General features: G+C 68.4%; 193 protein-coding genes, 1 tRNA gene, 3 CRISPR repeat arrays and 1 riboswitch (1 of these 198 running past the window's edge). Of the genes, 83 read left to right on the top strand and 111 right to left on the bottom strand.

What is annotated here, in order from left to right:
• Positions 1-587, top strand: partial view of an ATP-binding cassette domain-containing protein gene (locus ACFXJL_RS07595; protein WP_384690157.1) — the 3' portion only. It extends 322 nt beyond the left edge of the window; only the last 587 of its 909 coding nucleotides appear in the window; the start codon falls outside the window, past its left edge; the stop codon is at positions 585-587.
• Entirely contained in the window at positions 584-2,200 is a 1,617-nt protein-coding gene (locus ACFXJL_RS07590; protein WP_384690154.1) for an ABC transporter permease, read from the top strand. The genes ACFXJL_RS07595 and ACFXJL_RS07590 overlap by 4 nt, the downstream gene beginning before the upstream one ends.
• Before the next feature lie 170 nt (positions 2,201-2,370).
• Here the strand turns inward: ACFXJL_RS07590 and ACFXJL_RS07585 are convergent, their stop codons facing one another.
• The 15 genes from ACFXJL_RS07585 to ACFXJL_RS07515 form a co-directional block, all read right to left on the bottom strand.
• Positions 2,371-3,576, bottom strand: a complete 1,206-nt coding sequence (locus ACFXJL_RS07585; protein ID WP_384635972.1) for a cytochrome P450 — start codon at positions 3,574-3,576, stop codon at positions 2,371-2,373.
• A gap of 228 nt (positions 3,577-3,804) precedes the next feature.
• On the bottom strand, positions 3,805-4,473 hold the full coding sequence (locus ACFXJL_RS07580; RefSeq protein WP_358876692.1) for a response regulator transcription factor: 669 nt from the start codon (positions 4,471-4,473) through the stop codon (positions 3,805-3,807).
• On the bottom strand, positions 4,470-5,771 hold the full coding sequence (locus tag ACFXJL_RS07575) for a histidine kinase (protein WP_358876693.1): 1,302 nt from the start codon (positions 5,769-5,771) through the stop codon (positions 4,470-4,472). Before ACFXJL_RS07575 ends, ACFXJL_RS07580 begins: the two co-directional genes overlap by 4 nt.
• 102 nt (positions 5,772-5,873) lie before the next feature.
• A complete protein-coding gene (locus tag ACFXJL_RS07570; RefSeq protein ID WP_384690149.1) occupies positions 5,874-6,695 on the bottom strand; it encodes an NAD(P)H-binding protein in 822 nt (273 codons plus the stop codon).
• Positions 6,696-6,795: 100 nt separating this feature from the next.
• Complete coding sequence (locus ACFXJL_RS07565) at positions 6,796-7,665, bottom strand: alpha/beta hydrolase family protein (RefSeq protein WP_384690147.1); 870 nt, start codon at positions 7,663-7,665, stop codon at positions 6,796-6,798.
• Positions 7,666-7,784: 119 nt separating this feature from the next.
• A complete protein-coding gene (kynU, locus tag ACFXJL_RS07560) occupies positions 7,785-9,020 on the bottom strand; it encodes a kynureninase (RefSeq protein ID WP_384635964.1) in 1,236 nt (411 codons plus the stop codon).
• Positions 9,013-9,834, bottom strand: a complete 822-nt coding sequence (locus ACFXJL_RS07555; RefSeq protein WP_358876697.1) for a tryptophan 2,3-dioxygenase family protein — start codon at positions 9,832-9,834, stop codon at positions 9,013-9,015. Before ACFXJL_RS07555 ends, kynU begins: the two co-directional genes overlap by 8 nt.
• Positions 9,835-9,992: 158 nt before the next feature.
• Complete coding sequence (locus ACFXJL_RS07550) at positions 9,993-10,406, bottom strand: DUF3151 domain-containing protein (RefSeq protein WP_329021593.1); 414 nt, start codon at positions 10,404-10,406, stop codon at positions 9,993-9,995.
• 108 nt (positions 10,407-10,514) lie between these two features.
• Positions 10,515-11,993 carry an MFS transporter gene (locus ACFXJL_RS07545; protein WP_384690142.1) on the bottom strand — a complete coding sequence of 493 codons (1,479 nt, stop codon included), beginning with the start codon at positions 11,991-11,993 and terminating at the stop codon, positions 10,515-10,517.
• Positions 11,994-12,322: 329 nt separating this feature from the next.
• Entirely contained in the window at positions 12,323-13,354 is a 1,032-nt protein-coding gene (gene fbaA / locus ACFXJL_RS07540; protein WP_358876699.1) for a class II fructose-bisphosphate aldolase, read from the bottom strand.
• Between the two features lie 456 nt (positions 13,355-13,810).
• Positions 13,811-14,359: an orotate phosphoribosyltransferase gene (pyrE, locus tag ACFXJL_RS07535; protein ID WP_358876700.1), complete on the bottom strand. Its 549-nt coding sequence runs from the start codon at positions 14,357-14,359 to the stop codon at positions 13,811-13,813.
• Positions 14,360-14,369: 10 nt separating this feature from the next.
• Complete coding sequence (locus ACFXJL_RS07530) at positions 14,370-15,176, bottom strand: aldose 1-epimerase (RefSeq protein WP_384690139.1); 807 nt, start codon at positions 15,174-15,176, stop codon at positions 14,370-14,372.
• A gap of 114 nt (positions 15,177-15,290) precedes the next feature.
• The gene (locus ACFXJL_RS07525) at positions 15,291-16,322 is read right to left on the bottom strand and encodes an SRPBCC domain-containing protein (RefSeq protein ID WP_384690136.1); all 1,032 of its coding nucleotides are present in this window, start codon (positions 16,320-16,322) and stop codon (positions 15,291-15,293) included.
• A 40-nt stretch (positions 16,323-16,362) separates the two neighbouring features.
• Positions 16,363-17,961 (bottom strand): polyamine aminopropyltransferase, encoded by a 1,599-nt coding sequence (locus ACFXJL_RS07520; RefSeq protein ID WP_384690133.1) that lies wholly within the window; start codon positions 17,959-17,961, stop codon positions 16,363-16,365.
• A 76-nt stretch (positions 17,962-18,037) separates the two neighbouring features.
• A complete protein-coding gene (locus ACFXJL_RS07515; RefSeq protein ID WP_329021586.1) occupies positions 18,038-18,586 on the bottom strand; it encodes a DUF2617 family protein in 549 nt (182 codons plus the stop codon).
• A gap of 929 nt (positions 18,587-19,515) precedes the next feature.
• On the opposite strand from ACFXJL_RS07515, the gene ACFXJL_RS07510 reads away from it, so the two are divergent.
• The 3 genes from ACFXJL_RS07510 (at position 19,516) to ACFXJL_RS07500 (ending at position 22,714) form a co-directional block, all read left to right on the top strand.
• Complete coding sequence (locus tag ACFXJL_RS07510) at positions 19,516-20,709, top strand: pyridoxal phosphate-dependent aminotransferase (RefSeq protein WP_358876704.1); 1,194 nt, start codon at positions 19,516-19,518, stop codon at positions 20,707-20,709.
• 156 nt (positions 20,710-20,865) lie between these two features.
• Complete coding sequence (locus ACFXJL_RS07505; protein WP_384690130.1) at positions 20,866-21,330, top strand: MarR family winged helix-turn-helix transcriptional regulator; 465 nt, start codon at positions 20,866-20,868, stop codon at positions 21,328-21,330.
• 157 nt (positions 21,331-21,487) lie between these two features.
• A complete protein-coding gene (locus ACFXJL_RS07500) occupies positions 21,488-22,714 on the top strand; it encodes a glycosyltransferase family 39 protein (RefSeq protein WP_384690127.1) in 1,227 nt (408 codons plus the stop codon).
• 79 nt (positions 22,715-22,793) lie between these two features.
• Here the strand turns inward: ACFXJL_RS07500 and ACFXJL_RS07495 are convergent, their stop codons facing one another.
• Positions 22,794-23,324: a YbjN domain-containing protein gene (locus ACFXJL_RS07495; RefSeq protein WP_358876710.1), complete on the bottom strand. Its 531-nt coding sequence runs from the start codon at positions 23,322-23,324 to the stop codon at positions 22,794-22,796.
• A 141-nt stretch (positions 23,325-23,465) separates the two neighbouring features.
• Positions 23,466-26,063 (bottom strand): ATP-dependent chaperone ClpB, encoded by a 2,598-nt coding sequence (gene clpB, locus ACFXJL_RS07490; RefSeq protein ID WP_358876711.1) that lies wholly within the window; start codon positions 26,061-26,063, stop codon positions 23,466-23,468.
• Positions 26,064-26,233: 170 nt separating this feature from the next.
• Between clpB and ACFXJL_RS07485 the strand changes: the two genes are divergently transcribed.
• Positions 26,234-26,662: a pyridoxamine 5'-phosphate oxidase family protein gene (locus ACFXJL_RS07485; RefSeq protein ID WP_358876712.1), complete on the top strand. Its 429-nt coding sequence runs from the start codon at positions 26,234-26,236 to the stop codon at positions 26,660-26,662.
• Between the two features lie 441 nt (positions 26,663-27,103).
• Here ACFXJL_RS07485 and ACFXJL_RS07480 read toward each other — a convergent pair whose 3' ends face one another.
• Positions 27,104-27,424 (bottom strand): (2Fe-2S)-binding protein, encoded by a 321-nt coding sequence (locus ACFXJL_RS07480; RefSeq protein ID WP_153486448.1) that lies wholly within the window; start codon positions 27,422-27,424, stop codon positions 27,104-27,106.
• A 368-nt stretch (positions 27,425-27,792) separates the two neighbouring features.
• On the opposite strand from ACFXJL_RS07480, the gene ACFXJL_RS07475 reads away from it, so the two are divergent.
• Positions 27,793-28,776 carry a helix-turn-helix transcriptional regulator gene (locus tag ACFXJL_RS07475; protein ID WP_329021573.1) on the top strand — a complete coding sequence of 328 codons (984 nt, stop codon included), beginning with the start codon at positions 27,793-27,795 and terminating at the stop codon, positions 28,774-28,776.
• Between the two features lie 1,040 nt (positions 28,777-29,816).
• Here the strand turns inward: ACFXJL_RS07475 and ACFXJL_RS07470 are convergent.
• From ACFXJL_RS07470 to dnaK, 4 genes are read right to left on the bottom strand one after another with little or no spacing between them, the layout of a single operon-like run.
• Positions 29,817-30,269, bottom strand: coding sequence for a heat shock protein transcriptional repressor HspR (locus ACFXJL_RS07470; RefSeq protein WP_329021572.1), 453 nt, complete (start codon positions 30,267-30,269; stop codon positions 29,817-29,819).
• A 1-nt stretch (position 30,270) separates the two neighbouring features.
• Positions 30,271-31,464 carry a molecular chaperone DnaJ gene (gene dnaJ / locus ACFXJL_RS07465; protein ID WP_358876713.1) on the bottom strand — a complete coding sequence of 398 codons (1,194 nt, stop codon included), beginning with the start codon at positions 31,462-31,464 and terminating at the stop codon, positions 30,271-30,273.
• 39 nt (positions 31,465-31,503) lie between these two features.
• A complete protein-coding gene (gene grpE, locus ACFXJL_RS07460; RefSeq protein WP_358876714.1) occupies positions 31,504-32,208 on the bottom strand; it encodes a nucleotide exchange factor GrpE in 705 nt (234 codons plus the stop codon).
• Positions 32,205-34,061 (bottom strand): molecular chaperone DnaK, encoded by a 1,857-nt coding sequence (gene dnaK / locus ACFXJL_RS07455; RefSeq protein ID WP_384690121.1) that lies wholly within the window; start codon positions 34,059-34,061, stop codon positions 32,205-32,207. Before dnaK ends, grpE begins: the two co-directional genes overlap by 4 nt.
• Before the next feature lie 353 nt (positions 34,062-34,414).
• Between dnaK and ACFXJL_RS07450 the strand changes: the two genes are divergently transcribed.
• The 4 genes from ACFXJL_RS07450 (at position 34,415) to ACFXJL_RS07435 (ending at position 40,025) form a co-directional block, all read left to right on the top strand.
• Positions 34,415-34,981 carry a sugar transferase gene (locus ACFXJL_RS07450; RefSeq protein WP_384690118.1) on the top strand — a complete coding sequence of 189 codons (567 nt, stop codon included), beginning with the start codon at positions 34,415-34,417 and terminating at the stop codon, positions 34,979-34,981.
• Between the two features lie 172 nt (positions 34,982-35,153).
• Positions 35,154-37,445, top strand: coding sequence for a heterodisulfide reductase-related iron-sulfur binding cluster (locus tag ACFXJL_RS07445; RefSeq protein ID WP_384690115.1), 2,292 nt, complete (start codon positions 35,154-35,156; stop codon positions 37,443-37,445).
• Between the two features lie 476 nt (positions 37,446-37,921).
• Complete coding sequence (locus ACFXJL_RS07440) at positions 37,922-38,995, top strand: FG-GAP repeat domain-containing protein (protein WP_384690346.1); 1,074 nt, start codon at positions 37,922-37,924, stop codon at positions 38,993-38,995.
• 64 nt (positions 38,996-39,059) lie between these two features.
• Positions 39,060-40,025, top strand: coding sequence for a Yip1 family protein (locus ACFXJL_RS07435; protein ID WP_384690112.1), 966 nt, complete (start codon positions 39,060-39,062; stop codon positions 40,023-40,025).
• A gap of 180 nt (positions 40,026-40,205) precedes the next feature.
• Here the strand turns inward: ACFXJL_RS07435 and ACFXJL_RS07430 are convergent, their stop codons facing one another.
• Together ACFXJL_RS07430 and dcd are read right to left on the bottom strand one after the other, a co-directional pair.
• Positions 40,206-40,703, bottom strand: coding sequence for a phosphoribosyltransferase (locus ACFXJL_RS07430; protein ID WP_329021562.1), 498 nt, complete (start codon positions 40,701-40,703; stop codon positions 40,206-40,208).
• Positions 40,704-40,706: 3 nt separating this feature from the next.
• Complete coding sequence (gene dcd / locus ACFXJL_RS07425; RefSeq protein WP_358876721.1) at positions 40,707-41,282, bottom strand: dCTP deaminase; 576 nt, start codon at positions 41,280-41,282, stop codon at positions 40,707-40,709.
• 469 nt (positions 41,283-41,751) lie between these two features.
• Between dcd and ACFXJL_RS07420 the strand changes: the two genes are divergently transcribed.
• Positions 41,752-41,825, top strand: a tRNA-Gly gene (locus ACFXJL_RS07420).
• Positions 41,826-41,876: 51 nt separating this feature from the next.
• On the opposite strand, the gene ACFXJL_RS07415 is transcribed toward ACFXJL_RS07420, so the two are convergent.
• The 9 genes from ACFXJL_RS07415 to ACFXJL_RS07375 all read right to left on the bottom strand — a co-directional run bounded on the left by ACFXJL_RS07415 (position 41,877) and on the right by ACFXJL_RS07375 (position 48,453).
• Positions 41,877-43,034 (bottom strand): tyrosine-type recombinase/integrase, encoded by a 1,158-nt coding sequence (locus tag ACFXJL_RS07415; RefSeq protein WP_384690109.1) that lies wholly within the window; start codon positions 43,032-43,034, stop codon positions 41,877-41,879.
• Positions 43,034-43,249 (bottom strand): excisionase family DNA-binding protein, encoded by a 216-nt coding sequence (locus ACFXJL_RS07410; RefSeq protein WP_384690106.1) that lies wholly within the window; start codon positions 43,247-43,249, stop codon positions 43,034-43,036. Before ACFXJL_RS07410 ends, ACFXJL_RS07415 begins: the two co-directional genes overlap by 1 nt.
• Positions 43,242-44,522 carry a replication initiator gene (locus tag ACFXJL_RS07405; protein WP_384690343.1) on the bottom strand — a complete coding sequence of 427 codons (1,281 nt, stop codon included), beginning with the start codon at positions 44,520-44,522 and terminating at the stop codon, positions 43,242-43,244. The genes ACFXJL_RS07410 and ACFXJL_RS07405 overlap by 8 nt, the downstream gene beginning before the upstream one ends.
• Before the next feature lie 160 nt (positions 44,523-44,682).
• Complete coding sequence (locus ACFXJL_RS07400) at positions 44,683-44,880, bottom strand: hypothetical protein (protein ID WP_329020331.1); 198 nt, start codon at positions 44,878-44,880, stop codon at positions 44,683-44,685.
• Positions 44,881-44,895: 15 nt separating this feature from the next.
• Positions 44,896-45,084: a mobile element transfer protein gene (locus ACFXJL_RS07395; RefSeq protein WP_384690103.1), complete on the bottom strand. Its 189-nt coding sequence runs from the start codon at positions 45,082-45,084 to the stop codon at positions 44,896-44,898.
• Between the two features lie 14 nt (positions 45,085-45,098).
• Positions 45,099-45,680: a DUF2637 domain-containing protein gene (locus tag ACFXJL_RS07390; RefSeq protein ID WP_384690100.1), complete on the bottom strand. Its 582-nt coding sequence runs from the start codon at positions 45,678-45,680 to the stop codon at positions 45,099-45,101.
• 59 nt (positions 45,681-45,739) lie between these two features.
• Positions 45,740-47,116 carry an FtsK/SpoIIIE domain-containing protein gene (locus tag ACFXJL_RS07385; protein WP_384690341.1) on the bottom strand — a complete coding sequence of 459 codons (1,377 nt, stop codon included), beginning with the start codon at positions 47,114-47,116 and terminating at the stop codon, positions 45,740-45,742.
• A gap of 1 nt (position 47,117) precedes the next feature.
• Complete coding sequence (locus tag ACFXJL_RS07380; protein WP_384690098.1) at positions 47,118-47,465, bottom strand: hypothetical protein; 348 nt, start codon at positions 47,463-47,465, stop codon at positions 47,118-47,120.
• 199 nt (positions 47,466-47,664) lie between these two features.
• Entirely contained in the window at positions 47,665-48,453 is a 789-nt protein-coding gene (locus ACFXJL_RS07375) for a GntR family transcriptional regulator (protein ID WP_384690095.1), read from the bottom strand.
• A gap of 117 nt (positions 48,454-48,570) precedes the next feature.
• Between ACFXJL_RS07375 and ACFXJL_RS07370 the strand changes: the two genes are divergently transcribed.
• The 6 genes from ACFXJL_RS07370 to ACFXJL_RS07345 all read left to right on the top strand — a co-directional run bounded on the left by ACFXJL_RS07370 (position 48,571) and on the right by ACFXJL_RS07345 (position 52,958).
• Complete coding sequence (locus tag ACFXJL_RS07370) at positions 48,571-48,978, top strand: NUDIX hydrolase (RefSeq protein ID WP_384636808.1); 408 nt, start codon at positions 48,571-48,573, stop codon at positions 48,976-48,978.
• Positions 48,979-49,024: 46 nt separating this feature from the next.
• A complete protein-coding gene (locus tag ACFXJL_RS07365) occupies positions 49,025-49,450 on the top strand; it encodes an ATP-binding protein (RefSeq protein WP_384690092.1) in 426 nt (141 codons plus the stop codon).
• Positions 49,444-49,776, top strand: a complete 333-nt coding sequence (locus ACFXJL_RS07360) for a hypothetical protein (protein ID WP_384690089.1) — start codon at positions 49,444-49,446, stop codon at positions 49,774-49,776. The genes ACFXJL_RS07365 and ACFXJL_RS07360 overlap by 7 nt, the downstream gene beginning before the upstream one ends.
• Complete coding sequence (locus tag ACFXJL_RS07355; RefSeq protein WP_384690087.1) at positions 49,773-50,156, top strand: hypothetical protein; 384 nt, start codon at positions 49,773-49,775, stop codon at positions 50,154-50,156. The genes ACFXJL_RS07360 and ACFXJL_RS07355 overlap by 4 nt, the downstream gene beginning before the upstream one ends.
• A 1,022-nt stretch (positions 50,157-51,178) precedes the next feature.
• Complete coding sequence (locus tag ACFXJL_RS07350; RefSeq protein WP_384690084.1) at positions 51,179-52,318, top strand: TIGR02391 family protein; 1,140 nt, start codon at positions 51,179-51,181, stop codon at positions 52,316-52,318.
• A 172-nt stretch (positions 52,319-52,490) separates the two neighbouring features.
• Complete coding sequence (locus tag ACFXJL_RS07345) at positions 52,491-52,958, top strand: hypothetical protein (RefSeq protein WP_384690081.1); 468 nt, start codon at positions 52,491-52,493, stop codon at positions 52,956-52,958.
• A gap of 998 nt (positions 52,959-53,956) precedes the next feature.
• On the opposite strand, the gene ACFXJL_RS07340 is transcribed toward ACFXJL_RS07345, so the two are convergent.
• From ACFXJL_RS07340 to ACFXJL_RS07300, 9 genes are all read right to left on the bottom strand, one after another.
• The gene (locus ACFXJL_RS07340; RefSeq protein ID WP_384690078.1) at positions 53,957-54,406 is read right to left on the bottom strand and encodes a hypothetical protein; all 450 of its coding nucleotides are present in this window, start codon (positions 54,404-54,406) and stop codon (positions 53,957-53,959) included.
• Complete coding sequence (locus ACFXJL_RS07335; RefSeq protein WP_384690076.1) at positions 54,406-58,932, bottom strand: DUF6531 domain-containing protein; 4,527 nt, start codon at positions 58,930-58,932, stop codon at positions 54,406-54,408. Before ACFXJL_RS07335 ends, ACFXJL_RS07340 begins: the two co-directional genes overlap by 1 nt.
• Positions 58,929-59,480: a hypothetical protein gene (locus ACFXJL_RS07330; protein WP_358876734.1), complete on the bottom strand. Its 552-nt coding sequence runs from the start codon at positions 59,478-59,480 to the stop codon at positions 58,929-58,931. The genes ACFXJL_RS07335 and ACFXJL_RS07330 overlap by 4 nt, the downstream gene beginning before the upstream one ends.
• The gene (locus ACFXJL_RS07325; protein WP_384690073.1) at positions 59,467-59,775 is read right to left on the bottom strand and encodes an SseB family protein; all 309 of its coding nucleotides are present in this window, start codon (positions 59,773-59,775) and stop codon (positions 59,467-59,469) included. The genes ACFXJL_RS07330 and ACFXJL_RS07325 overlap by 14 nt, the downstream gene beginning before the upstream one ends.
• A gap of 1,135 nt (positions 59,776-60,910) precedes the next feature.
• A complete protein-coding gene (locus tag ACFXJL_RS07320; protein ID WP_358876736.1) occupies positions 60,911-61,048 on the bottom strand; it encodes a hypothetical protein in 138 nt (45 codons plus the stop codon).
• 62 nt (positions 61,049-61,110) lie between these two features.
• Positions 61,111-63,345, bottom strand: coding sequence for an N-6 DNA methylase (locus ACFXJL_RS07315; RefSeq protein WP_384690069.1), 2,235 nt, complete (start codon positions 63,343-63,345; stop codon positions 61,111-61,113).
• A gap of 992 nt (positions 63,346-64,337) precedes the next feature.
• Complete coding sequence (locus tag ACFXJL_RS07310) at positions 64,338-64,829, bottom strand: tyrosine-type recombinase/integrase (protein WP_384690067.1); 492 nt, start codon at positions 64,827-64,829, stop codon at positions 64,338-64,340.
• A gap of 888 nt (positions 64,830-65,717) precedes the next feature.
• Positions 65,718-66,944, bottom strand: coding sequence for a damage-control phosphatase ARMT1 family protein (locus ACFXJL_RS07305; protein WP_384690064.1), 1,227 nt, complete (start codon positions 66,942-66,944; stop codon positions 65,718-65,720).
• A 25-nt stretch (positions 66,945-66,969) separates the two neighbouring features.
• A complete protein-coding gene (locus tag ACFXJL_RS07300) occupies positions 66,970-70,497 on the bottom strand; it encodes an NB-ARC domain-containing protein (protein ID WP_384690061.1) in 3,528 nt (1,175 codons plus the stop codon).
• Positions 70,498-70,777: 280 nt separating this feature from the next.
• Between ACFXJL_RS07300 and ACFXJL_RS07295 the strand changes: the two genes are divergently transcribed.
• Genes ACFXJL_RS07295 through ACFXJL_RS07270 form a run of 6 tightly spaced genes read left to right on the top strand, consistent with a single transcriptional unit; the run spans position 70,778 to position 76,681 of the window.
• Complete coding sequence (locus ACFXJL_RS07295) at positions 70,778-71,446, top strand: class I SAM-dependent methyltransferase (RefSeq protein WP_384690058.1); 669 nt, start codon at positions 70,778-70,780, stop codon at positions 71,444-71,446.
• Positions 71,443-72,804: a N,N-dimethylformamidase beta subunit family domain-containing protein gene (locus tag ACFXJL_RS07290; RefSeq protein ID WP_384690055.1), complete on the top strand. Its 1,362-nt coding sequence runs from the start codon at positions 71,443-71,445 to the stop codon at positions 72,802-72,804. Before ACFXJL_RS07295 ends, ACFXJL_RS07290 begins: the two co-directional genes overlap by 4 nt.
• Positions 72,774-73,916, top strand: a complete 1,143-nt coding sequence (locus tag ACFXJL_RS07285) for a glycosyltransferase family protein (RefSeq protein WP_384690052.1) — start codon at positions 72,774-72,776, stop codon at positions 73,914-73,916. The genes ACFXJL_RS07290 and ACFXJL_RS07285 overlap by 31 nt, the downstream gene beginning before the upstream one ends.
• Positions 73,917-73,921: 5 nt before the next feature.
• Complete coding sequence (locus ACFXJL_RS07280) at positions 73,922-75,439, top strand: hypothetical protein (protein WP_384690049.1); 1,518 nt, start codon at positions 73,922-73,924, stop codon at positions 75,437-75,439.
• 26 nt (positions 75,440-75,465) lie between these two features.
• Entirely contained in the window at positions 75,466-76,020 is a 555-nt protein-coding gene (locus tag ACFXJL_RS07275; protein WP_384690046.1) for an FkbM family methyltransferase, read from the top strand.
• A gap of 22 nt (positions 76,021-76,042) precedes the next feature.
• The gene (locus ACFXJL_RS07270; protein ID WP_384690043.1) at positions 76,043-76,681 is read left to right on the top strand and encodes a histidine phosphatase family protein; all 639 of its coding nucleotides are present in this window, start codon (positions 76,043-76,045) and stop codon (positions 76,679-76,681) included.
• A gap of 32 nt (positions 76,682-76,713) precedes the next feature.
• Here ACFXJL_RS07270 and metG read toward each other — a convergent pair whose 3' ends face one another.
• On the bottom strand, positions 76,714-78,438 hold the full coding sequence (gene metG, locus ACFXJL_RS07265; RefSeq protein ID WP_384690040.1) for a methionine--tRNA ligase: 1,725 nt from the start codon (positions 78,436-78,438) through the stop codon (positions 76,714-76,716).
• Positions 78,439-78,775: 337 nt separating this feature from the next.
• On the opposite strand from metG, the gene ACFXJL_RS07260 reads away from it, so the two are divergent.
• From ACFXJL_RS07260 to ACFXJL_RS07245, 4 genes are all read left to right on the top strand, one after another.
• Positions 78,776-80,071: a nucleotide sugar dehydrogenase gene (locus tag ACFXJL_RS07260; protein WP_384690037.1), complete on the top strand. Its 1,296-nt coding sequence runs from the start codon at positions 78,776-78,778 to the stop codon at positions 80,069-80,071.
• Positions 80,072-80,083: 12 nt separating this feature from the next.
• Positions 80,084-81,034 carry an NAD-dependent epimerase/dehydratase family protein gene (locus ACFXJL_RS07255; protein ID WP_384690034.1) on the top strand — a complete coding sequence of 317 codons (951 nt, stop codon included), beginning with the start codon at positions 80,084-80,086 and terminating at the stop codon, positions 81,032-81,034.
• 1,175 nt (positions 81,035-82,209) lie between these two features.
• Complete coding sequence (locus tag ACFXJL_RS07250) at positions 82,210-82,479, top strand: type II toxin-antitoxin system prevent-host-death family antitoxin (protein WP_358933030.1); 270 nt, start codon at positions 82,210-82,212, stop codon at positions 82,477-82,479.
• Positions 82,469-82,927, top strand: coding sequence for a type II toxin-antitoxin system VapC family toxin (locus ACFXJL_RS07245; protein WP_384690031.1), 459 nt, complete (start codon positions 82,469-82,471; stop codon positions 82,925-82,927). Before ACFXJL_RS07250 ends, ACFXJL_RS07245 begins: the two co-directional genes overlap by 11 nt.
• Positions 82,928-83,008: 81 nt before the next feature.
• On the opposite strand, the gene ACFXJL_RS07240 is transcribed toward ACFXJL_RS07245, so the two are convergent.
• The gene (locus ACFXJL_RS07240; RefSeq protein ID WP_358876741.1) at positions 83,009-83,227 is read right to left on the bottom strand and encodes a DUF6243 family protein; all 219 of its coding nucleotides are present in this window, start codon (positions 83,225-83,227) and stop codon (positions 83,009-83,011) included.
• 234 nt (positions 83,228-83,461) lie between these two features.
• Positions 83,462-84,382: a trypsin-like serine peptidase gene (locus ACFXJL_RS07235; RefSeq protein WP_384690028.1), complete on the bottom strand. Its 921-nt coding sequence runs from the start codon at positions 84,380-84,382 to the stop codon at positions 83,462-83,464.
• 214 nt (positions 84,383-84,596) lie between these two features.
• Between ACFXJL_RS07235 and ACFXJL_RS07230 the strand changes: the two genes are divergently transcribed.
• The 7 genes from ACFXJL_RS07230 (at position 84,597) to ACFXJL_RS07200 (ending at position 89,771) form a co-directional block, all read left to right on the top strand.
• Positions 84,597-85,547 carry an RNase A-like domain-containing protein gene (locus tag ACFXJL_RS07230; RefSeq protein WP_384690025.1) on the top strand — a complete coding sequence of 317 codons (951 nt, stop codon included), beginning with the start codon at positions 84,597-84,599 and terminating at the stop codon, positions 85,545-85,547.
• A gap of 19 nt (positions 85,548-85,566) precedes the next feature.
• Positions 85,567-86,136 carry a hypothetical protein gene (locus tag ACFXJL_RS07225; RefSeq protein ID WP_384636735.1) on the top strand — a complete coding sequence of 190 codons (570 nt, stop codon included), beginning with the start codon at positions 85,567-85,569 and terminating at the stop codon, positions 86,134-86,136.
• Positions 86,137-86,279: 143 nt separating this feature from the next.
• Positions 86,280-86,936 carry a contact-dependent growth inhibition system immunity protein gene (locus ACFXJL_RS07220; protein WP_384690022.1) on the top strand — a complete coding sequence of 219 codons (657 nt, stop codon included), beginning with the start codon at positions 86,280-86,282 and terminating at the stop codon, positions 86,934-86,936.
• A 265-nt stretch (positions 86,937-87,201) separates the two neighbouring features.
• On the top strand, positions 87,202-87,594 hold the full coding sequence (locus tag ACFXJL_RS07215) for a hypothetical protein (protein ID WP_384690019.1): 393 nt from the start codon (positions 87,202-87,204) through the stop codon (positions 87,592-87,594).
• On the top strand, positions 87,594-88,232 hold the full coding sequence (locus ACFXJL_RS07210; RefSeq protein ID WP_384690016.1) for a hypothetical protein: 639 nt from the start codon (positions 87,594-87,596) through the stop codon (positions 88,230-88,232). Before ACFXJL_RS07215 ends, ACFXJL_RS07210 begins: the two co-directional genes overlap by 1 nt.
• 180 nt (positions 88,233-88,412) lie before the next feature.
• A complete protein-coding gene (locus ACFXJL_RS07205; RefSeq protein WP_384690013.1) occupies positions 88,413-88,778 on the top strand; it encodes a DUF6086 family protein in 366 nt (121 codons plus the stop codon).
• Between the two features lie 231 nt (positions 88,779-89,009).
• The gene (locus tag ACFXJL_RS07200) at positions 89,010-89,771 is read left to right on the top strand and encodes a colicin immunity domain-containing protein (RefSeq protein WP_384690010.1); all 762 of its coding nucleotides are present in this window, start codon (positions 89,010-89,012) and stop codon (positions 89,769-89,771) included.
• A gap of 611 nt (positions 89,772-90,382) precedes the next feature.
• On the opposite strand, the gene ACFXJL_RS07195 is transcribed toward ACFXJL_RS07200, so the two are convergent.
• The 4 genes from ACFXJL_RS07195 to ACFXJL_RS07180 are packed head-to-tail and all read right to left on the bottom strand — an operon-like array spanning position 90,383 to position 94,117.
• Positions 90,383-91,576, bottom strand: a complete 1,194-nt coding sequence (locus ACFXJL_RS07195) for an ABC transporter permease (RefSeq protein ID WP_384690008.1) — start codon at positions 91,574-91,576, stop codon at positions 90,383-90,385.
• Positions 91,573-92,394: an ABC transporter ATP-binding protein gene (locus ACFXJL_RS07190; RefSeq protein WP_384690005.1), complete on the bottom strand. Its 822-nt coding sequence runs from the start codon at positions 92,392-92,394 to the stop codon at positions 91,573-91,575. The genes ACFXJL_RS07195 and ACFXJL_RS07190 overlap by 4 nt, the downstream gene beginning before the upstream one ends.
• Complete coding sequence (locus tag ACFXJL_RS07185; protein ID WP_384690002.1) at positions 92,391-93,470, bottom strand: peptidoglycan-binding protein; 1,080 nt, start codon at positions 93,468-93,470, stop codon at positions 92,391-92,393. The genes ACFXJL_RS07190 and ACFXJL_RS07185 overlap by 4 nt, the downstream gene beginning before the upstream one ends.
• Entirely contained in the window at positions 93,467-94,117 is a 651-nt protein-coding gene (locus tag ACFXJL_RS07180; protein ID WP_384690000.1) for a hypothetical protein, read from the bottom strand. The genes ACFXJL_RS07185 and ACFXJL_RS07180 overlap by 4 nt, the downstream gene beginning before the upstream one ends.
• A gap of 134 nt (positions 94,118-94,251) precedes the next feature.
• On the opposite strand from ACFXJL_RS07180, the gene ACFXJL_RS07175 reads away from it, so the two are divergent.
• The 9 genes from ACFXJL_RS07175 (at position 94,252) to ACFXJL_RS07135 (ending at position 103,761) form a co-directional block, all read left to right on the top strand.
• Positions 94,252-94,947 carry a response regulator gene (locus ACFXJL_RS07175; protein ID WP_384689998.1) on the top strand — a complete coding sequence of 232 codons (696 nt, stop codon included), beginning with the start codon at positions 94,252-94,254 and terminating at the stop codon, positions 94,945-94,947.
• Positions 94,944-96,473 carry a HAMP domain-containing sensor histidine kinase gene (locus ACFXJL_RS07170; protein ID WP_358876756.1) on the top strand — a complete coding sequence of 510 codons (1,530 nt, stop codon included), beginning with the start codon at positions 94,944-94,946 and terminating at the stop codon, positions 96,471-96,473. Before ACFXJL_RS07175 ends, ACFXJL_RS07170 begins: the two co-directional genes overlap by 4 nt.
• Entirely contained in the window at positions 96,470-96,964 is a 495-nt protein-coding gene (locus ACFXJL_RS07165) for a GerMN domain-containing protein (RefSeq protein ID WP_358876757.1), read from the top strand. Before ACFXJL_RS07170 ends, ACFXJL_RS07165 begins: the two co-directional genes overlap by 4 nt.
• Positions 96,965-97,703: 739 nt before the next feature.
• Positions 97,704-97,964, top strand: a complete 261-nt coding sequence (locus ACFXJL_RS07160; protein WP_358876758.1) for a hypothetical protein — start codon at positions 97,704-97,706, stop codon at positions 97,962-97,964.
• A gap of 223 nt (positions 97,965-98,187) precedes the next feature.
• Positions 98,188-99,459 carry a cation:proton antiporter gene (locus tag ACFXJL_RS07155; RefSeq protein ID WP_384689993.1) on the top strand — a complete coding sequence of 424 codons (1,272 nt, stop codon included), beginning with the start codon at positions 98,188-98,190 and terminating at the stop codon, positions 99,457-99,459.
• 586 nt (positions 99,460-100,045) lie between these two features.
• Positions 100,046-100,249: a cold-shock protein gene (locus ACFXJL_RS07150; protein WP_008743748.1), complete on the top strand. Its 204-nt coding sequence runs from the start codon at positions 100,046-100,048 to the stop codon at positions 100,247-100,249.
• 359 nt (positions 100,250-100,608) lie between these two features.
• Positions 100,609-102,102: a DEAD/DEAH box helicase gene (locus ACFXJL_RS07145; protein WP_358876760.1), complete on the top strand. Its 1,494-nt coding sequence runs from the start codon at positions 100,609-100,611 to the stop codon at positions 102,100-102,102.
• Between the two features lie 180 nt (positions 102,103-102,282).
• Positions 102,283-102,597, top strand: a complete 315-nt coding sequence (locus ACFXJL_RS07140) for an SCO5918 family protein (RefSeq protein ID WP_384689989.1) — start codon at positions 102,283-102,285, stop codon at positions 102,595-102,597.
• An 825-nt stretch (positions 102,598-103,422) separates the two neighbouring features.
• Positions 103,423-103,761 carry a MerR family transcriptional regulator gene (locus ACFXJL_RS07135; protein ID WP_358876762.1) on the top strand — a complete coding sequence of 113 codons (339 nt, stop codon included), beginning with the start codon at positions 103,423-103,425 and terminating at the stop codon, positions 103,759-103,761.
• 91 nt (positions 103,762-103,852) lie between these two features.
• Here ACFXJL_RS07135 and ACFXJL_RS07130 read toward each other — a convergent pair whose 3' ends face one another.
• A complete protein-coding gene (locus tag ACFXJL_RS07130) occupies positions 103,853-105,346 on the bottom strand; it encodes a toll/interleukin-1 receptor domain-containing protein (protein ID WP_384689985.1) in 1,494 nt (497 codons plus the stop codon).
• Between the two features lie 161 nt (positions 105,347-105,507).
• Between ACFXJL_RS07130 and ACFXJL_RS07125 the strand changes: the two genes are divergently transcribed.
• On the top strand, positions 105,508-105,954 hold the full coding sequence (locus tag ACFXJL_RS07125; protein WP_358876764.1) for an HIT domain-containing protein: 447 nt from the start codon (positions 105,508-105,510) through the stop codon (positions 105,952-105,954).
• 15 nt (positions 105,955-105,969) lie between these two features.
• On the opposite strand, the gene ACFXJL_RS07120 is transcribed toward ACFXJL_RS07125, so the two are convergent.
• The 9 genes from ACFXJL_RS07120 to ACFXJL_RS07080 form a co-directional block, all read right to left on the bottom strand.
• Positions 105,970-106,425 carry a hypothetical protein gene (locus ACFXJL_RS07120; RefSeq protein ID WP_384636708.1) on the bottom strand — a complete coding sequence of 152 codons (456 nt, stop codon included), beginning with the start codon at positions 106,423-106,425 and terminating at the stop codon, positions 105,970-105,972.
• 396 nt (positions 106,426-106,821) lie between these two features.
• Entirely contained in the window at positions 106,822-107,019 is a 198-nt protein-coding gene (locus ACFXJL_RS07115; protein ID WP_384689980.1) for a ferredoxin, read from the bottom strand.
• 159 nt (positions 107,020-107,178) lie between these two features.
• Positions 107,179-107,925, bottom strand: coding sequence for a class I SAM-dependent DNA methyltransferase (locus ACFXJL_RS07110; RefSeq protein WP_384689977.1), 747 nt, complete (start codon positions 107,923-107,925; stop codon positions 107,179-107,181).
• Positions 107,926-108,057: 132 nt separating this feature from the next.
• Entirely contained in the window at positions 108,058-108,360 is a 303-nt protein-coding gene (locus ACFXJL_RS07105) for a hypothetical protein (RefSeq protein WP_384689974.1), read from the bottom strand.
• 510 nt (positions 108,361-108,870) lie between these two features.
• Positions 108,871-109,647, bottom strand: coding sequence for an ABC transporter ATP-binding protein (locus ACFXJL_RS07100; protein ID WP_384636696.1), 777 nt, complete (start codon positions 109,645-109,647; stop codon positions 108,871-108,873).
• Positions 109,644-110,669, bottom strand: coding sequence for a FecCD family ABC transporter permease (locus tag ACFXJL_RS07095; protein WP_384636693.1), 1,026 nt, complete (start codon positions 110,667-110,669; stop codon positions 109,644-109,646). Before ACFXJL_RS07095 ends, ACFXJL_RS07100 begins: the two co-directional genes overlap by 4 nt.
• A complete protein-coding gene (locus ACFXJL_RS07090; protein ID WP_384689970.1) occupies positions 110,666-111,745 on the bottom strand; it encodes an iron chelate uptake ABC transporter family permease subunit in 1,080 nt (359 codons plus the stop codon). The genes ACFXJL_RS07095 and ACFXJL_RS07090 overlap by 4 nt, the downstream gene beginning before the upstream one ends.
• The gene (locus tag ACFXJL_RS07085; RefSeq protein WP_384689967.1) at positions 111,735-112,607 is read right to left on the bottom strand and encodes a siderophore-interacting protein; all 873 of its coding nucleotides are present in this window, start codon (positions 112,605-112,607) and stop codon (positions 111,735-111,737) included. Before ACFXJL_RS07085 ends, ACFXJL_RS07090 begins: the two co-directional genes overlap by 11 nt.
• Positions 112,604-113,599 carry an ABC transporter substrate-binding protein gene (locus ACFXJL_RS07080; RefSeq protein ID WP_358876774.1) on the bottom strand — a complete coding sequence of 332 codons (996 nt, stop codon included), beginning with the start codon at positions 113,597-113,599 and terminating at the stop codon, positions 112,604-112,606. The genes ACFXJL_RS07085 and ACFXJL_RS07080 overlap by 4 nt, the downstream gene beginning before the upstream one ends.
• A gap of 110 nt (positions 113,600-113,709) precedes the next feature.
• On the opposite strand from ACFXJL_RS07080, the gene ACFXJL_RS07075 reads away from it, so the two are divergent.
• On the top strand, positions 113,710-114,582 hold the full coding sequence (locus tag ACFXJL_RS07075; protein ID WP_384689963.1) for a helix-turn-helix domain-containing protein: 873 nt from the start codon (positions 113,710-113,712) through the stop codon (positions 114,580-114,582).
• Between the two features lie 4 nt (positions 114,583-114,586).
• Here the strand turns inward: ACFXJL_RS07075 and ACFXJL_RS07070 are convergent, their stop codons facing one another.
• The gene (locus tag ACFXJL_RS07070) at positions 114,587-115,180 is read right to left on the bottom strand and encodes a dihydrofolate reductase family protein (RefSeq protein WP_384689960.1); all 594 of its coding nucleotides are present in this window, start codon (positions 115,178-115,180) and stop codon (positions 114,587-114,589) included.
• 518 nt (positions 115,181-115,698) lie between these two features.
• Here ACFXJL_RS07070 and ACFXJL_RS07065 point away from each other — a divergent pair.
• Positions 115,699-116,097 (top strand): SHOCT domain-containing protein, encoded by a 399-nt coding sequence (locus ACFXJL_RS07065; RefSeq protein WP_358876777.1) that lies wholly within the window; start codon positions 115,699-115,701, stop codon positions 116,095-116,097.
• Positions 116,098-116,340: 243 nt separating this feature from the next.
• Here ACFXJL_RS07065 and ACFXJL_RS07060 read toward each other — a convergent pair whose 3' ends face one another.
• Entirely contained in the window at positions 116,341-118,566 is a 2,226-nt protein-coding gene (locus ACFXJL_RS07060) for an MMPL family transporter (protein ID WP_384689957.1), read from the bottom strand.
• A 376-nt stretch (positions 118,567-118,942) separates the two neighbouring features.
• On the opposite strand from ACFXJL_RS07060, the gene ACFXJL_RS07055 reads away from it, so the two are divergent.
• Together ACFXJL_RS07055 and ACFXJL_RS07050 are read left to right on the top strand one after the other, a co-directional pair.
• Entirely contained in the window at positions 118,943-120,181 is a 1,239-nt protein-coding gene (locus ACFXJL_RS07055; RefSeq protein WP_384689954.1) for a sensor histidine kinase, read from the top strand.
• 56 nt (positions 120,182-120,237) lie between these two features.
• Positions 120,238-120,957, top strand: coding sequence for a response regulator transcription factor (locus ACFXJL_RS07050; protein WP_358877070.1), 720 nt, complete (start codon positions 120,238-120,240; stop codon positions 120,955-120,957).
• Positions 120,958-121,025: 68 nt separating this feature from the next.
• On the opposite strand, the gene ACFXJL_RS07045 is transcribed toward ACFXJL_RS07050, so the two are convergent.
• Positions 121,026-121,517, bottom strand: coding sequence for a DoxX family protein (locus tag ACFXJL_RS07045; RefSeq protein ID WP_384636674.1), 492 nt, complete (start codon positions 121,515-121,517; stop codon positions 121,026-121,028).
• A 289-nt stretch (positions 121,518-121,806) separates the two neighbouring features.
• Between ACFXJL_RS07045 and ACFXJL_RS07040 the strand changes: the two genes are divergently transcribed.
• Genes ACFXJL_RS07040 through ACFXJL_RS07020 form a run of 5 tightly spaced genes read left to right on the top strand, consistent with a single transcriptional unit; the run spans position 121,807 to position 130,294 of the window.
• Complete coding sequence (locus ACFXJL_RS07040; protein ID WP_384689951.1) at positions 121,807-123,051, top strand: hypothetical protein; 1,245 nt, start codon at positions 121,807-121,809, stop codon at positions 123,049-123,051.
• A gap of 42 nt (positions 123,052-123,093) precedes the next feature.
• A complete protein-coding gene (locus ACFXJL_RS07035; RefSeq protein ID WP_384689948.1) occupies positions 123,094-124,386 on the top strand; it encodes a toll/interleukin-1 receptor domain-containing protein in 1,293 nt (430 codons plus the stop codon).
• A 56-nt stretch (positions 124,387-124,442) separates the two neighbouring features.
• On the top strand, positions 124,443-125,369 hold the full coding sequence (locus ACFXJL_RS07030) for an AAA family ATPase (protein ID WP_384636665.1): 927 nt from the start codon (positions 124,443-124,445) through the stop codon (positions 125,367-125,369).
• A 3-nt stretch (positions 125,370-125,372) separates the two neighbouring features.
• The gene (locus tag ACFXJL_RS07025) at positions 125,373-126,341 is read left to right on the top strand and encodes a hypothetical protein (protein ID WP_384689945.1); all 969 of its coding nucleotides are present in this window, start codon (positions 125,373-125,375) and stop codon (positions 126,339-126,341) included.
• Positions 126,338-130,294 (top strand): CHAT domain-containing protein, encoded by a 3,957-nt coding sequence (locus tag ACFXJL_RS07020; protein ID WP_384689942.1) that lies wholly within the window; start codon positions 126,338-126,340, stop codon positions 130,292-130,294. The genes ACFXJL_RS07025 and ACFXJL_RS07020 overlap by 4 nt, the downstream gene beginning before the upstream one ends.
• Positions 130,295-130,617: 323 nt before the next feature.
• Here ACFXJL_RS07020 and ACFXJL_RS07015 read toward each other — a convergent pair whose 3' ends face one another.
• Together ACFXJL_RS07015 and ACFXJL_RS07010 are read right to left on the bottom strand one after the other, a co-directional pair.
• Positions 130,618-130,956, bottom strand: a complete 339-nt coding sequence (locus ACFXJL_RS07015; protein ID WP_384689939.1) for a hypothetical protein — start codon at positions 130,954-130,956, stop codon at positions 130,618-130,620.
• A 198-nt stretch (positions 130,957-131,154) separates the two neighbouring features.
• Positions 131,155-131,874 (bottom strand): hypothetical protein, encoded by a 720-nt coding sequence (locus ACFXJL_RS07010; protein WP_384689936.1) that lies wholly within the window; start codon positions 131,872-131,874, stop codon positions 131,155-131,157.
• 622 nt (positions 131,875-132,496) lie between these two features.
• On the opposite strand from ACFXJL_RS07010, the gene ACFXJL_RS07005 reads away from it, so the two are divergent.
• Positions 132,497-133,336, top strand: coding sequence for a helix-turn-helix domain-containing protein (locus tag ACFXJL_RS07005; protein WP_384689933.1), 840 nt, complete (start codon positions 132,497-132,499; stop codon positions 133,334-133,336).
• Between the two features lie 20 nt (positions 133,337-133,356).
• Complete coding sequence (locus ACFXJL_RS07000; protein ID WP_384690337.1) at positions 133,357-133,539, top strand: DUF397 domain-containing protein; 183 nt, start codon at positions 133,357-133,359, stop codon at positions 133,537-133,539.
• Positions 133,540-133,676: 137 nt separating this feature from the next.
• Here the strand turns inward: ACFXJL_RS07000 and istB are convergent, their stop codons facing one another.
• Positions 133,677-135,056 carry an IS21-like element helper ATPase IstB gene (istB, locus tag ACFXJL_RS06995; RefSeq protein WP_384689930.1) on the bottom strand — a complete coding sequence of 460 codons (1,380 nt, stop codon included), beginning with the start codon at positions 135,054-135,056 and terminating at the stop codon, positions 133,677-133,679.
• Between the two features lie 989 nt (positions 135,057-136,045).
• On the opposite strand from istB, the gene ACFXJL_RS06990 reads away from it, so the two are divergent.
• Positions 136,046-138,055: a PA14 domain-containing protein gene (locus ACFXJL_RS06990; RefSeq protein WP_384689928.1), complete on the top strand. Its 2,010-nt coding sequence runs from the start codon at positions 136,046-136,048 to the stop codon at positions 138,053-138,055.
• A gap of 242 nt (positions 138,056-138,297) precedes the next feature.
• Here the strand turns inward: ACFXJL_RS06990 and ACFXJL_RS06985 are convergent, their stop codons facing one another.
• Positions 138,298-139,110 (bottom strand): calcium-binding protein, encoded by an 813-nt coding sequence (locus ACFXJL_RS06985; RefSeq protein ID WP_358876793.1) that lies wholly within the window; start codon positions 139,108-139,110, stop codon positions 138,298-138,300.
• 337 nt (positions 139,111-139,447) lie between these two features.
• Here ACFXJL_RS06985 and ACFXJL_RS06980 point away from each other — a divergent pair, with 337 nt between their 5' ends.
• Positions 139,448-139,789 (top strand): hypothetical protein, encoded by a 342-nt coding sequence (locus tag ACFXJL_RS06980; RefSeq protein WP_358876794.1) that lies wholly within the window; start codon positions 139,448-139,450, stop codon positions 139,787-139,789.
• A gap of 123 nt (positions 139,790-139,912) precedes the next feature.
• Here the strand turns inward: ACFXJL_RS06980 and ACFXJL_RS06975 are convergent, their stop codons facing one another.
• The 5 genes from ACFXJL_RS06975 to ACFXJL_RS06955 all read right to left on the bottom strand — a co-directional run bounded on the left by ACFXJL_RS06975 (position 139,913) and on the right by ACFXJL_RS06955 (position 148,835).
• Positions 139,913-140,806: a universal stress protein gene (locus ACFXJL_RS06975; RefSeq protein WP_384636632.1), complete on the bottom strand. Its 894-nt coding sequence runs from the start codon at positions 140,804-140,806 to the stop codon at positions 139,913-139,915.
• Between the two features lie 391 nt (positions 140,807-141,197).
• Positions 141,198-141,680 (bottom strand): hypothetical protein, encoded by a 483-nt coding sequence (locus tag ACFXJL_RS06970; protein WP_384689925.1) that lies wholly within the window; start codon positions 141,678-141,680, stop codon positions 141,198-141,200.
• Entirely contained in the window at positions 141,673-142,233 is a 561-nt protein-coding gene (locus ACFXJL_RS06965) for an RNA polymerase sigma factor (RefSeq protein WP_384689922.1), read from the bottom strand. The genes ACFXJL_RS06970 and ACFXJL_RS06965 overlap by 8 nt, the downstream gene beginning before the upstream one ends.
• Positions 142,234-142,454: 221 nt before the next feature.
• Entirely contained in the window at positions 142,455-147,983 is a 5,529-nt protein-coding gene (locus ACFXJL_RS06960) for a caspase family protein (protein WP_384689919.1), read from the bottom strand.
• A 6-nt stretch (positions 147,984-147,989) separates the two neighbouring features.
• On the bottom strand, positions 147,990-148,835 hold the full coding sequence (locus ACFXJL_RS06955; protein ID WP_384636622.1) for an alpha/beta fold hydrolase: 846 nt from the start codon (positions 148,833-148,835) through the stop codon (positions 147,990-147,992).
• A gap of 373 nt (positions 148,836-149,208) precedes the next feature.
• Here ACFXJL_RS06955 and ACFXJL_RS06950 point away from each other — a divergent pair, with 373 nt between their 5' ends.
• On the top strand, positions 149,209-150,573 hold the full coding sequence (locus ACFXJL_RS06950) for a DUF418 domain-containing protein (RefSeq protein ID WP_384689916.1): 1,365 nt from the start codon (positions 149,209-149,211) through the stop codon (positions 150,571-150,573).
• A gap of 63 nt (positions 150,574-150,636) precedes the next feature.
• Here ACFXJL_RS06950 and cobN read toward each other — a convergent pair whose 3' ends face one another.
• Positions 150,637-154,353 carry a cobaltochelatase subunit CobN gene (gene cobN / locus ACFXJL_RS06945; protein WP_384689913.1) on the bottom strand — a complete coding sequence of 1,239 codons (3,717 nt, stop codon included), beginning with the start codon at positions 154,351-154,353 and terminating at the stop codon, positions 150,637-150,639.
• A 34-nt stretch (positions 154,354-154,387) separates the two neighbouring features.
• Positions 154,388-154,548: riboswitch (cobalamin riboswitch) on the bottom strand.
• 78 nt (positions 154,549-154,626) lie between these two features.
• Between cobN and ACFXJL_RS06940 the strand changes: the two genes are divergently transcribed.
• The 3 genes from ACFXJL_RS06940 (at position 154,627) to cobJ (ending at position 158,536) form a co-directional block, all read left to right on the top strand.
• Positions 154,627-156,315 (top strand): cobalamin biosynthesis protein CobG, encoded by a 1,689-nt coding sequence (locus ACFXJL_RS06940; RefSeq protein ID WP_384689910.1) that lies wholly within the window; start codon positions 154,627-154,629, stop codon positions 156,313-156,315.
• Positions 156,316-156,347: 32 nt separating this feature from the next.
• A complete protein-coding gene (locus tag ACFXJL_RS06935; protein ID WP_358876803.1) occupies positions 156,348-156,974 on the top strand; it encodes a precorrin-8X methylmutase in 627 nt (208 codons plus the stop codon).
• Between the two features lie 95 nt (positions 156,975-157,069).
• The gene (cobJ, locus tag ACFXJL_RS06930) at positions 157,070-158,536 is read left to right on the top strand and encodes a precorrin-3B C(17)-methyltransferase (protein WP_384690334.1); all 1,467 of its coding nucleotides are present in this window, start codon (positions 157,070-157,072) and stop codon (positions 158,534-158,536) included.
• Here the strand turns inward: cobJ and ACFXJL_RS06925 are convergent.
• The 3 genes from ACFXJL_RS06925 to ACFXJL_RS06915 all read right to left on the bottom strand — a co-directional run bounded on the left by ACFXJL_RS06925 (position 158,503) and on the right by ACFXJL_RS06915 (position 161,004).
• Positions 158,503-159,339 (bottom strand): cobalt-precorrin-6A reductase, encoded by an 837-nt coding sequence (locus ACFXJL_RS06925; protein WP_384689907.1) that lies wholly within the window; start codon positions 159,337-159,339, stop codon positions 158,503-158,505. The genes cobJ and ACFXJL_RS06925 overlap by 34 nt on opposite strands.
• Before the next feature lie 124 nt (positions 159,340-159,463).
• A CRISPR array of direct repeats spans positions 159,464-159,734; the repeat unit is 27 nt; unit sequence GACCACCCCCGCGCGTGCGGGGACCAC.
• Positions 159,735-159,967: 233 nt separating this feature from the next.
• A complete protein-coding gene (locus tag ACFXJL_RS06920) occupies positions 159,968-160,168 on the bottom strand; it encodes a DUF397 domain-containing protein (RefSeq protein ID WP_384689904.1) in 201 nt (66 codons plus the stop codon).
• A complete protein-coding gene (locus ACFXJL_RS06915; protein ID WP_384689901.1) occupies positions 160,165-161,004 on the bottom strand; it encodes a helix-turn-helix domain-containing protein in 840 nt (279 codons plus the stop codon). The genes ACFXJL_RS06920 and ACFXJL_RS06915 overlap by 4 nt, the downstream gene beginning before the upstream one ends.
• A gap of 103 nt (positions 161,005-161,107) precedes the next feature.
• Here ACFXJL_RS06915 and ACFXJL_RS06910 point away from each other — a divergent pair, with 103 nt between their 5' ends.
• The 4 genes from ACFXJL_RS06910 (at position 161,108) to ACFXJL_RS06895 (ending at position 166,267) form a co-directional block, all read left to right on the top strand.
• Complete coding sequence (locus ACFXJL_RS06910; protein WP_384689898.1) at positions 161,108-161,368, top strand: hypothetical protein; 261 nt, start codon at positions 161,108-161,110, stop codon at positions 161,366-161,368.
• 501 nt (positions 161,369-161,869) lie between these two features.
• A complete protein-coding gene (locus ACFXJL_RS06905; protein ID WP_384689896.1) occupies positions 161,870-162,739 on the top strand; it encodes a radical SAM/SPASM domain-containing protein in 870 nt (289 codons plus the stop codon).
• Positions 162,740-162,753: 14 nt separating this feature from the next.
• A complete protein-coding gene (locus ACFXJL_RS06900) occupies positions 162,754-163,899 on the top strand; it encodes a methyltransferase domain-containing protein (protein ID WP_384689893.1) in 1,146 nt (381 codons plus the stop codon).
• A gap of 532 nt (positions 163,900-164,431) precedes the next feature.
• Entirely contained in the window at positions 164,432-166,267 is a 1,836-nt protein-coding gene (locus ACFXJL_RS06895; protein WP_384689890.1) for a TerD family protein, read from the top strand.
• 46 nt (positions 166,268-166,313) lie between these two features.
• A CRISPR array of direct repeats spans positions 166,314-166,646; the repeat unit is 28 nt; unit sequence GGACCACCCCCGCGCCCGCGGGGACCAC.
• 187 nt (positions 166,647-166,833) lie between these two features.
• On the opposite strand, the gene ACFXJL_RS06890 is transcribed toward ACFXJL_RS06895, so the two are convergent.
• From ACFXJL_RS06890 to cbiE, 4 genes are all read right to left on the bottom strand, one after another.
• Positions 166,834-167,079 carry a hypothetical protein gene (locus ACFXJL_RS06890; protein WP_384689888.1) on the bottom strand — a complete coding sequence of 82 codons (246 nt, stop codon included), beginning with the start codon at positions 167,077-167,079 and terminating at the stop codon, positions 166,834-166,836.
• On the bottom strand, positions 167,076-167,321 hold the full coding sequence (locus ACFXJL_RS06885; RefSeq protein WP_329021448.1) for a hypothetical protein: 246 nt from the start codon (positions 167,319-167,321) through the stop codon (positions 167,076-167,078). Before ACFXJL_RS06885 ends, ACFXJL_RS06890 begins: the two co-directional genes overlap by 4 nt.
• A 148-nt stretch (positions 167,322-167,469) precedes the next feature.
• Complete coding sequence (gene cobM, locus ACFXJL_RS06880) at positions 167,470-168,225, bottom strand: precorrin-4 C(11)-methyltransferase (RefSeq protein WP_384689885.1); 756 nt, start codon at positions 168,223-168,225, stop codon at positions 167,470-167,472.
• On the bottom strand, positions 168,222-169,511 hold the full coding sequence (gene cbiE / locus ACFXJL_RS06875; protein ID WP_384689882.1) for a precorrin-6y C5,15-methyltransferase (decarboxylating) subunit CbiE: 1,290 nt from the start codon (positions 169,509-169,511) through the stop codon (positions 168,222-168,224). Before cbiE ends, cobM begins: the two co-directional genes overlap by 4 nt.
• A 162-nt stretch (positions 169,512-169,673) precedes the next feature.
• Between cbiE and tsaD the strand changes: the two genes are divergently transcribed.
• Genes tsaD through alaS form a run of 3 tightly spaced genes read left to right on the top strand, consistent with a single transcriptional unit; the run spans position 169,674 to position 173,975 of the window.
• Positions 169,674-170,732 (top strand): tRNA (adenosine(37)-N6)-threonylcarbamoyltransferase complex transferase subunit TsaD, encoded by a 1,059-nt coding sequence (gene tsaD, locus ACFXJL_RS06870; RefSeq protein ID WP_384689879.1) that lies wholly within the window; start codon positions 169,674-169,676, stop codon positions 170,730-170,732.
• Positions 170,729-171,292: a GNAT family N-acetyltransferase gene (locus ACFXJL_RS06865; protein ID WP_384636580.1), complete on the top strand. Its 564-nt coding sequence runs from the start codon at positions 170,729-170,731 to the stop codon at positions 171,290-171,292. Before tsaD ends, ACFXJL_RS06865 begins: the two co-directional genes overlap by 4 nt.
• A gap of 16 nt (positions 171,293-171,308) precedes the next feature.
• Positions 171,309-173,975, top strand: a complete 2,667-nt coding sequence (alaS, locus tag ACFXJL_RS06860; protein ID WP_384689876.1) for an alanine--tRNA ligase — start codon at positions 171,309-171,311, stop codon at positions 173,973-173,975.
• 287 nt (positions 173,976-174,262) lie between these two features.
• Positions 174,263-174,657: direct repeats of the CRISPR family, unit length 28 nt; unit sequence GTGGTCCCCGCAGGCGCGGGGGTGGTCC.
• Positions 174,658-174,690: 33 nt separating this feature from the next.
• On the opposite strand, the gene ACFXJL_RS06855 is transcribed toward alaS, so the two are convergent.
• The 10 genes from ACFXJL_RS06855 to cas3 all read right to left on the bottom strand — a co-directional run bounded on the left by ACFXJL_RS06855 (position 174,691) and on the right by cas3 (position 185,730).
• Positions 174,691-174,936 carry a hypothetical protein gene (locus ACFXJL_RS06855; RefSeq protein WP_358876815.1) on the bottom strand — a complete coding sequence of 82 codons (246 nt, stop codon included), beginning with the start codon at positions 174,934-174,936 and terminating at the stop codon, positions 174,691-174,693.
• Positions 174,933-175,247, bottom strand: coding sequence for a hypothetical protein (locus tag ACFXJL_RS06850; protein WP_358876816.1), 315 nt, complete (start codon positions 175,245-175,247; stop codon positions 174,933-174,935). Before ACFXJL_RS06850 ends, ACFXJL_RS06855 begins: the two co-directional genes overlap by 4 nt.
• Before the next feature lie 96 nt (positions 175,248-175,343).
• Entirely contained in the window at positions 175,344-175,622 is a 279-nt protein-coding gene (gene cas2e / locus ACFXJL_RS06845) for a type I-E CRISPR-associated endoribonuclease Cas2e (RefSeq protein WP_358876817.1), read from the bottom strand.
• Positions 175,619-176,638, bottom strand: a complete 1,020-nt coding sequence (gene cas1e / locus ACFXJL_RS06840) for a type I-E CRISPR-associated endonuclease Cas1e (RefSeq protein WP_384689872.1) — start codon at positions 176,636-176,638, stop codon at positions 175,619-175,621. The genes cas2e and cas1e overlap by 4 nt, the downstream gene beginning before the upstream one ends.
• Positions 176,639-176,641: 3 nt before the next feature.
• Entirely contained in the window at positions 176,642-177,442 is an 801-nt protein-coding gene (gene cas6e / locus ACFXJL_RS06835) for a type I-E CRISPR-associated protein Cas6/Cse3/CasE (protein WP_384689869.1), read from the bottom strand.
• A gap of 7 nt (positions 177,443-177,449) precedes the next feature.
• Positions 177,450-178,301, bottom strand: coding sequence for a type I-E CRISPR-associated protein Cas5/CasD (cas5e, locus tag ACFXJL_RS06830; protein WP_384636570.1), 852 nt, complete (start codon positions 178,299-178,301; stop codon positions 177,450-177,452).
• Positions 178,298-179,482 (bottom strand): type I-E CRISPR-associated protein Cas7/Cse4/CasC, encoded by a 1,185-nt coding sequence (cas7e, locus tag ACFXJL_RS06825; RefSeq protein WP_384689866.1) that lies wholly within the window; start codon positions 179,480-179,482, stop codon positions 178,298-178,300. The genes cas5e and cas7e overlap by 4 nt, the downstream gene beginning before the upstream one ends.
• Positions 179,482-180,174, bottom strand: a complete 693-nt coding sequence (gene casB, locus ACFXJL_RS06820) for a type I-E CRISPR-associated protein Cse2/CasB (protein WP_384636565.1) — start codon at positions 180,172-180,174, stop codon at positions 179,482-179,484. Before casB ends, cas7e begins: the two co-directional genes overlap by 1 nt.
• A 426-nt stretch (positions 180,175-180,600) precedes the next feature.
• Positions 180,601-182,454, bottom strand: a complete 1,854-nt coding sequence (gene casA / locus ACFXJL_RS06815) for a type I-E CRISPR-associated protein Cse1/CasA (RefSeq protein WP_384689863.1) — start codon at positions 182,452-182,454, stop codon at positions 180,601-180,603.
• A gap of 87 nt (positions 182,455-182,541) precedes the next feature.
• Entirely contained in the window at positions 182,542-185,730 is a 3,189-nt protein-coding gene (gene cas3 / locus ACFXJL_RS06810) for a CRISPR-associated helicase Cas3' (RefSeq protein WP_384689860.1), read from the bottom strand.
• Between the two features lie 1,107 nt (positions 185,731-186,837).
• On the opposite strand from cas3, the gene ACFXJL_RS06805 reads away from it, so the two are divergent.
• On the top strand, positions 186,838-187,389 hold the full coding sequence (locus ACFXJL_RS06805) for a hypothetical protein (protein ID WP_384689857.1): 552 nt from the start codon (positions 186,838-186,840) through the stop codon (positions 187,387-187,389).
• A gap of 88 nt (positions 187,390-187,477) precedes the next feature.
• On the opposite strand, the gene ACFXJL_RS06800 is transcribed toward ACFXJL_RS06805, so the two are convergent.
• Positions 187,478-190,714: a cytochrome P450 gene (locus ACFXJL_RS06800; RefSeq protein ID WP_384689854.1), complete on the bottom strand. Its 3,237-nt coding sequence runs from the start codon at positions 190,712-190,714 to the stop codon at positions 187,478-187,480.
• Positions 190,715-190,883: 169 nt separating this feature from the next.
• Here ACFXJL_RS06800 and ACFXJL_RS06795 point away from each other — a divergent pair, with 169 nt between their 5' ends.
• Positions 190,884-191,516, top strand: coding sequence for a TetR/AcrR family transcriptional regulator (locus ACFXJL_RS06795; protein WP_384689851.1), 633 nt, complete (start codon positions 190,884-190,886; stop codon positions 191,514-191,516).
• Between the two features lie 103 nt (positions 191,517-191,619).
• Here the strand turns inward: ACFXJL_RS06795 and ACFXJL_RS06790 are convergent, their stop codons facing one another.
• The 4 genes from ACFXJL_RS06790 to ACFXJL_RS06775 form a co-directional block, all read right to left on the bottom strand.
• Positions 191,620-193,230, bottom strand: a complete 1,611-nt coding sequence (locus tag ACFXJL_RS06790; RefSeq protein WP_384689850.1) for an MFS transporter — start codon at positions 193,228-193,230, stop codon at positions 191,620-191,622.
• 278 nt (positions 193,231-193,508) lie between these two features.
• A complete protein-coding gene (locus ACFXJL_RS06785) occupies positions 193,509-194,171 on the bottom strand; it encodes a TetR family transcriptional regulator (protein ID WP_384689847.1) in 663 nt (220 codons plus the stop codon).
• A gap of 70 nt (positions 194,172-194,241) precedes the next feature.
• Positions 194,242-194,691, bottom strand: a complete 450-nt coding sequence (locus tag ACFXJL_RS06780; protein ID WP_384689844.1) for a hypothetical protein — start codon at positions 194,689-194,691, stop codon at positions 194,242-194,244.
• A gap of 231 nt (positions 194,692-194,922) precedes the next feature.
• The gene (locus tag ACFXJL_RS06775) at positions 194,923-196,014 is read right to left on the bottom strand and encodes a DUF6745 domain-containing protein (RefSeq protein WP_384689842.1); all 1,092 of its coding nucleotides are present in this window, start codon (positions 196,012-196,014) and stop codon (positions 194,923-194,925) included.
• Positions 196,015-196,359: 345 nt separating this feature from the next.
• Here ACFXJL_RS06775 and ACFXJL_RS06770 point away from each other — a divergent pair, with 345 nt between their 5' ends.
• On the top strand, positions 196,360-196,506 hold the full coding sequence (locus ACFXJL_RS06770) for a hypothetical protein (RefSeq protein ID WP_384689839.1): 147 nt from the start codon (positions 196,360-196,362) through the stop codon (positions 196,504-196,506).
• A 31-nt stretch (positions 196,507-196,537) separates the two neighbouring features.
• Here ACFXJL_RS06770 and ACFXJL_RS06765 read toward each other — a convergent pair whose 3' ends face one another.
• Entirely contained in the window at positions 196,538-197,545 is a 1,008-nt protein-coding gene (locus ACFXJL_RS06765) for a ferric reductase-like transmembrane domain-containing protein (protein WP_384689836.1), read from the bottom strand.
• A 222-nt stretch (positions 197,546-197,767) separates the two neighbouring features.
• Between ACFXJL_RS06765 and ACFXJL_RS06760 the strand changes: the two genes are divergently transcribed.
• Positions 197,768-198,502, top strand: a complete 735-nt coding sequence (locus ACFXJL_RS06760; RefSeq protein ID WP_384689833.1) for a hypothetical protein — start codon at positions 197,768-197,770, stop codon at positions 198,500-198,502.
• A 69-nt stretch (positions 198,503-198,571) separates the two neighbouring features.
• Positions 198,572-199,177 carry a sigma-70 family RNA polymerase sigma factor gene (locus ACFXJL_RS06755; RefSeq protein WP_383532225.1) on the top strand — a complete coding sequence of 202 codons (606 nt, stop codon included), beginning with the start codon at positions 198,572-198,574 and terminating at the stop codon, positions 199,175-199,177.
• A gap of 328 nt (positions 199,178-199,505) precedes the next feature.
• Here ACFXJL_RS06755 and ACFXJL_RS06750 read toward each other — a convergent pair whose 3' ends face one another.
• Genes ACFXJL_RS06750 through ACFXJL_RS06740 form a run of 3 tightly spaced genes read right to left on the bottom strand, consistent with a single transcriptional unit; the run spans position 199,506 to position 202,808 of the window.
• The gene (locus tag ACFXJL_RS06750; protein WP_384689830.1) at positions 199,506-200,765 is read right to left on the bottom strand and encodes an ATP-grasp domain-containing protein; all 1,260 of its coding nucleotides are present in this window, start codon (positions 200,763-200,765) and stop codon (positions 199,506-199,508) included.
• Positions 200,762-201,994: a pyridoxal-phosphate dependent enzyme gene (locus tag ACFXJL_RS06745; RefSeq protein ID WP_384689827.1), complete on the bottom strand. Its 1,233-nt coding sequence runs from the start codon at positions 201,992-201,994 to the stop codon at positions 200,762-200,764. The genes ACFXJL_RS06750 and ACFXJL_RS06745 overlap by 4 nt, the downstream gene beginning before the upstream one ends.
• 37 nt (positions 201,995-202,031) lie before the next feature.
• A complete protein-coding gene (locus ACFXJL_RS06740) occupies positions 202,032-202,808 on the bottom strand; it encodes a class I SAM-dependent methyltransferase (RefSeq protein ID WP_384689824.1) in 777 nt (258 codons plus the stop codon).
• A 323-nt stretch (positions 202,809-203,131) separates the two neighbouring features.
• Between ACFXJL_RS06740 and ACFXJL_RS06735 the strand changes: the two genes are divergently transcribed.
• Entirely contained in the window at positions 203,132-205,384 is a 2,253-nt protein-coding gene (locus ACFXJL_RS06735; protein WP_384689822.1) for an MMPL family transporter, read from the top strand.
• Between the two features lie 110 nt (positions 205,385-205,494).
• On the opposite strand, the gene ACFXJL_RS06730 is transcribed toward ACFXJL_RS06735, so the two are convergent.
• Both ACFXJL_RS06730 and ACFXJL_RS06725 read right to left on the bottom strand, forming a co-directional pair.
• Positions 205,495-206,487 (bottom strand): NAD(P)-dependent oxidoreductase, encoded by a 993-nt coding sequence (locus tag ACFXJL_RS06730; RefSeq protein ID WP_384689819.1) that lies wholly within the window; start codon positions 206,485-206,487, stop codon positions 205,495-205,497.
• On the bottom strand, positions 206,480-207,382 hold the full coding sequence (locus tag ACFXJL_RS06725) for an NAD(P)-dependent oxidoreductase (protein WP_384689816.1): 903 nt from the start codon (positions 207,380-207,382) through the stop codon (positions 206,480-206,482). The genes ACFXJL_RS06730 and ACFXJL_RS06725 overlap by 8 nt, the downstream gene beginning before the upstream one ends.
• Positions 207,383-207,686: 304 nt before the next feature.
• Between ACFXJL_RS06725 and ACFXJL_RS06720 the strand changes: the two genes are divergently transcribed.
• Positions 207,687-210,761 carry a BTAD domain-containing putative transcriptional regulator gene (locus tag ACFXJL_RS06720; RefSeq protein WP_384689813.1) on the top strand — a complete coding sequence of 1,025 codons (3,075 nt, stop codon included), beginning with the start codon at positions 207,687-207,689 and terminating at the stop codon, positions 210,759-210,761.
• Between the two features lie 55 nt (positions 210,762-210,816).
• On the opposite strand, the gene ACFXJL_RS06715 is transcribed toward ACFXJL_RS06720, so the two are convergent.
• Positions 210,817-212,721, bottom strand: coding sequence for an amidohydrolase (locus tag ACFXJL_RS06715; protein WP_384689810.1), 1,905 nt, complete (start codon positions 212,719-212,721; stop codon positions 210,817-210,819).
• A gap of 226 nt (positions 212,722-212,947) precedes the next feature.
• Here ACFXJL_RS06715 and ACFXJL_RS06710 point away from each other — a divergent pair, with 226 nt between their 5' ends.
• Complete coding sequence (locus ACFXJL_RS06710) at positions 212,948-213,952, top strand: LacI family DNA-binding transcriptional regulator (protein ID WP_384689807.1); 1,005 nt, start codon at positions 212,948-212,950, stop codon at positions 213,950-213,952.
• A gap of 205 nt (positions 213,953-214,157) precedes the next feature.
• Here ACFXJL_RS06710 and ACFXJL_RS06705 read toward each other — a convergent pair whose 3' ends face one another.
• A complete protein-coding gene (locus ACFXJL_RS06705) occupies positions 214,158-214,538 on the bottom strand; it encodes an ATP-binding protein (RefSeq protein ID WP_384689804.1) in 381 nt (126 codons plus the stop codon).
• Between ACFXJL_RS06705 and ACFXJL_RS06700 the strand changes: the two genes are divergently transcribed.
• Together ACFXJL_RS06700 and ACFXJL_RS06695 are read left to right on the top strand one after the other, a co-directional pair.
• Positions 214,533-214,682 carry a hypothetical protein gene (locus ACFXJL_RS06700; RefSeq protein WP_384689801.1) on the top strand — a complete coding sequence of 50 codons (150 nt, stop codon included), beginning with the start codon at positions 214,533-214,535 and terminating at the stop codon, positions 214,680-214,682. The two genes, ACFXJL_RS06705 and ACFXJL_RS06700, sit on opposite strands and share 6 nt — an antisense overlap.
• 7 nt (positions 214,683-214,689) lie before the next feature.
• Complete coding sequence (locus ACFXJL_RS06695; RefSeq protein WP_384689799.1) at positions 214,690-214,890, top strand: DUF397 domain-containing protein; 201 nt, start codon at positions 214,690-214,692, stop codon at positions 214,888-214,890.
• 663 nt (positions 214,891-215,553) lie between these two features.
• Here ACFXJL_RS06695 and ACFXJL_RS06690 read toward each other — a convergent pair.
• From ACFXJL_RS06690 to ACFXJL_RS06670, 5 genes are all read right to left on the bottom strand, one after another.
• Positions 215,554-216,810, bottom strand: a complete 1,257-nt coding sequence (locus ACFXJL_RS06690; protein WP_384689797.1) for a hypothetical protein — start codon at positions 216,808-216,810, stop codon at positions 215,554-215,556.
• Complete coding sequence (locus ACFXJL_RS06685; RefSeq protein WP_384689794.1) at positions 216,807-217,550, bottom strand: ATP-binding cassette domain-containing protein; 744 nt, start codon at positions 217,548-217,550, stop codon at positions 216,807-216,809. Before ACFXJL_RS06685 ends, ACFXJL_RS06690 begins: the two co-directional genes overlap by 4 nt.
• 121 nt (positions 217,551-217,671) lie before the next feature.
• Positions 217,672-218,076 carry a hypothetical protein gene (locus ACFXJL_RS06680; RefSeq protein WP_384689791.1) on the bottom strand — a complete coding sequence of 135 codons (405 nt, stop codon included), beginning with the start codon at positions 218,074-218,076 and terminating at the stop codon, positions 217,672-217,674.
• 833 nt (positions 218,077-218,909) lie between these two features.
• Positions 218,910-220,274: a VCBS repeat-containing protein gene (locus ACFXJL_RS06675; protein ID WP_384689788.1), complete on the bottom strand. Its 1,365-nt coding sequence runs from the start codon at positions 220,272-220,274 to the stop codon at positions 218,910-218,912.
• Positions 220,275-220,463: 189 nt separating this feature from the next.
• Positions 220,464-221,351, bottom strand: a complete 888-nt coding sequence (locus ACFXJL_RS06670; protein ID WP_384689785.1) for a glycosyltransferase family 2 protein — start codon at positions 221,349-221,351, stop codon at positions 220,464-220,466.
• Between the two features lie 233 nt (positions 221,352-221,584).
• Here ACFXJL_RS06670 and ACFXJL_RS06665 point away from each other — a divergent pair, with 233 nt between their 5' ends.
• Both ACFXJL_RS06665 and ACFXJL_RS06660 read left to right on the top strand, forming a co-directional pair.
• Complete coding sequence (locus tag ACFXJL_RS06665; protein WP_384690332.1) at positions 221,585-222,253, top strand: YdcF family protein; 669 nt, start codon at positions 221,585-221,587, stop codon at positions 222,251-222,253.
• 373 nt (positions 222,254-222,626) lie between these two features.
• Complete coding sequence (locus ACFXJL_RS06660; RefSeq protein ID WP_384689782.1) at positions 222,627-223,397, top strand: sporulation protein; 771 nt, start codon at positions 222,627-222,629, stop codon at positions 223,395-223,397.
• A gap of 186 nt (positions 223,398-223,583) precedes the next feature.
• On the opposite strand, the gene ACFXJL_RS06655 is transcribed toward ACFXJL_RS06660, so the two are convergent.
• Positions 223,584-224,531 (bottom strand): helix-turn-helix transcriptional regulator, encoded by a 948-nt coding sequence (locus ACFXJL_RS06655; protein ID WP_384689780.1) that lies wholly within the window; start codon positions 224,529-224,531, stop codon positions 223,584-223,586.
• A 191-nt stretch (positions 224,532-224,722) separates the two neighbouring features.
• On the opposite strand from ACFXJL_RS06655, the gene ACFXJL_RS06650 reads away from it, so the two are divergent.
• Together ACFXJL_RS06650 and ACFXJL_RS06645 are read left to right on the top strand one after the other, a co-directional pair.
• A complete protein-coding gene (locus ACFXJL_RS06650; protein ID WP_384689777.1) occupies positions 224,723-225,667 on the top strand; it encodes an alpha/beta fold hydrolase in 945 nt (314 codons plus the stop codon).
• Between the two features lie 208 nt (positions 225,668-225,875).
• A complete protein-coding gene (locus tag ACFXJL_RS06645) occupies positions 225,876-226,778 on the top strand; it encodes a hypothetical protein (protein WP_384689774.1) in 903 nt (300 codons plus the stop codon).
• A gap of 136 nt (positions 226,779-226,914) precedes the next feature.
• Here ACFXJL_RS06645 and ACFXJL_RS06640 read toward each other — a convergent pair whose 3' ends face one another.
• The 3 genes from ACFXJL_RS06640 to ACFXJL_RS06630 all read right to left on the bottom strand — a co-directional run bounded on the left by ACFXJL_RS06640 (position 226,915) and on the right by ACFXJL_RS06630 (position 230,369).
• Positions 226,915-228,267 (bottom strand): MFS transporter, encoded by a 1,353-nt coding sequence (locus ACFXJL_RS06640; RefSeq protein ID WP_384689771.1) that lies wholly within the window; start codon positions 228,265-228,267, stop codon positions 226,915-226,917.
• Positions 228,268-228,355: 88 nt separating this feature from the next.
• Positions 228,356-228,871, bottom strand: coding sequence for a hypothetical protein (locus tag ACFXJL_RS06635; protein ID WP_384636465.1), 516 nt, complete (start codon positions 228,869-228,871; stop codon positions 228,356-228,358).
• A gap of 259 nt (positions 228,872-229,130) precedes the next feature.
• The gene (locus tag ACFXJL_RS06630; protein WP_384689768.1) at positions 229,131-230,369 is read right to left on the bottom strand and encodes a hypothetical protein; all 1,239 of its coding nucleotides are present in this window, start codon (positions 230,367-230,369) and stop codon (positions 229,131-229,133) included.
• Between the last annotated feature and the right edge of the window lie 317 nt (positions 230,370-230,686).

The raw sequence follows: 230,686 nt of genomic DNA, 5'->3' as shown, positions 1-230,686 counted from the left end.
TCGACCCCGACCGGCGGGCCGCACTGATCGAGCGGTTCGAACTCGACCCCACGAAGAAGGGGCGGACCTACTCCAAGGGGAACCGCCAGAAGGTCGCCCTGATCGCCGCCTTCGCCTCCGATGTGGATCTGCTGATCCTCGACGAACCCACCTCCGGACTCGACCCACTGGTGGAGGAGGTCTTCCAGCACTGCGTGAGCGAGGAACGCGACCGCGGACGGACCGTCCTGCTCTCGTCGCACATCCTCAGCGAGGTGGAGACCCTCTGCGACCGGGTCAGCATCATCCGGCAGGGCGAGCGGGTGGAGACCGGTTCGCTCAGCACACTGCGCCATCTCACCCGCACCAGCATCGCGGCAGAGTTGGCCTCCGCACCCAGCGGACTGCACCGGCTCAGCGGCGTCCACGACCTCGATGTCCGGGGCCACCACGTCACGCTCCAGGTCGAAACCGACCAGCTCGACACCGTTCTGCGCTCCCTCACCGACGCCGGCGTACGGTCGCTGACCAGCAGCCCGCCCACCCTGGAAGAGCTGTTCCTACGCCACTACGCCGATGAGCGCACCGGCCGGACGGCACCCCGATGACCACCACGGCGGACACCTCCCCGCTCCACACCCGGCGCCCAGGCAACAGCCCCTTCGCCGGTACGGGACCCCTGCTGCGGCTCGCCCTGCGCCAGGACCGCGTCATGCTCCCGATCTGGGTACTGGTCCTCTCCGCCCTGGTCGTCAGCGGCGCGGGCACCATCGAGTCCTTCTACGACACCCCCGCCGCCCGCGCTGAGCTCCTGCGGTCGATGACCACCAACGGTTCGCTGCGCGCGCTGTACGGGCCGGTCTTCAGCGACTCCGTCGGCGGTCTGGTCAGCTGGCGCTTCGGAGGCTTCGCGGCGCTGATGGCCGCGGTGATGAGCCTGCTCATCGTCGTCCGGCACACCCGCGAGGAGGAGGAGAGCGGCCGTCAGGAGATGCTGTCCTCCGCCGTCGTGGGGCGCCGCGCCCCACTGACCGCCGCCCTGCTCACCGCCGCGGTCGGCAATGCCGGCATCGCCCTGTTGGTGACCGCGGGCCTGGCCGGCCCGGGCGGATCGACGGCCGGGGCGCTCGCACTGGGGCTCGCCATCAGCGGGACCGGGATGCTCTTCGCCACGACGGCGGCACTGATGGCCCAGCTCACCGAGAGCGCCCGGCTCGCCCGGGGCCTGACCGCCGCCGTCCTCGGTGGCGCCTACGCCCTGCGGGCCGCCGGCGATGCCACCACCGAGCCCTCCGCGCTGGTCTGGCTCTCCCCGCTGGGCTGGGCTGAACAGGTACGTCCCTTCGGTACCGAGCGCTGGTGGGTGCTGCTCCTACTCGCCCTCGCCGTCGCCGCGCAGGCCACCCTGGCGTACGCACTGGCCGGCCGGCGCGATGTGGGCATGAGCTTCCTGCCCACCCGGCCCGGGCCCGCACACGGCCGGCTCACCGGCCCCGCCGCGCTGGCCTGGCGACTCCAGCGTGGCGCCCTGATGGGCTGGACCCTCGGATTCCTCGTCGCCGGGCTCGCCTTCGGATCACTGGCGGACGGGGCGACCGAACTGGTCGGCCAGAACGAGCAGGCCAGGGCCGTCTTCGAGCGGATGGGGGGCCGGACCGGGCTGACGGATGCGTTCCTCGCCGCCATGGTGGGGCTCTGCGGCATGGTCGCCGGGCTGTTCGTGGTCGCCTCCGTGCTGCGGCTGCACGGCGAGGAGTCCGCCCAGCGGGCCGAGCCCGTCCTCGCGACCGCGGTGGACCGGCCGACCTGGGCCGCCGGCCATCTGGCCACCGCCTTCGGCGGCTCGGTCGTGCTCCTCGGTGCGGCGGGACTCGGTCTGGCCCTCGGACACGGCGAACGGCACGGGGCCATCGTCGCGGCGGCACTGGCCCAACTGCCCGCCGTCTGGCTGCTCGGAGGCATCGCGGTACTGCTGTACGGGGTGGTCCCCCGGGCCTCCGTAGCGGCCTGGGTCGTGGCCGGCGTCTGTCTCGCCATCGGATGGATCGGACCGGCACTCGACCTGCCCGGCTGGGTACTGGAGCTGTCCCCCTTCGGTCAGCTGCCGAAGCTCCCGGGAGGTTCCGTGCAATGGCCCCCACTGCTGGTGCTCACGGCGCTGGCCGCCGCTTCCGGCTGCGCAGGACTGGTCGCACTGTGCAGAAGGGACCTTCGGACATGACCTCATGGGACCCCGGATTCACCCGATCGCCGGCGCACTCCTCGACGCCGGCGACGACGCCTCCGTACAGACCCACTCGTACAGACCCACTCGTACAGACCCACCCCCCGTACAGACCCACCGCCGTGTAGACCCACCCCCCGCGCAGACCCACCCGTACGCAACGCCCCTCAGAGCTCCACCGGCAGCTCGTACACACCGCGGATGACATACCCCGGCTTCCACCGGGGTTCGGCCGCCAGCTTCATCGTGGGGGCCTGCCGCAGCAGCTCCCCGAAGGACGCCGCCAGCTCGATCCTGGCCAGCGGTGCGCCGAGACAGAAGTGGATGCCGGCACCGAAGGTGATGTGCGCGTTGTCGGTACGGGCGAGGTCGAGCCGATCCGCGTCCGGGAAGCGCTGCGGGTCCCGGTTGGCCGAGCCGAACAGCAGCGCCAGTTCGGAGCCGCGGGGAAGGACCGTGCCGTCGATCTCGATGTCGTCCAGCACCCAGCGCTCGAACATCTGGAGCGGGGTGTCGTACCGCATCAGCTCCTCGATGGCGCTGGGCACCAAGGAGTGGTCGGCCCGGAGCCGGGCCAGCTGCTCGGGGTGCCGCAGCAGGGTCCACCAGCCGTTCGCCGTGGTGTTGACGGTGGCTTCGTGCCCGGCGTTGAGCAGCAGCACACAGGTGGAGATCATCTCCTGTTCGCTGAGCCGGTCGCCCTCCTCGTGGGCGGCGATCAGCGCGGAGATCAGATCGTCGCCCGGCTCCTTGCGGCGCTCGGCGATCAGCTCCCGCAGATAGGCGGAGAACTCCACCGATGCCCTCACCGCACGCTCCGCGGTCTCCGCCGACGGGCTGAGCTCGAACATGCCGCAGATATCGGCCGACCAGGGGCGCAGCAGTGCCCGATCGGCGTCGGGAACGCCCAGCATCTCCGCGATCACCGCCACCGGCAGCGGTTCTGCGACCCGGGCCAGCAGATCGCCGCCGCCGTCCCGGACGAAGTCCGTGACCAACTCGGCTGCCAGGCGTTGCACGGTCGGCTCCAGTCGGGCCACGGTCCGCGGGGTGAACGCCTTGGTGATCAGTCGCCGGATGCGGGTGTGGTCCGGTGCCTCCAGATCGAGGATGCCGTTGTCGTTGAGCGTGTGGAACGGCTCGTGTTCGACGGGCGGCGCGGTGCGGCCGAACTCCTCATGGGTGAAGCGGTGCAGATACGTCCGCCCCAGGCGCCGATCGCGCAGCAGTGCGGAGACGTCCTCGTAGTGCGGTACGAGCCACTGCCGCGTGGGTTCGAACCAGTGCACGCGCCCCTGCGCCCGCAGCTCCTCGTACGCGGGGTACGGATCGGCAACGAAGGAGGGTGACCAAGGTTCGAAAAGTGCGCTCATAGCGGGACGTTAACCCCGTGGACCCCATGGGGGCCAGTGTGCGCAAGGAGGCTCAACCCGTTTGTGACCAGCCCGTTTGTGACCAGCCCCTTTGCGAGCGGAGCCGGTCGGTGGGCAGTGGCCGGCGCTGTGGTCGCCCCTTCGGGCCCGGCCCGTCCGGGCGTTGCCGGCCGTGCCCGATGTCGACGCGTCCGGCGGGACCGTCCGGGTGTGGCTACCCGGCTGTGACTATCCGGGGGTGACGAGCCGTGCCTCGTAGGCGAACACGGCGGCCTGGGTGCGGTCCCGGAGTCCGAGCTTCACCAGGATGCGGCTCACATGCGTCTTGATGGTCGACTCGGCGACCACCAGGTGCGAGGCGATCTCGGCGTTGGACAACCCCTGGGCTATCAGCACCAACACCTCGGTCTCCCGCTCGGTGAGGTCCCCCACCTGTGAGAGCGCGGGCGCCTTGGGTGTGGCGCCGAGCTTGGAGAACTCCGTGATCAGTCGCCGGGTCACGGTCGGCGCGAGGAGCGCCTCCCCCGCCGCGACCACCCGGACCCCGTCCGCGAGCTGCCGGGCGGACGCGTCCTTGAGGAGGAAGCCCGACGCCCCCGCGCGCAGGGCCTGGTAGACGTACTCGTCGAGGTCGAAGGTGGTGAGCACCAACACCTTCGACTTCTCGCCGCCGGCGACGATCTCGCGGGTGGCCTCGATGCCGTTGAGCTCGGGCATCCGGATGTCCATCAGCACCACGTCCGGAACCAGCTCGGCGACCTTCGCGACCGCTTCCCGCCCGTTGACGGCCTCACCGACGACTTCGATGTCCGGCATCGCATTGAGCAGGACGGAGAAGCCCTCGCGCACCATCATCTGGTCGTCGACGATCAGTACGCGAATCTTCGGGGCGGTCATACGGTCTCCTCGGTGGCGGTCGCGGGCACGGGGATGAAGGCGGTCACCTCGTAGCCCCCGTCCTCGGTGGGCTCGGCCGTCATCTCGCCCTGGAGCATGGTCACACGCTCCCGCATCCCGGTGATGCCGTGCCCCGCTCCCGGTGACGGCTTCACCAGGCCCTGCGGCGCGGTGTTCACGATCCGCAGTCCGAGGCCGCCGAGCACGTAGGACACCTCGACCTTCGCCGTCGATCCGGGCGCGTGGCGCAGTGCGTTGCTCAGCGCCTCCTGAATGATCCGGAACGCCGAGAGTTCGACGCCCGGGGGCAGCTCGCGCACGGCTCCGGTGATGGTCTTGTCCGTGCGCAGACCGGCCTCGCTCACATTGCCGAGCAGCTGACCGAGGTCGGCGAGCACCGGCTGGGGCGCGTCCGGGGCCTCGTAGTCCTCCGCGCGGACCACACCGAGGATGCGGCGCAGCTCGGTCAGGGCGGCGACCGCGTTCTCCCGGATGGTGGCGAATGCCTGCTCCAGTTCGGGCGGCGGGTTCTCGACCCGGTAGGGGGCGGCTTCCGCCTGGATCGCGACCACCGACATGTGGTGGGCGACGACGTCGTGGAGTTCACGGGCGATGGTGGTGCGCTCCTCAAGGAGGGTGCGCCGATCGCGTTCGACGGCGGTGACGGTCTGCTGCGCTGCGACTTCTTCCTTGGCGTCCTTGCGGACGAGGTAGGTGGTCGCCAACAGCATCAGCACTGCGGCGGCGAAGAGCAGCTGGGAGGTGTTGGTCGGGGCCCAACGGTCCAACAGGGACTCGGTGAAGTACCCGGCCACCGCGGTGATCAGCCACATCCACACGGCGCAGCGGGGGCGGGTGCGCAGGGTGACGATGGTCAGTACGCAGAGATGGCCGAAGAAGAGGGTGGGCGGCCAGGGCCACGATCCCCCGTCGTACCCGCCCGTCGCATTGACCAGGGGAACGGCCGCGATGGAGATCCAGAACCCGCCGACGGGCCGTACCAGCGTCATCGCCAGCGCGAGGATGGGCACCGCCACGCTCAGTGTGGAGCTGAAGCCGGTGACCCGTGCGGCCCCCCAGGCGAACAGGGTGAAGAAGCAGAGCATGGCCACGGCGCCATGGGGCGCCCACACGGCCAGGCGCCGTATTCGCGCCGGCAGCCGGCGGAGCAGTGGGCCTTCGGGGCTCAGTGGTGGCAGGGGTCGGTAGGCGAAGGCGTTGAGGACGAGCTCCTTGCGGAGGCCGCCCAGGGCCCCCATGGCCAGGCGGTATTCGGGGGGTCTGGTCTTCTCGGTCACCTAAAGAACGGTAAGGGGAAGGGCGGACGCGGTCGTCACCATCACTATGGATCCCGTCGCGTCCGCCCCAAGGACTACCTGGGGTTCCCTACGGACGACAGCTCAGCCACGGAAGTCGTCCCGATGTTCCTTGGCCCACTCGTCGAAGCTCCGCGGCGGGTGCCCGGTGACCCTCTCCACGGTGTCCACGACGGTGCGTCCGACGGCTGGGGTGTCGCGGTAGACCATGAGCAGGAAATCGATCACCTCATCCGGCTGTCCGGCCGCCCGCCACTGGGCCAGCGCCTCGTCCTCGGTCAGTTCGACGAGACGGATCGGCTTTCCGCGGGCGGCGGCGAGCGCCCGTGTCTTGTCCTCGACGGTGAGCGCCTGCGGGCCGGTGACGACGTACTCCTCACCGGCGTGGCCGTCCTCGCTGAGGGCGACGGCGGCGACCGCGCCGATGTCGGACTCGTGGACCATGGCGCTGAGGCGGTTCACGAACGGCTCGCGGACCTCGTCGTCCTTGCGGATGGAGTCGGCCCAGGACAGTGCGTTGGACATGAACTCCACCGGCATGACCACGGTCCACACGAAGTCGCTCTCGCGCACGGCGGTCTCCAGCGGTGTGGGTCCGCCGCCGTGGAGGACGGTGATGCGGCGCACCCCGGCGGCGCGGGCGAGCTCCAGGATCTGCGGACCGGTCTCCAGGTCCGCGAAGTAGGGTCCGCCGAAGGTGATCAGATGCAGACCCGTGATTCCCGTCAGGGCAGGGGCGAGGGACGCGGGGTCGGTGAGGTCTCCTTGGACGACATCGACTCCGGCGGGGAACGCGGCGGTTTCGGGGTTGCGGGTCAGGGCGCGGACGGAGTGGCCGCGGTTCAACAGCTGCTGCACGATCTGAGAGCCGACGGTTCCGGTCGCCCCGGTCACTAGGTAGGTCATGGGGAGAAGGTAGGAAGGCTTGCGGTCAGCTTCCGTCCTCGATTCCCCGACACGTTGAGTGCGATCCAGGGCCGGGTCACGGGTTAAGCCGGGTCACGCGTTAAAAGGCCAGTTGGGCGATCTCCTCGGCGACCACCGCACAGGCGTCCGCCGCGGGGTCGATCAGCGGGAAGTGCCCGATCTCCTCCAGCAACGTCAGTCCCACCGTCTCCCCCGCCTTGGCCGCCGCATCGACGAAGGACTCGGCGAGCTCGTGGGGGACGGTGAGGTCGTCCCGTCCCTGCACCACGGCGGTGGCGATCCCCGTGGGCAGGAGCACGGCAGGGTCGCTCTGGGCCGCGCGTGCGGTGAACTCTTCGCTGTCGCCGAGGAGTTCCGCCACGGCTCCGCCGCACACATCGAGCTCCACGGCCCGGGCGAAGTCGACGATCGGTGCCAGTGCCACCACCCCGCGCAGCGGTGGTGGGGCGGGCAGTCGCCAGGGGGAGCCGATGGGCAACACATGCCGGGCAGCGGCCCAGAGCGCCAATTGGCCTCCCGCGGAGTGGCCTGTGAGCACCGTGCGCCGGACATCGGCCTGCGGCAGTGCGGTGCGGACCAGTTCGGGCAGGGCGTCCAGTACCGCGGCGATGTCGTCGAAGGTCTCCGGCCACCGGCCCGCGACCGGGCCCTGCCCGCCCTGCTGCGGCAGGCTCCGCCCGCGCCGGTACTCCACATTGGCGACCGCGAGTCCACGACGGGCCAGGAAGTCGGCGAACGGGGTCAGGTACTGCCGGTCGTAGCGGGCCCGCCACGCACCGCCGTGCAGCACGACGACCAGCGGCACACTGTGCTGTCCGCCGTGGGGAGCGTAGAAATCGACCACCTGGTCGGGGTGTTCGCCGTACGCGATGGACACGTCCGGGGCCACGGCGGGATGCGAGAAGGCCGACTCGGTCTCGGCGGTGTCACGGGCGACGGGGTCCGGCATGTGCTTCCAACCTTCCGAAGCTGTCTCGGAATTGACCGCGGACCCGACCGGGTCACCGCGGAAATGTGCTGACCAGCGGGGACGCTATCAGTCCCCGCTGGTCAGGTTGGCCAGGCGGATCAAGCAGTGGGATCCTCGGCGACCTCAGCCAACACCCGGGCGAGTGTGGACGCGGCTCGTTCGACGTCCGCGAAGCCGGTGTACAGCGGAGTGAAACCGAACCGCAGCACGTCCGGTCGCCGCAGGTCCCCGACCACACCGCGTTCGATGAGCCGTTCCATCACCACCGGGGCCTTCGCACACCGCAACGCCAACTGGCTGCCGCGCTCGGAGTGCGCCAGCGGGGTCAACAGGGAGACCGGCGAGTCCGGGCCGCTGACACCGCCCTCCACATGGGATTCGGCGCACTCCAGGAAGAAGTCGGTCAGGGCCAGGCTCTTCGCCCGTACGGAATCGATCGAGACCCCGTCCCACACCTCAAGCGCCGCTTCCAGTGCCAGCAGCGAGAGGATCGCGGGCGTACCGACCCGGCCCCGGGCCACCCCCTCCGCGGGGGTGTGTTCGGGTGCCATCGCAAAGGGGTCCACATGGGAGTGCCACCCGGGCAGCGGGCTGTCGAAGGCCCGCTGGTGGCGCTCGGCGACATAGAGGTACGCCGGTGAACCGGGGCCTCCGTTCAGGTACTTGTAGGTGCAGCCGACGGCGAGGTCCACCCCGTGGGCGTCCAGGCCCACCGGCAGGGCTCCCGCACTGTGACAGAGGTCCCACACGGCGAGCGCGCCGACGCCCTGGATCGCGGCGGTCAGCGACGGCAGGTCGTGCAGGCGGCCGGTGCGGAAGTCGACGTGGTTGAGCAGCACCACCGCCGTCGCCGGACCCAGCGCGGACGCCAGTTCACCGGGATCGACGGCGACGATCCTGCATCCGGTCAGCCGGGCCGCGGAGGCGGCGAGATAACCGTCGGTGGGAAAGGTGGTGGCGTCGACGACGATCTCGGTGCGCCCCGGGTTCAACCGGGCGCCCGCCACCACCGCCTTGAACACATTCACACTGGTGGAGTCGCCCACGACCACCCGGCCCGGCCCCGCGCCGACCAGCGGGGCGATCCGGTCGCCCACCCGCTGCGGCGCGTCCCACCAGCCGCTCTCCGTCCAGGAGCGGATGCGCAGTTCACCCCATTGGCGTTGGACGACATCGGCGACCCGAGCGGGCACGTGCACGGGCAGTGCGCCCAGTGAGTTGCCGTCCAGATAGATGTCCTCGTCACGATCGCCGAGTTGGAACAGCGCGCGCCGCGACCGCAGTTCATCGGCCGCGTCCAGCGCGGCGGCCTTCTTCTCCAGGGCCTCAGACATGGCTGCGCGCCGTCCACAGCTCGGGGAAGACGTTCTTGCGGGCCCGCTTCTCCAGCCAGGCGACCCCGGCCGAGCCGCCGGTGCCCGTCTTCGAACCCATCGCCCTGCGGGTGGCCACCAGATGGTCGTTGCGCCAACGCCACACCAGTTCGCCCACGTCGGTCAGCGCCTCACCGAGGCGTACCGCCTCGGCATGGCCGTCCGGGTCGGCGTAGATGTCCGCCCACACCGCTTCCACCTCGGTGGAGGGCTCGTGCTTGAGGGCCGGATCCCGCTCCAGGACCGCGCTCGGTACGGCGAAGCCGCGGCGCGCGAGCAACCGGAGCACCTCGTCGTACAGGCTGGGCTGCTGGAGGGCCTTCTCCAACTCGGCGTGGACGCGCGGCGCACCCCGGTGGGGCACCAGCATCGACGCCGACTTGTCACCGAGGAGGAACTCCATTCGCCGGTACATGGCCGACTGGAAGCCCGAGCCCTCGCCGAGGGCGTCGCGGTAGGAGTTGAACTGGGCGGGGGTCAGCTGGCCCAACGGCTTCCAGGAGGAGTTCAGCGCCTCCAGTTCGCGCACGGAGCGCTTGAGCGCGTCTATGGCGGCCGGCACCCGGTCCTCGCTGAGGGCGCGGGAAGCGGTCTCCCACTCGTGCACGATGACGGTGAACCACAACTCCATCACCTGCGTGGTGACCAGGAAGACCATCTCTCCCGGGTCGTCGGAGAGGGTGTGCTGTAGATGGGTGAGGACATCCGCCTGGACGTAGTCCTCGTACGGAGTGGTGCCCGCGAAATCCAGATGCGGGGCAGCGTCATGTGACATCGCTGTCTCCTAGACGTCCGGGTAGCGGTCCGCGCCCCTTCCTGTTGGTGTGGGAGCCCCGGTCCCCAACCGCATCATAAGCCGCGGCCCGCACCCCGTGATCGTTCCGAGGGCGCGGGCCGTGTCACATCTCCCGCAGCGTGTACGGGTGCGGGGGCTCAGCCGAGGGTGTCGGCGGCGGTCTGCGAGGAGTCGCGCAGGAAGGTGGAGCAGCGCTCGTACTCCTCCTGCTCACCGATCGTTCCGGCCGCCCTGGCCAGGGCGTGCAGGGCCCGCAGGAAACCGCGGTTCGGCTCGTGCTCCCACGGCACCGGACCGTGTCCCTTCCAACCGCTGCGGCGCAGTGAATCCAAACCGCGGTGATAGCCCGTACGGGCGTAGGCGTAGGACTCGACGACGCTGCCGCGCTCGAACGCGTCGTCGGCGAGCCGCGCCCAGGCCAGGGACGAGGTCGGGTACTTCGCGGCCACCTCGGCCGGGGAGGTGCCGGAGGCGAGCAACTCGCGCGGCTCGGGGTCGTCGGGGAGGTGGGTCGGGGGCGGGCCCCCGAGGAGATTTTCATGGATGCCCATGCCCCCAGTGTCCCAGGCGGCGCCGCAGTCCACCGCGGCCCCCACCCCGATCACCGGAACGGGGGGACGACCGGTCCGATGGCACCAGGGACCGGACCGCCAGGGCGCTCAAGAGCCCGGGGGCGCCTCAGCGGCCCGGGGCTCCAGCGGGGGTGCGCCCACGCCGCAGTTCACCCGGCATTCCGGGCGCACCTCGGTACCGTCCGGGGTCGGCGCGGGCCGTCTGACCATCACCACGGCGATGAGCGCCCCGAGCACCAGCACCCCCGCGCACATCGGCATCGCCTTGTTGAACGTCTCCCCGAACTCATCCGCCGAGCGGTACGCCTCCGGTCCCATGCCCGCGAGCAGGGGCAGCGCCGCCACCGCCAGCAGACCGGCGGCCCGGGCCGCTGCGTTGTTGACACCGCTGGCGATCCCCGCCCGGGCGGTGTCCACCGACGAGAGGACGGTCGCGGTCAGCGGGGCGACCAGGGTCACCATGCCCAGGCCCATCACAACCAGTGCGGGCAGTACGTCGACGAGGTACGAGGCGCCCTGCCCGACCCTCAGCATGAGCAGCATTCCCGCGGCGCACAGCAGCGGGCCCACCGTCAGTGGGATCCGCGGCCCGATGCGTTCGGCGAGCGCACCCGACTTCGCCGAGAACAACAGCATCAGGACCGTCGTCGGCAGCAGTGCAAGCCCGGCGCCGAGTGCCGAGTACCCGACCACCACCTGCAACTGGAGCGCCACCAGGAAGAAGAAGCCGCCGAACCCGGCGTACACGCAGAGCGTCACCACGTTGACCGACGTGAACAGCCGCGACTGGAAGATCGACAGGGGCAGCATCGGATCGGGTCGCCTTCGCTCCACCGCGATGAACACCACGGCGACGATCACTCCGGCGAGCCCCGCCACCCACTGCGGTGCGATGAGCCCGTACGTCACCAGGCCCAACGCCAACGCGCCGAGCACCGCTCCCAACACATCGAAGTGGGTGTCGTGCGCCGCCGGGTCACGGGATTCGGGCACGTGCCGCAGGGCGACGGGTACACAGATCGCCGCCAGCGGCACATTGATCAGGAACACCCATCGCCAGCCGGGTCCGTCCACGAGCCAGCCGCCGACGAACGGCCCGATCGCCGCACCGACACCGCCGAGCCCCGACCACAACCCCACGGCACGCGAGCGGTCATCCGGGTGAAAGGTCGCCTGGATCAGGGCGAGGGACCCGGGGGTGAGCAGCGCACCGCCGATGCCCTGGAGGGCCCGCGACAGCACCAGCATCTCGCCGCTCTGGGCGACTCCGCACAGCAGTGACCCCAGGGCGAACCAGACCACTCCGATGACGAACACCCGTCGGCGCCCGTAGCGGTCGCCGAGGGCGCCACCGAGCAGGATGAGCCCGGCGAGCGCGAGCATGTAGGCGTTGATGGTCCATTGGAGGACCGCCATGTCCGCGTTCAAGTCCTCGCCGATGCGCGGGAGCGCCACATTGACGACGGTCGAGTCCAGCAGGGCCATGCTGGAGCCCAGAACGGTCGTGAGGATCACCCATCGGCCCTTGGGGGTGGACAGCCTGATGTCTCCCGGACGGTCATCCATACGCGGATCATCGCAGCGGGGAGCGCGGGCGACTACCGGGAGCGCCTGGGACCCGAGGCTGGGCGCTGCGGCGTACAGGTCGGGGTAGATGCCGGGGCCGCTGAACTCGATGCCGGTCGGGACGCGCCCCCGCATACCCGTCCGGACGCGCTCTGCGGAGCCACCCGGGCGCGATCGCCGTACCTGCCCGGACGGGATCCCCGTACCTGCCCGGACGCGATCGCCGTACCTGCCCGACATGACGGACCCGGTGTCTCCGCGAGGGAGCACCGGGTTCGTCAGATCGCCCTCGGTCTGACGGCCGCCCGGGGGCGACGGTCAGGCCGAGGTCACTTCAGCCGGGTACCGGTGGAGCGCAGGGCGACGCACGCCTCGGAAACGCGGGTGGCCATGCCTGCCTCCGCGAGCTTGCCCCAGGTCCGCGGGTCGTACGTCTTCTTGTTGCCGACCTCGCCGTCGACCTTCAGCACACCGTCGTAGTTGGTGAACATGTGCGCGGCGACCGGACGCGTGAAGGCGTACTGGGTGTCGGTGTCGAGGTTCATCTTCACGACGCCGTTCTCCAGCGCGGTGGCGATCTCCTCGGCGGTGGAGCCGGAGCCGCCGTGGAAGACGAAGTCGAACGGCTGGCTGCCCTGGGCCTTGCCGTACTTCTCGCTGACGCCCGCCTGGAGGTCCTTCAGCAGCTCGGGACGGAGGACGACGTTGCCCGGCTTGTAGACGCCGTGGACGTTGCCGAAGGAGGCGGCGAGCAGGTAGCGGCCCTTCTCGCCCAGTCCGAGCGCCTCGGCGGTGCGCAGCGCGTCGTCGACGGTGGTGTAGAGCTCGTCGTTGATCTCGTGGGTGACGCCGTCCTCTTCACCGCCGGTCGGGGTGATCTCGACTTCGAGGATGATCCTGGCGGCGGCGGCCTGCGCGAGCAGTTCCTGACCGATGGCGAGGTTGTCGGCGAGGGTCTCGGCGGAACCGTCCCACATGTGGGACTGGAACAGCGGGTTCTCACCCCTGGCGACGCGCTCGGCGGAGACGGCGAGCAGCGGACGGACGAAGCCGTCGAGCTTGTCCTTGGGGCAGTGGTCGGTGTGGAGCGCGATCGTGACGTCGTACTTGGCGGCGACGATGTGCGCGAACTCCGCGAGCGCGACCGCTCCGGTGACCATGTCCTTGCTGTACTGGCCGCCCAGGAACTCCGCACCACCGGTGGAGATCTGGATGATGCCGTCGCTCTCGGCCTCCGCGAAGCCGCGCAGTGCGGCGTGGAGCGTCTGGGAGGAGGTCACGTTGATGGCCGGGTAGGCGAACTTGCCTGCCTTCGCCCGGTCGAGCATCTCGTTGTAGACCTCGGGGGTTGCGATGGGCATCTGTCCGCTCCTTGTATGTGCGGGTTGGCGATATGGGCCCTGACCTTGGGGCGACGTCATCGTCAGCCCCTATCTTTCCAGACTCCCCACGGGACTCCCGCACAGCGGGTGCCAGCCCAATCGAGACGATCTTGCGGTTTCCGCCAAAAGGGCAAGATCCCATGCGTTTCCGCAGCTCAGATGCGGTCCGCAGCTGATGTGCCGGGGTGGCTGGATCAGGCCCCTCTGCTGGGACGCAGCTTGGATGCGGTTGGATGCGGCATCCGTTCAGCCAGAATGCAGCCCGGATACAGCCCCCGGTACAGCCCGAGTAGGGCGCGGAAGCAGTCGGGTGCGGCCCGGCATGCGACCGGAGGAGGTCCAGGCAGCCGCACCCCGAGCCCCGCAGTTCGGACTTGCTTGCTCAGGGGTCCCGCCAGTCAGCCCTGACAGCTCAGACCCGTCAACTCAGACCCGTCAGCCCAGGCCGAGTTCCGCGAGGGAGTACGCGTAGAGGTAGGGCACGCCCGCCGTCTCGCTGATCTTCTCGCCGGCGCCGGTCGCCCGGTCGACGATCGTCGCGACGGCCACCACCTCGCCGCCTGCCTCCCGGACGGCCTCCACTGCGGTGAGCGGCGACCCGCCGGTGGTCGAGGTGTCCTCGACCACCAGACAGCGTCGGCCCTTGATGTCGGGGCCCTCGACCCTGCGCTGCATGCCGTGCGCCTTGGCCGCCTTGCGGACGACGAAGGCGTCCATGTGCCGGCCGCGGGCGGCGCCGGCGTGCAGCATCGACGTGGCCACCGGGTCGGCGCCCAGGGTGAGTCCGCCGACGCAGTCGAAGTCCAGTTCGGCGGTCAGATCGGCCATGACCTGTCCCACCAGCGGCGCGGCCGTGCCATCGAGCGTGATCCGACGAAGGTCCACGTAGTAGTCGGCCTCAAGACCCGAGGAGAGGGTCACTCGGCCGTGCACCACGGCCTTGTCCTTGATCTGCTGGAGCAGCTCAGCGCGTACGTCAGTCATGCCCATGAGCTTAAGCGGCCGACAGCCGACGCCAGCGCCAGGTGGTGGAGAGCTCCAGTGGGTCGATCTGGGTGACGAGGCGCGGTGCGGTGTTCAGCCCGTTGGGCGGCCCTGACTGCGGTTCCACACAGACGGCCTCGCGCTGCTCGTCGTAGACCACGACCCACTCGGCGCGGCTGGTGACCGCCAACTCCAGCTGTCCCGGCCACGTCACGGTCGCCGATACGCCGTCGGGCATGCCGAAGCAGTCGTCCCGGGGACCGGGCAGCGGGTCGATGCGGCGGCCGGTCGGCAGATGGTCGGGGCCGCGCTCCTCCTGCCAGGCGGGCGTGAAGTCGAGTCGGGCGTCGAGGCCGCCGTCGCCGAGGTTGCGCAGGAACCACGGGTGCCAGCCGACCTGAGCGGGGAACGAACTCTCGTACGCCTCGACGCCCAAGGTGAGGGTGAGGGAGTCGGCGGTCAGCTCGACGAGCTGGGTGACCCGCCCGGGATAGGGCCAGGGGGAGCCGAGTTCATAGGTGAAGGCGGCTTGGTCCTTCTTCGCGCGTGCGGTGCGCCACGCGGTGTCCCGTCCGGTGCCGTGGATGGCGTGCGGCGGGGAGTTGAGCGGCAGCTGATGGACGTCCCCGCCGTTGCGGAACCGCCCTTCGGCGACCCTTCCGCACCAGGGCACCATCGGGAAGCAGCCGTACCGGTCGCCCTGGCGCAGTAGTTCGGTGCCGCCGACACTCAGACTGGCGATACGGCAGCCGTTGTGGGGGTGCACGGTCAATTCGACGTCTCCGGCGGCCAGCCGGACGCTCTCTTCGCTGCTCACCCTTCGACCCTACTGGCGCCGCTGCCGGGGCACCCGGCGACCGTCCCCGGTGGATGGATCGCCGTCACGCACCACCCGTCATATGCCGTGTGTCGCTCGCGGCACGACTCGCGACTACCGACGACGGCGCAGTGCCCTGCTGACGACGACCGCCGATGCGACGGCCAGTGCGGCAGCGGGGGCGATCCAGCGCAGCGGCAGGCCCGAAGCGCTCCCGTCGGGTGCCGGGACGGGCGCGTACCGACCGCGTGGCGGGGCGTGGTCCACCTCTTCGGCGCTGCGGCCGATCATGGTGCGGCGCGCATGGGCGGCTTCGGCTGGGGGCTCTTCGGGAATCGCGGTGAAGTCCTTGAGTTCTTCGAGGGCCAGCCCTTCGAGATCGACGAACTCGACCTCGGCCCCGGCCGACGTCCCAGTCGATGTCTCGGAATCGGAGTCCGCAGAGTCAGCGGACTCCGATGCCGCGTCCTCGGCCTTCGGGTCCCCCTTCTCGGCCTCCGCGTCGCTGGCCTCCGCGTTGCTGGCCTCCCCGTTGCTGGCCTCCGCGTCGCTGGCCTCCGCGTCGCTGGCCTTCGCGTCGGCTGGCTCGTCGCCCACGATCCCCAACCGCTCGGCATCCTCACGACTCACCGGACCCGGCCCCTCGGACCCCCGGTCCTTGGTGCCGGTCGTCTGCGCGGCTTGCCGGTCCGTTGTGCCGGGTGCCTGGCCCGCGAGCCGTTCGGCGAAGCGGTCGAGGAGTCGGTGTGCGGATTGGTGCGCCGCATCGTCCGGTAGCTCCGCCAACCGGCCCTCGGCCTCGACGGAGCCGCTGAAGTGGAGTGCGGTCCCCCCTTCGGCCTCGGACAGGCTGATCGTGAGCGTCGTTGCGGCGGAGCCCGTGCCCCGGACCTCGGTGCCGCTCGCCTCCACCACGAAGTCGCCTCCGCGCTCGGTGATGCGCAGGGTGCCCCGGTAGGTGATCGAGTGGTTGGCGACCCGCACTTTGAGCCGGCCGGAGATCACACCGTCGCCGGCCTCGGGTTCCGCCGTGGAGCCGGCGGCGTCCTGTTGGAGCCCGTGGACGCAGCGGGCGATGCGCGCCGGGTCCCTCAGCAGTTGCCTGACGGTCTCCACCGCAGCCGGAACGAACACCTCATGGTCCATGGGCCCGAGCGTACCCAGGGGTGCCCACCACGTCTGCGTTTCAGTCCCCGTAGCGCGGGTGGACGAGGGTCGAGGGGGCGAGTCGCGCCAGGCGGGTGCGTTGCGCGTACCCGGCGTCAGCGAGGAGTCCGTCCGGGGTGAGCGAGCGCAGCGGGGGCGCTTCGGGTGCGAGCCGCAAGGGCGGTGTGCGTCCGGGTGCTGCGAGCAGGAAGCCCCAGTCGTGGGGGGCCGACGCGGTGTCGTGGGCCCGGTCGGGGCCGGCGGCGAAGCCGGAGCGCCGCCCGGTGGCCCGGTAGGCGCGGGTGCCGTATCCGGCGGCCCGCAGGGTCGCCTCGACGGTCCAGTACGTACGCGGCCGGGACACGAGCGGTCCGGCGTGGACGACGATCCGTCCACCGGGGGCGATCACCGGTGCGGCGAGCCCGTAGAACTCCTGCGAGTAGAACTTGGTGCTCTGGGTGATGCCGGGGTCGGGCAGGTCCACGATCACCAGGTCGTACGTGGCGTGCGGGGCGCGCAGCCAGTCGAAGGGGTCCGCGTGCACCACGCGTATCCGGGGGTCGCGGTAGGCGTGCTGGTTCAGCTCGGCGAGCGCTGGATCGGTGCGGGCGAGACGCACGACGGCGGGGTCGAGTTCCACGATGGTCACCGCTCGGACGTCGCGGTAGCGCAGCACCTCGCGGGCGGCGAGGCCGTTGCCGCCGCCGAGGATGAGCACCCGACCGCGCGGGCCGGAGGCGGCGGGGTGGACCAATCCCTCGTGGTAGCGGTGCTCGTCGCGCCCGCTGACGCGCAGCCGGCCGTCCAGGAAGAGTTCGAGGGAGGCGGAACGGCTTCCGGTGAGGACGACTTCCTGCACGCCGGTGTGGACGGCGACCCGCACCCGGTCCCCGTAGACCGCGGTCCGCGCGGCCTCCTCGAAGTCGTCGACGAGAACGGTCGCAGTGCCGAGGAGGCAGAGCACGACGAGGTTGGCGACGAGCAGCCAACCGCGGGAGCGGGGGGTGAGCTCGCGACGGAAGAGCCAGAGCACCAGCGCACCGCCGGCCAGTGCGTTGACCGCTCCGGTCAGCAGTCCGGCGGTGAGCTGGCCGAGCCAGGGCAGCAGCAGGAAGGGGAAGGCGAGCCCGCCGACGAGGGCGCCCACGTAGTCGGCGGCGAAGAGGTCGGCCACGGTGCCTTCCGCGTCCCGTCGGGAGATGCGCTGGATCAGGGACATCAGCAAGGGGATCTCGGCGCCGATGAGCACGCCGATGGCGAGCGAGAAGCCCACGAGCACGGCACGGGCCTCGCCGATCCACGCGAAGGACGCGTAGAGCACCAGTGCGGAACAGCCACCGACCAGGGCGAGGGCCAGTTCCAGTACCCCGAAGCCAACGGCCGCACGGCAGCGCAGCCTCTTGGCCAGGAGAGACCCGATGCCCATGGCGAAGACCATCAAGGACAGGACCACGGAGGCTTGGGTGACGGAGTCGCCGATCAGATAGGAGGCGAGGGCGACCAGTTCGAGTTCGTAGACGAGCCCACAGGCGGCGCACACGAAGACGGTCAGCAGGACGAGGTTGCGCCCTGCCGACGGCCGCACCGGCAGCCGCACCGAGCCCTGGGGCGGTGACAGCTGCTGGGGCGGGTCGACCATGCAGTAACGCTATGTCACGTCAAGTGCACATCTTGTCACCCACACGTGTGCATCTGGCGGGCACCGCGGCGGTGGCTCACCGCCCCACGGCCTCCGGTACCCGTTCGGCGCGGGAACCTCGCGGAACCGCACCGACCCGCGTACGAGTGACCACGAGCCGCCCTTCCTGCGGATACGCATGCCAGGTGCGCCAACGCACCTGGCCTTCCCGGTGCTGGGCCATCATCGCGGTGAAGGCGTGAGGGGAGCCGGGGAAGGTCCCGGCGAGGGAGTTGGGATGGTCGGCGACGAGGGCCAGCAACTCCTGGGCCCGGCCGGCGAAGGACCCACGCGAGAGCGTCTCGACGCGGGCGGCGAACTCGTACTCCCAGTCGCCGAGTCTCTTCGCCACGCCCAACGGGAGCGGTGTGCTGCTGCCGGGCATGCAGGCAACGGTCTCCGAACAGCTGCCCTGTTCCTCCTCCAGGAGCACCTGGTGGGAGGCTCCGAGGAGTCTGAGTTGGAGTTTCGCCCCGGAGAGTTCCAGGTCGAGGACGGCCAGGGCAGGGAGCGGCTCCCGACCGAGCGCCCAGGCGAGGTCGTCGGCACGGGTGTCGGTATAGGCGGTACTGAGGGTCGTGAGCATGGGTCGGCTCCGCAAACACGCTTCGGCGGTGGACACGTGGACCTGGGCGCCCCTGAGCGGAAGTTCAAGAAGGTGGGGGGACCGCCTGCTCGGGGCCAGAAAAACCGGTCCGAGGGCTGGATGGTTCCAACAGGTTCCGTCAGCGAGGGAATCACGAAGTACGCGTCGCTCACAGTGTTTTTACCCAACTTGAAGTGGTTTCCATCCCCTAGGGGGCCTTACGGTTCAACTGTTCAACAAAGCACCCCGGTAAAAACCGTTGAAATCGGTGCGGGATGGCCAGGAAGCCTGTGAAACAGCGAGAATCCTAGGAAATCGCCAGGAAAAGAGGCGCCTGGCGAAGAGGTGCTCCGCCAGACGCCCAGAGGGTCGCGGATCGTCCGCTGACCTGGTCACTCGATAGCGAACCTGCTGCCCCGTGTCAGCAGCCTCCGCCACCGCCCCCGCAACCGCCGCCACCGCCCCCGCAGGACGAGCCACCCCCCGACGAACCTGACGAACCCGACGAACCACCGCCGCAGGACGAGCCACCCGACGAACCCGACGACCCTCCACCGCAGGACGAGCCGCCGCTCCCCGACCAACCCCCGTCGCTCACCCACCAACCCCCTGAACTGCTCCCGCCCGCAGCGCTGCTGCTGCTGCCCGCGGACGCACCGCGGTACCGACGGGCCTTGACCTTCCGCATCCTGAACACGATCGCCATCACCCCCAGCACGACAACTGGGAACAGTGCTCCCGCCACCACCAAGAGGAACGCAGTCATCGCTCCACCCTCCGTCACCTCCGGGATCCCCGGAGTCCCCCGAAGCAGACCCCCCTGCCCTTCGCTCGCGCTCCGGGCCCGGCCGCTTCCTGTGTGAAGTCACAATCCCCATGGCCCAAGAACGTCAAAGCAGACTTGAGCAACTCCAGAGCTTCCGCAGAGGATGGCGACCATGGATGCATCAGCGCCCGGAGCGCGACCGCTGCTCAACCGTCGGTTGGCGGAGTTCGGCACGACGATCTTCGCGGAGATGTCGGCGCTGGCTGCCCGAACCGGTTCGATCAACCTCGGCCAGGGCTTCCCCGACACCGACGGCCCCGAATCGGTGCGGGAGGCCGCGGTGCGCGCCCTGCGCGACGGCCGGGGCAACCAGTACCCGCCCGGCCCCGGCGTCCCCGAACTGCGCGAGGCGATCGCGCAGCACCAGCAACGCTTCCACGGCATCGCCCTGGACCCCGACACCGATGTGCTGGTGACCGCGGGCGCGACCGAGGCGATCGCGGCTTCGCTGCTCGCCCTGGTGGAGCCGGGTGACGAGGTGATCGCGCTGGAGCCGTACTACGACTCGTACGCGGCGTGCATCGCACTGGCCGGAGGCCGGCGGGTCCCGGTGACACTGCACCCGCGGGACGGCTCGTACCACCTCGATCTGGACGAACTCCGGGACGCCGTCACCCCCCGCACCCGGCTCCTCCTGTTGAACACACCGCACAACCCGACGGGCACGGTGCTCACCCGCGAGGAGCTCACCGCCATCGCCGAACTCGCCGTCGAGCGCGATCTGCTGGTGGTCACGGACGAGGTGTACGAGCACCTGGTCTTCGACGGCGAACACATCCCGCTCGCCGGTCTGCCGGGGATGCGGGAGCGGACGGTGACGATCAGTTCGGCAGGCAAGACGTTCTCCTTCACCGGGTGGAAGGTCGGTTGGCTGACGGGGACCCCGGAACTGGTGACGGCGGTCCGATCGGCGAAGCAGTTCCTGACGTATGTGTCGGCGGGTCCGTTCCAGTACGCCGTGGCGGAGGCGCTGCACCTGCCGGACAGCTACTTCCGAGAGTTGCGCGATGATCTGCGAGCCAAGCGGGATCTGCTCAGCGCCGGCCTCGCAGACGTCGGCTTCACCGTCTACCGCCCGGCGGGAACCTACTTCGTCACCACCGACATCCGGCCCCTGGGTGAGGAAGACGGCTTTGCGTTCTGCCGCTCGCTCCCCGAGCGCTGCCAGGTCGTGGCCATTCCCAATGCGGTCTTCTACGACCACCGCACCGAGGGAGCGCCCTTCGTCAGGTTCGCCTTCTGCAAGCGCCGAGACGTGCTGGAGGAGGCGGTGGCCCGGCTGAAGCGTCTGGCTTAAGGCAGTTCCGGATGGTGGGGCACCTCCCCCCGCTGTGGCACCGCGCCGCCGCACCCGGAACCCCACCAACCGATCGACGCCACGAACAGCCTTGACCTCAACCATTCTTGAGGTTCTACGGTCTCCTCATCAGCGAAAACCTCCCGAGGAGCCCACATGACCACCTCCCTCTCCGACACCCAACCCGCCACACAGTCCATCGCCTACTGGACCGGATTGGCGCACGAGGCGCTCATCTCGTTCATCCGGGCCCGGCAGGTCGAACACGGCTTCACCCAGCCCCAGTTCTGGCTGCTGCGCAACCTGTCGAAGCACGACATCTCGCCCGACGGCAACGGCATGACCCTCCCCGAACTCCAGGGAGCCATGCGCTCCTACATCAGGCCCGAGGACGACCTGGCGACAGAAGCGGACGTACTGCTGGAGCGCGGCTGGCTGAGCCGCGACGACACAGGGCGGCTGTGGATCACCGAGGCGGGAGAAGCGGCCCGCAAGGACCTCAAGCGGCACTCCCCGGTCATCGGGGCCCGCATCCACGAGGGAATCGACGACGCCGACTACGCCACCACGGTCAAGGTCCTCCAACGGATGATCCACAACACGAGCGGCACCCCCGGCTAGCCCTTCGGCCGGACGGCCCCGGGTGCCTCACGCCGGGGCCTCGGGGCGGGCCTCGACCATCGAAGTATCAGCCGACCGGGTGGCAACACGGGCCTGTCGGCCGGTCGGCGCCCGCAGGAGAGGGCCGGTCCGATCATGGTCGGGTTGTCCGACTCGTATGCGTGCCCGGAGGTGCCCCCTGTCCGCCGAGACGTCCGCCGAGCCCACCCGGAGCCTCACCGTCGCCGCGGGCAATGAGCCCACACCCCGTCTGCGCGCCGCACTGCTGCGCGCCGCTCCCGCCCTGGGTCTGTTCGCCGCGGCCCGCCTCACCGGGCTGCTGACCATGGCCCTGTGGGCGTGGCACATCGACCGACAACCACGACGCATCCTGGCCCGCGCCTGGGACTCCGACTGGTACATGCTGATCGCGGAACACGGCTACGGCCGCGTCCTGCGCTGGCCGGACGGCGCGGTCCAGAGCGATGTGGCGTTCTTCCCGCTCTATCCCGGGCTCGTCCGGGCGATCACCTCGATCGTGCCCGTGACCAGCGGCAGCGCAGGACTGCTGGTCTCCTGGACCGCCGCGGGCGCCGCGGCCTGGGGCATCTACGCGATCGGCGAGCGACTGCACGGGCGCCGGACCGCGACCGCGTTGGTCGTGCTGTGGGGACTGCTCCCGCACTCGGTGGTGCTCTCCATGGCGTACACCGAACCCGTGCTCACGGCGCTGGCCGCCTGGTCGCTGTACGCGGTGCTCACCGACCGCTGGCTCTGGGCGGGAACCCTGTCCGCACTCGCAGGACTGTCCCGACCCAATGCGGTGGCGGTGGCACTGGCCGTGCTGGTCGTGGCCGGCTGGGCGCTGGTACGGGCCCACCGCACCCCGACAGCGGACGGCCCACCCCGCTGGCGGATCTGGGCAGCGGCGGCACTCGCACCCCTCGGCTGGTGCGGCTATGTGCTGTACGTCGGGGTGCGCACCGGCGATCCGTTCGGCGGCTACTTCGCCGTACAGCGCGGCTGGACCTCAAGGTTCGACTTCGGAGCCGGCGCCCTGCGGGTGGTGCGCGACATCGTGCTGCGCCCGACGCTGCTCTCGCTGGTGATGGCGTTGCTCGTCGTCGCCGTCTCGGTGGTGCTGTTCGCCCTGCTGGTCCTGGAGCGACCGCCGGCGGCGCTGCTCGTCTACACCGCGGTACTCGTACTGATCACCGTCGGCGGGTCGGGGTTCTTCGAGTCGAAGCCGCGGTTCCTGCTGCCGGCGTTCCCCCTGCTGATCCCGGCCGCCCGGGCACTGACGAAAGCCCGGCCCAGCACGGCGGTCGTGGTGACCGTCGCCCTGGCCGGGCTGTCGTTCGCCTATGGAACGTATCTGCTGACGCTCTCGCCCATCGCGCTCTAGGACGCACCTGAGCACCTGGTGCGACGCACCGCCCGAACACGGACGGCGTTCGGCTGCCAGCGCCACGAACCCCGGGGGCTCAGGCGTCGTCGGAGGGCTTGTCGTCCTCGGGCTTGAGGCCGAGCGCCTCCGCGAACCAGTTCTCGAACTCCATCGCCGCGCGCACCCAACTGACGGTGGACGAGACGAAGTGCTCCAGGCTGACACCGGTGCCGATGAGCATCTGCGCCTCACCGATGAGCCGGATGGTGGCGCCGCCCTCCTCGTCCTCGTGGAGGTGGGTGTAGACCTTGGGCCACAGGGTGCGGCGGTTCCAGTCGTCGATCAGATCGAGGATCTGGGCCCGGTCCTCCACCGGCAGCGGCCGGTCGTAGAAGGTCCGCACCGAGAAGACCTGCTGCTCGTCTTCGCCGCGGAACATGAAGTACGTGCGGAATTCCTCCCACGGCGCGGCGAGGTCTCCCTCGTCGTCGACGACGTACTTCAGCTCCATCTGGTCGAGGAGCTGCTTGACCAGGTCCTGGTCGGGAACGACGGGGCCCGCCGGTCCTGCGGCCTGAGGCTGGGGCTGGCCCCCGAAATTCGGAATCGAGGACGGATCGATGGTCACCGTGGATTTCCCTTCGTACGGATGCCGCCATCCTCCCCCATGGCAGGGCCGGGGTGGCAACCCCGGCCCCGCTATCCACAGGTATCCGCTCTGAGCTGACCCGTTCGCGCCCCATACCGCCGGCGCTGCCCGAAACCGCCCTCAGAGGCTCTTGACCGGGACCGGTCCCACGATCAGCCCGTCGTCGACGCGGTCCACCCGCACGGTGTCCCCGTCCGTGACCTCGCCCGAGAGGATCTCCTTGGCCAGTCGGTCCCCGATGGCCGTCTGCACCAGCCGGCGCAGCGGGCGTGCCCCGTACGCCGGGTCATTGCCCTCGTCGGCCAGCCAGGCGAGCGCGGCGTCGGTGACCTCCAGGGTGAGGCGGCGCTCAGCGAGACGCTTGGCGAGCCGCTCGATCTGGAGCTTCGCGATCAGTTCGAGCTCGTCGCGGTTGAGTGCCGAGAAGACGACGAGATCGTCCAGCCGGTTGAGGAACTCGGGCTTGAACGACGCGCGTACGACCTCCAGGACCTGGCGCTTCTTCTCGTCCTCGCTGGTCGAGGGCTCCACCAGATACTGGCTGCCCAGATTGGAGGTGAGGATGAGGATCGTGTTGCGGAAGTCGACCGTGCGGCCCTGGCCGTCGGTGAGGCGTCCATCGTCGAGCACCTGGAGCAGGATGTCGAAGACCTCGGGGTGCGCCTTCTCCACCTCGTCGAGCAGGACCACGCTGTAGGGGCGACGGCGCACCGCCTCGGTGAGCTGGCCGCCCTCTTCATAGCCGACATATCCGGGCGGCGCGCCGACCAAGCGGGCCACGCTGTGCTTCTCGCTGTACTCGGACATGTCGATGCGGACCATGGCCCGCTCGTCGTCGAAGAGGAAGTCCGCCAGGGCCTTCGCCAACTCGGTCTTGCCGACACCGGTGGGGCCCAGGAAGAGGAACGATCCCGTCGGCCGGTCGGGGTCGGCGATGCCGGCACGGGTGCGCCGTACCGCATCGGAGACCGCACGGACCGCCTCGGACTGGCCGATCAGCCGGCGGCCGAGTTCGGACTCCATCCGCAGCAGCTTCTGGGTCTCCCCCTCCAGCAGCCGCCCGGCCGGGATGCCGGTCCAGGAGCCGACGACGTCGGCGATGTCGTCCGGGCCGACCTCCTCCTTGACCATGGTGTCCTTGGCCGCCTCGCGCTCCGCCTCGGACGCCTCGGCGAGCTCCCGCTCCAGGGTCGGGATCTCCCCGTACAGCAGCTTGGAGGCGGAGTCGAAGTCGCCGTCGCGCTGGGCCCGCTCGGCCTGTCCGCGCAGTTCGTCCAGCTTCTCCTTCAGCTCGCCGACACGGTTGAGGCCCTGCTTCTCCTTCTCCCAGCGGGCGGTCAGACCGCGCAGTTCCTCCTGCTTATCGGCGAGGTCGCGGCGCAGCTTCTCCAGCCGCTGCTTGGACGCCGGGTCCGACTCGTTCTTGAGGGCCATCTCCTCCATCAGCAGCCGGTCCACGGACCGCTGGAGCTCGTCGATCTCGACGGGCGAGGAGTCGATCTCCATGCGCAGCCGGGAGGCCGCCTCGTCGACGAGGTCGATGGCCTTGTCGGGCAGGAACCGCGAGGTGATGTACCGGTCGGAGAGGGTCGCGGCGGCGACCAGCGCGGAGTCCGCGATCTGCACCTTGTGGTGGGCCTCGTAGCGGCCCTTGAGCCCGCGCAGGATCGCGATGGTGTCCTCGACGGTCGGCTCCGCGACCAGCACCTGCTGGAAGCGGCGCTCCAGCGCCGGGTCCTTCTCGATCCGCTCCCGGTACTCGTCGAGTGTCGTGGCGCCGACCATCCGCAGTTCACCGCGGGCCAGCATCGGCTTGAGCATGTTGCCGGCGTCCATGGCCGAGTCGCCGCCGGCGCCCGCGCCGACGACGGTGTGGAGTTCGTCGATGAAGGTGATGATCTGGCCGTCGCTGCCCTTGATCTCGGACAGGACGGTCTTCAGCCGCTCCTCGAACTCACCGCGGTACTTTGCACCTGCGACCATCGCTCCGAGGTCGAGCGAGACCAGCCGCTTGTTCTTCAGTGACTCGGGCACATCACCCTTGATGATGCGCTGGGCGAGTCCCTCCACGACGGCGGTCTTGCCGACACCGGGCTCTCCGATGAGGACCGGATTGTTCTTGGTGCGCCGGGACAGCACCTGGACGACCCGGCGGATCTCCTGGTCACGGCCGATGACCGGGTCGAGCTTGCCCTCCCGGGCAGCCGCCGTGAAGTCCGTACCGAACTTCTCCAGCGCCTTGTACTGGCCCTCCGGATCCGCGGTGGTCACGCGCCTGCCTCCCCGTACGGTTTCGAATGCGTTCAGCAGCCGCTGCGCGCTCGCGCCCTGCGCGGCCAGCACCTCGCCGGCCTGTCCGCCCTTGGCGGCGAGGCCGATCAGCAGGTGCTCGGTGGAGAGGTAGTCGTCGCCGAGTTCCTTGGCCTGCTTGGCCGCATCCGCGATGACGGCGAGGAACTCACGGTTGGGCTGCGGAGGCGCGACGGTGGAGCCGGTGACGCTCGGTTGTCCGGCCAGCAGCCGTTCGGCCCCGGCGCGCACGGCTGCCTGGTCCGCCTCGACCGCGACCAGCAGATCGATGATGTTCTCGTTCTCCTGGCCGGCGAGCAGGGCCAGCAGCAGATGCGCAGGCGTCAGATCGGGGTGCCCATCGGTCACGGCCCGACTGGTGGCGTTGTTGATCGCTTCCCGGCTCTTGTTGGTCAGCTCGGCGTCCACGCGCGCTCTCTCCTCCGTGCAGGTATCGCTTCATCCTTAACAGTCACTAGCACTGACTCATACAACCTGCATAAAGTTGAGCGTATTCCACTCAACCTCATTGCGCCAGCCACTTGCCATCCCGCCATCCCGAGCCATGGTCGATCACGGAGCGCAACTACGCTGTACGCATGGCCCATGACCTATCCCACCTCAGCCCCGAGTATCTGGCGTTCTGGCAGGAGCGCCATCTGTGCACCCTGACGACCTTGCGACCGGACGGTAGTCCTCATGTCGTACCGGTGGGCGTGACCTACGACCACGATCAGCGTCTGGCACGAGTGATCACCAATCGCCAGAGCAGAAAGATCGCCCATGTCCTCCGATCGGCGGAAGAAGCGGAAGCCGGCGGAGGCGCGGACGGGGCCCGGGTGGCCGTGTGCCAGCTCGACCGCGCCCGCTGGGCGACCCTGGAGGGCCTGGCACGGGTCCGTACGGAACCGGAGCTGGTCGCGGACGCGGTACGGCGATACGCGGAGCGCTACGGGCGGACGCCCGGGCCCAACCCGGACCGGGTGCTGATCGAGATCGCGGTGGACAAGGCGCTCGGGCGCGCCTGACGCGCTCCTCTTGAACCCGCCGCTCTTGACCTCGCCGTCCACAAAGTCGACCGCCACCCACAAAGTCGACCGCCGTCCATGAAGCCCGCTGACGACTCGATTGAACGCCCTGCCCGCCCGGTGCGTGCCAGAGGGTAGGACCACCGGGACTCACGCCCGGCTCACATCGGGGGGCGCATGCTCGCACCCGGCCAGCAGGCATCGACGGCTCCCGCCGTTCGGAGCCGTCCACCCCGGGCACCCGGGCGACCTCCGCACGGCCGATGCCCGAGCTGTGCACAGCCAAACGGGCCCACGGAGGCGGAACGGAACGCACCGTGGGCCCGTCCTTGGCGGACGGGCCCACGGGAAAAGCACAGTGGTGCCATCGCGTTTCAGGTCCGCGATGGCACCACTGTGTGGGGGAAGTACCCGAGCGATCTTTTTCGACGGGGGAATCGCTCAGGCACTGCGGGGGGTGGCGGTGGTGGTGTCGGGCTCGACCATCTGCTGGTCGCGCTGGTCGAGGTTGACAAAGATCATTCCGTACCGGATGGCGCACCGGACGGGCTGCGGCGCTCCGCGGGGCCTGCGCAGGCACCGGTATGCGCGGACGTCCTCGTCCTCCTCGCGCGCCACGACGATCGGCTCTCCGAACAAAGTGACCATCAACGAGTCGCCACGGTGGGGGATTGCCGTGACGAGGTCGATGAAATGCCACCCCGAGCGGTATGCCGTAGCCATCTCACGCCGGAAGACCCGGTCGTCCGGTGGAACGGTCATGCTTCTGTGCCGTTGTTCGAAGTGACACTCCGAGAGGACACACCGGCGACAGCCGGTGGTTTGCCGCCCCAGGAGGGCTCACCAAGAGTGACCGCACCACTGGGTGGAGCAGCACCCCAGGAGGGCTCCGCGTGGGTCACCGCGGTACCCGGCTTGTCCCAGGAGTATTCACCGGAGGCCACCGCGCCTAGCGTGGCCGCCGTTATGGCAAGAGCACAAAGAGCACGTAGCGTCCTAGACATGGGTGATCTCCACCTCTTTTGATCATTCCTCCTCCCCCGCGCATAAGACGATGTCTCACTCCGAACGCTTGCACCAGCGACGGCAGGCATCATGTTCCTGAATTGCAGGAGCCTGAGGGGGTGCATATGACGTCGAATGGGGGCGAATCCGGACACCCTCACACAGACGGTGAGCTGTGCGAGGTGGGGAAACGTCTGTACATCACCGCTCTGCGCACCGGGAGAATCGCCCGGTCAGAAGCGGAACCCGCACCTTGTCTCTTTGACCTCGCCCTGCTGCACCCTGATCCCGACGACGCCCAATGGCTGCGTCCGGTCCCACCAACGACCGCGCTGACACAGCTGATACACCCCATTGAGCGTGAGATCCAAGAGCGGCGACGACGAACGGTCGCTCTGACCGACGCACTTGAGCCATTCATGGCCTTCACCGCTCAGAATTCCACCGTGCCGCAAGGGATAACCGTCCTTGAGGGCCTCAACCGCATCAACACGACCCTCGACCAGGTCACTGCGGACTGCACGGAGGAGCTGCTGACGGTGCAGCCCGGGAGCGGTCGACAGCCGCACATCCTGGAGAAGGCGTTGCGCAGGGTGGAGCCCCTGATCGAGCGGGGAGTACGGATGCGCACGCTCTACCAGCACACCGCGCGCCACCACCCCGCCACGCTCGCCTACATGGAGAAGGTCGGGCCGTCGGGCGTGGAGGTGCGCACGCTGGAGGAGATAATCGACCGGCTGATCATCGTGGACCGCAAGGTGGCGTTCATCCCGGCGAGCAGCGATCGGCTCTCGGCACTTGAGCTGCGACACAAGGGCATCGTGGAGTACCTGGTCGGGGTGTTCGAGCAGTTCTGGCTGCACGGACTGCCGTGGGAGGAGCCCGTGTCCTACGGTCCCGACCTGGACGGCATCACCGGCGTCCAGCGCTCCATCGCCAAGCTCCTGGTGGAGGGCCACGTGGACGAGGCCATCGCCCGCCGCCTGGGGATGAACGTGCGGACCTGCCGGGCCCACATCGCCAAACTCGGGTCGTCGCTCGGGAGCGGCAGCCGTACCCAACTCGGCTTCTTGATCGCCCAATCGGGGATTCTGGATCACGATTCCTGATGAATGTCCGATATATGGGCGCGTAAGAGGAGGACAAGGTCTTCATAGTTCGACCTGAAACCATCGCTCCCCGGCTCAAGAATGACGGGCGCGGCGGATGAGTCGACGGGCACCGGTCGAGCGCTTCTCGCGACATCGCGAGGGGCGCTCGGCGGAGTGCCGGAGGAGCGCGGCAAACATCAGCGGACGGGGGCCGGACGGAGGGGACGGAAGGGACGGATCGCGCGAAGCCGGCGCCGGCCGAGCCGAAGGAGCCACGGCGGGTCATCCGTCGCACCGCCCGAGCGCCGTGCCGGTGGGCATACGGCCGCAGACCGGCCCCTTGGGGCAGCCAACGGCTCCTATGGGCACGGAGGTTGCATCCGGGGGCTTAGGCGCCCTTCTGAGGGCCTATCGGGCAGGACTGCCACCAGGGGGCGCCCCAAAGCGGGCAAGGCCGGTGGAACCCGCAGGGAAGCCCTCCACGGGGTCTTCTCTCCCCGGGCCCTCCTACTCTCCGCGAACAACGAGCCCCGAAGGGTCGGCCGGCGTGGGGCCCGCTCGCTGCCACCCTCAGTGACGTAAGCCGCCCCCAAGGCCGTTCTCCACCGGGCGGACGGCCCCGTGCGTGACCCGTGGGTGACCCGCGCGGAACAACCGCCGATGAGAGGTCGAGGGGCTGGGCGGTCGGGGCGTCGGTGGAGGTGGAGGTGGTGGAGGTGGCGCACCCGCTCGTGCGCTCCGTACGAAGCTCCGTTGGCCTCGCGCACCCACGGACGGTCCGTACAACCCGTACCCCGCACAACGAGCGAGGCACCGGCCGCCGACCCCACGCGCCCGCCCACGCACCCGACGTTCGATGCCCGCCCCCGACGCCATCTATTCGCCAACGCAAAAGCCCGGCCCCGGGGGCGAACCCCTCAAGGAACCGGGCGAAAGCGGCCACGACTGATGGACGGCAAAGGCAACGCGGGCCGTGCATGACCCTCGCCTAGGGGCAAGGAGGGCGCCAAAACGCCATACCCGCGCCCGCGCCCGTACCCGTACCCGCACCCGAGGGGCTAGTCGACCCGCTTGGGTCGCCACACCACCAGGGCGCTCGCCTGCTGGACGTCCTGATACGGCACCAGGTCGCGCCGGTACGAAGCATGGACCTGGGCCTCGCGCTGCTGCATCGCCGCAGCAGCGCCCTCGACCGCGGCGGACAGCTCCGCCACTCGGGACTGGAGCGCCGCGACCTGGTTCTCCAGCTCGATGATGCGCTTGATCCCGGCCAGGTTGATGCCCTCGTCCTGCGACAGCTGCTGGACGGTGCGCAGGAGTTGGATGTCACGGGCGGAGTAACGACGGCCCCGCCCGGCCGTGCGGTCGGGCGAGACCAGACCCAGCCGGTCGTACTGCCGCAGGGTCTGCGGATGTAGACCGGAGAGCTGGGCTGCAACGGAGATCACGTATACGGGTGACTCGTCGGTCAGTTGATACGGGTTACGACTGCGTCCGGCCCGGCCGTCCATCTCATGCTCCCTTCGCGGCCTGGAACAGCTCGGCCCGCGGGTCCTCGTCCACGGTGGCTTCGCGGTAGGCCGTCAGCGCTTCCTTCGCCTTGTCGCTCAGCTCCTCGGGAACCGCGACCTCGACGGTGACCAGCAGGTCCCCGCGGGTGCCGTCCTTGCGGACCGCTCCCTTGCCGCGTGCTCGCATGGTCCGCCCGTTGGGTGTCCCCGCGGGCAGTTTCAGGGTGACCGGGGGGCCGCCCAGCGTGGGCACCTTCACCTCGCCGCCGAGCACCGCCTCCGGGTAGGTGACGGGCACGGTGACCGTGAGGTTGTCGCCCTTGCGGCCGAAGACCGGGTGGTCGCCGACGTGCACCACGACATAGAGGTCTCCCGCGGGACCGCCCCGCTCTCCGGGTGCGCCCTTGCCGCGCAGCCGGATGCGCTGCCCGTCCGAGACGCCCGGGGGAATCCTGACCTGCATGGTGCGCGAGGAGCGGGCCCGCCCGCTGCCCTTGCAGACCTCGCAGGGGTCCTGGGCGATCAGCCCGCGACCCTTGCAGTCCACGCACGGGTCGGTCAGCGAGAAGGACCCGCTGCCGCCGCGTGAGACCTGCCCGGTGCCGACACAGGTCGGGCACACCCTGGGCGAGCCGTTCTTGTCGCCGGTGCCCGCACACGCCGCACAGGCGGCGGAGCTGGACATCCGCAGCGGAACCGTGGCCCCGTCGACCGCCTCGGTGAAGCTCAGCGTGACCTCGGACTCGATGTCCTGGCCGCGGCGCGGCTGGACCCGGGTGCCCGGGCCGCCCGCACCGCGGTTGAACAGACCGCCGAAGACATCTCCCAGCCCGCCGCCGAAGCCACCGGCTCCACCGGCCCCGGGCTGGGGTCCGCCCTGGGCGCCCCCGAAGAGGTCACCCAGGTCGAAGTTGAACGAGCCGCCGGCAGCGCCGGGCCCGGGTCGGAAGCCACCGTTGCCGAAGAGGGCGCGCGCCTCGTCGTACTCCTTGCGCCGCTTGGGGTCGCCGAGGATGTCATTGGCCTCGGAGATCTCCTTGAAGCGCTCCTCCGCCTTGACGTCGCCCTTGTTGGCGTCCGGGTGGAACTCGCGGGCGAGCTTGCGGTACGCCTTCTTGATCTCGGCTTCGGTGGCGTCCTTGGGGACGCCGAGAACCTTGTAGTAGTCCTTCTCGACGAAGTCCTTCGTGCTCATCGACGTCCCTCCTTCCGAACCGTCACTGCTGTCAACGCGTCAGCCCTCGTCCGGGCCACCGCTCTCCTCGTCGTTCGCCGCCTCGTCCTTGCCGCCGGCCGCTCCCGGCTGGGGCTCGGCCACCGCGACCCGAGCGGGCCTGATGGTCCGCTCGCCGATGCGATACCCCGGCTGGAGCACCGCGACGCATGTGGTCTCGGTGACGTCCGGCGCGTAGCTGTGCATCAGCGCCTCGTGGATCGTCGGGTCGAAGGGCTCGCCCTCCTTGCCGAACTGCTGGAGTCCCATCTTGGCGACCGAGGTCTCCAGGGACTCGGCGACGGACTTGAAGCCGCCCACCAACTCCCCGTGCTCCCGGGCACGCCCGATGTCGTCCAGGACCGGAAGCAGTTCGGTCAGCAAGGACGCCGTGGCGATCTCCTTGACCGTGATCCGATCCCGATCCACCCGACGGCGGTAGTTCTGGTACTCGGCCTGGACCCGCTGGAGGTCGCCCGTGCGCTCGGTGAGCGCGGTGCGTGCCTGGTCCAGCTGCGCGGTCAGGGCCGTGACCTTGGCTGCGTCCCCCGCCGGGGCCGACGCACCCGCCTTGTCGGCGGGGACGTCGGTCCCGGTGGTGTCGTCGGACGCGGCGCCATCTGCCTCGGTGCCGGCGGAATTCGCCTCGCTCGGGTCGTTCACTTCGTGCTCGTCGTGCGCGTCGTGCTCACCGTGCTTGTCGAATCCCGGAGTCTCCTCCGTCACGCGGCACCACCCTTGGTGTCCTTGTCGTCGTCGATGATCTCGGCGTCGACGACGTCGTCCGCGCTGTCCGCGGGCGCGCCCGCAGCGTCACCCTGGCCACCGCCGGCGGCCTGCTGCGCCTGGGCGTCGGCGTACATGGCCTGACCCAGCTTCTGCGAGACGGCCGCGACCTTCTCGGTGGCGGTGCGGATCTCCGCGACGTCCTCACCCTTGAGCTTTTCCTTCAGCTCGGTGATCGAGGTCTCCACCTCGGTCTTCACATCGGCGGGGACCTTGTCCTCGTTGTCCTTGAGGAACTTCTCGGTCTGGTAGACCAGCTGCTCGCCCTGGTTCCGCGTCTCGGCGGCCTCGCGGCGGCGGTGGTCCTCCTCCTGGTACTGCTCGGCCTCCTGGCGCATCCGGTCGACCTCGTCCTTCGGCAGCGAGGAGCCACCGGTGACGGTCATCTTCTGCTCCTTGCCCGTGCCCAGGTCCTTCGCGGTCACGTGCATGATGCCGTTGGCGTCGATGTCGAAGGAGACCTCGATCTGCGGGACGCCACGCGGGGCCGGCGGCAGACCGGTCAGCTCGAACATCCCGAGCTTCTTGTTGTACGCCGCGATCTCGCGCTCGCCCTGGTAGACCTGGATCTGCACGGACGGCTGGTTGTCCTCGGCCGTGGTGAAGATCTCGGAGCGCTTCGTCGGAATCGTGGTGTTCCGCTCGATGAGCTTGGTCATGATGCCGCCCTTGGTCTCAATGCCGAGGGACAGCGGGGTCACGTCGAGGAGCAGGACGTCCTTGACCTCGCCCCTGAGGACACCGGCCTGGAGCGAGGCGCCGATGGCGACGACCTCGTCCGGGTTCACACCCTTGTTGGCTTCCTTGCCGCCGGTCAGCTCCTTGACGAGCTCGGCGACGGCGGGCATCCGGGTGGAACCACCGACGAGCACCACGTGGTCGATCTCGGACAGGGCGATGCCCGCGTCCTTGATGACGTTGTGGAACGGGGTCTTGCAGCGGTCCAGCAGATCAGCGGTCAGCTGCTGGAACTGGGCGCGCGTGAGCTTCTCGTCCAGGTGCAGCGGGCCTTCGGCGGACGCGGTGATGTACGGGAGGTTGATCGACGTCTCCGTGGAGGAGGACAGCTCGATCTTCGCCTTCTCCGCCGCCTCGCGCAGACGCTGGATGGCCATCTTGTCCTTGGCCAGGTCCACGCCGTGGCCGTTGGCGAACTGCTTCACCAGGTAGTCGACGACACGCTGGTCCCAGTCGTCACCACCGAGGTGGTTGTCACCGTTGGTGGCCTTCACCTCGACCACGCCGTCGCCGATCTCCAGCAGCGAGACGTCGAAGGTGCCGCCACCGAGGTCGAAGACGAGGATGGTCTGGTCGTCCTTGTCGAGGCCGTACGCCAGGGCTGCGGCGGTCGGCTCGTTGACGATGCGCAGGACGTTGAGGCCCGCGATCTCACCGGCCTCCTTGGTGGCCTGACGCTCGGAGTCGTTGAAGTACGCGGGAACGGTGATCACCGCGTCGGAGACCTTGTCGCCCAGGTACGCCTCGGCGTCACGCTTGAGCTTCTGCAGGATGAAGGCGCTCATCTGCTGCGGGTTGAACGTCTTGCCGTCGATCTCGATCTTCCAGTCAGTGCCCATGTGGCGCTTGACCGATCGAATGGTCCTGTCGACGTTGGTGACCGCCTGACGCTTGGCGACCTCGCCGACCAGCACCTCACCGTTCTTCGCAAAGGCGACGACGGACGGCGTGGTCCTGGCACCCTCGGCGTTGGTGATGACGGTGGGCTCGCCGCCCTCCAGAACGCTGACGACGGAGTTAGTCGTGCCCAGGTCGATGCCGACCGCACGTGCCATGTCAATTCCTCCAGCTGACTACTTGAGTGGATCTGGCTCAAGGATGCACGAACCCTGCGAACGAGTCAACAGACCTGAGTCCACCCCACTCAACTTTTATCCAGCGCTTATGTGCAGCTTCCCTCTCCCGGCCTTCATAGGCGTGGCGCAGCAACCCCTCCCGCACCATCTGCAAGAGTCATGCCCGCAATATCCATAAATGATCCGATAGTGGCGACCGGACGGCCACAGCTCATGGACGGCCACAGCTCATGGACGGACCGGCAGACGGGCCGTGCAGCTTCAAGGACGGACCGGCGGTAAGGCCCGGGCAGCCCAGACAGGGGCCCACCGAACGAGGGGAAAGGCACGCCATGCCCGACCGACAGACGGTGGCACCCGCGAAGCGGGCCCTCGACCTCGTCGGCGCCCTCACCCTGCTCACCCTTCTGTCCCCACTACTGCTCTCCGTCGGCGCGACCGTTCGGGTGAGCCGCCCGGGACCCGCCCTCGTTCGCAGACGGCGGCTGGGCCTTGGAGGCACACCGTTCGACATGCTGGCCTTCCAGGCATCGCCGTCGACACCGCTCGGACGGAGGTTGCGCCACCACTTCCTCGACCAGCTCCCCCAACTGGTCAATGTGGTCCGCGGCGAGATGTCCCTGGTGGGCCCGCGCCCCCTCCCCCCGCAGAAGGCGGCGACCTGCCCGGATCGCGCCCGAATGGCCGTACGTCCGGGAATCACCGGCCTCTGGCAGATCAGCGGGCGTTCGGGGCTGCCCTGGGAGGAGATGGCGATCCTCGATCTGCACTACGCGCAGGAATGCTGGCTGGGTCTGGACCTGATGATCCTGCTGCGGACCGTGCCCGCCTGCGTACGCGGTCGAGGCCCGCGCATCGCCCCCGACCACCGGGAACACGGTCGGGCAAGGCTTGCCTGAGCGACACAGATCACCGACCCGGTAACTACAGTGCGACGGCAGAACTGGGTACGCTCAGCACGAATCGAATAAGTTACCGCTTAGTAGTATGCGGGTACCTGTCCCGTGGGCCGCCCCTTCGCGGTCGTCCCGCTGGACCTTTCCCGACCTCGCAGGCCCGAGGAGTCCCGAAATGCAACTCGCCGCGATCATCGTGTCGCTGGTCCTGACCGTGGTTGGCGTTGCGCTCATCGCCCGAGCCGTCGCGCAGATCTACCACTTCGTCAAACTCGGCCAGCCCGTGCCCGCAGGCAGCCGCACCGACAACCCCCGAGGGCGCACGATCACCCTGGCCAAGGAGTTCCTGGGGCACACCCGGATGAACCGGTGGGGCATCGTGGGCTTCGCCCACTGGTTCGTCGCGATCGGCTTCCTCACCCTGCCGCCGACACTGGCCCAGGCGTACGGCCAACTCTTCCAGGCCGATTGGATGCTTCCCGTCATCGGCGGCTTCGTGCCGTTCGAGATGTACATCGAGTTCATCGGTCTGATGACCGTCGTCGGCATCCTGACGCTGATGGCGATCCGGTTGCTCAACCTCCCCTCGCGCGCCGGCCGCAAGTCCCGCTTCACCGGCTCCAAGGCGTGGCAGGCGTACTTCGTCGAGTACGTCATCCTCATCATCGGCCTCGCCATCCTGGTCCTGCGGGGACTCGAAGGCGCGATCCACCACGTGGACGGCTACGAGGCCGCGTACTTCGTCTCGTACCCCCTCGTCCTCGCGTTCGACGGGTTGAGCGTCCCCACGCTCCAGACGCTGATCTACTTCACCGCAATGATCAAGATCGGGACCTCGCTGATCTGGATGATCACGGTCTCGCTCAACACCAACATGGGCGTCGCCTGGCACCGCTTCCTCGGCTTCCCCAACATCTGGTTCAAGCGCAACGCCACCGGCGCCTCCGCGCTCGGCCCGCTCCAGCCGATGGTGTCGCACGGCAAGGAGATCGACTTCGAGACGGTCTTCGACGACGAGGAGGGCGCGGAAGAGGCCGTGTTCGGCGTCTCCCAGGTCGAGCACTTCTCCTGGAAGGGCATCCTCGACTTCTCCACGTGCACCGAGTGCGGTCGCTGCCAGTCCCAGTGCCCCGCGTGGAACACCGGCAAGCCGCTCTCCCCCAAGCTGCTGATCATGTCCCTGCGCGACCACGCGCACGCCAAGGCCCCCTATCTGCTGGCCGGCGGCGGCAAGACCATGGAGGGCGAGGAGAAGGCATCCGCCGAGGCCCTCAAGGACGTACCGGCCGCTGCACTCGCGGAGGCCGAACGCCCCCTGATCGGCACCCTCGAAGAGAACGGCGTGATCGACCCGGACGTGCTGTGGTCCTGCACCACCTGCGGTGCCTGCGTCGAACAGTGCCCGGTGGACATCGAGCACATCGACCACATCGTCGACATGCGCCGCTACCAGGTGATGATCGAGTCCGCGTTCCCCTCCGAGGCGGGCACGATGCTCAAGAACCTGGAGAAGAAGGGCAACCCCTGGGGTCTGGCGAAGAAGCAGCGCGTCGAATGGACCAAGGAGGTCGACTTCGAGGTGCCGATCGTCGGCCAGGACATCGAGGACCTCACCGAAGTCGAGTACCTCTACTGGGTCGGCTGCGCCGGCGCCCTGGAGGACCGCGCCAAGAAGACCACCAAGGCGTTCGCCGAACTGCTGCACATGGCGGGCGTCAAGTTCGCGATCATGGGCGGCGAGGAGAAGTGCACCGGCGACTCACCGCGCCGCCTCGGCAACGAGCCGCTGTTCCAGCAGCTCGGCCAGGAGAACGTCGCGATGCTGAACATGGCCTTCGGCGAGGATGACGAGGACGAGTCGACGCGCAAGCCCAAGTCGGCGAAGAAGATCGTCGCCACCTGTCCGCACTGCTTCAACACCATCGCCAACGAGTACCCGCAGCTGGGCGGCGAGTTCGAGGTCGTCCACCACACCCAGTTGCTCCAGCACCTCATCGACGAGGGCAAGCTGCTGCCCATCACCCCGGTCGACGGGCTGATCACCTACCACGACCCGTGCTATCTCGGCCGGCACAACAAGGTCTACACCCCGCCGCGGGAGATCATGTCCGCCGTCCCCGGCCTGCGCCAGCAGGAGATGCACCGCCACAAGGAACGCGGCTTCTGCTGCGGTGCAGGTGGCGCGCGGATGTGGATGGAGGAGCGCATCGGCAAGCGCATCAACAACGACCGCGTGGACGAGGCCCTCTCCCTCAACCCGGACATCGTCTCCACCGCCTGCCCCTTCTGCCTGGTCATGCTGAGCGACTCCATCAACGGCAAGAAGAACAGCGGCGAGGCCAAGGAGAACCTCCAGATCGTGGATGTGGCACAGCTGCTCCTCGACTCGGTGAAGGCTCCCCCGTCCGACCCACCGGCAGCCCCGAAGGCACCGACGGACGCACCGGAACCGGAGCCGGTGCAGTAAGGCCACGGCCTGATCGCCGTTGGCTCCAGCTGTTGCCATCCGCTGTCGAGTTCCGCTGGTGTGGAGCGGCCGGCACTGCCTCAGGGCGGTGCCGGCCGCTCCTCATCTGCCCCGGCACCGATGGGGAGCCGCGGCACCCCGGCTCCCACCCCGGCTCCCACCCCGGCGAACCATGACGGCGCCACCCTTCCTGGCATTCAGAACAAAGACCACCTCACTCAATAAAACCCGCAATGACCCCACTTCACCCGTAGTGGATCCCCTCCACCCAGAACGACAGCCGCCCACGCGTCCATGGACTCCCGGCTGTACGGACGTTCGCACGACGGAGCATCATGGGGCGGCGAAACGGAGATGGGACGGATGTCGTGGCAACAGGTGCAGGAGCTGGGTGGACCGGGGTGCGTACGAGGGAAGGGCGGTCGGCCGGTGCGTTGATCCACTACCGTCCCGCCCCCACAGCACGGGCGAAAGCGATGGTCCGGGCCGTCGCCCCAGCCCTCTGCCTCACGCTTCTGGTGGGCTGCTCGGCCACCGACGACCCCGATCAGTCGGCCAAGAACGGCGACGCACCACCGACCGCGAGCCGGACGCCCGCCCCCCAACTACCGATCCCCCAGGGCAAGGGCAGCAAGCTCCCCGACGACTTCAACGGCGACGGCCACCGCGACCTCGTCCTGAATGACCTGGTCAAGGACGAGCAGGACAGCCACGGAGACGATGCGGGCATCGGCATCGTCTACGGCACCGAAGGGCCGCGCGCCCTCGATCCGGCCGTGAACCGTCTACTCACCGTGCGGGAGAACGCAGCGCCCATCGAAGGCGTGCTCCCCGCGGCCTTCGACGCCGAGGTCTCCTGCGACCTCGACGGGGACGGCTTCGCGGACCTCGTGGTCGCCACCGACCCCCCGTACAACGGAGTCGGCCGCCCGCCCGTACCGCTGCAACTGCTCTTCGGCTCCCCGGACGGCATCGGCGGCAAGGCCGTGGTCCTGCGCATCCCGGACCGGGCGCGGTACGGCGACGAGTGGCCCGACAACCCGATCTGCGGCGATTTCGACGGTGACGGCAGCGCGGACCTCGCGGTCACCGCATCGGCCGGCCGCATCAGCTATCTGCGCGGCCCCTTCACCAGGGCCGGGGCCCCCAAGGCCGCACCCGCACCGATCCCCGACGGTGGCGCCGCGCTCGCCGCACCGGCCGGCGACGCCGACGTCAACGACGACGGCTACGACGATCTGGTGATCACCCAACGCCCCCCGCAGGTGGGCCAGGCATTCACCGGCACCCTGCTCCTCGGCGGCCTCCGCGGCCCTGCCGAAGCGGGCGGCCCCTACCGTACGAAGGCACTCAAGCCCCCGGCCGCGCCCGCGCCGGCGGGCGGGGAGACGGACTTCCTGCGGTACGCCGACTTCGACGGGGACAAACGCCGCGATGTGGTGGTCCGTACACATCAGAAAGAGCGGACGGACGTGGTCGCGCTGTACGGAACGCGAAGGAAGGCCACGGAGCCGCTCGTGAGTTTCAGCACCGCGATCTTCCTCCGCTGAGGCCCACGGAGGCCCACGGGCACCCCGGGGACCTGGGGCAGGCCCCCCAGGGTTCCCCTAAGGGATGTCACAGGTCGGCCGCAAAGGGTGCGCTCACCACTGTGCGCCGGTACTCCGCACGGATCGAACGGGTACGTTCAAAGGCGTGGCTGGATTCAGGATCGGACGCGGCCGGGACAACCGCACGCAGCAGCAGCAACCTCGACAGGCACCACCACCCCACCAGGGTGGCGGCGGCCAGCCGCCGTATGCGCGGCAGCCACAGCAGCCGCCGCAGTGGCCCCAGGGCGCAGGCCCACAGGGCCGTCAACCGCAGTACGGCGAGCCGGAGTACTTCGGTGACCCGCACCACGGCGGTCAGCACGGTGGGCCCCCTCAGCACGACCCGTACGCGAACAGCGCGGGTCACACCCGGGCGTTCAGCATCGACGACCCCTACGGCGACGGAGCGACCTACCAGGCCGGCAACGCGCCCGCGCCCCCAGCGGGTCCCCGGCTGCACTGGAAGCAGTTGCTGAGCGGGATCGTGCTGCGCCCCAAGGCGACGTTCTGGCAGATGCGGGACTACGCAGTATGGGGTCCGGCGCTGGTCGTGACCTTCGTGTACGGCCTGCTCGCCATCTTCGGCTTCGACAAGGCCCGCGAAGAGACGATCAACGCGACGCTCTCATCGGCGGTCCCGTACGTGCTGACCACGGGTGTCGCGTTGGTGATCGCCGGCTTCATCCTGGGCGCGGTCACCCATACGCTCGCCCGCCAGCTCGGCGGCACCGGAGCCTGGCAGCCGACCGTCGGACTCTCCATGTTGATCATGTCGATCACCGATGCGCCGCGACTGCTGTTCGCCCTCTTCCTGGGCGGCGAGAACTCCCTGGTCCAACTACTGGGCTGGGCGACCTGGTTGGGCGCGGGCGCCCTCTTCACCCTGATGGTGAGCAGGTCGCACGACCTGCCCTGGCCGAAGGCACTGGGCGCGGCTTCGATCCAGCTCATCGCACTGCTGTCGATCATCAAGCTGGGAACCCTCTGATCCCTCGAAGAACCGCTGAAAGGGCCCGTCCGATTCGCCGGACGGGCCCTTTCGCATTCGCTGTCCCTGGTGAATCCCGCTCAGGCCCCACCGCCCTCAACCGTTGGGCTCCACCGCCCTCAACTGTTGGGCTTCACTGCCCTCAGCCGTTGGGGCGGCGGCCCTCAGCAGGACCGACACTCATGAATCGAGAACCTGCCCCTGTCTGCGAACGACGGGCTTCTCCACGCTCCAGGGGAAATTGATCCAGTCGTCCGTACGCTTCCACACGTACTCACACTTCACGAGCGAGTGCGACTTCTCGTAAATCACGGCGGAGCGAACCTCCGCGACATGGTCGACACAGAAATCGTGAACGAGCTTCAGCGTCTTACCGGTGTCCGCGACATCGTCGGCGATCAGAACCTTCTTGTCCGAGAAGTCGATCGCGTTCGGCACGGGAGCGAGCATCACGGGCATTTCCAGAGTGGTCCCCACTCCGGTGTAGAACTCAATGTTGACCAGATGGATGTTCTTGCAATCGAGCGCGTAGGCCAGCCCACCCGCGACGAACACACCACCCCGCGCAATGGAGAGCACGATGTCGGGCTCGTAGCCGTCATCCGCGATGGTCTGCGCCAGCTCCCGAACCGCGCCGCCGAACTTCTCGTACGTCAGATTCTCCCGCACGTCACCCACGGCTCACACCTGCGTCCGGTGGAAGTTCTGGAACGAACGGGACGCCGTCGGCCCCCGCTGTCCCTGGTAGCGGGAGCCATAGCGCTCACTGCCGTACGGGAACTCGGCGGGAGAACTCAACCGGAACATGCAGAGCTGCCCGATCTTCATCCCGGGCCAGAGCTTGATGGGCAGCGTCGCCAAATTCGAGAGTTCCAGGGTCACATGCCCGGAGAATCCCGGATCGATGAAGCCCGCGGTGGAATGGGTAACCAATCCCAACCGACCGAGAGAACTCTTCCCCTCCAAACGAGAGGCGAGGTCATCGGGCAGCGAAATGACCTCATAGGTCGATGCGAGCACGAATTCACCGGGGTGGAGGATGAACGCCTCGTCCCCCTCCGGCTCGACGGTACGCGTGAGGTCGATCTGCTCGACAGCAGGGTCGATGTGGGGGTAGCGGTGATTCTCGAACACCCGGAAGTAGCGGTCGAGCCGCACATCGATGCTGGAGGGCTGCACCATAGATTTGTCGTAGGGATCGATACGCACACGACCTGCGTCGATCTCGGCCCGGATGTCCTTGTCTGAGAGAAGCACCCCCCGAGGATACGCAGAGCGCGCGGACCCGCCCCACTCGGACGACTCCGCGCGCCTACCCTCATGGCCACCTACCGCTTGGCGGCGGACTCCACCGGCACGACACTCCGCAGCCGCGCACACCGCGGACACCGCACAAGCCGCCCGGGCCCGATCCGCGCAGCACCGAGCTGCTGCATCGGAAACGAGGCGGTGGCAAAGACATGCCCTTCGGCACAGCGGACGACGGTGCGCTCCATCAAGTCCATCGAGTCCCTTCCCCAGAGAATGCGGACGAACGACCACATTAGGGGATCAACCACCCGACACCACGACCGGCACTCCGAGCCGCCACGGTACGCCCCAACTCCCTTGCCCCGCATCCCGATCACCCCCACCGAACCACAAAAGACCCACCGGCTTCACACGCCGGGGGCCGGGAATGGGGTAGAGTGAGCGGCGTTGCGACTGCGAGTGAGCAGTCGATTGCGCGGGTGTAGTTTAATGGTAGAACATGAGCTTCCCAAGCTCAGAGCGCGAGTTCGATTCTCGTCACCCGCTCCACGAAGAAGGCCCAGGTCAGAGACCGGGGCCTTTCTTGTTGTCTAGACCACTTCAGGGGTCGCGCACCAGATTCGCACCAGAAGGCCGGTCACGGCTCTTCTGTCGAGCCGTCCGCACCAGACGATCGAGCCCGCCAGCGACCTCCTGCTGACGCTCAAGATCCGAGTGCTGATAGATCAGCGCGGCCTTCTCCGACGACTGCCCGGCCCGCACCATCGTGTCCTTGAGGGTCGCGCCGGAGCGGGTCGCGAGAGTGTGGCCGGTGTGACGAAGATCGTAGAAACGGAAGTCTCCCGGCAGACCGACCGTCGTACGAGCCCTACGCCACTTACGCCCGAAGGTGGACCGCCGGAACGGCTTGCCCCGCTCCCCCACGAAGAGCAGCCCGTCCGGACCCTTCTCCGCGTACCAGTCAAGGTGTCGCCGGAGGTCAGTCCGCAGAAAGGCCGGCAGGGCGACGAGCCGCTTACCAGCGTCTGACTTGGTATCGCCAAGAGCACGACGACCGGTCGCCAACTCGGGCGCTGCCATGCGCACCCGGATGGTCATCACATCGAGGTCGACGTCTTTGCATCGCAGCTCGGCCAGTTCCTCCGGGCGCATCGGACCGTACGCGCCGAGATACACCATCAGTCGCCAGCGAGGCCCGAGGGCGTCAGCGAGCGCGTCGACCTGGTCCACGGTGGCGATCTGCCGTTCGGCGGACGACTCCTTGCCCGCCCCCTTGATCCGGCAGGGGTTGCGGCGGATCAGCTCATCGTCCGTAGCCGTCTCCATGATGGCCTTGAGTAGCCGGTACGACTTGGCCACTGTCGTCTCGCCCGTCGCCTTCCGCCGTTCAGCCCGCCAGCTGCGAACGCGAGGAGCGGTGATCTCATCAAGGTCCAGGTCAGCGAAGGCAGGCAGGATGTGCAGCCGCAGGAGTCGGCGGTACAACTCCTCCGTGGTGGGCGACAGCCCGCGTTCGGCAACCCAGTCCAGCGCGTAAGCCTTGAAGTTGATCGCACCCGCATCGGGGTCACGCCAGTCTCCGCGCGTCAGGTCTGCCTCAACCTGAGAGAGCCAGATCTCTGCGGCCGAACTGGTCGCGAAAGTCTCCGGTGCGCGATGCTCCTGCCCGCTCTTGTCGAGATAGCTCGCAGTCCACCGGCCAGAACGGTACTGACGCACAGACCCGAAACGGCGACGACTCCCCTTCTTGTTTCCCATCAGGCAGCCCTCCCGTACCGCTTCGACCGGCGGCGGACGAGCGGCTGAACCGTGTTGGCATCGATGTACGCGGTCAGCACTCGCTCGGAGATGCGCACATGCCGCCCGACCTTGACGAAGGTGATCCGTCGTTCGGCGACCAGGCGACGGGGAAAGCGTTCGGTCGTGCCGAGGCGTTCGGCGACCTGGGCGACGCTGAGGAAGCGCTCAGCCATGGGTTTGTTCTCCTTCCGTGCCGGGGGTGGGGGTGAGGGTGGAGGTTAGCCATTCCTCGATCGCGTTGAGGCCGGTTCCGGCGTAGGCCCAGTGGGCGAGGACGTAGGTCGTTTCCTCGGACTGGCCTTCCGGGATTGCTTGCAGGCGTCGCCATTCGGCGCGGGCATGGCGGAGGGTGCCCAGGGTGGTGGAGTAGTGGCGGGTTTTGGTGGAGAAGTGGCCGCGGAAGCCGAGCATGTGGGCCCAGGCCCGGAGGCGTAGCTCCGCCAGGTCTTTGCGTGTACCGAGGGTCCAGCAGGTGCGGATCATGCGGCGTGCGTGATCGGTCAGGTCGAGTTGGGCAAGCTCGGCGACGAACCGCAACGGGCGGTCGAGGGTGCCCGTCGCGGTCTCGGCGCCCTTGGTCGCGTACTTGGCGATGTAGGCGGCGACCGCCCGATCAGTCAGCTCACTGCCACCCGTGAAGTCGCTGCCGCGGATGGTACGGACGTCGAGTTGCCGACCGAACGCGAACCGGTGAGCACGTCCATCGACAACCGGCCCGGAGACTCGGGCAGCACGGGCAGCGGCCTGGATCGCGTCGGTGAGGAGTTCGGCAGTAGCCCAAGCCGGGGGTGGAGTGGTGTCGCCGTCCGGGCCGTCGAGGCGGATCACGGCATGGAAGTGCACAGCCCCGCGACGCTGATACTCGGCAACCTTGGCGAACGAAACTCGGGCCACATGCCGGAAGTCCCGTTGAGTGAGTCCGGCCCGCTTGGCGATCTCACGGCGCAGGTAGATCGAGAACCGCCGCCACAACATCCCCGCATGAGCGTTCCACAGCACCGCGGCTTCGTAGTCGTAGGTGGACGGGTTGAGCGGTGTGCCGAGGGCGGGATCGTCGGCCGGATGGTTGGTGCCGCACCGGCAGGACGGTCGGCCGTTGGGCCGGTTGTGGACTGGGCCGAAGCCGGGTGCGGTGAACGTGGCGAACACCCGAGGATGCGAGGAGACCTGCTCCGGAGTGCCCTTACCGCCCCGTAGACCGGCGGTGATCAGCTGGAAGGTGTCACGCCGATACACCTCAGCACAGGCCGTACAACGAGTGGCTCGCCGGTTGTTGCACCGCACCAGCAGACTCCCCGCCGGTAGATCCGAAGAGTTCAGGCGATGCAACACCGCACCGATCTCCCCCGACGAGGTATCGAGTCGGTGTTCCGTGCGGTGGCCGTCGAGGCGGATCGGGTGGAGGCAGCCGCCCAGGCCGCGAAGCTGACGAGCCAGAGCGGGCAGAGTGCCGAAGGTAGCGAGTGCGCCCAGTTCCTTGAGTGGGACCGCGGTGGTTCCGGTAGTAATGGTGCTTCTCCTTGTTCTGACGTGTGTGTCGGGCGAAGGGGAAGGCCCGCCGGGACGGCGGATGCTTGGCGGTATCGGTGCCGTCCCGGTGGGCCGCTCAGCGGCGGTCGGTGCCATTCACGATGTCGACACCGGTCCGGGTGCCGGAGTCGATGGCGGGGGCGAGCACGGTTTCGCTGAGGTAGAAGCCGAACAGCGCGATGACGACCACGATCCAGAGGCGGACGCCGAGGAACTTGATCGCGCCCCAGGCGATGACGCCCAGGATCAGGACGAGCGGCAGGGAGACGTTCACGGTCGGGACCTCCTGTCAGCGAATGGCACAGCGGTGAGTTCGGGCGGCCAGCTCAGCGGCGGAGCGGGATGCGTAGTCGGCGGAGAATCCGCAGCGGGGAGCCGTACAGGCTGCGGTGTGTCGTTCGCGGCCCCGGTGGTCGTACGAGGTACCGACGTGCACGGGTCCGATACGGGCCAGGTCACGGAAGCGTTTGGGCGTCATGGATGCGTGGCCTTTCAGGTGAGTTGGGTGGCGATCCGGTCCGCGAGCGCTTGCGGGACGCCGAGGCGGGCGCGGAGGGTTGCGCCGTCGATGGGTTGGCCGGTCCGGTCCTGGTGGGCGGTGGCCACCTTCCGGGCGTGATCCAGCAGGGCAGCGGGGACAGCGTCGGGGCTTGGCTGCACATCGGGTTCCGGACCGGGCTCAGGCTCCGATTCCGCAATGGGTTGAGCAGTTTTCGGTTGGTGAGCGAGGAGAGTCCCGCCGAGGAAGGCGACCGCAGGCCACCCGGCAACGAGGATGCGGAGCCAGTCCGGCACATCGCTGAGGTCCAGGAGTCCCGCGGTGGCGATGTTGGCGCCGAGGGAGGCCGCCAGCGCGGTGAGGAACCAGCACCACCCGGAGGCGGCAGAGTGCCCCGAACGCAGCCGACGCCAGGCCGCCACAAGCAGGAGGTCGACCGAGATCGGATAGGCCCACGCCTTCCAGCCGCCCTGTCCCGCGGCTTCAGCCAGGTCGTGCAGATGGGCGAAGGACAGTGCACCAGCGATCACGGCTTGGATCAGTACGGCGTCGATCTTGGCCAGGTGATGACGCATGGCGGAGCCCTCCAATCGGATTTGGGCATGGCGGGGGTAGGGAGTTGGCGCATGGGTGGTCAGTGGGTGACGGGGTGCGGCTTGCTCAGCGGCATCGGAGGTTGCCCGGGAATCCACGGCATGACAGGCCGGAAGCGGCTCAGCGCAGGTAGGTTCGGTGCCAGGGCGGCTGTATCGCGGCAGACGGCGGCAGCGTCCTGAAGTGCGAGGTACGGAGTACGAATGCGGGTCCAGCCACCGGAGGTGTCTCCCGCGACAGCGAGCCCAGGGCGTTCAGGGGCGATGGAGCAGGCCGCCATGACGGCCTCAGGAGCGATGTCGCCCAGGGCCATCTTGGCCGAGGCTTCATCATTGACGCGGTGGCAGACTCGGCCGGTCAGCTGGGCCCGGAGCATGGTCGCGCCCTTGCCGAGTTCGGCGCCGAAGCGCTGCCCGCAGACTTCGAGATAGATGCCGGCCGCACGGCCGAGCTGGGCGAGCCTGATCAGCTGGGTGACCATCTCGTCCCGCCGTTCCTCGTCCTTCTTGGTAGCCGTCAGGAAGAGTTCCGCCACCTCATCGACGAACAGCACGATCGGCACCGGTCGTTCATACTCGGCCAGGCCCCAGATATCCGACGCGGCGCACTCCCCCGTCACGCCGGAGCTGGACCCTTGCCGAGCTTTGATCAGGTCGTACCGGTCTTCCATTTCCTGGACGAGTACGGGCAGGAGTTCGGCGGCCTGGTCCGGGTCGGTGGCCAGGGCGGAGAGCCGGGGAGCGAAGGGAGCCAGTTCGACGCCCCGCTTGCAGTCGATGCCGACGAGGGCGATCGGCTGAGTGGCAAGTCCGGCGATCAGGTTCCGCAGGTACATCGACTTGCCCGACAGGGTCGCGCCGAGGGTGAGTTGGTGGGGAATGGTCAGGTAGTCCCGTACGAAGGGAAGGGAGTCCTCCCGCAGGGCGACCGGTACGCACAGCGGCTTCATCGCCACGGCCTTGGGCATTCGGACGTTCCGCAGGAGGTCGAAGCCCACCAGGCGCAGTTCGACCACACCGGGCTTGACGGGGGCGACGTGCACCGCGTGGACGCCCCACGCGTGCCGAAGCCGCTCCGTCGAGGCGGCGAAGTCCGCAGGTTCCTGGCCAGGTGCGAGCCGGACGCGGAACCGCATTCCGGTCGTGGTCGGTCTGATTAGTCCGCGCCGAGGTGGCACCGGCCGGACCTCTCGCCGGGTTGCCGCGGTGACGACCAGGACCCGCAGCCGGGACGGAGCGACCGCCAGGCCGCAGGAGTCCATGACCGACCCGTACGAGATGAGGACCCGGACGACTGATAGCGGCAGGCCCACAACCAACCAGTACAGGGCCGGATAACGGGCCTTGGCCCAGACCGCCCCACCGCCGAGTGCGACGACGAGGCAGCCCAGAAGGGCGAGCGTCGGCGGACCGGGCATCTCAGACACCGGCACCGACCGTCGCACCGGCGGTCAGCGCGGCGGCTCGGTAGGCGATGCCGTGCCGTGCCTGGCCGTTGAACACGGACTCCCATGGCCGGGCGATCAGGCCGGGCAGCGAGACGAGGCCGCCCAGGGTCAGCCCCTGTGTGATGCCACTTTCGGGAATGGTGACGTGGACCAGGGCGGACTCGCCTTCGTCGATGTAGACGACGCCGACCTTCATCAACGCCTCACCGGTCTCGGCATCCTTGGCGATCTCACCGGTCTGCCGGTCGCGGACCTTGGGCTCAGGAATCTCGGTCAGCAGGATCGTCGCGGTGGAGGTGTCAACACGGATGGAACGCACGGGATGTCTCCTCAGGGGACTATCTCAATGCATCTAGTCGTCTAGACAAGATGCATCGGGATGCAGGGTTCAGCAGGAACGAGGCCCAGAGTGCCATACCTCTTGACCACTCGTCTATACGAGTTGGCGTTTTCGTGTGTACGAGTTCGCCGCGATCGATTCCCCGAGGGTCCGTCAGCATCCCGTGCGCACAGGCCGGTTAAGTGGCGGGCAGCTGGTAGTTCAGTACGTACGCATCCGCCGCCATGACCGTGTCGCAGACCTCCACCGCCCGTCCCTTGGTGTCGAAGGCGGTACGGACGAGATGGAAGACAGGCACACCGGCAGCGAGCCGCAGCGTCCTGACCTCCTGCGGCGAGGGCATCCGGGCCTTGATCTCTTCCTCGAAGTGGTCGAGGGTGTGGCCGAGTTCTTCCAGCCGGGCGTAGATGCCGCCAGGCCCCGGGTTGGGTTGGGCGATCGGGGTGTCGCGGGCGAGGTCGAGCGGCAGATACGAGACGGCGAACTCAACCGGCCGTCCGTCGAGCAGATAGCGACGGCGCCGAGCCAGGACCTTGCGGGGAGCTCCCAGCCGAGCCGAGATATCAGGGGTCGGACGCTCCTCTTTCACTTCCAGGTTGTCCACTTCAGGGTGACTGCCAGCCGCATCGGCCTCCACGATGAAGGCGGACTTCCCCTGTTCCCGGTGACGGCGGGCGAATCGGTCCGAGGCGAGACGGCGAACCGGCGGCCGAGGCCGGACGAAGACGCCCTTGCCGTGTTCGGACGAGACCAGGCCCTCACTCTGGAGGATGGAAAGCGCGTTGCGGACCGTCATCCGGGAGACGCTGAAATGCTCCACCAATTCGGACTCCGAGGGCAGCTTGGCCCCCTCGGCGAATCGCCCCTTGTCGATGGCTTCCCGCAGCTGATCGGCGATCTGCCGGAAGACGGCTCGGTCGCTGGTGGGGTCCAGTGAGCCGAGCAGGCCGGACGCTAGAGCGGACATGTGCACTCCTTTGGATATCTAGACAAGAGGCTGAGTGCTGTTGCTACGGTGAGCAGCCTAGCCAGCCCGCCGGGACGAGGAACGCCGAACGTGACTGCTGCCGAACGCCCCCACTCCGTGAGCGTCGCCGGGGTGATCGTGGACGACCACGGTCGCGCCCTGCTGATCAAGCGACGCGACAACGGGCACTGGGAGCCGCCCGGCGGAGTGGTCGAAGCCGGGGAGACCCTGCCCGAGGCGCTTCAGCGGGAGGTGCTGGAAGAGACCGGCATCAAGATCGAGCTTCCCGCGACCCTGACCGGCATCTACAAGAACATGACGGGTCTGATCGTCTCGCTCGTCTTCCGCTGCCGCGCCATCGAGGGCCAGCCGACCACCGGTGACGAGACCAGGGCCTTGCGTTGGGTCACCCGCGACGAGGCGGCCGAACTGGCCGACGAGGCGTACGCGATCCGAGTCCAAGACGCACTCGACACCATGACCCCGCCTGCCGTTCGAGCCCACGACGGCGTGCGACTCATCTAGTACAAACCATCGGTCCATAGCCGCCCACCAGCATAAAGGAACTTGTATGCACGAGTATATGAGTGAAATCCGAGTCTGGGGCCTCACTTGTCCAGGATTCCGGGAGGAGGTGAGCCGGGCCAGGCGCTGGACCCGCGACATCCTCAACGGCCACCCGAGCACGGAAGACGTCGCAGTGATCGTCACGGAGCTCAGCGCCAACGCACTCCGGCACACGGCCAGCGGCGAGAAGAACGGCGCCTTCCACATCACACTCGCGCTCGCCGAGCACGCCGTCTTCGTATCAGTGGCCGACGCGGGGAGCAGTAGCACCGTCCCGATGGTGACGTGCGCCGATGACATGGCGGTCAGCGGCCGAGGGCTCGACATGGTCACCACGCTCGCCGACAGAGTCGCCATCCACAGCACCGGCCACGGCCACACCGTCACCGCGGAACTCCGAACGGACCAGCCGGAGGGCCACCCATGGTGACGCCCGTATCAGCCTTACCAAGCCGCCCCACCTATTGGTGCGAGGCAACCGCCCAACCCACGACCGGTGGCAACACCTGCTGGCTCGGCTCCTATATGGCCCGCAGCCCCCGCCTGGCCTTGCGGTGGTTCACCCGCCGGGTCCGCGATGTCACTGACCAGCTCGATCCCCACTACGCCGCCCCCGGCCGCCACTGGCTCACCGACCACACCGAGCACGAGCGCGCCCGAACTTCCCTGGCCGAAGGCGAGATGTACACCCTCACCCTCCACGACGACACCGCACGGTACGTACTCTCCGCCCGCCCCACAGGAACGACCCGATGACCGCGCGACTCGTCACCCCCGGCTTCTGGTCCGAATGCCAGACCCACACCACTACCGCCATGACACCCGTACTGGTCGGCTCACTCGAAACCGACAGTGCAGTGGAGGCCGTCCGCTGGATCAGAACCGCGGTACGCACGATCGTCCCGGCACTGGACCCAGAGCCGTTCCAACAGGTACTCGACTGGCTCACGCTGGAGTACCGCAACACCGTCTTGACCCTCAACTCTGGCCAACCGATTGCCTTCACGGTCACCCAGGCCACCACCACGATCCAATGGACCGCCAGACCAGTGCACTTCCTCCACCTGGCCCACCGCCAGACCGGCAACCTCCCAGCCTGCACAGACCAGTACACCGAGCATCCATGGACTCAGTGAGTAACAACTTTCTCTACGGTTTCAAGGCGCCTCGCTCCGCTCGCCGCGCGCGGCCCCGGCTCCAGCCGGGCCCGCCGCTCCTGTCTCCGCCCCGCTCCGGTCCCGGCCCCGCCGGGCCGCGCCGAGGGTGGTGGGTGAACCCCGTTGTGGCTGGGGCGGTCGGTTCCGCGGCTTTAGGCAGCCACCATGGGGCGAGCCTCGAAGATCGGGGCCCACATCGGACTATTGCGGGCAGGTCCAGTGACTGCCCGATTCGCCGGAAGCTTACGGGCCCCGACCTCTCGCCCCATGGCAGCTCCCGCCCAAAGCCGCTCCACCGACCGCGCCAAGGTTCAGCTGGGAGTCTCAATCATCCAGCAGGCGCTTGCCATGCAACCGCGCAGCGCGACTCCAATCACAGGCGCTACAGCGCCCAAGCCACATGTATGGAGACGCATCGCGTGCATCCACCTCAGGCAGCTTTCGAAAGTTCCGCCGGTCATGCACGCGTCCACATGCGGCATCCGCTGCGTGATAGATCGTGAGCTGCGGCCCAGGCGTACATCGGACCAGGCAAGGCAACTTGGCATCCTGGTTACCAACCTTGGCGATCTTGAGGTCAATTTCTCGCAAGCTTGCGTGTAGATCCTCCCGGAGCCTGCCTACCTCCTTGTAGTGCTCCTCCAGCAGCTTGAGCCTACGCAGGCGCAGTTCATTGATCCGATCCCCCTGGTCACCCATCCCAGCCTCCATTTAGTAAGAATGCTGAACTCTTCTTAGCGGCTATCTGCGGAGAGCGTGGGGGCTGGACCGGGATCGACCAGGATTGACCACTTGGCTACCATCAGTGACCGATGTGGCTTCGATGTCAGCATGTTCTTGATGCAGTTCTCGACCGCAAGAGGCAACCTGCTGGACTCCGAGCATCAGGACTTGCGGCAGGCGATGCGAATACACGGCTGCTCTGATCATCCGATCCTAAGAAGCAGTAGCACAGTAGTAACCTGCGAGCAGGTTCAGGCTCGGACGCTGGGGGACAGCACGTGATCGTTCCGACCATTGCGCCAGAGGGCATGCCGCGGCCCACCGGGGAGGATGGCCATGTTCTTCTTGACGTGGTCTGGCAGCACTTTTGCGGCTCCCTTCGCTGGCCGACCTTCGACTACGTCGATCGGAAGCTGTATGCCCGGGGCCTGAAGTTCGAAGAGGTTGTGCAACAACTGTGCCCTGCACTTTTGCGGGGCGTAGACGCTGGCCTGTGGCGGTTGCCGCAAGGCTCGACGGAGCTGTCTCTGACGGTCGCTGGCGCTGCGAACTGCGCCAACACTGATATTGCTGTCAACAGCGTCCTCGTCTTGGTGCGGACAGCGGCCTGGATCGAGCCCCGCTATCAGCCCAAGGAACCTGGTGATCTGCCAGAGCTGCGGCCCGATGACCTAGCGCCTCCAGTGGATGACGTCGATCTGACGTTGCTGACCAAGAAGAGCAGGTTCGTGGGCTTCGCGCTCGCGCTGCACGAGCCCTGCTTCCGCGGCGGCGGGCACAACCTGGACAATCTCGACTGGACGCTTCGCTACGACCGGGACATTCGACCGTTCGCGGACGTGCATCGACTGGATGAGTACTGGCGCATTCGTGAGCAGATGCTGGGGCCAGCCCGGGTTAACGCTGACAACACGCTCTTCGGACAAAGCCCAGATCCCACCTTCGATCCGAGACTGACAGCCGTCCCGGTCGTCTCAGAGGGCGAGCAGTCAACGGATGCCATGGAGATCACCTGCATGTTGCATCCGCTGATCGCAGAGGTCGCCGCCGAGCGGTACAGCGGAGGCTTCTACTACGACGCGGTCAGGAGTGCCCTACAGGCGGTGGAGCATCGCGTGCAGAACCTGGTCGGCACCACCGAGGTCGGTGAGAGGCTGATGGGCATCGCCTTCGGCAACAAGCCGAGTCCCCCAAAGATCACGGTGACCCGGTCCACGGGCGGTTCGCTGGAGAGTGAGCAGAACGGCATGCAGTTTCTATTTAAGGGCGCGATGGGAGCACTGCGCAATCCTCGCATGCACGGCCCTGACGAAATAGACGCCCGCGACGAGGCCGACGAGATGCTGACCTTCGCCAGCTTCCTGATGCGACGCCTCGACATCGAGGACAAGCAGCGCACGGCTGCCTCCACCGAGTGAGTGTCTAATCGCGTGACAACGCCGACGAACAGCAGTGGACGGGCGAGCAGCGAATACGCGGCGTACAGGTTGTCTCGCCAGAGCTGGGCACTCGCTACGCCTGCGGAGTGAACGCATCCTGCTCCCACGGCCCACCTTGGAGCGATAGCGTGCCTGGCATCACACTCCGGGGGTGGACGTGGCACTGATCTCGAAGAAGACTCCTGAGCAGCAGGCTCAAGCAGTTGCGGAGAAGGAACGGAAGCAGCAGGTAGCCGAAGAGAAGCGGCGCGCTAATCAACTCGAACGCGAACGACAGGCGTTCATGAGCACGCCGGTGGGACAGGCTCGTCAGTCGTTCGAGCGCGGCGATCTTGTATACCAGTGTTCAATTGACGTTATGAGTCAACAGGCCATCATCATCAAGATGGTTGGCAGCACCACAGCGCAGAGCACCAACGACCCAGTTGTCGTTCTCAACGCCGTTTGCAGGGAGGGGTGGGAACTGGTCAACGGATCGTTCGTCTTCGTTGAGCAGGAGCAGCTGAGCCGCGACAAGTTCATGTCCTCCGGCCAGAACGTTGCGATCAAGGGACGAACGGTCGGTTACTACCTCTTCAAACGCTCCGATGAGAATCGCTGTAAGCCGACTGATCCATAGTCACAACACAACTGGCGGCTGGTCCTCGCCAGCTCCTTACGGTTGAGGAGTGTGGACGACTATTCGCGGACGAGGCCCGCCATGCGATGCGCTGAGGAGTACATGACCGAGCGCTCCGTACCGAATCGCCCTCCCCGGAGCCGTACCGGAGGTCCGGGACAGCGCAGCGGGCCGCGCTACCGCGCACCAGCTGTGCACCAGAAACGCCGGTCAACAGCAGTCAGTACGGGGTATGCGACCACCGTCGAGCGGAGCCACCGAGACGCCGTTTCCGCAGGTCAGAACCTAGTTCGTACACAAACGATCAGTGATTCCCAAGCTCAGAGCGCGAGTTCGATTCTCGTCACCCGCTCCATGAAGAAGGCCCAGGTCGGAGACCGGGGCCTTTCTTGTTGTCTAGACCACATCAGGCGTCGCGTGCCCGTTGCGTGCCCGATGGCTGGTCATCGGGCACGGCAGCAGCCTTCTCCCGCTCAGCCTTGATCTTGGCGTCCAGTCCCGCCGCCATCTCGGCGCTGTCGCTCCGCGTTCGAGTGAGAACCGGAATCCTCCCTCCTCCAGTGCCTCGCTCGCAGGGCCCTCCGGAGCGTCGACTGTCAGATCCCAGTCATTCGCAACGTCGCCGAGCTCGAGCGCAACAAACAAGTCAGACCCACCAAGTACTGGTTCCATCCCGCGCGCAGGTAGACGCCGTACAACGCCACGAACAAGGTTCAGAGTCGGAGTCCGCATGACAACCCTCCTAGCTCGCCGCGCGGATGTCAGTAGCAGTTACCCCCGCAAGGCCGCCGACCAGCGCGATTGAATCCGGCGTCCGGCGACAGCTGCCGCGTGGGCGGCGAAGTCGTGCACCGTAATGCCGTGGCTGAGGCCCTCCTCCGCGCCCTGCCACTACCCCGGAACCCGCACCGCGCTCTCGCGTGCGCTCTCTGACTTGCCCTCGGGGCCGGGGCAGCTGGCAACCGTCCCCCGGGCCATCAGGCTTCGGGAAATGCCCCTTACGTCGTACGGTTCGTTGCGGGTGCAGAGACCGGATTTCGCGGATCGTCGATGTCGACCGCGATCCACAACCCTGACGTCGAGCTGAAGGTGGCGACGTTCCCCGACAGATGAATCCGATCAAAGGGATTGGATTCCGTGAAGAACATCGCCCAAATGAGCGCACGTTCAACGGTCAAACGTGCGATGAACCCCTCCGACCCGTACGAACCCTCGCCGCCCCACAGCAGCCCCTTCTCTCCTAGGTCCACAGCGGAGATTCCATCTACCGAAGAAACCCAGGAAGGATCACTTTCCAGCATCTCATTGAGATCGAAAGGGGCCAACACCGTGAACCCTCCAGGCACGGCGGGGTCGAGGGCGACACTGTAAGAATGCCCGTCGCCGAAGTGGAGTGCGTCCTTGATGGGAAGCTCAAACTCTTCCCATAGGCGTTCGATATCAGTCATTACTTCTTACATTTCCCATTGCGCACATGCTCGGGCCTCTCCTGGAGTCCAGTCGGGGGAACTGGCTCACCTAGTTCATTTCTGTTCCGCGGAGAATTCATGCGCCTTCTGAATTGCTCCGCCCATGTCCGTCCAGTGGTCGAATCAGGGTGAACCGCGTTCGGGTCTACGCGCTCAATAATTACCGGCCTCCCCACTTCGCGCGCTGCATCAAGCCTTCGGTTGTCGTACGACACCAGCTGGCCGTCTACTTCCATGACCTTCAGCGCTGTACCGGGACGGCGCCAATCCCACTCCCCAGAGCGCATCTTCTCCACGTAGTCGTTCGGGGATACGGTGCGTTGGGAGAAGTTGAGTTCATCAGGATTGGCCCACTCTGGCTCCCCAGCAAGCCCCAGGTGGTCAGCCCAGCTATGAGGGTTACGAACATACGCCACCGCGTTGGGGGCTGGAACCAACCCGAGTGGGTCCGGTGTGGTGTAGCGGGCGGTCTCTGGATCGTAGTGCCGGAAGTAGTTGTAGTGAAGACCGGTTTCCTCGTCCGCGTACTGGCCGGGAAAGCGAAGCGGGCAGCCCACCCCGCCCCCTATAGCGGGAAGGGGGGTGCCCCAGAGGGTGGTGCGGGATTGCCAGGCGAGAGTGCCGTCGGAAGTGACCAGCTCGACGGGCGTGCCAACTAGGTCCGTAACGATCGCGAGGAAGCGGGCGTCGAACTCGGACTGGGAGGTGGTGTCGGCAAAACCATGTATTGAGTGGTCTGCCTCGGGCACGGCTTCGATCGTCTGGCGCGTGGATTGGGATACCAGCCGGTGGGTCCCAGGCGCGTAGTCCCATGTTGTCGCCGTGCCGTCCGAGGCGAGCTGCTCGACCAGGCAAGTGCCCTCCCAGGTGAAGGTGAGGGCGGTTCCGTTCGGGCTCATTTTGGAGATGCGGCGGCCCAGAGGGTCGTAGGCGTAAGTCCATTCCTCGCCGTCCGGGGTGGTGGCTCTGGTGAGGCGATTCTCCGTGTTCCAGGTGTACGTCCAGGTGCGGGTCTGGCCGTTGAGGAGTTTGCGGGTCTTGCGGATCAACCGCCCAGCCGGGTCGTGTTCATAGGTGGTGCGGCCCGCCCGGCGGATAGCGGTGCCCTCATACCTCCGGTCTCCGGTCGCGGGGTGGTACGGCGCGTCGGCGTGGGTCTGGTTGCCTGCCCTGTCGTACGCGTACTTCTCACTCCAGCCATGTGCCTGGACGCTCGTCACACGACCCATGGGGTCCAGGGTGAAATGCCGTGATCCGGTGGTCAGTTCGCGTATCTCGGTGAGGTATCCGTCGGTGCGGTACGCGTAGGTGCGCTGTTGGAGGATTCGGTCCGATTCGGTCTCGTGGTGAGTGGCGAGGGTCTGCGTGGTGAGGCGGTCGCCGTTGTCCCAAGTCTGCGTGAGGGTGGTGTTGTCGCCAACGCGCCGTTCCGTCTCGCGGCCCGCGGCGTCATAGACGAAGGCAATGGATCCGTCGCCGCTGCTGAGAACGGTAGGCCGACCAACCGGGTCGTGAACCCACTCCGAGCGCGCGCCGGAGGGGGTGGTGCGCCGGGTGCGGCGGCCCATGGCGTCGTACGCGTAGACGTTGATGCGGCCGTTCACTGTTTCTGAGATGACACGACCGACCGCGTCGTGTTCCCGGGTCAGTTCCGTGTCCGCGTTGGCCGCGTGGAGCAGAGCGCCGCTCGCGTCGTATGCGTAGGTCGTCACGTCACCGGTGGTCTCGTCGCGCTGGGTGATCATGCGCCCGACCGCGTCGAGCGTGAAACGCAGCGTTTGACCCAGCGCGTTCGTCTGTGCTGTCAGGCGGCCTGTCGCATCGCGTTCGTACGTGCGTGTGGCGCCGTCGAAGTCTGTCTCCGCGACCAGGCGTCCTGCCGCATCGTACGTGTAATGCCACTTTCTACCCTGCGGGTTCGTGACCGCGGTCAGACGCAGCTCGGTGTCGTAGGCAAAGGCATAGTGCGCGCCGTCGGGGTCGGTCCTCGTGGCGGGCTGGTCAAAGTAGGTATAGGTGTGGGTGGTGGTGTGCCCGGCCTCGTCGACATGAAGGACGAGATTGCCTTCGCTATCCCACTGCCACTCTTCGCGGGTGCCGTCGGGCCCTTCGCGCCAGGCGGGCATGCCCTCAATCGTCCAGCCGTGACGCGTGGTTCGGCCCAGGACGTCGGTGACGGCGGTGACCTGGCCGTGCGGTCCACGGCGCATGCGGCTGGTGCGACCCAGAGGATCGGTTGTCTCAACCGGGAGACCCGCCGCGTTCGTGGTGATCTGGGTGGTGTGGCCCAGAGGGTCCGTGACGGAGGTGAGGTGGCCCGAACTGTTGTAGCCGTATTGCGTGACAGCGCCGCTGGGGTCGGTGGTGGACGTGTGGGCCCCACGGGCGTCATAGGAGTGATACCAAACCGCGCCGCCCGGTGCGCGCGTCTCCAACGGCAGGCCGCGGTCGTCGTAGATGGTCTCGGCCACGGTACCGTCGGGACGTTCGACGGCGATCAACCGCCCCTGGTTGTCGTAGCGGTAGCGTGTGTTGCGGCCCAGAGGGTCGGTGACGGCGATGGGGTGCCGGTTGGTCTCGTCCCACTCCGTGCGGGTCGAGTTCCCCAGCGGGTCCGTGTATTCGATGATCTTGTACGCCTCATTGCAGACGTAAACGGTGGTGTTGCCCTGTGAATCCGTGTAGCGGGAAGTTCGGGCAGCCGTGTCGTAGTGCATCCGGCCCGACAGGATGCCGTCTGGGCCGATGCCGCGCAGTACACGCCCTCGGTGGTCGTAGACATAGCCGTACGACGTACCGTTGCGGTCCGTCCACGACGTCACGCGATGCTTCGCGTCATACTGGTAACGCAGCGCGATGCCAGTGGAGTTGACGACTTCGGACAGGTTGCCCGCGGCGTCGTAGGCGTAGGAAGTGAGGGTGGTGCTGTGTTCTCGCTTTGCGCCGTGCAGGAGACGCAGGGCGACAACCCGCAGCAGTTGGGGATCGGTGTCTACGGCGATCCGGTAGCCACCCGAGTGCGTGATCTCCTTCGGCGCACCCTGGGTGTCGTAGGCGATGTCGATGCGGTCGCCGTTGCCTGTCCGGTCTGTGATCGCCGTCAGAGCCACGTCCCGGCCGCCCACGGGCAGCGGGGCAAAATGGAGGGTTCGATTCCGATCTGGGATGACGATACGGAAGGCACCGTCGGGCTTGCCGTCCCAGTACAGCGGCCAACGAGGGCCTGAGGTGGGTAATGTCGCCACGTCGGGTGTCGGGACCGGATACGTCAGCAGCATGCCGTCGTCCGCGATGTAGACGACACCTGCCCCGTCGATCTCCAGACGCTGGTCGAGCGTGCCCGCCCAAGTGGGACCGAACCAACCCCCGCACGGATGCCCCGACACGTAGTGCCGTTCCAGGACCACCGGCAGGGCCCCGGGCAGGGTGACGTCGATGGCGGACATGACCATCTCGCCGGTCGCCACGTCGATCGGCTCACCGGCCGTGGGACGCTCCTCGTTGGGCGTGGTGTTCCTGTCCGGATCACTGTCCGTCCGCTCGCGGGCACTGCCGTCCCGGCGCAGGCCATGCTCCCGGCTACGGAGACGCTGGGCAGCGTCCGCAGCCGTGGAGGCACCGCGCCGCATCGCGCCGGCACCGCCGCTGGCGAGGGCCAGGAGGAGTTCGGGGGTGAGCTGACCTGCCGCGCGGGCGGGGTTGCGCTGCCATTCCTCCCAGTTGACGACGGCCTTGGCGAACTCCTGAGGGTGCTGGGCAGCATAGGAGGCCCCGTCAACCATGCCCGCCAAGTGCAGACCTATGCCATCAGTCCCGTCACGGACGAGGTCATCGAGGCCGTCGTACCAGCCGCGTGTGGTGTCGCCCGCGCCGTCGAAGAAGTCACCGAGGCCCTTCTCGAACTTGTCCCACCCCTTTCGGGGCGGAGGCTTGTCGGGAGCCTGCTCCGCCACCGTGCTGAGTTGCCTCTTGGCCGCATCGACAACGGTCTGAAGCTCGGCCTCCAACTTGTCCAAGCGGTCGTAGCAGTCCTTCAGCGCGGCGAGACCAGGATCGTCGTCCGGCGGACGCTCCGGCAGTGGATCAGCTTGACGATCCAAGGCGGCGTTGTACTCCGTGACGCGCTTCCAGTAGCTCTTGGAGGTCGCGCGTGCCTGGTCCGCGTCGTCGATGATCGGCCTGACGCGCATATGGACCGAGCGCAGTTTGTAGGCATAGGAGTCCAGGGCGTTCGCGGATATCTCGAAGTATCTCTGCGCGGACTCCAGTTCCCGGGGAAGTTTCTGAGTCGCGCCCTTGAACCCCTCCGCGCCCTCCCCGGTCCAGTCCATCAAGGACAGGGTGACCAGCTTGTCCATTCCGTCCTTGAACGCGTCTGCATAGGAGCGGAGCTTGAGAGCAAGATCATCGACATCCGCCGAGTTGCCGTAAATGACGTCGCCGGGCTTGGCATGGGGAGGTATACGTTCGGCTGCGCCGCCCTCCATCGCATCGCGGCTCGTCATATGACCGGTCCCTTCGACTTCGACCCACCGTCAACTTCCCAGCCGCCGTCGACCCGAAGGCGGGGTCTGTGGGGAACATCCTGGTAGCTACCGGTGTCGCCGTCGTCCAGCCACGGCTCCTGATAGATCTCGGGTGGCGGATCGAACTTCGGCCTGGATCCCTCCTGCCACGCCTTCAGCCCGTGTTCGCCGAAGGGCAGCTTGGCAATGTTCGCCGCGGTCGGCGAGAAGTCCTTGATGCGCAGCAGATCGGCCAGCACGTAAGCGGCGAGGACTTGCCGAAGCGTCTCCACCACCGTGTCCGTGTGCTCAGCCACCCGTCCCATGCCGAAGCCCCATGCCGAGAGCATCTTCTCGGTCGAGGAGTAGATGTCGAAGTCGGCCGAGTTCATGATCTGCTCGGACATCGCGCTCCAGTCACGCTTGATCTGGCGCGCGGCTACCACGGACTCCTCCAGCGGCGTAAGCACCTTGCGCACCGAGGCGATCTCAATCTTGTAGCCGTCGCCCGGGCCCCAGCCCGGCTCTCCCGTGTCAGGCTCCGTCATTGCGTTCCCCCTGCGTGTCCGTGGTCTCGAATACTGCCGAGTCCAGCACGAACGTCCGTGGGCCCAGCGGATCCACCAACGCGCGTACGCCGTGTGGCAGTAGCTCCACCAAGTCCGCGACGGTCGTGGACGCCCACCCGCAGGGCCCCGCGAACAGCCCGAGTGCTTCACAGGAGGTGAAGACCGGAACCACCGGACCCTCTTCCGTTTCGCAGACCAAGAATCCTGGCTCGCGTGGGCGTTGGAAGTAGAGACGCGCAGAGCGGAATGCTGCCAACCGCTCGGGATGAGACATGGACGCGAATATCTCGTCCCGTGCGAGATCGCGCAGCGACATACGCCCCCCTCAGTCCGCTCGCCCTATCACTGACTCGCAACCCACGGGTAATGAGCGTACACATGTGCAATCTGGCCTGGTTCGATTCCGCGTGGGCAACGCTTGCCGGTGTGGCTGACGCAATGTGTAGGGGTTGCAGCCGGCCAGGTAAGAGGGTTCGATCGCGACAGATCTGACGACTTGACCGATCTTAGTTGAGCCCGCTAAACGCCCTCGTGGGCATCCCCGGCGATGGTGGTGAGAGGTGAGCGGTGTGCCTCGGGATTCACTTCGTATGACGTATGCGTGATGCAGGCTCCACCGTGCACTTCAAGGCAGGAACCAGCGGTCAACAGAGGCGCTCAAAGCGCGCATACGGCGCCTCCTGAGGAGGGAACGGGCGGGTCCCGCAGCGCTGCGCGCAGCCAGTCGACGTTGATTCCCGCAACTACAGCGCGAGTTCGAGTCCTGTCACCGTCGAGGTAGACCATGTGCTGCCAGCGCGGCCCCGGCGGGCGTGTCAACCTGATCCGCGGTGGCAAACTGCCTTTCGGCGGAAGGCTCTCTACCCACGGCCTGGCTCCGGCAGGCTCTGGGAAGTCACGCGCAAAGTCGATGACAGACAACAACTCCGGCTAGTACGGGACCCCCGCCGGGTAAGCAGTAGGCGGGAAGGCGGTAGCGCCGAATGCCCGTCAGAAGCTTCCCTCGCAGGCCACGTGCGGCAGAGCACTGTCGACACGGCGCAGGGCCTCTGACCTGGACGCTGGCCAGAGGCCCTGTCGTTGCAGGGTGGCGAAGCGCGTGCCCGGAGAGGCGCTACTCCCCTTCGTCGCCCCGCCTATCTCCCCCGCGATCGGAGAGGTTGACCGCGACGACCGCGACGACGACTCTCAACGCAGATCTGGCGGCCGACGCGATCATGGCGAGCCCGAACGCGGCGGCCCGCAGCCATGATGCGCGGCAGCGCCTTACGGGTGGGGCGGCGTCGCCGTCGACCGCACTCAGCCGTGCAGACGGGTGATCCGGGTCAGTCCTGCCTCTTGAGTTCACGCAGGGCCGCGGGCAGGGCCAGACACAGGGCAAAAAGATGTCGCGAAGCCGCCTCCCCCTGTCAGAAGGACAGCAGTGGTGTCAGCGCCCGACCGGAGACCACCAGGCTGACGGCGAGACCGACCACCAGGGAGCTGGCGACGTACAGCGCCAGCCACAGGTGCCACGTACGTACAGAACTGGTTGAGTGTTCGGGCATCGACTCGATCCATTCGGGAGTCACGGATGAAGGGGGAGAAGGAATCCGTGGGTGGTAGGCAGTCACAGCGGCTCGACCGAGCCGTGCAGCAGATGCTCGGCGAGTTCGGCGCGCAGCCGACTCAGGGCAGAGGCGTACGAGGCGTAGGCCTCGACGCATTGACCGAGCTCGCCGAGCAGGTCCGCGCACCGCCGCTGCAGCCCGATCGGCGGGAAGCGCACGCGGAGGTGCCCCAGAGCGGCAGAGCTGATTGAGGGGGCAGCCGTGGCTGCGGCGCGGTGGGACATCCACTCCCCCGCATGCCGGAGGCCAAGGTAGGCATGGAGATAGGCAGGGTCGATCTCGGCACCCGGGCGTACGCGTAGGCGCGTAACGTTCGAACTGAGCAACCATCCGGCCTGCAGGCCAGAGACCAGCGCGGGTTGTTGCTGCGCACCGGTACGCACGCAGACAATGTCGTTCGGGAGCAATTCGAACTTCTTGAAGCGCTCGGCCGTTTTCCACGGCACGCGGTTGCGTGGTTCCGGCAAGATCTCCCCTCCGGCGAGATCTTGCGGGAAGACGAGCGGAATACCGGCATCCGCCGTGCGTGCCCCTGCTGGAAGGCGGGTGTACGACGGACCGGGCTGGATCTCACAAAGGTCTTTGAGAACCGCCTCGTGCCAGTCGTCGGCTCCCGAACCCATGCGGTAGCCGCCCTTCAGTCCCACCACCCGCCACTCCAGCACGCGAAGCAGCTCCGTATGCCCTGCTACCTCGGCACTGGCATCGCGCAGCCGGGCTGCGACAGGAGCAGTGCCGTGACTTCCACCCCCCAGGTAATCGGCGGGGCGCAGTGAACACTCCTCATCGATGATGTCCGCGCGTGCCACAACGGCAGCCGCGAAGCCCCGGTCGGCGGCGCGGTCCGCGTACTCCTCACCGTCCGGACACTGCTCCCCGGCGAGCCATGGGCGGACCACCGTCGTGATCGCGTCGCGATCCGTGTCCCGCAGCGCTCTCCGACGCCCGACTTTCACCCCTAGTTCCTGAGCATCGACGAACAGAATGTCTTCTCGCACGGGGTGTTCGGCCCGTCGCAGCAACCACAGGGAAACCGGCACGGGCGTCGCAGAGAACAGGTGGGACGGCAGTGTGATGACGCACTCCACAGCACCCTTGTCGACGAGGGCGCGGCGGATCTCGCGTTCAGCGGTGTTCACCGAGTTACCCGCCTTCACGGGCATGACCACCGCTGCTCGACCGCCCGGTACCAGCGCGTCGAGGATGTACTGGACCCAGGCGAAATTGTCATTGCCTCGTGGTGGGGCTCCGTATGTCCAGTTTCCCGTCCGGCGCCCGGGACCGGGCGCGTCACTCATATTGAAGGGAGGATTGGTCAGCACAACGTCAGCGCTGTGCTCACGGTGCGGTGGCCATCGGTCGGATCGGGTGCTGGTCAGCTTCGCCCACACGCCGAGGTGAAGAAGGTACAGGCTCGCGACCGCCTGGAGCCGACCGTCGAGGGTCTCGCCGTACACGGTTCCACGCGCGTCCCCGATGTGCCGGTAGGCAGCCGCCAGCATCTCTCCGCCCCTTGTGTACGGGTCCAGCACTGTGGCCTTCTGTCCTGAGGTCAGCAGTAGCTCCGCGGCCAACGAGGCGAGGCCCACCGGACTACAGAACTCCGAGCTCTGCAGCCCCTCCCGGGCGCTGAACGCCTCCCACACAAGCTGGAATGCGCCAACACCTGTGTCCGCCGCCGTCCGTACTGCCGTTGTGAGGTCCTCGAAGCTCCGCGGTTCCAGTTGCAACAAGCTGCTCCGCATATCGGTGCGGTCGCCGTTACGGCGCAGTGTGTCCTGGGCCATGTCACCGAGGGAGCGGAGCAGCCATTGAACGTCTCGGGTGCCATGACCTGCCGACATAGCGCCCTCGATCCGGCGCCATTCCTCCGGCTCCGCATGCCGCACGTACATCACGATGAGGCAGAGATTTACGAAATCCGCCATCGTCGCCGGTCCCCGGACCCGGTCCGCGAGTCTTCCCATCAGCTGATCGACGGCCTTCTTGTCCTCAGCCCCGGTGCGCTGAGCGCGGCTCCCTGAAACTTTCGGTTGCGCACCCGTTCGATCACTGCCGGTCCGCCCGAATCGATCGGCATAGGTGGTTCCCGGCTGCTCCCCGTCGAGCAATTGCGGTTGTGGAATGGTGCGGTTCACCAGCCACCGCGCAATCTCGGCCTCGTGGAAGAGCTCCGTATCGCCGGAGCGTACCGGCGTAGGAAAGTCTTTGTGCCGCCGAGCCCAGTTGGACACGGCCGGGCGCCTAACGCCGACGCGGTCTGCGATCTGGGTTCGGGTGACAAGACCGGTCCGTTCATCATGAGCCAACTCCACTATGTCCCCCCGATGTTGGGCTGGTTGCGCTTCCGATGTGCGGACCGTACGACGAGGAGCACGCCCGAGCCAACTGCGCATTCACGGTGCTCACGGCATGCTTCAGGTGGAACAGTGGAACGCCCCCCACTCCATGACCGCTATCGAGACACAGAAACAGGCATAATGCCCGGTCAGCGACGCACTCGCAGCCAGGGCCCCATCACAGGATCTTCAGTTGCATGGGTTAACAGAAATCTCCGCCGACGTGGGCAGCAGACGAGGACAGGGCCCTCTACCCGTTCGATCGGCTCGACCCGTCTCCTCATGGACCGCGGTGGGGTGGGAGCTGGCCATACCAGTGCTCGCGGACACCAAGCCGAGGTCGGAACCGACCGGCCGTGCCACAACGTGCCAGTAGTAGCGGAGAACAACGGTCTGCAGCGGATCGCTACACTCTGGGGAACCAGCCCCGAGACGCACATATCCGCAGATCAGCGGGGTGAGCTACGCCAAGCGCAGGGTGATTCCCAAGCTCAGAGCGCGAGTTCGATTCTCGTCACCCGTCTGTGAAGGCCCTGGTCAGAGACCCGGGCCTTTCTTGTTGTCTAGACCAATTCCAGGATCTCGCACCTCTGACGCACCACTACGCACCGAGAGAGCGTCCCCGGCGAGGTGCGGGGCCTTCCCGTGGACGGCTCTCTCCGCCGGCGTCCCGCATTCCGAGATCGATTTCATGTGACCCCGGCCACAGCAATCCGGCATCCGCGGACGGGGCCGTGAGTGCGCGTCGGCACTGCCTCTCTCGCCAAACCTCCCAGTTCAGGGCCAGCCTCGCCGGTAGAGCGCCGTCTCCGACATCCCGATCGCGGACAGCGCGAAGCCGCCCGGAGCGCGGCTGATCCGACGCTCTGGGCGGCTTGGCGGGGTCATCAGGAAGGCCGCACCACTCGCGCACCACTGGCAGGTACTTCCCCGCTCGGCCGAGCGCGGCCGATCTCGGTGCGCACGCGGTCATCGAGCTTGCCTGCGAGCTCCTTCTGCCGCTTGGCCGTGGAGTGTTGGTAGATCATCGCGGCCCGAACCGAGGACTGGCCCATCCGGACCATGAGGTCCCTCGTGCTGGCCCCGGTCTCGGCGAGCAGGGTGTAGCCGGTGTGCCTCAGGTCGTAGAAGCGGAAGTTCGGCTCCATGCCGACTTTGGCCCGTGCCGCCCACCAAGTGCGGCCGAAGGTGGACCGACGGAAGGGTGCTCCCTTCTCTCCGACGAAGACCAGCCCATCGGCCTCCTTCTCCGCGTACCAGGCCATGTGGCGGCGCAGCTCGGTGTGGAGGAACTCAGGCAGGACCACTGTGCGCGGAGCCGTGCGCGCCCGGACCGCACCAGCCGACGACGGCAGTGGACTGGCGATGTTCCTCGACATGGCCCTCCTGGCCGTCATCGCCACCATCCGCTGGCACCGGCTCCGCCACCACGACCAGCAAGTCACAGCCGCCCAACAGACCCCGGGCCACCTCCGAACCACCTACAGTCAAGCAGCCGCCGCGCCCCTGACCGCCCTCGCCGACCGCAGGCCACCGACGGACAAGGCGGCACGGGATGGCCCAGCACATCCGAACGATGGTCCCCGATCACGAGGAGACGGTCCTCACCGACCCCGCCTGGCCCGCCCTGGCCACCGCTCTCTCTTAAGCCGAAACCGCAGGACATGACCTGCGGCACCTCCTCCAGAACGCGACCCACCAGCGCACCCTGGATGACGCCGTTTCCCCTGCGGAGGTCCTCACCTGGCGGATCCGCCGCCTCGCCCACCGGCCGCCACCCAGCGCCCGCGCCGCCCAGGCACGCATAACCACGACAGCAAGGCCGATGGGTAAACGCCGGACCGAGTCCGGCCCCGCGTCAACGACGAGTGCGACCACTCGTTCCACTCCGCGCCGGTAACGGCTGGGGGCCTCCCCAACCACGCGTGTGCACGTCGCTCAACGGATCACCGCGGAGCTTCAAGCGGACTGACCGCTTGACTGCTCCCGGAGGAGTACGCAGTAGTCGCAGGAGTTACCGGCTTTGTCCGACCGAAGACGGTCGTACCGATCGTGGACAGTGGCCAGCTCGTCGACCGCTACGAGAAGGCCGCCCCGTGCCGACGTCAATGTCACGCGCTCTGCCGCCTCGTGCTTCTCCTCCCTTTCCTCCTGCTGGGATCCCACCGGGAGGCAGACACTCAGTGATGCACCGAGAGGCCGGCAGACCACGTCCGGCCGCTCGTGGCGTGAGGCGCCGATAAGCAAGTAAACGCGCGAGGATCAGGCTACCGCCGAACCTGGATCAGGGCATGAGTGCCGCTCGTGCGCCAAGCCCTGCCGGACCGTTCCAGAGCGTCCAGCGTCTTCTGCTCCAGCCCCACGACGACGTCTGACTTCAGGGTGCGGAACGCCGCGACAGCTCCGGGGAAGTACGCCGTGAGATCCGCGAACCGCGCCCTCGCGTCCCACATCCGGTCACCCACAAGCCGACGGTAGTTGAGGTCGCCCTTCAAGATGGTTAGCGTGACGGCCGCAAACTCCTCGCGCACATCGTCCGGCATCTCCGCGTACGGCAGCGGCGCGCAGAAGAACGGGTGGGTACGGATCTCCAAGTGGCCTGTCGCTACGGCCTTCCAGAGACGGCCGCCGATCCTGCCGGCCTCTCCAAATGCCTGGGTGAGGCGGCGGAGACAGTCGACGACGTCCGCCGTCATCGCGTCGGAGACGTAGTACGGAGAGGGCTTGATGTGGAGCACGACCCGCTTGGCGTGCCGGTGTTCGAGGAGGTGGTCGATGAGGATCAGGTCCGGGATCAGCTCTCGCCCCGCGTTGTCCGCCACCAGCGCGACAGTGGAACCCGCTCCGGTTGGCAGCAGCTTCCACAGCACGGCGCTGTCATCGACGACCAAACCATCGGCTGCGTCGCCGGGGGCCGGATTCCCCTCCGTGACACGGAAGCCCAGGTCAGCACGGTTGCCCCAGAGCGAAGCGTGGAGCAGGGCAGTGGCCCGCTCATCGGTCGGCACATCAGCGAGTGCGTCCAGCGCCCCGAGTTCCTCGTCCACAGCCTCGGTACGCAGTTCCGCCTGCTTGAAGGGGGCGAAGGGATCGACTCCCTGCCACGGACCCGTACCGAAGTACGCGACGGCACCGAGAAGCCTCCGGTAGAAGTAGCTCTCCGCCCACAGGAACGGAGCGTCGAACCACGGTCGCCCGAAATGCTCCCGCCCCCATTCCGCCCACTGCCCGTAGTCGTGCGCCGAGGGGTCGAGCGGTTCGACAACGCCGTCGCTGATCTCGTCCAGGAGGGCGTCGAGAGCTTCGTGCTGTCGGCGGCCGTACGGGAAGGCGTCTCGTACCTGCTGGATCAGGGCCGGATGGCGTTTGGCAAGGACGCCCCAGGCGAACGAGCCGGTCTCGTTACTCAGGATCACCGGTGCGCCGGAATCGACGGCCGGGCCGGGGTCACGATCGGCCCCTTCCTCCGAGGCGCGGGAAGTGTTCTCTGACATGGTGTCCAAGCCCTTCGCTTGTCGCTCATGAGTCCTTGATCTCCAGGGCTACGACCCCCGCCGCACCGCCGACCAGCACCTCGCCCGTCATTGGTTCGAATGCCGCGCAGTGGAGGGAGGCGTCCACCCTGACCTTGGCGATCTGACGCTGCTCGCCGAGCGACCACAGGCGCACGGTCCCGTCCGCCGCAGCCGACACCAGGCGGTCCCCGTCGTCGGCGAAACCGAGCATGAGAATGCGCCCGGTGTGCCCTGCGAGGTGGGAGGTGAACCTGTCCATGCCCAGGTGCCGCACCGCGATGTCACCGGTTCCCGCCCCGACTGCCACACGATGCCCCGGTCCGTCCACAGTGACGGCCCGGGCCCACCCGCTGGGGCTGGAGAAGCGGCCTCCGAACTCGCCGGTAGGCGCGTGCCACACGCGTACGGAACCGTCACCGCCACAGGCGGCGAGGAGGTCTCCGCTGTCGTCGAAGGCCAGCGAGCGCAGTCGGCCGGCATGGACATCCTGGCTCCACAGCAGTGTCCCTGTGGAAAAGTCCCAGCACCGGATGTGTCCGTCGCCCGTACTTGCGGCAAGGCGCGGTGCCGAACGAGCCATCGCCACGGCCCACGTACGCGGGGTGTCCTGATTCAAGGTGAGGGACCATGTCGTGTCGAGCAGCGACCAGACCCGCACCGCCCCGTCGCCGCACGCAGCCGCAACGTGCTCCGCGCCACCGGCCAGGGACCAGACGCGCCCATGAGCCGCCGCGAGTCTCCGGCCGACCGTCCCGGTCGAGGTGTCGATGATGCCGACGCCGCCGGCTCCATCGCCGATCGCAGCAGTGCGGCCGTCGGCGGCGAATTGCGTCGACCACACGGTGTTCGAGCCGTCGGCCAGCGTCCTGAGTCTGCTCTTGCCCACGGTCCAGGCGCGAACGGCACCGTCCTCGCATCCCGCGATCACGGTTCCGTCAGCTGTTCTGGCGAGTGAGCGCACCCAGTCGACACCTGGCGGGGGCTGGGTCTCGCCCACTGGGCCTTCCGCCGTAAACGCCTGGATTTTCGGCTCTTCGGTGGCGGCGACGATGATGTCGGCGTGCGGAGTCAGGGCGACAGCGCGCACGCGTGCTTTGAGACCGGCGATCTGGCGAACCAGCGTGAGTCGTCCTTCGACCGTGTCCCACACAGCGACGGAGCGGTCTCCTGATCCGGAGACCAGGACAGAGGATTCGGGCGCGAAGGCCACGGAGCGTACCCAGCCCCGGTGAGCTGCATGTTCGTCCAGGAGTCGGCCTGTACGGAGGTCGAAGAGACGGACGAACTCGTCCTCGCCGGCCACGGCCACAAGTGAGTGGGAGTCTCCTCCGACCGCCACGGACCAGACGGGAGTGCCGACCGTACGCATCGAACGCACGAGCACGAGTCTGTCCGTGTCCCACACGTGCACAGCTCCGTCCTCGGCCCCGGAGATCAGGATGGGGCCGGAGGGGGAGAAGGCGAGGCTCCGCACGCGACGATTGTGCCCGGGCAGCACCCCGATGGGGTCGCCTGTGTCCGTACGCCACAACCGGATCGCCCCGTCGTCTCCCGCCGACGCGAGGACCAGACCGTCTGCGGAGAGCACGGTTGCGAACACCCACCCGGTGTGGGCGTGGTGGGCTCGGAGCAGCCGGCCGGTGCTGACGTTCCACAGCCTGACCACTCCGTCCTCGCCGCCCGACACCACCAGGTCGCTGGCAGCGGAGACGCTGACGACCGCGCCGATATGGCCGGGTACCGCTGCTTCCGTGCTGTCGTTCTCGGGCGGCCGCACCCACTTCGGGGTGAACACGGCCTCCGCGCCGATGGCACGGTCGACGGTTCGGGTGGCCTCGGTCAGAGGAGAGCGCCGCAGCACGATGGAGAGCGTCGAGGCGATGTCCGCCGGGCTTTCCACTCCGCTCAGCAGATATCCGGCGCCGGTCAGGGCACGGGCGATCAGCCACTCCTGGTGTTGAGGATGGCCGGAGTCGGGCTGGCCGGACAGAGCGTCCAGCACAGCGGCGTCCCTGGTCAGAGATTGGTGTCCGACAAGACCGACCTTGCGTATGACATAGGCCGGAGAGGCCAGAAGACTGACGAGTTCGGCGTCGAGGCCGGCTTCACGCAGGTGGTAGGGAAGATGCCGCCACAGGTAGCCCTCGGTTCCGTCCAGCGTGGTCCACGCGCCCTCGGTGCTCCGCCTGTACGCCTCGGTCAGGGATTGATGCAGAGCCGCCCAGCGGTCGCCGATCAGATACCGCAGATATGACCGGAACACATCGTGCAGGACAATGGCGTTCCGGTCTGCGAGGTACGCGCTGATCAGGGAGCGGTCGGACAGTAGTCGGCAGAACTGCCGCACGACGTGAGGCGCCCATCCGTGAACGGTCTGCCACCAGTGGGTGAGCACCGACATGGGGATCGGCACCGACGGGGGAAAGACCGCGAGCGAGAGGTACCGGTCCCGGAGGTCCGAGTGCCCGGCGATCGAAACGCTCTCCTCAAGGCTGCGGAGGCTGGACGAGAGCGCCTGCCCCATGGCGTTCTTCCGCTGGTCCGAGTCCCAGACGTCGAATGCCTGGGGGCCGTACGCGCGGATCGTCGCGCTTGTCTCCGCGACCACACGGCCGGCCGGGACGCCGGAGACGACTTCCTGTGAGACGTTCGCTCCGACGATCGACGCCAGCAGGGGCCATCCACCGCACACGTCGGCAAGCCGCGCGGCTTCGGTCTCGTCCAAGACACCGACGGTGCGGATGAGCAGTTCCCTGACCTCGCTCGACGCCATGGGTCCCAGCTGCACCACCCGGGCGGCGCTGGGGCTTACCCGCACGTTCCGCGTGGTGACGAGCCGCACACAGTCCTCCCCGCCCAGGAGGAAGGGGCTGAGGTCGGCCGCGGACCAGACGTTGTCGACGACGAGAAGAGCACGTCGGCCCTGAAGCAGACGGGCCAGGTGAAATCCGGCCTGCTCGGGATCCGTGAGAGACGGGCGGTTGCCGTCCAGATGAACGCACAGGTCAGAGATCAGTTCAACGACGCGTGCCGCCGTGCACCCCTCACCCGTCTCCACCCAGAGGATCTCCGAGAAGGAACTCCGTATACGAGGGTCGTCGCACATCTGCATCGCGAGCGTCGTCTTCCCGAAACCTCCGGGACCACACAGGGCGACCGCGGTGGTACTGGTGTCCGCGGACGCCTCCCGTAGAACGGAGACGAGCCTCTCAAAATTATCTGACCTGTGCACCAAGCCGGGCTCCGGGACGGGAACGGGGAAGTAGTGATCCGGCGTGGACGTGCCGGAAGGTGTTGGGGCACCGACAGAATCCCAGAAGCGACGCTGTATCTCCGCGTCGCTTCGCTCCAGCGCTGTATCCAGTAACGCCTGGGAATCCGGAACGAGAACGATTTTCTCGCCTCGGGCCTCCCAGTTGGACACTGTCCGGTCGCTGACGCCGAGGTAGGTGGCGAAGCGACGCACACTCCGACGCGTCGCGAGCCGCAGAGCACGCGCCTCCCTTCCGGTCCAGCGCTGCACTGTGGCCACCGAGGCTCCTTCGACCGACACCAACGACGGTAACAGCGTAGGGCGGTCTGACCAGCGGCGTAATGCCTTCGCTGCGACAGGAGTTCAGCACGTGTTCAGCACATGAGGTGCCCCGGCAAGCCCGATCCGAGGACTTCGCGACCGCCCATGTCGGCGATGGCGCTGCCACGCGAGTGCGGCACGACGGCAGCCCGCTGTCCGACATGCCACGGCAGTCTCCTCACCACGGAGCACGACTGCTCCGAATGGTTGCGGAAAGGGTGGTCACAGAGTGACCGGGATGACAGAGCGGCATGGCAACACCGGTGAGTGGTCTGAGGATCAGATCGCGTACTACCGAGCGCGGGCCCCCGAGTACGACACCGCCTACAGCGAACGCATGCACATGCCCCGCCTCGCGAACGCCTTGGACGGGCTGCCGATCCAAGGCGACGTACTGGAGCTGGCGTGCGGGACGGGCCAGTGGACCCGGCTGATCTCCGACCGTGCTCGTAGCCTGACCGCGCTGGACGCCGCGCCGGAAATGCTCTCCGTGGCACATGAGCGGATGCACGGGACACCGACTCGTTTCATCGAGGCGGACATATTCGGCTGGGAGCCGGATCGCCGGTACGACACTGTCTTCTTCGCCTTCTGGCTGAGCCATGTACCGCCTCTGGAGATGGAAGCCTTCTGGAATCTGCTGAGGTGGACGCTGGCACCAGGTGGACGCGTGGTGTTCCTCGACGACACACCCGCAAAGACGGAGATCGAGGAGGTCGTCGGCGAGGCCCGGGTGCCCACGGTGCGCCGCAAACTCGCCGACGGGTCCCACCACCTGGCAGTGAAGGTGCTGCGGGACTCCGCCGACCTCACTTCGCAACTGCGAGACCTGGAATGGGCAGCCCGGATCCAGCCGGTGGACCGCTTCCACATCGCTGGTGTCGCCCGCCCCTGGCCGAGCGAATGACGGACATCTTTGGCTACCCGGCCCGGTCGAGTGTCCGCGCCGGCGAAGTGCTCCGGCTGCACATCGCCACATCGGCCCCGCGTTGCCGCGTGGATTTCTACCGCTGGGGTGCGGTGCCTCTCCACGCGGGGCACGTCGAGTGGCCCGGCCGCGTCGCGGAGCCGGGCACGTTCGAGGCGGACTGGCGGTGGCCCGCCTACGAGTTCCCCGTACCCCCCGAGTGGAGATCCGGGGTCTACATCGCGACGCTCAACACGGAATCGTCATCGGGCCTACCGCCGATGGACTCCCGTGGGGCTCGGATCCTTTTCGTCGTCACACCGTCCGCTCCCTCCGGCCGCAGGGTCCTCTTCAAGATTCCGACCTTCACGTACCACGCCTACAACACAGCGGGGGGAGGCAGTCTCTACAGCGCCGCCGGCGTCAGCATGCTCCGGCCCGGAGGCGGTGTCGGAGGCCCTGTCAAGGGCCTGCCCGACCCGTACGACACCACCTCCCCGCGACAGACGTTCGCCCACTGGGACGCCCCCTTCATCAGGTGGATGGAGGAGAACCGGATCGAGAGCGACTACTGCACCGACCTGGACCTTCACGAAGGCCGACACCTTCATGACGGATATCGCCTCTTGGTCGCCGCCGGTCACGACGAGTACTGGAGCGCCGGAATACGCCGAAACGTCACCATGTTCCGGGACGGCGGGGGCAATATCGCCAACTTCGGTGCCAATACCTGTTGGTGGCGAGTGCACATGACCCCGGACGGATCCGGTCTGTACTGCGACAAGTTCCCACCCGGAGCCCCCGCCGGAGCGGATCCTGACAGCTCGCACGGTTGCCCGGATCACTGGTGGGAGTCGGAGCCCGAGAACGCCCTCCTCGGCGTGAGCTACCGCAACGGCGGTGGCCACTGGGACGGGCCGCGTACCCCCCTCGGGTTCACCGTCACAGACGCGGACCACTGGCTCTTCTCCGGCACGGGCCTGCGGACGGGCGACATCATCGGCCGCGAAGGCGCGCTGGTCGGCTACGAATGCGACGGAGCGGCGTACGAACTTGACGCGTCCGGCCGACCGCGGCCCACCGGCCGGGACGGGACACCGGAGGACTTCGAGATCCTCGGCATCGCCCCGCTGCCCTCAAGCTGGAACTTCGCCGCTCGGGAGGCGGTGGGCAGCCCCCGGGCCGCGACGCTCGGCGCCTATACGGCGAACGGCACCGTCTTCACCGCTGCCACGACCGACTGGGCCCGTCTGCTGGCCACCGATCCGCAGGTGGCGGCCATCACCGGCAACGTCCTCACTCATCTCTCCCGACCGAAGGGATCATCTTGTCCGGAGACATACGTCAGCTCAGTGTGATCATCGGTGTCAACGGCATCGGTATGGGGCATTCCGTCAGGCAGAGCGTGATCGCCCAGTACCTCCGCGACCGCGGGCACTCGGTACGCATCGTCACCAACGGTGCCGCCCGCGTGGAGTACTTCCGGGACCTCGGCTTCCCCGCGTGGGACGGGTGGATGCCGACACTGCTCGCCCGCGCTGATCGCATACACGCGAGTGATGCCGTCCGCGCGAACATCTGGCAGGCCCCCATTGGCCTCGCCAAGCACATGCGACTACGCCGGATCGTCCGCGAGACGGGTGTCCCCGACGCGTTCATCACCGACTACGAGCCCAACACTCCCCGGCTGGCCTACCACTTCGACAGGCCGCTGATCTCCGTTGACCAGCAGAGCAAGTACCGGCACCTCGACCTGCCAGGTGTCGGCACCTACGCCCGGACGGCCGATGAGCAGCGCCTCCGCCACTTCGCGCCTCGCGTCGACCGGTCCTTCATCTGCTCGTACGTCCCGCTGGAAGCAAAGGACAGAAAGGTGGAGTTCATCGCCCCGGTCATCCCCGACTCGGTGCGCTCCACACCCGTCACCACCGAGCCCGTCGCCACGGCCTACTTCTCGCGCTACTTCGACCACGGACCCGAGAACTCCGTCCGAGACCTGATCGCCGTCTTCCGCCAGTACGTTCCGGACCGCGCCCTGCGGATCTACGTACAGCCGGCGGAGGCCGAAAGGTTGCGCCAGTACGCCGAGGGCAAGATCGAGATCTGCTTCTTCGACCGTGCGGCGTTCATCAGAGACATGGCGCGGTCCGAGGGCGTCTTCTCCAACGCCGGTTTCAACCTCATCAGCGAAGCCTTCGCCCTCGGCAAGCCGGTCCATCTGGTCCCTCTGCCCACGTACGACCAGCACTGGTGCGCCAAGGTCGTTCATGAGGCGAAACTGGGCACATCAGCGCCCCGCGTAGACGGCGGAGCGGTGCTCGACTTTCTCAACCAGAGCCGTGAGCTCCGCTCGAACGTCGTACGCCACCGAAGCGAACACCTCGTGGTCGATCCACGGGAGCGGATCGCCTCCTACCTGGAGGGTCTGCCCCTAGTACGTTCACCGATCCTCGCGTCATCCACGGGGTAGGCGCCATGGGGACGCCGACACTCGACGCTTATCTGCACACCGCCGTGACCGTGACCGCTGTAGCGGTCTGCTACCGATTCGTGGTCTCGCCCGCAATACGGAGCATCGCACGCCGGTCTGCCGCGGTGATCCTCATCATGGGCATCCCGCCCGCCGTACTGCCCACCTTCCTTCCGTCGCCCGAGCCGGGGCCGATCCGATGGTTCGCCATGTTCGTGATCGCGCTGCTCACCTGGCAGGGCGCGACAAGCGACTACGACGTGACCGAGCCCATCGGGCCGCAGCGCCGGGAAAAGCAACTCCTCCTGGTGCTTGGTGCCGCCGCTTGCTTCTGGCCCCCCACCCTCCTCGCCTGGATGGGGGTGTACTGCGGCAGGCTCCGGGGCTGGAAGCACCACGCGATGATGCCGTTGCGGCTGCTCAAGGCATACCTCGCCTGGTTTCTCGTGACGGCGTTCTTCGAGGCTCCGGGTTCCGCCGCCGCACTGGTTCTCGTGCTCGGCTGTGTCTCGCTCTCCCACTACGTGAAGCCGGCGTGGAGCAAAGCCCGGCTCGGGCCGCGCCCCTGGTCATGGGCTTGGCACAACCACACGCACTACCTCATGGCTTCGGCATACGCCTGGGGCTGGGCGCGCTTCCTGAGCCCCGAGACCATGTCCCGCGTGTTGCGCCGCGCACGCGGCCTGGACCGCCCGGTCAACGTCCTCACCATGACGACGGAGGCAGTCGGGCTGATCGCGTTCCTCGATCACCGTCTTCTGATCGCGGCCCTCGTGGCAACGGCCCTCTTCAATACTGCCGTCGTCCTCGCTTCCGGCATCCTCTTCTGGGAGAACATCGGCACCAATATCGCCCTCGCGATCACGGTGGGACTACTCCCCGACGCTGCATACGACACAGCCTTCGGCTGGCCGGCCGCGCTGCTGGCATTCATAGTGCTCCTGCTCAGCACCGGCGACCTGCTGTGGCAACCCTGGCACCTGGGGTGGTGGGACTCCCCCTTCACCGCCCGTATCCACTGGCAGGTGGAAACCACGTCCGGTACACGGATGGGTCTCTACAACGACTTCATGTGCCCGTACGAGCGCGAGTTCGGCCGCGTCATGGGCTACTTCCTCACCAGCGAACCCATCCTCCACGACCACCTCGGCATCATCTGGGACCGGAAACTCCGCGACCTCATCCTCCAGGCGGACGGAGACCAGGAGAGGCTGGGCCGGCTCAAAGAGACCTACGGCCGCGTGCGGAAGGACGAACAGCAGGCGAAGGCGCACATCGCCTTCCTGACCACCATGTTCAGCCGCCTCAACCATGGTGCGCAAAAAGGCCCCTTGCCCCGGTCATTGCGCCGGTTCAAAGCCCCCGGCGGCCAGCTCTACCAGTGGGGTGACCTTCCTCCCTACCGGGGCGACGAACCCGTCCGTCGCATCACCATCCGGTACGAGGAACGCTGCTACCGCCCGTCGACCGGCGACTTCGTCCGGCTCGCCAACCACGTCGTACACGAGATCGACCTCCTCTGACACGGACCCGACCGCAGGAGTACCTCATGCGCAAGATCTTCATTGACTGTGGGACAAACCTCGGAGTCGTGCTGAACCGCTTCATGCACGAGCTTCCCGATCATGACTTCTACGCCTTCGAGCCGAACCCGGAGCTGCTCCCTTCCATCCGCTGGTACGTCGAACAGGTCCATCACCCCACCCGTGTCGAGATCTCCCAGAGCGCGGTGTGGACCCATGACGGAACGATCGACCTCTTCCTCGGCCACCATGAGAGCTCCACCGTCATGCCCGGCAAACGCGTGCCGCCCGTGTACGACCAGCAGATCGACTACAGCGCACCGATACCGGTGCCCGCCATCGACTTCAGCGCCTGGCTGCGGCGGACCATCCGTCCCGACGATCACGTAGTCGTGAAGATGGACATCGAAGGCGCCGAGTACCCCGTACTGGCCAAGCTGCTCGACGACGGGACGATCAACCTCATGTCGGTCCTCTACATCGAGTGGCACCACGACCGGTTCCCCGCCATGAGCCGTGCCGAGCACGACCAGGTCGCCGCAGCGGTCTCCGTTCATGTCGACATCCGTGACTGGGACTGACCGGAGAAAGGGACGCCACGCCATGCACACCAAGCACATCTACCTGATCAAGCACGGCGAGACCGAGGAGAACCTGCGGGGCATCCACCAGGGCCAGGCAGTCGGCGGCAGGCTCAGCAAGCGGGGCAGAGACGACATCCGCACAGTCGGCAGCGCCCTCGCCGCAGCCGGGATCAGCGCGGACCAGATGCTCGTCAGCCCGATGTCCCGCTGCCGTGAGTCGGTCACGCTGCTGGCCGCGGCGCTCAGTCCATCCGACGTACGCGTGGACAAGCGCTTGGCAGCCAAGAACAGCGGCTACCTCGGCGGCCGGCCCAGGGAACTCGCCGCAGATGAAGCGGCACGGTACGGCACGCCCATCCACCAACTCCGCACTCCAGGAGGTGAGTCATCGGAGGACGTACAGGCCCGCTATGTGAATCTGTGGAACGAGGTCCTCACCGGACCACACCGTACGGCCGTCCTCGTCGGACACGGTGGGGGCATCGCCTGTCTGCTGCTGTGGCTGACGGGGAAGGGCTTCGAGCACTACCTCCAGCACGTACCCGGCTCAGCCAGTGTCACCTGGATCGAGGCAGACGACGTGGCTCCCCGCATTCGGCTGAGGAACGTCCCGCCAGCTGATCTGGCCGACCGCCTCGACTCCCGTACCGCCCGATGACAGCGCGGACGGTACGGGCTCGGAAGACACGGTCAGGCGTCCGAAGCACCGCCGAATCGTGCGCGGTAGGACTCCAGGTCTTCTTCCGTGATCTTCGCGAAAAGCACCGCCGGTACGGTGAACACAATCCCGGCCGGTACGGCACCCAGGGACTTGGCCTGCTCGGCGGTCACCCAGGTCGCGGTGTCCCCTTCCAGCGCGAAGGCACCCCGCATAGCGGCGGCCGTGGCCGGAATGAACGGCTCCGAGACGACCGCGTAGAGATGGATCAGGTTCATCGCGGTGCGGAGCGTCAGCGCGGCACCGTCCGGATCGGTCTTGATCTCCAGCCAGGGAGCCTTCTCCTCCAGGTAGGAGTTGCCCGCGGACCACAGGGCCCGCAGCGCTGCGGCGGCCTTGCGGAACTGGAGCGCTTCCATCTGCTCCTCGTACTCGGCGAGCAGCCGTGCGATCTCCTCGCCCAGCTTCGCCTCCGCCTCCCCAGCGGCATGACCGGTCGGGACCTCATCGCCGAACCGCTTCCGGGAGAAAGACAGCACACGGTTGACGAAGTTGCCGAGAGTGTCGGCAAGGTCCTTGTTGACCGTGGTGGTGAAGTGCTCCCAGGTGAAGGACGAGTCATCGGACTCGGGAGCGTTGGCGATCAGGAAGTAGCGCCAATAGTCGCCCGGGAGGGTTTCCAGTGCCGCGTCCGTGAAGACGCCGCGCTTCTGAGAGGTGGAGAACTTTCCGCCGTAGTACGTCAGCCAGTTGAAGCCCTTGACGACATCGACCTTCTTCCACGGCTCACGCACACCCAGCTCGGTCGCCGGGAACATCACGGTGTGGAAGGGGACGTTGTCCTTCGCCATGAACTGCGAGTAGTGGACGGTTTCATCGGCTTGGTACCACCACGACTTCCAGTCGCGTGTCTCGCCGTCCGGGGCGGCGTCCGACCACTCCTTCGTCGCCGCGATGTACTCGATCGGCGCGTCGAACCAGACGTAGAAGACCTTGCCCTCGGCCGCGAGGTCCGGCCAGGTGTCGGCGGGGACGGGGATGCCCCAGTCGAGGTCGCGAGTGATCGCGCGGTCGTGCAGGCCCTCGGTCAGCCACTTGCGGGCAATGGAGGTGGACAGCTGCGGCCACTGCGCGCTGACGGAGTCGATCCACTCCTCGACCTCCTGCTGGAGCTTGGACTGCAGCAGGAACAGGTGCTTGGTCTCGCGGACCTCCAGGTCCGTGGAGTCGCTGATCGCCGAGCGCGGGTTGACGAGATCGGTCGGGTCGAGGACGCGGGTGCAGTTCTCGCACTGATCGCCGCGGGCTTTGTCATAGCCGCAGTGCGGACAGGTGCCCACGACGTACCGGTCCGGCAAAAAGCGACCGTCGGCAGGCGAGTACACCTGCCGGATGGCGCGCTCCTCGATGAAGCCGTTCTCGTGCAGCTTGCGTGCGAAGTGCTGGGTGATCTCGGCGTTCTGCTGCGAGGAACTCCGGCCGAAGTAATCGAAGGCCAGCTCAAAGCCGTCGTACACGGCCTTTTGCGCAACGTGGGCCTGCGCACAGAACTCCGCGACGGAGAGTCCGGCCTCCTTCGCGGCCAGCTCGGCCGGCGTGCCGTGCTCGTCGGTGGCACAGATGTAGAGGACGTCGTGACCGCGCTGGCGGAGGTACCGGGAGTAGACATCCGCCGGAAGCATCGACCCGACCATGTTGCCCAGGTGCTTGATCCCGTTGATGTAGGGAAGCGCGCTGGTGATCAGGTGTCGAGCCATCCTCGGATGCTCCATTTCGTACGTACGGCACCGGTGACAGTGCCGCGGTGGGCCCAAGTCGGGAAGCTGCAGCCAGCGCGATCACCTGGATCGCCCACCACCGTCACGCATGGTGACGATTCGAGTCTGCAAGTCCACGCCATCGTATCGAACCGGGGCTCGCGCCATCCCACGGGTTTTCCGGCCAACCCGGGCAGGGAGAAAGACGCTCGGCCGTTCGAGACAGGCGGCCAAGCGAGTCCCGAACGGCCGAGGCGCTCCCCATCTTAGAGCCGCCGGCCCCCCACAGGTCCGCCCGCCGCATGCATCCGCGCGCTCACTCAACGAGGTTGAAAGCATGATCGAGAAGCATGGAGCCAAACGGCTCCGCGTCGTCGTCGTGGGACAGGGGTATGTCGGGCTGCCTCTCGCGGTGAGGGCCGCTGAGGTCGGGCACCAGGTCATCGGCTTCGACGTGGACTCGCAGCGAGTCAAACGGCTCCTGCTCGGAGAGTCCTATGTCGAGGACATCAGCGACGCGCGTCTAGCGCCGCTCCTCACCGCCGGCGCCTATCGGCCCACTGTCGATCCGTCCGACTGCGAGGGATTCGACATAGCGGTCGTCGCGGTGCCCACGCCGCTCCGCGACGGGGCTCCCGACCTTTCGCATGTCGAGGACTCGGCTCTGCTGCTCGGCCACCACCTCACGCGCGGGGCGACCGTTGTCCTGGAGTCGACCACATACCCCGGCACCACGGAGGAGGTCTTCGGCCCTCTCCTCGAACGCACCTCCGGTCTGACCGCCGGCTCCGACTTCCACCTGGGCTACAGCCCTGAACGCATCGACCCTGGCAACCACACATGGCGGCTGGAGAACACCCCAAAGATCATCTCTGGAGTGGACGAGGCATCCAAGGAGACGATCCGCCGCTTCTATGCCTCCCTTGTCGACAAGATCGTCCCGGTAGCCTGCTGTAAGGAAGCGGAACTGGCGAAACTGCTGGAGAACACCTTCCGGCACGTGAACATCGCGCTCGCCAACGAGCTGGCGATCTTCGCCCATGAGTTGGGCATCGACGTCTGGGCGGCCATCGACGCGGCCTCCACCAAGCCGTTCGGCTTCATGCGCTTCGCGCCGGGACCTGGAGTCGGAGGCCACTGCCTCCCCGTAGACCCCTCCTACCTGTCCTGGCGGGTCCAGCGAACCGTGGGGCGCAATTTCCGCTTCGTCGAGCTGGCGAACGACGTCAATAACCACATGCCCGACTATGTGGTCCGGAGACTGGCTGATGGGCTCAACCAGCGCAAGAAACCCCTCAACGGTTCCCGGGTGCTGCTACTCGGCCTCGCGTACAAGGCCAACACCGGTGACGCGCGGGAGACTCCGGCCGCACGGATCGCGGAGTTGCTCATCGGCATGGGTGCGGAGGTCCAAGCCGCCGACCCCCACGTCAGCAACGACGCCCACCCTCGCGCCGACGGTCTGGCGAGCCTCAAGCGGGTCGACATCACTCCCGCCGGCCTCGCCGCAACCGACGCCGTCATCCTCCTGGCCGACCACGACGCCTTCGACTATCCGCTGATCGCCGCGCACGCCCCCTACATCCTCGACTGCCGCCGTCGGCTCTCCGGCGCGCATGTCGACACTCTCTGAAGGGAGAGCCACATGAAGATCGTGATCACCGGTGGTGCCGGGTTCATCGGTAGCAACCTCGCCCGGGCCCTCGTCGAGCAGCCCAAGATCACCCAAATCCAGGTGATCGACAACCTGTCCACCGGCTCCAAAGAGAACGTCGCCGGTCTCGGCATCGACTTCTTCGAGGGCGACATCCAGGACGCCGACCTCTTGGATCAGGTGTTTCGCGGCGCGGACGCCGTCGCCCACCTGGCCGCGCTACCCTCCGTGCCGCGTTCAATACGAGACCCCCTGGCGAGCCACCAGGCCAACGCGACCGGCACCCTCCAAGTCCTCGAAGCCGCACGCCGCACGGGCGGCCTGCACGTGATCGCCGCTTCTTCGTCCTCCGTCTATGGTGCGAATCCGCGTCTGCCAAAGCACGAAGACCTCGCCACGGTCCCGATGAGCCCGTACGCGGTGACCAAGCTCGCCACGGAGGCGTATCTGGGGGCCTACCACCACAGCTTCGATCTGCCCGTGCTGCCCTTCCGCTTCTTCAACGTCTACGGGCCCGGCCAGCGCGCTGACCACGCCTACGCGGCGGTCATCCCAAAGTGGATCAGCGCCGCATTCGCCGACCGCCCCGTGACCGTGCATGGCGACGGCACCCAGACGCGCGACTTCACCTACGTGGGCACCGTCTGCCGCGTTCTGACTGAGGCCCTCCTCCACCGAATCGTCGAGCCCCGCCCTGTAAACCTGGCCTTCGGGACCCGCGTAGCCCTGCTGGACCTGATCCCGGAGATCGAGACCGCGACGGGCCGCGTCGTCCACCGGGAGCACGTGCCCGCTCGCATCGGCGATGTCGCGCATTCCCAGGCAGACAGCAGCTGTCTGAGGGCGCTCTTCCCGGAAGTGGCGCCGGTAACGCTGGAGGACGGAGTCTCCGCGACGGTGGACTGGCTTCGTACCTCGGTCATGAATGTGGCTCCGAGCTGAACTCGCCGAGAGGGTGAACCCGGATATGGCGATTGCTATCGGGCTGTAGTTCCGTCTCCGTCCAGTCCCGGTCTCGGCCAACCATGCCTGGACATCGGCGAACAACCCTGCACACCACTCCGCCACCGACCTCACTGGGAGTGGCCCGACAAGCAGACCTGGCGCAACCGGCTCCGCCGATGGGCATACCTCGAGGCGTACCGCTTCGATCGGACCGCCGCCCCTCCGAGACCCTGGGTCGACCGGCCCGCAGGGCACTATGAGCGGACGGGTTGGCGCATCCGAGCAACACACTTCGGATCCGACCTGGCGTCCGAGGTCGAGTACCCGGTCTGTGATCTGTGCAAAATCGCCTGGGTGGAATCGCCTCACTCCTCTGAGGGCTACAGGCGCTACGGCCTAGCGTCAGCCGCTCACCGGTCTCTACGCCGCGCCTACCCTGGAGTCCCGTGGCACACGAGGGGTGGGCGCTTTCGCGAGTCCGTGCCCTTCTGGGATTCCGCTGGCGGCAACGTTCCCGGGGGCTATACCTAGCGGGAAGGATGCCTTCACGTGGAACCGCGGCGAACGCATTGAGCGTGAGTACGATCTCACCGCCAGGTCGCAGAAGGAGCCTCTGATGAAGCTCTCAGCGTCGCGGACCGCACCACGAGCGCACCAGGTCGGGCCGAGAACAGCGGGCAGCCACGGTGAAGAAAGCCGGGCCCATCAAGGGCAGTGGCCAGCTATCCGCCCAGGTCAGCAACCCAACCGGCCCGGCAATGCTCGTGATTCCCAAGCTCAGAGCACGAGTTCGACTCTCGTCACCCGCTCCACGAAGAAGGCCCAGGTCAGAGACCGGGGCCTTTCTTGTTCTCTGGACCACACTAGGCACCGCGTGCCCGTCCGTGCCAAACAGCCGATCGCGGCCCTTCTGGCAAGCAGTCTCCAGCTGGTGCAACCGGCGGACGACCGTCGACGCCCAAGCAGTCCGCATCTCATCCGTTCGATTCTCGTCACTCACTTCCCGCGAAGCTTCAGCCTCCGCTCCCGAGACCCTGTCGTTGCTTGAAACCCTCAGCGCGGCGGTGCATGGCCGCCGCAGCACAGCGCCACCGCAGCCACTCGCACCCCGCTTCTCTCCCCTGCGTGCCATGATGTAGCACTAGGTAGCACATGAGGCTATCGTCTAAGCCATGGCAGCTCAGCACGAGATCACTCAGCGCGATCTGCGCAGTCGGTCGAAAGAGATCATGGACGCCGTTCAGAGCGGACAGTCCTTCACCGTCACCCGGGATGGCCACCAGATCGGTGAACTGATCCCCCTCCGGCGACGCCGGCGGTTCGTCCCCCGCGGCGAGTTCGCGGCAATGTCCCGCACAGCGCCCGGCATCTCCCTCGATGCTTTCCGGACCGATCAGAGTGCCACCGCCGAGCAGGAGACGGACGATCCCTATGCCCGCTGAGCACCAGCAGGGACTGCTCGACACCAACATCATGATCTTGCGCAAGTGGGTGGACCCCGAAGAACTGCCCGCCGAAGTGGCGATCAGCGCCATCACCCTGGCAGAACTCTCCGCAGGTCCCCACGAAGTGCGTCGGAACGAAGAGCAAGACGACTACGACGAGCACGCCGAACGTGCACGCCGAATGGACGTCCTCCAGCGTGCCGAGAACGAATTCGACCCCATCCCGTTCGACGCCGAAGCCGCCCGTATCTACGGCAGGGTGTGCGCGGCCGTCATCGGAGCCGGCCGCAAGCCCCGGCGTCGAGTAGCCGACCTGATGATCGCGGCAATCGCGATCGCCGAAGAACTGCCTCTCTTCACCACAAACCCCGACGACTTCCAAGGACTTGAAGAACTGCTCACCGTCGTCCCCGTCCATCGGCCGGCCGTGCTCCACGACCGATAGGCAGCATCAAGGCTGTCCGCACCTGTTCCGGAGTCGCTGACATTCCGGACAGTCTGATGGCCCGCGCTGTGCCGCCCTGCGTCAGCTCTGAGTCGTGTCGTCGTCGCCCGTCTGCGCGGTGTCCTCAGCTGCGCCTGCCTTCTCTCGCATCTTGCGCACCAGCTCAGCCTTCTGGTCGGCGGCACCCTGGCGGTCGAGGTTCCGGTGCGGACCGTTGTTCTGCCGTTCGGCGCGGGACAGCTTCCTGCGCTGTCCCCCGCCCATGCCCACGGGGTTGTTGATGTTCTTGCTCACGGTCACGGGTTCCTCCGGTTGTGGTGTGAAGTGATCTACGGATTCATCGGTGGGGGACGGGCGCGACGCGTCGAAGGGCGTCAGCAGGGGCCGTCACGCGCTCACTCGTAAATCGGCGTCTGGAAGAACATGACAACGACGTTACCCGGTTCCGTCGGCCCCGCACACCAGTGCTCTCGCCGCCCAGGGATCGGCCGGGGGCCTGCCACCTGGAGTCCGGTCGGGAGAACCGGCTGCGGCTCAGGCGCGCTGGGCCCGGTCGTACACCTTCTTGGCGGTGGCGCCCAAGATCTCTCCGTACATCTTGGTCGGTGTGAAGGAGTCCATCGTGCTGTTGACCGAGACCAGGGTGCCCTTGCCCGTGGTGGTGTTGAAGTTGGCGAGCCACGGGCCGCCGCTGGCTCCTCCGGTCATGTCGCAGGGGATGAACTGTGCGCCGTGTTCCTTCTTGGCGGTTCCGACACAGCGCAGGAGCTCTTCGCCCCGCTGCGGGCGGGTGGCGGGGTAGCCGAGGGCCGAGATGGTGCCGCCGACGGTGCGGTTGAAGGCGATGGCCTGGCTGCCCACGACGTCGGTGAGCTTGCGGCCCTTCTTGTCGGCGTCGACGACCAGCGCCGACATGTCGTTCACCGAGTCGTTCTCCCAGGTGCGCGGTGTGACGGCACTGCGGACCGCGAAGGCGCCGTACGGCATCTTGCCCTTGTGGTAGCCGGGGACGAACACCATGTCCATGTTGGTGTTGTACGGGGAGGAGCCCCGGCGTACGCAGTGGGCCGCGGTCATCACGGCGGACTTGTTGGCGCTCTTCACTGCGGTGGCCGTGCACCAGGTGTCGTCACCGTTGGCGTTGACGAAGAAGAGCCGCCCCACGGTCTTCAGGGTGGCGCCCCGATAGGGCTTCGTCTTCGGGCCGGTGGGGCCGAGGTCAACGGACTTCCCGACGGCCTTGATACGGGCCGGGGTCCAGTAGGCGAGGGCCGCCTTGCGCTCCTTGGCGGTGTACGAGAGGACGGAGACCGGGTCGGCCGCGGCGGCAGGGGCCTTGGGAGCCGCGGCCGTGGCCGGGAGGGGGGCGGCGAGGGCGAGGACCGTGCCGGCCACGGCGAGTCCCATGGCCCGACCACGAAGGCGACGGATCGGGGAAGTTGAGGTCTCGGGCACGGTGGGTGTCTCCTCGGCTGGTGCAGTCGGCGGACGGCTGTCCGTTCGCACTGCAGGAGCGAGGAAGCCGCCGAGCTGGTTGTCCCTGTCGATGTCCTGTGACACGCGTGTGCGGATACGCGAACACACGACCTGCGACCCAACACCGCGGAGGTCGGCCCCGGTGGCGATCTCGGGCCCTGCCGTCCTTCAAGGCGACGAAGCTTCAGGTTACTTGGACACGGCCGACAAGATCGCCACCATCCTGTGCGAGTACGCGGAAGCCGCCGTCGACCTGAACCGCGATGTCGCGGACGAGCTCCAACGCGCCATGTGGAAGGCCGCCAAGGAGATCCTCGCGGACCTGGCCAAGCCCAAGGATGTCAAGAGCCTCCTCGGTGCCGTCACGTCCGTCATCGGCAAGGGTGCGGGCTTGATCCTGTCGTTCGACTTCAAGATTGTGCTCAACATCGACACGGCCAAGCTGAATCGGAGCGTCGACACGTACATCGGCATCCTGGGAGGTCTGACCACCCGGATGGACGCCCTGAAGGGACCGCTGGACGAGGCGTTCATGAGCGCGCCCAAGTTCGAGGCCGGCGTCGCGCGGGCCCATGGATTCGGCGCCCGTGCACTGGAGGAGTTCAAACACGAGCAGCGGTGGACCGAAGCGGGCTCCAACCGCAGCCACACCTTCGACCTCGCGGGCAACGAGTACCTGGGTGGCAGCCACACCTTGGACAAGCACGTCGGCAAGACCGATGAGCAGCTCGCACAGCGCCTGCGCGACCAGGCAGATGACAACAACAACTGGCCGGAGCAGCGCAAGCCCTCCATCGGCGGCTCGTCTTCCTTCACGGACATGGCCGACGGGCAGCGACTGACGGAACACAATCTGCGGGCCAAACAGGCCGAGATCGACGCATGGCTGGCAACGAATCCTCCGGAGGGAAAGACACAGTCGTTCACGAGTCCGGCTCCCGACGGGGAGGTCAGCGGCCGGTACGTGTCCAAGCAGCCCACTCCCGGCCCGGACGGATCGGGCAACACCATCCCGGGGACCGGGTACAAGGACCACGGGCTCAACGCGAAGGCGATCGACGTCAACAACGTGAAAACGATCCTGAAGTACGATTCCGGGCTCGATCCGCCCTACATCATCTACACATCCATGCCCGCCCCGTGACCGTCCCACCGGAAGCAGAATGAACCCCGTCGACAGCACTGCCTGGAACGCCGCTGTGGCGCGGCTCCTCGATGATGTGTACACCTTTGCGATGACCGGGCCCCGACTGCACGATGACTGGGGACGGGACGTGCTGGCCGTCATGGACCGGTCGGTGACCGACCCCCGGGGCTGGCAGACACTGGAGTGGCAGATCGACAAGGAGGGGCGTGAGAACGTCCGTCCTTCCTATCCGTTCCTGCCGCTCACTGCCGAGCAGGTACACGCCTGGACGTATCCCGTCACGTCCGATGCCGCCGCTGTACTGCTCGCCTCTCTGACCCAGGAGTGGTTCTTCGAGGGGCGCCCCGTAAGGACGCGCACGGACCGGAACGAGGTGCTGGCCGACGCCCGGACGGTGCTCGGCCGGTTCGGTGGCGACGCCGTCTTCCGTACCTCCTCCGATCTGGCCCGTGGCTCCACCTCACCGGACTTCCTCGCCGATGAACTCGCCGGTGGCCGAGCCTTCACCGACCACATGATGGATCTCGGACTGATCGCCGTGAGCGCGGACGAGGTCGGGGTCTTCTGGTCGTTCAACGCAAACTGAATGCTCGACGCGAATGAGTACACGCCCGTGGGCGGAACGAACCGTTCTGGGTGCGCGGGTGGTGCTGCGGCGCGAGCCATCGAGCCCCCATGGCTTCGTCGTTCACACGACCATTCCGTTCTATCTGTAGGGGTCGCACGCACATGTCCATGAAGCCCCTCGAACACGATCGGCGCTACGGCGAGCTGGACCAGGTGATGCGCGCGTACCTGGGGCAGCCGGCCGATGACACCCCGGAGCGGCGCAGCAACGCGTTGGACGCGTATCTCCGCCACACCTGGCACGCCCGCCCTGCGGCCATCGCGGAGGCGGAGTGCCAGTTGCGCGAGTACAGCCGCAACCCTCCGGGCCGCATCCGGCACGGCCTGGGCGAGTTCTACGCGATCCCGGACATCGGTATGCCCCAGTCCGAGATCGGTGGGTGGCTGATGGTGCTGGCCGACCATCTGAAGAGGAGCATCGAGGCGGGCGACGTCCCGGACCCGTCGTCCCCCCAGACGCACTGGGAGTGGCGTGCGCGCTTCCCGGAGACCGCGCAACTGCTCGGCGGCTGGTTCTCCCAGGACATCGTCGACGAGTTCCCCGGCCACGACGCCGCAGTCGACGACTACGCCGCGACCACTCATCCCCAGTTGGTCGCGCGCCTCGTAGGTGAGCTCCATGAGCTGCTAGCACTCCCCTTGGACGAGGGGGACTACGCACTGGCAGCCGCCGAACTCGGCATGGAGGTCGGTCCGCCCGAGCCGTTCTCCTACGGCGCCTGGTTCCAGTCCCTGGCGACGACGCTGTCCGCCCACTGATCCGGTCACCCTGGCCGTCCGGCCCGGGTGCTCGAAGCGCCGGTTCAGCAGCTGAGATGCGGTCGGGACGACATCGGGCGTCCCGTGGCAGATCGCCGGTCGTCGGAGGCCGATCACGCCGGTTGGTGCCTTCCCCACCGGCCGTCCGAGCGATCCCCGCAGTGCCGGTGTCCGGCGCGCCCCAACTGTGAGTCCCCATGTTCTCTGGACGTTCGACCGAGCCCTGGGGCAGGCTCGGTTGGAGGCGACGTTACGGGGGTTCGAAGTGAGTACCGAGCTGACCGATCGGATTGAGGAGCGACGAGCCGGGGTCGGCGATCCCCGTGCTCTGGTCGGGGAGTTCCGCAGGGCCTTGCTGCTGGTGCCGTTCGAGGGCGGGGGTTTGTGGACGGCCTCACTGAGTGGGGTGAGGTGGGTGTGCGCCTTCACCGATGAAGAGGCGTTCGCGCGGTTTGCCGCGGCTCGGGGTGAGTCGGGGCGGGAGTGGGAGTTCGCCGAGTTGCGTGGGGCGCGGTTGCTGGACGAGATCGTGCCGGCGATGGGAGGGCCGGCGGGGGTGGCCGTCAACATCGCGGATCCGGAGGGGGCGATGTTGTTTCCGCCGGTGGTGGGGATCGTCCCGGACACGGTCGCCGTCGACGAGGGTGGGCAGGGCTGATGAGCGGCGCGGAGGATCTGAAGTTCGATGCGGAGTCGATCCGCAAGGTCACCGAGGGTCTGCGGGCGGCAGTCTCCGAGTTGCGCGAGGTGGGCACCGGTACGGGCTCGGTGCTGGGCAAGGGGTTCTCGGAGCTGGCCATGACCGGGATGGAGGCCGGGCATCACGGATTGTCGACCGACTTCGAGGACTTCTGCGAGCGCTGGGAGTGGGGGGTGCGCGCGCTGATCCAGGACGCCAACACGCTGGCTGCCGCCCTGGGGCTGGCTGCGGGACTGGTGTGGGAGGAGGACCAGTACCTCAAGGGCACCTTAAAGATCGTGGTGAATGCCGGTGTCGGCAATCCGCACGCTTCCGAGGACGAGATCGTCAAGCAGAACTGGGGCGATCTGATGACCCCCGACTATCTCAGTCCTGACTACAGCAAGGAGTCCTTCGAGCGCGCGCAGGAGGAAGGTGTCCAGGTGTGGAAGGACACGGGCCGGGCCCTGTTGACGGAGGGCAGTGGCGGACGGCAGTCACGGATCTTGAACGACATGTTGGGTGTGGATCAGCAGGAGTTCGACCGGGCAGTGGATGACCAGTTCGGGCCCTCGCCCGAGGAACGGGCGCAGCAGCAACAAGGCGGGGGGAGCTGACGGTGGGTTTTGGTGATTTTGTCAGTGATATCACGCCGGATGTGGTGTGGGAAGAAGCCCCAATTGGGATCGACTTCGTCGCCCCGGCGCTACTCCTGAATTCAGAGGAGCGGTAGAAAACGCTGTCCAGACCTGGCAGCAGAACAATCCTGGAGTCGACGTGAGAACAAGGTGGGCCGGATGAGTTGCTATCTAGCGATCTCGGGTCGGGATGTATGGAACCCCTCCAACCGAGTAGCTGAAATCTTCATCGGCCATGCACATGTCGTCGCTCGCGCCTACTCGATGGAGTCCGGAATCGGAGAAATCATCGATGATGAGTGCGAGATCGATCACCGACTCTTCCTGGAATTCATCAGGTCGCTTGTCACCAGTCATGAAGGATCGAAAAATCACACCCTGAGGGAACTCCTCGACGGCGTAATCGCCGTGGGTCTGGTCCTTTTGGCGCGCGTCGGGGATTCACTGGACGGTGTGGGCATCAAGGAACAGGCGTACTGGCAAGAGCGCTCTGCGCGGATCGCAGCGGGTATGCCTCCAGGGTGAGCCGGCGGCTCGGGGCGAGGTCGGGACGGGTTCGGCAGTCGGTACTGCGGGGCACGGAAGACCGCCTGGCCTCGGCAGTCACTTCCGACGGTACGCACTGCACTATTCCCACGCCCCACTGGGACGGCGCACGGCGGAACACCCGAACATCGCCGAAGGAATCATCGACAAGGGGTTCTTGTGGTAACAGGAGAAAGCCTTCCGAGCGGCGACGAAAGGAGCTTCTCTGAAGTGCTTTCCAGCCGCGGCGAGTTTTCTGAGGATTGGTTGTCCCGTGGCAGCAAGAGCATCGTACCCGTAGCCGCCGGAAACCGCCTGGATCAGGCTCTTATTCGGCGTATCGTCAAAGGGTGTCAATCGCAGAGGGTAGATGACATCATGATCGCCACCGTAGAAGAAGGGCTCACTAAGCGGCCTCGCCGCCTTTCCGGTCTGGGTTCAGCAGCGGTCAGCCTGGAGGGGGTCGACCCACCCCTATTGGTGGCACCATCTGATCTATCTGGAGCAATTCTCTTCCCTCAGCCCGGATATGCGCTCGTGGCAGGCACCTCACAATTTCTTCATGGCGCCACCCCGGAAGGAATAGACGCGGGCCGCGCCCACTTCGCCCGCTATGCCCGTGCGGCAGGCCGCAAGTATCCTGCGCTGCATGACGTGGCCAAGTCGCTGCCTGTTCGACATTTTGCCTGGTCGCACGTAAGAGACCTGCCCGCAGGCACAAGCGCATATCAGCAGGTGGAGTTGATGCGTGCGTTCGTAGCCGGCAACTCCACGGCGCCGGATTTCGCCCGCGCCTGGCTGGACGCTCGGCGCCTCTCACAAAATAGCGGCGAAAGGCTTCGCGAGCCCATCGTGACAGCTCTCGACCATGTCTTCTCACTGCTGGAAGACTTCGCCATCGATCCGACTCTCCAGGAGCCGGGAGACTTGACGGACAGCGAGTTGAGGCAAGGAGTGCACGATCTCATGGAGCAGTCCAAGGCATTTGAGTGATACTTCACTAGATATGCCGCGACTATGGGGTTCGCTCCAGAAGTCGCCCCCCTTCTGAACTCCTAGTTCTAGGGACCAACTCACCTCCATCACCCAATGCCAGCTTCCCTGCTAGCCCAACGGAGTAGCTATTACTCTGACCTCGACCCAACTAGTTGAACTGATCCGCCAATTGACAGATCCGGATTCCACACAGCGGGAGATGGCTGCCGATCGCGTTCCCGACTGGTTGGGGAGCTATTCGGAGAGTGATGTCCGGATGCTCGCGGAAGTCATCTCAACAACCGCGACATGCGAGCACGATCTCAACGTCATGGAAGCTCAGCTCAATGCCCTCGTAGAGTTGGGGTCGAGTGGGTTCGGGGGTCCGGAATACATGCCCCGGCTTCGGGAAATGGATCTCACTCGTCTCCCTCGAAATCTCGTCGAGTACGTGGAAGACCTCCTGGAGACCCAGTGATCCGGATGTCCCAGAGAAGGCCATCGGAAATCCAAGGGCCATCTGTCTCCTTTCCCTAGGTCGAGAAGAGGACTAGAAGCGTCAGTCTGGTGCGCGAGGGGGCCGACACCGCGCGTTGATTCTGATGCCCCCCTCGAAGGATCCCGCCCCCTCACGTCCCGTTCAGTGCCACCGTCGGATGGAGGCGGGAGGCGCGGATCGCCGGGTAGAGGCCCGCGATCACGCCGATCAGGAGGGTGGCCGCGAGGCCACCCGCCAGGGACCAGGGCGGGACCACTGTCGTCCACCCCTGGGCCTGTGCGAAGCCGTACGTCGCCGTCGCGCCCAGGAGTGCGCCCGTGATGCCGCCCAGGCCCGACAGCAGTAGTGACTCGGTCAGGAACTGGAGTCGGATCGCATTGCGGGTCGCGCCCAGCGCGCGGCGCAGGCCGATCTCCTGGCGGCGTTCCAGGACGGAGATGACCATGGTGTTGGCGACTCCGACCCCGCCGACCAGGAGGGCGACCGCGCCGAGGCCGAGCATCAGGGTCGTCAGGCCCTCGTTGGTCGCGGCCTTGGCGGCGAGGGCGTCCGAGGGGCGGGAGACCTTGACGCCCGCCGCGTTGCCGGGGCTGATGGTGCGGGGCAGGATCGCCCACACATCCTCGACCGAGGCGTCCGTGGAGCGCTCGAAGATGGTCGTGGGATGGCCGTCGAAGGCGAAGTGGCTTTCGGCGGCGGGGAATCCGACCATGGCGACGCGGTCCAGATTGGGGACCAGTTCAAGGGGTCGCAGGATGCCGACGACGACCACACGTGTGCTGTTCATCATGATCGTTTCGCCGGTGCGGGTGACTCCGAGGCGTTCCGCGGCCACCGCGCCCAGGACCGTCGTCGGAAGGCGTTCGCTGGCCGCATCGAGCCATGTGCCCCGGTCGACCTCGCCGCCGAGGGTGGACAGCAGGTCGACGCCGACCGCCTGGGCGATGACTCCTGCGCTGCGCTCCTCGGGCACCACATCACTGCGGCGGATCCGGGCGTCGATGTCGGCGGTGCCCGTGGCGTGTTGCACGGGACCGACGCGCTCGACCATCGCGACGGCGCTCTTGGGGAGTTTGATCGGCTTTCCGTTCTCGTCCTCGCCCGCCTCGGCGGTGAGGAGGTTGGTGCCGAGGCGGTCGAGTTGGGCCATCAGATCGGCGCGGCTGGACTCCGACAGACCGACGACCGCAACCATGGTCGCGATCCCGATGGCGATGCCGAGGGCCGAGAGCACCACGCGTGCCCGCCGTGCGCGCAGGCCGACCGCGCCGACACCGAGGAGGTCGCGGAGGGAGAGGCGGGAGGGCTTGAGGTCGTTCCTCATGAACCGGCCCCTTCCCGGGCGGAGGCGGAGTCCCGGACGGGGACCGATTCCCGACCGGGGACCGATTCCCGACCGGAGGCGGGGTTCCGGACGGAGGGGGAGTCCCGACCGGAGGGGGAATTCCGGACAGAGGGGGAACGCGAGTCCGAAACGATCTCGCCGTCCTTGAAGCGCACCCTGCGCGGCAGTGAGTCCGCGATGTCATGGTCATGGGTGATCACACAGATGGTGGTGCCGGCCCCGTTGAGTTCGTGCAGCAGTTCCATGACGATCTCACCGGACGCGGTGTCCAGCGCCCCGGTCGGTTCGTCCGCCAGCAGCAGCTTGGGGTTCCCCACCAGGGCGCGGGCGATGGCGACGCGCTGTTTCTCGCCCCCGGAGAGTTCGTTGGGCGTGTGCGAGTAGCGGTGGTCCAGTCGCACCTTGGCGAGCGCTTCGCGTGCGCGCAGTCGCCGTTCCTTCAGCGGTACGCCCGCGTACAGCAGCCCGTCGGCGACGTTGTCCACGGCGTCACGTCCCGTCGCCAGGTGGAAGTGTTGGAACACAAAGCCGATGTGGCGGGCGCGCAGAGCGGAGAGTCGGGCGTCGGAGAGTTCGGAGACGTCGTACCCGGCGACTCGGACGGTGCCCGTGGTGGGCCTGTCCAGGGTGCCCATGACATGGAGCATCGTGGACTTCCCGGAGCCTGACGGGCCGACGACGGCGACCAGTTCGCCCGCTTCGACGGTGAGGTTCACCCTGCGCAGGGCGTGGACGCCTCCCGGGTACGACTTGCTGGCGTCCCTCAGTTCGATCACCGTGTCCGCTGGGGTCGTCATGGCTTCGCCGCTCCGACCTTCATGCCTTCGCGCACGTCGGGCCCTGACACCTCGATCTGTCCGTCGGCGGTCATGCCCGCTTCCACCCGCACCATCCGTGAGGTGGTGCCCTCGATGATCTGGAGCCCGTAGCCGCCGTTCTCACCGCGGAGGGCGACGACCGCTTCGACGGGGACCGCGAGTACTCCCCTGCGGGCCTCGCTGACGAACTTCACGCTCGCCGGCGCCTTGGTGTCCTCACCGGACGCGGCACCCACACCGCCGTCGAGGACGACTTCCACGGTGATCCCCTCGGGGGCGGGTGCCGGGTCCTCGGCAGCGGCGTCTTCGGGGCGTACGGTCCCGGTGACCTTGCCGGTCACGGTCTTCCCGCTCGGCAGGGTGACCTCGACCTTGGTGCCGCTTCGGGTGAGCGCGCCGTCCTTCTGGTCCAGTTGTGCCCGTACGACGGGTTTGGTGGAGGCGATCGTCAGGACCGGTTCGCCCGGGGCGATCTGGTCGGCCAGCGCCGCATCGGCGGACGCCACCTTGACCTGGCCGGGTTGGAAGACGACATCGCCCTTGCCGACCCTGCCGGTGGTGTCGCGGTTGAGGGACTTCTGCCACTGCTTGACGGCGGCCTCGGTGTCCTTGTCGTACCGGACGTCGACGTACAGCTTCGATCCGTATCCCAGGTCGCGCAGATTGCGCTCCAACTGGAGCACATCGCTGCCCCGGTCACCCTCCTTCATCTCGCGGAACATCGGGACGGGCCCGTACAGGAGGGTGACGGGCTTGTCGTTCAGCTCGTACAGCGCCTGGCCCATGGTCAGGGTCTTCCCCTCGGATGCGGCCACGGTGACGGTGCCCTCGACGGCGGACTTGACGACGCGGCGCTGTGCGAAGTCGAGCTTGCCGTCGACGGTCTTGGACTGCACGAGATCGGTGCGGACGACGGTCGTGGTGCCGGGCGGCAGGTCGCCGCCCCTGCCGGAGGCGCCCGCGTCACCGCCGTCGCCGAGGAACAGAACGCCTGTGACGACCGCGCCGACGACGGTCACCGCGCCGAGCGTGAGAAGGGCGGTGCGGCGCTTCACTGCATGCCGTCCAGACCTTCGAGCAGCTTTGACTCACACGCCTTGCGGGCCTGCTTGTACTGCGGTGACTCCTCGTCGTAGGCCCGGGACATCGGGTTCGGCTGGCCGCCGGGTTGGGCGTTGCCGCCGCTCATGGTCGGGTTGGCGAACTTGGAGACGCCGTTGTCCCGCATGCACTGGGCGTGCGCGAGCATCGACTCGTACGCCTTCTGCTGGTCGATCTTGGGGGTGGCGTCCATCGCCGCCATGAGTTCATCGACGCAGGCACGGTTCTTGCCGCCCTTGATGCCCTCGTTGCGGCCGGGTTGGGAGCCGATCTCGTTGATCTTCGCCCAGTCGAAGTGGCCGCTGAGCTTGGGGTCGGGGAAGTCCGGGTAGCCGCCCTTGGCGCGCATGCACTGCACGTACGTCATCTGGGCGTCGTAGAAGGCGCTCTTGCCCTTGGCGCGGGTGTCCGGCTTCGTCTCGGTCTTGGCGGATGGCGCGGGCGCCGAGGTGTCCGGCACATCGGCGATGCCGTGGCTCTTGGCGCCGTCGGAGCTGTCGCCGCCACCGGAGCAGGCCACCGAGAAGGCGAGCACGGGAACGGCGATGAGGGCGGTCAGGCGCAGCCCGGCAGTGGCACGGGGAGTCGTCTTCTGGATCATGTCCACAACCCTCGCCGCCTCACATGATGGCGGATCCATCGCCACATGATGGGAACGTAACAATGCCTCCGACCTGCACATCGGTCCCTTGCCGGGGCAGCGGACCGGCAGTTTCGGTGCTCATAATCGACGGCATGCCGCATGTGTTGCTCATCGAGGACGACGCGTCCGTACGGGACGGAATGGAGCTCGTGCTGCGCAGGCACGGGTACGACATCGACACCGCGGCCACCGGCGAGGAAGCCCTGGCGCTGCTGGACCGCCCGAGCGGCGGGAAGGTCGAGTTGGTCGTGCTGGACCTGATGTTGCCGGGCCTGAACGGCTTCGAGGTGTGCCGTCTCATCCGGGCCAGGACCACAACGCTGCCGATCATCATGCTGACCGCTCGCGGCGACGACCACGACATCGTGACGGGCTTGGAGGTGGGCGCCGACGACTATGTGGTCAAGCCGGTCACCGCGACCGTCCTGGAGGCCCGCATCAGGGCCGCGCTGCGGCGGGCGGAACCGTCGGGGCAGGCCCAGCGCACGGACCTCGACTGCGCGGGGCTGGTGATCGACCGCGCCGGGCTGACCGTCACCAAGAACGGCACGCCGATTCCGCTGCCGCCCACCGAGTTGCGGCTGCTGTTGGAACTGTCGGCCTCCCCCGGTCGGGTCTTCAGTCGCGAGCAGCTGCTCGAATCGGTCTGGGACCACACGTTCCTGGGCGACTCGCGGTTGGTGGACGCGGCCGTGGGACGGCTGCGGGCCAAGATCGAGGACATACCGGCGAAGCCACGGTTCATCCAGACAGTGCGGGGCTTCGGCTACCGCTTCGGGCCGCTGTGAAACGCACCGGCCGGGCCGGGGGCGGTGGCGCCCCGAAGAGGTGGCGGCCTCGGCGGCTCGTCGGCGGGCTGCGGGTCCGGCTCGTCGTCACCTTTGTCGTCGTCGCCCTCATCAGCGCGGTGACCTCGACCGCCCTGGCGTACCGGGAGGCCCGTACCGCCGTTTTGCAGCGCACCCAGAACACTGCGGTGGACGACCTGCGCAAGCAGATCACCACGGTCGCAGCCGACTTCGACATACCGCCCGACAAGGGGTCGCTGACCCGGTTCGCGACGAAGGTGTCGAACGGCATCGGGGCCCGTCTCGTAGTCGCCCGCTTCCAGCACCTCTCCGCGGTCTCCGACTCGTCGGCGGATACCGAGGGGCGGATCACCACCGAGTTGCGCGCCGCCGTGCGGTCCGGAAAGGGCGCCAGGTTCCAGCGGGTGATGTGGCGGGAGGAGCCCTATCTGGTCGTCGGCATGCCCGTGCTGATCCACGACAGCGAGGGGCAGCAGCGCATCTCCGGTCTGGAGGTGTTCGCGATCACCGATCTGCGGGCCGAGCACGAGGACACCGCCGCCCTGTTGGATTCGGTGCGCGCGGGCATCGTGCCGGTGGTGGGGCTGGCCGCCGTTCTGGCACTGCTGGCCGCGGGGACGGTGTTGCGTCCGGTACGGAAGCTGGGCCGGGCCACCCGTGAACTGGCGGCAGGGGACCTCGGGAGCCGGGTCTCCGTCCGCGGGCACGATGAACTCGCCGATTTGGCAAGGACGTTCAACGAGACCGCCGATGCGCTCCAGACCTCCGATGCGGAACTGCGCGAACAGGAGGCGAAGGCACGTCGCTTCGTGGCGGACGTCTCCCATGAGCTGCGCACTCCGTTGGCCGCGATGACGATGGTCGCGACGGTCCTGGAGGAGGACGCCGACCAACTCCCGCCCGACGCGGCACGAGCGGCCCGTACCGTCGGCGCGGAGACGGCACGACTGGCACGGCTGGTCGAGGACCTGATGGAGATCTCCCGCTTCGACGCCAAGGCGGTACGGCTGAACGCGGCCGAAACGGACCTCGCGGACACCGTACGGGCGTCGCTGGCGCTGCGTGGCTGGACGGACCGGGTGCAGACACACCTCGATGAGGGCGTCCGGGCGGTGGTCGACCGACGGCGCATCGATGTGATCGTGGCGAACCTGGTGGGCAACGCACTGCGACACGGCGCGCCACCGGTCACGGTGACGCTCGGGACCGTGTCGACAGAAGCCGCAGCCGGTACGGAGACGGTGGAACTGGTGGTCGCCGATCACGGTCCCGGGCTGCCGCCTGAGGCCCGGGAGCGGGTCTTCGAGCGGTTCTACAAGGCGGATGCGGCCCGTACGCGCACTGCGGCCGACGCCAGTGGACAGGGCAGCGGCCTCGGTACGGCGATCGCGCTGGAGAACGCACGACTGCACGGCGGCACGATCGATGTGGCCGATGGTCCGGGGGGCGGCGCGGTGTTCGTCCTGCGGCTGCCCCTGCGACGCACGGGGGAGGGCTCGGAGTGAAGGTCCGGCAGGGGTTGGTGGTCGCCGCGTTGGGGATCGGGCTCATGGGGTGCGGTGTCCAGCCGACCGGGGTGGTGGACGCGGGCGAGCCCGCGTCGGGGCTGACGAGTGGGATACGGCTGTACTTCGCCTCCACCAACGGGCTGCGCGGGGTGTCCTTGATCGACACGGAGATCAAGGACCTCGCCTCGGTGATGAAACTGCTCGCGCAGGGGCCGTCGCCCACGGAGCAGCGCGACGGTCTCGCCTCCGTCTACGAGATCGAGGGCTACACGGTGACCGGGGAGGGCACCCGCGTCACACTGGACCTCTCCGGTCAGTACACGGGGTCGGGGCAGGACCAGGGCACCGGGCAGTTGGTGTGCACCCTGGCTCGCGCCCAGTCCGTGCTCGAACCGAAGGTCATGTTCGACGACGTCGAGGTCACTTTGGACCCCGAGGAGGGCATCGAGTTGGGCCCCTATCGATGCGCGGACTTCCTCAACGAGTAGGTAGGGGGGCGATGAGTTCACATCGGATTTCGCATCGGAGTTTGCATCGGATTTCGCATCGGATTTCGCATCGCCGTCCGTCGGCCTCCGTCGGCCTCCGTCGCCCCCGTCGATCAGTCGATCCGTCGGCTACGAAGGGCTGACGGCGAGCAACCGGTGCCCGATCCGGCGGTCGCCGATCCCCGGGCCTCCCTACACCCTCGGTGCCGATCGATCGATCGACCCACCGTGCCGCTCAGGCCACCGTCGCCGCGGCTGCGGTGTGTCGGTGCGACGCCCCCCCGTACGGCACGCAGCTCCTTTGCCCGCCGTCCACGAACGAGCAGCAGCGCGCGATCGACGCCGTGCGGGACGATGAACACTCGCTCCGAGTTGAGCCACGGGGGCGGCGGCCGAGGGGCAGGGGACGGGGGACGGGTTCCCGAACCGTGCGGACGTACGGGAGAGCACACGGGACCCTGCACCGGCCGTCGGGGCTTCAGTGCGGCGGCGGGGCGGCGCTCGTACTCGACGGCGGCTGGAGCACAATGCCCTGTCGGGCATTTCCGACAAAACACATGCATCCGTCGCGCGTCAAAGATCCCGGCCCCTGACGTCGGCCTCCCCGGACCGGGCAGCGGACACCACGCCGCAGGCGTCGCCGTGTCGATGTGCCGCAGCCCATGTGCCGCAGTCACCGAGCCACGGTCGATGAGTCGAGGTCGATAGGGCGCGCGGCCTGAGGAAAGGACCCCCCGCCTTGGAACCCGACGACTCCGCGGCACTGCCGAGGGCCGGACACGCCGAGGTCCGCATCGTCGCCGCAGCGCCCGAAACCGCCCGTGCGGTCGCCGAAGTCCTACGGCGCTGTTTCGCAGGAACAGAGCAGCGCAGCTATCCGGCTCCCGGCGGCGGCACGCGACTGCACCTCACCGTGGACACGGAGGCAGCGGCCGGGCCGGCCCGCACCTGGCTGGCCACCAGCAGACCGCCCTCGGGGACCCACGGCGAGGACGACTGACGGGTGGCCGTCGCACCGGGCCCTCCGCCGTGGGCCGCTTCCGCGCCTGGACGGTCCCACCGCCGCGGCGACCCACCGGCCCGTGCGTGGCAACCAGGGGAACGAGGAGAACCACCGGAGCGCCACCGCGCCCGGGACCGCATGCCTGGCCCAAGCTGACGAGACAGTGCTCGGCGGTGGGTTTCCAGGGCGGGCGGACACGTCGGTCCGCGGAGGAGGACCGGTGAATCCATGGGCCGTCATCGCCACGGGCGCAGTGATCGCCGGCTACGCGGCCGTGTCACGGCGGCTGGCCACCACACCCGTCTCCGGTCCGATGGTGCTCGTCACCTGCGGTCTGGCCATCGGACCCCTCGGTCTCGATCTCATCGATCGCGCCCAGGACGGTGAGATCACCCGTGCACTGCTGGAAAGCGCCCTCGCCCTGCTGCTGTTCACATCGGCCGCCGCGATCCGACGGCAGGAACTGCGCAGGGAACGCTCGCTGCCCGAGCGTCTGCTCATGGTCGGGCTGCCGCTGACCATGGCCCTGGGGTGGCTCGGGGCCTGGGCCGTGCTGCCCGGTCCGGGCATGTGGGAGCTCGCGGTGATCGGTATCGTCCTCGCGCCCACCGATGCGGCACTCGGACAACAGGCCGTGTCGGACGAGCGTGTCCCCGCGCCGGTACGCCACGGGCTCAGCGTGGAGTCCGGTCTCAACGACGGCATCGTGCTGCCGTTCTTCGTACTGGCCCTGGCCGCTGCCGGTGGCGGACACCATGGACAGGACGGGCCGCTGAAGGCTTTCCTCCTCGCGCTGGTGGCCAGCAGCGTCATCGGCCTTGCGGCCGGCTGGCTGGGCGCGGTCGTGCTGCGCGGGTCGGCCGCCCGACGCTGGAGCACCACGGGCTGGCGGCAGATCTTGGTGCTGGCCGTGCCCGCCACGGCGTACGCGCTGTGCGTCGTGATCGATGGCAGCGGATTCATCGGAGCCTGGGTCGCGGGCCTCGCCTTCGGCTCCGTGCTGCGCGGCGGAACACCGGCCGATCGCACCACGGCCAAGGACGGTGACGTCAGCCGCACGATCGAGTTCGGCGACCGGCTCGGCGAACTGTTGGCCGCACTGAGCTTCCTGCTCTTCGGTGCCGTGATCCTGGGGCCGGTACTGGAGCACGTCGACTGGCGGATGTCGCTGTACGCGGTGCTCAGCCTCACCGTCATCCGCATGGTCCCGGTCGCCGTTTCCCTCATCGGTGCGGGGCTGCGTCCGCCCACGGTGGCCTACGTCGGCTGGTTCGGCCCGCGTGGGCTCGCGTCCGTGGTGTTCGGGCTGATCGCCTTCGAAGCGGAGCTCCCCCACACGGACGTGGTCAGTGGCGTCATCGCCGTGACCGTCGGGCTCAGCGTCTACCTCCACGGCGCGTCGGCCGCGCAGTTGGGGGCGCAGTACGGAGCCTGGTACGCAAAGGCCCTGCGTCGCGATCCGGAGCTCCGGGAGAAGGGCCCGGTGTCGTAGTCCACGGTCGACGTGCCGTTCGGGAGCCTGCGACACGAATCACCCGTGCGGCCCCGGCCGGTTCGCCACCACCGAGCCGGATGCACTCCCGAAGTGGCGTCGCACGGAGCGGATCGCGCGCCCGGACGGAGGCTGTCGCCGGCCATGTCCCGTCCTCCGTGAAGAGTGCTCCGCTCGGCGTTGTCGCTGCTCAGGGCCGGTGCGGCGACATTTTGCGGAAATTCAGGAGGGCAGGGCCGGCAGCTGATTTTCGTCCCGGACGGGCCGGGCCCTTCGCAGAAACACTTCGCCCTGGGCGAGCCAATATCTATGACCGCGAGATGAGAAATTAACGCGAGGCGCGGTGAGAGTACCTCACACAAAAAGCAGCGCGAAATCATCAGCAGTGCGTTGCTGATGCCGTCATGCTACTGTCGATCTCAGTTGCAGTTGTGGTTCCCAAAATCTCAAGCACCCTCACCCGACTACTGCGACGGTGAGAGTGCTTTTTTATCTCCGGTCATTTTCCGGATGGGGCAATCATCGCGGCGACGCGGAGTCCGCACAGTGCTGGCTTCGGCGAACTGCCCCAGAAGGAGAACAAATAATGGCTGCTGGTACCGTGAAGTGGTTCAATGCGGAAAAGGGCTTCGGCTTCATCGAGCAGGAAGGTGGCGGCCCCGATGTGTTCGCCCACTACTCGAACATCGCCGCCCAGGGCTTCCGTGAGCTGCTCGAAGGCCAGAAGGTGACTTTCGACATCGCGCAGGGCCAGAAGGGCCCGACGGCTGAGAACATCGTTCCCGCCTGACGCTGACGCGTACTTCGTAGCTGGGGCCCGCATCCTTGGGGTGCGGGCCCCAGCTACGCGCATTTCAGGGCGTAGCCGCTCCCCAGGTGCCGTGAACGTCTTCCCGGCCGGGATTGAGATGGCTCCCCAATTCTGGGTGGACTCTTCGCCCACACCCCGGACCCAAGTCCGGCAGGACCACCATGGTCAACACACCGCCGCTTCTGTACGCGGCTCCCAAAGGCTTTTATGCAACTCGCGAGCACCCATTCTCCGATCGGGTCCGCTTTCGCATTTCATTCGGCTCATTCTTGCGATTCTCCGCGCCGCTCATTGCTGCGGGAATTCCTTGATACGTGCCGCATCGAGGAAGGTTCCGCATGAACCGCACACGCACCAATGACCGCTCCGCCCGTACTCGCACCAACAGTTCCGGCTCGGGACGCGGCGGAAGCCGCTCGGGCGCCCCGAGTCGCTCCGGCGGCCCCGGCCGTTCGAATGGTTCCGGCCGTCGGCCGGCCGCGGTGAAGCAGGAGTTCGCACTCCCGGTCACCGTCACCCCCGCGCTGCCTCCCGTCGAGGCGTTCGCCGAGCTCGACATGCCCGTACAGCTGTTGGCCGCGCTGACCGCTGAGGGCGTGACCGTACCGTTCCCGATCCAGGGTGCGACGCTGCCGAACACCCTCGCGGGCCGGGACGTCCTCGGACGCGGTCGGACCGGCTCCGGCAAGACGCTCGCCTTCGGCCTCGCGCTCCTGGCCCGTACGGCCGGCAAGCGGGCCGAGCCGCGTCAGCCGCTGGCCCTGGTGCTGGTCCCGACGCGCGAACTGGCACAGCAGGTCACCGACGCCCTCACCCCCTACGCCCGGTCGATGCGGCTGCGGCTGGCCACGGTGGTGGGCGGAATGCCGATCGGCAGGCAGGCCAGTGCGCTGCGCGGCGGGTCCGAGGTCGTCGTGGCGACGCCGGGTCGGCTGAAGGATCTGATCGACCGCGGCGAGTGCCGTCTGGACCAGGTCGCCATCACGGTTCTCGACGAGGCCGACCAGATGGCCGACATGGGATTCATGCCGCAGGTCACCGCACTGCTCGACCAGGTGCGGCCCGGTGGGCAGCGGATGCTGTTCTCCGCCACGTTGGACCGCAATGTCGATCTGCTGGTGCACCGCTATCTGACCGACCCGGTCGTCCACTCCGTCGACCCGTCCGCGGGTGCCGTCACCACGATGGAACACCACGTACTGCACGTCCACGGTGCCGACAAGCAGCGGGCGGCTACCGAGATCGCCGCTCGCGACGGGCGGGTGATCATGTTCTTGGACACCAAGCACGCCGTCAACCGACTGACCGAGCACCTGCTGAACAGCGGTGTACGGGCTGCCGCCCTGCACGGCGGCAAGTCCCAGCCGCAGCGCACCCGCACCCTGACGCAGTTCAAGACGGGGCACGTCACCGTACTGGTGGCCACCAATGTGGCGGCGCGCGGCATCCACGTGGACAACCTGGGTCTCGTCGTCAACGTGGACCCGCCCACCGACCACAAGGACTACCTCCACCGCGGCGGTCGCACCGCCCGGGCTGGCGAGTCGGGCAGTGTCGTCACCCTGGTCAGCCCGAACCAGCGCCGCGCCATGGTCCGTCTGCTGGCCGATGCCGGGATCCGTCCGCAGACCACTCAGGTGCGCCCCGGCGACGAGGCCCTGAACCGCATCACCGGCGCCCGGACCCCGTCGGGGGTCCCGGTCGTCATCACCGCCCCCGTGGTCGAACGACCCCAGCGCGACGGCGCCACCCCCCGGGGTCGCCGCCGCCGCGGCGGTTCGGCTCGCGGTCGCACCACCGCCCGGCAGTCCACCTTCCGCGCGGCGGCCTAGCATTCCTCTCAGCTCCGGCGGGAGGGCCCCGGGGTCCTTCTGCCGGATCAGGGACACGGCCCCGCACCTGCGCGGCGACCGTGGGCCGCTCACCCGGCCCCACGCTCGCAACCGACGTCCCTTCCTGCCGATCCGCCGCAACCGTGGTGGACATCCCCCTCTTCTGACTTGCGAGGCATCATGCGCTGCGTCATCGCCCGATTCCCGTTCGATTTGACCAAGAGTGGTGTGCTGGCGTCGATGAAGGCCATCAAGCCCGAGCCCGTCGTCGGCGAGTACGTGATCATCGGCCGCCGCCAGTTCCCCATCAAGCAGGTGGGCCAGGTCATCACCCGCCAGGACCGCCGCGACTTCAGCTCCGCCGAAGTGGTCCGGGCGATGATGCTGCTCGGCTTCACCTGCCGCGGCCTTCCCGAGGTCACCGCCAAACCGCCGCGCGGACTCACCTCGCTCCAGCGGGCATCCGCGATGCTCGGCACCCCCGTGTCCGTCTGACCTGCGGGGACTGAGTACAACAGAACACCAGCACAGCAAAGAGGGCCCGACCGGTGCGCACCGGTCGGGCCTTCTTTGTGCGTCACCGCACGGTCACCGCGTCCCGGCCCCGCCTGGCCCCGCCCGGTCCCGCCCGGTCCCGCCTGATCCCGCCTGATCCCGCCTGGTCACGGCTAGTCACACCGCGATCACGCCCTGATCCAGCCTGGTCACGCCCCGGCCCCGGTCCCCAGGCCCCGATCCGGGCCCCGGCACCTGCACCCTTCGAGTCGGATTCCTTCACTGTCGAGAGCGAGAAAATCTATCCTCGCCACAGTAGACATTGGGTGATCGCATAGCTATGGTTTCTCTCGTAGCCAAGGACGAACAGCCCGGCAGAGATGAACTGGCGGGCAGCGGTACGAGCAGTTCGCAGAGCGGTGCGGCAGTGGAGTTCCGAAGCCAAGCTCGGTGTTGACCGGCGACGGAACTGACGGCCGTACCAGGTGGCCCGCAGGATTCAGGGGCGCCGCAGCAGGAGCGCCGGTGCGCAGAGCACCGGTGAAGACACAGCGTTGAACCAGAGGAAGAGCGGAGGAAGAAGACGCCATCAGGATCGCCCGGGCGAGGAACACATACGGCCCGGGTCAGCACGGCCCAGGAATGGAAGGTGGTCCCCGGTCAGGCAGTCACGATCCCCTCACCCCTCCCCTCCTTCGAGGCGAGCGGGCGGAAACAGAAGGTCGGCGCAGCACTAGAGCCGGCTGATGGTGTTCAATTTCCTTCGGGGCCCTTGGTGCCACACGGCACCAGGGCCCCTCGACGCGTTCCCAAGAAGAGGTGCAGATGACAGCGGATGATTCGCTCGGCGGACGGCTGGACGACGATGACTACCCCGCCTACACGATGGGCCGGGCGGCCGAGTTGCTCGGCACCACCCCGGGATTCCTCCGCGCCATCGGAGAAGCCCGGCTGATCACCCCGCTCCGCTCCGAGGGCGGGCACCGCCGCTACTCCCGCTACCAGCTGCGCATCGCGGCCCGAGCCCGGGAACTCGTCGATCAGGGCACCCCGGTCGAGGCGGCTTGTCGCATCGTCATCCTTGAGGACCAGCTCGAAGAAGCCCAGCGCATCAACGCGGAGTTCCGCCGCGCCGCAGCCGCACCGCACGACGGGGTCCGCTGAGCGCATCCGCCCGGCCGGGCAGGCGCCCGGAGAGTGACGCGGTTCGGGTGACGCACGGTGTCCGCGGAAGACGCGGTTCCTTGAAAGGGCCCTAGTCGGGCTCTTCCTGGTCCTCCGGGCGGGGTGCGGGCCGGGTGGGGCGGGTGCGCGCCAGGGAGCTCAGTTCGGTCACGCGTACGGCGAGTTCCGCGACCCGGATTTCGGCCTCCCGGACCACCGTGGAGCGCAGCCACCGCTGTTGGCGGTAGGCGATCTCCATCGTGGCCAGCCCGAGTGCGCCGCTGAGCAGCGCCGCTATGACCGGGAGTGCGTACAGGCGCCCCGATCCGTGGCCGGCCACCAGGACCGGAAGGACCGCGGCCGTGGTCAGTCCGGTGTTGAGTGTCACCCACAGTGCGTACAAGCTGAACAGCCACGGCTGCTCCCGGCGCAACCACGTCAGTCGGGAGCGACCGCCTTCGGCGCGGATGGCCGCCAGCGCCTGTTCGAAGTCCTGGAGTACCCATTGCGCCTTCTCCCGTTGCTGCCGGCTCAACGGGTGCGACCAACCGCGGGCCCGTGTCTCCAGGCGCGCGACCGCCCTGCGCAACTGTTGTCGGGTGACGGGGGACGGGAGGGCGTGCGGCCAGTTGCGCCACTGCTCCGCCTCCATCCGCTGGGTGCGGAGGGAACCGGCGGCCGTGTGGGCGACCGAGACGATCACCACCAGCAACACCCCCAGGGCAGGCAGGATGCCCTGTTCCCGCAGGGTGAAGGCGCCGAGCAGCGCCAGGAGGACGAGTGCGACAGCGGCCAGATAGGTCCGTCGTACGTAGACGGTGTGGGGGACGGCCTGCAACTCGCGCTCCCAGTCGTTCACCGACCAGCGTGACACGCCCCGTACGGCGAGGACGGCGAGCACCGGCGCGCACATCAACAGCACCGACCACCCCGCTGCCATGAACGCGAGGGGTACGTCGGTCGCACCGTCCGGCCGGTCGGACCCCGGGTTCTCCGGCAGGTCGGCCAGTGTGCCCAGGACGAGGGCCATCAGGAGTGCGGCGGCCAGCGCAGCCGTGCCGATCCCCAGCCAGCGCCCCGGCGGGGGCTTGGGCGGCGCCGGGCAGGGGAGCGCCGTCCACGGTGACTTCACCGGGACCTCCAGAACTGCGCAGAGCTGCGCCAGGTCGGCGTGCCACCCGCTCTCCGAGAGGCTTTGGGCCTGATGCATCACCAGATCGGCCATGCTCTGGGGGAGTTGACTCGGCAGCGGTACGACCGCCCCGTCCAGCAACAGGGGGATGACGACCTTGCCGGCTGCCAGCGCCCCTTCGATCTCCCGGCGCACCCAGTCGTCGGCGCGGTCCAGCCGGCGTCGGCCGGATTCATCGCGGGCGTCCAGCCAGCCTTCGTGGATGACCACGAGGAGGACTTCGCAGTCCGCGAGTCGCTCGCGTAACTCGTCCGAGTACCGCCGTCCCGGGATGATCGACGAGGTGTCGAAGAAGACGTGGTCCGCGCCGAAGTGTTGGACGAGCCGCTCGCGGAGTTCCTGTACTACGGGAAGGTGTGGTCCCCTTCGGTAGTTGACGAAGATGCCGCCCATGCCGGTCTTCCTCATTCCTCGTGCCTCGCATCGCTCCTTTCCTGCTTGGTACCAGAGATGGGTGCACGGAGGATGCCGAACGGGGAGCATCCCCTGAAGGGTTGCACCGAACCGGTGCGGGCGGGGCGTCCGCTTGACGCCGGCCGATGAGGGGAGGGCGAATGGCCGAGTGCGCGTTCTGCGCCATCGTCGCCGATCCGAGCAGGGCACGAGTGGTTCATCAGGATGCCCATACGCTGGCGTTCTTCCCGCTGGCACCCGCGGTCCGCGGGCACACCCTGGTCATCCCCCGCTCGCATGCACCGGATCTGTGGGCCCTGGATGACGCCACGGCAGCACGGCTCACGCAGTCGGTGTTGAGGGTCGGCAGGGCGCTGTACGAGGTGCTGGCGCCCGACGGAATGAACGTGATCAACTCCGCGGGCGCGGCGGCTTCCCAGACCGTCTTCCACGTCCATGTCCATCTGGTGCCGCGCTGGCCCGGTGATGCCATGGGCAGCATCTGGCCGCCCAAGGCGAACCGGACGCCCGAGGAACACGGTGTGGACCGGGGGCTGGACGGACTGGCTGCGCGGATCGCCGAGGTGACCGGCTCCGGCCGGCCGTGAAGGGCGGAGCGTCGTTCACCGTGCGAGGGCGACGATCGCGAGGTCGGCCACGACCAGGGCGCCGTAGAACAGGGTCAGCGTCTTCGACATCGTCACCGGCAGCCAGGGAGTGCGCAGGAGGTAGGGCCCCACATTCATGGAGAGCATCTCGACGGTGCTGTCGGGACGCCGTGCGTCGTCGTAGAGATGGCGGAACAGCCGCTCCTGACGCAGGAAGTAGCCGTCGAGAAACCAGAAACACAACACGGGCACCAGACCCACCGCGGCGATCTGCCAACTCGGCCGACTGGCGGACACGGCCAGGAACGCCGCAGCGAGAGTCAGTGCCCAGCCTTTGACCAGGAACGAGTTGGTACCGAGGCGGGTGATGACCGCCTGGATGAACTCCAGATGTTTGATCCGGTCCGCTTCGAGAGGCACCCGCACCGGTCTGGTGATGCTCGCCTCCGGCTCTCCACTCAGTGCAGTCATAGGAAACGGCCCCCTCCGCCACGATCCGCTCATCGGATCGTAACCAGACCGGGGATTCATGCGCCATGCGGCAAATGCCTCAACCAGGCTTTTCCAGAGTCGAGTTATGGATTTCGAGGTGCCGCGACACGGTTCCCGTGGCGGGCCCCAGGGCGTCTCTGACCGGCCACGCGCCTACCGGGCCGGCTTCCGTGAACTGCTCGGCCGCTCCGCCCCGGTGGAGCGGAGTCGAGTGGCCGGGGAGGAAGGGGCTCGAAGGAGCAGGGAGCCGCTCTCCACTCTCCGGGTGTCATCCGCTCCACCCGGGGTGCTCGATCGTCGGTGGCCCCGGTGCTTGGCCGCCGCACGGCTCGCTCACATGGGCGCCACGGTCCGTCCGTACGGGCACCACAGCCATCATGGTTCGGGGAGCAGGGAGATGGCCTCCACCGGACAGGAGTCCACGGCGTCCTCCACCTCTTCGTCCGGTTCGCCCGCGTCGGGCAGAATGCGTGAGCGCCGGTCGTTCCCCAGGGCGAAGTGTCGCGGAGCGGTCGCCGCGCACAGCCCGGACCCGATGCAGACATCCCGGTCGATCTCGATGCGTTGTGACATCAGCCTCACCACCCCATCGGCAGCGTACGGGGTGCACGGGCGGTCAGACCCCGCGTCCAGTCGGATCGGCCTGTTCCGTGTCGGCTGGGAGAGTGACCGGTCAGCCCGACGATCACCGCTTGGAGTTGGAGTCGGGTACGACGCATCTCCATCGGCCGGTCACTCACGGTGGCCGCGTTCGTAGACGGAGACATGGTAGGAGCTGCCCTGGCCGAAGGGCGCGCCTTCCCAGTCGCCCCAACGTTCCTTGAGCCTGAGGCCGGCGCGGTCCGCCATCAGATCGAGTTCGCCGCAGCCCGCGTAGCGGAACTCGACGTGCATGTGTCGGGTCACACCGTCCGCATGGATGACGTAGTGCGAGCGGTACCGCTGTGCCGATGGGTCGAGCTTGCGGTAACACAACACCATGTGGTCCTCGCCCTCCATCACCACCTCGGGGCCGGTGGCCACCGCGAGGGCTTCGGGTACATGGGCGTCGAAGACGAACACCCCTCCGGGTGCCAGGCGTTGGGCGACCCGTTCGAAGCAGCGTGCCTGGCTCGCCTGGTCGGGTAGTTCGGCGAAGGTGCCCCCGGCGAGGAAGACCAGTGAGAATTCCCCGGTGACGGGGACCTCTGCGAAGTCACCCATGGTCACCGGTATCTTCGTGCCGCCCGGTTTGGCCCGGAGCCGTCGGACCATGGCCTCGGAGCCGTCGACGCCGTGCACGTCGAAGCCGCGTTCCCGCAGGGGCAGGGCGATCCGTCCGGTGCCGATGCCGAGTTCGAGCACGGGGCCGGGCCCGGCGAGCCCGGCGAGTGCGGCCACGGTTGCGCCGCTGGTGCGGCGTTTGCCGAACCAGCGGTCGTAGTCGTCGGCGAACTCGATGGCGTACCAGGTCCGTGAGGTGGGGTGGTCGGGGTTCATGGGCTCCTAGCCGAAGGGGTGTGGTGGGCCGGAATCGGTACGGGAGGGCAGTGGGCCGGCTCCGGGGGCGAGCACGCGCACCACGGCGTACGCCCGCGTCCCGGGCGGGCTTGGCGGTGGTCTCGACGGTGATCACCTCACGGCCGGTGTGTCGGGTGAGGAGGGCCAGCGGATCTGGTCCGGTACCGGGTGCCCCGCCTCCCGCAGCTCGGTGAGGGTGCCCACCGTCTCGGCGGCGGCTTGCGCTTCCCGTCCGGCCATCACATTGCCGAGCCGCTCCAGCAGTGCACCGCGGAGCCGCTTCAGCAGTGCACCGCGGGCGCCGGCGGCCACCCGCTCACGGCGGTGCCCGGTGGCGCTGCCCACGAGGACGGGTGCGCCCCTGGCCGCGTTGGTGGCGCCGAACGCGGCGGATCGGGCGGCGACCCGGGCCATCACGACATTCGTTGCGCCAGCTCTCTGGTCCCAGCTCTCGCGTCAGGGAGGTCGACCATCAGCGCGAACTCGGGCAGTTCGGCTTCCGCTACCTGCTCGATCTCTTCGTTCTTCGAGACTCCCTTCGCCTGCCCCGGACCACCACCGTCGGTGGGAGCCCACTGGCGGCCCCATCGTCGGCCAAGCCGCACCCGACCGCCAGGGTGCCCATGGGCGCACAACGACTAATGGACTGTGTGGAGGCGTCCTGAATACGCCTTGCCAGCCACACCGGAGGGAGTTCTTCCGTTTGATGGGTGTCGCCCGGTCCTGCGAAGACCGCGCACCCGCCCCGGTCCTCACGAGGGCACGCACAGCCCGAGGTGCGCTGACAACACGGCCGGATGCGCCTGCGCCACGGGTGGGCGTCCGTCCAGAGGGGGCCGGATCTCGCACCACCCGCAGCCGGCTTCGTACCGACGGCCCAACGGCCGCACCCACCGGCGCAGGGCCCGTTCCTGGAAACGACCGTCAGGTGACGGGGACCACCATCGGGGTACCGGTCACCGGGTCGGGGATGACGACGTTGGGCAGCCCGAGCACCTCTTCGATCAAGGGCGCGTCGACGATCTCGGAGGGCGGCCCCTCGGCAAAGACACGGCCCTCCTTCATCGCCACCAGATGATCGGCGAACCGGCATGCCTGGTTGATGTCGTGGAGCACCGCTATCACCGTCCTCCCCTTGTCCCGGAGCTCCGCCAGCAGGGCCAGCAACTGGTACTGGTGGGCCAGGTCGAGGAAGGTCGTCGGCTCGTCGAGGAGCAGGTACGGGGTCTCCTGCGCCAGCACCATCGCCACCCAGACGCGTTGGCGCTGGCCGCCGGATACCTCGGTGACCTGGCGGTTCGCCAGTTCGGTGACACCGGCAGCCGCCATCGCCTCGCGCACGGCGCGTTCATCGTCGGCGGTGCCGAGCGAGAGGGCCGAGCGATGTGGGAAGCGTCCCCTGGCGATGAGTTGGCGCACCAGGAGGTTGTCCGGTGCGGTGAGTTCCTGGGGGAGGAATCCGATCTGCTGCGCGATCGCCTTGGGCTTGTAGACGGCGATGGCGCGCCCGTCGAAGGAGACCGTCCCGGCGGTGGGCTTGAGCAGCCTGACGAAGGCCCTCAGCAGCGTTGACTTGCCCGAGGCGTTGGCGCCCACGATGGCGGTGAACGCGCCGTCGGGGACGGAGAGCGTGAGATGGGTGGCGACCGTCCGGTCGCCGTAGGCCAGGGTGAGGTCCTGTGCGGTCAGTCGTGCGGTCACGGTCGGTTGACTTCCTTGATGAGCAGCCAGAGCAGATAGAGCCCGCCGATCGCGGTCGTCACCACTCCGACCGGGAGCGCGATGGGCGCGATGAGGGTCTGGGCGACCAGGTCGGCTCCCAGCAGCAGCACCGCGCCGGTCAGGGCGGACGGCAGCAGGGGCACACCGGGCGCCGCGGTGAGACGGCGGCCGATCTGGGGTGCGGCCAGCGCGATGAAGGCGATCGGTCCTGCGACGGCGGTCACGATGGCGGTGCACCCCACTCCCGCGACGATGGTCAGCAGTCGGTGTCGGCCCAGGCTGACGCCGGAGGTGATGGCGAGTTCATCGCCGAGCGCGGTCTGGTGCATGGCACGGGAGACTCCGACGAGCAGTGCCGCGAGCGCCGCGGCGACGCACAGGGGCAGGGTGAGGTCGTCCCAGCCGATGCCGTTGAGGGAACCCGCGCTCCAGCCGGCGGCGGCGAAGGCGACGTCGAGTTCGGCGCGGAGCACGATCCAGGAGTTGAACGCGGTGAGCATGGCGTTGACCGCGATGCCGATGACGATGAGCCGCATCCCGCTGATCCCGGAGCGCACCGACAGCAGCAGGATGACGGCGGCGGCCAGGAGTCCGCCGATGACCGAGCCGACGGCGAGTTGTGCGGAGGTCCCGGCGAGCACGGTGATCGCGACGAGGGCGCCGGTGTAGGCGCCGGCGTCGAGGCCGATGACGTCCGGGCTGCCCAGCGCATTGCGGGTGAGGTTCTGGAAGACGGCGCCGGCGCAGCCGAGGAGCGCGCCGAAGGCGATTCCCGCGGTGACGCGGGGCAGTCGCCACTCCTGTACGACGACCACGGACTCACCCCGTCCGGTGAGCGCGGCGAGTGCTTCCAGCGGGGTGTTCCAGGTGTCTCCCCGGCACAGGCCGGCGACGGCGAGCACCAGGAGCACGACGAGGAGCGCCGCACAGCCCATGACCGTACGGCGTTCGGGGCCGAAGGCCCTCGGCAGCGGTGGAGCGTCGTGGGTGAGCAGGTTCATGGGGCCATCGCCCCGTGGCGGCGGACGGTCCAGATGAGGACCGGGGCGCCGAGGAAGGCGGTGATGACGGCCACGGGCACTTCACCGGTGGTGAGCACCACTCGGGCGCCGATGTCGGAGACGAGCAGCAGCACCGGGCCCAGGACGAGTGAGTACGCCATGAGCCAGGGCACGGAGGCGCCGGCCAGCCGTCGGGCGATGTGCGGGACCATCAGTCCCAGGAAGACGATCGGCCCGGCCACCGCGGTGGCGGCGCCGGCGAGCACGGTGATCACCGCGAGGACCGCGATCCGGGAGCGTACGACGTGGATGCCGAGTGCGTGGGCGACGTCCTCCCCCAACGACAGGGCGTTCAGGGCCTTCGTGAGGGCCATCGCCGCGATGAGTGCGGCGGCGATGGTGAGCATGGGCAGGGCGATGGGCAGTTGCTCCCGCCCCGCCAGTGAACCGACGGCCCAGAACCGGAAGTGGTCGAAGACGTCCGGGAACACCAGCCGCAACCCGAGCGATACGCCGGCGAGTACGGAACTGAGGGCGATGCCCGCGAGGACCAGCCGCAGTGGCGAGGTCCGCCCCACGAAGTGGACGGCGAGCGCGGCGAGCAGCGCTCCGAAGAGGGCCAGCGCCAACTGCGCCGGCTGGGACCGCGCGATCCCGAAGACGGTGCCCAGGGTGATGGCGAAGCCCGCGCCCGCGGTCACACCGAGGATGCCGGGTTCGGCGAGGGGGTTGCGGGTCAGCGTCTGCATCAGGGCGCCCGCAACGGCGAGGGCGGCTCCGGCGCCGATGCCGAGGACCGTCCTGGGCACCCGGATGTCACGGATGATCAGTTGGTGGTCGGCGCCGGTGTAGTCGGTGAAGGATCGCCAGATGTCGGCGGGCGCGATCGTCTGCGCACCGATGCCGACGCTCGCACAGGCGACGAGCAGCAGCAGGGTGACACCGGCGACGAGGAACACGGCCTTGGCCGGCCCCGCTCCCGGGACACGGTCGGGCCGGGACGCCGGAGACTGCTCCGCTCCCCGGGCGGGGTGCGGAGCAGTCTTCGCGGCGACGGTCGGTGGATCAGTCCTCAAGGCCGGCGACTCCGCGCTTCCAGTACCCCGTGAACAGGGCGTCCAGCCGGCCCTTCGCCCAGGCACGCAGGGGTTTGATGTCCTCCGCCTCGCCGGCTGCGAACAGGAAGACCCGCGGAGCGGACGAGGTGGGCGAGGTGGCCGAGGTGGGGAGTGCCAGGGCGGTGACGGTCGCCGCGAGGTGTGACCGGCCGTCCTCGCGTACCAGGCGGGTGATGCGCACCCCGTCGCGGTGGGTGAGCGGATAGGCGTGCTCGTCCTGGTGACCCGTCTCGATCACGAGGTCCGCCGAGACGTCCTGCGGCGACTCCTCCAACCAGCGGGCGGTGGCGGGCAGGGCGGTGGCGTCGACGGCGAACACGTAGTGGTCGTACACGTGCGGGAACGCCTTCGCTCCGGGTGGGCCGGCGATCGCGATCTGATCGCCCGGCCGGGCCGCGCGGGCCCACTCCGAGGCGATGCCACCGGCGTGGACCACGAAGTCGAGGTCCAGTTCGCGGGTGTCGGCGTCGAAGCGCCGGACGGTGTACTTGCGGGTGGTGGGCAGGGGGCGGGGCCAGTCGAGGGCGAGTTCCGCGTTGGCGGTGGGCAGCCGGAGCGCGCCGTCCGCATCGGGAAAGACGAGCTTGACGTGGTCATCGGCCTGGTGGGTGTGGAAGCCGTCGAGCGCGGGCCCGCCGAGGGTCAGCCGCAGCATGTGCGGGTTCAACTGCTCGGTGCGGAGCACCTCGACGGTGCGGATGCCGATCGGGTACCCGATGCGGGCGATGCCGCGGCCTTCCCGGTGGTGGGCTGCGACCCGGCCGCCGGGGTCCTGGCGGCCCTGCGGCTCAGGGCGGTGGTGCTGTTGGGGCGTGCTCATGGCTTGAGCAGCGGCGCGAGCGCCTCGTCGACGGCGTCCAGGGTCTTCAGGGCGGAGGTGTAGGTGGCCGCTTCGGTGTACTTGAGCGGGAAGACCTTGCCTGCCTTGACCGCGGGCAGGTTCTTCCAGAGCTTGGAGTCGAGCACGTACTGCACCGCCTCGCTCACCGATCCGTCGTCCTCCACGGAGTAGGTGATGGCATCGGCGCCGCCGAGGCTCTGGGGCAGCTTCTCGATGGAGGGGAACTCGGCGACGTCGAGTGCGCCGCCGCCCTTCTTGGCCACTTCACCGGGGTACTTGACCCCGATGTCCTGGGCGATGTTGGTGCCCCAGGACGAGCCGAACTCCCGCTGGAAGGTGCCCTTCGCGATGTCTCCGTAGCCGCCGACATGGCCGAACTCCAGGCCGCCCAGCGCATCGGCGTACTTGGCGGTCAGCTCGGACGACTTCTTCTTGTAGGTCTCGCGGCCCTTCTCGAAGTCGTCGAGGCGACCGGCGGCATCGGACTGTCGCTCGGACAGTTCACGCCAGGCGGACGGCCGGGTGGGACCGATCGCGACCACGGGGGCGATGGTCTCCAGCCGCTTGATGTCGATGTCGGCGAGCACCGGCTTGGGCACTCCGATGACGATGAGGTCCGGCTTGACGGAGGCGATGGCCTCGTAGTTCGTCTCCGCGGCCATGGCGCCCGCGACCTTCTTCAGCTTGTTGTAGGTGGCGAGGTCGTCCTTCTCCATCATCGCCAGCCCCCGGTCCCAGGTGGATATGCCCACCAGCGGCGCTTCCGCCTCGATCAGCACCGGCACCGCATAGCCTGTGGCGACGACGCGCTCGGGCTTGACGGGGATCTTGATCTTGCCGTTGTCCGCCGCGTAGACCCGGGTCTTGTCCGCCGTGGACGAGGCGTCGGAGTCGGACGAGCCGCAACCGGCCAACAGGGCGGTCGTGAGCGCCAGAGCTCCGGTGAGACGGAGTGAGGGACGAGAGGACATGAGCGCGTTCCTTCGGGGTGCACAGCCAGTACGCCACCCCGGAACCTGCGGGCGACCCGCTTAGGCTAGCCTTACCTGATTTCGTTTCGATGTCGATGACAGGACAGTTCATGTCGGCCACAGGACACATCAGAACGGCTCCTGCCCGCTGTGAGGAGTACGGATACGGGCTCGGGCGCCCCTCCGGCATCCTCGTGTTCCGCTATCTCTCAGCGGGAGCACTGGAGTTCGGCGCCAACCGGCAGGACTTCCTCCACCAGCTCTACTGGTCACCCGACGGAATGCTGTCCACGGTCTACGGAAGGCACAGCCGCTTCGTCGGCCCGCAGGAAGGGTTCTGGTCGGAACGGGCCGTGAACCACGAGGTGCGCGCGGCGGACCGGCAGACCGTCTACCGGATCTGTCTGCGCCAGGCGCCCGAAGCACTGGCGGATCTGCGCACAGGGCCCGTCGAGATCGACCGCGAGGTGGCACGGCTCATCGAGACGATGGGCAGCCCGGGGTGCGAGGAGGACACGGCGCTGGATGCCCGGGAGCATCTGATGACGGCTCTGCGCCCCTCGTCCTTCGAGGTCACCGCGAGCGCCACCCGCCCCGGCCGGCCAGCGGTGGCCCCCGAGGACTCACGCCCCACCGGCCCCGCCGGCCCCACCGGTCATGGCCATGCCCTGGCCGTCGCCCGGGCGCTCTCGCACGACCCCAGCGACGACACCCCGCTCGACGAGTGGGCAGCACGGCTCCACATCAGCGCCAAGACCCTCCAGCGCGACTTCCTGCGCGAGTTCCAGATGCCCTACACCCACTGGCGCACCCGGCTGCGACTGCGGACGGCCCGGGTCCTGCTGGGGGTCGAGGGGGTCACCACCGTCGCCCACCGCGTCGGGTACGCCAGCCCGTCGGCCTTCGTGGCGGCGTTCGCGAAGGAGTACGGAGTGACCCCCGGCCGCTATCTCCGCGAGCTGCGCCGGAACGACACCGGCTGAGGGCTCACCCCTCCACGCGCCGGTAGGTGCACACCTGCACCCCGGCCTTGCTGGTGACCGCGGAGACCAACCGGAGCGTGTGGAGACCGCCGTCGGCCGGGAAGATCGTCTTTCCGCCACCGACCAGCACCGGCATGATCATGAGCCGAAGTTCGTCGACGAGACCGTCGCTCAACAGGCTGCGCACCAAGGTGGGGCTTCCCATGACGAGCAGGTCCCCGCCCTGTGACGCACGCAGTTCCGCGATGCGCGCGCTGGCTTCGCCACCACGGATCAGAGCGGTGTTGTTCCAGCTCAGATCGGCATCGCTCAACGTCCCCGACACCACGTACTTCCCGATCGCGTTCATCCGGTCGGTGAACGGATCACCACCGCGCTGCGGCCATGCCTGGGCCATCGTCTGCCAGGTGTGACGGCCCAACAGCAGCGCCTCGGCCCCGCTCATGGCCTCGTCGAAGGCGCCGCCCACCACCTCGGGATCGAAGAAGGGGTGAGTCCAGCCCCCGTGGGCGAACCCACCGCTGGTGTCCTCATCCGGCCCGCCCGGAGCCTGTACGACGCCGTCCAGGCTGATGAACTCAACGACCACGATACGCATGGGATGTCTCCTTCTCGCTGTTCCCTCAGGCTGTGCGACCGCCGCGACCCCGACAACTGCCATGGCTGCAACGGCTGCTCCAACAACCTCCACCAACACAGACGGTCGCGGCGGACGAAAATCATCGCGCAATGGCAAACCCCGGCCGGGAGCACCGCCGGCGGCTGACCGGTCAGGCCGTCGCTCCGTAGGTACGGGATACGGGATACGGGCGAAGGAGACGATCCGTACGGGATCCCCGACGGGATCCCCGAACGTGCGGGCTGCCAACGGCAGGGGAACACCCGAACGGCGTAGATGAAGGTGCGCCGGCCACCGGTCCCTCCTTCACTGAAGCCAACGACTCCCGGAACGGAGTGGCCCGGCCCATCGGCGGAGCCGCCCCCGCGCCGGGGTCCGATGCGCCCGCAGTGCCGACCCCACGAGCGCCACGGGGCCGGGACCGGGGTGCCGCCCCCGCGGACGCACCGGGCGTTGCCCCGGCAGCGCATCGCGGTCCCAAGTGAACGGAGCAGACCGTGGACGACTATCCGCTTCTCAACCTGTTCTGGACCATGCTCTGGTTCTTCCTCTGGATCATGTGGCTGTTCCTGCTGTTCAAGGTCGTCGGCGACATCTTCCGCGACCACGAACTGCACGGTTGGGGCAAGGCCGGCTGGGTCGTCCTGGTCATCGTGCTGCCCTATGTGGGCGTCCTGATCTACTTGATCGTCCGCGGCAAGTCCATGGGCAAGCGCGACCTCCAGGCCGCCCAGGACCGGGACGCCGCCTTCAAGGCGTACGTCCGCGACGCAGCCGGCTCCGGTGGTGGCGGGGGCAGCGGGGTGAACGACCTCACCAGACTGGCGGAGCTGAAGGAGCGTGGCGTCATCAGCGACGAAGACTTCCAGAAGGCGAAGGAGAAGCTGCTCGCCTGAACCCTCCATCCCCCGGCTGACGATCTCTTGTGCGATGCGGACTCCGGACGCCGGACGCCGGACGCCGGACTCCAGATGTCGGACCCCAGACGCCGGACCCCTTGACGGCCGCTGGCCCGGATCGTCCGCTCCCCTCCTGGTGAGGCGGGCGGGAATCCGGGCCAGCGGCCGTCGATGTGCCAGGCCGTCCTAGCTAGTGCTGTGACCGGAAACGTTCACCGGCCCGCGACGCCCGGCACAGCACTAGCGGACCGGGTACTCGTCGTGGAGCTGCTGCACCGGATACTGGTGGGCCTGCTCGACAGGCTGGGTTTCCTGGCGCTCCGAGGCATGGCGCCCCGCGGTGCGGTCGGGTCGCCGCGGCCACCACAGTCCTCGGCCCAGCAGTACGGCCACCGCCGGGACCAGCACGATCGACAGCACGAACGAGGACAACACGATGCCCAGGGCGGTGGCGAAGCCGACCTCCTGGGTCGCCGGGTTGGCAACCAGACTGGCGAAGGAACCCGCGAGCACCAGACCCGCGGTGGCGATGGCGGGTGCGGTGTGACGCACGGCCTCGGCCACGGCGTGCCGCACGGAGACCGGCTTGTCCATCTCTTCCCTGATCCGGTCGCTGATGAGGATGTTGTAGTCGGTGCCGAGTGCGACGACGAAGAGGAACAGCACCAACGGCAGTGTGAACGAGATGCCCGGTCGGTCCAGCAGGTGCTGGAAGGCCAGGGTGCCCGCGCCGAGGGTGGCCGCGAACCCCAGTCCCACCGCGATCATGAGCACCAGGGGGGCCAGCACCGAACGCAGCAGCAGGAGCAGGATCAGGGCGATCAGAGCGGCTGCGATCGGAAAGACCAGCCGTAGGTCCTTCTCCACGGCGGTCGCGATGTCGGCGAAGACGGCCGCTGTTCCCGTGATGTGCGCTTCGGTGTTCTCGGGGGTGTTCTTCTCGATGGCGGATCGCAGGGGGCCGGACACCAGGTCACGGGCCTGTTGGGTATCGGACTTGACGGCCAGGATCACATCGATGCGTGCGGCCGTGCGATCGGGGTTGAGGGTGGGCGAAGCCACCTGCCCCACTCCTTCGACCTTGGCGAGCGAGTTGGTCAGACCGGACAGTGCGTCCTGCCGCAGGGTGCCGCTCTCGCTGCGGACGTAGACGGTGTGCGGGTCGGTGGCGCCCGCGGGCAGGCTGCGGGAGATCTCCGCGGCAACCTTGACCGCGTCCGTCTCGGGCAGACCGGCCGGGTCGTAACTCATCTTCACACCGACCACACCGGCCGACAGCACCCCCAGCAACGCCAGGCTGCCGAGGAGGTAGCGCACGGGCCGTCGGGTGATCTCCAGCCCGAGGCGGGCACTGACGCCGCCCTGGCGTTCCTTCTTCCACGCCTTCGAGGGCCAGAACATGGCACGTCCGCTGACCGCCAGGAGTGCGGGCATCAGGGTGAGGCTCGCCAGCAGCATCACCAGTACGGAGATGGCGATCGCCGGGCCGAGGACCCGGAACTGTCCGAAGCTCGCGACACCCAGCGTGGCGAACGCCGCGACGATCGTCAGCCCCGCGGACAGGATGGCGTTGCCCACCCGTCCCGCCGTCGCCGCCGCTGCCGTCACCGCGTCCTGCTCCGGGTGGGTGCGCAGCTGCTCACGGAACCGGAAGAGCAGGAAGAGGAAGTAGTCGATGCCGATGCCCAGCAGGACAACGGTGATCAGGGACGGCGTGGACGCATCGAGTTTGATGTCGAGGAGCTCCGCCGATCCGGCCACCGCTCCGGCGGCGACGCCACCGATCAACGACACCGCGATCAACGGGAGCAGCGCGGCGAGCACACTGCGGAACACCAGGACGTTCAGCAGGACGATCAGGCCCATCGTCAGAATGCCGATGATCTTCTCGCGGAATTCGCCCGCCTCGACGGTGTCCGCGGTGCTGGCGATTCCACCGGTGAATCCGACGCGCATCGCCTTCTCGCCGAATTCTTCCTCCGCGCTGTCACGGAATTCCCGATAGATCTCCTGGAGCCCGGGGTCGTTCATGTTTCCGGTGACGGAGACCGAGAGCAGTTGGAAGGTTCCGTCCGGGGCCATGGGGCCGACGGACACCCTCGGAGTCTGGGAGTGGTCCTTCATCAGCGGCATCTCGGGCTTGGGCCCGATGACCCGTCGTTCGCCGAGCTCAGCGGTTACTTCGCTGATCTTCTTGCGGTCCTGGACGGTCAGTTTCTTCCCGTCGGTCCTGGCGACGAGGACGGTGGCCGCATTCCCGTCGGGTTTTGCGTCGAACTCGTCCTCGGCTATTTTCAGAGCCGCAGCCGAATCGTAGCCCTTGGGCAGGAAGTCACCCGCCTGTGAATCGGTGGCGCTGAACATCATGGATTGCCCCACGACGGTCAGCGCCGCGCCCAGGAGGGTCCAGACGATGATCGTCACCCACCGCCGACGCGTCGCGAACGATGTCAGACTGCGAATCATTGTTCTTCTCTCGGAAGTTGGCTGCACGGACCCTTCGGACCCTCCACAGCCCATCAGGAACGGCCCTGCGCGGGCATCGGCCGGGGGAAGGGGCCGCGACCAGGACCGGGGTCCGGTGCTCCTCGGGCCCAGGACCCGGGTACTGGGTGGGTGTCGTCCCAGGTGAGGATGGCGACGGCGGTGGGATGTGATGCGATGGACCGCACGATTCCGGAAACCGTCACCCGACGGGCGCCGGGCCCGCGGCACCTCGGTCGCCCTCGACGGCCGTGCCGACCTGCTCGGAAGCGCGTGAGTGACGACGCATCCGCGAGCCGGCCGGATCGCCACCGCGGTTCCCGTAAACCCGTTCCACCTGTGTGAAGGAGGCGCCCCGATGGGCCCCGACCCCCGTACCGCGGTCCCCGTCCGGGCCCGCGGGCTCCGGCTGGACCCTCGGTGGTGGTGGCAACTCGCGAGCGAACGCGGGTTGATGTCCCCGGCGCTCTCCTGGCTCCGCAACGACGTCCTGATCCTGGTGGTCGCCGCGCTGGAGATCCTCGACTACACGGGGACACGCCTGGCCAACGGGAAGGAGATCACCGCCGTCGGTGTGGTCCTGCTCGTCCTGTCCGCCCTGCCCCTCCTGGTCCGTCGAGAACACCCCCTGGCGGCGCTCGCGGGAACCCTGGCCCTCCAGACCGTCGCGAGCCTGGCGACCCCCATGGCCCACGGCAACGGCGTGCCCACCCTGCTCGCCATGTACGCGATCACCAGGCTCTGCCCGCCGCGCACGGTGGCACTCGCCTTCGTGGTGATCCAACTGGTCCAGGTCTTCCGCGGTCTCTGGAACGGCATGCGCCCGCAGGATCTGGCGGGAGAGTGCCTCGGACTGTTCTTCGTGGTCATCCTGGGGTGGTGGGTCCGCAAGTGGCGTCGTCAGTTGGACCTCAACCGGGAACTCCTGGCCGAGCGCGCGGTGGCACAGGAGCGACGGCGCATCGCCCGGGAACTCCACGATGTGGTGGCCCACCACATCACCACCATGTATCTGATGTCCGGAGGGGCGAGGACCCATCTGGAACAGGACCCGGAGACCTCCCGGGAGGCGCTCGTCACCCTGGAGGCGTCCGCCCGTACGGCACTGCGCGAGATGCGGCAGATGCTCGGTGTGCTGCGGGGCGACGACACCTTTGAGGAAGCGCCGTCGCAGCCGCAGCCGGGCGTCGCCGACCTCGACGCCCTGATCGCCGAGTCCCGGGCCAGCGGTCTGTCCGCGCGGCTCGTCGTCACCGGTCAGCCGCGGCCACTGCCGACGACCGTGGGTCTCACGCTCTACCGGATAGCCCAGGAAGCGCTGACCAACGTCCGCAAGCACGCGGGCGCCGCCAGCGCCGACGTCCACCTCGGCTATCTGCCTGACCGGATCACCCTGGAGGTCACCGACGACGGTGCCGGAGGCCAGCGCCCCCAGGGTGTGACGGGCGGGGGATACGGTCTGCTGGGAATGCGCGAAAGAGTCGCCGTGCACGGGGGCTCGCTGGACGTCGGCAGGCGTGACCAGGGCGGCTTCAGGGTCGCGGCGACGGTGCCGCTGACCGACCACAACGACGATCGAGGAGTGAGGGTCCGATGACACTGTCCGCCCCCGCCGACGGCACCCCGGCCCTCACCGGCGCCATGTCCCCGCAGATGGACCGCCCCGGCCCTGACCCGTCCTCCGGACCGACCGCTCCGGACCGTTCCGGGACGATCACCGTGCTCATCGCCGATGACCAGCCCCTGGTCCGTCGCGGCTTGGCCCTGATCCTGCGCAACGCACCCGGCATCGAGGTCGTCGGTGAGGTCGCCGACGGCGAACAGGCCATCGCCGCGGCCCACGAACTGCGCCCCCGGGTGATCCTCATGGACATCCGGATGCCCGTGCTCGACGGGGTGCGCGCCACGGAACGGCTGACCGTCGAACTGCCCGAGTGCCGGGTGCTGGCCCTGAGCACCTTCGACATCGACGAGTACGTCATCCGCGCCCTGCGGGCGGGTGCATCGGGTTTCCTGCCGAAGGACGTGTCCCCGGAGGAGTTGGCCTCGGCGCTGCACACCGTCGACATGGGTGAGGCGGTCGTGGCCCCTCGGATGCTGACCCGGCTGATCGCCACCTTCATCACGGAGCAGACCGTCTCCAAGGACCTCTCCGAACTCACCCCGCGGGAGGTGGAGGTGCTGCGGTTGATCGCCTCGGGGCTCGACAACGGCGAGATCTCCCGCAGCATGCAGATCGGGGTCCAGACCGTGAAGAACCACATCACCAGCGTCTTCGCCAAGCTGAACGTCCGCGACCGGGCCCAGGCGGTCATCGCGGCCTATGAATCGGGTCTGGTCCAGGCCCGTGGCGCGGGCACCGACGGAACCTAGGGCCCCGCAGCTCGGCGGCCCGGAGCCGCACCCCGCTGGACCCCGCTCGACCCCGCTCGACGGGCGGTTCAGATGAGGGTGAGCGCCGCAGCTCCCATGTAGACGATCTGGAAGACGGTACGGGGTCCGATCGGAGCGCCCTGGGCCACCTTTCGGCGGGCGGCGGAGACATTGGCCGGGTACATCGCCGCCATCAGCAGGATCAGGCCGATCGCCGCCCAGGTGGAGGTGGCGGGGATCAGCAGGCCGACCGCCCCGGCGATCTCCAGTGCGCCGGTGATGTTCACCAGGAGCTCCGGCCGCGGCAACACCGGCGGAACCATCTCGACGATCTGCGGACGCAGCTTGGGGTGGAAGTGGGCGAACGCCGCGAGCAGGAACATCAGCGCCACGCCGACCTTGAGGGCGTTCTGCCAGTTGTCGAGCGCGTCCACTCCGGCCCAGCCGATGACCCGGGCCACGACGAGCCCCACGACGAGGGCGATGAACGGCTCCACGGTTGCCTCCGATGTGCGTTGGCCGTCGCCGTGCGGCCTGGTGCCGGATACGACCCGATCCACTGCACCACCCTCCGATACGGCCGGCACCCGCACGGCCGCACACAGCCGCCGTACGGGCGAGAGCTCCGCCCGTACGGCCGAAATCCCGGGCGCCGGCCAAAGTCCCGGGCGCCGGCCAAAGTCCCGGGCGCCGGCCAAAATCCCGGGCCGGCCGAAATCCCGGGTGCTCACCGGACGGCACACGCGGCCGATGGCGAACGGGAACACCTCGTTAGGGGGTCCAGGGTTCCGGAGCAGCGGCTGGGGAATCTTCGATAGCGTCGAGTGACGCGCCGCTGTAGGGGGGAACATGCTGGCTGCCGCACGGGCTGTGGTCGTTGTCGCGAGTACGGTCGTTCTGGCGGGTCTGGTCGTTGCCGCCGCGCTCACCGGTCTGCCGGTGTTCACGGTCCTCGCCCCCATCGCCGGGGCGTTCTGGCTGCTCGTCCTGATCGACAGTGGCTATCGCATCGGGCGGGAATGGGCACATCGACGGCGTAGGAGAGCCAGCAGGGCGCAGCGGGACGCCTGGACGCCCGCCGCCAACGTACGCCCGCCGACCGACTATCCCGGGGTGCTGCGACGGCGGCCGGGAAACGATCCGGTGGATCATCAGGGTGACTTCCGGGCCGTGGGCATCCGCCTCGCGGTGCTGCCCGCGCTCGCCGTGCTGTTCCTGACCGTGCAGACCTTGTTCATCAACAACGGCGAGCCTTTGGCGTTCGGATTCATCCTGGCCGAATGTCTGCTGTTGGTGGCCATGATCTGGACCATCTGGACGGGCCAGGAACCCAACAAGCCCTGGGTGGTCAATCGAATGCGGGCGGAGATCTTCCGCCGTGAGATGTTCCTGCTCCTCAGCGGTGTGGGCCCCTATCTGGACTTGTCTGACGCGGACGCGCAACGGGTGCGCGACGCCCGGCTGAACATCCTGGACAACGCCGATCGGCCCCAACTCGACGCACTGAACCGGTTCGTCGAGCGGACTCCTCTCGGCGATGAGCAGCACTGGCAGGATGAAGTGTGGCGCCGCAACTCCCCACAAGCGGGCCCGGCAGCCGACACCGTCGATCGGATGCGGACCTATCTGGACCACCGCATACGGCGTCAGGCGCTGTTCATGGAGCTAGCCCTCGCGAAGTGCGAGCGGACGGAGAAGTCCCTCGGTCGGGTGGCCAAGGCAATGGTGCTCGCCGGCATCGCCGTCGCCCTCATCTACGCGACCCTGCTTCTGACCGCCCCCGACGATCGCGCCCCCTCGACGACGGCGGCGATCGTCGCCCTCCTCGCCGCCGGTCTTCCGCCCATGTGCAATGCCGTGTTGGCGATCCAGAACCTGTTCGCCGCCCAGCGGCTGGCCGTCTCCTACCGGGAGACCCGCGAGGAGCTGCTGGGCCACGAGACCACCCTGCGCACCCTGCTGTCCGGGCCGGCACCCTCCGATGAAACGGTCTCGTTCAAGGCCCTCGCCGTACGCGTGGAGTTGACCCTCGCGGAAGAGCAGCGACGGTGGCGCATCATCGTCGTCAAACCGGAGTTCGACGCCGGTTTGTGAGACTCCCGGCGAATCAGCCGACAATGGATCACAATCGAAGACGTGAGGGATGTCTTCATCAGCCACAGCTCAGGCGGCGACGAGTTCGCGATGACGGTGTTGGAGACCGTCAAGGACGGTCTCGCTGCCAGGAAGTTCACACCCCTCGTGGACCAGCACGGCATTCCGCCCGGCAACGAGTGGCGCCCCGAGATCGTCGACTGGCTCGCCCGCTGCCATTGCGCCGTGTTCCTCGTCAACGAGAAGGCGCTGGAGTCCGACTGGGTGCGCCGCGAGGTCAACATCCTCTTGTGGCGCAAGGCGCTCGGCTCACCGTTGGCCGTGGTGCCCGTGCTCCTGGGCGATCTGTCGACGTCCGCGGTCAAGGCCGCCGGCCTGGAGGAGTTGCGTCCGTTCCAGTTCGCACGCACCCCGCGCGGTGCGCAGCACGACGCGCTGAGCATCGCCAACAAGGTCCTTGAGAGGTTCGCCGAGCTACCCCCGCTGCTGGACCGGAACGACCCGATGGCAGCCTGGTTGGACACGCTGTCGGAGTACCTCGGTGAGGCCCGGCACTCGGGCCGCCTCGTCAGAGCGGCAACCGCGCTCAAGTTGAAGGAGAAGCACCTCCCCCAACTCAACGGCGGCTGTCTCTTCCTCGCGCACCAGTTCCTGGTCGCCCCACCGGACCGAATGGAGCACGCGGTCGACGAGGTGGCGCCCTCCCTGTCGACGGACTCGCTCAAAAAGCTGATCGCCTGCCTGGAACCCACCTGGGTCGATGCGGAGGCCGCCCGAGGGGTCCTCCCGGGTGCGGAGTCCCAGCAGGGAGATGACCTACCGGCGGCGGAGCCCCAGCCGCAGGACATGACCGTACTGCTCAACGCCCGCAAGTTGAACACCGCCGAGCTCTACATACGTCGTGCCACCTGTTGTGCCACCCGCGGCTACCAGATGAAGTCGGTCGGCGGCCGGATGCCGACAGGCGAGGACCAGATCGGGGAACAGTTCCGTGAGTGGGAAGGGTTCGTGTGGCAGGAGTTCTTCGACGCGGAGGACGAAGAGGACCGCATCCTCCCGTCCGATCTGCACCAACGCGTCCACTACCTGATCATCAATGCCCGCAAGGCACCCACGGCCGATTTCGCCGAATCGGTCAGACTGCTCCACGGCCAGTTCTCCTGGCTGGTCGTGGTGGTGACCACGGGCACGGAACTACCCGACGACCGAGTCCAGGCCGCATTCAAGAAGCCGACCGTGTTGAAGCCCCTGCTCAACCACCAGGACGAGATCGACGCGAACCAACGCAACCAACGGCTCCGGGAGTTGCCGGACCGTCTTGTCGGTAGGTACTAGATGGCTGCCGCCCCCTGCCCCCTGGAGCCGGCCCCCGGCACACCCGAGGAGTTCTCGTGACCGCCCCGCCCACCCCCCACGGCCCCGATCCCCGGGACGGTCAGATCTACGACATGCCCCCCGACCTCGGGTTGGCCATCGAGGTCGCCCTGGCCACCCATCGACCGCTGCTGCTCAGTGGAGAGCCAGGGTCGGGCAAGTCGTCCCTCGCTCCCCACTACGCCCGCACCCACGGAATGCGGTACTACGAGCACGTGGTGACGTCCCGGACCCGGGCCACCGATCTGCTCTGGACCTTCGACAGCGTGCGGCGGCTCGCGGACGCCCAGGCGCACCGCCCCCACCTTCAGGACGCCGAGTACGTACGCCCCGGTGTGCTGTGGTGGTCGCTGGCGCCCGAGTCCGCCCGCACCCGCGGTGGGCTGTTCAGAGCGGCGGCGGCCCATGACCCCATGGACCGTTTCGCCCACGAACGCCAGGCCAAGAACGCCGTCGTCCTCATCGATGAGATCGACAAGGCCGACCCTGATGTGCCCAACAGCCTCCTCGTACCGCTCGGTTCACAGGAGTTCACCGTCGCCGAGACCGAAACCACCGTCTGTCGGGAACCCTCGGTCGGCGCACATCTGGTCGTGATCACCACGAACGACGAACGGGAACTGCCCCAGGCGTTCCTCAGGCGTTGCGTCACCTTCACCCTGCCGGCGCCGACCGTCGAGAGCCTGTTGCGGATCGCCCGGATGCATCTGCGCCACGACGGCCAGGAATGGGACACGGAGACCGAACAGCTGGCCGGGGCGCTCGCCGTCGAGCTGATGAGCGCACGGGAGGGCTCTGACGCCCGACGCGATCGGCTGCCCAGCACCGCCGAGTACCTGGACGCGCTGCGCGCCTGCCTCGCCCTCGACGTCCGGCCGGGCGGCCCGAAGTGGGAACTCATCCGCACGCTCACGCTCACCAAGTCACCCCAGAAGCAGGGCTGACCGGTGCGCCCGCAGATCTGGATCGGGGACGTGGTCCGCGCCCTGGAAGTGGCGCGTAGCGAGGACGAACAGATCGAAGTGCTGCGGGTGCTGGGCTTCACCACGGCCGCCGGCGCGTTCGTCGACGACGAGCCCTATCCCGCTCCTCCGCTCCAGGTCCACTCCCCGTCGGACGACGAACGGGCACCGCAGCGCATCGAACACGACCCGACGGGCCCCGACCCCGACGAGGAGCCCGATGAGGAACCGGCGGACCCGAGCACAGCCCTGGCTGAGCTACCGCTGTTGCGCCCTCTGCGCACCGAGACCACGGGCCCCGTCCCCGATCCCATCGAACGCCTCGCGCCCCCCACGAACGAACGCACCGTGCGCCCCCATCTGCCCCTCCTGGTCCCCCACTGGACCAGCGCCATCATCCGTGCCGCCCTGGCCCAACCGGTGGACGAAGGGCCGATCGACATCGACGCGCTGATCGAGATGCTCGCCCGGGGCCGGCCCGTCATCCGACTCCCCCGTCGCCCCGTACGCACCCTGCGTTACGGCGTCCAGGTGCTGGTCGACCGCGGCAGCTGTATGCAGCCCTTCCGACGCGACCAGAACCATCTCGTCGCCCAGATCCGCTTGGTCGTCGGACACGAACTCGTCGACGTCGGCTACTTCTCCGACGCTCCCCAACGCGGAACGGGCCCCGGCTCCCGCTGGACGCGCACCGACTACACCCCGCCGACGGGCGGGCAGCGCATCCTGCTGCTCACCGACCTCGGACTGGGTGGACCCCCCTACGTCCACGGGCGGAGCACCCCGGAGGAGTGGGAGGAGTTCATCGCCCTCGTCACCCGCGCCGGCTGCCAACCCGTCGCCCTCACCCCGTACCCGCCCACGCGCTGGCCGTTCTGGATGACCGCACTGCTCCCGCTCGTGAGCTGGGACCGGACCACCACCACCGGCCAGATCAGCGCGAGGATGCCGTGACCGATCTCCCCGCCGGCCTACCGCCCGCGCCCCCGCCCGGTGCACTGGAGCTCGCGACCACGCTCAGCGTCGCCACCCGCATCGAACCCGAGCTGATCCGTGCCGTACGGCTCCGCCTCCATCCGCACCTCGACGTCGGGGCCGAGGCCGATCTGTGGTTCTGCGACTGGGTGGACGCCCGCACCCACGATGCCATCGCACTGCTCCCCGAATGCCTGCCCTATCTACGGGGACGACTGACCCGTCGGCTGCTGGCGGACTCCAGGTTGAAGGACGTCTCCACCATCCTCGCCGAGCACCACGCCGGCCTCTCGCCCGCGCTCTTCCTGGAGGAGCAGATCACCTGGGCGAGCCTGACCGGTGACACCGAGGAGGCCGACCGACACCTCGGCCGGGCCCTGCACGCCCTCGTGCGGGAACAACGCAACGGGATCGCCGGCTGGTTCGCCGACGCCTGGCAGCGCCTGCCGGAAACGGCCCGGGAGAGCGTCACGGCCTGGAGCCTGGCCAACGCGGCCCGCGCCCATGTACCGAGCCTCGCCCTCGGTCCGGCACCGGACGTGACCCTCGCCGACGTGGCGACGATCGCCCCGGCCGTCGGCCGCGTCCGACTCGGTCTGCGCAGGGAGGGCAGGAACCTCCTCATCGGTGATGTCCAGGGACCGGACGCGGTGGCGATCCTGGTGCCCGACACCCACCCGCGGATGGTGGAGGTCCTCACCAACCGTTCCTTGCCCCCGGTACGGATCGAGGCCGGCGCGGTGGTTCGCGTGCCCGTGGGGCGGGGCGTGCTCAACCTCCGTACGGGTGCCGGGGAGATCTACCGCATCGAACGGCCGGGCCAGGCAGTGGACGCCGACGCCCCGGTGTGGGAGGTACTGGACAACCTGCTGGAGGGGTCAGACCCGGCCAGCCCCGGCCTCACGTGGCGTCTGGCGGAAGAACTCGGCCGCCTCGTCGAGCGCTTCCACCGGACGGACGGGGACCAACTACTCCAGGAGATCGTGCGGCTCGCCAGCCGGATCCTCCAGACCGGACGTGCGCCCCTGGACGCCATTGAGCTCCGGGTACGGATCGCCGAGACGTTCTACCTCTACGGCCTCCACTTCGGCGACCGGGAGTCACTGGACGAGGCCGTACGGGTGGCCAGCGAACTTCCCACGGAAAGCCCCCGTTTCCACCGCATCTCGGTCGTCCTCGGGGCGGCGCTGCGCGAACGATTCGCACACTCCCGGTACTTCCGGGACCTCGGCCGTTCGGAAGTGGCACTCACCCATGCCGTCGAGCTCACCATCGGGCAGCACGACGGCGGCTCGGAAGCGCTCTGCGAACTCCTGCGCACCCTCACCGTGAGCCTGGAAACCGACCAAACGGAAGTCGCGCTGAACAAGGCGCGGAACCTGACGTCCGTTGCCATGCGACAGATCGGCACTTCCTCGTCCCTGGTGGAGTTGGCCCTCGCGCAACTCCATCTGGCGGTCTTCACCGCCACGGGCGAGGCCGATGAGCTCTCCCGGGCCAATGCCCTCGTAACGGACTTCTGCGCAGTGCCCGGCTGGCCCGAACACGTCCAGGCGGAAGCACTGGCCACCCGGGCCGCGGTGACCCTGCACGGGCTGCGGCGCACCGGACGGCGGGCAGACCTCGATGCGGCACTGGCGGACATCCGCTCGGCGCTCTCGCTCACGCCCGCGTCCCGGGTCCGCCGAGCACTGCTGCGCGTCCAACTCGCCAACGCACTCAGGCTGCGCTTCCACCTGCTACGGGAGCACCGCGACCTCACCCGTGCCATCAAGGAACTCCAGAGCGTGGTGAAGCGACGGCAGATGCCCTCGCTGTGGCGCGCGATGAGCGCACTGAACCGGTGCCAACTCGACGACTTCGCCGTCACCGACGATCCGGCCACCCTGAGTCGTGCCGTCGACACCGCCCGGGAGGCGGTGGCCTCAGCGGACCCCCAGGGAGACCGCACACGGTGGACCCTGGCCACCACACAACTCGGAAAGACACTGCTCGTCCACTACCGGTCGACGAGGGACCTCGAACGACTCGGCGAGGCGATCGACACCTTCGAAGCGGCCGAGCGCCAGCCATCCCGCCTCCCTGCGCATGTGCGCGCAGCCAACTCGGTCGCGCTCGCCACCGCACTCCACGAGCGGGACCTCTCCCGTGCCCGCAACGACCTCGGCCGAGCGAGCCAGGTCCTCGCCAGGCCACTCCGGGAGCCCGAAGACAACCTGTATCGATGGGAGGCCATGATTATCACGGCCACCGCGATCGAACGGGCGCCCGACTCGGAGCGAACCCCCCGCGACGCAATGCCGGAAATGCTACATTTGTCGCAACAGTCGGCCGTGCCGCCGCTCCTGAGGCTGAGGGCCGGTCTGCTCGGCACCACACTGGCGATCCGGCTGAGGGACCAAGAAGCAGTCATGCGTGGCTACGAGGCCGCGACCCACGCCATGACAACGGCCGTCCTGCTCCACGAAGGGGACCACGAGGAGACCATCGCCCTGTGGGCGCGCCTCGGCCATGAGGCAGCCGCGTACTTGATCGAGGACGCCAGACCGAGCGGGGCACTGGTGTGTCTGGAGCAACAGGGCGTGTTGTTGCGACTGTGCAACCGGGGTCCCGACTTCATGGCCCGCCTGCTGGAGCGGGCGGCACCCAGCGTGGCGACGGAGCTGCGATGGCTCTGGAGACTGCTCCACCTCGACCTCAACCTCGACGAGCCGACCCGGGCCACGCCGTCCCCCGAGTTCGCACTGCGACTGAACGATCTACTGGAGTCGCTCCGTACGATCCCGGAGTTCAAGGGCCTCTTCCACCCCTTCGACTCCCAACAGCTGTCCGAGGTCGCGAGGGAAGGGCCCGTCGTCGTCCTCAACGCCGCCGCCCGCCGCTGTGACGCCCTGCTCCTGACACAACGGGGGCTGTCGGTCCTCCCTCTGGTACGGCTTGACGTCACCAGTCTGACCGAGCAGACCGAGCGCTATACCCGGGCCACGAGAGGACCCGTCTGGCAGAACGACACGCGAGTGGTGATGGACGTGCTGGAGTGGCTGTGGGACAACCCGGTCCGACAGGTCCTCCAAGAACTAAAGCTCGCCCCACGCTCCGGGCGGTCCAGGCGAACCCGTCCCGTCACCCCCACCCAGGATCGGTTCGACGCCGTAGTCGACCCACCCTTGCCGAGTGAGGAACTGCCCCGCCTCTGGTGGTGCCCCACCGGCCTCTTCACCGCGCTTCCGCTCCATGCCGCCGGGGAGTATGAGACGAGCCGTCCGCACACGGCCATGGACTTCGTCGTCCACTCCTACACTCCCGGCATCCAGGCCCTCATCGACGCGCGCCGCGCGGAGAGCCACAGCACAGCACCCCAACCGCGGATGCTGATCCTGGCTGAAGACACAGCACTGCCACACGCGGCGAGGGAGGGGCAGCACATCCAAGAGCTCGTCCCGGGATCAACACTGCTGGCGGGAAGCGAGGTGACCAAGAAGCAGGTGGTGGAAGCCCTCGCAGCCCATCCGTACTTCCACTTCTCCGGCCATGCGTCGTTTGAGCGCGACCAATCCGCCCTCCACATCAACCAAGAACGCCTGACTCCACAGGACCTGCCCGACGAACTCGCGGTGAAGGGCGCCCTCGCCTACCTGTCCGCCTGCGACACGCATGTGTCCTCCTCCCATACGGGCGAAGGGGCGTCTTGGTCCATTGCCAGCGCTTTCCAGGCCACTGGCTACAGCCATGTGATCGCCACAATCGGCCAGATCCCGGACCACCTTGCCGCAGAGATCGCCCCGTACTTCTACCGCCTGCTCACCCGCCCCGACGGTACCCTCCACGCTTCTCTCACGGCCCGCTCCCTGCACCAAGCACTCAGCCGACTCAACCCCATCCACCCGCAGTCCGTCCTCGCTCGGGCCGCGATGATCCACCTGGGGCCATGACCTGGGGCCATGAGGAGGGCGACCCAGCGATGTCCAACCGAATGAGATCGACCGCGACCGCTTAAATCGCCCCAGGTCAGGAGGTGGTCCCCGCAGGCGCAGGGTGTCTCTGTCTGAGAGGGCCTACGTGTCCGGCTCAAGCTCGCCGGGAACCGGCGCGGGGGTCAGGGTTGCGGCGTGGGTGGGGCAGGCGTGCAGGGTCACCGGTGGACCGCTCATTCGCTCAACGTCACGCACCGGCAGGGGTGCGAGGGTCCAGCGCTGGCAGACGCAGCATGTCGCACCGACTTCTTGGGGTGTCGCACCCGTGAGTGCATCGCGGATCATACGACCGCCCCTGTACGCACCTGGTGGACGCCCGCGGCAATGTAGGGGTAGTCGTAGCCGTGTTCGGCCCATGCCGTGGCGAAGTAGCGTTCGCGGCATTGGGGCGTGAGGGCGTTTGCTTCTTCGGCTCGGAAGATCGAGCGGGCGAGGTCCGCGCTCGGGCCGCCCCACGGTCGGGCCCATGCCCGGGAGTTTGGTGTCTCCTCCGGTGCGTGTTGCGCGATGAGGATCGGGGCTGTGCGGCGGGCGAGATACCCGGCGGAGTGTCGTCCTGGCCGTTTGGCCCTGAAGGGGCTCAGCACCCATGCGAGGGCGCACACGATAAGGTCACGCATACGTCGTTCAGCTCCTGTTGGCTGCTTCGGCGAGCCTCGATGCGACCGATTAGGCCCGGTCCATCGGGGCGTTTCTCTTGGTGCTCATACGGCGGTGGGCCGCTAGGTCGCTTGTGTGTTGAGCGGATGCCCAGGGAGGGCCCGCCCCTGCCGGTTGCCTGCGGGAAGGCTCGGCAGGGACGGGGTCTGATGGGCCGGTCAGGGCGGGGGCATGGGTGACAGCTCCACGCCGTGGCGGGGGAGGTCGCTGATGGCGTCGAAGGCGCCGTCCACCGCGTGACCGGGCAGGGTTCCTGCGGCTATCCGCCGCATGGTCTCGATCTGCCATCCCTCGGGCAGCGACGCGAGCCGCAGTGCGGTTCTGGCGTAGTGACCTTCAGCGGTCCGGGGTGCGTCTCGATCACAGACTCTGTCATGCACCCTGCTCAACACGTGCGACAGGACCGGCGGACCGTCCTCACGGTGTCGGAGCGTTTGGTGTTCCGTTTCGAGTATCCGGAACACTTCGGGGCGCCAAGCGGGCGTGTATCCCTGGTACCAGTCGAGTAACTGCGCTGCCCCTTCCTTCTCCTCGTACCGTCCTTCAGCTGCCGCCCAGCGTTCATGTTTCCCCTCGCAGTGAACGGCGAAGTAGGCGCACTCTCGGGATAGCTCGTCGAGCACGGGTCGCCAGTCAGCGACCGGTGAGGGTCGGTGTGTCTGGACGCTCTGACCTGTGGAGAGTGCCCAGTACAGGGCCGCCCGGTCAGCCGGTTCCAGTTGGTACCAGACACCGTGATCCTTCAGCGCGGTCCACACCAGCGGAACGGCTTCGCCGGCGACTCGGGACACCTCGTCCCAACTCACCTCGGGCCATTTGGCCAGGGTGTCCAGCGCGGTACGAAGTCTGTCGAGGGTTGTGTTGGGTTTGTTCGTCATGCTTCCTGCCGTGAGAGTTGGCGGCCCCGGCCGTCCGGGCACCGATGACGACCGGAGCCAGAGGATGCGGAGCACCCTCTCTTCCCTCGGTGGACGGACCGACCTACCAGCCGAGGGGGTCCATGGAGTCCGGCCCGTCCGACTGTCGCTGTCCATGGCTCAGTCGAACGGACCGGATTGACCGCCCCACACCACGACCCGCACAGGTCCATTCATGTGAAGGCGGACGCTTTCAGAGCTGGAATGGGCGGGTCATCCCCGCGCCGAGCCCCGGCTACTACGCGCGTTCAACTCAATGAGAGCGGGGCGGAGATGGTCAATCACACTGGCCAGTCGAAGGTCCGCTCTCACAGCGGTCCACTCAATTCCGCCTTTGGGCGGACGGAGCGAATAGCGACCATCCCCCTCGTCCGTCTCCATGATCACCCCCAACGCCTTCTCGGCGGTGTCAAACACCAGTTCACCAATGCCGAGCCGGGGCGCCTGATCCGCCTGATCCGCTAGGTCTCCACCAGACATGACGACTCCTCTCCGTAGCGGAATCACTACCGGGGGCATTCAGGTTGACCTAGAGTGAGGAGCGGTTCAACTAGGGGTTTCAGCAAACAAAGTTGGGGGACAAATGGCCAACCGGAAGGAACTGGATCCGGACGCAAGTCCGCAAGCGTCCCTGGGGGCCCGACTTCGCCGCGAGCGGGAACAACGGGGCTGGACACAGCGAGAGTTCGGCGCCCAGATGCAGTATTCGCCAACCCAGGTATCCCACGTCGAAACTGGGCTGAAGATTGCGACTTTGCCTTTCTGTCGCCGCGCTGACGCTGTACTTGGCCTGGCTGGAACCGAAGAGTCGTTCGAACGTGAGTGGTTAGGCATGAAGTACGGGGCACTTCTGGAAGGCTTCCCGGGCTTCATCGGGTACGAGCGCAGGGCCGTAGAAATTCGGCTGTACGAGGTGGGGGTAATTCCCGGGCTGTTTCAGACCGCTGAGTACGCAGCAACCATCGAAGATCACAGCGTGGCGCGTGGTGCGATCACACCCGAGCACGCACGCGAACGAGTGGCGATAGTTGCTGACCGGCAAACTGCCATCGAGCGAACACCTCGCCCACTAATCCACGCCGTGCTGGACGAGAGTTGTGTTCGCAGGCATGTGGGCGGCCCGGAGGTCATGCGCGCTCAATACGACAAGCTGTTGGAGTTCGCGGAGCAGCCGAACGCCATGCTTCAGATCGCTCCGTTCTCCATGGGTGAGCGCCGCCCGTTCAACCTACCGGTAACGATCCTGACGCTGCCGGGCCGCTCTGTCATGTCGTACGCGGAGAGCGCACACCGGGGCCATCTGGAGCGCGATAGCCGCTTCGTGGACCCCACACTGTCGGCCTACTATCAACTGCAGAAGTACGCGCTTCCGCAGGCGGACTCCGTGTCCATGATCAATGAGGTACGAAAGGGCACCCCGTGACGACCACGACCGAAACCCCCATGTGGATCAAGTCTTCATACAGCGGCAACGGTGGTCAATGTGTCGAGTGGTCTCCCTCGCACGCCTCCGCCACCGGCATCGTCCCCGTCCGGGACAGCAAGCGCCCCAGCGGACCCGTTCTGATGGTCTCCACCAACGCCTTCGCCGGGCTGATCTCCCTCGCCCGCTCTGCCAACCTGTAAACCACAGCACAGCGCAGAAGATGAACTGACGCACAACACGCACCAGAGAGCCCCGCCCGGTGACCGACCGGACGGGGCTCTCGCAACTACTCCTCAAGCGGCATCCGTAGCTGTGATCTGACAGCTACGAGGGGGAATCAAGCGTCGGGGCTGGTGAGGGCGGCGTCGGGGTGGTAGCTGCGGAGGCGGTAGCTGTCGCCCTTGAGCGTGATCACATCGGCGTGGTGGGCCAGTCGGTCGATCATGGCGAAGGTGACGGGGTCATCGCCGAACACATCGGCCCAGCGGCCGAACGACTTGTCGCCCGTGACCAGGACCGAGCCGCGTTCGTAGCGGTGGGAGACCAGCCGGAACAGCAGGTTCGTCGCCTCGGGGGTGAAGGGCACATAGCCGATCTCGTCCACGACGATCAGGTCGTACTGGTCGAGTCGGGTCAACTCCTCGCCGAGGCGCCCGGTGTTCTGGGCCTCGGTGAGGCGGGCCACCCACTCGGTGGCGGTGGCGAAGCGGACGTTGTGACCGGCGCGGCAGGCCCGCATCCCCAGTGCGATGGCCAGATGGGTCTTGCCGGTGCCGGGAGGGCCGAGGAAGACGGCGTTGGCGTGGGCGTCGACGAAGTCCAGGGCTGCGAGACGGGTGACGGTCTCCCAGTCGTGGGGGCGCTGACGGTCGGCGTCGAAGTCTTCCAGCGACTTGTGCGCGGGGAAGCCGGCCGCGACGATCCTGGCATCGGCGCCCGCGGCCTCCCGGGTTTCGAGGGTGGTGGTGCCCTCGGTGGGCTGGGAAGGCTGGGGCTCGTCGGTCTTCTTGACGGTGCGAGCGGTGGCGTTGGCCTGGGCGGGGATCGTGTGTCGCGGGGGTGGGACCGGTCCACTCATCTCCTGGAGGATGGAGCACGGCTCGCTGGCATCGGCGAATCCGCTGTCCCCATCACGGTGGGGTGGACCTCCTAGGCCAGGGCCGGCATGGCCGTGTGACTCCATGGGTCCCGACATATAGGCGAGGATCGCCGCCGAGAGGATGAATGCCATATGGATCACGGTCCCCCACAACAGCGAGTGCTGGGAGGTGTGGGACACATCGACGAACATCTGGAGCAGGTGGACGGACGAGATCCCGACGATGGCGGTGGCCAGCTTCACCTTCAGCACGTTGGAATTGACGTGCGACAGCCATTCCGGTTGGTCGCGGTGGCCCTGGAGGCCGATGCGCGACACGAAGGTCTCATAGCCACCGACGATGACCATGATCAACAGATTTGCGATCATCACAACATCGACGAGCTTCAGCACGGCGAGCATGACGTGGGTTTCGTCGGCCTGGCCGCTGATGATGTTGAGCACCAGGTGCCAGAGTTCATTGAAGAACTTGTAGACGTAGACACCTTGTGCTGCCACCAGTCCGAAGTAGAGCGGGGCTTGGAGCCAGCGGGTGGCGAAGAGGGCGTATCCGAGTGAGGGAGCCGCGTAACTCCTGAAGTCTGGCTTGGTCGACGCGGGCATAGCGGGGCTGAGCAACGAGTCTCCAAAGGTGGCTTGCGGCAGTCGGCGCGGAACCGCATATGCGCCGCTAACGAGCCTGCCGGGAGGTGCGTCACTGCGTTTTCGGCAGGGGTCGTCGGCCCGCCGGGTACACCCGACTGGCTTCTTCCTCCGATTTGCCGCTGGTACCAGGGATTTCATGGGGCGAGAGGCTCTGCGTGAACCGTCAAAGCCCGTCGGTGAAATCGGCTACCGCGCTGCCACGACGTTGACGCCGTGCTCTTTTCGTCGCGTGCGGGGAGGCCCTCAATGCCCCCTGGTGATGGTGGATCCAGGAAGCGTACAGAGGGACGAACGGTCCTCCTCAGGGAAGGAGCGGTCGCGGCTCTCGGCCTGCCGGAACGGGTCCAGGGCATGGCTTCGAGCCCATGTCCCTTCCCCGCGCTCGGGGCCCGTTTCGCTCGGCGCTGTCGTGGGGGCGATCGACATCAGGACGCCTCGATGGCGGAGGACGGCTGGTCGGCGTCGGTCCCGCCGATGTCTCGCTCGACCGGTTTCGGAGCCGGGCACGCCAAACCGAGCGGTTCGCTCGGTGGGTGAGCCCTTCACCATCGTGGTTCCTCGTCTTGTCCGGGCTGCTGTGCGACCCTCGGGAAGGGCGCCAGGACTGAAACCCAGTCCAACACGAATTGTGACATGCAAGCCAGAATCAATGACTGATAGTGATGGCGCGTCGAGGCGAATTCTTCTTCTCTCCCTGTCATTTCGGGAATCCAGGCACCGAGCGGCCACCGCCCCGAGGCCCATCACCGCGTGACGGTCCGCGATGGTCGCCACGATGCCCGCTCCGGGTCTCTGAGCTGCGAGAAAGATAGCCCTATCGGTCAATTCTTCTTGTATACATATGTGTTGACCAAGTAAAGTCTCATCTTCGATGCGCATTCGGCTTGGCTGGAGCCGCCGAACAGAATCCCCCACCCTCATCGCATCTTTGTGTCATCCGGGCTGGAAAGGGCTATTCACGCGTGACCCTGATACCTCGCGGCCGACTTCGCACGGTCGCCGCACTCACTGTCGCCACGACAGTCGGCGGGCTTGTCACCGCCGTGACCACCACGTCCGCTTCGGCTGCGGTGAGTTGCGTCTCACCCGCATTCCAGCGGCAGTTCTTCTCGAACACCTCGTTGTCGGGAACACCGAAGAAGACCGACTGCGACTCGACGATCAATGAGAGTTGGGGTACCGGCGCACCCGCGAGCGGGCTGCCGCGGGACAACTTCGGCGTACGGTGGTCCATGACCCGGGACTTCGGTTCGGGCGGCCCATTCGCGCTGTCCGTCGCGGCACGTGATGGAATTCGCGTGTACGTCGACGGATCGCGCAAGATCGACCTCTGGCGCAACGGGTCGAGCAATCAGTCAAAGACGGTCAACCTCACCATTCCGTCCGGCCGGCACAGCTTGCGGATCGACTATGTGAGCTGGACCGGGTCGGCGAATGTGCAATTCACCTACGCACCCCGAACCACGGCCGCGGTCGACAAGGTCAAGCCGCTGGTGCCCGGTGGGGTCAAGGTCGCCACCGACCACGCGACCGCGCGGCCCAAGGTGTCCTGGACGGCGAACAAGGAGATGGACCTGGCGGGTTACCGCGTCTACCGTCGCCACCAGAGCACCAAGACCTTCCAACTGGCGGCCACCACGACCGCGACGTCCCACCTGGACCTGGTGCTGGAGCCCGGTTCCACCTACTACTACGAGGTCCGCGCCTACGACCGGGCCGGAAACAGCTCGGCGGGCAGTGTGGACGTACCGGTGACGACGGTCCTCGTCACCGCGCCCGAGGGGCTCACGTCGAAGGGCGTCGACTCCGGTGTCCAGATGAGCTGGAAGCCCGTCCAGGGTGCCGTTCGCTACGTCGTCGTGTGGAACAAGCCCACCGGCGGCACAGGTTCGAGCACCGTCACCTCGACCACGTTCACCGACACCACCGCACTGCGTTCGGTGGTCCGCAACTACCGGGTGGCCGCGGTCGACGGGGCCGGACGGCTGTCCCCGTACGCGTACACGGAAGAGAGTCGCCTGGTCGCGGCGCCGCACGAGGTGACGGCCGTGCCGGCGCCCGGCAGCCATCGGCCCACGATCAAGTGGCGGGTCAACCGCAACACGGACGGTGCGATCCACAACTTCCATGTCTACCGCTCCACCTCTCTTCCGGTGGACACCACCGTCGAACCGACGCGCTGCCTCACCGGTTCGGTCACGCTCCCCGACGGCCGCCGCGAGTACAGCTGCGTCGACGCATCGACGGGTTGGGGTACGACCTACCACTATGTGATCAAGGCGCATGACAACCGCGGCCGGGAGTCGAACGCCTCCGCCGTCGCGACCGTCACCACACCCACGAAGGACCTCACTCCGCCGGACGCGGTCAAGGGGCTGACCGTGAAGCCCACCGAGTACGGCGCCGAACTCGACTGGGAGCCCAACACCGAACCGGATCTCAAGCGGTACACGGTCTACAGCGGCGAAGTGCGCCGCGAACCCGACCAGCCGGCTGTGTGCTTCGTCTACGAGCGGGCGTATCTCGCCCCGCCCACGACGACCTACCGCTACGAAGACCTACCGGACGGCAAGGAGACCTGCTACTTCATCGATGCGGTGGACACGGCGGGCAACTCCAACTACCAGTGGACCCGCACCGGCAACTTCGTGTACGTCAATGAGCTGGACCTGACGCCTTCGGTGCCCACCCCGCCCGGAGCGTCCCACACCGTGAGTTCGGTCCTGGAGGGTTCGAACGTGCGCCTGTCGTGGGATGCAGTCCCCGGTGCCACCGGGTACCTCGTCCACCACTGGAACCCGGTGACCAAGACGTACGAGAAGCTGACCGACCAGCCCGTCTCGGCACTCTCGTACCAGCACACCAACCCGACCGTCGGGACCACCCACTTCTACTGGGTGAGCGCCGTCCATGCCGACGGTAGCGAGTCGGCGCCCGCGGCGGACTGGGCGATCGTGCCTCCCAGGTCCTGAACGCAGTGGGTCCCAAGCCTCCCCCGTGGGCTTGGGACCCGGCCGGCATCCGTGTGGGCCCGTCAGGGTTGTGTCCCCGGCGAGCCCGCACTGTTGGGTGCAAGCCGTTCGTGCGTGCTCGTCAGAGCGGATGAGGTGCGGCGTCGCGGCCCGTCACCCCGCCGGAGCGCGGTGCCGGTGTCGGCCCGGACCCCCCGGTCCGGGCCGACGGTGCGACATCGGTCTCAGCTCGTCAGCGCAGGTCAGCGCACGTCGATGTAGTCGGCGGCGGCGGTGTGGCCCGCAGTGGTCGACGTACCGGCGAAGACGTAGCGGTAGTGGCCGTCGGCCGTGGCCGTGACCGTCGTCTTCAGGTTGCCCTTGCTGTCCGCCTTGATGGTCTTCAGGGTCGTGTAGGCGGACGTGCCCTTCTTGAGGTACTGGAGCTTCACGGACTGGCTGCCGTAGCTCACGTACTTGTTGGCGTCCCAGCTACCGCGGGTCAGGGAACCCGTGATGGTGATGGTCTTGTTCTTGGTGACCGGCTCCGGGGAGGCGTTCACCGTCACCTTGGACATGCGCTGAACGACGGCCGAGCCCACGTTGGTCCGCTCGATGGCGGCACCCTTCTCGTCCATGACGAAGGAGGCGATCTTCCACGTACCGGCCTGGTCGTTCCACAGGTCTAGCGTCGGATCGATGGTGAAGGTGGACGTGCAGGTCACCTTGGTGCCGGTGCCGCAGGTCGCGCCCTCTCCATCGGTGCTCAGGAACGCGGTGGGCTCGTCCCAGCTCGCCCCGCGCCACAGGGCAACGTCCGCGTAGCCGATGCCCTGCGGGTCACTCACGGTGTACGTGACCTTCACGACCTTCTTGGTGGTGGCGCCGACGACGATCGCCTTGCCACCGTTGGCCACCACGTTCGAGATGGTCGGAGCACCGGCCGCGGAGACCTTGGCGCTCGACCGGGGCGCGTTCCACGAGTCCGAGCCGGCATCTGCGTGCGCCATGGGAACTGCCAGACCGGTGAGGGCGAGAGCGCCGGTCACCACCGCGACAGAAGCACGAATGCGCATGTATCTCCCAATGCATGGGGCCGCTTCCGGGACACGGCAGGGTGTCGCCAGGGGCCCTAGGTCTGTCTGAGTCTGCTGACTCAGCTGATCCGACCCGGGAGGCGGGGTAAAGGTTGTGCGGTGAAGTGAAAATTACGTGATAACCAGTTTTGTGATCTTGGTACAGGCGTAGGGATCGGCGGCTGTGTGCGCTCTGGATACTCGAACCCCCGCCAGGCGGGACCTCGCGTACCCCAGGCAGCCGCGCCCCGGATGCCACTCTCTCGGGAACCCGGCAAGGTGATCTTCAGCAGGAAAGCAGGACAGCAGGACTCCCCCACAGACAAGGACCCCGCCCATGTCCGTGATCCCCACCCGGCGGCTCGCCGGCGCCGCCGGAGCGGCGCTGCTGACCCTCACCCTTGCGGGCTGCTCCGGCCTCGGCCGGACGGCCGTGGGGCCCGTCGCCTACGACACCACGCAGGACGACCATGTGACGATCCACAGCCCGCTCGTCCGCGGCTGTCACAAACTGGCGTCCGCGGGAGCCGTGTCCGTGGAGAACGGCAGTCTCGTCGACATCGTCCTCTACCCGACCGCGGACTGTTCCGGCGGTGACTCGATCTACGTAGCGACCATGTCGTCGGACATCACCGCACCCCGCGCCAAGCCCTGGCGGAGCTTCCGACTCATCCACTGAGTCGCCTCTGCGTACGCGGCGCCCGGGCTCTGGTGTGCGCGATCAGCCCAGGTCGCCGGCACATGACGAACGGCCCCACGGTGCGTCCACACCGTGGGGCCGTTGGGCAGCCGGCAGGTCCGGTCAGTCCTCGTCGGTGATCTGGCCGGCGCGGACCACGGCGACCGGGCAGTTCGCGTGGTGCAGTGCGGCCTGGCTCACCGAACCCAGCAGCAGCCCGGTGAAACCACCGCGGCCACGAGCGCCGACGACCAGCAGCTGTGCACCCCCGCTGGCTTCGAGCAGCGCCTGACGGGGGCGGCTGCGGACCATCTCGCGGCGCACGGTCACATCCGGGTACTTGGCCTGCCAGCCCGAGAGCGCTTCGGCCAGTACGCGTTCTTCGGTGTTCTGGAGCCGGTCGAGACCGTCCACCAGATTGTCCGGGTGGCCCGGGTCATCATCGCCGCGCTCGCTCCAGGAGCCCCAGGCGTGCAGGGCCACCAACTCGGCGCCGCGCATCGATGCCTCGGCGAAGGCGAAGCCCACCGCGGACTCGCCCGCCGGGGAACCGTCGGCGGCCAGCAGGACGGGCCCCTCCGGATCGGGCGTACCGCGCACGATCAGTACCGGGCAGCGTCCGTAGGTGGCGAGGTGCACCGCCGTGGAACCGACCAGGAGGCCGATGAAGCCGCCCATGCCCCGGCTGCCGACGACGACCAGCGATGCCTTGCGGGACTGGGCCTCCAGCACGCTCAGGGCCTCACCGGTGATCAGGTCCTGGGTGACCTCCACATCGGGTGCGGTGGCACGGGCCCGCTCCACCGCTTCGTTCAGTGCGCGCTCGGCGATGTTGCGCAGTCCGCCGTCGGGCGGACCCATCGGCGAAGGACCGAGCGAGACATGCATCTTCGGCCAGATGAACGCGTGCACCACATGCAGTGAGACCCCGCGAATCCGGGCCTCGCGAGCTGCCGCATCAACGGCGTCCAGGCTCGACTTCGAGCCGTCCACCCCAACGACGACCGGTCCGTTCATCACTGCGCTCCCATCTCCACTTCGGTGCGCGACCGCCTCGGCTTCCGGGCGGCCGACGGGGACGACAGCGGGTGTTGCCGCTGTGCACCGCCCGCACACCGGGGCGGGCGGTGATCGTCCCTACCTTCAGTCTCGATCGGATCGGCGGGGGGTGCCAGGGGTCGAAGGGCCATGACAGGAGGGCCATCGGCCCCCTGTATCGCCCTGGTTTGCCCGAGACAGCCATGATTGGCACCGATACGCAAGGTGCGCCGGGCCGAGCATCGTACGGACGGCCGTCGGCCATTCGAGGCAGGGCGATACAGAGCAGGGCGGGGCAGAGCAGGGCGATACAGGACAGGGCGATACAGGACAGGGCGGGGCAGAGCAGGGTGGGGCAGGTGGGGCGCCGCTATCGCAGGCGGTCACCGACCGCCGCGGCGGGTTCGGGCGCCGGGGTGCGTTCCGGTGCCGGGGTGCGTTCCGGCGCTGGATTGCGTTCCGGCGCTGGATTGCGTTCCGGTGCTGCCGCGGGCTCGGGCTCCGTGTCCGCCCGGTCCAGTGCGCAGCCCTGATCCGTGCAGGACCGACGCAGCCGGCCCATCGAGAGCGTCTGGACCAACCCCAGCGTCCAGCACATCGGGCAGCCGCGCAGCGCCAGCAGACCCACGGGAACCAGCAGCAGACTGGCCCAGCCCAGGGTGGGGAAGAGCAGCACTGCCCCGGCCAGCCCGCCGAATCCCACCGCGCCCCGCAGCAGATGGCGGGAGAGCGAGGCACTGGCGAAGCTCCCCGAGCCGACCGGGCCGACCGGGCCGCTTGAGCTCGCCGCACTGGCTGGGCTGGCTGCACTGGCTGGGACAGCGGCAGTACGAGGACTCGGAAGGTCAGTCACGCCGACCTCCGGGGCCCTCGTCCGCCGAGGTCAAGAGTGCGGCGCGGACGGCTTCCCTGGCCCGTCTGAGCCGTGACTTCATCGCCGCGTTGCTCAATCCCAGTGCGTCGGCGACCGCCCGTCCGCTGTGGCCCTGGACATCGCGCATGATCAGCACCCGCCGCTGGTCGAGGGGGAGCGCGGTGATCGCCGCGGCCACCCGGCCCGCCTCAAGGCGCTGGAACACGTCCTCCTCGAACGAGGGCACCACCGCATCCGGCACGGGCCCCTGGTGGCGCAGCATCAGCCGGGTGCGACGCAGACACTCATTGCGGACGATGCGGAACATCCAGGAGGCGAGCGCCCCGGACGCCCGCAGCATGCCGATCTTCCGGTAGAGGATGATCAGGGCTTCCTGTGCGGCGTCCTCCGCGTCCTGCGGGGTGGCGCACAGGGAGTGGGCGAACCGCCGCACATGCGGGTGCGAGCCGGACACCAGCGCGGCGGTGGCCTCGGGGTCGCCCTGCTGCGCCGCGGAGATCAGTTGCTGGCCGGGCCAGCGGGAGTCAGCCACGGCCGCGTCCTCGACGGCGCAGCACGACGACCGTGCACGCGCAGAGCAGCACGGCGGCGGCTGCGAGGGAAAGTCCAAGGATCACGATGCCTCCACTTCTCGGTGCTGACGCTGTTGTCCGCACATGCATAAGAGCCGCGGAGGTGGCGAAAGGATTCAGCCTTGCCTTCGTCGAGACCGTGCACGAACTCCCCCATGCCACGCCCCACAACCGGTCGCACTCAGGCGCGGGCTGCTGCGGGGGCTCGTGTGTTTCCTTCCGGTTCTTCGTCCGCCGCGGTCGGCTCCAGGGGGTCGATCAGGACCACCCCGTTGGGTGCGGCCACGACCAGTTCACCGCAGGAGCCAAGGGCTGCCGCCCGCACGGTGAACGGCAAAGCGAGCTCCCGGCGCTCGCCCTCACCGGAGAGGGACTGCACGAACAGGCGTCCCGTCTCCTCCGTCATATAGTCGCGTCCACCGGGCAGTACGCCGATGAATCCGCCGTCCCAACGGCTCGGCACCGACCAACTGGCCAGGGGAGTCAGTGCCTTGCGGCTCGTGGGCAGGAGGCGCCGTCGGGGTGCGTCGAAGGAGTCGAGGACAGTACCGATGGCGTAAACGGCCGTGAGTGTCCGGGAGGACACCAGCACCGTGGGTTCCGGCCGGTCGGGCAGGGCCACCACTCGGACGATCTCACTGTCCGAAGCAAGCCGGAACCGCCGTGAACTTCCCTGGGTGTCGAGGTCGTGGAGGCCGATGTCACCCTGCTCGTACTGGATGAACAGCAGTCGACGTCCGTCGAGGGCCAGTGGCCACCGTGGCTCGACGCTCCGGAAGGCACCCCCCGCGCTGAGGGCCGGTGCCTGGGAGAGGATCGGGAGCCCATCGGTGGGCAACGCGCCGGAGTCCGCGGAGAATCGATGGCCCCAGATCTCCTGGCCCTGCCGCAGGGACAACAGCAGCGAGACGTCGTCCTGCCGGTGGAGCGTGCTCAGTTTGCCGAAGACCGAGGAGGTCGGGAGCACTCGGCCCGCGTCGCGGAAGGAGGCCGAGGTCAGGTCCCAGAGCTCCACGATCCCGCTGCTGCTGAGGGTGGCCAGATAGCGGTCCCCGACCGGGGTGCGGAAGCCCTCCAGTTGACGGATCGGGCGGTCGCTGACCGATCGCAACCGGGCGAGGAGCCGTCCGGTGGCGATGTCGCGCAGTTGAAGGTCGCCCCGCATGCCGCCGATGGCGATTTGGCCCGATGGCCCGGCGCACACCGCGGACGGGGGCCACGTGTGCTCCACCAGGTCGTCGATGCGCCAGGCCGAGTCCCTCCAGAACCGCCACACCACCTTGACCGTGCCGCTGTCGTCACCGCCGAGCACGGTGCGCGTACCGCCGTTGGGGGCCGCCCGGGCCGCGAGGACATTGACCGCGGGAACCACGCGTACCGTCGCCCGCTCGACGAACGCGCCCGTACCGAGGTCCCAGTCGGTCACCGCACGATCGTCGGATGCGCTCACCACGGTGGTCCCACCCTTCCCGTCGTCGATGAAGGCGAGGGAGTTCACCCGGGCTCGGTGGGCGCGGTGGGCGGGTCCGTGCGCCCGCCCGGACGGGAGGTCAAAGCGTAGGAGCGCGCCCCCTTCGGTGCCGGCGACGAGGACACCGGAGCCGTCGGGGGCGAGGGCGAGGCTGGTGATCCACTCGGTGTCGGTCGGGGGGTCGGTCGGGGAGTCGGTCGCGGGGTCGGTCGGGGGCTGGCAGCGGGTGAGCCATCGGTCGCCGTCCAGGTCCCAGCAGTGGATCTCGCCGTCCGCGGTGGCACCGACGGTGACCCGGAGGTCGCCGACCACCCCGGCACAGACCGCGGTGATCATGGCCTCGCGCCGGGGCGAGGCTTCGTGGATGACGATGCCGTCGGCCAGTTGAAGTGTGTGGAGGGCACCGGACGCATCGCCGATGACCACCAACGCGGTGCCGTCGGAGCAGGAGTGAACGGCCGCACAGGTCGCAGTGGCCCCTTGCCACCGGTCGTCGGCGGCGATCCGGCTGGTCCACAGCTCGTCCCCGGTGCGCGGCTGCCAACAACGGATCTGGTGGTCCTCGCCCACGCTGATGAGCGCGTCCTCGCCACCGTCCACGGTCAGGGCACCGAGGGCGAGGACCTTCCCCTGGTGGGCGGGCACGAGCAGCGCATCGGCTGCGGTGCCCGAGTGGACGATCCTGATGAGCCCGTCACGTCCCGCGGCACAGACCGCGGGCTGTTCACCACTGGTCTCGTAGAGGGCCGTGATCTCCCCCGTGGAGACATGGCCCCCGATCCGTTCGCCGGTGACGATGTCGTACATCTGCACACCGCGGCCCGAGCCATGGACGACGACGGCGAAGTGACGGGCGTCCAGGCGGCCGGTGGTCGTGCGGACCGGACCGCCGCGTCCCACGCGCCGGGGGCTGCCGAGGCGGCGGCCGGTGTCCAGGTCCCAGCGGTGCAGGGTGCCGTTGTCGGTCACGGCGACGACCAACCACTGCTGTCCGACCCGGAGGGCGCTGACGGCCGCCACGGATGGCCCTCCCTCCAGCAGGGTGCGTACCGGTTGGCCGGAGGCGACCGCGCTGACCTGGACGCTCCCGTCCGTGCCGCCGGTGACCAGCAGCGGCCCCAGGACGTGCGGATGGACCCCGGTGGCGCAGTTGACGGTGTGTTCGGGCCGTATCTCGATAGGGTCGACCATGTCCCGGCACAGCAGTACGCGGTCGTCGACACCGATCGCGACACGGGGGTCGGGCAGTCGCACGGCGACGCAGAGGTGACCCGTGGACGCGAACGGCACCTCGGCCAGCCGGTGGTCGTCCTTCTGGATCAGCGACGTGTACTGAAAGTCCGGTACGGGTCGCCAGGCGAGCGAACCGTCGGCGTATCTGAGCACGAGGAGGCCGGGGACGACCGCGCACTCCACCACCTCTCCTGCGCCGTCGCGTTCTCCCTTGCGGAAGCTGAGCACCAGGGAGTCGTCCGAGTCCACGCCCTGCACCTCCAGGTCGTGGAACGGTTCCGGAACGGAACCGTCAACGCGGACGTCCCTGCGGGCGTCCCCGATGAAGGCCACCACGGGCACATCGAACTCGGCGGTCGCCCACACCAGTCCCGTCCGCGGGGCCCTGCTGCGGCTGCGCTGGGAGTCGTTGCGGACGCCGGAGCCCAAGTCCCAGCGCACGGGGTCGTTGCGGTTCTCGACACCGACGAAGGTCAGCCCCTGCGCCGATGCCACGACCGCCCCGGCATCCAGACCCAGTTCGGGTGCGGTGAAGCGCCAGTTCTGCTGTTCCGTGCTCCACACGGCCCACCGGGTGCGCCAGGGCATCGGACCCGATGCATCGCAGGAGGCGGCCAGCCGTTCCGCACGGTGACAGACGGCGGCCCAGCGCAGCCGCGCGCGGGTCTCAGGCTGCCCGGGTGCCTCCCTCAGTCCGTCCTGCACCGTGCGGATCGCCCGGCCGGCGGTGATCCCCTCGGAGGTGCGGAGGGCGGGAAGCGCGGCGAGGAGTTGCTCCAGGTCGCTGGAGAGGACGAACGCGGCGTCGTGGACGAGTTCGTCCAACCGACCGCCCTGGGCCCCATGAAGCGGCAGATAGCGGCGCACATACGGGTGGGACCACTCCCCGGCCACCGCGATCAGGGTGTCCGTGACGGTGCGTTGGATACGTTGGATCCGTTCGGCGTGCTGGCCCTCCCGGAGGTGTTCGATGAGGGCGCGGTGGTAGATCCGGTAGACGGACTCACCGTTCTCGATGCCCTCCACCACATAGGAGCCGGCGTGGGTGCGCAACCAGGCGATGTCCGCGTCGCCGTAGGTCCGGCCGCTCACCGCGCTCGCCAACCGGGGCCAGATTCCCGCCCAGGGCAGACCGGCACCCTGGGCGAACGCCAGAGGGAGCAGCAGATCGCGGGCCCGGGTGGTCTGGTCGCCGAGGCGCTGGCGCAGATCGCGCTCCATGGCATCGCCGGGGAAGCGGGGCAGGTCGTCGCGCCAGGCCAGTTGGAGGGGGTCGGGGAGTTCGGGGTCACGGGCGAGGGTGAGCGCGGTGATCCTGGCGACGAGGAAGGAGTGCCCGGCGGCCTCGGCCACGGCCTCGGCGACCCCGTCGATGTGCTGTGCGGGCCGACTCGCCACGGCGGACGCGGGGTCGGTGAGGAGCTTGGTCACATAGGCCCGTACCGCACTCGGGTCGGTGTAGCGGTCCTCGTCGAGGTCGATGCGGTGGGCGTTCGGGAGCCGGCGTTCCACGATCTGTCGGCGTGCACCCAGGAGCAGTCTCAGCGGCAGGTCGAGCGAGGGATCGGTGAGGGGGGCGAGCAGGTCCCGGATGAGGGAGTCGGGGTCGACCGCCTCGTCCACGGCGTCGACGATCACCACCAGGGGGGTGGTGCGCCCCTGGAGGCGGGTGATCAGTTCGCCGGCCGAGCGGGCGACGAGGCCGGCCACCGCCGCGATGGCGTCGAGGACTTCGCGGGTCGTGCGGTGACTGGCGAGGACGGCCGCGTCCACCGCGTCGGCGGCGGGCAGGCAGTCCTCGGGCAGGGCGAGAGCCTCACGGGGAACGGAAGGCCGGTAGTCGGGATCGGTGACCACCTTGACCAGGCCCAGGAGTGCGGACTTGCCAGAGCCGGGGTCCCCGGTGACCACGACCAGGCGTTCAGCGGCCCGTTCGGGACGCAACCAGCGGGTGAGTTCACGCAGGGCGAGGTGTCGGCCGGTGAAGTGCCAGACATCGTCGTCGGGTACGTCGGTGCCCCGGGCACGCGGCAGGAAGTGGCCCCGCAGCTCCTCCTCCCGCTGTGCGTCCTGGCGGGCGTTCTGCTCGATCAACCGGTCGATCTCGTCGAGCCTGCGGCCTTCCGTACCCACCATGTACCGCGGGTTGGGCAAGAGGCGTGGCAGCGAGTCGAGCCTGTCGCCTGCCGCATCGCGCACATGCTCCGGGTTGGGCAGGAAGAGCGGCAGATCGAGGGACGCATCGGCGACATCCCATTTGAGGTTCATGTGCTCGGGGATGGCCGGGTCGGCGGACATGGCGCCGAGGACCGTGTTGAGGGAGAGGAACGCGGGCACGTTGCCCGCCGTGGACGAGGCGTGCACGGCCCGTACGAGGGCGTTCGTCAGCACCCCGGGCGAGGTCTCCTCCTTGCGCCGGGACGAGGAGACGACGATCAGTGCCTCACTGCCGGGAGAGGCCCCACGGGGACCGGCGAACTGGCGGGCGGCGTGCGCGGCGTCGATGATGGTGTCGGCCGCGGCGCCCGAGTGACAGGCGTCGAGGAAGATCAGCACTCGGCGCAGCCCGGTCTCCTCCCACAGGGCGCGGGCGATGTCCCTCGGGGGGAGTCCGGTGTGCGGCAGGTCGTCGGGGTCGGTGTCGGCGAGCAGGAGATGGTGCAGACCGCTGCCGAGGGTGACGGCGCCGTGGCAGGCGAGATAGACGACCAGATGGTCGTCAGCGCGTCGGTCGGGCGCCTTGGCGAAAGTGCGCAGCGCGTGCAGGAACTCCCCCCGGGTGGGGTCGAGTACCAGATCGGCGCCCCGCTGATAGCCCAGGTCGCGGAGGAACAGATCCTCCATCCGCTGTACGTCGTCGGTGAGTTCGGGGACGTCGTAGCTCGGCGCGTTCGCCAGATGTCGGACAGCGGTGGCGATCAGGAACCGTCGTGGCTCGGCACGATCGTCGGGCGACGGTCCGTCGTCCCCCGTCACCTCGCCGTCCGACTCCGGTTCCCCCGCCATCACCCCTCAGTTCCCGTGACAGCCGCGTCCCACGGCCCGCCCCGCCTCCACCGTGTTCAGATAGCGGTCCACGTCATGCGCCCGCGACCCGTTGTGGACGATGTGGTTCTCCACCCGGGGACCGAACGGTCCGGCCAGATCCTTGACCAGCGCGACCACATCGCCGGCGTCGGCGATGTTCGTCCAGTGCCGTACCGGGCCCGGCCATCCACCGCCCGCAGGCAGCAGCCGATGGTAGACGAGATGGCGGATGCCGAGCGGCGACCCCAGGGTGACCAGGGTGTCCACCGCCCACTCGGGGTGAGCGGCGAGCGTCTCGTACGCCACCACGCTGCCCAGCGAGTGGGCCACCACGACCCGGGTCCGCGGGGTGATCGACGCGGCGACCCGCTCCTGTGCGGCGGAGCGCACCGAGGGGTCGGTGAGATAGGCCCGCACCTGCTTGGTGTCGGCGATCAGCGCCCGCAGGGCGACATCCGCGAAGAACGACGACCCGCTCAGGGCGTCCAGGGCCCGCTGAACGGCATGGGGCGTACGCACCAGGGTGCGCTCGCCAGGCGCCACCACGGCCTCGTCGACCCGGGCCGCCTCCTCCCACCAGGAGAGCAGCAGTTCGCTCTCCAACCCCTCGGCCACATCGGACGCGTCATAGGGCGGGAGGGTGCCGGAGAGCCGTCGGCCCGGCGGCCGGAACAGATCGCCGTAGAACGCGCAGGACACGTCCTCGGGGTCGAGCACCGGATGACCGGCTCGTCGCAGACCGTCGTTCATGGCCGGGAGCCAGCGTTTGTGCTGCTCGTCCTCGCCACTGAACTGTTGGCCGATGCCGTGTACACAGACCACCAGGGACACGTACGACTCCCCCCGCCACCGCGCTACGCCATGAAGGGGGCATGGTCCCACAGCCACCGTGTTTCCCGGCAGACCCTCCCCGCCCGACGCGATCCAGGGGTGGAGCCTTCACGGCACCGGGCCGTGCGGTGAGCCTTGCCGAGCGGCACCGGACCGGGTCCGGAACGTCCAACTCCGGACGGGCGCCGAACCGCCCGATCCCACCCACCGCCGCCCACCGTCGCCCACGGCCACCCATCACTGCCCATCACTGCCCGTACCCGAACAGGTACCCCGGTCACCCCTGCGTCCTCCACATCGGCCCACCACCGACCCGCCCCAACCCACGACCCGACCCGCACAGGCGGGCCTCCCGACCACGAAAGGCCCCGGCATGAGTCACACGGCAGACGAACGGTCGCCGACGGACGACACTCGACAAGAAGCGGCCGGCACTCCACAAGAAGCGGCCAGCACTCCACAAGAAGCGGCCAGCACTCCACAAGAAGCGGGCGGCACTCCACGGGAACAGCGGGTCCCCGGCCCCACAGCCCACGAGCCGAACACCCGGACGGCACGCGGCCCGGTGGAGCGCATCGCGGACGTGGACGTGCTCCGCGGCTTCGCGCTGCTCGGCATCCTGCTGGTCAACATCACCTTCATCGCCTCCGCCCACCGCTTGGAAGGCGTGCACGACCCCAGCTTCGACGGCGCGCTGGACCGTGGCGCACTCCATCTGACCGTGTTGTTACTGGAGTCCAAGTTCTACCTGCTCTTCTCCTTCCTCTTCGGCTACAGCTTCACCTTGCAGATGCGGTCCGCCGAACGCGGCGGCGCCCGGTTCACATCGCGCTTCCTGCGCCGCTGCGCCGCCCTGTTCGCGATCGGCGTCTTCCACGCGGTGGTGCTGTTCCCCGGGGACATCCTCACCACGTACGCCCTGTTGGGGCTGATCCTGCTGGCCGCCCGCGGCACCCGGCCACGAGCGGCGCTGCGCACCGCGTTCCTTCTGTTCGGGATCACGGCACTGCTGTACCTGCTGCTGGGCCTGTTGATATGGCTCGACGGCGGTGCCTCCGTGGACACCCCGGAGACCGCGGCGGGCATCCAGGACACACTGGCCGCGCTGCGCGGCGATCCCGCGTCCGTCATCGGCGAGAACCTGGCCAGGCTGTCGGATGTCCTGCTGATCATCGTCCTGCTCCAGGGGCCGGCCGCACTCGCCGCGTTCCTGGTGGGACTCGCCGCGGGCAAGAAGGAGTTGCTGGCGAATGTGTCAGCGCACCGCACCCTGCTGCGGCGGCTCCAGTGGATCGGCTTCCCGGTGGGTCTGGCCGGTGCCGTCTTCTACGCCTGGGCATCGCAGGGGACCCAGGGGGTGGACTTCCTGTCGTTCGCGGTCGCCGTCGATCTGCTGACGGCCCCACTGCTGACCGCCGCGTACGCGGCGACCGTGCTGCAACTGGTCGCGACCGCCCGCGGTGCCCGCATCGGTCGGGCGCTGGCGCCTGCCGGGCGGATGGCGCTGACGAACTACCTCAGCCAGTCGCTCGTCCTGGCCGTGCTGTTCACGGGCTTCGGCTTCGCCCTCGTCGGACGGGTGGGTCCGGCCACTGCGGTGTTGATCGCCCTCTCCCTGTTCGCCGTGCAACTGGTGTGGAGCCGCTGGTGGCTGGACCGTCATGCGTACGGGCCGGTCGAATGGGTGCTGCGGGCGATCACCAACGCCCGGCGACCGCGCTGGCGGAACGAGCGGTAGCCGTCCACCACCGGCCGACGGGTCCGGACGGCCCCACCGAGGGCCGTCCGGGCCGGTGTCGGCTCAGGCGTCGCCGCCCGCCGCCTCCGCCTCGTCCTCCAAGGTGCCCTCGGTGGAGAGGAACACCTCCCGCAGCGCCGCCAGAACGGCCGGGTCGGGCTTCTCCCACATGCCCCGCGACTCCGCCTCCAACAGACGCTCCGCGATGCCGTGCAGCGCCCAGGGGTTCGCCTGCCGCAGGAACTCCTGGTTCTGCGCGTCCAGGACGTACGTCTCGGTCAACTTGTCGTACATCCAGTCCGCGACCACGCCCGTCGTCGCGTCGTACCCGAAGAGGTAGTCGACGGTCGCCGCCAGTTCGAACGCCCCCTTGTAGCCGTGGCGTCGCATCGCCTCGATCCACTTCGGGTTGACCACGCGCGCCCGGAAGACACGGGACGTCTCCTCCACCAGCGTGCGCGTCCGGACGGTCTCCGGGCGGGTCGAGTCACCGATGTACGCCTCCGGGGCGGTGCCCCGCAGTGCGCGCACGGTCGCCACCATGCCGCCGTGGTACTGGAAGTAGTCGTCCGAGTCCGCGATGTCGTGCTCCCGCGTGTCGGTGTTCTTCGCGGCGACCTCGATCCGCTTGTACGCCGTCTCCATCTCGGCGCGCGCCGGACGCCCGTCCAGTTCACGGCCGTAGGCGTAGCCGCCCCACACCGTGTAGACCTCCGCGAGATCGGCGTCCGTACGCCAGTCGCGCGAGTCGATGAGCTGGAGCAGGCCCGCCCCGTACGTCCCCGGCCTGGAGCCGAAGATCCGGGTCGTGGCGCGGCGTTCGTCGCCGTGCTCGGCGAGGTCGGCCTGGGTGTGTGCCCGGACGAAGTTGTCGTCCGCGCCCTCCTCCAGCGAGGCCGCGAGTCGTACGGCGTCGTCGAGCAGCCCGATCACATGCGGGAAGGCGTCCCGGAAGAAGCCCGAGATGCGCAGGGTCACATCGATGCGCGGCCGGCCCAGTTCGGCCAGCGGGATCGCCTCCAGTCCGGTGACCCGCCGCGATGCGTCGTCCCAGACGGGGCGGACGCCCAGCAGCGCCATCGCCTCGGCGATGTCGTCGCCCGCGGTGCGCATCGCGCTCGTACCCCACAGGGACAGTCCCACCGATGTCGGCCACTCGCCGTTGTCGGTGCGGTAGCGGTTGAGCAGCGAGTCGGCGAGCGCCTGCCCGGTCTCCCAGGCCAGCCGGGACGGCACCGCCTTCGGGTCGACGGAGTAGAAGTTGCGGCCGGTCGGCAGCACATTGACCAGTCCGCGCAACGGCGAACCCGACGGCCCCGCGGGCACGAAACGGCCGTTCAGCGCGCGGACGGTGTGATCGATCTCGTCGGTGGTCGCCGCCAGCCTGGGCACGACCTCGACGGCCGCGAACCGCAGGATGTCGGCGACCTGCTGACCGTGCTCGGCTGGTACGGCCGCGAGGTCCCAACCCGCGTCGTCCATCGCCTGCACCAGCGCCCGGGCCTTCGCCTCGGCCTCGTCGGCGGTGGTGCGGGTCGCCGCGGACTCATCGAGCCCCAGCGCCTCCCGCAGCCCGGGCAGCGCGGTCGTACCGCCCCAGATCTGGCGGGCGCGCAGGATCGCCAGCACCAGGTTGACCCGGTCCGCACCGGCCGGCGCCTGGCCCAGGACGTGCAGTCCGTCGCGGATCTGGGCGTCCTTGACCTCGCACAGCCAGCCGTCGACGTGGAGGAGGAAGTCGTCGAAGCCGTCGTCGTCGGGACGGTCGGCGAGCCCGAGGTCGTGGTCGAGCTTCGCGGCCTGGATCAGCGTCCAGATCTGGGCGCGGATCGCGGGCAGCTTCGCCGGGTCCATGGACGAGATCTGCGCGTACTCGTCCAACAGCTGTTCAAGGCGGGCGATGTCGCCGTAGGAGTCGGCACGGGCCATCGGCGGTACGAGGTGGTCGATCAGGGTGGCGTGCACCCGACGCTTGGCCTGGGTGCCCTCACCGGGGTCGTTGACCAGGAACGGGTAGATCAGCGGCAGATCGCCGAGCGCGGCATCGGGTCCACAGGCCGCGGACAGTCCGGCGTTCTTGCCGGGCAGCCACTCCAGATTGCCGTGCTTCCCGAGGTGGATCATCGCATCGGCGCCGAAGCCGCCCTCGGCGTCAGGGGTGGCGATCCAGCGGTAGGCGGCCAGATAGTGGTGCGAGGGCGGCAGATCGGGGTCGTGGTAGATCGCAATGGGGTTCTCGCCGAAGCCGCGCGGCGGCTGGATGACGACCAGCAGGTTTCCGTGCCGCAGGGCGGCGAGGACGATGTCGCCCTCCGGATTGCGCGACCGGTCCACGAACATCTCACCGGGCGGCGGCCCCCAGTGCTCCTCCACAGCGGTGCGCAACTCCTCGGGGAGGGTTGCGTACCAGCGCCGGTAGTCGGCTGCGGGAATGCGGACCGGGTTGCGGGCCAACTGCTCATCGGTGAGCCACTCCCGGTCGTGGCCGCCCGCGTTGATCAACGCCCGGATCAGCTCGTCACCATCCCCGGACGCCAGCCCGGGCACGTCCTCGGTGCCGAAGTCATAGCCCTCGGCGCGCAGTCGCCGCAGCAGGGCGACGGCACTGGCGGGGGTGTCGAGGCCGACCGCGTTGCCGATGCGCGAGTGCTTGGTGGGATAGGCGGACAGGACCAGCGCGAGGCGCTTGTCCGCGGCGGGTATGCGGCGCAGCCTGGCGTGCCGCACGGCGATCCCCGCGACCCTGGCGGCGCGTTCCGGGTCGGCGACATAGGCCGGCAGCCCATCGGCGTCGATCTCCTTGAAGGAGAACGGCACGGTGATCAACCGCCCGTCGAACTCGGGCACCGCGATCTGGCTGGCCGCGTCCAGCGGGGAGACGCCCTCGTCGTTCTCCTCCCAGTCGGCGCGCGACCCGGTGAGACACAGGGCCTGGAGGATCGGTACGTCGAGCGAGGTGAGCGCACCCGCGTCCCAGGACTCGTCGTCACCGCCGGCGGACGCCTCGGCGGGCCGGGTGCCGCCGGCGGCGAGCACGGTCGTCACGATCGTCTCGGCCGCCCGCAACTCCTCGATCAACTCGGGCTCCGGCGCCCGTAGCGAGGCCACGTACAGCGGCAGTGCCCGGCCGCCCGCCGCCTCGATCGCCCCGCACAGGGTGTCCACGAACGCGGTGTTTCCGCTCATGTGGTGGGCGCGGTAGTAGAGGACGGCGATGGTGGGGCCGTCCGCAGCACCGGCCGCAGCACCGGCCCCTGCACCGTTTTCGCTGCCGGACGTGCGCTCCAGCCGCCCCCAGGAGGGCGCGGGCGCCGGCGGGTCGAAGCCGTGGCCGGTGAGCAGGACGGTGTCGGAGAGGAAGCGCGCCAACTGCTCCAGATTGGCCGGGCCACCGTGGGCGAGATAGGCGTGGGCCTCGGCGGCGATGCCGATGGGGACGGTGGAGGCGGCCATCAACTGCGCATCGGGCGCCTGCTCACCGGTGAGGACCACCAGCGGCTGACCGCTGGCGCGAATCCGGTCGAGCCCCTCCTCCCAGGCACGGACCCCGCCCAACAGTCGTACGACGACCAGCCCGGCGCCTTCGAGCAGCGCGGGCAGGTCGTCCAGGGCGGTGCGGGAGGGGTTGGCGTAGCGGAAGCCGACCGGGCCGCCCGCGGCACGGGCACTGAGCAGATCGGTGTCGGACGTCGACAACAGGACGATGTCGGGGGCGTCGCCGGGGGAGTTCGGCGGGCTGGTCGGTCCATCGGTCGAAGGGGTCTTCGGTGCGTGCGGCATACGGCATCGGGCCTTCCTCGGGGTGTCCACGCCCCGGGCGGTGTCTGGCGACGGGAGTTCCTGACTCGCCGCCCCGACGACTGCCTTCGTCCGGCCGGCTCACAGTGGCGGGACCGCGCCGGGTTCACACCGGGCTTCCTCCACTGTCGCCTTCTGCGTTGCCGGACCGGGTGGCCCGTCCCCGAAATAGTAAGGGTCGCCTATTCGGTGCGGTTCATACCGTCTTACTGCCGTGGCTCATACCGTCCCAAATGACGGTCATGACTGGTCGGTATGCTCGCCGACATGCCCACCTCACCCCGCCCGGCCCGAGCCGGCGCCACCGGTACGACCCCCTCCGGGGGGCGCGGTGACGCCTGCCCCGGCTCCCTGCGGCTGCACCGGGCGGACGACGGCGCACTGGCCCGGATCCGGATACCCGGGGGTGTGCTGCGCCCGGCGCAGGCCGAGGCACTGCTGACCGCGGCCCGACGGCTGGGCGACGGCGAACTGCACCTCACCTCTCGGGGCAATGTGCAGTTGCGCGGACTCGACGAGCAGTGCGGCGGAGAGTTGGCCCAGCTCCTGGGGAACGCAGGGCTGTTGCCGTCCGCGACCCATGAGCGGGTGCGCAACATCGTGGCCTCGCCACTGGCCGGGCTGGACGAACTCGGCGAACTCGGCGAACTGGCCGGGCAGGGCGGACTGGGCGGACTGGGCGGACTGGGGGGAAACGGCTCGGGGCGCGGCGTACGCCGGTGGTTGAGGGCGCTGGACGAACTGCTCTGCGCCAGCGATCGGGCGGCGGCCCTGTCGGGGCGTTTCCTGTTCGCCCTGGACGACGGGCGCGGCGACGTGGACGCCCTGCGCGCGGATGTGACCCTGCTGGCCGCCGACACATCCGGACCGACCGCGGCGGACCATGGCGGTGGCGCCGGACTGACCGCGGCGGACCATGGCGGTGGCGCCGGACTGACCGCGGCGGACCACGACGGTGGCGCCGGACTGCGGATCGGGGACAGCGATGACGTACTGCTGCTGGCCCGTTCGGACGATGGCCCGAGGGCCGCGCTGCTCTGTGCTGAAACGTTCCTGGATGCGGCGGATCTCACACCCGAAGCAAAGGTCTGGCGGATACGGGACCTCCCGGACACCGGCGCACGACTGCGGGAAGGGACCCTGGCACGGCTCGCGAAGGCCGGCATCCCCCTGGCGGGCATCCGACAGCACCCCCGGCGAGAGACCGCCACCCCGCCCCCGTACGGAATCGTCACCCCACCGGCCCCCCGGCAGACTCCCGACCCATCTGACCCACCCAACTCATCCGTCCCGCCCATGCCGCCCTTCCCGCCACTCCCGTCTTTCCCGTCCCTCCTGTGCATCCCGCGCGGCCCGAGCGGCCCATCTGAGGCCATCCGTCCCAGCGCCCCCGCCGCCACTTCCCCGGCAGCGCTCTCCATCGGCGCCCCCCTCGGCCGACTCACCGGCCCCCAGTGGGAACGGCTGACCAGCGCCGCCCGGAAGGCGCCCGACGGCGAACTGCGCCTCACCCCCTGGCGCGGAGTGATCGTCACCGGTGTGCCCGGCGACCAGGCCGGCAGCACCCTCGACGAACTGGCCGCAACCGGGCTGATCACCACGGCCGACTCCCCCTGGACCGGTGTGGGCGCCTGCATCGGCACGCCCGGATGCGCCAAGTCCGCTGCCGACGTCCGCGCCATGGCCGAGGCCGTGGTCTCATGGGAACTCCCGTCCGCAGTAGGGAGGTTCACCCAACTCCCCGTCTACTGGTCCGGCTGTGAACGCCGTTGCGGACGCCCCCCGGGAGACCGGGTCGATGCCCTCGCCACCCCCGACGGCAGCTTCCGAGTGACCCGCGTCTGCGGCGATCCACCCCCCGTCGCCCTCGGCACCACGGTCCCCACCGACACGTCCGCCGCCGCCCTCGCCCACACCGTGGCCCACGCCCGTCGCCCCCGATGACCTCCCCGTCCCCATAAGAGGAAGACCACACCGTGTACGAGTACGAGAAGGACGGACCGGCGATCTACCGCCAGTCCTTCGCCACCATCCGCGCCGAGGCCGACCTCACCGGCCTGCCGGCCGATGTCAGCCAGGTCGCGGTACGGATGATCCACGCCTGCGGAATGGTGGACCTCGTACGCGACCTCTCCTACACGCCCCAGGTCGTGGCGCGGGCCCGCGCAGCCCTGCGCGCCGGCGCCCCCATCCTCTGCGATGTCGCCATGGTCGCCAGCGGAGTCACCCGCAAACGACTCCCCGCCGACAACGAGGTGATCTGCACCCTCTCCGACCCCACCGTCCCCGCACTGGCGGCCGAACTCGGCACCACCCGCAGCGCCGCCGCACTGGAACTGTGGCGCGAGCGGATGGAAGGCGCCGTCGTCGCCGTCGGCAATGCCCCCACCGCCCTGTTCCGACTGCTGGAGATGATCGAGGAAGGCGCACCCCGCCCGGCCGCGATCATCGGCGTACCGGTCGGATTCGTGGGCGCCGCCGAATCCAAGGATGCCCTCGCCGACCATCCGTCCGGCCTGGAACACCTGGTGATACGCGGCAGACGCGGCGGCAGCGCGATGGCCGCAGCCGCACTCAACGCCATCGCCAGCGAGGAAGAGTGAACGTGAACGACGCCCACAGCCGCATCGCTGAAGGTGCCCCGGCCACCCCCGGCAAGCTCTACGGCGTCGGGCTCGGCCCCGGCGACCCCTCGCTGATGACCCTGCGCGCGGTGGAAGTCATCGCCGCCGCCGATGTCGTCGCCTACCACTCGGCCCGCCACGGCCGTTCCATCGCCCGCTCGATCGCCGCGAAGCACATCCGCGCCGACCAGATCGAGGAACGGCTGATGTATCCGCTGACGGTGGAGACCACCGACCACCCCGGCGGCTACCGCGGCGCCCTCGACGACTTCTACGAAGAGGCGTCCGAGCGGCTCGCGGCCCATCTCGACGCCGGCCGCACGGTCGCCGTGCTCGCCGAGGGCGACCCCCTCTTCTACGGCTCCTACCAGCACATGCACAAGCGGCTCGCCCACCGCTACCCAACCGAGGTCATCCCCGGGGTCACCTCGGTCAGCGCGGCAGCCGCCCGCCTCGGAGAGCCCCTGGTGGAGGCCGACGAGGTGCTCACCATCCTGCCCGGCACCCTCCCCGAGGAGGAGTTGGCGGCCCGTCTCGCGGCGACCGACTCGGCCGTCGTGATGAAGCTGGGCCGCACCTTCACCAAGGTGCGGAGCGCCCTGGAGCGCACCGACCGCCTCCACGAGGCCCGCTACGTCGAACGCGCCACCATGCCCGACGAGCGCACTGGCCTCCTCGCCGACATCGCGGCCGAATCGGTGCCGTACTTCTCGGTCGCCGTGCTGCCCAGCCGGATCGGCGCGATGCCGAACGCGCCCGTACGCACCGCGACGACCGGTGAGGTCGTGGTCGTCGGCACCGGCCCCGCGGGACCGCTGTGGCTCACCCCCGAGACCCGCGGCGCCCTCGCCGCGGCCGATGACCTCGTCGGCTACACCACCTATCTGGACCGCGTACCGGAACGCCCGGGCCAGCAGCGCCACGGCTCCGACAACCGCGTCGAGGCCGAACGCGCCGAATTCGCCCTCCAACTCGCCGCACGCGGACGCCGGGTGGCCGTCGTCTCCGGCGGCGACCCCGGAGTGTTCGCGATGGCCACGGCGGTACTGGAAGTGGCATCGCAGCCCGAGTACACCGACGTACCGGTACGGGTCCTCCCGGGGGTGACCGCCGCCAACGCGGCAGCGGCCCGCGCGGGCGCCCCCCTCGGCCACGACTACGCCACGATCTCCCTCTCCGACCGGCTCAAGCCCTGGGAAGTGATCGCCGAACGCCTGCGCGCGGCAGCGGCTGCGGACCTGGTGCTCGCCCTCTACAACCCGGGCTCGCGCAGCCGCACCTGGCAGGTCGGCAAGGCCCGGGACCTCCTGCTGGAACACCGCTCCCCAATGACCCCGGTGGTACTGGGCCGTGACATCGGCGGCCCGGAGGAGTCCGTACGGATCGTCCCGCTCGGCGAACTCGACCCGGCCGACGTCGACATGCGCACGGTCCTGCTGGTGGGCTCGTCACAGACCCAGACGGTCCGGCGCGGCAACGGAACAGAGATCGTGTGGACCCCGCGCCGCTACCCGGAGGCCCCGGAGCCGGCACAGAGCTGAACCACCCAGGCGGCGGCCTCCTCCGACGTGCCCACCACCGCAACACCCTCGGGCACGGGAGGCCGCCGCACCACGACCACGGGCAACCCTGCCTCCCGCGCGGCGGCCAACTTGGGCGCGGTCGCCGCCCCACCGCTGTCCTTGGTCACCATCACATCGATCCGATGCCGCCGCAGGACCTCCCGCTCCCCGTCGAGCGTGAACGGCCCCCGGTCCAACAACACCTCCATCCGCGGCGGCCCGCCCCCATCGGGCGGATCGACGGACCGCACGAGGAACCACACCCCGTCCACCCCGGCGAACGCCCCGAGCCCCGTCCGCCCGGTGGTCAGGAACGCCCGCTCCCCAAGCCGCGGCACCACTTCGGCCGCCTCCGCCAACGACCCCACGGAGTGCCACCGATCCCCTTCCCCGGCCGTCCAACCTGGCCGCCGCAGTGCGAGCAGCGGTACGCGGGCGATGGCGGCGGCCCGGGCGGCATTGAAGCTGATCCTCTCGGCAAAGGGGTGCGTCGCATCGACGATGCCCCCCACCCCGTGCTCACGCACCCAGGCCACCATCCCCTCCACCCCACCAAACCCCCCAACCCGCACCTCCCCCACGGGCACCCGCGGCTGCCCCACCCGCCCGGCCAACGAACTGGTGACCTCTAGCTTGGCCAGCCCTTCCTGCCCGGCTGACTGCCGACCCACGGCCCGGGCCGCTTGCTGGCCGGCTTCCTGGCTCGCCTGCTGGCTCGCCTCATGCAACTGCTCAGCGAGCTGCCGGGCCTCGGTGGTACCGCCGAGGATGAGGAGGTGCATGGGGAGGTCTCCGGGGGAGGGTGGGGATGGGGTGAGCTGGGGTGGGGCTGCGGTCCAGCCAAGCACAGGGGGGTGAGGAGGGGCGCGGGGGCTGGGGGCGTGGCTTGGGTGCGCAGTGGGGGCCGGCCAGCCCCGCGCGGGCGGGGACCACTGGTCGAACAGCCGTGAGTCGCCCGCCTGCCGCAGACCACCCCCGCGCGTGCGGGGACCACAGACTCAGAAGGACGCTCCCGCGTAGTCCTCGAGGACCACCCCCGCGCGTGCGGGGACCACGCCCAGCGGGCCGCGTTGCCCTGCCGGCTGGTCGGACCACCCCCGCGCGTGCGGGGACCACTAGCCGGGTGAACTGGCTACATTGGCCACAGGAGGACCACCCCCGCGCGTGCGGGGACCACACTTCCTGACCTGCGGCGATTCTAGCGATCATGGACGATTTCATTCAGTTGGACTCCGGGCCCAACCACGCCCGATCGCGGGTCATCCAGCCCAACACACGCACCTCGTCCAGATGCTAGCGGGCAACAACGGGCGAAGCGCCGCATCAGACATCAAGGCAAACCTGCACGGAACTTGGGTGAGCCCCGCCGCTCCGGAGGATGGGAACGGCGGGGCCCTGAGCGGTGCGGTTCTAGAGGTTCGCGGACCGTGCGAGGGTGACCAGCCCGGCGAACGCCGAAGCGGAAACCATCAGAACGGGACCGTTCGGGCGCTTGCTGTCACGCACCGGAACAATTCCGGTGACGTCCACGTCCTTGGGGGCCCACTCAATGCAGGTACCGCCGCTACCACTGTATGAGGACTTGATCCAATTGGATGGTTCGGTCGTCACGGGGTGCCCTTTCGTACCTCACTGATCATGGCCACAGACTCTGCCTGCGACAGTGCCGATGTCTGTAGTTGATGGTAGGCCCTCACCAGTGGACGAACGGAGGCGAGATCACGCTCCAGGTAACCCTGCGTCTGGGACTCGACATACGCCACCACCGATCGATCTGACAGCGTCAACAGATTCACGGATCGGTTGAAGGGGCGTAGTTCCCCCATGGAATAGGGCGCGACTTGCAAGGAAGTGTTGGACTGTTCGGCGAACTCCAACAGTTGGCAAAGCTGCGCGTCCATGACGTTGGGCCCACCGATCGTGCGTCGGATACAGCTCTCGTCCAAGACCACGAGCACGAGCGGCTGTGGGTTCCGTACGAACGCGGCCTGCCGCTCTATCAGGAACTCAACTCGCTCAGCGGCATGTTCAGCGGCGATCGCCCCTCGCCGCACATGGCCCGCTTCGATGGCTGCTGCGTACTCCCGCGTCTGAAGCGGTCCGGGAATCAAACCGACTTCAAAAAGCCGAACCTCTTCGGCCCGCCCCTCATAGCTGACGTACTCGGGAAAGCCCTCCAACAAGCTGCCGTGCTGCATCTCGCGCCATTGACGTTCAAATGTGGCCACTGTTCCCGCCAAGCCCAACGCCTGGTCAGCAGCTTTCGCGAAGTGTAAAGACGGCATCTTGCGCGCAGTTTCGACGCCTGAAATATGCCCACTGGAAATGCCCATATGGACGGAGAGATCCTCTTGCCTCCACCCGCGAGCCTCGCGGGTGCTGCGCAGACGTGCGCCGAAGGCTGCCTGCGCGCTGCTTTCCGGGTCCAGTTCCTTGCGATTCACCACAGCGACCCCAACTTATGTGGCCACCAAGCCACGTTGAACAGGTTCTGACTCTAGGACACGCTCATGGCACCCGGTAGTGGTTCCACTACGGAGAGGAGTAGCCATGTCTGGCAAGAAGGTAGCGAATACACCCCAACTCGGCGTCGGGGAATTGGTGTTCGACATCACCCAGAAGGCTTTAGGTGTGGTCATGGACACCGGTGCGGATATGGAGGAGGACCGCTACTCGCTCCGTCCGCCTGGAGGTGGGATTGAGTGGACCGCCGTGAGGGCGGACCTTCGGCCGGCCAGTGTGGTTGACCGGATTCGGCCGGCTCTGACCGAGGTGAACGAACGGAGCAGCCGGCAAGAAGGCTCGGCATGAGGGTGATGGCGATCCTCCGCCACGTTGAAGGATCGCCAAGCACATGGTGTGCCAAGGCTCCCGCGCTCCATCTGAGGGTGACCACATGAAACGACTCCGCTCTTACGCGGTCGCCCTGTTCTTCCTCGGCGGATTCCTCGGAGCCACTGCATTGCTGCTGATGCTGGTCCGGTACCAGCACTGAAGATGTCCGCCCCCTGAATACCCGGCCACTTCGATTCGCGGGTTCATCATGCGGGGCGGTCAGTCGGCCCGCCCGACTTCCGTTGAGGGTCGGAGAGTCGGGCGGGCCATCACACACCCCCGCTCCCTGCGGCAGCGTCCCTCGACGCTGCGGAGGACCGCACAGGAGCGGGCACCCCTCGGTCCGGACCCGGTCGTCACCGGCCCGAGGAAGGGGAGCGGCCACTCACCCGCTCCCGGGCCCCGGTCGCCACCACCCCACCCACCCGACCGGGGCCCACCCGCCCACCCGAGCCAATCGGAAGGAATGGAACGGCTATGACCTTGGCCATCGAACGCCCCATGCATCCGGCTGCTGCGATCAATACGCTTGAGCTGGAGATCACCGGGAAGTGCCAACTCTCCTGCACTCATTGCCTGTCGGAATCCAGCCCGCAGGCGACACACGGCACCATGACTCCGGCTGACTGGCGGCAGGTCATCACTGACGCGGCGGCGCTCGGAATCCCTCGCGTTCAGCTCATCGGAGGCGAGCCGACAGTTCATCCCCAGTGGCGCGACTTCACGGAACACGCTCTAGCGCTCGGGCTCCGCGTCCAGGTGTACTCCAACCTGTTCAACGTCGCGTGGGGCTGGTGGTCGCTGCTGGAACGGCCCGGGGTGTCGCTCGCCACCAGCTATTACAGCGACGATCCCGAGGAACACGACAGGATCACAGGCAAGCAGGGCAGCTACTGGCGGACCCAAAGCAACATCGAGGAAGCGCTGCGGCGAGGGATTCCCCTGTACGTCGGAATCGTTGACATTCTCGATGGACAGCGGGTCAGCGAGGCCCGGGCCGAACTGGTCGCCATGGGCGTCAAGCAGATCAACACCGACAGGGTTCGAGCTGTCGGGCGAGGAGCGCTTTCCGGTCAGTCGCCCTCATTGGACGAACTATGCGGAAGGTGCACCAGGGGCCGGGCCGCAGTGCTTCCGAACGGGGACCTCGCCGGGTGTGTGCTCGCTCGGAACTTCCCATGCGGCAATGTGCGGGTAACCAGTCTCGCTCAGCTGTTCAGCGGGGAAGAGTGGGCATCTCTCAGCCAGAGGATTCCCGCTCCCCGTGCCGCCTGTCCCCCAGATGACTCCGGCGACTGCGACCCGGCCAACACCGAAGCATGCGATCCCGCGTACGAGGACGAATAGGAGGGCACGACTGCATGGATTGGCAGCAGCACGCGGAACGCCTCGCCAACGAGGTCACCGATCCGGACTCACGATGGACCACACCGGTGGCACGGACTGCTCGTCACGAGCTGATTCCCCGATGGTGGGAACGGGAGGAGAGCGGCGGTTGGACTCTCCGCATCGGGACGGACAACCCCGAACTGTGGATGGAAGCGGCGTACTCGGACCGATCGCTGATCACCCGAGTGGGGAAGCTTCATGCCGACCACGCCGAACCTGAGGCACGAGCCGAGGGACTACCCACGTCGTCGGCGACACTGCCGAGTCTGGTCGTACGGATGCTGCGGCATGGACGACTCGGGGACGGGCTCGACCTGCTGGACCTCGGAACCGGGGCGGGAGGTCTCACCGCCTATGCCGCTCGCCGGCTCGGGAGCCAGCATGTGACCAGTGTGGATGTAGACCCCTACCTGACCCGTGCGGCAGCGGAACGGCTTGCCCCGATGGGGTTTCGTCCTCAATTCCTCGCGCTGGATGCCACGGTGGAGATCCCGGGGACCTACGACCGGATCATCGCCACCGTGGGGATGCCCGCCGGTCCGGAACTGCGACCCATGGTCGGCGCACTCCGGGAGGGTGGACGGCTCGCCATCACGCTCGGTCGTACGTCCCTGATCATCACCGGGTGGAAGCACACCTGCGGAGACGTGATCGGAACGGTTGAGCGGGACATGGCCGGGTTCATGGTCACCCGGGCCAACGACGACTACCTGCCCGTACCTACTCGGTTGTTCACACTCGCTCGGGAATCAGACGGCGAGGAGATCAGCACGGGCCGCTACCCCGTGGTGGACCTAGCGAACGCATGGGAACTCCGTTCCATGTTGGAGATCACCACTCCGGGCGTAGAACTCGACTACGAACAGCGCGACCGAAACCGGACCGCCTATCTGGCGCACCCGGACGGTTCATGGGCACGAGCCTCCGCCGAGTGGACCAAACCGCCCACGGTTCACCAGGGCGGCCCGCAACGGCTCTGGACCACTCTTGAACGCATCCGCACCAGGCTCAACACCGAGGGTTCACTGCCCTTGCTCGGCTCCCGAGCCCGAATCACCCCTGACGGACTCGTTCACCTCTCCCGCGGCAAGTGGCGGGCAACGGCGGGCGCGAAGTAGTACCGCCTGGCGCCGTCTGTTCATACGGGGAAGTCTGAACAGACGGCGCCAGACCATCGACGCGACACACAGAATCCACCCCCGCGTGCGGGGACCACCTCTGAGTGAGCCGCGCCAGGCGCCGTTGCTCTGGGCCACCCCCGCGCGCGGGGACCACCAGGGTGAAGATCTAGACGAGGATTGGACCCAGGGACCACCCCCGCGCGTGCGGGGACCACACTTCCTGATCTGCGGCGATACTAGCGATCATGGACGATTTCATTCAGTTGGAATCCGAGCCCTAACCACGCCCGACCCAACCCAACGCCTCGGTCTCGTCCAAGATGCTAGCTGGCGATGGGCGGCAAGACTGCGCGTACCCGCACTCATCGTCCCCGAGGAAAACCCTGCGCCGTCGAGCCGACCGACCGGGCATTCGGACCCTCGGCACGAGGGATCGACTGGTCAAGATCACGGGGATGCTCCGCGAGTGAAAGACTCGGCCCGGGAGGGATGCACCATGGGGTTCGGATTTCGTGTCGGTGTTCCGGGGATGAGTGTGCGGGTTTCCACCCGCGGGGTGCGGGTTTCGGTCGGCTCGCGCACGGCGCAGGTCGGGTTGGTGGGCGAGGGAGGTCGGGCGGCGCCCGGTGCCGGATCGACGCGGGTGGCGCCGCCACCCCGGACAGTCGCACGTCCCACCTCGCCCCTGGGCCGGGGCACCACCACCCGGCGTACTGCGCCACACCGGAGTGTCGCGCCGTCCGCCGAGGAACTCGACCTGGCGCGGCAGCGGGCCGTTCGGTCAGAGCACGACGCACAGCGGGACGCGGCGATCATCGAGTTGCAACAACTCTGGCAGCGCATGACCCATGTGCATCTCCAGACCTTCCCGCCGGCCCGCCCGCCCGTTGTGGCCGGGCCTCCCATGTTGGGGGTCGAGTGGGCCCGCGCCGAGGCCCAGGCGTTCCATCTGCGGGGACTCGGTGTGTTCGCGCGCTCCGAGCGTGCGGTGGCCAAAGATGCCGCCGAGCAGGACGCCCCCGTATATCTGACTGACCAGCAGGCCCGCCTACGGGGCGCGCACGAGCAATTGCTGGCGGACGCCGAGCAGTGGTGGCGGGCTCTGACCGGCAACGACGAGGAAATCGTCTGCGAGGCCGTGAACGCGGCCTTCGCCGACAATCCCGCCGCAGGCTGCGCTGTCGGCGTGGACGGATCGGTGATGTCCGTCGTAATGCGGCAGCAGGACATCGACGCGTTGCCCACACAGGCCCCGGGCGCCACCCCAGCCGGCCGGCCCACGCTGAAGGACCTCGGGAAACGTGAACTGACTGAGCGGTGGCTCACTGTCATGGGATCCCATGTCATCGCCACCCTGAAGGAAGGGTTCGCGACCGCTCCGGGCATCACCGCGATCAATCTGGCCGTGCTGACCCGGATGCCCGAGACTCGGCGGCTCGGCGTGGTCGCATACGGGCGCTGGACCCGCCGAGCCATCGAAAGCACCGCCTGGCAAGGTCCGGACGACGCGCTTCGGTTCCTGGAGATAGGTGAGGACGTGCTCTGCTCGGTCAAGAAGACCGCGGCGGGAAACACTTCCAGCACGGTCAAGCCCCTCAACACCCGTCGGATGCCGGGCCTTCAGGACCTGCTGGACCATGCCAGGGACGAACCCGACTCAGCAGGTTCGACCTTGGCCAACTTGAACATCGGGCTGCACGACGGTGGCCCCGACGTCGATACGGAGTTCCCTTCCGACCCGTACTGGATCATGCCCTTCGCTCAGTGGCGAGAGACGATCGTCGCCTCACCGACGGCAACCACCATGGTCATGGAGCGTGAGCCCGTGGTGTCTCTCGTTCCCGGACAGACCCTGACGCTCCCCGAAGAGGCGTGGCGAGGGCTGCTGGTCGCCTTCTCCTTCGCCGGAGCCGACGCCGATCTGACACTTTTCCTGACCGACGGCGACGGACAGGTCGCCGGCGACGAGGACTTCGTCTTCTACAACCAGCCATCCGCCGCCGCCGGGGCGGTCCGTCTTCTGGGCCGACACACAGAAGGCCCCGATATTGTCGAAAGCGCGAGCATTCAGCTGGCGGCCCTGCCCGCACAGGTTCGGCGCGTTGCGGTGGCGGTCAACATGAACGTCGAATCGGGCCTCGCCTGCGGGGCTCTCACCCATGCCTCCCTGCGCATGGAGTGCGGCAGCGGTGCTGCCTGGGCGTTCCATCCGCCGAGTGACCCAGGTATACGCGCCATGGTCGTCGCCGAGTTGTACCGGCACACCCTGGACGGATCCCCTGTGTGGAAGTTGCGCGCCATCGGCCAGGGCTGGGCCGACGGTCTCGACGCCCTGGCCCGCGCCCATGGCGTCGACGTGCAATGACCCCGTCCGGCAGACACCGTACGCGGTATCACCGGGGCCGTTCGTGGCGGAACCCCCGCACGTACGGGGACCACCTGTAAGCATTTGTTTACAGTGAGCCTCGCCGTGGACCACCCCCGCGCCCGCGGGGACCACCCCCAAGTCGTCTCCGGCGCGCTTCTTCTCCTCGGACCACCCCCGCGCGCGCGGGGACCACGTCAGGATGGAAAGCCTGGCCCGGTACTGGTCGGGACCACCCCCGCGCCCGCGGGGACCACGCGAGCGTCACCCGGTGCCGGGTCGGCTCGTACGGACCACCCCCGCGCCCGCGGGGACCACCAGTATCCCAGGGGTCCGCCAGGTGCGGGCCCCGGACCACCCCCGCGCCCGCGGGGACCACACTTCCTGACCTGCGGCGATACTGGCGATCATGGACGAATTCACTCAGTTGGAACCGGCCCGAGCCGCAGCCTCAACCTAGCAACCCTGCACAACATCTACGCCTATCCCGACGGCCTCTGACCATGATTCAGCTCAGCGTGAAGGTGCAGGGCCCGCACCCCCACCTCCGACCGACCCAACACCCCTCACGGTGGAGGTATCAGACGGACCGCCGTCACCTTGAGGACCGACTGAGCCACGTAGTACACGACGATCACCCCGGCCACGATCGCCTGGCGGCGGTCCTTCTCCCCGCCCACCGGGTGGGATCGGTGTCCGTACGGATCTCTGCCGAGCGTCCGGAACATCTCCGTCCGGAACTGGTGGGCCGACTGCATGTGCTTCAGCGCCGTGTCCGCCACGGGCGCATACGCGATCTCGTACCGGCTCATGGGTTTTCCTGGTCGCGTGCTCGAAGCTCGGCGAAGGTCTCGTCGTCCTCCGGTTCGGAGGCGATCCGCACGATCCACTCTCGCAGGACTTGTTCGATCGTGTGTACGTTCGCGGAGAAGACCTCGTCGAGGAACTGTTTCCGGGCATCGTCCGGGAGAACGTCTCGAATCCCCGCCACCGTGGCGGGCACGCTGACCTTCTCACCACCGCGGATGGTCCACAGCCTGTCGCCTTCAGCCATCATCGGAAACCTTCCCGTTCAGGAACAACGCCCCCTGCCAAGCCTGTTCTCGGCGGCAGGGGCGACGACTTCCCCGATCGTGGTCGGGTTACGCCCGGTCATGCGCTGCCGGTGTCCCAATGTAGTGAGTCCACGGGCTGACCACCCCTCAGCAGGCGTGTTCTCCCCGCTCCCGTTCCGGCGAGTACAGATGGCTGTCCCTGAACTGTTCCGCGCCGAGGGTGCGGCCGACCATGATGACCGCCGTGCGGAGGATGCCCGACTCCTTCACCTGGGCCGCGATCGTCTCCAGCGTGCCGCGCAGGATCACTTCCTCCGGGCGGGACGCGTACGCCACCACCGCGGCCGGGCAGTCGGCGCCGTAGTGCGGGAGGAGTTCGTCGACCACGCGGTCCACGTAGCGCATCGCCAGGTGGAGCACGATCAGTGCGCCGCTGCGGCCCAGGGTCGCCAGGTCCTCGCCTTCCGGCATGGGGGTGGCGCGTTGGGAGACGCGGGTGAGGATGACCGTCTGGCCGACGGTGGGGACGGTCAGTTCCCGCTTGAGTGCCGCTGCCGCCGCCGCGAAGGCCGGTACGCCCGGGACGACCTCGTACGGGATGCCCACGGCGTCCAGGCGGCGCATTTGTTCGGCGACCGCGCTGAAGACGGACGGGTCGCCCGAGTGGAGGCGGGCCACGTCGTGGCCCTCTTCGTGGGCGCGGACGACTTCGGCGACGATCTGGTCGAGGTCGAGTTGGGCGGTGTCCACGAGTCGGGCGTCCGGTGGGCACTCGTCGAGGAGTTCGCGGGGCACCAGGCTGCCCGCGTACAGACAGACGCCGCAGGCGGCGAGGGTACGGGCGCCGCGCACGGTGATCAGATCGGCGGCCCCGGGGCCCGCGCCGATGAAGTACACGGTCATCTGTGGTCTCCCATGACGGATGAGGGTTTGGTGACGGTCCATTGCGTGACCGGCATGGCTTGCCGCCAGCCGGTGAAGCCGCCGACGGGTACGGCGTGGGCGACCGCGAGCCGGACGAGTTCGCCGCCGTGGCGCCGGTAGCGGTCGGCGAGCAGCGCCTCTGATTCAAGGGTCACCGTGTTGGCGACCAGCCGCCCACCCTCCGGTAGCGCGTCCCAGCAGGCGTCGAGCAGGCCGGGCGCGGTCAGTCCGCCGCCGATGAAGACGGCGTCGGGTACGGGCAGATCCGCGAGCGCCGCCGGGGCTCGGCCGGTGACCACGCGCAGGGCGGGCACCCCGAGCCGGTCGGCGTTGCGGCCGATGCGTTCGGCCCGTGCGGGGTCGCGTTCGACGGTGATGGCCCGGCAGGACGGGTGCGTACGCATCCACTCGATGGCGATCGATCCGGACCCGCCGCCGATGTCCCACAGCAGTTCACCGGGTGCGGGGGCGAGCGCGCCGAGCGTGGCCGCGCGGACGTGGCGCTTGGTCAGCTGGCCGTCGTGTTCGTAGGCGTCGTCGGGCAGGCCCGGTACGGCTCCGATGTGCGGGGTGTCCCGTGCGCGGACGCATTCGACGGCGACGACGTTGAGGGCGTCCGCGCGTGGGTGGGTCCAGGTGTCGGCGGTCGCGGTGGTCGATGACTCGGTCGGGCCGCCGAGTTGGGCGAGGACCCGCATCGGGCTCGGGCCGTAGCCGCGTTCGCGCAGCAGGTGTGCGACCTCGTCGGGGGTGTGAGACCCGGCGCTCAGCACCAGCAGTCGGCGGCCGTGGTGCAGGGCGGCTGCCAGTCGGGCGGTGGGGCGCCCTACGACGGTGATGACCTCGGTGTCCTCCAGTGGCCAGCCGAGCCGGGCGCACGCGTACGACACGGATGAGGGGTGCGGCAGGATCCGCAGCCCGGCCGGGTCTCCGTCCGGTGCGGGGGTACCCAACTCCTCGGTGAGGGCGCGCCCGATTCCGTAGAACATGGGATCGCCGCTCGCCAGGACTGCGATGACGCGCCCCCGATGGGCGGCGAGGAGTCCGGCGACGGCCGGGCGCAGCGGTGAGGGCCAGGCGACCCGTTCGCCGGCGCAGTCCGGTGGCAGCAATTCCAGTTGGCGTGGGCCGCCGATCAGCACCTGAGCTTCGAGGAGTGCGGTGCGCGATGCCGCGGGCAGTCCGTCCCAGCCGTCGGCACCGATGCCGACCACGGTGAGCGCGGGCGGGCGCGCGGAGGAGGGGGCTGGGTCTGCTGATGTCACGGCGTGTCCCGGTGCTGGGGTACGGGGGCGGGGTCAGGCCGAGGGGGCTGACATGCCGGAACTCTACTGTCCGTGCCCTTCGCGACCTCCATGAGGTGAGTCTCCCCGTACCCTTATTGCAAAGGGTGTGCAACTACTGGTCACGGGCAGAAGGAGTCATCGATGTCGCCTCCGGTGGTGCTCGGGATCGAGTCCTCGTGCGACGAGACGGGAGCCGGTCTGGTGCGCGACGGCAAGCTCCTGGGCCATGTCGTGGCGTCGAGCATGGACGAACACGCACGGTTCGGCGGAGTGGTCCCCGAGATCGCGGCCCGTGCACACGTCCACTCCTTCGCCCCGGTGGTACGCCAGGCCCTGTCCGAAGCCGGGCTGCGGATGGCGGACATCGACGCCGTCGCCGTGACCACGGGGCCCGGTCTGTCCGGAGCGTTGCAGGTGGGGGTCGCGGGGGCGAAGGGGCTGGCCTACGCGCTGGACGTACCGCTGTACGGGGTGCACCACCTCGCCGGCCATGTCGCCGCGGACACCCTGGACCACGGGCCGCTCCCCAACCCCTGCATGGTGCTGGTCGTCTCCGGCGGCCACACCTCGCTCCTGCTCGTACGAGATCTGGCCCGCGACTCGATCGTGCACCTCGGGGACACCCTCGACGACGCGGCGGGCGAGTGCTTCGACAAGGTCGCGCGGGTCTTCGGGCTGCCGTACCCGGGCGGTCCGGCCATCGACCGGGCGGCGCGCGGGGGCGATCCGCGGGCGGTGGCGTTCCCGCGTCCGCTCACCGGCCCCGCGGACGCCCCGTACGCCTTCTCGTTCTCCGGGCTGAAGACGGCCGCCGCCCGCTGGGCCGAGAAGCACGGCGACAGTCCCCTGCCGGTCGGCGACGGGGCCGCGGCGCTCCAGGAGGCGGTGGCGGACGTACTGACCCGCAAGGCCGTCGCCGCCTGCCGGGACCATGACGTCCCCACGCTCGTCGTGGTCGGCGGGGTGGCGGCGAACTCCCGTGTCCGGGCGCTGGCCGAGGAGCGCTGTCGGGCGGCCGGAATCACCCTGCGCGTACCGCGCATGGGCTTGTGCACCGACAACGGTGCGATGATCGCGGCCGTCGGGGACCTGTTGGTCCGGGCCGGCGTCGAGCCGGCGCCGCTGGACGTGTCCATCGACCCTTCGGCGCCCCTGGAGTACGCATCGCTCCAACCCCCCGCCCGGGCGGCGGTCGTATGACGCCCACGGTGTTACCAGGCCGGCCGGTGGAATTGCAGACCTGGCTGCCCGCCATCCGCGAGGTGTATCGCGACGCCTTCAGCGAGCCGCCCTGGTACGCCGACGACGACGAGGCCGACGCCTACCGGTCCCGACTGCTCGCCGACGCGACCCGCCCCGGTTTCCGCCATGCGCTGGCCTTCGACAGCGACGGATCGACGGTGGGGTTCGCCACCGCCTGGACCACACCGGAAGCCTTCCCCACGGACCGCTGCTATCCGCAGGTGCACGCCGCGCTGGGACCGGTCCGCACCGGTGAGTGGCTGTGCGGTGCGATCGAGGTCGATGAACTCGCCGTGGCCCGGCGTGCGCGTGGCCGCGGCGTGGCGCGAGCCCTGCTGGATACGGTGACGGCGGACGCGCCGGACGGCAGGAGTTGGCTGCTGACGTCCGTACGCGCCACCGACGCCCTGCGTTTCTATCGGCGCGCAGGATGGCGGCAAGTCACCCATCCCGCGCCCGATGGCCGGAGCGTGGCGGTCTTCCTCGGCCCGCGCCACCCGGCCAACACCCCCCACTGACACCTCTGGAGCAACCGTGCGTACCGCTGAAGTCCGGACCCGCTTCCTCGACTACTTCGCCGAGCGCGGCCACACCGTCGTCCCCAGCGCGCCCCTGCCCACACCCGACCCGACGCTGCTGTTCGTCAATGCGGGAATGGTGCCCTTCAAGCCCTATCTGACCGGTACGGCGGAACCGCCCTGGCCACGGGCGACCAGTGTGCAGAAGTGCATCCGCACCCTCGACATCGAGGAAGTCGGCAAGACCACCAGGCACGGTTCGTTCTTCCAGATGAACGGCAACTTCTCCTTCGGCGACTACTTCAAGGAACAGGCCATCGCCTACGCCTGGGAGCTGTCGACGAAACCCCTCACCGACGGCGGCTACGGACTGGACCCCGACCGCATCTGGGTCACCGTGCACCACTCGGACGGCGATGCGCGCGGGCTGTGGCGGCAGATCGCCGGGCTGCCCGACGAGCGGATCGTGGCCCGCGGCGACGAGGACAACTTCTGGTCCATGGGCGTTCCCGGCCCCTGTGGTCCCTGCTCGGAGCTGTACTACGACCGCGGCCCCGCACTCGGCCGCGAAGGCGGTCCGGAGGTCGACGAGGACCGGTACATGGAGTTCTGGAACCTCGTCTTTATGCAGTACGAACGCGGTGAGGGCCCCGGCAAGTCCGGCTATCCCATCCTTGGCGAACTGCCACGCCGCAACATCGACACGGGCATGGGCCTGGAACGGATGGCGACCCTCCTCCAGGGCGTCGACAACCTCTACGAGATCGACGAGACCCTCCCGATCCTGAACCGCGCGGCGGAACTCTCGGGCGTACGGTACGGGGCCGACGAACAGGCCGATGTACGGCTGCGCGTGGTCGCCGACCATGTGCGCACCGCCCTGATGCTCCTCACCGACGGCACCACCCCGGGCAACGAGGGCCGGGGCTATGTCCTGCGCCGCATCCTGCGGCGGGCGGTGCGTTCGATGCGGCAGCTGGGCTTCGAGGACCGGGCGCTGCCGGAACTGCTGCCGGCGGCCCGGGACTGCATGGCGGCGAGCTACCCCGAGGTCGCGGAGGCGTACGAGCGCAGCGCGGACCAGGCGGACGCCGAAGAGGACGCGTTCCGGGCCACCCTGCGACAGGGCACGACCGTGCTGGACACGGCGGTGGCGGCGGTGAAGGACAGCGGCGGGCGCTCACTGCCCGGCGCACAGGCGTTCCTGCTGCACGACACCTACGGGTTCCCCATCGACCTCACCCTGGAGATGGCCGCCGAGCAGGGCATCGAAGTGGACCGCGAAGGGTTCACGGCGTTGATGGCGGCCCAGCGCGAACGGGCCCGTGCCGACGCCCGCGCCCGCAAGGGCGCCGCCCCGCTGGACACCGCGGCCCTCCGCGCCGTCCTGGACGAACACGGCCCCACCGACTGGCAGGCGTGGTCCACGCTGACCACGGACTCCCGGGTGTTGGCGGTACTGGGGCCGGACGGTCCGGTGAAGGCGGCCAGGGCGGGCGCGGTGGTGACCGTGCTTCTTGACCGCACCCCCTTCTACGCCGAGTCGGGCGGGCAGGAGAGCGACGCCGGCCGGCTGACGGGGGCCTCGGTCGAAGCGGACGTCCTGGACGTCCAACGTCCGCTGCCCGGCCTGGTCGCCCACCAGGTCCGGGTCACCGCGGGCGATCTGGCCCCGGGCGACACCCTGCGGGCGGCCGTCGACACCGATTGGCGACTGGGCGCCCGCCAAGCCCACTCGGGCACGCATGTGCTCCACGCGGCACTGCGCGAGGTCCTCGGCCCGACCGCGCTCCAGTCCGGCTCGTACAACCGCCCCGGCTATCTCCGTCTCGACTTCCCCTGGCGCGGCGGGCTCTCACCCCTCGTACGCGGCGACATCGAGGAGGCAGCCAACCGAGCGCTCAGGCGCGACCTGCCGGTGGGCGTGGAGTGGATGACCCTGCCGGAGGCCAAACGACGGGGCGCGCTGGCGCTGTTCGACGAGACGTACGGGGAGAAAGTGCGGGTCGTCGAGATCGGCGGCGAATGGTCGCGGGAACTGTGCGGCGGCACGCACGTGGAGCGGTCCTCGCAGATCGGGGTGGTGTCGCTGACGGCGGAGTCCTCGGTGGGGGCGGGGATGCGCCGACTGGAGGCAGTGGTGGGCCTGGAGGGCTTCGACTATCTGGCCCGCGAACGCGACCTGGTCACCCGCATCACCGAACAGGTCCCGGGCCCGCGCGCCGAACTCCCGGACCGGATCGAAGCCATCCTGTCCCGCCTCAAGACAGCCGACCGCGAAAACGCCCGCCTCAAGCGGGAAGCGGCCCTGGCCCGCGCCACCGACCTGGCCGCATCCGCGGAAACCCTCTCCGGCACCCTGCTCGCCACCACCTTCATCGACGGCACGGCCTCGGACGCCCGCGACCTCTCCCAGGCCATCCGCGACGCCCTGCCGCGCACCGAACCGTCCGTGGCAGCGGTGGCGGCCCGCACGGAGGGCAAGGGCATCCTGGCGGTGTCCCTCAACACCCGCGCCCGCGAACTGGGCCTCTCGGCGGGCACTCTGGTGAAGGCGGCACTACGGGGCCGGGGCGGCGGCTCGGCGGAATCCGCTCAGGGAGGCGGGGTACGGGCAGACGAACTGGACGCGGTGCTGGCGGTATTGCGCACGGCGGTGACGGAAGCCGGCGCGACGGGATAGCGCCCCCGGGGGCCAGGGCCTGCGCACCTCGCCCGGGCTGGGATCGGTGACTTCCGCTGAACTCGGTCCGGGCCCGGACCAGTTCTAGAGCATGAGTCTCGCCCTGGTCCTGAGCCTGGTCCGCTGACGGTGTACGGTGCGGCCAGCCGGAGGGAAAGCGGCGGGAGGCGGGGTCGACGGTGTCTGTTCGCCGAGCGGCCAGGGGGGACGAAATGGGCGCGCTGGTTACTGAGTTCCAACTAAATGAAATCGCCCATGATCGCTAGAATCACCGCAGGTCAGAAAGTGTGGTCCCCGCAGGCGCGGGGGTGGTCCAGCGGGTCACCTCCCTCGGTCGGGTAGACCCGCGTGGTCCCCGCAGGCGCGGGGGTGGTCCGTTACTTCCTCGCTACTCTCTCTCTATGCCCATGTGGTCCCCGCAGGCGCGGGGGTGGTCCGCGCAGCCAACCCGCTCTGCGATGCGGCGAGTTCGTGGTCCCCGCAGGCGCGGGGGTGGTCCGGGACTGACCGAGTGGGCCTATCCCCTCGCTGAGTGGTCCCCGCAGGCGCGGGGGTGGTCCGAGGACCCCGAGTTGGGGTCTCTCCTTGTGTTCGTGGTCCCCGCACTCGCGGGGTTGTTCCGTCCCAACCCTCGTGGGCGAGGGTGATCTGCTCGTCGTCCCCGCACTCGCGGGGCTCCCCTCTACACCCAGCCCCGGGGCCCGTTCGGCATGGGTCAGTCTGTGTGGACGATGGAGACGACCGTGACCGTGAGGACGGTGACACTGACCCAGTAGTCCGTCACCGTCCCCGCCAGTACCGCTCTGCGTTTGTCCAGCAGGTCGTCCACCGGTTTGCCGTGGATGTACGGGGTGCCGGCGAGGTGGCTGATCTCCTGGCCGAAGCGGGTGCGGCGGTCGCAGCTCATCTTCTTCAGGGCGTCGAACGCCACATCCGTGTACGCGACGCGGAGGGTGCTCACTCCGTACCCACCTCCCCCGGGCCGAAGAAGTCGATGACCTCTTCCGCAGAGATGAGCCCGGAGTGGTCGCCCCGCTCCAGGCGTTTGAAGACGGCTTCCTTCGCGGCGAGCAGGTCCGGGCGGGTCTTCTGAGCCCATTCAGCCATCAGGACGAACAGGTCCTCCGCTGCCGCGTCGCCGAGTTCGGCGTCGAACGTGATGCGCAGATCGGGCGGCAGTGCCGCCCGTACGCCGTTGATGGTCGCGGGCAGTTCGACCTGACTTCCGTCCAGGAAGGTGTTGAAGGTCCGACCCGACTTGATCTCGGCCATCTGTTCCTCGTTTCCCTACGTCCCAGTGAAACTACCCCTCTCGCGCGCCCTGTTACCGCGCCCCGTCCGTCGGTGCGGAAGGGTGGGCACGACGTCTCAACGGCGGTTGCGGGCGGAGAGGATCAGCCCGTCGAAGTCCACCGGGCGCCAGCGGTCGCGGCCCGCCGTGCGGATCGCCCAGCCCTGTTCGTTGGTGGCCGGTTCCACCAGGACCGCCTGGCCCTCGCCGATCCTCGATGCCAGCAGTTCCCAGAGGCGGTCGCGCACGCGCCGGCTGGGGTTGCCGACGAAGACACCGGCGTTGACCTCGACCATCCAGCGTGTGAGGTGGCCGCGCAGTCCCTCGGGGGCGGCGATCAGGACGATGACCGTCACTCCGATCGCCTCCTGCCCGTCTCGTCGTCGAGTTCCGGACCGATGACCGCGATGTGTTCGTCTCCCAGGACCGCATCCGCGAAGTCCGCGGCCGTGGAGGCGTAGTTGACTCCCGCGGACACCGTGCCCAGGCGTTCGTCCCAGAGTTCGCTGGTCTCCGGGGTGTCGAAGTCGGTGCCGGGCGGATTCAGCAGCCCTTTCACATCGGTCACGATGCGGCTCAGGAGCTTGGTTTCGGCGATCTGGTCGCGCAGTCCGACGCGGGCGTCGCGTTCGTCCGTGAGTCCCTTCGCCATCAGGTCGAAGGCCAACGGCACGGTGTACTCCGCCTTGTAGAGGTCGGCGATGTCGAGTACGAAGGAGATCGCCGAGCCCGTGTGGACGAAGCCCAGCCCGGGGCTGGCGCCCAGGCCGGTGATCACCGCGTGGCAGATGCCGTAGAGCGCTGCGTTGGACGCTGACAGCAGTCGGTTGAGGTCATCGCCCGCGGCGAAGGCTTCGTCCGCCTTGTAGACGCGGCCGTCCCAACGCACTCCCGTGCGCCGGGAGTGTTCCTGGTAGAGCTTGCGGAAGCGGGCGCCCTCTCGGCCGCGGAGTTGTTGCATCGTCGCGGTGGAGACGTCCTCGCCGGGGAAGCGCATGCCGTACATCGCGCGTGCCACACCGAGGCGTTCCTTGGGCCGGGTGACCAGCCATGCCTGGCGGTGGAGCAGGCCGGCGCCCCGGCTCGGGCCGAGGCCGGCCGCGTACATCCGTACGCCCTGTTCGCCCACCCAACACACTGCCGTTCCCGAGTCGGCGAGCAGTCCCATCGCCCCGTGGGTGACGCGCGTGCCGGGACCGAGCAGCATGACGGCGACCATCGCGGCCGGGATGCGCACTGTCTCGCGTTTGTTGATCACGACGACGGCGTTCTCGTCGCGGTCCAGATGGCTGCGCTCCACGTACACGCTCGACACGCGGTCGACGAGCCGGTGTAGGTCCTGTGGGTGCGCCTTCCACCAGATGTCCCCCATGGCTCAGCTCCCGAGGCTTCCGGGGAGCGGGGCGAGGGTGAGCAGGCCGCAGCCGTACGCCTTCGAGGGGCCGATGCCGCCGAGGAGTCTGGCCGTGAAGACATCGGGGTCGGCGACGCGTAGGCGGCCCTCGAAGGTCGCCGTGTGGAAGGTGACCCGCGGGCCGCGGCCGTTCTTGACGAAGGAGTGGCGGTTGCGGTCGGTGATGCGTACCTCTCGGGCGGTCGGGGACGCCTCGGGACGGGGGTCGGGCTCGGCTGCCGGTGGTGGGAGGAAGCCGGCCGCCGGTGGGTCGGTACGGGCCTCGGGGACGGTGAAGCCCCAGCGCTCGGTGCGCTTCAGGAACCAGTCGAGTTGGGCAGCGGCCGTGCGGTGGGCCAGTCGGAAGCCGCGCACCCGCTGGTCTTCGGTCGACGCGTCCAGGCGGGAGCGTTGGGTCGCGGTGGGCTTCACAGGGGCCGCGGAGTTCTGTACGGGGTTGGCCGTCAGGCGGAACGCGAACTCGCGCCCGGTCGCGATCTGGTCGAGCAGCGGAGCGTAGTCGCGTACGGCGGCGTGTTCGCCGTCGGCGTCCGGCCATCCCGCCTGTTCGACGATGTGGGTCCAGTCGGGCTTGGAGCGGGTGAGGACGAAGAGGTGCGGTCGGTGCGGGTCGTCGGCGTCGAGCCGCCACAGCAGTCGTTCCGCATCTGCGGCGCCGGGGACTCCCCCCATCACCGCGCCGTGCAGGGCGCGCGGGTTCGAGAGCAGTCGGCGGCTCTCCGCCCGGAGGGGGTTGATCCTGATACGGGACAGATAGGTCATGGTGGGGTCACCAGCCCAGCAGGGCGAACGGGTCGTGGCCGGCGCTTGTGGCGCCGTCGTCCGTGGCGCCCTCGGGGTCGAGGTCGTCGGTGTGCGGGAAGCCGGTGGGAATGCTGAGCCAGCCGTGCCGTACGCGACGGCTGGTGAAGCGGCGGGCGTGAGGGTCGAACGAGACGGGTGCGTCGTGCAGTACGTCATCGCCGTCCGGGTCTTCGACGGTGACCGAGCGGTCGACGCGCGCCGGGTAGAGGGGGTTGCCGTGCCCCCGGTCGCGGCCCCACTGCTTGGCGTACTGCTCGCGGGCGCGCCGGGACGCCTGCCAGGGCTCGTTGCGAAGGGCATCCTCCAGTTCGCCTTCGCGCAGCCCCAGGGAGATGGGCTGGGTGGGCGGGCAGGAGCGACGGCCGAGTGCGAGCGGGAAGGCGGGGGCTCGCACCGCGCCGTCCAGGCCGGTCAGCAGTTCGCGCGGGCCGGCCACGGCGGCGAGGAAGACGGCGTCCTGAAGGTAGTAGCGGGTGGTGACATGGGTGTTCTTCGCCGGTGCCGTCGGCTTCTGGACGCCCTTGGCGGTGACCCCGGCCTGCGGCAACGGGCGGCCCCGGTAGTCGCTGACCGTGTGGTAGTCGCGCAGCAGGGTGCCCGGCTGGTCGACGCGGACGCCGAGACGCAGCGGCAGCAGCTCGTCCAGGGGGTCTTCGCGGGCGTATCCCGCGGCGGCGGCGAGCAGTCCGATCACCCCGGACTTGGTGGGCTCGGCGCCCGTCTCCCGACGGTTGAACGCGCTGCGTGAGCCCCATGCCTGAAGTGGCCCGGCCAATCTGAGGAGCAGGACCGCCGGGCCGTCGTGGGGACCGGTCATCGTGCGGCCCGCTGGGGGACTTCGGCGAGGTGGGCCCGGACACGGGACAGGAGTTCGGGGAAGGCGACGGCTTCGCCGAAGGCGCTCTCCAGCAGCTTCGCCGTGTCGTCGGACTCGTCGAAGGTGTGGCAGAGGGCGGTGAGCGCGGGCGTGTCGCCCCAGGCCCTGACGGCTCTGGCGTGTTCCTGGGCGAGGCTGCGGGCGGAGGCGGCCGCGATGCCGGAGGTGACGGCGATGGGCTCCTCGAAGGCGGAGACCAGGTTGACCGGCTGGTCGGTGCGCACGACGACGGCGACCAGGCTGGGCAGCGTGCGGTGGGCGAAGGAGTTGCCGTAGCCGGTGGGCATGGAGCGGGCGAAAGAGGTGAGGAACTCCTCGACGGCGCTGACCGTCGCCTCGTCGTCGGAGAGGTTCTCGCGCAGTTGGTGGAGCCCCACCGACGCATAGCGGTAGAGGGTCGCGGAGTTGTAGCCGATGGTGCCGATCATGCCGGCGCCGGTCTCCTCCCCCTTCTTCTGCTCGTCGTCGACGGCGGTGAAGTAGTCGAACTCCAGCTCCACCGCATGGGTCGACAGGGCGTGCGCCACCTGGGTCGCGGCGTCGACGTTGAGGGCGGGGATGTCGGCGACCATCCGACCGAAGAGTGCGACGTCCACGGGGTGCCCGGAGCTGAACTTCTCCTGCACCGGGAGCTTCTTGATCTCCTCGGCCAACGCGGTGTCGTCCAGGGCGACGAGTTCCGCGGCCCGGTCGCGTACGAGAGAGGCCACGGCTGCGAGTTGGCGCCGGCCGTAGAAGAAGAGGTAGGCGGTGTCGCCCTCCTTCTTGCCCGCGCTGATCTTCAACGGTGCGAGCAGGGCGTTCGCGAGGCGGGCGGCGGACTCGTCGTCGCACGCTTTGCCGTCGGCGATCTGCTCGGCCAGTGCGGCGGCCACCCTGCGGGTACGGGTCGCCAGGTCCTGCCGGGGCAGTCGCTCGGTGAAGTGCGTACGGGTGGCGCGCTTCCATGCCTGGGAGGAGACCCGGGAGCGGCGGACGCCGCCGAAGTACGCCTCCTTCGGGTTGCCCTGGTCATCACGGTTGAGGTTGGCCGGCGGGACGGTCTGAAGGATGTGGACGTCGATGTAGGTACGGGACGCGGGGAGCGCCATGGGGTCCTCCGGGGTGTTCTCGGGTCGCATCACGGGGTCGAAGGCGCGGACGTGGGCCGCTCCGCGGGGCCGGTTCCGTCCTTGCCGGCCGCTTCGGACTCGCGGGAGCGGCTCCGCTCACCGGGCTGGTCCTGCGAGGAGGGCCCCCAGGCGTGATAGGCGAGCCCCCATTCGCGGCGCACCCGCTGCCGGTGTTCGGGGTGGCTCCAGCGCCAGACGTCCGACATCAACTGGTCGTAGTCGATGGGTTGTTGTACGGAGCGGAGCTGGGTGATCAGCCCGCGCAGTCGATAGAGCAGGGCCGGTACGGCGGTGGTGTGAACGGCGGCGGCGACACGGCGGTCGACGGCCTCTTCGCTGAACCGGCCGCTGCGATGGAGGGCGCGCAGGGCGGCACCTATGGTGATGCCGCGCCGGTGCATGGGGACGCTCTGGCTCTGCTGGTGCAGACCGTAGAGGGCGAGCGCCGCGTGCTCCGCCTCCAGTTCGCGGGTGACCCGGCCGTCGACGGGAGAGGTGTAGTAGCGCCAGAGGGCGGGGACGGTCGCGGCCGGGCGTCCCAAGCCTGAGCGGAGGGCGGCGAGATCCTCACCGGCGGCCCGGAGTTCGGACCCGGTGAAGGCGTCCCTGCGCCAGTGGCCGTCTCCGGTCACGTGCTGGTTCCAGTAGCGGCGGGCAACCCGGGCGGCTGTATCGGTATCGGCGCGGGCATTGGTGGGCACTGCGGTCGGTCCCCCTTCGATCGTTCTGGCGTACGGGCAGGCACTGTCATTCGGCTGCCGGGATGTCCGGCATCAGGTGGTTCCGGTGCGGGTCACTCCGGGAGTGGTCCCGCTCTGACCCCGTTCGGTCAGCGGTCGTCCGTGCAGTGGTCGTTCGGTCAGCGGTCGTTCGAGCAGTGGTCGGTCAGGCGGTGGTCACTCGGGGAGTGGCCGCTCTGGGAGATGGGGCGCGGGTCGGTGTTCGGTGGGGTGCTCGACGTGGTCAGGGTCGAACACCGGGCGGGCGGATGGCCGGGAGGGCGGGTGACCGGGCGGGTGACCGGGTGGGATCGGGTGACCGGGCGTCGACGGTCCGGGCCCATCAGATCGCGCGGCGGTACGGGCTCCGATCGAAGCTCCGGTCACGCCGCCCGGTCCGGGATCGGGTCATTCGGCCCTGTGGTGTGGTGGGCGGCGGTGCGCTGCGCGACGGGGAAGGATCTTGTTCACCCGGATGCGGAAGGCCCGTTCGGCAGTGCTGAGGCGGTGCACGATCTCCTTGCCCTCCTTGCCGCTCTTTCGCCCCGCGAAGACCCCGGGCGATGCGGTGGAGAAGATCTGTTCGGCAACGGTCCAGGTGAGCTGCCCGGCCTTCCGCTCCCACGCCAACCGGCCCGGCTCGAACCGCCCGGATTCATCGCCTTCCTCCGCGTCGCCTTCGTACCGTTCCTCCTCGTACTGCTCCCCCTCGTACCGTTCCTCTTCGTGCTCGTCGCCGCCGGGCCCGTCCCCATCCGTGGATGCGTCGGCCTTCCGCAGGCCGACCAGCAGTCGGCGGACCACCGGGTCGAGCGCGTGCAGCAGGGTGTCACCTGGGCGTTGGCCCTTGTCCCACGGGATCGGCTCGCTGCCGGCCGCACGCCGTAGATCAGCCGAGAGGTGATTGACCGCTGTCGCCAGTTCCTCCGCCTGGGCCACGACCTGGAGCAGGACCTCACAGACCTCGCCCTCCGGATCCAGCGCGGCCAGGGGCAGCGGGAGTTCATCGAAGAAGACGTCTTCGATGACGGCGGACTGATTGCCGTAGACGATCCCGGACAGCTCGACCTGGAGGGGGTACGCGTTCGACATCCGGTCCGCGGCCTCGGTGAGGTTGCCGAGGAGGACACTGGTACGGAACCCGGCGGTCTTGGTGGTCGCCTCCCGATCGTCGGTGACACTGCCGAGGGCCAGCAGTGCCCCGAGACCACGCCAGGCGGCCTGCCCGGGGCGGTGCTGGCGGGGCCTTTCGGGCGCGGGGGACTTGGTGGCCTTCGGCGAGGCGGTCGCCTTCTTGGGGCGGGTCGGGATGCGCGGGGTGGTCCAGGTGGTGTGCGGCTCGATGTCGGGGGTCACGGTCAGCCGGTCGCCAGCGGCGACGATCACCCTGGTGACCCTGATCCCGGCAGGGGTCTCCTCCGGGACCAGCCTGATCCGACGCGACTGCCACGTCCACAGGTCCAGCAGCCCGCGGGCGGGACGGGTGTGCCACACGGCCGTGCCGCAGGAGTCTTCCGTCCTGCCGTCCCGGGACCGCCTGCGCCACTGCGGCCGGTCGGTGGAGAGGAGCGCCTGCCCGAACGGAATGTTCAGCAGCAGCGTCTCGTAGACCGTCCGGCCCCGGGGCAGTACGACACCGAGCTGCCCCAGTGGTCCCGTCGGATTGCCCGTCGTCTTTCCGGCCTTCATCAGCGGATCGCCGACCGCGCCGGTCTTGATGGCCGCGGTGTCCCAGCAGTGGGTGTGCAGCAGCCAGCGGGCGGCCTGCGCCGGAGTCAACTCCAGCGGATCGCCCTCCGTGCGCGAGGAGAACAGCGGCACGTTGTTGCCGGTGGCCGCCGTCGCCACCAACAGCGCCGACCCCTTGGTCTCGTCCTTGCCGGTCCTGAGGTCGGCGACCTGGCCGAAGGGGTGCTCGGCGTCGAAGAGGTCGAAGAGGTGCCGGTGTTCGTCCAGGTAGTCGTTGAGTTGCGCGCGCTGCGCCGGGGTGAAGGCCGCCGCCTCGAACAGGGCGGTCCACTCGCCCGCCTTCGTCGGCCTGCCCAACGCGTCGACGACGATGGGCAGAAGCACCTGGCGGTAGAGCGCGGGCTTCTGCGTGGGCAGGTCGACGACGAGGTCCTGGAACCGATCGGCCTCCAGCAGGAGCCGACGTACTCCGATGTCCTCGACCGCCCCGGAGCCACCGCACACGGCTCCATCACCATGGCGCACGGGCAGCCATGGCTCATCCAGCAGATTGAACAACTTGGTTCCCCCCAAGCACTGCCTCTCCCTGTGAGGCGGCAGTAACTCTACTCAGCCCCAAGGGATTTGACAGGAAGTTTGAATATTGTCGTAAAGACCCGATCATCGTGCGGGCGGAGCCGCTATAAGGCGTTCCTCGACCAAGCCCAGTGCGTGGTCGTAGCGGAGTATTCGATCGGCGAGCGCGGCCGAACGGTGTTCGGCGTCGAGGACGAGGGCCGGGCTGTAGCGCAGGCGGGGATGGCCGAGCCAGCCGGGCAGCGGGGGCAGGCGAACGGCTTCGTCCGTGTAGCGGGGCGGGAGGCGGACCGTACCGCCGAGGACGTCGTCGAGCAGTTCGTCGGACACATCGCCGTTCACGGTCAGGGCCCGTCCGGAAAGGGTGCGATAGGTGTCACCGTCCCGGACGACGAGGATCACCTCCGTACTGGGCTCACCATCGCGGACCACGGCATCGAGGTCGGTGTCCCGGCCACCACCGGGTACCGAGGCGTAGTGCAGTCCTGCGAGGGTTTCACCCTCGCGGTCACCGGCCCGGGTGAGGAGGTAGGCCGCCGCCTTCTCGGCCCGTTCGCGCTGCTCGGTCTCCCAATCCGCCCGGAACTTCCGTGCTGCGGTCCGCCACGGGGGCGGAATCAGACCGTCCTCCGGCTCGGTCGGGACACCCGTGCCGCCATGGGTCTCGGTGCCCTTCGGGTCTGCCTCGGTCCCGGTGCCCTGTTCGGGTCGCTCTTCGGTGACTTGGGCGGCTCGGGCGGCTCGGGCGGTTCGAGCGGACGTCGACGGAAGGTCGTAGCAGTCGGCGACGAGCCCGGGCACCTGGGAGGGGATGCGCCAGGGAACGGCACGGCCGACGGCATCGAAGACCTGGGCGGCGGTCCGGAGCAGCAGATGGCGTCTGTAGATGAACTCGGAGCCGCCGTGGAACCGCGGCAAAGACTCCGCGCTGCCCGGATCGTGCTCGAACCCGGTGATCACCACACGGGGATCACGGAGGGGTTTGGGTCGGCAGGTGCCGTTGTGTCGGTGGAGGCGGCCGATGCGCTGAAGGAGGAGGTCCATGGGGGCGAGGTCGCTGATGAGAAGGTCGGCGTCCACATCGAAGGACTGCTCGGCGAGCTGGGTCGCCACGACGATCAACCGCCGGGGCCGCGAGGTCTCGGCACCGGGCGCACCGAGCAACCGCAGACAGGTCGCAGTGCGATCCGCGCGGGCACCGACCGCGAGTCGAGCGTGCAGCAACTGCACATCGTCACCGAAGTGCTCGCGCAAGGCGCTGTAGAGGGTCTGGGCCCGCTCGACGGTGTTACGGATGACGAGCGCGCAGCCTCCGGCTCCGACCTCGCGCCCGAGGAGTTCGACGAGGGAGGCATTGGCGTCCGCCAGGGCGGCCTGGCGGTCCTCGACGGAGGTCCGCGGGGTGGGGATGCGCTCGGGCAGCAGCTCGACGGCGACCTTCAGGTCCTCGCGCCAACCCGTCCCACTGTCCACGTCATAGCGCGGCCCCGAGCCGTCCGGGGCCGTCCAGACCGCGGTCACGGAGGGGTAGCCGGACGGTTCGGACAGGGCGTCGGCGGTGAACTCCTCGCGGGTGGAGGCGCCGGCGAGATAGGCGTCGACGAGCTCACGGCGCTGCGCGGGCGGGAGAGTCGCCGACAGCAGGACGACCGGGGTACCGGCCTGTCCGAGCCAACGCAGCCCCTCCCTCAGGAACTGGGACATATAGACATCGGCGGCATGGACCTCGTCCAGTACGACGACCTTGCCGGCCAGGCCGGCCATGCGCAGCATCACGTGCTTGGTGCGGGTCGCGGCGAACAACAACTGGTCGATGGTCCCCACCACGAAGGGGCAGAGCAGTCCGCGTTTGGCACCGAGGAACCACTCGGCGGGTCCGCGGGGCCGAGGACATCCCTCGGCCGGCGAAGTGAGGCCGTACTGATCCTCGTCGTAGCAGTCGCCGTACTCGTCGATGCGGAAGCGGGCGTCCGGGTCACCCGATGCGCCCTCCAGCAGCTCGCGCCACTCCTTGTTGAACATCCGCTTGCCGTGCAGCAGCGCGACCCGGTCGGCGAGATCGTCGTCAATGGCCCTGGTCCAGGCGCGTACGTTGCTGAACATCGGGTCGCTGGTGGCCTGGGTGGGCATCCCGACGAAGACACCGTCGGCGCCGAACCTGGCGGCGAGGATCTCGGCGGCCATCAGTGCGGCCTTCGTCTTACCCTCGCCCATGGGGGCCTCGACGACGAGCAGCCCAGGGGCCTCCATGCGGCGTGCCGCATCCATGACGAGCGTCTGCGACGGGCGGGCGCCATGGCCGAACCGGTCAATGAACACCTCGGGTCCCGGTACGGCCAGTTGCCCCCAGCCGCCGGACAGGCGCAACGACTTCCAGGCGAGGGCCGCCCGCTCCCGCGCGTGGTCGAAGGTCACGCGCTCGAAGTCGTCCACGCCCTGGAAGTGCTGCTCATCGCTGGCGATCCAGTCCGCCATGACGATCAGTCCGCTGAGGTGGAGCTGATCGGCACGCGACGGCACGTTGTCGGGTTGCACCGCGGCGAGATCCTGGAACCCCAACTGCGCGGTGAAGTGCCGGAGTAGCGCCGACTGCACCGCGGGCCAGGGCGCGCGGCCCACGAGGTCACGGGACTTCGGCTTGGTGGCATACAGCCCGGGGAACGCGCCGTGATGCCCTGCGACGAGGGGCCACACCCACTCGATGTGCTCGTCCTGCCAACCGCCGACGGGCAACAGCCGCCACAACAGATGCGCCCCGGCCCGGTCGTGCCGCCAGCGAACGCTATCGACGACATGCCTGTTCCACCGGAGCCCGGCAGCACGAACGACCTCTGCCCCCTTGGGCCACAACCGCTGGAAGGCGGGTGTGGCCTTCCCGATGTCATGCACCCCACAGAGCCAACTGAAGAACGCCCGACCGCTACCCGCCACGCCCACGGTCGCGGTGTGATCGAGCATCCGCTGAGTGGCGGGGGCGAGATAGGTGTCCCAGAGCTGCTCGGCAACGGCAGCGGTGTCGAGGAGGTGCGACAGCAGAGGATTGGCCGTCCCCCCGGCCTTCTCCTCGGACTTGCCCCACAGGAGGAGGTAGCGGTCGTCCCGGCCCTGGCGATCGTGGCCCGCGGATCTCCCCGCACCCGGGGCAGCGGCGGAAGGTGCGGTACGTAATCCGCTGCGCTCTGCGCGCCCCTGCGCGCCTCGGCCACGACCACCGGGCGGGACGGGCTCAACGGGATCGCTGAACTCCTCGCCCTTGAAGTTCGATCCGGACATGTCGCCTCCCCCGCCCTCGATAGATTGACTCCGGAGCCTAGAGCGCAACACTGACAGCGGACGGGAGTTGACCGTTCTTGTCCAGTTAGACGCCAAGTGCGATCGATAGGGGCGGATAGACCCCGTCGGGAACTGACGGGGGTGGAGGGGGAAGGGACGATGTGCAGGGTTCGGGAAGCCGGATTCCAACTGAAGGAAACGGCCCATGATCGCTAACATCGCAGCAGCTCAGGAAGTGTGGTCCCCGCGGACGCGGGGGGTGGTCGTGGTGCCTCATCAAGCAGGCAGGAGCACCACGGTGGTCCCCGCGGACGCGGGGGGTGGTCCTCCAGAAAGTCGAGCCGAGATAGGTCTTATTCGGTGGTCCCCGCGGACGCGGGGGTGGTCCGAGTAAGGCGGCCATCTGATGAGTGCTCAGGACGTGGTCCCCGCGGACGCGGGGGTGGTCCTGACCAGGGAGCTGACCGTGGGCGAGGTGATCAGTGGTCCCCGCGGACGCGGGGGTGGTCCGGGACGGTGGACCTGGACCGCCGGCGCCTGGTCGTGGTCCCCGCGGACGCGGGGGTGGTCCTCGATCACGATCAAGGCCCCGACCGGCGACGCGGTGGTCCCCGCGGACGCGGGGATGGTCCTCCGGCTTCTCCCTGCCGCAGTGTCCTGCGGTAGTGGTCCCCGCGGACGCGGGGGTGGTCCCATCGGCGCGATGACCCACACCATGTGCCAAGGGTGGTCCCCGCGATGCGGGGTTGATTCCGACCTCGGGGAGATGAGCGGCGTCGGCGCACTGTGGTCCCCGCGATCGCGGGGCTTGTGTCAGGTGGGCTGGCGGCGAGCTTCATCAGCGGGTCGAAATGCCCTCACAGGCAGGCAAGTTCGCCGCGCCCCGCTCTCGTACCGGGCCGGTAACAAATCCCCACAGGCCCGCATCCCCGTCCCGTAGCACCGATATGTTCACCATCCCCCCATATTCTGAACACACCACCCGTACGAGGGGATCGGCGGATGAGCCAGCAGTACCCGGGGCCCGAGCAGACACAGCCGGGCGGGCCTCAAGCGCCGTATCCGTATCCGTACCCGTATCAGCCGCCGCCTCCCGTCAGGAAGCGCATGTCCCTGTGGGCGATCGTGGGTATCAGCGGGGGCAGCCTGTTCGCGTTCTTGATGCTTCTTGCGATCATCGGCTCCACGGCCGACGACGACAAGGGGACCGTGGCCAGTGAGGCCAAGGTGGTTGAGGCGACGGTGACCATCACAGCCGCGGGGCCGACGGCGACCGTGACCGTCACCGCGAAGCCGGCCGAGCCGAAGAAGGCCGTGGCGCCCAAGCCCGCGCCGTCCTCCGCTCCGCCCAAGGCGACCCCGTCCAAGCCGGCTCCGCCGAAGCCGGCCGAGGCGCCGAAGAAGAAGGCGGCGCCCAAGGCCAAGCAGTACGGCGACGGCGACTACATCGTCGGTGAGGACATCCCCGCCGGCACCTACACCAGCAAGGGCGCGGCACCCGGACTGTTCGAGCTGTGCACGATCACGACCGAGCCCACATCGGACGCCAGGTTCCCGCAGCTCAAGACCGCGAACGCCAAGGAGCGGGTCATCATCATCCTGACCAAGGCGGATGGGGTCGTCACCGTTCAGGGCTGCGAACCGCTGACGCGACGCTGAGCCCGTAGCCGGACAGAGGGCGGAGTCGGGACAGAGGTCGGATCGGGACAGGGGCCGGAGTCGGGACCGGGCCGGAGCAGCGCCCGGCTCACCCCGTCCAGACGTCCTCCACATAGCGGTTCGACGTCATCATCGCGCTCAGCCAATCCTCCGCGGCTTCGGCGTTCACGCCCGTACGGTCACGGTAGATCGTGCGGAAGGCGTCCCGTACGGCCGGGGCCATCGCGCGTCCGTCGCCGCAGACGCGGATGTGTGCGCCCGATGCGAGCAGGGTCCAGATTTCGTCCGCCTCGCGTGCGATGCGGTCCTGGACGAAGCGCATGCCGTCGTGCGGGGTTCCCGAGTGGACGGGGCGCAGACTGACTGCCCCCATGCGTTCGGCCGCTTCGAGTTCATCGCGGTGGAGGTAGTCGACGTCCGGGTGGTCGCAGCCGAAGTAGCAGAGCAGTGGGGCCTGGTAGAGGGGGACGGCCGGTACGTTCGCGCTGCCGGAGACCGCCAGCGCCCGGTCTGCGATCAGCGCGCGGAAGGGAGCCAGGCCCGTACCGGCCGCGATGGCGATCACCGGAAGTGTCGGGTCGGACGGCGGGCGGAAGGACTCCTGGCAGGGGGTGATCCTGCCGTCCACGACGTCCCCCGGCTCCTGAGCGGCCAGATATGCGGCGCCCGCGCCCAGCCAAGTGCCCTGGCCGCCGCGGTGCGGTACGGGCGCCGCCGCAACCATCAACTCCACCGTGTCCGGGGCCTGAGCCGGGGACGAAGAGATGGAGTAGTGGCGCATCCGCATGGGGGCGAGGACGTCGAGCAGTTCGGGGAGCGTGGGGCGGCAGGAGACGAAGCGTTCCAGCAGGTCGGGGACGGTTGCGGTGGACCCTTCGGACAGGTGCTCCAGACCGATCCGATCGGGCGGGCAGGGGGTGAGCGCTGCCAGGGCCCTGATCTGACGGCGGGTGGCGGGCTGGCCGAGTTCGACGAAGTGGGTGAGCAGCGCCCGTACGCTCAGGGGTTGGTCCACCGGTAGCGGTGGGTTCTCGATGGTCGATGTCAGTTGGACGACTCGGTCGGGGTCGAGCCCCAGAAGTGCGGTCGTACGGTCCACCAGGGCGGCCGGATTGACCGGGCGGACCAGTAGGTGGTCGCCGCTGCGGTACTCCGCGCCCTCCGGGAGGCGCAGGCGAAGGAAGCGCTTCGAGCGGCCCGTCGGGTGTGTCAGGTCGCAGAGTTCGCCCGTGGCCAGGACCAGCAGCGGCTGGAGGTCGTCGGTCTGCGGGAGCGGGCCTTCGGGTCCGGACGTGACCTCGATGGTGTAGCGCGTACCGGCCGGTGTGTCGTCCACTTCGCCGGGCAGGCCGTAGCGGTCGAGCAGGGTCGACCACACCTGCTCGCTCCAGCGGTCGGTCTCCGCTGTGACATCGGCCGAGACGTCCACGGCCGCCCGTGGTGCGATGGCGGTTCCGCCTGCGGCGGCGAGGTGTTCGTCGATCAGGGTGGGGATGCGTTGGTAGGTCGCGGGCCAGTTGCGGTCGCCGACTCCGAGGACTGCGTACGGTACGGCGGGGAGTCCGGTCGGGTCGTTGTTCTCCAGCCAGTTGACGAAGCGTGCCGCGTCATCGGTGGGGCGTCCGTTGTAGGAGGCGGCGACGATCAGCACCGGGGCTTCGGGGTCGAGTCGGCCGACGGCGTCGTCGAGTTTCTGGACGGTGGTGGTGAAGCCGTGGCGGGTGCCCTGCTGCGCGAGCCCGTCGGCGAGGCTGCGGCAGGTGCCGAGGTTGGAGCCGTAGAGCACGGTCAGCGTGGTGCCGCGTGCCCGCAACCCCGTTGTGGTGTGTGGTGTGTTCGGGGTCGCCCGGGCCTGGGTGGTGGCCGTGGTGGGTCGGCGTTCGTCGTTGGTGGGTCGGCGTTCGTCGTTGGTCCGTCGTACCGGGGTCAGGGAGAAGCCGTCCGGCTTGAGCGTCAGCGTTTCCTTGATCTTGAGCTGGTAGTCATCGTGGTCCAGCAGTCGATAGCGGTGGACGATCAGCCCGAGGAGCAGTGTGGCCTCGTGGAGGGCGAATTGGCGGCCGATGCAGGAGCGTTCGCCGTTGCCGAAGGGCTTGTAGAGGTGGGCCGGGCGTTGTTCCATGCGCTCCGGCGTGAAGCGGTTCGGGTCGAAGAGTTCGGGGTTGTCTCCCCAGGCCGGGTCGCGGTGCAGCATCGGTGTGATCACGACCGCGTTCTGTCCGCGCCGCAGTGGATATCCCCGGCCGATGTGGGTGTCCTCCAGGGGTTCGAGGGAGAACGCGGGGGCGGTGGGCCACAGGCGCAGGCTCTCGTTCAGCACCTGGCGCAGATAGGTGAGCCGTCCGACGTCCTCGTACGAAGGGTGGGGGTCGGGTGCGTCGCCCCACAGCGCATCGGTTTCGGCCTGGGCCGCGGCGAGGACTTCGGGGTGTTTGAGCAGGTAGTACAGGGCGAAGGAGAGTGCACCGCTGGTGGTTTCGTGGCCGGCGATCAGGAAGGTGATCACCTGGTAGCGGATGTTGGTGTCGTCGAGGGTCTCGCCGGTGTCCTTGTCCGTCGCTTGGAGCATGAGGGACAGGAGGTCATCGGGTGTCGAGTCGTCGTGCGTCCGGCCGGTGAGTTCCCCGCGGCGGCGGCGCACGATGTCGTCGACGAGTTCGTTCATGGCGGTGATGTCGGCCTGGTGGCGCTTCTCGGATTTGGCGTAGAGGAAGTCGAGTCCGGGGATGTGTCCGAGTTTCTTCTGTGCGTGGGCGAGGGCCCGGACCATCGTGGAGATGAAGGGGTGTTCTTCGTCGCCGCCGAAGCAGTCGAAGTCGTAGCCGAATCCGCACAGGCCGATGGTGTCCAGGGTCAGTCGGGTCATGTCCGCGGCGACGTCGACCGGGGTACCGGTACGTGCGTCCCAGTTGGCCAGAAGACGTTGTGCCGCGAGCAGCATCGTGGGGTGGTACGCCCGTAGGGCGTTGAAGGAGAACGCGGGCATCAGGATGTTGTGTGCCTTGCGCCAGTTCGGCTCGTGGTCGAGGGCGGTGAAGAGGCCGTCCCCGCCGAACTCCCGGACGGTCACGAGGTCGTCCACCGACTTGCGGAACCTGGTCTCGTCACACAGTTCGGCGACGAGGTCGACGCCGGACACCATGAGACTCTCGCGGCTGAATATCCGCAGGTTGTAGATCGGTCCGAGGGCTCGGGCCTCGTCCATGGCGAACTGGGTGAAGGAGTCGGTCGGCACCCGCAGCGCATGGCCGATCACCGGGATGGCCCCGCGTTCGGGTGCCGCTACCGGGGTCGTGGTCGGTCGGCGGAGTGTCGTCGAATTCATCGGTCTCTGCCCCTCGTGGTCCTGGTTGGTCCTCAGTGGTGGCAATGCGTGGCACGCACAGCGGCTCACGGCGGTTCACCACTCACCCGGCATTCACCATACAATTGACTTTGTCAGGTGACAATGTCGAGTGACATGGACGCTTGACCGTGTCGATATAGTGGCTGGTATGGCACATGTGACCGCCGCGGAACGGCGCCCTCAGCTCATCGCCGCCGCCATCGAACTCATGGCGCGGGAAGGCGTCGCGGCGGGCAGTACACGCGCCATCGCCGCCGAACTCGGCGTGGCGCAGGCGACCGTGCACTACACCTTCGGCACCAAGGCGGACCTCTATCGCGCAGTGCTGGAGTCGCTGACCGATGGACTGATCAGCGGGGTGCAGGAGGGCGTGCAGAACGCCACCAGCCTGGAGGAGGCCCTTGGGGCCACGGCCGAGGTGTTCTGGGCGGACGTGTGCGAGCGGCCCGAGCTCAATCTGCTCTGGTTGGAGCTGATCGCCTTCGCGCTGCGGCGGCCGGAGCTACGCGAAGTGGTGCACAAGTACCAGCAGGACATCACGGACATCGCCGTCACCGCCCTCGTGGACACGGCACAGCGCACAGGGATCCAGTACGCGACGCCACCGGAGGAGTTGACCCGCTTCCTCCTGGCCGGGCTGGATGGACTGTGCATGGGTGTGCTGATGGAGGGCGGCAGCGGGGCGCCGGGCGCGCACACCCGCAAGGCACTGGACCAACTGATCGCAGCGACCGTGGATCTGGCCCACGAGGGCGCCGGCCGCGGACTCGCTCAGGGCTGACGCCCCCGGACGGACCCATGCCGACGGCCCGCTCCCTTGAGAGCGGGCCGTCGGCCTTCAGGACTCACCGGCGGTGGTGCCGCGCGGCGAGGGACCACTGATCTCAGACGTCCACCGAACCGTCCGCCGCGCCGGTGGGGGTGGGGGTGGCGGAAGTGCTGCCGGACGGGCTGGCGGGGTTGTCGCCGGACGGCTCCTTGGCCGCCCCGCCCGTCGCGGACTCCGGGAGGCCCTGCTGCCTGCCCGCATTGATCATGGTCAGGGTGATCACCAGGGCCACCACGAAGAGTGCGGCCCCGACCGTGAAGGCCGTGGTGTAGCCGTGGGTCAGCGCATCGGCCGCCCGCGCCAACAGCGCCTGGTCACCTTCGGCCGCGCCCCGGTACAGCGATCCGGCCGCATCGGGCAGCCGGTCGTCGGCTGCGACCGTCGACACGGTGGTCAGTACGGCCAGCCCCAGCGCGCCGCCGACCTGCTGTGCGGTGTTCAGCAGCGCGGACGCGATGCCGGTGTCCTGCGGACGTACGCCACTGACCGCCCCGAGCGTCATGGGCACAAAGCCGGAGCCCAGCCCCAGACCGGTGATGAACATCGCCGGAGCCAGATGCGTCGCGTACGACGAGCCCGGCTCCAGGGCGCTGAACCACAGCATGCCGGCCGCGGCGACCAGGAGACCGGGGGCGGCTATCTGCCGTGCCGAATAGCGGCTGATCAGCTTGGAGCCGAGGGCCGCTGCGATGGCCATGCCCATGCTGAACGCCAGATAGGCAAAGCCGGTCTTGACCGGGCTGTAGCCGAGGATCTGCTGCATGTAGAGGGTGAGGAAGTAGAAGGTGGCGAACATGCCGGAGCCCATGAACAGCATGGTCAGGAAGGCACCCGAGCGGCTGCGGTCCTTGAACAGGCGCAGCGGCATCATCGGGTGCTCGGTCCGGGCCTGGAGCATCAGGAAGACCACGAGCAGCACGGCGGCAGCGGCGAAGGACCCCAGGGTGAGGGAGTCCGACCAGCCGTGCTCACCGCCGCGGGTGATGGCGTAGACGAGGGCGATCAACCCGCCGGTGCCGGTGATCGCGCCGGGGATGTCCAGGCTTCCGCGGTTGCGCTCGCCCTCGGCGAGAACGCGGGTACCGGCCAGGATCGCGATGCCGATGGGGATGTTGACGAAGAACACCCAACGCCAGTCCAGATAGTCGGTGAGGATGCCACCGAGGAGCAGACCCACCGTGGAGCCGAGACCGGCCATGGCGGCGTAGACGCCCATGGCCTTGTTGCGAGGCTTGCCCTCGGGGAAGTTCGTCGCGATCAAGGAGAGCGCGGTGGGTGCTGCGATGGCCGCGCCGACGCCTTGGAGGACGCGTGCCCCGATCAGCAGCTCCTCATTGGGTGCCACTCCTCCGAGGAGGGAGGCCAGGGTGAAGATGACGATGCCGACCTGGAACATTCTGCGGCGCCCGAAGAGATCACCGGCTCGGCCGCCGAGGAGCAGCAGACCGCCGAACGCGAGGGCGTACGAGTTCACGATCCAGGCGAGCGTTGAGGCCGAGACATCGAGGTCGGCCTGGATGCTGGGCAGGGCGATGTTGGTGATGGTGCCGTCGAGGACGACCATCAGCTGCGCCGCGGCGATGACGATGAGCGCGAGCCCCAGGTGTGGATGGACGCCGGAGGGCGGTGCGGCCTGGTGGCCCGCGGCCGTGCTGTCGCTGGACATGGTTCTCCCGGTGGGTTCAGGGGGCGCCGCTGAAGCGCCACCAGGTAAAAGTAAACAGGTGTTTAGTTTTATTTCTCACCAGACGTTGAGAAAAGGTCACGACAGGACCTCGGGACGAGTACGGGAGGGGTGGGTGCGGGACGAGCACGGGAGGGGCGCGGGAGGGGTGCGGGGCGAGTACGGGAGGGGTCCCGGGCAGCAGGGAGGCCCACTACAGGGGTCCGTAGTGGGCCTCGATCGCGCCGGGGAACCAGGCCGCAGACGGTAGGTGACGGAGCTCAGTCCGTGGTGTCCGGCCGTTCGCCCGACGGGTCGCCCGGATCGATCAGCCCCCGGAGCACCGGCACCGCCAACCGCAGCACGTCCTCCTGGTCCGCCCCGGCCAGGTCCGGCATCCGCAGCAGATGGCGATGGGTGGCGATGCCCATCATCATCGCGCCGACCAGGGCCGCACGGAGACGGGAGTCCGGATCGTCGATTTGCGCCGCGATCGGGTCGATCGCCTGCGCGGTCACGCGCTCCCGCAGCAGGCCAGCGGCGTCCTCGCTGGTCAGACTGGTTCGCAGCAGTGCGGTCATCGGACTGTCGGGGTCCTTGGACCAGGCACCCAGCATGGTGCGCAGATAGTTCTCGACCGACTGCCCGGGGTCGTCGGTGGTCAGCTCGGCCACCGGGATCTCCCAGTCCACGGTCTCGCGGAACAGTTCCTGCTTGGTGCCGAAGTACTGGATGACGGACGCCTTGTCGACGCCCGCCTGTTCGGCGATGGCCCGGATGGTGGCGCGCTCATAGCCGACCTCGGCGAACCGTCGACGGGCGGCCTGGAGGATGCGTCGCCGAGTGCGTTCGCCCTTGCGCTCCCCCGCCCGGGCGGGCACCGGCCCGTCGGTGGGGCTCTGCGACGCGTCGGCGCTGGTCACACCGGTCTCCTCACGGTCCACGAACACACCTGTACTCCGGCCGAATGCTACAAGCGCCGCAGGTTCGGCCCAGTCGGCGATCAGTCCGCAATCAGTCGGCAATCAGTCGGCTGGCGCCTCCGGCCCTGCGGTCGCCGCGCTCGCGTTGGCGCCGGACCACGTACTTTCCGGGGGCGATGCCCGTACCGCCGTGTTCGGGGTGGATGAGATAGGCGACGGCCGTGGTCTCCAGCATGCCGATCGCCAGACCTCGCTCGTCTCGGATGTGGGAGGTCCACCGGCAGGTGCCGGGATCGGCCGTGAGGGTGTGCGGATTGCCGCCGCCCGCGCTGCGCAGCAGTTCGATCCCGGCACGTGGCACGTCCCGCCAGGTGCCCCAGGAGTATTCGGCCACGCTCGCCTCGACGAGGGCGTACGGAACGACGATCAGGTCGCCCTGGGCCTGGAGGCCGTCGACGACGGGGATGGTGATCTCTCGTTCCAGATGGCCGAGGACGTCGAGACCGGTGCGTGCGGTGAGATCGGCGAGGGTCATGGTCATGTGCATCACCTTGGGTATGTGGATCGGTGGGTGTTGTGGATCAGTGGGGTGTCGGCAGCCGCCGGACGCAGCCCAACGGCTCACGAGACGGGTGTCGGTGACGGCCAAACGGACAGCCCAACGGACAGCCCAACGGCTCGCGAACGGGTGTCCGTGACGGCCGACGGCATGCGAACCGGGTGTCGGTGACGGCTCGCGAGGGTGTCGGAGTGGTGCAGCAGCGGGCCTGCGTCAGGTGCGTCGTGCGAGTTGGGCGTACTGGGCCCCGGTGAGCCCGTATGACCAGCCGGCAGCGGCCACCGGATCGTCGAAGTAGGACGGCACACCGAGTCCGTAGCGCCGTTGTCGACCATCGGGCTCCAGCGAACCGTTGACGGCCAGCAGCACGCGCGAACGTCCCCAGACCTCGGGCGGTACGTCGTAGAGCTGGAGTTGGGCGCCGGGATTGCCCGGGTCGGGTGCGGTGGCGACCAACCGCAGCCCGGCCTGGTCGATGTAGTCGTCCCAGCCGAAGCGCTCGATGGCCGAGCGGCGGACCTCGATGCTGCGCGCACCGTGGATCAGCTCGACGGTGGGTCCGGTGATCACCCATCGCGGCACCACCGTGCCGTGCAGTACGTGGATGCCGGTGCCGTCCGCGAACCGTAGGGCCGGGCCGTCGTCGTGGTGGAGGCGTTGTTCACCGCGGGCACTGTTGGGCAGGGCTTCGAGGTGGATGCCGGTGGGGCGCTCCGCCATCACGCACAGCCCGGCGCGCGGCCACCACCATCCGGTGGACGTGGTCAGATCCGTCCAGAGCGCCAGTTCGGCGGCGTCGTCGGGGAGGTAGACCGTGTGGCCCGCCCTCGCGTGCAGTACGAAGCGGGCGACCCAGTGGGCGTCGTGCTGTCCGTGCCAGTTCAGTCCGGGGGTGCTACCGGTGGGCGGCAGCAGGGCCGTGCGCAGGGGCGCGCGGATCGAGGTGTGCACGGTGGTGCGCAGCGCTTCCCACTCGGCTCGGAAGGACCAGCGGGGGAGGATGCGCGCTTCCAGTCGTTCACGGAGGTCGGCTTGGAGTGAGGCGAGACGGTTGGCGACCGGTGGGCGGCTGTCCGTGGTGGACGTCCGTGCCGTGTGTACGGCGGGGGTGGACGGGTCGTCCCGGCTCCCGGGCAGGAGGGGGAGCGCCGCGGTGGGGGACGGCACCCAGACGAATCGCGGCGGTGGTGCGTCGATGAGTCGGTAGAGGGCGGTCACGGCCGCCTCTGCACGGGGGCGGTCGGACGGCTGGGTGGAGACTCCGTGCGCGAGCCATTCCCGGCACAGGGTGTCGACGAGCGTCAAACGTTCTTCTGGGGTGAGGGGCGGCCGGTGCGGGCCGCGGGTCCGGGAGACGGACGGGGGTCGGGTCAGCGTCCCGTGGGCATGTGACACGGCGCTCACCGGAGGGTGGCGGTGTCCGCCTTTCCATGGGTCATGGGAGGGATCGTGGCAGCCCGGTCGGCGATCCGCAAGACTGTTCTACGGCTCGGTGGGGCGAACGGCAGGCGGTACACCGGCCGTCGCTCGTTGTGAGCGGCGGATGAGCACACCCACTGTCGCCCGGTGTCGGCCGGTGTGAGTCACTGGCGGGAGAGAAGCCCGACCGAACGAGGTCGAGTCGAGGCAGTGGGAGAAGGTGGCAAGGGCATGGCAGCGTCCGAAGCGGCGGTTTCACCCCTGATGTACGTCGCTCCGGTCTTGGCGATCGGAGTGATCGTCGTGTTGTGGGCCTGGGCCAAGCGTTGGCGGCGGAAGACGATGGCGGCGCAGCGGGAGAACGACTCGCTCGGCTGAGGACCATGTGCGGCGCCCCCGCCCCGGGTGCTCAGTCGTGGTTGTGCGTCGATGTGGTGTCCGCGGGGGGTTCGGCGCGCCCACCGTCCCGCCCGGTGATCACCACCGCGAGCAGCACGATGACGACCGCGACCGCAGCCGCCCGCCCCGCGAACCGTAGGCTCCAGCCGGTCGCCGACCCCTTGTGGTCCCGGAGGCCGCGGAGCCGCTCCGAGCGGCGGGCCGGGCGGAGCAGTCGCATCAGGAAGAGTGCGGCGATGGGGAGTTGCAGCAGCCAGATCGTGGTGCGGAACCAGCCGTCGTACCAGACGTTCGTACCGTAGAGCAGGGTGTGCCACACGCTCAGGACGTAGACGACGAGGACGAATCGGTGCATGACCCGCCAGGTCTTGGGGCCGATCCGGTGGCGGACGTAGAAGAGCAGGCCGAGCGGGATGGCGAGGTAGAGGGCTCCTTGGCCCACCGGAATCGCGATCCGGCCGGTGCCTGAGTCATAGCCGCCGGGTACGAACACCTCGACGAAGGCCGTGCCCATGGCGCCGAGCAGGCCGTCCTTGTTGTGGTTGACCAACTCTGCCCCGAACAAAAGGGCGTGGGCGAAGATCAGGGCGATGGTGTTGAGGCTCGTGGTGCGGTGGAGTCGTTCCAGGGTCGGTGCGGAGAGGGGCAGTCGCCCCGGGCGGGGGCCGGACAGGAGCAGTCCGAGCACGACCGTCCCCCACGCCCAGAGCAACGCGGACCAGCCGAACGCCTGGCTGAGGAAGTACATCCAGAAGGCGCCCGCATCGGCCATGAACGGCATGACCGTCACCGTGGACGACGTCTTCGCCTCGATGCGTGCGTAGAGGATCGCGAAGACTGCGGCGGTGACGACCAGGGCGATCACACCGTCGACGAGACCGGCTCGGAGGTCGGAACGCAGGGTCACCGGCGCCGGGCGGCTGCGGTCGGCCGCACCGCTCGTCCGCCGGTCCGGCTCCTCGGGGTGGGATTCCGCTGTGGGAGCAGCATGTTCCGCACCTGCCTCGTTCGCCTGCATGTGCTGGGCTCCGCTCTCATCGGCTGCTCGTCGACTGTTCGTCGGCTGCTTGTCGGCTGGTTTTCGCTGGAGCAGTCGGTGGTGCCGACCGAAAAGTTCCCCACCCACGCATGTGACGTGCATCACTTGATATCGGTGTCCGGGTAAACCCATTGATCGTCCGATGTATCCGCATCGGTTGGGCTTCCCCGAGGCCCGGGGGGCACTGGCACGATGACCGCCATGGCAGCCGGACGCCTCCTCCGCCTCACACACACCGCGGTGCTGGCCGCTGTGTGCGTCGTGGTGTCCGGGCTCGGCCACGATCTGTCGTCCGGTGTCCCACCGTCCGTGGCCGGATATGCGTTGGCCCTGCCCCCGGTGTGCGCGGCGGCCTGGTGGCTGACCGGCAAGGTGCGCGGGGCGGCGTTCGTGATGGGCGCGAGCGCGGCCGGGCAGGCGTTCCTGCATGTGCTGTTCGGGATGGTGTCCCATGGCGGAGGGGGGCAGGGAGCCGGCCATGGGCCTTCGAATACGGTTGCCCATCACGCGGGGCACGGCTCGATGCCCACCGCCCACCACGGACCCGATATGGCGCACCACGCAGGCCATGGGGGATCCGTCCTCCCCGTCGAGCAGCTGCCCCATGGGCCGCTCTCGATGGAACTGGACTTCCTGAGCCGGGCTTTGGACGGTTCGGCGCTGACGGGCGGGATGGCCCTCGCGCACATGTTCGCCGGGGCCGTGTTCGGCTGGTGGTTGTGGCGAGGGGAACGGGCCCTGCTCCAACTCGCCCTGGCTCTTTCCCTGTTCGGCGCCCGTGGGCTGCGGTTCCTCCGGGCCGTGCTGTTGGGCGTACGACCGCCACCCCCGCTGCCGCCCGCGCACCCGGCCGACCGCCGCCCGATCCAGCTGCCGGTCTCGGTGGAACTGCTACGCACGCTCCCCCGGCGCGGTCCACCGCTCCTTCCGTCCTGAACTCGTCACCTCAACACCCCTACGGGCGCCACCTGTGCGGTTCCGCCCGGACGTGAAGGACGTTTTGTCATGCTTTCTCAATATCCTCGAACGGATAGCGCTGCCCTGAACCGGGACGCGGAAATCACTCGTTGGGCCCTGGCAGCGGGCCGTGGCGACCGGGAGGCCGCCGAACTCTTCGTCCAGGCCACCTATGACGACGTACGCCGGTTCGTCGCCCATCTCACGGCGGACGGGCGGGCGGCGGAGGACCTCACGCAGGAGACCTTCGAGCGGGCGCTGCCCAGTCTGCCGAGGTTCGCCGGGCGGGCCTGTGCTCGCTCCTGGCTCCTCGCGATCGCCCGGCGCGTGGTCGTCGACCGCTACCGCAGGGCTGCCGCACGACCCCGGATCGCGGACACCGACGACTGGCTCGGCGCCGCCGACCGTGCCCAACCGCGCCATCTGCCCGGCTTCGAGGAGTCGGTGGCGTTCAGGGATGCCCTGCGTGTGCTGGAGCCGGGCAGACGGCAGGCGTTCGTCCTGACGCGTTTACTCGGTCTGTCGTACGTCGAAGCAGCTGATCTGCTGGGCTGCCCGGTGGGGACCATACGGTCACGGGTCGCGCGAGCCCGTCGCGATCTGGCCCGGGTGTGGCTTGAGCAGCCGGGACCGGCCGTCCTGGCAGCGGCGTAGGAGATGCGCCGGCAGGGTGAGCCACCCCGCCGTTGTCCTGCCGGAGTACGTGCCTGACCACAGCCGTCCTGTCGGAGTACCTGCCTGACCACAGCTGTCCTGCCGAAGTACGGGTCTGACCACAGCCGTCCTGCCGGAGTACGTGCCTGACCACGGCGACAGGATGCGTCGTCAGACAGGTCCCTCAGGGGGCGGCACTCGAAGCCCTCCGCGAGTGCCGCCCCCATCGGTCGTCCCCGGCCCGACCCGGTTGGTGCGGCACCCGCGAGGGAGGAGTGCACGGATACCGCAACCACCCATCTGGCCAGCGTCCTTCCGGAGAAGGACGCTAGGGCCCGAGGACCGTCCTCAGCACCGGGCGGACCGTCGTCGCGGCGCTCCACGCCCGGTGTTGTGCCAGTTCGGCGGTGGGTGCCTCGGCCAGCACCATGCCCGTGCAGCCGCGCTGGTCCGCCACGCTGGGCACCTCGTCCCCCGGCACCCGCACCGGGTACCACCGTGGTGGGCCGGGAAACGTCCGCAGCCCGTCCAGCCCGCTGAAACCCTCCACCACACCGGGTCGGTCGGCGTAGACCAGGACGAAGGCGACCGCAGGGCCGGACCGTGGCCCGGGCGATGTGTCCATCAGCTTCGGCCGACGGCCCAACACGGCATCGACCAGTGCCTCGTAGACATTGGTGCCCAGCGCCAGACAGAGCGCCTCACCGATCAATGCGCCCCCGATGCGGCGGTTGATCTCCACGAGTTCCGGCCCCTGCGCGGTCTGGACGAACTCGATGTGCGCAAAGCCCTCCCGGTGTCCGACCGCGGCGAGCACGGCCGCCATCCGCTGTTCGACAGCGGCGAGCTCTGCGGTGGGTAGCGCCACGGGGAAGGCCGCGGCCTCCTCCCGGACGGCGGGCCTGCGCGAGGTGTGCCGGCTGGTGACACCGAGCAGTCGGGTCTCCCCGTCCCAGCTCAGGGTCTCCGCGCTGTACAGGGGCCCGGCGAGATACGGCTCGGCGAACAGTTCGCCGCGCAGTTCCATGGCGCCCGCCGCCACCAAGGCCGCCCGTAGTTCCTGCTCGTCGTGGGCGATCCAAACGCCCCGCGACGAGGTGCCGGCGGAGTCCTTCAGCACCACGGGCGGCACGAGCGCCGGACACAGCGCGGCAAGGCCCGTCCGCCCGGCGCGGGCGGCGGCGATGACGGCATCGGGCACGGCGGTCGACGAACCGCGGCTCAATCCGACCCGGTGCAGTGCCGCCCGGACCCGGGCCTTGTTCCTGAGCAGCCGTACCGATGCCGGATCCGGCCCGGGCAGCTCCAGTTCGGCGGCGAGGTCGGCTGCCGGCACGCTCCAGGTGTCCGTCGTGTTGATCAGCCCGGCGAGGTCGGGCAGTGCGGTCAGGACCTTGCGCACGGCATCCGGGTCGGTGGTGTCGACGTCCACCACATCGAGTGCGGCGCCGGCGGGGAGCGCGGTCAACTCATGGTGGTAGTAGCCGCGGTCTCCGGTGAGCAGACAGAGCCGGTGGCCGGCGGCCGTGGCGGCCTCCACCGTTCTGGCCAGGCCGAAGGAGAGCGATTCGAGCGAGGCGATCGTCATCGTGCGTCCCCCGCGGTCCACAGGGTCTTCTCGGCCGTCCACGGGTCACCGGACCGTGTGCCCGCCGAGGTGGGTTCCGGTGCAGACCCATGAGGGTCGTCGGCCACCTGGGCACCGGGCGGCGCCGGCCTTCCCGCCCACTCCATGACCGACCACGGCGGACGCAGTCGCTCCAGCGAGTCGATGCGTTCGGGTCGTAGCCCGGCCGGGTCCTGCGCCTCCTCATGGCGCCCGAAGACCCGTTCCGTATAGCGGTGGCCGGTGTCGGCGCCGACCACCAGGTACGTGGTGTTCCGCTCCTGTGCCTCTTCCCAACGCGCCACCAGGTGCGCGGCTCCGGTGGAGAGCCCGGCGAAGACCGCATGGCGGCGCAGGAGTTCCACCGTGCCCGCCATCGCATGACGGAAGTCCAACCAGTGCACGGTGTCGTACAGCTCGTGCCGTACGTTCCCGAACGGGATGGAGCTCCCGATCCCGGCGATGATCGCCTCGGGGTCGCTGAACCCCTCGCTGCCGAAGGTGACACTGCCGAAGGGCTGTACGCCCACCAGCCGTACGGCCCGCCCCCGCTCGCGGAGTGCCGTGGTCAGCCCACCCGTGGAGGCACCGGTGCCCACCGCGCCGACGACCGTCAGATGCCCGTTCGGCAGTGCGGCGGACGCCCGCTCCGCGAACTCGCGATAGCCGGTGTGGTGCACGCCGTCGTGGTACTGCCGCATCCAGTGGATGTCCGGCCGTCGCGCCAACAGTTCGTGCACCCGCCGTACCCGCCGCTCCTGGTCCAGTCGCAGGCTCTGGGACGGTGGCATCTGCTCCACCGTGGCCCCGAGCACTTCGAGTTGTGCCCGCATCACGGTGTCCACGGTCGTGGACGCGACGATGTGGCAGTGCAGTCCGTACCGGTGGCACGCCATCGCGAGCGCCAGTGCGTAGATCCCGCTGGAGCTGTCCACCAGGGTCTGGCCCGGTGTGATCCGGCCGGACTCCAGCAGGGCGCGCACCGCTCCGAGGGCTGCGTACACCTTCATCGTCTCGAAGCGCGCCAGGACGACCGATCCTGAGAGGCGGACGAACGCGGCGGATTTGAGTGCGTCCGTGATGTGCGCGTGCACCGGTACGGGGTCGAGCGGAAGTGAGTCGAGCGGTACGGCCGCATCCGGCGCGACCGGGTCCGCATCGGCTGCGTCCGGCAGGGCCGGTCGGGGGATCGCCGGTGTCGTGGGGGGCATGCGGATGGGACCTCCTGGCTGTGTGCGTGGGGGGTGGTCAGCGGGGGCGCTTGCCTTGGACGATCAGCCGACGGGAGCCTTGGTCGTAGCGCCCGCCGTCGAAGTCACCGAACACCTCCACCTCGGTGAATCCGGCTTCCCGGAAGTGCTGGTGCAGTTCGGCGGCGCTGTAGAGGGTGCAGTGGATGGACGCGGTGCGGGCGCGCTCCCCGCGGACGAGGGTCCAGTCGGTCCGCAGTCGCCGCCAGTCGTCGAGGACGGTGTCGCGCTGGACGACGTACGAGCCGTCCGGGAGGTCCACGACCTGGGGGCGTCCGATCCAGCCCGCGAGGACCTCCTTGCCCATGACATCCACCAGCAGTCGCCCACCAGGGGCGAGACTGCGCCGGGCGTTGTGCAGCACCCGCAGGTTGTCGGCCGGGTCGGCGAAGTAGCCGAAGGAGGTGAACAGGCTGAGGACGAGGTCGTACCCCTCGGGTTCGACGTAGTCGAGCATGTCGGCCCTGACCAGCCGCACCACGGCACCCGCCCGATCCACGGCCTCGCGCGCCCTGGTCAGCATGGCGGCGCTGAGGTCGACACCGGTGACCTCGTAGCCGCGCTCGGCGAGCGGCCCCAGGAAGAGTCCCGGACCGCAGCACAGATCCAGTACCCGGGTGCCGGGTGGATGGTCGAGCAGGGTGGATTCCCGTATGAGCGCTGCGGCGGACCGGCCGCGGTCCGGGGAGAACATGGCGGGCGCGAAGTCGACCCAGAGGGAGTCATCGCCGTACCAGTCCCGGGCGGTGGCCCCTTGGCAGTCCGTACTCGTCATCGCGTTGACCTCCCTGAGCGGAACGCATCACCCCAGTGGTCGTGCGATCACCGCCAGGAGTTCCCGACCCTCCGCACAGCCGAAGTTCCCGACCACCCGCACGAGCGGAGTGCCCGAGCCCCCGCACGGACGCAGTGCCCGACCACCCGCACGAGCGGAGTGCCCGACCCCTGAACGGCTGGAGGATCCGCCGTCCGGCCCCTCGCACGTCACCCGTTCCCCCGCCCCGACGTGCCCCGCGCCAAGGACCGATCTTGAATGCGGAGTGTCCAAGGTGGTTTCTGTTGCGGACGCGCGAGCGTCGCCCCGGGCCGGGAGTACGCATGTCGATGCCGCACAGCCCCGACCGCGCGACCCCCGCCGTGCACAAGGGAGTACTGCGTCGTATCGGCGAGTGGTGTGCGCACCACGCCGTGGTGGTGATCGTGCTGTGGGTCGCGGCCCTCGCCGGGCTCCAGGTGCTCCACCACAGCTACGGCGGCGACTACTCGGACGACTTCTCGCTCCCCGGCACCCAGTCGCAGGACGGCGTCGACGTCCTCCAGAAGCACGAGCCGCAGGCCGGCGGATACAGCTCGCAGATCGTGCTGCACGACGACGACCGGCCGCTGACCGCCGTGAGCAGCCAGCTCGGCACGGTGGTGGCGAGCCTGTCGAAGCTGCCGGACGTGCTGTCCGCGCAGAATCCGCTGACCGTACCGTCCACGGGCAGTGTCGGACCCCTGTCGACCGATGGGAAGACGGCGTACATCACCATCCGCTTTGACGTGCAGCCGTCCACTCTCGGCGATTCCTATCTGCACGGCGTCGACTCCGCCGTTCAGCCGCTGCGGTCGGCGGGCGTCGATGTCGAGTACGGCGGGCCGCTCGGCGAACTCGCCCGTCCCGAACCCAACGACCGACTCAGCGAGGCCATCGGCTTCGGGGTGGCGATCGTCGTCCTGCTCATCGGGTTCGGCAGTGTGATCGCCGCCGTACTACCGCTGGTCACCGCGTTGATCTGCGCCATCTGCGGGCTGGCGCTGTTGGGACTGCTTGCCGCGGCGACCACCTTCGCGACCGTCTCGCCCACCCTCGCCACCATGATCGGCATCGGGGTGGGCATCGACTACGCGTTGTTCCTGGTCACCCGCCACCGACAGAACCTGATGAACGGCGAGAATCCCGTCACCGCGGCCGGGATGGCCGCGGCGACCAGCGGCCATGCGGTGCTGCTCTCCGGCTGCACCGTGATCATCGCCCTGTCGGGGTTGTGGGTCTCCGGCATCAGCTTCATCGGCAAACTGGGACTGGCGGCGGCCGTCACCGTCGTTACCGCAGTGATCGGTGCGCTCACGCTCGTACCGGCGATCCTGGGCCTCGTCGGACGTCACATCGACAAGCTGCGCGTCCGGGCGCCCATCGCCGAAACGGACGCCGAGCCGGGCGAGCCGGCCCACGGCGGCTGGCACCGGTACGCCCAGCGGGTGGAACGCCGGCCCTGGTGGTTCCTGACGGGCGGTGTGGTGCTGCTGCTGATCCTGTCGTTCCCCGTGTTCTTCATCCAACTCGGCCACATCGGCGACGGCGCCGACCCCAAGTCGTTCACGGACCGGCGCGCTTTCGATCTGATGTCGTCCGCCTTCGGCCCGGGCTCGAACGGCCCGCTGACGCTGGTGGTGGACCAGTCGGACGTGCCCCAGTCGGACCGGGCCGCCCTGGCGAGCCAACTACAGAAGTCGCTGACGGGGGTGAAGGACGCAGCCACGATCACACCCCTCCAACCCACCGCGGACGGTGACGTACTGATCGGCACGGCCTACTCGGTCGCCGCACCCCAGGACGAGAAGACGACGGAGTTGACCAACCGGCTGGAGAGTGACGCCCTTCCGTCCGGGGTGTCAGGGACGGACGCCAAGACCTATGTGACCGGTACGACCGCGGCCCAGGTCGACTTCCTCGACATCGTCTCGGCCCGCCTCCCGCTGATCATCGCCGTCGTCGTGGGACTCGCGTTCCTGGTCATCCTGGTCGTCTTCCGAGGGCTGCTGGTCGCCCTGAAGGCCGCGGTGCTCAATGTGCTGTCGATCGCCGCCTCCTACGGGGTGGTCGTGGCGGTGTTCCAGTGGGGCTGGGGCGGCCCGGCGCTGGGTGTCTCGGGCGATGTGCCCATCGAGAGCTATGTCCCGATGATGATGTTCGCCATCGTCTTCGGGCTGAGCATGGACTACGAGATCTTCCTGCTCTCCCGCATCCATGAAGCCTGGCTGGTCACGGGCGACCCCAAGGCGAGCGTGGCCCATGCCCTGGAGATCACCGCCCGGGTCATCACCTGCGCCGCACTGATCATGGTGAGTGTGTTCGCGGCATTCATCATCAGCGACAACATCGTCGTGAAGATGCTGGGCCTGGGGCTGGCGGCGAGCGTCCTGATCGACGCCACGGTCGTACGGCTGCTGCTGGTGCCCGCGGTGATGACCCTGCTCGGCAAATCGGCCTGGTGGACACCGCGCTGGCTGGACCGGATCATGCCGAACCTCCATGCGGAGGGGACGGCGTCGGACAGCGAACGCACCACGGCGGGCTCCGGGAAGTGATCGACGGCTCGCCGGGGCTCGGGTCCTCGTTGCTCGCCGGGGCTCGGGCCCTCGTTGCTCGCCACGGCACTGGTTGCTGGCCAGGTCATGGTCTCGAAGGCGCTCGGAGCTCAATCCGCGGGTGCGGCAGGCCGGGCCCTGAGCAGTTCGAAGAGGCTGGAGAAGCTGTCCTGCCCATGGCCGTCGGCCGCCCGCCGGTCGAGCAGCGCCTTCAGCGGGGCATGCACATCGGCAGCGACGCCCCGGCTGCCGCTGAGGTCGACGAGGCCGTCGACCGCGGCCCGGTTCAAGTCGATCGTGGAGACGCCTTCCGCGTACGTCCCCGACCCGGCCTCCCGTGCCAACTCGGGCAGGAACTCGGCCATGCCGTGGAGCCATCGGGCGGCGAGCGGGGCGAGGACCTCCGGCGGGGTGCCCACCGAATCGAGCACCGCCGCGGCGTGCAGGAAACCGGCCAGAGCCGCGTATCCGACGCCGAGTACGGCGAGGTCGTGGATCTCTGCCGCACCGGGGTCCGCGCCGAAGTGGTGCGCGGGTGCCATCACCTCCAACTCGGTCCGGTAGGCGGCGAAGGCATCCGGGGAACCGCTGTAGAGGAAGAATCCGATCGGGGTCGCGACGGTCTGGGGAAGGGCCATCATGGCGCCGTCGAGATAGTCGGCGCCGTGTCCGACGGCCCAGGCCGACAGTTCCCGGGCCCGCTCCGGGGTGCTGTTGGCGAGGTTGACCAGGGTGCGACCGCGCAGCGCGGCGGTGGCAGGGGCGAGGGCCTCCCGTACCGCGTCGTGGTCGAGGAGCGGGGCGATCACCAACGGGCTGGCGGCCAGGGCTTCCGTGACGGTGTCCGCGAGGACCGCGCCGCGGGCGACGAGCGGTTCGGCCCTCGCCGCCGTGCGGTTCCACACGGTCACCGTGTACCCGGCGTCGAGGAAGGCGACGGCGATCGGTGTGCCCATCCGGCCGAGCCCGATGACCGTCACGGCCGGCCCAGTCAGCCCGGTCGGCCCAGTCGGCTCGGTCACTTCATTCAGCCCAGCCGGCCCGGTCACCTCATTCAGCCCGGTCAACTCATTCAGCCCGGCCGGCCCGGTCGGCTCAGACATTGCGCTCTCCCGTCGCGATCGTTGCCACGACACTCGCAATGCCGCTCTGGCCGTGCCCGCCCGCCGCGGCCCGGTTCAGCAGTGTCTGGAACAGTTCGGGCACATCGGTGCCGATGCCCTGCGTCCTGCTGGTGTGCAGAAGGTGCTCCATCGCCGCCCGGTGCACCTCAACGGTGCCGTCGTCGTCGGGGAATCCACCGTCCTCGATCTGACGGGCGTGATCGACCATCAGCGAGGTGACGAACGGCATGTGCCCCTTCGCGACCGCCGCGAAGGCCGTGGGGTCGACGTCGGCCGCACCCACCAGCGCAACGGAGTGGTAGAAGCCGGCCAACGCGCCCCACACCAGGCCGAACAGGGCGGTGTCGTACACGGGGGCCAGCATCGGGTTGCTGCCGAGGTACACGGCGTTGCCCAGGCTCGCCAACACCTGTCGATGGGTGGCAAAGGCTTCCGGCGAGCCGCTGAAGACGAACAGCGCCTCGGGGCGCCCGACCAGTCGGGTGCCGCTCATGGCGGCGCCGTCGAGATAGCCGGCACCGTGCGCCGCAGCCCAGTCGGCCGCCCTGGTTGCGTCCTCGGGAGTGCCTGAGGTCAGGTTCACCAGCACCCGGCCGCGCAGACCGTCCACGACCGGCCCGAGCAGGTCTTGGACGGTCGCGTAGTCCGGCAGGCAGACCACGACCAGTTCGCTCGCGGCCAGCGCCGCTGCCACGCTGTCCGCCCGGGCCGCCCCCTGTTCGACGAGTGCGTCGGCCTTCGCCGCGGTGCGGTTCCACACGGTCGTGGTGTGGCCGGCGCTCAGGAACGCCTGGGCGAGCCGGGTTCCCAACTGCCCCAGACCGATCACGGACACCGTGGAACGCTCGTGGTTCTCGTTCTCCAGCACGGTCATCTCTGACTCCTGGTTTCCTCTTCGGCTGACTGCACCGAGCCGGTCCTTCCGGCTGACAGCACATTCGCCGCCCGTACTGTCGGACCCCTGTCGGACCCCTGTCGGACCCCTGTCGGACCGCCATCGGACCGCCGTCGGTCTGCGGACGATCGACGAAACCGTCCACGGGCGGGGTACGGACGATCCGCGGGCGGGGTACGGACGGTCGGTGGACGGCGTACGGACGATCCGCGGGGGGGTACGGACGGTCTGAGTGCGACCTGCGGACGTTCGCGCTTTCGCAGGCCCCGGCTACCGTTCCGGCATGCGCTTCTCCGTGCTCGGTCCACTCACCGTCTCCACGACGGCCGGCGATCCGGTCGACATCCCCGAGGCCAAGGTCCGCGCACTGCTGGCGGCCCTGCTCATCCATGCGGGACGGACGGTCTCGACCGATCGACTGGTGGACCATCTGTGGAGCGAGCGGGTGCCCCGCAACCCGGTGGGCGCCCTCCAGACCAAGGTTTCCCGACTGCGCAGCGCCCTCGCACAGGGTGAGCCCGGCGCGGGAAGCCTGGTGGAATCGAGAGCACCGGGATATCTGCTGCGGACGGGCCCGGGCGAGGTGGACTCCCAACGTTTCACCGAGCTGACCGCCGCCGCCTACGCCATCGAGGACCCGCGGACCCGGGCGGACCTGCTGACGGACGCCCTGGCCCTATGGCGGGGTACCCCCTTCGCCGACCTGAGCGACGTCGGGTTCCTCGACGCCGCGGTCAACAATCTGGAGGAGCAGCGGCTCACCGGGTGGGAAGCGCTCGCCGAAGCCCGGTTGGAGCTGGGCGAACACCATGCGCTCGCGGATGAGCTCGGTGAGCTGGCGGTCCGGCACCCCCTGCGGGAGCGGCTGCGCGCCGTACACATCAGGGCGCTCTACCAATCGGGCCGGCAGTCCGAAGCACTGGCCGCCTACGCCGGGGTGCGGAAGTTACTGGCCGATGAGTTGGGCGTGGATCCCGGCCCGGAGCTGGTCGCCCTTCACCAGGCGATCCTCGAACACGATGAGGCACTGGAGACGGCGGCGGTCGCCCGCAGACGGAACGAGAACGCCCTGCCGGCCCCGCTCACGGCTCTCATCGGCAGGGAAGGAGCGGTGCCCGCGATCTGCCAACTACTGCCCGCGCACCGCCTGGTGACCCTCACCGGCCCCGGTGGGGTCGGCAAGACCCGGCTGGCCGAAGCCGTCGCCGGCCAACTCGCCGGCCGCTATCCCGACGGCGTACGGATGGTCGGCCTCGCCGGTTCCCTGGAGGTGGCCGAGCAACTGAGCGCGGCCCTCGGGGTACGTGAGGAGGGTGCGGCAGGGTTGGAGGACGCCTTGCGCCCCCGCCGGATGCTGTTGCTGCTCGACAACTGCGAACACGTCATCGACTCGGCCGCCGACGTCATACGGAGAATCCTGACCGCAGCTCCCGGGCTGACCGTACTGGCCACCAGCAGGGAACCGATCGGACTGGCCGGAGAGGCCGTGTGGACGGTGCCGCCCCTGGCACAGACCGACGCCGAGCGACTGTTCGTCCAACGCGCCACGGCCGCCGCCCCCGGATTCGCCCTGACCGAGCAGGACGCCGATGCCGTTGCGGAGATCTGCCGTCGTCTCGACCGCATCCCCCTCGCGCTGGAACTGGCCGCGACCCGGGTCCGTGCACTGGGCGTTCATGAGCTGTCCGCCCGGCTGGACGACAGGTTCCGGCTGCTGGCCGGTGGCCACCGCGGCACACCCGCGCGCCAACGAACACTGCGCGCGGTGATCGACTGGAGTTGGGAGCTGCTGGGCGACGACGAGCGGACCGTCCTGCGCCGGATGTCCGTCTTCGCCGACGGCTGCACCCTCGAAGCGGCCGAAGCAGTGTGCGGCGATCAACAGGACGTGCTGACCCCGCTGATCCGGCTGGTGGACCGTTCCCTGGTCACGGTGGCGGACGGGCCCCGGTATCGGCTGCCGGAGTCCATCGCCGCGTACGCCCTGGAACGGCTGACGGAGGCAGACGAGTTCGAGGCGGTCGGACAACGCCACCACTGCGTCTACGCCGAACTGGTCGAGCAGGCCGCGCCCCGGCTCCACAGCGCGGAACAGCGGCGCTGGCTGTCGAGCCTCGACCGGGAGAGCGCCAATCTGCGCACCGCACTGGAGTGGGCCGTGCGTCGGAAGGACACGGCCGGAGCAGCGCGCATCTCCCTCGCCTCGACCTGGTACTGGTTTCTGCGCGGCCGGCTGAGCGAGGCCGTCCGTTCGCTCGATGAGACGCTGCGGATCACCGGGAGAGGCCAGGACGACGTACGGTCGCGTGTCGCCCTGTGGCACGCGGGCTTCGCCCTGCTGGCCGGAGGGGTCGACAGCGAACGGGCACCCCTGCCAGCGGCGAGCGCCGACGGCGGGGCCCGGGCCGTGTGGTTCCTCGGCTATGCCTCCCTCACCGCGGGGGAGGACCTGGCGCGCAGCGAGGTGTTGGTGGACCGTGCGCTGACCGAGTTGGTTCCGTCCGACGACCGTTGGGGCATCGCCGCGGCGCTCAGCACGCAGGCCACCCATGCGCTGCTGAGGGGTGATCTCACCGCGTCCCGGAGCAGCGCGACGAAAGCCCACGTGATCTTCGAGGAGTACGCAGACGCCTGGGGGCGGCTCCAGACCGCGTACCCACTGGCGGCGCTGGCTGCGATCAGTGGTGACTACGCCAGGGCCGCGCAGTTGCATGAACAGGGGCTGCGTCTGGCCGAGGAGTTGGAGTTCTGGCCGGAGGCCGCGGACCGGCTCACCGGGCTCGGTCGGGTGGCCCTGCTGATGGGGGACTTCCCCCGCGCGGCCGAACTCCACCGCGAGGCCATGGCCCTGGCCGCGGAACACGGCTACGCGGCCGGTGAGATCCACGGCGAGATCGGCCTTGCCCTCGGGGCCCGCAGGGCGGGCGACTTCGAACTCGCCGAGACGCATCTTCGCCGGACACTCGCCTGGCATCGCGAAGTCGAGTTCGGGCCCGGCCCCGCGCTCCTCCTCGCCGAACTCGGCTTCCTCGCGGAGCAGCGCGGCGATGCTCCCTCGGCCCTGTCCCTCCACACCCAGGGACTTGCCGTCGCCCGCGACAGCGGCGACCCGCGGGCCGTCGCCCTCGCGTGGGAGGGCCTCGCGGGCGCCCGTGCGCTCGGCGGCGAGCCTGCGGAGGCGGCCCGGCTGCTGGGCATGGCGGCCAGCGCACGCGCACACACCGGCGCTCCGCTGCCCGAGGCGGAGCGCGGTGATGTGGACCGCATCACCGCCCGGGTCATCGCGGCGTTGGGTCAGGAGGCGTTCGCTGCGGAGTTCTCCCTCGCGTCCCGTGGGGAGAACCCCGCGACGCGTTGACGGCGAGCGCGCATCGACGGCCGGGGAACCGGTCCCCGGCCGTCGGCGGGACCGATCAGGCCCGGGCACTCCGGTCCGAACCGCACCCGCACGCCTTGTGCCGGTCGCCGTGGACCTGCTGCAAGGACGCCGGCCGGGCCGCTGCCCCCACCGCCTGGGACGCGCGCAGCGCCTTGCCGGCGGCGGAGTCGGCCTCGTACACGGGCTTGCCGTTGACCAGCGTCAACCGCACCTGCGTCGTGCCGATCTCCCGTACCGGGACCCGGGTCACATCGCGGTCCAGGATCACCAGGTCCGCAGCGCGACCGCGGGTCAGCGAGCCCGTGATCCCCTCCAGACGCAGCTGATGGGCCGAACCTGCGGTGTGCATCCGCAGCGACGACGTCCGGCTCAGCGCCTCGCGCTCGGGGTAGAGGGCCCCGTCGGTGCCGTCGTGGCCCTGCCGGTCGATGGCGGTACGGATCTGGTTCCAGCTCCCCAGCGGGTCCACCGGCCAGTCGGAACCCCCGGAGAGGAACGCGCCGTTGCGTTCCAGACTGCGTGCGGGGTAGAGCAGCCGGTGGCGGTCCTTGCCGATGTACGGCAGCAGGGCGTCCAGGGTCCAGGCGTTGCGGGTCGCCCACTGCAACTGCATGCAGGCCACGACACCGAGGCGCGCGAAACGCTTGTAGTCGTCGGGGTGGACGAGTTGGAGGTGGGTGACGGTGTGCCGGTTGCCGCGGCGGCCATTCGCCCGCATCGCCGCCTCATAGCCGTCCAGTGCCGTCCGTACGGCACGGTCGCCGATGGCGTGCGCGTGGAGCTGCCACCCGGCGCGGTCGAGCACGGTGGCCAGCCGTCCGAACTCGGCCGATGTGGAGTACAGGTCGCCGCGGTTCCCGGTGGGCTTCCCCTGCTCGTCGAGGTAGGGGGCGAGCAGGGCGGCCGTCTGCGCCGGGTACTCGATCACCCCGTCGAGGAACGCCTTGACGGTGCCGAAGTACAGCCGGTTCACCCCGCCGTACTTCTTGCGCAGGTCCTTGACGTACTTCAGGGCCGCGGCCGGGTCCTTGGCCTGGTCGGCGCTGAGCCGCAGCGCGGGCACGACCCGCTGCGGGAGCCTTCGTGATGCGGCGAGAGCGGCGTACGTCTTCAGCTCCCAGTCGCCGACGACCGCGTCCATGAAGGTGGTGATGCCCTGCGATGCGGCGTACGCCAGGGTCGTGGCGCAGGCGTTCAGCAACTGCTCTTCGGTCGCCTCGGGGATGTGCCGTCGCACCAGCCCTTGGGCCTCGTCCTTGAGCAGCCCGGTCGGGGAGCCGTCGGGTCCGTGGACGATCTGGCCGCCCGCCGGGTCCGGGGTGCTCGCGGTGACGCCCGCGATCGCGAGCGCACGCCGGTTGGCCCAGGTGTTGTGACCGTCGTTGCCGATGAGTGCGATGGGGCGACGGGTGGGAAGGGCGTCCAGGATGCTCAGGCTCGGCACGGTACCGGTGGGCAGCAGTCCGATCGGGTTCCAGTCCTCCACGACGAGCCAGCCGTCCGGCTCCTTGGAGGCGCTGTCGGCGAGGAAGCCCTTCAGGATCTCCTGGAGCTGCGGGACGGTCACCTCCTGGTGGTGGAGGCTCGGATTCAGCGATCTGGCGCCCGCCTCCAACGGGTGGGCGTGGCCGTCGACGATTCCGTTCATCACCGTGCCGCCGGAGGCGTTGATCACCTCGGTGTCCCGGCCGACGAGCTTGCGGATCACTCCGGAGGGACCGGTGGCGATGACCTTGCCGTCCCGGCCCACCGCGATGGCCTCGGCGGTCCTGGTGGTGTTCCCGCCGGTCAGGACCTTGGCGTTGTGAACGACGTACGCCGCCGAGTGCCGCTTGGGCCAGGACACGGCGGACGCGGTGGTCGCGGGGGCCAGGGCCGCGGCGGCGCCCAGACCTCCGGCGGACACCAGCAGACGGCGACGGGAAAGCTCGGGGCTCATCACTCCTCCAAGTGCTCGGCTGCACCGCATCCTTCGTGGTTAACCCCGTAACCACCATCGCTCCCCCACGGCGAATATCGGCCATATCCGCCCCTGTCACGACGAATTCCGCAGCGCGCCGCGCTGAGCTCGGGCTTCCTCCGCATCCGTACCCGGACCGTGCACAGCGCTCGGACCGTCCGGTGCGCACATTCCGGACCGCTGGCCGGTTCCGTACCCTGAGCGCGTGTCCCGCGTGACGATCGCCGATGTCGCCCGTGCCGCCGAGGTCTCCACCGCTACGGTGTCGAACGCCCTCAACGGCACCGGCCGACTCACCGCGTCCACACGCGCCCGGGTGCGTGCCGTCGCCGCCTCCCTCGGGTACGGCGGCCCCACCGCCTCCCGCACCCTCGCGCTCACCGTCACCACCTACGGCCCCCGGCGCTGGGACTTCGCGGACGTCCCCTTCTTCGCCCAGGCCATCGCGGCGGCAACCGCCGCCGCCCACAAGCGCGGCTACGCCCTCACCGCACTTCCCTCGGCGCCCGACGACTCGATGTGGTCGACGCTGCCGGTGGCGGGGGTCCTGGTGCTGGACAGCCCCGGCGACGACCCGGTCGTACGGATCCTGAGATCGCGTTGCCTACCGCTCGCCTTCGACGGACACCCCACCGAGCCGCGCACGGGAGAGGTGTACGTGGACAACGACCACCGGGCCACCACCCACGAGGTCCTCGACCACTTCGCGGCCCAGGGCTCCGACCGCGTCGCACTGATCGCGGGAGTCGCCGACGACCACTACACGCGCACCTGTGTGGCGGCCTACCGGGAGTGGTGTGCGGGACGCGGAATCCCACCGCGCGTCCTCCCGATGGCCGTGGGCGACGAGGACGGCCACACGTACGACGCCGTCCTGTCGAGCGCCGACCGCCCGAACGCGATCTACGGGCTCTATGACCCGTGCGGACGGCGGGTCCTGGCATCGGCCGCGCGCTGCAGACTCTCCGTCCCCGCCGATCTGCTGCTGGTCTGCGCCAGCGAGGACCCGTCCTACGCCACCGGCACCCCGACCGCGCCCGCGGTCTCGACGGTCTCCCTCGATCCGCGTCGCACGGCCAGCACGGCGGTGACGGCACTCATCGACCTCATCGAACACCCACAACAGGAACCGGCCTCGGTGACCGTCCCCGCGCGGCTGCACATCCGCGCCTCCTCACTCGGGGAACGGGCCTCTGCCAACAGGACATAGGGGCGTACGTTCACGGTGTCCTCGCCCCGCAGCGGCGCCTGATGCGCCGGAACCCGCGGCAGCGGCGGGGCACCCCGGACGAATCCCGTCGGCCCCGAAGGCGGTACAGGCATCGCCTCCGTACGCGGTCGTATCCGACCCAGTGCGAGGAGCCCCACGGGCGCGGTCACCAGCGCCCATAGGACCAGCGGCACGGTGAACGACATCAGACCGCCTCCGACCCTCGCGTCAACACGACGAACCAGACGGTCTTGCCCGTGGCCCGGGGACCACCGAGGGGGATCACACCCCAGGCATCGGAACACGCGTCGATGAGGGTCAACCCCCGCCCGTGCTCGGCATCCGCCCGCGGATCGGCGGGCACGGGCAGCACACCGGGGCGATCGTCGTGGACCCGGACGAGCACGGACGCCTCAATGATCAGACCGTCCACGCGAATCACAGAACTGGTGGTGTGCCGATGGGCATTGGCGACCGCCTCGGAGTCACCGTCCGGGTGATCCCGTTCACCTGTGAGGACTGAATCGAAGCCACACAACCCGTCCTGTACGCCGAAGGCGTTGTAGCGCAACTCGACTGGGTGCAAGCTGACAGCGCCTTCGGGACTCACTTCCTCGGGTCCGAAGCCGAACTCAGGAGGTACAGGACGCTGCTCAACACGGCTCGAAGCATCGCACTTGCGCCCGACGAGTCACAGCAGCTCATCCACCACATCGCACGCGAATTGTGAGGACAGCATGAGCGAGCCAGCACAGTGGCAGAAGTCGACCTTCTCCGGCGCGAACGACCCCAACTGCGTGGAGATAGCAAGCCAGGACAACACCATCCTCATCCGCGAGAGCGACAGCCCGACCGCGGTCATCACCACCGACCGCGCCAAACTCGCCGCCTTCATCCAAGGCGTCAAAGCGGGCGAGTTCGACCATTTCCTCGACTGACGGTGATCACGGGCAGCGGCTTGGCTTCACCGGAAGTCGCTGCCCCCCATCTGTAGGGCGACCCTGGACGGCTCTCGGCGAAAGACTGTGAGAGCAGCCCCTACAGCGAGGGTAAGTCCAGCAAGCGCCAGGGCAAGCAGTGAGTCGCCTGGGTGCAACTGCCACGCCCATGGTTCTGGTCGTCCACCTGGCGCCCAGCCGGACGCCGCGCAGACCAGGGGAATGACAGGAAGGGCGGCGGCACCGATGAGGTGGCCCATCAATGGTTGAAGTATCAGAGCCAGCCCGATACATCCGGCTACGTTCCGCCCCACGACCATGGTCGTGTCACCGGTGCCCGCGGCCGAGAACAGCGCCGATGTGAACAGGCACAGAAGCGACACGGCCACCGCAAGCCCTGTATCCCACTGCCGTACGGAACGCGCTCCAACGCCTTCCGTAAAGGAGTCACCGCGTCCTGTCCCGAACAGCAGCAACGCTGCGGGGATCACACCGATGAAATGAGCCACAAGAAAGCGTCCAGCTCCGCTGGTTGCGATGGGCACGGGGATCTCCGTGTCCCCGATGAGTAAGCCGATCACGATGGTTGACGCCGTGCCTGCTACCAGGACGGGCGCGGCGCGCACCCTGAGCCACCAGATCATGTACTGCCTTCCGTGAAGTTCAACCGACACGGGGCGCCGCAGTACCGCAGTGCCGCATCGCCTCAGTCGTACGTTCGAACCAGGACACCTGGGCAGCACGAGGTTGCTTCAGCAGCCGTTGGGCGAATGCCGCCTCCTGTTCCCCGAATCTGCCAGCAACTGAATCGACGGGCGCGCCGGCAATGGCGTAGAGCCAGGCTGCCATGGGACCGATGGAGTCGCCCGCCGGGTAGGGCCTACCCTTGAGCGCGCAATCGGGCACCGGCGGCAGCATGCCAGATGCGACACCCGCCGGAATGTCCTGAACACGCGGGTCAGTGGGAATTCCCAGCGTGGACTCATCGGAGGCCGGGCGATGGGCCATGGTGAGCGTGCCCGCGATGCGGATTCCCGCCGCCTCGAACCTGGCCACTGCACTCTGTGTTTCGCGATGGACCATGGCCTTGTCACTGACCTCGGGCCACAGGCACACGGTGGGCCGTTCCCCGTCGCAGAGCAGGTCGCTGGTCTGACGCGCCTGCAAGGGTTCGGCGCCGAGGTCCCGGGCGAGATATCCCGCGATGCCGAATCCGCCGAGTGTGAGAACCAATGCGACGGCCAGGGACGCCATGCTGCCTCTACGCCAGATCAGCACAAATGCCGCGAGGCATACGGCAGTCATGAACACCACGGGACTCGACAAGGCCCTTGTGTCCAGTGCGGTATCGGCCGAGCAGCAGTTGTCGAGACCGCCCCCAACGAGGTGCCGCAACCAGTAGATGCTCCACGACGAGGGATAAGCATTGACGAAGAAGCTACTGATCAGGGCCAGCGGCGCAGCCAAGACTGCGGGCATGACCCGGCCGACGACACAGCCGACGACTGTGTTCGTAATCAGCACCCCCGTCACCACCGACAGGATCCCGAGGCTCGGAAGCCCCAGGCCGACATCAGCGGCGTCCGCGGAGAGGAGGAGGGCCAACGCCATGCCGACTAGCCCCATGACAACCACCGGAATCAGTACCGGGATGGTGATGGCCAGTGGCCCGCGTACCGGCGCCTGGTCGAAGGCCCTGCCCCGACTCAGTCGGGCGCCTTCCCAGGCTGCGGAAGCCGCACAGGCAGCGGCGACGAAGGGGAGCGCAAGGGTTGCGTTTCCCGTCACCGAGGGCCAGTAGTGAGCCGTGACCCACGGTGTGAGATCAGGGCCGATGACGACAAGAACGAAACCGGCCAGGAGCGGCAGGAGAACGGACGCCGAGGAGGAACGGAGAGTGGTACGAAGCAGCATGCTCATGCCTCCCCGTCGACCAGTCGCGCATAGGCCATTTCCGCTCGCCCCTGTTGGGAACCGAGATCCTGGGCGAGGGAGTGAAACTCCTCCGTGGGCCCCTGAAAACGGACAACTCCCCGGTCGAGGACAACCACCTCCTGGTAGAGATCGGCGAGATCCTCCGTCTGGTGTGTGGACACGACCACCTGCACGGAGTCGCCGAGTTCCTCTAACAGCGAGCGGAACATCCGCCTCTGCTGCGGATCGAGTCCGGCAGTCGGCTCATCCATGAGAATGACTTCGCTGCGGTGAGTGAGGGCACCAGCGATGCCCATGCGACGTAATTGCCCACCTGACACCTGGTGACTTCTACGGGTGGCCAGATCGGCAAGACCGACTCGCTCGACCGCCTGCTGAGAAGCATCCCAAGCAGCTTTGCGCGACATGCCCTTCAACCAGCCTCCGTACGCGACCTGTTCACGTACGGTCAGCCCGGGGACAGGCGTGATCTGCTGCGGGATCCAGGCCACCGCGGTCCGGTACTCGACCCGATCCCTCCGGCCCGACGCATCCAGATCCCGCCAAGTCACCGAGCCCGAATTCGGCCGCAGATGAGAAGCGGCGAGGGCCATCAATGTCGACTTCCCGGCCCCGTTCGGACCAAGCAGTACGGTCGAGTGGTTTGCGATGCTCAAGTTGAGACCATGGAACACCTCGGCCCTGGGGCCATAGCGGAAGACGAGATTTCGAAAAGCCAGAGCCATGAGGTAACACCATCCGACGCCCTCTGTTCGAGGACGGGTTGTCGTTGGTCGATCGGCGCGAAGGGGTGTCCCGGCACGCTGACGCGCCGGGACACCTAGAGTACGTAACGGGAACTCAGTCTCAGTACTCGGTCTTCACCGTCGTGACGTTGAGAAGCGTTCCGCTGCTGATTCCCCAGAGTTCGAAGTAGTAGCTTCCTGCAGAGACATCGCCCCAGAAGACACGGTTACACGTGTTGACCTGATTACCCCTGTCCTCGTCAGGGCCCGTCACGGACTTCCAGAGCTTGAGCGTCGCCGAATTGAACACATTGTCGGTGCTGCAACCCGTGAAGCGTACAGAAGTACCGACCGCGTCAGTGTTCCCGTCCGACCATGTACGGGAGGTGTTGTACAGGTTCCAGTTCGATATGTAGGAAGTCCACGACCCCTCCGCAAGAGCGGGAGTCGCGGTTAAACCGGCGAAGCTCAGCATTACCGCACCGACCACCAGGCCGCGAGTTCTCCGAGCATTCTTCGTTTGCATACCCGTCCATTCCGTTGTGCGACGCCCTACTGGGTTTCACGCGCGCAGACCGGGAAAGGCGCGCACACCTCGCCCGGCAGCAACTCGAACCGTCGCTGATTTATGATCGCAATATGAAGTTAGCGAGATCTTCACCATCGCAACAGACACCCCCGGAAACACGTCCAAATATGCCCACTTGACTTGCCCATGCCATAGCCCCTAGTGAACTTCTGAACCAACCAGCCCAGCCTCGCCGCACTTCCCTCAAGACCTTCCGCCTTCGATTCGCCATTAACTGGACAAAGCGACGCGCACCGCACACGCCAAAGTGACCGACCTTCACCAGGGCGTCACTCCTTGAGATGTTTGATCACTCGACACATCGGTTCGCATTAGCGAATCCATGGTCACGATACGGGCTTCGACATGACAGCCAGCGCCCCTGTCTGAACAAAGTCGAACCCTCGCGTTCTCCGGTGACGGAGGTCGCCAACAGGCAGCGTGGCGCGATATCAACCTGCTCGCAGTGATAAGGGCCCTGGAGCGCCGAACCTCAGCTCTGCACCGATAGCCGGACAGTCATCGGCAATGCCAATGTGACGCTCAAGAAGCAGTTCTGACCGGCCTCTCCTGACGAGTGCCCATGGGGGACAAAAGGGTGTCGCAGTGGGATGCCGAGTTCAAAACTGGTAAATCCCACAACGTGGGACCGCAGCCGCGCTCACGACTCCCCGCTCTGATCACCCTTTGAAGCGGACAGTCTCCATGACGCGGCAACGTTGCAACGCGGCCCCACGTGCTCCGTACAGCGCGGGGCGCTTCTACCGAGCACGCCGGTTGGGCCCGACGCGCTACTGAAGGCTTCCGTCAATCAACTCCGGGGCGACCTCGGTGATCCCTTGGGTGGAGATCCCGCTCTTGCCACCCAGCATCAGGAGCGAGGAGCTCGTGGAGCGTGCGAGGAGGTCCGCGTGGCCGTCACCGTTCAGGTCGCGCAGTCGAACCGACACACCGAGCTCGTCGTCCTCCCTGGCGGATCCGGGAACCCCCGCCGTGGAACGGGTGATGAACTGCGATCCGGTGCCCGACAATCCGACCTTGCCACCCCGAAGGACATGGAGAGCTCCGGCGAACGAACGGCCGCCAACGGTTTCGCCATAGGCACCGAACGCAAGGTCGGAATGGCCGTCACGGTCGATGTCTCCCGCAGAGAGGGAGGTGCCGAACCGATCCATTCGTCCTGGTGTGCCGGTGATGCCCGACGTCGACTGGGTGATGCGAGTCGCGGTACCGGGGCCGCTGGAGCCGCCCCTCCACACGGTGACCGAACCGGAGTTGTTCGCGTCCCACGGATTGCCCACGGCGATGTCACCGTAGCCGTCCTTGTTGAAGTCAGCGATCACTCCGTTGAGGCTGACGTTGTTGTCGGCTCCGAGCCGCTGGGACTTTCCAGGGGTGATCTTCGTGCCTCCCTTGAGGAACCATGCTTCGCTCACGCGCACCTTGGGATCCGACGAGAATCCCAGTACGACCAGGTCAGTGGCCTTGTCCTTGGTGACCGCGCCCGCGATAAGCCCGGTGTCCCACAGTGTGGGATGGTCCGGACTCGTCACCTTCTCGCTGATCGCTTGCCGGGTGAACGTGCCCTGGTAGATGTGGGTCCTGCTCCGTCCGATCACGGCGAGTTCCGGCCTGCCGTCACCGTTGAAGTCACCGGCGGCCAGGGATACCCCGAATGTGGCGAAGGGCGCCACAGCCACCTTGTTGGGGACGGCCGTACCACCGTCGAGGCCGTTCTTGGAACCCCACAGGATGGTCACGGCGCCTTGGTTCTGGTTCTGGCCGACGTCCTCGGAAGGAGCTGAGACGGCGAGGTCGCCGTAGCCGTCACCGTTGAAGTCAGCAGCGGCACTCCGCTTGCCGAACTCGTCATCCGTCTCGCCAGTGCCGGGGACACCGGGGCTGGACTGGCTGATCACCTGGGTCTTGGTACCGGCCCCCTTTGCGGTGCCGAAGATGACCTTCACCGCACCACCGCGCGGGCTGTTCGTGCCTTGGAACGCGGCGAAGTCGCGGTAGCCGTCGCCGTTGAAGTCATCGGGATACTTGGCCGGCTTGGTCGCGGCACTCGCCGCTCCCGCAGTGACGGCCAGCAATCCACCCGTCAGGGCGACGGAAACGGCGGTGGCGAGGGTGAGCCGAAGGTGTCTGTGCATGAACGGCTGAAGTCTCCTGTGCGGTGCGGGACCCAACGGGCCCCGAGGCTTTCGAACGAGAGAGCACACGTTGCGATGAAGCCAAGACCCATCAACCGGGCGAATGGTTGTACGGGCCTCGTACACCGGGAGGTCGGACTTCAGCACGAGCGCGAACGCGCACCAGCAGTGCAGCGCGCTCGCAGACGATCAGAGCACCGGTGGGCGTCCCAGGCGGGTCATGCGCCACACCGTCCGCCATCGCATCGGGCGGCGCGGCGGACAGGGAGTGCGGACCCCCTCGAAGAATCCGGCCCACCACGAGGCGAGACCGGCCAGGGGTGGTCTGCGGGCCAGGGTGTAGAGCGCCCACGACGTGAGGTACACCGGGATCAGCACGGCCGGCAGATGGCGTTTGGCCAGCCACACTCGGTTCCGGCCCGTGTTCCGGTAGTAGGCACCGTGGCGGGAGGGTTCGGTACGGGGGTGACGCAAGAGCAGATCCGCCCGGTAGTGGATCTCCCAATCCGCGTCCAGCGCCCGCCAGGCGAAGTCGGTTTCCTCATGTGCGTAGAAGAACGGCCCCGGGAACTCGCCGACCTCATCGATCACGCTCATCCGAATGGCGTGCCCGCCTCCGAGGAACGTCGTGACCTCACCTGAACGGGTCGGATCGGACGAGCCCAAGCGGGGAACGTGCCTGCGTTGCGTCAGACCGTCCTCGTCCACGATCCGGAAGCTCACCACTCCAAGGCGCGGGTTCTCGATGAAGAACCCCCGGATCAGCTCGAAGGTGTCGGTCCGAGGAAGAAGGCCGTCGTCGTCCAGGACCACCACGACATCGATACCGCCGTGTTCCCGAAGCCACCGAACCCCGGCGTTCCGGCCGGCGGGAATCCCCACGTTCTCCGGGAGCTCCACGCCCGTCACAGCGGCCGGAAGCTCGGGAAGCCCCGCTCCCTGGCCGAGCACCACGACCTTGGCGAGCTCTCCGTCCTGAGCCGAAACCGACTCCAGCAGGGCCAGGAGATCAGGGTTGCGATCCCCCATCGTCAGTACCACCACGCCCAATGTGACGCCCATTGCACCTGATCTCATCGAGGGATTGATCGATCCATTCACTCAACAGGCACGAGTGCGACTTGGACACCGCTCATGGCCACATCCTGCTCTCCGATGCAGCCACCCGGGATGATGGACACCTCGTCCTCAACCAGGCCGCCACGGTGGCCGCGCAGTACGGACTTGTGCACCGGCTGCGCAGTACCGAAGGCATCAAAGCCATGGGTCAGGGCCCGACCTGCCCTGGCAGCGGGGCCAAGGAGAAGCGCGTGAGCAACGACCAGCAGGGCATCACCTTGGAGCAGAGGCGCCAGGCCAAACTGATCTGGAACTACCACCAGATGCAGCACGAGCTGCGGCCCGTCGACGTGGCGATCGGGCTGGGTAGCCACGATCTCGGCGTCGCAGCCCATGCCTCCGAGCTGTACCACTCCGGGCTCTTCCCGACCCTGCTCTTCACCGGCGGCAACAGCCCCACCACCGTCAAGGTCTTCCCGCGTGGTGAGGCCGTCCACTTCCGCGAGCACGCCATCGACCTCGGCGTCCCCGCCGGTGCGATCCTGCTGAAACCGAACGCCGGCAACACCGGGCAGAACATCACCCTCTCGCGTGAAGTCCTCGTCGCCGCAGGCATCGCTCCGACGTCGGTGCTACTGGTCTCCAAGCCCTACATGGAAAGGCGGTCGTTCGCGACCGCCCGCAAGCTGTGGCCCGACGTCGAGATCCTCTGCACGTCGGAGCCGCTGGGATTCGACGACTATCTGAAGTCCATCGGCGACGAGAAACTCGTCCTGGACATGCTCGTCGGCGACCTCCAGCGAGTCATCGAGTATCCAAAGCTCGGATTCGCCATCGAGCAGGAAGTGCCGGAGGACGCGCATGCAGCGTACGAGTCCCTCATCCGCGACGGCTTCACCAGCCGCCTCATCAACCCCTGACCTCCCCGAGCCGGGCGGGTGGTCTGCCATCCACCAGCGGAACTTCCTGCCCCAGCTGACCACGCTGGCCAAGCTGGCCGGCGGGCCTGGAGTGCAACCCCAACGGGCAGTGGGCATGGCAGCCGGCCCCGATCGCGGCCCCACGCCTCCCTCTTCCTGGCTCCGGGGAGAGACAGGAAGGGACGTGGGTCCACAGCGTGACGTGTCAACTTCGCCGCAGTGGATTCGACTTGGCATGCGACTCCGACAGTCGAGCAAAGCCGTGCTCCACGTGATGAGTTGGAGCAAGACGGCTGATCCGGCCGATAATGGGCGCCGGGGTGCGCTCATAGAGCGCAGATTCAGCCAACGGTGTTCTGGGGAGGGCCCGTAGATGGTTTTCAAGAGGCTGTTCGGAAAGAGCGGCGCAACGGCGGAGGTCGAGACGGAGATCGCTCCCGGCCCTAGCTATCCGGGCGGTCCGCTCAAGGGGGAAGTGTGCGTACGCTCGGTGGAGGGAGTCTTCAAGGTCGACTACGTCAGCCTTGAACTGGGGGTTCAGGCGGATGAGCCGTCCGGGGAGCACACCTACAGATACCTGGGGCGAATATCTTCCGGAATCAGTTGGGTGACGCTTCAAAAGGGAGAAGAACAGCGCAAGTCCTTTGAAGAACGTCTGAAGTGGGAAACACCGCTGACCGAGATCTCCGGTCAGACGGTCGGCGTGGTGCTCGGTGTGCGCACCGGGCTTGAGGAGGAGGGCGGAGAGCCAGAGCAGCGGGACTATGACCTGGTCCACGTGGCCGCACTCCCCCTGCACGAAGTGATCTTCAACGCCCTTGCCGGAGCCGGCTACTCCTGGGAGTCGTCCCAGGTGAAGGAGGAGCGGGTACCGGATACGGAGTCGCACCTCTACTGCCACCAGGTCTTCGTCCTGCGCGACCAACTGAGCACCGCAGACCGTCCGGCGACGTTGGAGTTGACGTTCGTCACCAACGCCGTCGGCTGCGAGATCTATCTGCGGCCCGGCGCTCCCGATCAGTTCTACTGGCGTGACAAGCCCACGGCCCATCGCTATATCGCCGCCCACCACGACGTGGGCAAGGTCGACTTCGCGTTTGAGGCCCGTAGGTGGGTCGATGAAGTGACGCAGGCGGCACGCTGACACGATTCCACCCGGGCCCGCTGACGCCTGAGGGCGCTGGTGGGAACCGTGTCGGCACCCGCAAAGGGCAGGCGCCCCCGGAACGCATTGCGACGACCGCTCTCCGCGAGGGCGCCTCCACGATCCGCGCTCTGACACCACGGCACGGTTTTAGCCGTATCGCTCGACGAGCGACGCGGGACGGGCTCAGCCGTATCGCTCGACGAGCGCGGTGCCGATCGAGGCCAGGTGGTCCCGCACACCCGGAGGGCCAGTCACCTCGATCCATTCGACCAACCCGGCGAGCTCACCGGCGAGCGCGTACTCGTTGTAGCCGCGGATCACGACCTCGATGCGGCCGTCCGCCGTGGAACCCCCCACCTGGAGCCGACCGCCGAGCACCATCCGGAGCTTGCCCACCCCATGGGGCACGCACAGCGCCTGGAGTTCGAGGGGCGTTCGCCTGCGGTCAATCTCGTCGGCGATCTCGCGCCAGCTCTCGGCGAGGTCGAAGTCCTCGGGTCGGTGTACGGGATCGTCGGTCGGGTCGACGGACGACACGCGGTCGATCCGGAAGGTCCGCCGGCCGGACTCGGTGTGGGAGACGAGGTACCACGACGGACCTTTGGCGACGATGCCCAGCGGGTGGACGGTTCGCTGGGTTTCGGCTCCTTCGCGATCGACGTAACCAATCCGCACCTGGACACCGCGGATCACCGCGTCCTGGAGTTCGTCGAGGAAGCGGGGTGGTGGGACTTCGATCCGATCCGCCCCCCATCGTTGTGGGTCCTTGACCAACGACGACGCCGCTGCCTCGGCCTGCATGCGGAAGGGCTCCGGCAGGGCCTGGACGAGCTTGCGCAGAGCTGCTTTCACGGCTGGCGTCGCAGCCGATGCCGGGCCGGCGACCAGGAACAGGGCGCGGGCCTCACTCGCGGTCAGCCCGGACAGGTCGGTGCGGGCGCCGCCCACGAGGCGCCAGCCGCCGCCCCGGCCCTGCATGGAGTACACGGGCACCCCGGCCATGGCCAGGGCGTCGAGGTCGCGGCGGGCGGTGCGCTCGGAGATCTCCAATTCCTGGGCGACCTCCGCTGCTGTCACCTGCTCGCGCCGTTGCAGCAGGAGGAGGATGGCCACCAGCCGGTCGGTTCGCATACCAACAACATTTCACATAAAACCGGTCATGGGTTGACCGGTTTCAGTCGGCAGGATGGCGACATAGCCTCACCGGCGAGTCCCACTGCCCCCAACCGCATCGGCCCTCGGTCCGTCAGCGGTACGGCGGCGCTGTCTTCGGGAATTTTCGTCGGCTGAGTCTGATCAAGCCGAAAGAAAGAGGAAATGCGATGTTCGATCCAGCCGATTTCCCCAAGGCCACCCTCATTCCAGTCAACGGTGTGGAACTTGAGGTATTTGAAGCAGGTCGACAGAATGCGGGAAAACCCATTGTGCTCTGTCACGGCTGGCCGGAGCACGCCTTTTCCTGGCGCTATCAGGTGCCCGCCCTCGTTGCTGCGGGCTACCACGTCATCGTCCCGAACCAGCGGGGTTATGGCAATTCATCCCGTCCGGCCGAAGTGACGGAGTACGACATCGAACACCTGTCGGGTGATCTCGTCGCCCTTCTCGATCACTACGGGTACGAGGATGCCACCTTCGTCGGTCATGACTGGGGTGCCATGGTCGTCTGGGGACTGACCCTGCTGCATCCGGACCGTGTGAACAGAGTGATCAACCTGAGCCTGCCGTACCAGGAGCGTGGAGAGCAGCCCTGGATCGAGTTCATGGAACTCGTGCTGGGCGGCGACTTCTACTTCGTCCACTTCAATCGGCAGCCAGGCGTCGCGGACGCCGTGTTCGACGAGAACACCTTCCAGTTCCTTCGCAACATGTACCGGAAGAACGAGCCCCTCAGGGAGCCTCAGCCGGGTATGGCGCTGATCGATCTCGCCAGGGCGGAAACACCACTCGGCGATCCCGTCATGAGCGATCGCGAACTGGCTGTCTTTGTCTCCGCCTTCGAATCGACGGGGTTCACGGGCAGCGTGAATTGGTACAGGAACCTTGACCGCAACTGGCGCTTGCTGGCGGACGTTGACCCGATCATCCAGCAGCCCACGCTCATGATCTACGGAGACCGGGATCTGGTCCAGAGGTCTGAAAAGCTGGCAGAGTTCGTGCCCAATGTGGAAGTGGCCAATCTGGATTGCGGTCATTGGATCCAGCAGGAAAAGCCGGAAGAGACGAACCAGCTGATCACCAAATGGTTGGAACAACAGGATGCCAACTAGTATTTGGTGAACAGGTTGGTGTCGTCTGACCTCCCGAACGGGCCAGGGGTATTTCCCCCGGCCCGTTCTTGCCGTTGGGCCGGGCGCGTCGTCAACTGATGTGCAGTGGGCGCGCATCCGAACCACTGCTTCCGGACCAGGGCGGGGATGGGCTCTCACTGTGGGCTCTCACATCCGTCTGTCAGAGGCTGCTGGCAGCATCGCCGGTATGAACATCACCCGCACCACGCCTCCGCGGCCGTTCGACGTCACCGAGCTCTTTCCGCAGCTAGCCCCGCTCGCGCGCCCGGCGACCCGGTTGCACCCGCGCTCCGGGGCGCCCTCGCCCCACGACAGTTCGATCGGCGGGCCGCTTCTGTGGCCCGCCAGGCAGCGTTGGCCGGACTGCGACAAGTGGCATGAAGGGCCCGTCAGCCCGTTGGTGCCCGTGGCCCAGCTGTACACGCGCGACGTACCCCTGTTGAGACCGCCCCACCGGCCGGGCGGACATCACGATGTGCTCCAGGTGCTGTGGTGCCCCTTCGAGCACCCGCCCGAGCACAAGCCTCCGACCCAGTTGTTCTGGCGAACCGCCGCGGAAGTCACCGACATCCTGGTCACACCGCCCAAGCCGTCCGAGACGGAGTACGACGGCTACCTACCGGAGCCTTGTGTGCTCGCGCCCGAGCAGATCGTCGAGTACCCCGCTTTCCTGGATCTGGACGAGGAGTTGCAGCAGCGTCTGAGCGACTGGAGCAACTGGCAGGCGGGCGGCGTCGCGGTGGACGATACCTATGAGATCGCCCCGCAGGAGTTCTACATGGACGAGCTGTCCACCGCCCCCGGCTGGAAGGTCGGTGGCTGGCCCCCGTGGGGCCTCACCGATCCCATCGCCCGGTTCTGCATCGCCTGTGGCGCCGCGATGAGCCCACTACTGACGATCGCATCGGACGAATGGAACAGCGGACAGGAGGGTTGGATCCCGTACGAGGACCAAGGCCACGCCTCGCTCGACGACAACAGCGCGGCCAACCCGCCCGGGGTCCAGGTCGCGGATGCCAACCATCTCCAGCTCTATGTCTGTTCGGCCGACCTCGGCCCGGGTCATCCGCACACCGACCTGGTCCAGTGACCCATCGCTGAAGTCCTGCGGTCATCCGTACGCCACGTACGCCGCCGTGCACCGCGGTACGGGTGAGATGCGCCCCAACACAGCACCGCGCAGGCCCGACCCTCGTACGAGGCGGTGGGCCGGGGCAGCGGTCGGTCTACCTGCTGGGTACGTCATCGTGGGCGGGCTCGGCTGCCGCCGGGGCCTTGGCCGCTCCCGACGCCTTGGACGCGGGCACGGTGAGCAGGGCCGCGAGCGGGGCCAGTACCAGGATCAGGAAGCCGCCCGAGAGGGCCAGCAGGTCATAGCCGCCGCCCGCGAACACCAGGCCGGAGGCCATGCCCCCGGTGGCGGCGGCGACGGCGAGTCCCACGTCCACGGTGCCTTGGGTCGCGGCGCGGGTCGCCGGCGGAAGGGCGTCGGTGACCAGGGCCGTACCGCTGACGAAGCCCATGCTCCAGCCGAGCCCCAACAGGATCAGCGCCACTGACATGGCCACCATGGAGTGACCGGGGGCCAGGGCGGCCACCAGGGCCGCGGCGAACATGATCATGGTGCCGAGCGCGGCTGTGAAGGGGCGGCCGATGCGGTCGGCGAGGATGCCCGAGATCGGCGACGACAGATACATCGCACCCAGATGGAGGCCGATGACCGTGCCCGCGGTCTGGGTGCTGTGACCGTGGTCCGACATATGAATCGGCGTCATCGTCATGATCGCGATCATCACGATCTGGCTGAGGACCATCACCGTCACACCCGTGACCAGGATGCGGCGCTCCGCCGACGAGATGGTGGCGCGGGGAGCCGGCACATCCGCCTCTGCGGGATCTGCCAGCCGCTCGGCCTCCGCTTCGGCCGCAAGGGCTCGGGAGACCAGGAGCGGATCGGGCCGCAGGAAGATCCAGACGAACAACGCCGCGGAGCCGAAGGCGAGGGCGGCGAGCAGGAAGGGGCCCGACAGCCGAGGCAGTCCCCAGTCGTCGGCGAGGTCGCCCGTCACCCCGACGAGATTGGGGCCGGCGATGGTGCCGGCCGCCAGGGCGAACAGGACGATGCTGACCGCGCGGGCCCGCCTCTCGGGCGATGCGAGGTCGGCACCGGTGTAGCGGACGAGCATGATCGTCGCCGTGCCTATGCCGTACACCAGCAGGCCGACGCAGAGCAGCAGGATGCTGTCCAGCGCGGTGGCGAGGACCACCCCCAGGCTGCCGATCGTCCCTGCGACATAGCCCACGGTGAGACCGGGCCTCCTGCCCCAGCGTTGGCAGGCTCGCCCGACCGCGACCGCTCCGACGGCCGCGCCGGCCGTGAACAGGGCACTGGGGATGCCGGCGAGCCCGGTGGAGCCGAACATCTCCTCGGCGAGCAGGGCTCCGATGGTGATTCCGGCGGCGAGCCCCGCCCCACTGAGGATCTGGGAGATCACCAGGACGGTGAGGATCCGGCGTTGGGCGGGATGTTCCGTGGGGCCCGTCGGCTCATGCCCGTCGGCGCTGGTCGGGGACGTCATTACTCGCTCCTCGCGTTCCCCCGGCGCTTGCGGTGGCCCCGGGGGCTTGGGGTGGCCCCGGGGCACGGGGGAGGGCAGCGCTTGCGCGCTACGCCGCCGACGCTGCGGGCTCCAGGGCCGAGATCTCCTCCAACGACATCTCCATGCGCTGGTGAAGGAAGCGGACGATCGTCCAGTGTGGCAGCGCACCCTCGTCGAAGGGGCCGAATTCCTTGCAGTACAGCGGAATCCAGCGCAGCGCCTCCTCGATGGACTGCTCGCGGCCGGGCTCCTGTGCGTAGTCCTCGTAGCCGATGCTGCGGTGGTGGATGAAGAACCGGCCGGGCAGCTTCTCCTCGCACAGCTCCACGTATTCACGCGTCTGGAGGATGAGATAGTGCCAGATCTCGTCGATGTGCTGCTCAACGGGCAGGAAGAGACCGCTGAGTTCCGTCCGGTAGCGAGAAATCAGATAGAGGTAACGCATACATTCGATCACTTGGCGTTCGACCACTTCGGTCGTACCGCCGGTGTCCTTCACGAAGTACTCGATGACTTCGGCGTGCAGAGTGTCGCCGAGGAGGTTCGTGAGGTCGGATTCGGTGACCAGTTGCGTTGTCTGCATGACTCTCCAGAGAGGGTATTCGGCGTTCGGCCGTGAGCACGATGACCGTGTGTCCGGCGTCGCTCGCTGGTGTTGCTCGTGCAGGGGCCCGGTGGGTGCACGGCCTGCCGTTGGAATGGGGCCGACAGTTGGTGTGAAGAGGGCCCGCGGGAAATCCGGATTCCGGCTCTCGATACCGGTTCCTGACTCCGGGGAAGTGCTCCGAAGGTGGGAGGCAAGAGTCAGGGGTTTCGAGAGCCGGATCGGAAACTTGGGGGAGCTAGGAATCCATCTTGAGCCAGGCGTACTTTCCTGATATCCCAATCGGAATGTGCGTGCGGTGTTCGGTGCCGCAATGGAATCCGGTGAGTTCGCCGATGAACTTCTCCAGACCCGCGCTCTCCGAGGGTTCGAGGGGGACCCCGTCGAAGGTGGTGTACAGCAGTCGGAAGCTCCCGTTGCCCTCGTCGCGCAGTTGGTAGAGGAAGACCTCCGGGGCCGCGGTGGCGACGGCGTCGTCGAGGTCGCCCTGGGAGACCAACCCGTTCGGCGTGGGCAGGAGCTCCTTCTCCCGGCCGCAGAAGCGGGTGACCTTCGTGGGGTCGGTGGAGCCGTCGATGGTGCGGACGCAGTCCCCGGAGCGGTAGCGGATGAGCGGCATGTGGGGGCTGCGCAGGCTGGTCACGATGAGGCTGTGGATGTGGCTGCCCGGCGCGACGGGGACCAACTCCAGGCTCATCCGATCGAGATGGGGGTGATAGCGGCCCGTGTGGTCGCTGTAGTACAGGTAGCCCAACTCGGTGCTGCCGAAGAGGTCGACGACCGGACAGTCCATGTGGTCTTCGAGATAGGCACGGACGTTGGCCGGCGTGTACTCGTAGGCCGTGATCACGCTGGCGGGCTGCGGGAAGGTGTCCCACAGGCCCCATTCGCGGGCCTTGCGAATGAGATGTGCCAGGTGGTAGCCGGAGCAGTCGAGGTGATAGCGCCCCAGTGGATGGGCCTGCTGTTCGGTGCGGATCTCGGCGATCATCCGCTCCACGTCCTCGCGGAGCCAGAGTTCGGGATCGAGCCGAAGGTTCAGATAGACGGTCCGCTCGTCGAGTCGCCGGTCGTCGAGGGCCGTCACGTCCTCGGGGACCGTTCCCCGCTTCTTGGCGTTGACGCGGGCCACGTGTTCCGTGGCGAGGAGCGTGGTGATCGAGACGCGGCGGCACCCTTCTTCCCAGGTGTCCGCGATGTCGGGGTGTTCGCTCCAGAGCCGGTAGTACGTCTTCAGCAGGAAGTAGGGCGGCCGAATGATCTGCATGCGGGCGTGGTTGGTGCCGGTGGAGAGGACGAACTCCGCCTCTCCCTCCTCCAGCGCCTTGGCCAACCGTGGAGTCATCCAGTTGTCCGGGAAGCCGTCGGCTATCTCCGGCTTCTCCAGGATGGGGAAGAATCCCTGCTCAATCGACTTTCGATAGATGGGAATGTCCCGTATCTCATCGATGATGTCGGAGCTCGGCTGACCGTCCACGTCTAACCTCAATCGGCTCTAAAAAGGCTCAACACTAGGGGGATATGGCTCACTCGGGATGTCGGGGAACTCTCGGGGAGCTCGATGAACTCGGCCCGCTCCAGCACTCGGTACGTTCCGCGCAAGGGTTCTGCGGCGAAGCTTCCGGTTGACTGGTCGAGAGCTCGGAGAAATCGACGGGCAATGCCTGGTTACGTAAATATTTCGGGGTGGGGGGGGGGGGGGGCCCAAGAAATACCCCCCCCCCCCCCCCCAACCCAACGGAAACCGTATGTAAAAAAAACCCGCCAGGGGGGCGCCCGGGGACCACACCCCAA

It is taken from the genome of Streptomyces sp. NPDC059256 (assembly GCF_042753785.1).
In the GTDB taxonomy this organism is placed as follows: Bacteria; Actinomycetota; Actinomycetes; order Streptomycetales; family Streptomycetaceae; genus Streptomyces.
The sequence above is the reverse complement of the archived record's forward strand: the minus strand, read 5'-3'. Positions and strand labels throughout refer to the sequence as shown.

Bases quoted from the DNA above. Each gene is read 5' to 3' on its own strand.
- ACFXJL_RS06900 (WP_384689893.1), top strand. From the start codon at position 162,754: ATGGATTGGCAGCAGCACGCGGAACGCCTCGCCAACGAGGTCACCGAT.
- ACFXJL_RS07295 (WP_384690058.1), top strand. From the start codon at position 70,778: ATGACAGAGCGGCATGGCAACACCGGTGAGTGGTCTGAGGATCAGATC.
- ACFXJL_RS07555 (WP_358876697.1), bottom strand. From the start codon at position 9,834: ATGTCACATGACGCTGCCCCGCATCTGGATTTCGCGGGCACCACTCCG.
- ACFXJL_RS07520 (WP_384690133.1), bottom strand. From the start codon at position 17,961: ATGGTCGACCCGCCCCAGCAGCTGTCACCGCCCCAGGGCTCGGTGCGG.
- ACFXJL_RS07450 (WP_384690118.1), top strand. From the start codon at position 34,415: ATGCCCGACCGACAGACGGTGGCACCCGCGAAGCGGGCCCTCGACCTC.
- ACFXJL_RS07525 (WP_384690136.1), bottom strand. From the start codon at position 16,322: ATGGACCATGAGGTGTTCGTTCCGGCTGCGGTGGAGACCGTCAGGCAA.
- ACFXJL_RS07195 (WP_384690008.1), bottom strand. From the start codon at position 91,576: ATGAGGAACGACCTCAAGCCCTCCCGCCTCTCCCTCCGCGACCTCCTC.
- ACFXJL_RS06715 (WP_384689810.1), bottom strand. From the start codon at position 212,721: ATGAGCCCCGAGCTTTCCCGTCGCCGTCTGCTGGTGTCCGCCGGAGGT.
- ACFXJL_RS06795 (WP_384689851.1), top strand. From the start codon at position 190,884: ATGGCACATGTGACCGCCGCGGAACGGCGCCCTCAGCTCATCGCCGCC.
- ACFXJL_RS07060 (WP_384689957.1), bottom strand. From the start codon at position 118,566: ATGATTCGCAGTCTGACATCGTTCGCGACGCGTCGGCGGTGGGTGACG.
- ACFXJL_RS06865 (WP_384636580.1), top strand. From the start codon at position 170,729: ATGACGCCCACGGTGTTACCAGGCCGGCCGGTGGAATTGCAGACCTGG.
- ACFXJL_RS06650 (WP_384689777.1), top strand. From the start codon at position 224,723: ATGTTCGATCCAGCCGATTTCCCCAAGGCCACCCTCATTCCAGTCAAC.
- ACFXJL_RS07475 (WP_329021573.1), top strand. From the start codon at position 27,793: ATGACGTCGAATGGGGGCGAATCCGGACACCCTCACACAGACGGTGAG.
- ACFXJL_RS06895 (WP_384689890.1), top strand. From the start codon at position 164,432: ATGAGTGTGCGGGTTTCCACCCGCGGGGTGCGGGTTTCGGTCGGCTCG.
- cas3 (WP_384689860.1), bottom strand. From the start codon at position 185,730: ATGTCCGGATCGAACTTCAAGGGCGAGGAGTTCAGCGATCCCGTTGAG.
- ACFXJL_RS07125 (WP_358876764.1), top strand. From the start codon at position 105,508: ATGGCCGAGTGCGCGTTCTGCGCCATCGTCGCCGATCCGAGCAGGGCA.
- ACFXJL_RS07135 (WP_358876762.1), top strand. From the start codon at position 103,423: ATGACAGCGGATGATTCGCTCGGCGGACGGCTGGACGACGATGACTAC.
- ACFXJL_RS06765 (WP_384689836.1), bottom strand. From the start codon at position 197,545: ATGCAGGCGAACGAGGCAGGTGCGGAACATGCTGCTCCCACAGCGGAA.
- ACFXJL_RS06720 (WP_384689813.1), top strand. From the start codon at position 207,687: ATGCGCTTCTCCGTGCTCGGTCCACTCACCGTCTCCACGACGGCCGGC.
- ACFXJL_RS06745 (WP_384689827.1), bottom strand. From the start codon at position 201,994: ATGCCCCCCACGACACCGGCGATCCCCCGACCGGCCCTGCCGGACGCA.
- ACFXJL_RS07105 (WP_384689974.1), bottom strand. From the start codon at position 108,360: ATGGCCCGGGTCGCCGCCCGATCCGCCGCGTTCGGCGCCACCAACGCG.
- ACFXJL_RS06925 (WP_384689907.1), bottom strand. From the start codon at position 159,339: ATGCACCTCCTCATCCTCGGCGGTACCACCGAGGCCCGGCAGCTCGCT.
- ACFXJL_RS06910 (WP_384689898.1), top strand. From the start codon at position 161,108: ATGTCTGGCAAGAAGGTAGCGAATACACCCCAACTCGGCGTCGGGGAA.
- ACFXJL_RS07250 (WP_358933030.1), top strand. From the start codon at position 82,210: ATGGCAGCTCAGCACGAGATCACTCAGCGCGATCTGCGCAGTCGGTCG.
- ACFXJL_RS07130 (WP_384689985.1), bottom strand. From the start codon at position 105,346: ATGGGCGGCATCTTCGTCAACTACCGAAGGGGACCACACCTTCCCGTA.
- ACFXJL_RS06660 (WP_384689782.1), top strand. From the start codon at position 222,627: ATGGTTTTCAAGAGGCTGTTCGGAAAGAGCGGCGCAACGGCGGAGGTC.
- ACFXJL_RS07480 (WP_153486448.1), bottom strand. From the start codon at position 27,424: ATGACCGTTCCACCGGACGACCGGGTCTTCCGGCGTGAGATGGCTACG.
- ACFXJL_RS06790 (WP_384689850.1), bottom strand. From the start codon at position 193,230: ATGTCCAGCGACAGCACGGCCGCGGGCCACCAGGCCGCACCGCCCTCC.
- ACFXJL_RS06770 (WP_384689839.1), top strand. From the start codon at position 196,360: ATGGCAGCGTCCGAAGCGGCGGTTTCACCCCTGATGTACGTCGCTCCG.
- ACFXJL_RS06940 (WP_384689910.1), top strand. From the start codon at position 154,627: ATGCTCGCCGACATGCCCACCTCACCCCGCCCGGCCCGAGCCGGCGCC.
- cobM (WP_384689885.1), bottom strand. From the start codon at position 168,225: ATGACCGTGTACTTCATCGGCGCGGGCCCCGGGGCCGCCGATCTGATC.
- ACFXJL_RS07225 (WP_384636735.1), top strand. From the start codon at position 85,567: ATGAACCCCGTCGACAGCACTGCCTGGAACGCCGCTGTGGCGCGGCTC.
- ACFXJL_RS07145 (WP_358876760.1), top strand. From the start codon at position 100,609: ATGAACCGCACACGCACCAATGACCGCTCCGCCCGTACTCGCACCAAC.
- ACFXJL_RS07010 (WP_384689936.1), bottom strand. From the start codon at position 131,874: ATGACGAACAAACCCAACACAACCCTCGACAGACTTCGTACCGCGCTG.
- ACFXJL_RS07545 (WP_384690142.1), bottom strand. From the start codon at position 11,993: ATGGATGACCGTCCGGGAGACATCAGGCTGTCCACCCCCAAGGGCCGA.
- ACFXJL_RS07280 (WP_384690049.1), top strand. From the start codon at position 73,922: ATGGGGACGCCGACACTCGACGCTTATCTGCACACCGCCGTGACCGTG.
- cobJ (WP_384690334.1), top strand. From the start codon at position 157,070: ATGACCCTGCGCGCGGTGGAAGTCATCGCCGCCGCCGATGTCGTCGCC.
- ACFXJL_RS07115 (WP_384689980.1), bottom strand. From the start codon at position 107,019: ATGTCACAACGCATCGAGATCGACCGGGATGTCTGCATCGGGTCCGGG.
- ACFXJL_RS06685 (WP_384689794.1), bottom strand. From the start codon at position 217,550: ATGGCTCTGGCTTTTCGAAATCTCGTCTTCCGCTATGGCCCCAGGGCC.
- ACFXJL_RS07080 (WP_358876774.1), bottom strand. From the start codon at position 113,599: ATGTCCTCTCGTCCCTCACTCCGTCTCACCGGAGCTCTGGCGCTCACG.
- ACFXJL_RS07275 (WP_384690046.1), top strand. From the start codon at position 75,466: ATGCGCAAGATCTTCATTGACTGTGGGACAAACCTCGGAGTCGTGCTG.
- ACFXJL_RS06975 (WP_384636632.1), bottom strand. From the start codon at position 140,806: ATGAACGGACCGGTCGTCGTTGGGGTGGACGGCTCGAAGTCGAGCCTG.
- ACFXJL_RS07385 (WP_384690341.1), bottom strand. From the start codon at position 47,116: ATGCCCGGTCCGCCGACGCTCGCCCTTCTGGGCTGCCTCGTCGTCGCA.
- ACFXJL_RS06800 (WP_384689854.1), bottom strand. From the start codon at position 190,714: ATGAATTCGACGACACTCCGCCGACCGACCACGACCCCGGTAGCGGCA.
- ACFXJL_RS07075 (WP_384689963.1), top strand. From the start codon at position 113,710: ATGTCGGCCACAGGACACATCAGAACGGCTCCTGCCCGCTGTGAGGAG.
- dnaK (WP_384690121.1), bottom strand. From the start codon at position 34,061: ATGGCACGTGCGGTCGGCATCGACCTGGGCACGACTAACTCCGTCGTC.
- ACFXJL_RS07255 (WP_384690034.1), top strand. From the start codon at position 80,084: ATGAAGATCGTGATCACCGGTGGTGCCGGGTTCATCGGTAGCAACCTC.
- ACFXJL_RS06905 (WP_384689896.1), top strand. From the start codon at position 161,870: ATGACCTTGGCCATCGAACGCCCCATGCATCCGGCTGCTGCGATCAAT.
- ACFXJL_RS07210 (WP_384690016.1), top strand. From the start codon at position 87,594: ATGAGCGGCGCGGAGGATCTGAAGTTCGATGCGGAGTCGATCCGCAAG.
- ACFXJL_RS07440 (WP_384690346.1), top strand. From the start codon at position 37,922: ATGGTCCGGGCCGTCGCCCCAGCCCTCTGCCTCACGCTTCTGGTGGGC.
- ACFXJL_RS07410 (WP_384690106.1), bottom strand. From the start codon at position 43,249: ATGGCTGAGCGCTTCCTCAGCGTCGCCCAGGTCGCCGAACGCCTCGGC.
- ACFXJL_RS07270 (WP_384690043.1), top strand. From the start codon at position 76,043: ATGCACACCAAGCACATCTACCTGATCAAGCACGGCGAGACCGAGGAG.
- ACFXJL_RS07220 (WP_384690022.1), top strand. From the start codon at position 86,280: ATGTCCATGAAGCCCCTCGAACACGATCGGCGCTACGGCGAGCTGGAC.
- fbaA (WP_358876699.1), bottom strand. From the start codon at position 13,354: ATGCCCATCGCAACCCCCGAGGTCTACAACGAGATGCTCGACCGGGCG.
- ACFXJL_RS06735 (WP_384689822.1), top strand. From the start codon at position 203,132: ATGTCGATGCCGCACAGCCCCGACCGCGCGACCCCCGCCGTGCACAAG.
- ACFXJL_RS07355 (WP_384690087.1), top strand. From the start codon at position 49,773: ATGACCGCGCGACTCGTCACCCCCGGCTTCTGGTCCGAATGCCAGACC.
- ACFXJL_RS07000 (WP_384690337.1), top strand. From the start codon at position 133,357: ATGTGGATCAAGTCTTCATACAGCGGCAACGGTGGTCAATGTGTCGAG.
- ACFXJL_RS07085 (WP_384689967.1), bottom strand. From the start codon at position 112,607: ATGAGCACGCCCCAACAGCACCACCGCCCTGAGCCGCAGGGCCGCCAG.
- cas1e (WP_384689872.1), bottom strand. From the start codon at position 176,638: ATGGGGGACATCTGGTGGAAGGCGCACCCACAGGACCTACACCGGCTC.
- ACFXJL_RS07365 (WP_384690092.1), top strand. From the start codon at position 49,025: ATGCACGAGTATATGAGTGAAATCCGAGTCTGGGGCCTCACTTGTCCA.
- kynU (WP_384635964.1), bottom strand. From the start codon at position 9,020: ATGTCTGAGGCCCTGGAGAAGAAGGCCGCCGCGCTGGACGCGGCCGAT.
- ACFXJL_RS06760 (WP_384689833.1), top strand. From the start codon at position 197,768: ATGGCAGCCGGACGCCTCCTCCGCCTCACACACACCGCGGTGCTGGCC.
- ACFXJL_RS07515 (WP_329021586.1), bottom strand. From the start codon at position 18,586: ATGCTCACGACCCTCAGTACCGCCTATACCGACACCCGTGCCGACGAC.
- ACFXJL_RS07570 (WP_384690149.1), bottom strand. From the start codon at position 6,695: ATGACCTACCTAGTGACCGGGGCGACCGGAACCGTCGGCTCTCAGATC.
- ACFXJL_RS06645 (WP_384689774.1), top strand. From the start codon at position 225,876: ATGAACATCACCCGCACCACGCCTCCGCGGCCGTTCGACGTCACCGAG.
- cas6e (WP_384689869.1), bottom strand. From the start codon at position 177,442: ATGACCTATCTGTCCCGTATCAGGATCAACCCCCTCCGGGCGGAGAGC.
- ACFXJL_RS06730 (WP_384689819.1), bottom strand. From the start codon at position 206,487: ATGTCTGAGCCGACCGGGCCGGCCGGGCTGAATGAGTTGACCGGGCTG.
- ACFXJL_RS06885 (WP_329021448.1), bottom strand. From the start codon at position 167,321: ATGGCTGAAGGCGACAGGCTGTGGACCATCCGCGGTGGTGAGAAGGTC.
- ACFXJL_RS06960 (WP_384689919.1), bottom strand. From the start codon at position 147,983: ATGGCGGGGGAACCGGAGTCGGACGGCGAGGTGACGGGGGACGACGGA.
- ACFXJL_RS07310 (WP_384690067.1), bottom strand. From the start codon at position 64,829: ATGTCGAGGAACATCGCCAGTCCACTGCCGTCGTCGGCTGGTGCGGTC.
- ACFXJL_RS07335 (WP_384690076.1), bottom strand. From the start codon at position 58,932: ATGACGAGCCGCGATGCGATGGAGGGCGGCGCAGCCGAACGTATACCT.
- ACFXJL_RS07565 (WP_384690147.1), bottom strand. From the start codon at position 7,665: ATGCCGGACCCCGTCGCCCGTGACACCGCCGAGACCGAGTCGGCCTTC.
- ACFXJL_RS07190 (WP_384690005.1), bottom strand. From the start codon at position 92,394: ATGACGACCCCAGCGGACACGGTGATCGAACTGAGGGACGCCAGCAAG.
- ACFXJL_RS07095 (WP_384636693.1), bottom strand. From the start codon at position 110,669: ATGAACCTGCTCACCCACGACGCTCCACCGCTGCCGAGGGCCTTCGGC.
- ACFXJL_RS07180 (WP_384690000.1), bottom strand. From the start codon at position 94,117: ATGATCCAGAAGACGACTCCCCGTGCCACTGCCGGGCTGCGCCTGACC.
- ACFXJL_RS06805 (WP_384689857.1), top strand. From the start codon at position 186,838: ATGTCCCTGTGGGCGATCGTGGGTATCAGCGGGGGCAGCCTGTTCGCG.
- ACFXJL_RS07340 (WP_384690078.1), bottom strand. From the start codon at position 54,406: ATGACTGATATCGAACGCCTATGGGAAGAGTTTGAGCTTCCCATCAAG.
- ACFXJL_RS07485 (WP_358876712.1), top strand. From the start codon at position 26,234: ATGGCCCATGACCTATCCCACCTCAGCCCCGAGTATCTGGCGTTCTGG.
- metG (WP_384690040.1), bottom strand. From the start codon at position 78,438: ATGGCTCGACACCTGATCACCAGCGCGCTTCCCTACATCAACGGGATC.
- ACFXJL_RS06640 (WP_384689771.1), bottom strand. From the start codon at position 228,267: ATGACGTCCCCGACCAGCGCCGACGGGCATGAGCCGACGGGCCCCACG.
- ACFXJL_RS07390 (WP_384690100.1), bottom strand. From the start codon at position 45,680: ATGCGTCATCACCTGGCCAAGATCGACGCCGTACTGATCCAAGCCGTG.
- ACFXJL_RS06690 (WP_384689797.1), bottom strand. From the start codon at position 216,810: ATGAGCATGCTGCTTCGTACCACTCTCCGTTCCTCCTCGGCGTCCGTT.
- ACFXJL_RS07395 (WP_384690103.1), bottom strand. From the start codon at position 45,084: ATGACGCCCAAACGCTTCCGTGACCTGGCCCGTATCGGACCCGTGCAC.
- ACFXJL_RS07120 (WP_384636708.1), bottom strand. From the start codon at position 106,425: ATGACTGCACTGAGTGGAGAGCCGGAGGCGAGCATCACCAGACCGGTG.
- ACFXJL_RS06675 (WP_384689788.1), bottom strand. From the start codon at position 220,274: ATGCACAGACACCTTCGGCTCACCCTCGCCACCGCCGTTTCCGTCGCC.
- ACFXJL_RS06890 (WP_384689888.1), bottom strand. From the start codon at position 167,079: ATGAGCCGGTACGAGATCGCGTATGCGCCCGTGGCGGACACGGCGCTG.
- ACFXJL_RS06725 (WP_384689816.1), bottom strand. From the start codon at position 207,382: ATGACCGTGCTGGAGAACGAGAACCACGAGCGTTCCACGGTGTCCGTG.
- ACFXJL_RS07415 (WP_384690109.1), bottom strand. From the start codon at position 43,034: ATGGGAAACAAGAAGGGGAGTCGTCGCCGTTTCGGGTCTGTGCGTCAG.
- ACFXJL_RS07050 (WP_358877070.1), top strand. From the start codon at position 120,238: ATGGACCGCCCCGGCCCTGACCCGTCCTCCGGACCGACCGCTCCGGAC.
- ACFXJL_RS06850 (WP_358876816.1), bottom strand. From the start codon at position 175,247: ATGGCCGAGATCAAGTCGGGTCGGACCTTCAACACCTTCCTGGACGGA.
- ACFXJL_RS06755 (WP_383532225.1), top strand. From the start codon at position 198,572: ATGCTTTCTCAATATCCTCGAACGGATAGCGCTGCCCTGAACCGGGAC.
- ACFXJL_RS07580 (WP_358876692.1), bottom strand. From the start codon at position 4,473: ATGACCGCCCCGAAGATTCGCGTACTGATCGTCGACGACCAGATGATG.
- ACFXJL_RS07140 (WP_384689989.1), top strand. From the start codon at position 102,283: ATGCGCTGCGTCATCGCCCGATTCCCGTTCGATTTGACCAAGAGTGGT.
- ACFXJL_RS07290 (WP_384690055.1), top strand. From the start codon at position 71,443: ATGACGGACATCTTTGGCTACCCGGCCCGGTCGAGTGTCCGCGCCGGC.
- ACFXJL_RS07260 (WP_384690037.1), top strand. From the start codon at position 78,776: ATGATCGAGAAGCATGGAGCCAAACGGCTCCGCGTCGTCGTCGTGGGA.
- ACFXJL_RS07435 (WP_384690112.1), top strand. From the start codon at position 39,060: ATGTCACAGGTCGGCCGCAAAGGGTGCGCTCACCACTGTGCGCCGGTA.
- ACFXJL_RS07110 (WP_384689977.1), bottom strand. From the start codon at position 107,925: ATGAACCCCGACCACCCCACCTCACGGACCTGGTACGCCATCGAGTTC.
- ACFXJL_RS07015 (WP_384689939.1), bottom strand. From the start codon at position 130,956: ATGCGTGACCTTATCGTGTGCGCCCTCGCATGGGTGCTGAGCCCCTTC.
- ACFXJL_RS06635 (WP_384636465.1), bottom strand. From the start codon at position 228,871: ATGCAGACAACGCAACTGGTCACCGAATCCGACCTCACGAACCTCCTC.
- ACFXJL_RS07245 (WP_384690031.1), top strand. From the start codon at position 82,469: ATGCCCGCTGAGCACCAGCAGGGACTGCTCGACACCAACATCATGATC.
- cobN (WP_384689913.1), bottom strand. From the start codon at position 154,353: ATGCCGCACGCACCGAAGACCCCTTCGACCGATGGACCGACCAGCCCG.
- ACFXJL_RS07325 (WP_384690073.1), bottom strand. From the start codon at position 59,775: ATGTCTCATCCCGAGCGGTTGGCAGCATTCCGCTCTGCGCGTCTCTAC.
- ACFXJL_RS06950 (WP_384689916.1), top strand. From the start codon at position 149,209: ATGAGTCACACGGCAGACGAACGGTCGCCGACGGACGACACTCGACAA.
- ACFXJL_RS07510 (WP_358876704.1), top strand. From the start codon at position 19,516: ATGGCGACCATGGATGCATCAGCGCCCGGAGCGCGACCGCTGCTCAAC.
- dnaJ (WP_358876713.1), bottom strand. From the start codon at position 31,464: ATGAGCACGAAGGACTTCGTCGAGAAGGACTACTACAAGGTTCTCGGC.
- ACFXJL_RS06670 (WP_384689785.1), bottom strand. From the start codon at position 221,351: ATGAGATCAGGTGCAATGGGCGTCACATTGGGCGTGGTGGTACTGACG.
- ACFXJL_RS07505 (WP_384690130.1), top strand. From the start codon at position 20,866: ATGACCACCTCCCTCTCCGACACCCAACCCGCCACACAGTCCATCGCC.
- ACFXJL_RS07205 (WP_384690013.1), top strand. From the start codon at position 88,413: ATGAGTTGCTATCTAGCGATCTCGGGTCGGGATGTATGGAACCCCTCC.
- ACFXJL_RS07470 (WP_329021572.1), bottom strand. From the start codon at position 30,269: ATGGACGGCCGGGCCGGACGCAGTCGTAACCCGTATCAACTGACCGAC.
- ACFXJL_RS07055 (WP_384689954.1), top strand. From the start codon at position 118,943: ATGGGCCCCGACCCCCGTACCGCGGTCCCCGTCCGGGCCCGCGGGCTC.
- ACFXJL_RS06740 (WP_384689824.1), bottom strand. From the start codon at position 202,808: ATGACGAGTACGGACTGCCAAGGGGCCACCGCCCGGGACTGGTACGGC.
- ACFXJL_RS06780 (WP_384689844.1), bottom strand. From the start codon at position 194,691: ATGACCATGACCCTCGCCGATCTCACCGCACGCACCGGTCTCGACGTC.
- cas7e (WP_384689866.1), bottom strand. From the start codon at position 179,482: ATGCGACCCGAGAACACCCCGGAGGACCCCATGGCGCTCCCCGCGTCC.
- ACFXJL_RS06695 (WP_384689799.1), top strand. From the start codon at position 214,690: ATGAGCGAGCCAGCACAGTGGCAGAAGTCGACCTTCTCCGGCGCGAAC.
- ACFXJL_RS06750 (WP_384689830.1), bottom strand. From the start codon at position 200,765: ATGACGATCGCCTCGCTCGAATCGCTCTCCTTCGGCCTGGCCAGAACG.
- ACFXJL_RS07590 (WP_384690154.1), top strand. From the start codon at position 584: ATGACCACCACGGCGGACACCTCCCCGCTCCACACCCGGCGCCCAGGC.
- ACFXJL_RS07040 (WP_384689951.1), top strand. From the start codon at position 121,807: ATGCTGGCTGCCGCACGGGCTGTGGTCGTTGTCGCGAGTACGGTCGTT.
- ACFXJL_RS06680 (WP_384689791.1), bottom strand. From the start codon at position 218,076: ATGCAAACGAAGAATGCTCGGAGAACTCGCGGCCTGGTGGTCGGTGCG.
- ACFXJL_RS07330 (WP_358876734.1), bottom strand. From the start codon at position 59,480: ATGACGGAGCCTGACACGGGAGAGCCGGGCTGGGGCCCGGGCGACGGC.
- ACFXJL_RS07005 (WP_384689933.1), top strand. From the start codon at position 132,497: ATGGCCAACCGGAAGGAACTGGATCCGGACGCAAGTCCGCAAGCGTCC.
- pyrE (WP_358876700.1), bottom strand. From the start codon at position 14,359: ATGACTGACGTACGCGCTGAGCTGCTCCAGCAGATCAAGGACAAGGCC.
- ACFXJL_RS07445 (WP_384690115.1), top strand. From the start codon at position 35,154: ATGCAACTCGCCGCGATCATCGTGTCGCTGGTCCTGACCGTGGTTGGC.
- ACFXJL_RS07305 (WP_384690064.1), bottom strand. From the start codon at position 66,944: ATGTCAGAGAACACTTCCCGCGCCTCGGAGGAAGGGGCCGATCGTGAC.
- ACFXJL_RS07550 (WP_329021593.1), bottom strand. From the start codon at position 10,406: ATGGGCATCCATGAAAATCTCCTCGGGGGCCCGCCCCCGACCCACCTC.
- ACFXJL_RS07320 (WP_358876736.1), bottom strand. From the start codon at position 61,048: ATGCCCGAACACTCAACCAGTTCTGTACGTACGTGGCACCTGTGGCTG.
- ACFXJL_RS07070 (WP_384689960.1), bottom strand. From the start codon at position 115,180: ATGCGTATCGTGGTCGTTGAGTTCATCAGCCTGGACGGCGTCGTACAG.
- ACFXJL_RS07375 (WP_384690095.1), bottom strand. From the start codon at position 48,453: ATGTCCGCTCTAGCGTCCGGCCTGCTCGGCTCACTGGACCCCACCAGC.
- cas5e (WP_384636570.1), bottom strand. From the start codon at position 178,301: ATGACCGGTCCCCACGACGGCCCGGCGGTCCTGCTCCTCAGATTGGCC.
- ACFXJL_RS06980 (WP_358876794.1), top strand. From the start codon at position 139,448: ATGTCCGTGATCCCCACCCGGCGGCTCGCCGGCGCCGCCGGAGCGGCG.
- ACFXJL_RS06655 (WP_384689780.1), bottom strand. From the start codon at position 224,531: ATGCGAACCGACCGGCTGGTGGCCATCCTCCTCCTGCTGCAACGGCGC.
- ACFXJL_RS07150 (WP_008743748.1), top strand. From the start codon at position 100,046: ATGGCTGCTGGTACCGTGAAGTGGTTCAATGCGGAAAAGGGCTTCGGC.
- tsaD (WP_384689879.1), top strand. From the start codon at position 169,674: ATGTCGCCTCCGGTGGTGCTCGGGATCGAGTCCTCGTGCGACGAGACG.
- ACFXJL_RS07360 (WP_384690089.1), top strand. From the start codon at position 49,444: ATGGTGACGCCCGTATCAGCCTTACCAAGCCGCCCCACCTATTGGTGC.
- ACFXJL_RS06985 (WP_358876793.1), bottom strand. From the start codon at position 139,110: ATGCGCATTCGTGCTTCTGTCGCGGTGGTGACCGGCGCTCTCGCCCTC.
- ACFXJL_RS07585 (WP_384635972.1), bottom strand. From the start codon at position 3,576: ATGAGCGCACTTTTCGAACCTTGGTCACCCTCCTTCGTTGCCGATCCG.
- ACFXJL_RS07500 (WP_384690127.1), top strand. From the start codon at position 21,488: ATGCGTGCCCGGAGGTGCCCCCTGTCCGCCGAGACGTCCGCCGAGCCC.
- ACFXJL_RS07175 (WP_384689998.1), top strand. From the start codon at position 94,252: ATGCCGCATGTGTTGCTCATCGAGGACGACGCGTCCGTACGGGACGGA.